The organism is Mannheimia glucosida (genome assembly GCF_046267875.1).
GTDB classification, from domain to species: Bacteria; Pseudomonadota; Gammaproteobacteria; order Enterobacterales; family Pasteurellaceae; genus Mannheimia; species Mannheimia glucosida.
In genome coordinates, this window is the sequence record NZ_CP176502.1 from 920,339 (window position 1) to 1,151,024 (window position 230,686).

The 230,686-nt window shown below is 42.6% G+C and carries 201 protein-coding genes, 9 tRNA genes, 6 rRNA genes, 1 pseudogene and 2 riboswitches (2 of these 219 cut by a window edge); of the genes and pseudogenes, 130 read left to right on the forward strand and 87 right to left on the reverse strand.

What is annotated here, in order from left to right; all coding sequences use genetic code 11:
* From nagB to ACJ7Z2_RS04580, 3 genes are all read left to right on the forward strand, one after another.
* On the forward strand, positions 1 to 284 hold the 3' end of the coding sequence (gene nagB, locus ACJ7Z2_RS04570; RefSeq protein WP_409500931.1) for a glucosamine-6-phosphate deaminase. Its footprint begins 511 nt before the window's first position; only the last 284 of its 795 coding nucleotides appear in the window; its start codon lies off the left edge, out of view; it ends in the stop codon at positions 282 to 284.
* Between the two features lie 77 nt (positions 285 to 361).
* Entirely contained in the window at positions 362 to 1,504 is a 1,143-nt protein-coding gene (gene nagA, locus ACJ7Z2_RS04575) for an N-acetylglucosamine-6-phosphate deacetylase (RefSeq protein ID WP_409500932.1), read from the forward strand.
* Positions 1,505 to 1,585: 81 nt separating this feature from the next.
* Complete coding sequence (locus tag ACJ7Z2_RS04580; protein WP_409500933.1) at positions 1,586 to 1,900, forward strand: DUF2322 family protein; 315 nt, start codon at positions 1,586 to 1,588, stop codon at positions 1,898 to 1,900.
* 78 nt (positions 1,901 to 1,978) lie between these two features.
* Here ACJ7Z2_RS04580 and tyrS read toward each other — a convergent pair whose 3' ends face one another.
* The 10 genes from tyrS to ACJ7Z2_RS04630 form a co-directional block, all read right to left on the reverse strand.
* A complete protein-coding gene (gene tyrS, locus ACJ7Z2_RS04585) occupies positions 1,979 to 3,169 on the reverse strand; it encodes a tyrosine--tRNA ligase (RefSeq protein ID WP_154703887.1) in 1,191 nt (396 codons plus the stop codon).
* Positions 3,170 to 3,531: 362 nt separating this feature from the next.
* The gene (locus tag ACJ7Z2_RS04590; protein WP_409500934.1) at positions 3,532 to 4,836 is read right to left on the reverse strand and encodes a sodium ion-translocating decarboxylase subunit beta; all 1,305 of its coding nucleotides are present in this window, start codon (positions 4,834 to 4,836) and stop codon (positions 3,532 to 3,534) included.
* A gap of 9 nt (positions 4,837 to 4,845) precedes the next feature.
* Positions 4,846 to 6,672 (reverse strand): sodium-extruding oxaloacetate decarboxylase subunit alpha, encoded by a 1,827-nt coding sequence (gene oadA / locus ACJ7Z2_RS04595; RefSeq protein ID WP_409500935.1) that lies wholly within the window; start codon positions 6,670 to 6,672, stop codon positions 4,846 to 4,848.
* Positions 6,673 to 6,711: 39 nt separating this feature from the next.
* A complete protein-coding gene (locus tag ACJ7Z2_RS04600) occupies positions 6,712 to 6,966 on the reverse strand; it encodes an oxaloacetate decarboxylase subunit gamma (RefSeq protein ID WP_006250475.1) in 255 nt (84 codons plus the stop codon).
* Positions 6,967 to 7,155: 189 nt separating this feature from the next.
* Complete coding sequence (locus tag ACJ7Z2_RS04605; RefSeq protein ID WP_409500936.1) at positions 7,156 to 8,343, reverse strand: NRAMP family divalent metal transporter; 1,188 nt, start codon at positions 8,341 to 8,343, stop codon at positions 7,156 to 7,158.
* 276 nt (positions 8,344 to 8,619) lie between these two features.
* Positions 8,620 to 9,357, reverse strand: a complete 738-nt coding sequence (pxpA, locus tag ACJ7Z2_RS04610) for a 5-oxoprolinase subunit PxpA (protein WP_409500937.1) — start codon at positions 9,355 to 9,357, stop codon at positions 8,620 to 8,622.
* Complete coding sequence (locus ACJ7Z2_RS04615; RefSeq protein ID WP_409500938.1) at positions 9,344 to 10,273, reverse strand: biotin-dependent carboxyltransferase family protein; 930 nt, start codon at positions 10,271 to 10,273, stop codon at positions 9,344 to 9,346. The genes pxpA and ACJ7Z2_RS04615 overlap by 14 nt, the downstream gene beginning before the upstream one ends.
* Positions 10,270 to 10,917 carry a 5-oxoprolinase subunit PxpB gene (pxpB, locus tag ACJ7Z2_RS04620; protein WP_409500939.1) on the reverse strand — a complete coding sequence of 216 codons (648 nt, stop codon included), beginning with the start codon at positions 10,915 to 10,917 and terminating at the stop codon, positions 10,270 to 10,272. Before pxpB ends, ACJ7Z2_RS04615 begins: the two co-directional genes overlap by 4 nt.
* A gap of 93 nt (positions 10,918 to 11,010) precedes the next feature.
* A complete protein-coding gene (locus ACJ7Z2_RS04625; RefSeq protein WP_409500940.1) occupies positions 11,011 to 11,835 on the reverse strand; it encodes a DNA ligase in 825 nt (274 codons plus the stop codon).
* A 212-nt stretch (positions 11,836 to 12,047) separates the two neighbouring features.
* A complete protein-coding gene (locus ACJ7Z2_RS04630) occupies positions 12,048 to 12,872 on the reverse strand; it encodes a DUF5718 family protein (protein WP_409500941.1) in 825 nt (274 codons plus the stop codon).
* Between the two features lie 471 nt (positions 12,873 to 13,343).
* Between ACJ7Z2_RS04630 and ACJ7Z2_RS04635 the strand changes: the two genes are divergently transcribed.
* The 4 genes from ACJ7Z2_RS04635 to rrf (ACJ7Z2_RS04650) all read left to right on the forward strand — a co-directional run bounded on the left by ACJ7Z2_RS04635 (position 13,344) and on the right by rrf (ACJ7Z2_RS04650) (position 18,513).
* Positions 13,344 to 14,883: ribosomal RNA gene (locus tag ACJ7Z2_RS04635) — 16S ribosomal RNA — on the forward strand.
* Positions 14,884 to 15,051: 168 nt separating this feature from the next.
* Positions 15,052 to 15,127: transfer RNA gene (locus ACJ7Z2_RS04640), tRNA-Glu, on the forward strand.
* 249 nt (positions 15,128 to 15,376) lie between these two features.
* Positions 15,377 to 18,274 (forward strand): 23S ribosomal RNA (locus ACJ7Z2_RS04645).
* A 123-nt stretch (positions 18,275 to 18,397) separates the two neighbouring features.
* A 5S ribosomal RNA gene (rrf, locus tag ACJ7Z2_RS04650) occupies positions 18,398 to 18,513 on the forward strand.
* Together the 16S, 23S and 5S rRNA genes with 1 tRNA gene alongside form the textbook arrangement of a ribosomal RNA operon.
* A gap of 576 nt (positions 18,514 to 19,089) precedes the next feature.
* Here rrf (ACJ7Z2_RS04650) and ACJ7Z2_RS04655 read toward each other — a convergent pair.
* Together ACJ7Z2_RS04655 and ACJ7Z2_RS04660 are read right to left on the reverse strand one after the other, a co-directional pair.
* Positions 19,090 to 20,012, reverse strand: a pseudogene (locus ACJ7Z2_RS04655) (transposase).
* Positions 20,013 to 20,168: 156 nt separating this feature from the next.
* Positions 20,169 to 21,263 (reverse strand): porin, encoded by a 1,095-nt coding sequence (locus ACJ7Z2_RS04660; protein WP_409500942.1) that lies wholly within the window; start codon positions 21,261 to 21,263, stop codon positions 20,169 to 20,171.
* Between the two features lie 130 nt (positions 21,264 to 21,393).
* Here ACJ7Z2_RS04660 and lpxB point away from each other — a divergent pair, with 130 nt between their 5' ends.
* Together lpxB and sohB are read left to right on the forward strand one after the other, a co-directional pair.
* Positions 21,394 to 22,572 (forward strand): lipid-A-disaccharide synthase, encoded by a 1,179-nt coding sequence (gene lpxB, locus ACJ7Z2_RS04665; protein WP_409500943.1) that lies wholly within the window; start codon positions 21,394 to 21,396, stop codon positions 22,570 to 22,572.
* 26 nt (positions 22,573 to 22,598) lie between these two features.
* Positions 22,599 to 23,651: a protease SohB gene (gene sohB, locus ACJ7Z2_RS04670; protein ID WP_126301725.1), complete on the forward strand. Its 1,053-nt coding sequence runs from the start codon at positions 22,599 to 22,601 to the stop codon at positions 23,649 to 23,651.
* A 46-nt stretch (positions 23,652 to 23,697) separates the two neighbouring features.
* On the opposite strand, the gene ACJ7Z2_RS04675 is transcribed toward sohB, so the two are convergent.
* Positions 23,698 to 24,180 carry a redoxin family protein gene (locus ACJ7Z2_RS04675; RefSeq protein ID WP_031200889.1) on the reverse strand — a complete coding sequence of 161 codons (483 nt, stop codon included), beginning with the start codon at positions 24,178 to 24,180 and terminating at the stop codon, positions 23,698 to 23,700.
* Positions 24,181 to 24,182: 2 nt separating this feature from the next.
* Positions 24,183 to 25,226: a peptide-methionine (R)-S-oxide reductase MsrB gene (gene msrB / locus ACJ7Z2_RS04680; RefSeq protein WP_126301726.1), complete on the reverse strand. Its 1,044-nt coding sequence runs from the start codon at positions 25,224 to 25,226 to the stop codon at positions 24,183 to 24,185.
* A 169-nt stretch (positions 25,227 to 25,395) separates the two neighbouring features.
* On the opposite strand from msrB, the gene ACJ7Z2_RS04685 reads away from it, so the two are divergent.
* Positions 25,396 to 25,968 (forward strand): sigma-70 family RNA polymerase sigma factor, encoded by a 573-nt coding sequence (locus ACJ7Z2_RS04685; RefSeq protein WP_006248476.1) that lies wholly within the window; start codon positions 25,396 to 25,398, stop codon positions 25,966 to 25,968.
* Positions 25,965 to 26,147: a zf-HC2 domain-containing protein gene (locus ACJ7Z2_RS04690; RefSeq protein WP_409500944.1), complete on the forward strand. Its 183-nt coding sequence runs from the start codon at positions 25,965 to 25,967 to the stop codon at positions 26,145 to 26,147. The genes ACJ7Z2_RS04685 and ACJ7Z2_RS04690 overlap by 4 nt, the downstream gene beginning before the upstream one ends.
* Positions 26,148 to 26,205: 58 nt before the next feature.
* Here ACJ7Z2_RS04690 and ACJ7Z2_RS04695 read toward each other — a convergent pair whose 3' ends face one another.
* The 5 genes from ACJ7Z2_RS04695 to ACJ7Z2_RS04715 form a co-directional block, all read right to left on the reverse strand.
* Positions 26,206 to 27,204 carry a peptide ABC transporter ATP-binding protein gene (locus ACJ7Z2_RS04695; RefSeq protein WP_409500945.1) on the reverse strand — a complete coding sequence of 333 codons (999 nt, stop codon included), beginning with the start codon at positions 27,202 to 27,204 and terminating at the stop codon, positions 26,206 to 26,208.
* Between the two features lies 1 nt (position 27,205).
* Complete coding sequence (dppD, locus tag ACJ7Z2_RS04700; protein ID WP_154703899.1) at positions 27,206 to 28,207, reverse strand: dipeptide ABC transporter ATP-binding protein; 1,002 nt, start codon at positions 28,205 to 28,207, stop codon at positions 27,206 to 27,208.
* A gap of 10 nt (positions 28,208 to 28,217) precedes the next feature.
* A complete protein-coding gene (locus tag ACJ7Z2_RS04705) occupies positions 28,218 to 29,111 on the reverse strand; it encodes an ABC transporter permease subunit (protein ID WP_409501108.1) in 894 nt (297 codons plus the stop codon).
* Between the two features lie 103 nt (positions 29,112 to 29,214).
* Positions 29,215 to 30,219 (reverse strand): ABC transporter permease subunit, encoded by a 1,005-nt coding sequence (locus ACJ7Z2_RS04710; protein WP_409500946.1) that lies wholly within the window; start codon positions 30,217 to 30,219, stop codon positions 29,215 to 29,217.
* A 132-nt stretch (positions 30,220 to 30,351) separates the two neighbouring features.
* Complete coding sequence (locus ACJ7Z2_RS04715; protein WP_126301731.1) at positions 30,352 to 31,953, reverse strand: ABC transporter substrate-binding protein; 1,602 nt, start codon at positions 31,951 to 31,953, stop codon at positions 30,352 to 30,354.
* Positions 31,954 to 32,221: 268 nt separating this feature from the next.
* On the opposite strand from ACJ7Z2_RS04715, the gene hda reads away from it, so the two are divergent.
* The 7 genes from hda (at position 32,222) to ACJ7Z2_RS04750 (ending at position 38,221) form a co-directional block, all read left to right on the forward strand.
* Positions 32,222 to 32,932, forward strand: coding sequence for a DnaA regulatory inactivator Hda (hda, locus tag ACJ7Z2_RS04720; RefSeq protein ID WP_409500947.1), 711 nt, complete (start codon positions 32,222 to 32,224; stop codon positions 32,930 to 32,932).
* 143 nt (positions 32,933 to 33,075) lie between these two features.
* Positions 33,076 to 33,717, forward strand: a complete 642-nt coding sequence (ccmA, locus tag ACJ7Z2_RS04725) for a cytochrome c biogenesis heme-transporting ATPase CcmA (RefSeq protein WP_409500948.1) — start codon at positions 33,076 to 33,078, stop codon at positions 33,715 to 33,717.
* A complete protein-coding gene (ccmB, locus tag ACJ7Z2_RS04730; protein ID WP_409500949.1) occupies positions 33,714 to 34,376 on the forward strand; it encodes a heme exporter protein CcmB in 663 nt (220 codons plus the stop codon). The genes ccmA and ccmB overlap by 4 nt, the downstream gene beginning before the upstream one ends.
* Positions 34,377 to 34,576: 200 nt before the next feature.
* Complete coding sequence (locus ACJ7Z2_RS04735) at positions 34,577 to 35,314, forward strand: heme ABC transporter permease (RefSeq protein ID WP_409500950.1); 738 nt, start codon at positions 34,577 to 34,579, stop codon at positions 35,312 to 35,314.
* Between the two features lie 14 nt (positions 35,315 to 35,328).
* Positions 35,329 to 35,526, forward strand: coding sequence for a heme exporter protein CcmD (gene ccmD / locus ACJ7Z2_RS04740; protein ID WP_006248488.1), 198 nt, complete (start codon positions 35,329 to 35,331; stop codon positions 35,524 to 35,526).
* A gap of 185 nt (positions 35,527 to 35,711) precedes the next feature.
* Positions 35,712 to 36,266 (forward strand): cytochrome c maturation protein CcmE, encoded by a 555-nt coding sequence (gene ccmE / locus ACJ7Z2_RS04745; RefSeq protein ID WP_409500951.1) that lies wholly within the window; start codon positions 35,712 to 35,714, stop codon positions 36,264 to 36,266.
* The gene (locus ACJ7Z2_RS04750) at positions 36,263 to 38,221 is read left to right on the forward strand and encodes a heme lyase CcmF/NrfE family subunit (RefSeq protein WP_409500952.1); all 1,959 of its coding nucleotides are present in this window, start codon (positions 36,263 to 36,265) and stop codon (positions 38,219 to 38,221) included. Before ccmE ends, ACJ7Z2_RS04750 begins: the two co-directional genes overlap by 4 nt.
* 41 nt (positions 38,222 to 38,262) lie before the next feature.
* Here the strand turns inward: ACJ7Z2_RS04750 and ACJ7Z2_RS04755 are convergent, their stop codons facing one another.
* From ACJ7Z2_RS04755 to argS, 3 genes are all read right to left on the reverse strand, one after another.
* On the reverse strand, positions 38,263 to 38,880 hold the full coding sequence (locus tag ACJ7Z2_RS04755; protein WP_409500953.1) for an HI_0552 family protein: 618 nt from the start codon (positions 38,878 to 38,880) through the stop codon (positions 38,263 to 38,265).
* Positions 38,881 to 38,964: 84 nt separating this feature from the next.
* Positions 38,965 to 40,143 carry an Obg family GTPase CgtA gene (cgtA, locus tag ACJ7Z2_RS04760; protein ID WP_409500954.1) on the reverse strand — a complete coding sequence of 393 codons (1,179 nt, stop codon included), beginning with the start codon at positions 40,141 to 40,143 and terminating at the stop codon, positions 38,965 to 38,967.
* A gap of 147 nt (positions 40,144 to 40,290) precedes the next feature.
* Positions 40,291 to 42,018, reverse strand: coding sequence for an arginine--tRNA ligase (gene argS, locus ACJ7Z2_RS04765; protein WP_409500955.1), 1,728 nt, complete (start codon positions 42,016 to 42,018; stop codon positions 40,291 to 40,293).
* A 33-nt stretch (positions 42,019 to 42,051) separates the two neighbouring features.
* Between argS and ACJ7Z2_RS04770 the strand changes: the two genes are divergently transcribed.
* From ACJ7Z2_RS04770 to ACJ7Z2_RS04780, 3 genes are read left to right on the forward strand one after another with little or no spacing between them, the layout of a single operon-like run.
* Positions 42,052 to 42,651: a VOC family protein gene (locus ACJ7Z2_RS04770; protein WP_409500956.1), complete on the forward strand. Its 600-nt coding sequence runs from the start codon at positions 42,052 to 42,054 to the stop codon at positions 42,649 to 42,651.
* 20 nt (positions 42,652 to 42,671) lie between these two features.
* Positions 42,672 to 43,136, forward strand: coding sequence for a glycine zipper 2TM domain-containing protein (locus ACJ7Z2_RS04775; protein WP_409500957.1), 465 nt, complete (start codon positions 42,672 to 42,674; stop codon positions 43,134 to 43,136).
* Between the two features lie 27 nt (positions 43,137 to 43,163).
* Positions 43,164 to 43,439, forward strand: coding sequence for a deoxyribose-phosphate aldolase (locus ACJ7Z2_RS04780; protein ID WP_126301742.1), 276 nt, complete (start codon positions 43,164 to 43,166; stop codon positions 43,437 to 43,439).
* Positions 43,440 to 43,510: 71 nt separating this feature from the next.
* Here the strand turns inward: ACJ7Z2_RS04780 and tal are convergent, their stop codons facing one another.
* Positions 43,511 to 44,461: a transaldolase gene (tal, locus tag ACJ7Z2_RS04785; protein WP_409500958.1), complete on the reverse strand. Its 951-nt coding sequence runs from the start codon at positions 44,459 to 44,461 to the stop codon at positions 43,511 to 43,513.
* 503 nt (positions 44,462 to 44,964) lie between these two features.
* Between tal and ACJ7Z2_RS04790 the strand changes: the two genes are divergently transcribed.
* The 8 genes from ACJ7Z2_RS04790 to rraB all read left to right on the forward strand — a co-directional run bounded on the left by ACJ7Z2_RS04790 (position 44,965) and on the right by rraB (position 52,788).
* A 16S ribosomal RNA gene (locus ACJ7Z2_RS04790) occupies positions 44,965 to 46,504 on the forward strand.
* Between the two features lie 168 nt (positions 46,505 to 46,672).
* A tRNA-Glu gene (locus ACJ7Z2_RS04795) sits at positions 46,673 to 46,748 on the forward strand.
* Positions 46,749 to 46,997: 249 nt separating this feature from the next.
* Positions 46,998 to 49,895 (forward strand): 23S ribosomal RNA (locus ACJ7Z2_RS04800).
* A 123-nt stretch (positions 49,896 to 50,018) separates the two neighbouring features.
* A 5S ribosomal RNA gene (rrf, locus tag ACJ7Z2_RS04805) occupies positions 50,019 to 50,134 on the forward strand.
* 344 nt (positions 50,135 to 50,478) lie between these two features.
* Positions 50,479 to 51,309 (forward strand): ZIP family metal transporter, encoded by an 831-nt coding sequence (locus ACJ7Z2_RS04810; RefSeq protein WP_409500959.1) that lies wholly within the window; start codon positions 50,479 to 50,481, stop codon positions 51,307 to 51,309.
* 3 nt (positions 51,310 to 51,312) lie between these two features.
* The gene (locus tag ACJ7Z2_RS04815) at positions 51,313 to 51,729 is read left to right on the forward strand and encodes a DUF805 domain-containing protein (RefSeq protein WP_126302528.1); all 417 of its coding nucleotides are present in this window, start codon (positions 51,313 to 51,315) and stop codon (positions 51,727 to 51,729) included.
* A gap of 1 nt (position 51,730) precedes the next feature.
* Positions 51,731 to 52,342, forward strand: a complete 612-nt coding sequence (gene yihA / locus ACJ7Z2_RS04820; RefSeq protein ID WP_126302527.1) for a ribosome biogenesis GTP-binding protein YihA/YsxC — start codon at positions 51,731 to 51,733, stop codon at positions 52,340 to 52,342.
* Positions 52,343 to 52,356: 14 nt separating this feature from the next.
* Positions 52,357 to 52,788 (forward strand): ribonuclease E inhibitor RraB, encoded by a 432-nt coding sequence (gene rraB / locus ACJ7Z2_RS04825; RefSeq protein ID WP_409500960.1) that lies wholly within the window; start codon positions 52,357 to 52,359, stop codon positions 52,786 to 52,788.
* A gap of 69 nt (positions 52,789 to 52,857) precedes the next feature.
* Here the strand turns inward: rraB and tusA are convergent, their stop codons facing one another.
* Entirely contained in the window at positions 52,858 to 53,100 is a 243-nt protein-coding gene (gene tusA / locus ACJ7Z2_RS04830) for a sulfurtransferase TusA (RefSeq protein ID WP_409500961.1), read from the reverse strand.
* A 10-nt stretch (positions 53,101 to 53,110) separates the two neighbouring features.
* On the opposite strand from tusA, the gene pepQ reads away from it, so the two are divergent.
* Genes pepQ through nudC form a run of 5 tightly spaced genes read left to right on the forward strand, consistent with a single transcriptional unit; the run spans position 53,111 to position 57,202 of the window.
* A complete protein-coding gene (gene pepQ, locus ACJ7Z2_RS04835; protein WP_409500962.1) occupies positions 53,111 to 54,433 on the forward strand; it encodes a Xaa-Pro dipeptidase in 1,323 nt (440 codons plus the stop codon).
* Position 54,434: 1 nt separating this feature from the next.
* Positions 54,435 to 54,920, forward strand: coding sequence for an FxsA family protein (locus tag ACJ7Z2_RS04840; RefSeq protein WP_409500963.1), 486 nt, complete (start codon positions 54,435 to 54,437; stop codon positions 54,918 to 54,920).
* Positions 54,920 to 55,768, forward strand: a complete 849-nt coding sequence (locus tag ACJ7Z2_RS04845) for a DMT family transporter (RefSeq protein WP_409500964.1) — start codon at positions 54,920 to 54,922, stop codon at positions 55,766 to 55,768. Before ACJ7Z2_RS04840 ends, ACJ7Z2_RS04845 begins: the two co-directional genes overlap by 1 nt.
* Before the next feature lie 20 nt (positions 55,769 to 55,788).
* A complete protein-coding gene (locus ACJ7Z2_RS04850; RefSeq protein WP_409501109.1) occupies positions 55,789 to 56,448 on the forward strand; it encodes a pseudouridine synthase in 660 nt (219 codons plus the stop codon).
* Positions 56,441 to 57,202, forward strand: a complete 762-nt coding sequence (gene nudC, locus ACJ7Z2_RS04855) for an NAD(+) diphosphatase (protein WP_409500965.1) — start codon at positions 56,441 to 56,443, stop codon at positions 57,200 to 57,202. The genes ACJ7Z2_RS04850 and nudC overlap by 8 nt, the downstream gene beginning before the upstream one ends.
* A 73-nt stretch (positions 57,203 to 57,275) precedes the next feature.
* Here the strand turns inward: nudC and ACJ7Z2_RS04860 are convergent, their stop codons facing one another.
* Both ACJ7Z2_RS04860 and ACJ7Z2_RS04865 read right to left on the reverse strand, forming a co-directional pair.
* Positions 57,276 to 58,943 (reverse strand): ribonucleoside-diphosphate reductase subunit alpha, encoded by a 1,668-nt coding sequence (locus ACJ7Z2_RS04860; RefSeq protein ID WP_409500966.1) that lies wholly within the window; start codon positions 58,941 to 58,943, stop codon positions 57,276 to 57,278.
* On the reverse strand, positions 58,930 to 59,907 hold the full coding sequence (locus tag ACJ7Z2_RS04865; protein ID WP_006253235.1) for a ribonucleotide-diphosphate reductase subunit beta: 978 nt from the start codon (positions 59,905 to 59,907) through the stop codon (positions 58,930 to 58,932). Before ACJ7Z2_RS04865 ends, ACJ7Z2_RS04860 begins: the two co-directional genes overlap by 14 nt.
* A gap of 350 nt (positions 59,908 to 60,257) precedes the next feature.
* Between ACJ7Z2_RS04865 and dusA the strand changes: the two genes are divergently transcribed.
* Genes dusA through ACJ7Z2_RS04880 form a run of 3 tightly spaced genes read left to right on the forward strand, consistent with a single transcriptional unit; the run spans position 60,258 to position 62,251 of the window.
* Positions 60,258 to 61,235 carry a tRNA dihydrouridine(20/20a) synthase DusA gene (dusA, locus tag ACJ7Z2_RS04870; protein ID WP_409500967.1) on the forward strand — a complete coding sequence of 326 codons (978 nt, stop codon included), beginning with the start codon at positions 60,258 to 60,260 and terminating at the stop codon, positions 61,233 to 61,235.
* A gap of 21 nt (positions 61,236 to 61,256) precedes the next feature.
* Entirely contained in the window at positions 61,257 to 61,763 is a 507-nt protein-coding gene (locus tag ACJ7Z2_RS04875; RefSeq protein WP_409500968.1) for a DUF2301 domain-containing membrane protein, read from the forward strand.
* 23 nt (positions 61,764 to 61,786) lie between these two features.
* Positions 61,787 to 62,251 carry a hypothetical protein gene (locus tag ACJ7Z2_RS04880; protein ID WP_126302517.1) on the forward strand — a complete coding sequence of 155 codons (465 nt, stop codon included), beginning with the start codon at positions 61,787 to 61,789 and terminating at the stop codon, positions 62,249 to 62,251.
* Between the two features lie 74 nt (positions 62,252 to 62,325).
* Here ACJ7Z2_RS04880 and leuD read toward each other — a convergent pair whose 3' ends face one another.
* Together leuD and leuC are read right to left on the reverse strand one after the other, a co-directional pair.
* Positions 62,326 to 62,928 (reverse strand): 3-isopropylmalate dehydratase small subunit, encoded by a 603-nt coding sequence (gene leuD / locus ACJ7Z2_RS04885; RefSeq protein WP_126302516.1) that lies wholly within the window; start codon positions 62,926 to 62,928, stop codon positions 62,326 to 62,328.
* Between the two features lie 12 nt (positions 62,929 to 62,940).
* The gene (gene leuC, locus ACJ7Z2_RS04890) at positions 62,941 to 64,359 is read right to left on the reverse strand and encodes a 3-isopropylmalate dehydratase large subunit (protein WP_154703926.1); all 1,419 of its coding nucleotides are present in this window, start codon (positions 64,357 to 64,359) and stop codon (positions 62,941 to 62,943) included.
* Positions 64,360 to 64,789: 430 nt separating this feature from the next.
* Between leuC and ACJ7Z2_RS04895 the strand changes: the two genes are divergently transcribed.
* Positions 64,790 to 66,424 carry an ABC transporter substrate-binding protein gene (locus ACJ7Z2_RS04895; protein ID WP_154703927.1) on the forward strand — a complete coding sequence of 545 codons (1,635 nt, stop codon included), beginning with the start codon at positions 64,790 to 64,792 and terminating at the stop codon, positions 66,422 to 66,424.
* Between the two features lie 53 nt (positions 66,425 to 66,477).
* On the forward strand, positions 66,478 to 66,750 hold the full coding sequence (locus tag ACJ7Z2_RS04900) for an acylphosphatase (RefSeq protein WP_006249326.1): 273 nt from the start codon (positions 66,478 to 66,480) through the stop codon (positions 66,748 to 66,750).
* A 59-nt stretch (positions 66,751 to 66,809) separates the two neighbouring features.
* Here the strand turns inward: ACJ7Z2_RS04900 and pepN are convergent, their stop codons facing one another.
* Positions 66,810 to 69,422 (reverse strand): aminopeptidase N, encoded by a 2,613-nt coding sequence (gene pepN, locus ACJ7Z2_RS04905; RefSeq protein ID WP_409500969.1) that lies wholly within the window; start codon positions 69,420 to 69,422, stop codon positions 66,810 to 66,812.
* 148 nt (positions 69,423 to 69,570) lie between these two features.
* Positions 69,571 to 70,089, reverse strand: coding sequence for a heme utilization protein HutZ (gene hutZ, locus ACJ7Z2_RS04910; RefSeq protein ID WP_006249323.1), 519 nt, complete (start codon positions 70,087 to 70,089; stop codon positions 69,571 to 69,573).
* 154 nt (positions 70,090 to 70,243) lie between these two features.
* On the opposite strand from hutZ, the gene ACJ7Z2_RS04915 reads away from it, so the two are divergent.
* Positions 70,244 to 72,670, forward strand: coding sequence for a TonB-dependent hemoglobin/transferrin/lactoferrin family receptor (locus ACJ7Z2_RS04915; protein ID WP_409500970.1), 2,427 nt, complete (start codon positions 70,244 to 70,246; stop codon positions 72,668 to 72,670).
* Between the two features lie 54 nt (positions 72,671 to 72,724).
* Positions 72,725 to 73,231: a heme utilization cystosolic carrier protein HutX gene (gene hutX / locus ACJ7Z2_RS04920; protein ID WP_409500971.1), complete on the forward strand. Its 507-nt coding sequence runs from the start codon at positions 72,725 to 72,727 to the stop codon at positions 73,229 to 73,231.
* A 79-nt stretch (positions 73,232 to 73,310) separates the two neighbouring features.
* Here the strand turns inward: hutX and ACJ7Z2_RS04925 are convergent, their stop codons facing one another.
* Positions 73,311 to 74,528 (reverse strand): aromatic amino acid transport family protein, encoded by a 1,218-nt coding sequence (locus tag ACJ7Z2_RS04925; RefSeq protein ID WP_006253628.1) that lies wholly within the window; start codon positions 74,526 to 74,528, stop codon positions 73,311 to 73,313.
* A 160-nt stretch (positions 74,529 to 74,688) separates the two neighbouring features.
* On the opposite strand from ACJ7Z2_RS04925, the gene mfd reads away from it, so the two are divergent.
* The 15 genes from mfd (at position 74,689) to ACJ7Z2_RS05000 (ending at position 84,294) form a co-directional block, all read left to right on the forward strand.
* The gene (gene mfd, locus ACJ7Z2_RS04930) at positions 74,689 to 78,210 is read left to right on the forward strand and encodes a transcription-repair coupling factor (RefSeq protein WP_409500972.1); all 3,522 of its coding nucleotides are present in this window, start codon (positions 74,689 to 74,691) and stop codon (positions 78,208 to 78,210) included.
* A 162-nt stretch (positions 78,211 to 78,372) separates the two neighbouring features.
* Positions 78,373 to 78,660 carry a BrnT family toxin gene (locus ACJ7Z2_RS04935; protein WP_409500973.1) on the forward strand — a complete coding sequence of 96 codons (288 nt, stop codon included), beginning with the start codon at positions 78,373 to 78,375 and terminating at the stop codon, positions 78,658 to 78,660.
* On the forward strand, positions 78,661 to 78,873 hold the full coding sequence (locus ACJ7Z2_RS04940) for a BrnA antitoxin family protein (RefSeq protein WP_006251765.1): 213 nt from the start codon (positions 78,661 to 78,663) through the stop codon (positions 78,871 to 78,873).
* A gap of 115 nt (positions 78,874 to 78,988) precedes the next feature.
* Complete coding sequence (locus ACJ7Z2_RS04945) at positions 78,989 to 79,249, forward strand: antitoxin (protein WP_006251766.1); 261 nt, start codon at positions 78,989 to 78,991, stop codon at positions 79,247 to 79,249.
* On the forward strand, positions 79,250 to 79,639 hold the full coding sequence (locus tag ACJ7Z2_RS04950) for a type II toxin-antitoxin system VapC family toxin (protein WP_006249411.1): 390 nt from the start codon (positions 79,250 to 79,252) through the stop codon (positions 79,637 to 79,639). It abuts the gene before it with no gap.
* 29 nt (positions 79,640 to 79,668) lie between these two features.
* On the forward strand, positions 79,669 to 80,907 hold the full coding sequence (pepT, locus tag ACJ7Z2_RS04955; protein WP_409500974.1) for a peptidase T: 1,239 nt from the start codon (positions 79,669 to 79,671) through the stop codon (positions 80,905 to 80,907).
* 165 nt (positions 80,908 to 81,072) lie between these two features.
* Positions 81,073 to 81,148, forward strand: a tRNA-Gly gene (locus tag ACJ7Z2_RS04960).
* Between the two features lie 18 nt (positions 81,149 to 81,166).
* Positions 81,167 to 81,253: transfer RNA gene (locus ACJ7Z2_RS04965), tRNA-Leu, on the forward strand.
* 26 nt (positions 81,254 to 81,279) lie between these two features.
* A tRNA-Gly gene (locus ACJ7Z2_RS04970) sits at positions 81,280 to 81,355 on the forward strand.
* A gap of 18 nt (positions 81,356 to 81,373) precedes the next feature.
* Positions 81,374 to 81,460, forward strand: a tRNA-Leu gene (locus ACJ7Z2_RS04975).
* Between the two features lie 41 nt (positions 81,461 to 81,501).
* Positions 81,502 to 81,588: transfer RNA gene (locus ACJ7Z2_RS04980), tRNA-Leu, on the forward strand.
* Between the two features lie 21 nt (positions 81,589 to 81,609).
* Positions 81,610 to 81,685: transfer RNA gene (locus ACJ7Z2_RS04985), tRNA-Gly, on the forward strand.
* Between the two features lie 87 nt (positions 81,686 to 81,772).
* Complete coding sequence (locus tag ACJ7Z2_RS04990) at positions 81,773 to 82,558, forward strand: GDP-L-fucose synthase (protein ID WP_409500975.1); 786 nt, start codon at positions 81,773 to 81,775, stop codon at positions 82,556 to 82,558.
* Between the two features lie 73 nt (positions 82,559 to 82,631).
* Positions 82,632 to 83,492, forward strand: coding sequence for a metal ABC transporter permease (locus ACJ7Z2_RS04995; RefSeq protein ID WP_409500976.1), 861 nt, complete (start codon positions 82,632 to 82,634; stop codon positions 83,490 to 83,492).
* Entirely contained in the window at positions 83,485 to 84,294 is an 810-nt protein-coding gene (locus tag ACJ7Z2_RS05000) for a metal ABC transporter permease (RefSeq protein ID WP_409500977.1), read from the forward strand. The genes ACJ7Z2_RS04995 and ACJ7Z2_RS05000 overlap by 8 nt, the downstream gene beginning before the upstream one ends.
* A gap of 56 nt (positions 84,295 to 84,350) precedes the next feature.
* Here the strand turns inward: ACJ7Z2_RS05000 and ACJ7Z2_RS05005 are convergent, their stop codons facing one another.
* Both ACJ7Z2_RS05005 and ACJ7Z2_RS05010 read right to left on the reverse strand, forming a co-directional pair.
* Positions 84,351 to 85,094, reverse strand: coding sequence for a metal ABC transporter ATP-binding protein (locus ACJ7Z2_RS05005; RefSeq protein WP_409500978.1), 744 nt, complete (start codon positions 85,092 to 85,094; stop codon positions 84,351 to 84,353).
* A 12-nt stretch (positions 85,095 to 85,106) separates the two neighbouring features.
* The gene (locus ACJ7Z2_RS05010; protein ID WP_006251769.1) at positions 85,107 to 86,003 is read right to left on the reverse strand and encodes a metal ABC transporter substrate-binding protein; all 897 of its coding nucleotides are present in this window, start codon (positions 86,001 to 86,003) and stop codon (positions 85,107 to 85,109) included.
* A 261-nt stretch (positions 86,004 to 86,264) separates the two neighbouring features.
* On the opposite strand from ACJ7Z2_RS05010, the gene ACJ7Z2_RS05015 reads away from it, so the two are divergent.
* Complete coding sequence (locus ACJ7Z2_RS05015) at positions 86,265 to 87,425, forward strand: bifunctional tRNA (adenosine(37)-C2)-methyltransferase TrmG/ribosomal RNA large subunit methyltransferase RlmN (protein ID WP_020831129.1); 1,161 nt, start codon at positions 86,265 to 86,267, stop codon at positions 87,423 to 87,425.
* 40 nt (positions 87,426 to 87,465) lie between these two features.
* Here ACJ7Z2_RS05015 and ACJ7Z2_RS05020 read toward each other — a convergent pair whose 3' ends face one another.
* Together ACJ7Z2_RS05020 and ACJ7Z2_RS05025 are read right to left on the reverse strand one after the other, a co-directional pair.
* Positions 87,466 to 87,657 carry a helix-turn-helix domain-containing protein gene (locus ACJ7Z2_RS05020; RefSeq protein WP_409500979.1) on the reverse strand — a complete coding sequence of 64 codons (192 nt, stop codon included), beginning with the start codon at positions 87,655 to 87,657 and terminating at the stop codon, positions 87,466 to 87,468.
* Positions 87,658 to 87,800: 143 nt separating this feature from the next.
* Positions 87,801 to 88,124 (reverse strand): type II toxin-antitoxin system RelE/ParE family toxin, encoded by a 324-nt coding sequence (locus ACJ7Z2_RS05025; RefSeq protein ID WP_409500980.1) that lies wholly within the window; start codon positions 88,122 to 88,124, stop codon positions 87,801 to 87,803.
* Positions 88,125 to 88,338: 214 nt separating this feature from the next.
* Between ACJ7Z2_RS05025 and pilW the strand changes: the two genes are divergently transcribed.
* Positions 88,339 to 88,896, forward strand: coding sequence for a type IV pilus biogenesis/stability protein PilW (gene pilW, locus ACJ7Z2_RS05030; RefSeq protein WP_409500981.1), 558 nt, complete (start codon positions 88,339 to 88,341; stop codon positions 88,894 to 88,896).
* On the forward strand, positions 88,893 to 91,217 hold the full coding sequence (locus ACJ7Z2_RS05035; protein ID WP_409500982.1) for a Tex family protein: 2,325 nt from the start codon (positions 88,893 to 88,895) through the stop codon (positions 91,215 to 91,217). The genes pilW and ACJ7Z2_RS05035 overlap by 4 nt, the downstream gene beginning before the upstream one ends.
* 68 nt (positions 91,218 to 91,285) lie before the next feature.
* Here ACJ7Z2_RS05035 and ACJ7Z2_RS05040 read toward each other — a convergent pair whose 3' ends face one another.
* A complete protein-coding gene (locus ACJ7Z2_RS05040) occupies positions 91,286 to 91,849 on the reverse strand; it encodes a nitroreductase family protein (RefSeq protein ID WP_409500983.1) in 564 nt (187 codons plus the stop codon).
* A gap of 101 nt (positions 91,850 to 91,950) precedes the next feature.
* Here ACJ7Z2_RS05040 and sppA point away from each other — a divergent pair, with 101 nt between their 5' ends.
* The gene (gene sppA / locus ACJ7Z2_RS05045) at positions 91,951 to 93,807 is read left to right on the forward strand and encodes a signal peptide peptidase SppA (protein ID WP_409500984.1); all 1,857 of its coding nucleotides are present in this window, start codon (positions 91,951 to 91,953) and stop codon (positions 93,805 to 93,807) included.
* Positions 93,808 to 93,847: 40 nt separating this feature from the next.
* Here the strand turns inward: sppA and ACJ7Z2_RS05050 are convergent, their stop codons facing one another.
* The 9 genes from ACJ7Z2_RS05050 to ilvG all read right to left on the reverse strand — a co-directional run bounded on the left by ACJ7Z2_RS05050 (position 93,848) and on the right by ilvG (position 106,346).
* Complete coding sequence (locus ACJ7Z2_RS05050) at positions 93,848 to 96,604, reverse strand: autotransporter outer membrane beta-barrel domain-containing protein (protein WP_409500985.1); 2,757 nt, start codon at positions 96,602 to 96,604, stop codon at positions 93,848 to 93,850.
* Between the two features lie 73 nt (positions 96,605 to 96,677).
* Complete coding sequence (gene cytX, locus ACJ7Z2_RS05055) at positions 96,678 to 97,850, reverse strand: putative hydroxymethylpyrimidine transporter CytX (protein ID WP_409500986.1); 1,173 nt, start codon at positions 97,848 to 97,850, stop codon at positions 96,678 to 96,680.
* Positions 97,843 to 99,372, reverse strand: coding sequence for a thiamine phosphate synthase (gene thiE / locus ACJ7Z2_RS05060; protein ID WP_409500987.1), 1,530 nt, complete (start codon positions 99,370 to 99,372; stop codon positions 97,843 to 97,845). Before thiE ends, cytX begins: the two co-directional genes overlap by 8 nt.
* Before the next feature lie 67 nt (positions 99,373 to 99,439).
* Positions 99,440 to 99,536, reverse strand: a riboswitch (TPP riboswitch).
* 135 nt (positions 99,537 to 99,671) lie between these two features.
* Positions 99,672 to 100,985, reverse strand: a complete 1,314-nt coding sequence (locus ACJ7Z2_RS05065; RefSeq protein ID WP_409500988.1) for an MFS transporter — start codon at positions 100,983 to 100,985, stop codon at positions 99,672 to 99,674.
* Positions 100,978 to 101,796 carry a hydroxyethylthiazole kinase gene (gene thiM, locus ACJ7Z2_RS05070; RefSeq protein ID WP_409500989.1) on the reverse strand — a complete coding sequence of 273 codons (819 nt, stop codon included), beginning with the start codon at positions 101,794 to 101,796 and terminating at the stop codon, positions 100,978 to 100,980. The genes ACJ7Z2_RS05065 and thiM overlap by 8 nt, the downstream gene beginning before the upstream one ends.
* A 54-nt stretch (positions 101,797 to 101,850) precedes the next feature.
* Positions 101,851 to 101,945: riboswitch (TPP riboswitch) on the reverse strand.
* A 56-nt stretch (positions 101,946 to 102,001) separates the two neighbouring features.
* Positions 102,002 to 103,783: an anaerobic ribonucleoside-triphosphate reductase gene (gene nrdD / locus ACJ7Z2_RS05075; RefSeq protein WP_409500990.1), complete on the reverse strand. Its 1,782-nt coding sequence runs from the start codon at positions 103,781 to 103,783 to the stop codon at positions 102,002 to 102,004.
* Positions 103,780 to 104,253 (reverse strand): anaerobic ribonucleoside-triphosphate reductase activating protein, encoded by a 474-nt coding sequence (nrdG, locus tag ACJ7Z2_RS05080; RefSeq protein WP_126302479.1) that lies wholly within the window; start codon positions 104,251 to 104,253, stop codon positions 103,780 to 103,782. Before nrdG ends, nrdD begins: the two co-directional genes overlap by 4 nt.
* 212 nt (positions 104,254 to 104,465) lie before the next feature.
* A complete protein-coding gene (gene ilvM / locus ACJ7Z2_RS05085) occupies positions 104,466 to 104,684 on the reverse strand; it encodes an acetolactate synthase 2 small subunit (protein ID WP_126302478.1) in 219 nt (72 codons plus the stop codon).
* A 9-nt stretch (positions 104,685 to 104,693) separates the two neighbouring features.
* Positions 104,694 to 106,346, reverse strand: coding sequence for an acetolactate synthase 2 catalytic subunit (gene ilvG / locus ACJ7Z2_RS05090; protein ID WP_409500991.1), 1,653 nt, complete (start codon positions 106,344 to 106,346; stop codon positions 104,694 to 104,696).
* A 341-nt stretch (positions 106,347 to 106,687) separates the two neighbouring features.
* On the opposite strand from ilvG, the gene nrfA reads away from it, so the two are divergent.
* From nrfA to ACJ7Z2_RS05130, 8 genes are all read left to right on the forward strand, one after another.
* Positions 106,688 to 108,190 (forward strand): ammonia-forming nitrite reductase cytochrome c552 subunit, encoded by a 1,503-nt coding sequence (gene nrfA / locus ACJ7Z2_RS05095; protein ID WP_154703954.1) that lies wholly within the window; start codon positions 106,688 to 106,690, stop codon positions 108,188 to 108,190.
* 18 nt (positions 108,191 to 108,208) lie between these two features.
* Complete coding sequence (gene nrfB, locus ACJ7Z2_RS05100; protein WP_006251781.1) at positions 108,209 to 108,865, forward strand: cytochrome c nitrite reductase pentaheme subunit; 657 nt, start codon at positions 108,209 to 108,211, stop codon at positions 108,863 to 108,865.
* A complete protein-coding gene (nrfC, locus tag ACJ7Z2_RS05105; protein WP_409500992.1) occupies positions 108,865 to 109,542 on the forward strand; it encodes a cytochrome c nitrite reductase Fe-S protein in 678 nt (225 codons plus the stop codon). The genes nrfB and nrfC overlap by 1 nt, the downstream gene beginning before the upstream one ends.
* Positions 109,542 to 110,510 (forward strand): cytochrome c nitrite reductase subunit NrfD, encoded by a 969-nt coding sequence (gene nrfD / locus ACJ7Z2_RS05110; RefSeq protein ID WP_409500993.1) that lies wholly within the window; start codon positions 109,542 to 109,544, stop codon positions 110,508 to 110,510. The genes nrfC and nrfD overlap by 1 nt, the downstream gene beginning before the upstream one ends.
* 278 nt (positions 110,511 to 110,788) lie before the next feature.
* A complete protein-coding gene (gene nrfE / locus ACJ7Z2_RS05115; RefSeq protein ID WP_409500994.1) occupies positions 110,789 to 112,693 on the forward strand; it encodes a heme lyase NrfEFG subunit NrfE in 1,905 nt (634 codons plus the stop codon).
* Positions 112,690 to 113,223, forward strand: coding sequence for a redoxin family protein (locus tag ACJ7Z2_RS05120; protein ID WP_409500995.1), 534 nt, complete (start codon positions 112,690 to 112,692; stop codon positions 113,221 to 113,223). The genes nrfE and ACJ7Z2_RS05120 overlap by 4 nt, the downstream gene beginning before the upstream one ends.
* On the forward strand, positions 113,213 to 113,647 hold the full coding sequence (gene nrfF / locus ACJ7Z2_RS05125; RefSeq protein ID WP_409500996.1) for a heme lyase NrfEFG subunit NrfF: 435 nt from the start codon (positions 113,213 to 113,215) through the stop codon (positions 113,645 to 113,647). Before ACJ7Z2_RS05120 ends, nrfF begins: the two co-directional genes overlap by 11 nt.
* A gap of 5 nt (positions 113,648 to 113,652) precedes the next feature.
* On the forward strand, positions 113,653 to 114,414 hold the full coding sequence (locus ACJ7Z2_RS05130) for a cytochrome C biogenesis protein (RefSeq protein WP_409500997.1): 762 nt from the start codon (positions 113,653 to 113,655) through the stop codon (positions 114,412 to 114,414).
* Positions 114,415 to 114,465: 51 nt separating this feature from the next.
* On the opposite strand, the gene ACJ7Z2_RS05135 is transcribed toward ACJ7Z2_RS05130, so the two are convergent.
* Positions 114,466 to 115,860 (reverse strand): Do family serine endopeptidase, encoded by a 1,395-nt coding sequence (locus ACJ7Z2_RS05135; protein WP_154703962.1) that lies wholly within the window; start codon positions 115,858 to 115,860, stop codon positions 114,466 to 114,468.
* 224 nt (positions 115,861 to 116,084) lie between these two features.
* Here ACJ7Z2_RS05135 and mlaF point away from each other — a divergent pair, with 224 nt between their 5' ends.
* The 7 genes from mlaF to murA all read left to right on the forward strand — a co-directional run bounded on the left by mlaF (position 116,085) and on the right by murA (position 120,900).
* Complete coding sequence (gene mlaF, locus ACJ7Z2_RS05140) at positions 116,085 to 116,888, forward strand: phospholipid ABC transporter ATP-binding protein MlaF (RefSeq protein WP_409500998.1); 804 nt, start codon at positions 116,085 to 116,087, stop codon at positions 116,886 to 116,888.
* Positions 116,881 to 117,657 (forward strand): lipid asymmetry maintenance ABC transporter permease subunit MlaE, encoded by a 777-nt coding sequence (gene mlaE / locus ACJ7Z2_RS05145; RefSeq protein WP_409500999.1) that lies wholly within the window; start codon positions 116,881 to 116,883, stop codon positions 117,655 to 117,657. Before mlaF ends, mlaE begins: the two co-directional genes overlap by 8 nt.
* Positions 117,658 to 117,677: 20 nt before the next feature.
* Complete coding sequence (gene mlaD, locus ACJ7Z2_RS05150) at positions 117,678 to 118,202, forward strand: outer membrane lipid asymmetry maintenance protein MlaD (RefSeq protein ID WP_006249694.1); 525 nt, start codon at positions 117,678 to 117,680, stop codon at positions 118,200 to 118,202.
* A 45-nt stretch (positions 118,203 to 118,247) separates the two neighbouring features.
* The gene (gene mlaC, locus ACJ7Z2_RS05155) at positions 118,248 to 118,883 is read left to right on the forward strand and encodes a phospholipid-binding protein MlaC (RefSeq protein ID WP_126302466.1); all 636 of its coding nucleotides are present in this window, start codon (positions 118,248 to 118,250) and stop codon (positions 118,881 to 118,883) included.
* Between the two features lie 11 nt (positions 118,884 to 118,894).
* A complete protein-coding gene (locus ACJ7Z2_RS05160; protein ID WP_006249692.1) occupies positions 118,895 to 119,218 on the forward strand; it encodes a lipid asymmetry maintenance protein MlaB in 324 nt (107 codons plus the stop codon).
* A 32-nt stretch (positions 119,219 to 119,250) separates the two neighbouring features.
* Positions 119,251 to 119,511: a BolA family protein gene (locus tag ACJ7Z2_RS05165; RefSeq protein ID WP_126302465.1), complete on the forward strand. Its 261-nt coding sequence runs from the start codon at positions 119,251 to 119,253 to the stop codon at positions 119,509 to 119,511.
* A 108-nt stretch (positions 119,512 to 119,619) separates the two neighbouring features.
* On the forward strand, positions 119,620 to 120,900 hold the full coding sequence (gene murA / locus ACJ7Z2_RS05170) for a UDP-N-acetylglucosamine 1-carboxyvinyltransferase (RefSeq protein WP_126302464.1): 1,281 nt from the start codon (positions 119,620 to 119,622) through the stop codon (positions 120,898 to 120,900).
* A 75-nt stretch (positions 120,901 to 120,975) separates the two neighbouring features.
* On the opposite strand, the gene ruvC is transcribed toward murA, so the two are convergent.
* The 6 genes from ruvC to ACJ7Z2_RS05200 all read right to left on the reverse strand — a co-directional run bounded on the left by ruvC (position 120,976) and on the right by ACJ7Z2_RS05200 (position 124,880).
* Positions 120,976 to 121,554 carry a crossover junction endodeoxyribonuclease RuvC gene (ruvC, locus tag ACJ7Z2_RS05175; RefSeq protein WP_006249689.1) on the reverse strand — a complete coding sequence of 193 codons (579 nt, stop codon included), beginning with the start codon at positions 121,552 to 121,554 and terminating at the stop codon, positions 120,976 to 120,978.
* A gap of 66 nt (positions 121,555 to 121,620) precedes the next feature.
* Positions 121,621 to 122,148 carry a hypothetical protein gene (locus ACJ7Z2_RS05180; RefSeq protein WP_006251789.1) on the reverse strand — a complete coding sequence of 176 codons (528 nt, stop codon included), beginning with the start codon at positions 122,146 to 122,148 and terminating at the stop codon, positions 121,621 to 121,623.
* 129 nt (positions 122,149 to 122,277) lie between these two features.
* Positions 122,278 to 123,018 (reverse strand): YebC/PmpR family DNA-binding transcriptional regulator, encoded by a 741-nt coding sequence (locus tag ACJ7Z2_RS05185; RefSeq protein WP_154703966.1) that lies wholly within the window; start codon positions 123,016 to 123,018, stop codon positions 122,278 to 122,280.
* Positions 123,019 to 123,030: 12 nt separating this feature from the next.
* Complete coding sequence (nudB, locus tag ACJ7Z2_RS05190; protein WP_409501000.1) at positions 123,031 to 123,471, reverse strand: dihydroneopterin triphosphate diphosphatase; 441 nt, start codon at positions 123,469 to 123,471, stop codon at positions 123,031 to 123,033.
* Between the two features lie 51 nt (positions 123,472 to 123,522).
* Positions 123,523 to 123,975, reverse strand: coding sequence for a hypothetical protein (locus tag ACJ7Z2_RS05195; RefSeq protein ID WP_409501001.1), 453 nt, complete (start codon positions 123,973 to 123,975; stop codon positions 123,523 to 123,525).
* The gene (locus ACJ7Z2_RS05200; RefSeq protein ID WP_409501002.1) at positions 123,975 to 124,880 is read right to left on the reverse strand and encodes a DMT family transporter; all 906 of its coding nucleotides are present in this window, start codon (positions 124,878 to 124,880) and stop codon (positions 123,975 to 123,977) included. The genes ACJ7Z2_RS05195 and ACJ7Z2_RS05200 overlap by 1 nt, the downstream gene beginning before the upstream one ends.
* Positions 124,881 to 124,957: 77 nt before the next feature.
* Here ACJ7Z2_RS05200 and ACJ7Z2_RS05205 point away from each other — a divergent pair, with 77 nt between their 5' ends.
* Positions 124,958 to 125,794 (forward strand): DUF72 domain-containing protein, encoded by an 837-nt coding sequence (locus ACJ7Z2_RS05205; RefSeq protein WP_409501003.1) that lies wholly within the window; start codon positions 124,958 to 124,960, stop codon positions 125,792 to 125,794.
* Between the two features lie 74 nt (positions 125,795 to 125,868).
* Here the strand turns inward: ACJ7Z2_RS05205 and ACJ7Z2_RS05210 are convergent, their stop codons facing one another.
* The 3 genes from ACJ7Z2_RS05210 to ACJ7Z2_RS05220 all read right to left on the reverse strand — a co-directional run bounded on the left by ACJ7Z2_RS05210 (position 125,869) and on the right by ACJ7Z2_RS05220 (position 134,017).
* The gene (locus tag ACJ7Z2_RS05210) at positions 125,869 to 130,863 is read right to left on the reverse strand and encodes a S6 family peptidase (RefSeq protein WP_409501004.1); all 4,995 of its coding nucleotides are present in this window, start codon (positions 130,861 to 130,863) and stop codon (positions 125,869 to 125,871) included.
* Positions 130,864 to 131,184: 321 nt separating this feature from the next.
* On the reverse strand, positions 131,185 to 132,951 hold the full coding sequence (gene aspS / locus ACJ7Z2_RS05215) for an aspartate--tRNA ligase (RefSeq protein ID WP_409501005.1): 1,767 nt from the start codon (positions 132,949 to 132,951) through the stop codon (positions 131,185 to 131,187).
* A gap of 154 nt (positions 132,952 to 133,105) precedes the next feature.
* The gene (locus ACJ7Z2_RS05220) at positions 133,106 to 134,017 is read right to left on the reverse strand and encodes a lysine exporter LysO family protein (RefSeq protein ID WP_409501006.1); all 912 of its coding nucleotides are present in this window, start codon (positions 134,015 to 134,017) and stop codon (positions 133,106 to 133,108) included.
* 120 nt (positions 134,018 to 134,137) lie between these two features.
* Between ACJ7Z2_RS05220 and dinB the strand changes: the two genes are divergently transcribed.
* Positions 134,138 to 135,220, forward strand: coding sequence for a DNA polymerase IV (gene dinB, locus ACJ7Z2_RS05225; RefSeq protein WP_409501007.1), 1,083 nt, complete (start codon positions 134,138 to 134,140; stop codon positions 135,218 to 135,220).
* 87 nt (positions 135,221 to 135,307) lie between these two features.
* A complete protein-coding gene (htpX, locus tag ACJ7Z2_RS05230) occupies positions 135,308 to 136,177 on the forward strand; it encodes a protease HtpX (RefSeq protein ID WP_154703974.1) in 870 nt (289 codons plus the stop codon).
* A 53-nt stretch (positions 136,178 to 136,230) separates the two neighbouring features.
* Here the strand turns inward: htpX and ACJ7Z2_RS05235 are convergent, their stop codons facing one another.
* Entirely contained in the window at positions 136,231 to 136,725 is a 495-nt protein-coding gene (locus ACJ7Z2_RS05235; protein WP_409501008.1) for a YqaA family protein, read from the reverse strand.
* Between the two features lie 200 nt (positions 136,726 to 136,925).
* Here ACJ7Z2_RS05235 and focA point away from each other — a divergent pair, with 200 nt between their 5' ends.
* The 6 genes from focA (at position 136,926) to ACJ7Z2_RS05265 (ending at position 145,889) form a co-directional block, all read left to right on the forward strand.
* On the forward strand, positions 136,926 to 137,750 hold the full coding sequence (gene focA, locus ACJ7Z2_RS05240; RefSeq protein WP_006249873.1) for a formate transporter FocA: 825 nt from the start codon (positions 136,926 to 136,928) through the stop codon (positions 137,748 to 137,750).
* 89 nt (positions 137,751 to 137,839) lie between these two features.
* A complete protein-coding gene (gene pflB / locus ACJ7Z2_RS05245) occupies positions 137,840 to 140,164 on the forward strand; it encodes a formate C-acetyltransferase (protein ID WP_154703976.1) in 2,325 nt (774 codons plus the stop codon).
* A 234-nt stretch (positions 140,165 to 140,398) separates the two neighbouring features.
* Positions 140,399 to 141,424, forward strand: a complete 1,026-nt coding sequence (locus tag ACJ7Z2_RS05250; RefSeq protein ID WP_409501009.1) for a virulence RhuM family protein — start codon at positions 140,399 to 140,401, stop codon at positions 141,422 to 141,424.
* Positions 141,425 to 141,672: 248 nt separating this feature from the next.
* Positions 141,673 to 142,413, forward strand: a complete 741-nt coding sequence (gene pflA, locus ACJ7Z2_RS05255; protein WP_409501010.1) for a pyruvate formate lyase 1-activating protein — start codon at positions 141,673 to 141,675, stop codon at positions 142,411 to 142,413.
* 130 nt (positions 142,414 to 142,543) lie between these two features.
* Entirely contained in the window at positions 142,544 to 144,610 is a 2,067-nt protein-coding gene (prlC, locus tag ACJ7Z2_RS05260; protein WP_409501011.1) for an oligopeptidase A, read from the forward strand.
* A 121-nt stretch (positions 144,611 to 144,731) separates the two neighbouring features.
* Positions 144,732 to 145,889 (forward strand): chorismate mutase, encoded by a 1,158-nt coding sequence (locus tag ACJ7Z2_RS05265; protein ID WP_409501012.1) that lies wholly within the window; start codon positions 144,732 to 144,734, stop codon positions 145,887 to 145,889.
* Between the two features lie 58 nt (positions 145,890 to 145,947).
* Here the strand turns inward: ACJ7Z2_RS05265 and ACJ7Z2_RS05270 are convergent, their stop codons facing one another.
* Positions 145,948 to 146,163 (reverse strand): YdcH family protein, encoded by a 216-nt coding sequence (locus ACJ7Z2_RS05270; protein ID WP_006250034.1) that lies wholly within the window; start codon positions 146,161 to 146,163, stop codon positions 145,948 to 145,950.
* A 189-nt stretch (positions 146,164 to 146,352) separates the two neighbouring features.
* Between ACJ7Z2_RS05270 and ACJ7Z2_RS05275 the strand changes: the two genes are divergently transcribed.
* On the forward strand, positions 146,353 to 147,168 hold the full coding sequence (locus tag ACJ7Z2_RS05275) for a dihydroorotate dehydrogenase (RefSeq protein WP_409501013.1): 816 nt from the start codon (positions 146,353 to 146,355) through the stop codon (positions 147,166 to 147,168).
* Positions 147,169 to 147,229: 61 nt separating this feature from the next.
* Here ACJ7Z2_RS05275 and adk read toward each other — a convergent pair whose 3' ends face one another.
* The 6 genes from adk to ACJ7Z2_RS05305 form a co-directional block, all read right to left on the reverse strand.
* Positions 147,230 to 147,874 carry an adenylate kinase gene (gene adk / locus ACJ7Z2_RS05280; RefSeq protein ID WP_409501014.1) on the reverse strand — a complete coding sequence of 215 codons (645 nt, stop codon included), beginning with the start codon at positions 147,872 to 147,874 and terminating at the stop codon, positions 147,230 to 147,232.
* Positions 147,875 to 147,985: 111 nt separating this feature from the next.
* Complete coding sequence (locus ACJ7Z2_RS05285; RefSeq protein WP_409501015.1) at positions 147,986 to 150,121, reverse strand: TonB-dependent siderophore receptor; 2,136 nt, start codon at positions 150,119 to 150,121, stop codon at positions 147,986 to 147,988.
* Positions 150,122 to 150,148: 27 nt separating this feature from the next.
* On the reverse strand, positions 150,149 to 152,098 hold the full coding sequence (fhuB, locus tag ACJ7Z2_RS05290; protein ID WP_409501016.1) for a Fe(3+)-hydroxamate ABC transporter permease FhuB: 1,950 nt from the start codon (positions 152,096 to 152,098) through the stop codon (positions 150,149 to 150,151).
* Positions 152,098 to 152,979: an ABC transporter substrate-binding protein gene (locus ACJ7Z2_RS05295; protein WP_409501017.1), complete on the reverse strand. Its 882-nt coding sequence runs from the start codon at positions 152,977 to 152,979 to the stop codon at positions 152,098 to 152,100. Before ACJ7Z2_RS05295 ends, fhuB begins: the two co-directional genes overlap by 1 nt.
* Positions 152,976 to 153,764, reverse strand: a complete 789-nt coding sequence (locus ACJ7Z2_RS05300; RefSeq protein WP_006251866.1) for an ABC transporter ATP-binding protein — start codon at positions 153,762 to 153,764, stop codon at positions 152,976 to 152,978. Before ACJ7Z2_RS05300 ends, ACJ7Z2_RS05295 begins: the two co-directional genes overlap by 4 nt.
* A 231-nt stretch (positions 153,765 to 153,995) precedes the next feature.
* Positions 153,996 to 155,276, reverse strand: coding sequence for an AmpG family muropeptide MFS transporter (locus ACJ7Z2_RS05305; RefSeq protein ID WP_409501018.1), 1,281 nt, complete (start codon positions 155,274 to 155,276; stop codon positions 153,996 to 153,998).
* A 164-nt stretch (positions 155,277 to 155,440) separates the two neighbouring features.
* Here ACJ7Z2_RS05305 and metH point away from each other — a divergent pair, with 164 nt between their 5' ends.
* From metH to ACJ7Z2_RS05325, 4 genes are all read left to right on the forward strand, one after another.
* Positions 155,441 to 159,154: a methionine synthase gene (metH, locus tag ACJ7Z2_RS05310; RefSeq protein WP_409501019.1), complete on the forward strand. Its 3,714-nt coding sequence runs from the start codon at positions 155,441 to 155,443 to the stop codon at positions 159,152 to 159,154.
* A gap of 79 nt (positions 159,155 to 159,233) precedes the next feature.
* The gene (locus tag ACJ7Z2_RS05315) at positions 159,234 to 160,139 is read left to right on the forward strand and encodes a DUF4747 family protein (protein ID WP_409501020.1); all 906 of its coding nucleotides are present in this window, start codon (positions 159,234 to 159,236) and stop codon (positions 160,137 to 160,139) included.
* 8 nt (positions 160,140 to 160,147) lie between these two features.
* Entirely contained in the window at positions 160,148 to 160,717 is a 570-nt protein-coding gene (locus ACJ7Z2_RS05320) for a hypothetical protein (RefSeq protein ID WP_409501021.1), read from the forward strand.
* A 242-nt stretch (positions 160,718 to 160,959) separates the two neighbouring features.
* Positions 160,960 to 161,418: a hypothetical protein gene (locus ACJ7Z2_RS05325; protein WP_409501022.1), complete on the forward strand. Its 459-nt coding sequence runs from the start codon at positions 160,960 to 160,962 to the stop codon at positions 161,416 to 161,418.
* Between the two features lie 22 nt (positions 161,419 to 161,440).
* On the opposite strand, the gene ACJ7Z2_RS05330 is transcribed toward ACJ7Z2_RS05325, so the two are convergent.
* Together ACJ7Z2_RS05330 and ACJ7Z2_RS05335 are read right to left on the reverse strand one after the other, a co-directional pair.
* Entirely contained in the window at positions 161,441 to 162,175 is a 735-nt protein-coding gene (locus ACJ7Z2_RS05330) for an ABC transporter ATP-binding protein (RefSeq protein ID WP_409501023.1), read from the reverse strand.
* A complete protein-coding gene (locus ACJ7Z2_RS05335; protein WP_409501024.1) occupies positions 162,172 to 163,140 on the reverse strand; it encodes a FecCD family ABC transporter permease in 969 nt (322 codons plus the stop codon). Before ACJ7Z2_RS05335 ends, ACJ7Z2_RS05330 begins: the two co-directional genes overlap by 4 nt.
* Positions 163,141 to 163,400: 260 nt before the next feature.
* Here ACJ7Z2_RS05335 and ACJ7Z2_RS05340 point away from each other — a divergent pair, with 260 nt between their 5' ends.
* Positions 163,401 to 163,709 carry an addiction module antidote protein gene (locus ACJ7Z2_RS05340; RefSeq protein ID WP_154703998.1) on the forward strand — a complete coding sequence of 103 codons (309 nt, stop codon included), beginning with the start codon at positions 163,401 to 163,403 and terminating at the stop codon, positions 163,707 to 163,709.
* Here the strand turns inward: ACJ7Z2_RS05340 and ACJ7Z2_RS05345 are convergent.
* Both ACJ7Z2_RS05345 and ACJ7Z2_RS05350 read right to left on the reverse strand, forming a co-directional pair.
* Positions 163,699 to 164,502, reverse strand: a complete 804-nt coding sequence (locus ACJ7Z2_RS05345) for a helical backbone metal receptor (protein WP_409501025.1) — start codon at positions 164,500 to 164,502, stop codon at positions 163,699 to 163,701. The genes ACJ7Z2_RS05340 and ACJ7Z2_RS05345 overlap by 11 nt on opposite strands.
* 77 nt (positions 164,503 to 164,579) lie before the next feature.
* Entirely contained in the window at positions 164,580 to 166,451 is a 1,872-nt protein-coding gene (locus tag ACJ7Z2_RS05350) for a TonB-dependent receptor domain-containing protein (RefSeq protein WP_409501110.1), read from the reverse strand.
* 264 nt (positions 166,452 to 166,715) lie between these two features.
* Here ACJ7Z2_RS05350 and metF point away from each other — a divergent pair, with 264 nt between their 5' ends.
* Positions 166,716 to 167,609 (forward strand): methylenetetrahydrofolate reductase, encoded by an 894-nt coding sequence (metF, locus tag ACJ7Z2_RS05355; RefSeq protein ID WP_409501026.1) that lies wholly within the window; start codon positions 166,716 to 166,718, stop codon positions 167,607 to 167,609.
* Between the two features lie 49 nt (positions 167,610 to 167,658).
* On the opposite strand, the gene ACJ7Z2_RS05360 is transcribed toward metF, so the two are convergent.
* The 6 genes from ACJ7Z2_RS05360 to clpP form a co-directional block, all read right to left on the reverse strand.
* The gene (locus tag ACJ7Z2_RS05360) at positions 167,659 to 168,819 is read right to left on the reverse strand and encodes a hypothetical protein (protein ID WP_409501027.1); all 1,161 of its coding nucleotides are present in this window, start codon (positions 168,817 to 168,819) and stop codon (positions 167,659 to 167,661) included.
* A gap of 59 nt (positions 168,820 to 168,878) precedes the next feature.
* Complete coding sequence (gene galE, locus ACJ7Z2_RS05365; RefSeq protein ID WP_409501028.1) at positions 168,879 to 169,895, reverse strand: UDP-glucose 4-epimerase GalE; 1,017 nt, start codon at positions 169,893 to 169,895, stop codon at positions 168,879 to 168,881.
* Between the two features lie 87 nt (positions 169,896 to 169,982).
* On the reverse strand, positions 169,983 to 170,144 hold the full coding sequence (locus ACJ7Z2_RS05370; protein WP_006249047.1) for a Trm112 family protein: 162 nt from the start codon (positions 170,142 to 170,144) through the stop codon (positions 169,983 to 169,985).
* Positions 170,122 to 171,123 carry a tetraacyldisaccharide 4'-kinase gene (gene lpxK / locus ACJ7Z2_RS05375; protein WP_409501111.1) on the reverse strand — a complete coding sequence of 334 codons (1,002 nt, stop codon included), beginning with the start codon at positions 171,121 to 171,123 and terminating at the stop codon, positions 170,122 to 170,124. Before lpxK ends, ACJ7Z2_RS05370 begins: the two co-directional genes overlap by 23 nt.
* Before the next feature lie 113 nt (positions 171,124 to 171,236).
* Positions 171,237 to 172,484: an ATP-dependent protease ATP-binding subunit ClpX gene (gene clpX, locus ACJ7Z2_RS05380; protein ID WP_409501029.1), complete on the reverse strand. Its 1,248-nt coding sequence runs from the start codon at positions 172,482 to 172,484 to the stop codon at positions 171,237 to 171,239.
* Positions 172,484 to 173,077, reverse strand: coding sequence for an ATP-dependent Clp endopeptidase proteolytic subunit ClpP (gene clpP, locus ACJ7Z2_RS05385; RefSeq protein WP_373610605.1), 594 nt, complete (start codon positions 173,075 to 173,077; stop codon positions 172,484 to 172,486). The genes clpX and clpP overlap by 1 nt, the downstream gene beginning before the upstream one ends.
* Before the next feature lie 111 nt (positions 173,078 to 173,188).
* Here clpP and ACJ7Z2_RS05390 point away from each other — a divergent pair, with 111 nt between their 5' ends.
* A complete protein-coding gene (locus ACJ7Z2_RS05390; protein WP_409501030.1) occupies positions 173,189 to 173,566 on the forward strand; it encodes a SufE family protein in 378 nt (125 codons plus the stop codon).
* Between the two features lie 193 nt (positions 173,567 to 173,759).
* Here the strand turns inward: ACJ7Z2_RS05390 and ACJ7Z2_RS05395 are convergent.
* From ACJ7Z2_RS05395 to ACJ7Z2_RS05420, 6 genes are all read right to left on the reverse strand, one after another.
* Positions 173,760 to 173,836: transfer RNA gene (locus tag ACJ7Z2_RS05395), tRNA-Asp, on the reverse strand.
* A gap of 88 nt (positions 173,837 to 173,924) precedes the next feature.
* A complete protein-coding gene (locus tag ACJ7Z2_RS05400; RefSeq protein ID WP_409501031.1) occupies positions 173,925 to 174,680 on the reverse strand; it encodes a class I SAM-dependent methyltransferase in 756 nt (251 codons plus the stop codon).
* A gap of 59 nt (positions 174,681 to 174,739) precedes the next feature.
* Complete coding sequence (gene trpD / locus ACJ7Z2_RS05405; protein WP_409501032.1) at positions 174,740 to 175,735, reverse strand: anthranilate phosphoribosyltransferase; 996 nt, start codon at positions 175,733 to 175,735, stop codon at positions 174,740 to 174,742.
* A gap of 17 nt (positions 175,736 to 175,752) precedes the next feature.
* Positions 175,753 to 176,139 (reverse strand): tautomerase family protein, encoded by a 387-nt coding sequence (locus ACJ7Z2_RS05410; RefSeq protein ID WP_409501033.1) that lies wholly within the window; start codon positions 176,137 to 176,139, stop codon positions 175,753 to 175,755.
* Complete coding sequence (locus ACJ7Z2_RS05415) at positions 176,132 to 176,722, reverse strand: aminodeoxychorismate/anthranilate synthase component II (protein ID WP_409501034.1); 591 nt, start codon at positions 176,720 to 176,722, stop codon at positions 176,132 to 176,134. The genes ACJ7Z2_RS05410 and ACJ7Z2_RS05415 overlap by 8 nt, the downstream gene beginning before the upstream one ends.
* Positions 176,723 to 176,862: 140 nt before the next feature.
* Positions 176,863 to 178,428, reverse strand: a complete 1,566-nt coding sequence (locus ACJ7Z2_RS05420) for an anthranilate synthase component 1 (protein ID WP_409501035.1) — start codon at positions 178,426 to 178,428, stop codon at positions 176,863 to 176,865.
* Positions 178,429 to 178,586: 158 nt separating this feature from the next.
* On the opposite strand from ACJ7Z2_RS05420, the gene ACJ7Z2_RS05425 reads away from it, so the two are divergent.
* The 3 genes from ACJ7Z2_RS05425 to ACJ7Z2_RS05435 all read left to right on the forward strand — a co-directional run bounded on the left by ACJ7Z2_RS05425 (position 178,587) and on the right by ACJ7Z2_RS05435 (position 182,259).
* Positions 178,587 to 179,204, forward strand: coding sequence for an L-threonylcarbamoyladenylate synthase (locus ACJ7Z2_RS05425; protein ID WP_409501036.1), 618 nt, complete (start codon positions 178,587 to 178,589; stop codon positions 179,202 to 179,204).
* A gap of 149 nt (positions 179,205 to 179,353) precedes the next feature.
* The gene (gene rluB / locus ACJ7Z2_RS05430) at positions 179,354 to 180,421 is read left to right on the forward strand and encodes a 23S rRNA pseudouridine(2605) synthase RluB (RefSeq protein WP_154704010.1); all 1,068 of its coding nucleotides are present in this window, start codon (positions 179,354 to 179,356) and stop codon (positions 180,419 to 180,421) included.
* A gap of 65 nt (positions 180,422 to 180,486) precedes the next feature.
* On the forward strand, positions 180,487 to 182,259 hold the full coding sequence (locus tag ACJ7Z2_RS05435) for an SLC13 family permease (protein WP_040080641.1): 1,773 nt from the start codon (positions 180,487 to 180,489) through the stop codon (positions 182,257 to 182,259).
* A gap of 89 nt (positions 182,260 to 182,348) precedes the next feature.
* Here ACJ7Z2_RS05435 and ACJ7Z2_RS05440 read toward each other — a convergent pair whose 3' ends face one another.
* Positions 182,349 to 186,500, reverse strand: a complete 4,152-nt coding sequence (locus ACJ7Z2_RS05440; RefSeq protein WP_409501037.1) for a YadA-like family protein — start codon at positions 186,498 to 186,500, stop codon at positions 182,349 to 182,351.
* 392 nt (positions 186,501 to 186,892) lie between these two features.
* Between ACJ7Z2_RS05440 and pnuC the strand changes: the two genes are divergently transcribed.
* Positions 186,893 to 187,630, forward strand: coding sequence for a nicotinamide riboside transporter PnuC (pnuC, locus tag ACJ7Z2_RS05445; RefSeq protein ID WP_126302425.1), 738 nt, complete (start codon positions 186,893 to 186,895; stop codon positions 187,628 to 187,630).
* Between the two features lie 53 nt (positions 187,631 to 187,683).
* Here pnuC and malQ read toward each other — a convergent pair whose 3' ends face one another.
* A complete protein-coding gene (gene malQ, locus ACJ7Z2_RS05450; RefSeq protein ID WP_409501038.1) occupies positions 187,684 to 189,714 on the reverse strand; it encodes a 4-alpha-glucanotransferase in 2,031 nt (676 codons plus the stop codon).
* 100 nt (positions 189,715 to 189,814) lie between these two features.
* The gene (gene purD, locus ACJ7Z2_RS05455; RefSeq protein WP_409501039.1) at positions 189,815 to 191,101 is read right to left on the reverse strand and encodes a phosphoribosylamine--glycine ligase; all 1,287 of its coding nucleotides are present in this window, start codon (positions 191,099 to 191,101) and stop codon (positions 189,815 to 189,817) included.
* Positions 191,102 to 191,334: 233 nt separating this feature from the next.
* Between purD and rpsF the strand changes: the two genes are divergently transcribed.
* From rpsF to rplI, 4 genes are read left to right on the forward strand one after another with little or no spacing between them, the layout of a single operon-like run.
* Complete coding sequence (gene rpsF, locus ACJ7Z2_RS05460; protein ID WP_005598107.1) at positions 191,335 to 191,709, forward strand: 30S ribosomal protein S6; 375 nt, start codon at positions 191,335 to 191,337, stop codon at positions 191,707 to 191,709.
* Entirely contained in the window at positions 191,684 to 192,058 is a 375-nt protein-coding gene (gene priB, locus ACJ7Z2_RS05465; RefSeq protein ID WP_409501040.1) for a primosomal replication protein N, read from the forward strand. Before rpsF ends, priB begins: the two co-directional genes overlap by 26 nt.
* A complete protein-coding gene (rpsR, locus tag ACJ7Z2_RS05470) occupies positions 192,033 to 192,260 on the forward strand; it encodes a 30S ribosomal protein S18 (protein ID WP_005598105.1) in 228 nt (75 codons plus the stop codon). Before priB ends, rpsR begins: the two co-directional genes overlap by 26 nt.
* Positions 192,261 to 192,275: 15 nt before the next feature.
* Positions 192,276 to 192,725 (forward strand): 50S ribosomal protein L9, encoded by a 450-nt coding sequence (rplI, locus tag ACJ7Z2_RS05475; RefSeq protein ID WP_126302422.1) that lies wholly within the window; start codon positions 192,276 to 192,278, stop codon positions 192,723 to 192,725.
* A 59-nt stretch (positions 192,726 to 192,784) separates the two neighbouring features.
* Here rplI and dnaQ read toward each other — a convergent pair whose 3' ends face one another.
* Complete coding sequence (dnaQ, locus tag ACJ7Z2_RS05480; RefSeq protein ID WP_409501041.1) at positions 192,785 to 193,561, reverse strand: DNA polymerase III subunit epsilon; 777 nt, start codon at positions 193,559 to 193,561, stop codon at positions 192,785 to 192,787.
* A gap of 87 nt (positions 193,562 to 193,648) precedes the next feature.
* The gene (gene ettA, locus ACJ7Z2_RS05485) at positions 193,649 to 195,319 is read right to left on the reverse strand and encodes an energy-dependent translational throttle protein EttA (RefSeq protein ID WP_126302420.1); all 1,671 of its coding nucleotides are present in this window, start codon (positions 195,317 to 195,319) and stop codon (positions 193,649 to 193,651) included.
* Between the two features lie 236 nt (positions 195,320 to 195,555).
* Here ettA and rsxA point away from each other — a divergent pair, with 236 nt between their 5' ends.
* The 18 genes from rsxA (at position 195,556) to ACJ7Z2_RS05575 (ending at position 212,928) form a co-directional block, all read left to right on the forward strand.
* Complete coding sequence (rsxA, locus tag ACJ7Z2_RS05490; protein ID WP_126302419.1) at positions 195,556 to 196,137, forward strand: electron transport complex subunit RsxA; 582 nt, start codon at positions 195,556 to 195,558, stop codon at positions 196,135 to 196,137.
* On the forward strand, positions 196,137 to 196,754 hold the full coding sequence (gene rsxB / locus ACJ7Z2_RS05495) for an electron transport complex subunit RsxB (protein WP_409501042.1): 618 nt from the start codon (positions 196,137 to 196,139) through the stop codon (positions 196,752 to 196,754). Before rsxA ends, rsxB begins: the two co-directional genes overlap by 1 nt.
* On the forward strand, positions 196,741 to 199,146 hold the full coding sequence (gene rsxC / locus ACJ7Z2_RS05500; RefSeq protein WP_409501043.1) for an electron transport complex subunit RsxC: 2,406 nt from the start codon (positions 196,741 to 196,743) through the stop codon (positions 199,144 to 199,146). Before rsxB ends, rsxC begins: the two co-directional genes overlap by 14 nt.
* A complete protein-coding gene (locus ACJ7Z2_RS05505) occupies positions 199,139 to 199,774 on the forward strand; it encodes a trimeric intracellular cation channel family protein (RefSeq protein ID WP_409501044.1) in 636 nt (211 codons plus the stop codon). Before rsxC ends, ACJ7Z2_RS05505 begins: the two co-directional genes overlap by 8 nt.
* Positions 199,775 to 199,819: 45 nt before the next feature.
* Entirely contained in the window at positions 199,820 to 200,875 is a 1,056-nt protein-coding gene (gene rsxD / locus ACJ7Z2_RS05510) for an electron transport complex subunit RsxD (protein WP_409501045.1), read from the forward strand.
* Positions 200,875 to 201,507 carry an electron transport complex subunit RsxG gene (gene rsxG, locus ACJ7Z2_RS05515; protein WP_006249084.1) on the forward strand — a complete coding sequence of 211 codons (633 nt, stop codon included), beginning with the start codon at positions 200,875 to 200,877 and terminating at the stop codon, positions 201,505 to 201,507. The genes rsxD and rsxG overlap by 1 nt, the downstream gene beginning before the upstream one ends.
* Before the next feature lie 8 nt (positions 201,508 to 201,515).
* On the forward strand, positions 201,516 to 202,199 hold the full coding sequence (locus tag ACJ7Z2_RS05520) for an electron transport complex subunit E (RefSeq protein WP_409501046.1): 684 nt from the start codon (positions 201,516 to 201,518) through the stop codon (positions 202,197 to 202,199).
* Between the two features lie 441 nt (positions 202,200 to 202,640).
* The gene (lpxM, locus tag ACJ7Z2_RS05525) at positions 202,641 to 203,591 is read left to right on the forward strand and encodes a lauroyl-Kdo(2)-lipid IV(A) myristoyltransferase (RefSeq protein WP_409501047.1); all 951 of its coding nucleotides are present in this window, start codon (positions 202,641 to 202,643) and stop codon (positions 203,589 to 203,591) included.
* A gap of 127 nt (positions 203,592 to 203,718) precedes the next feature.
* Positions 203,719 to 204,258, forward strand: a complete 540-nt coding sequence (gene apt / locus ACJ7Z2_RS05530) for an adenine phosphoribosyltransferase (protein ID WP_409501048.1) — start codon at positions 203,719 to 203,721, stop codon at positions 204,256 to 204,258.
* Positions 204,259 to 204,345: 87 nt separating this feature from the next.
* Positions 204,346 to 206,403 (forward strand): DNA polymerase III subunit gamma/tau, encoded by a 2,058-nt coding sequence (gene dnaX, locus ACJ7Z2_RS05535; RefSeq protein ID WP_409501049.1) that lies wholly within the window; start codon positions 204,346 to 204,348, stop codon positions 206,401 to 206,403.
* 5 nt (positions 206,404 to 206,408) lie between these two features.
* Positions 206,409 to 207,317 (forward strand): ABC transporter ATP-binding protein, encoded by a 909-nt coding sequence (locus tag ACJ7Z2_RS05540; protein WP_409501050.1) that lies wholly within the window; start codon positions 206,409 to 206,411, stop codon positions 207,315 to 207,317.
* Between the two features lies 1 nt (position 207,318).
* Entirely contained in the window at positions 207,319 to 208,080 is a 762-nt protein-coding gene (locus ACJ7Z2_RS05545) for an ABC transporter permease (protein WP_409501051.1), read from the forward strand.
* A gap of 20 nt (positions 208,081 to 208,100) precedes the next feature.
* Positions 208,101 to 208,856: a molybdate ABC transporter substrate-binding protein gene (gene modA, locus ACJ7Z2_RS05550; RefSeq protein WP_409501052.1), complete on the forward strand. Its 756-nt coding sequence runs from the start codon at positions 208,101 to 208,103 to the stop codon at positions 208,854 to 208,856.
* A 35-nt stretch (positions 208,857 to 208,891) separates the two neighbouring features.
* Positions 208,892 to 209,584 carry a molybdate ABC transporter permease subunit gene (modB, locus tag ACJ7Z2_RS05555; RefSeq protein ID WP_409501053.1) on the forward strand — a complete coding sequence of 231 codons (693 nt, stop codon included), beginning with the start codon at positions 208,892 to 208,894 and terminating at the stop codon, positions 209,582 to 209,584.
* Positions 209,571 to 210,626, forward strand: a complete 1,056-nt coding sequence (gene modC, locus ACJ7Z2_RS05560; RefSeq protein ID WP_409501054.1) for a molybdenum ABC transporter ATP-binding protein ModC — start codon at positions 209,571 to 209,573, stop codon at positions 210,624 to 210,626. Before modB ends, modC begins: the two co-directional genes overlap by 14 nt.
* 54 nt (positions 210,627 to 210,680) lie before the next feature.
* On the forward strand, positions 210,681 to 211,115 hold the full coding sequence (locus ACJ7Z2_RS05565; RefSeq protein ID WP_006249095.1) for a type II toxin-antitoxin system RatA family toxin: 435 nt from the start codon (positions 210,681 to 210,683) through the stop codon (positions 211,113 to 211,115).
* A complete protein-coding gene (locus tag ACJ7Z2_RS05570) occupies positions 211,105 to 211,440 on the forward strand; it encodes an RnfH family protein (RefSeq protein ID WP_409501055.1) in 336 nt (111 codons plus the stop codon). The genes ACJ7Z2_RS05565 and ACJ7Z2_RS05570 overlap by 11 nt, the downstream gene beginning before the upstream one ends.
* A gap of 198 nt (positions 211,441 to 211,638) precedes the next feature.
* Positions 211,639 to 212,928: an MFS transporter gene (locus ACJ7Z2_RS05575; protein WP_409501056.1), complete on the forward strand. Its 1,290-nt coding sequence runs from the start codon at positions 211,639 to 211,641 to the stop codon at positions 212,926 to 212,928.
* A 69-nt stretch (positions 212,929 to 212,997) separates the two neighbouring features.
* Here the strand turns inward: ACJ7Z2_RS05575 and ACJ7Z2_RS05580 are convergent, their stop codons facing one another.
* Positions 212,998 to 214,458 (reverse strand): aminoacyl-histidine dipeptidase, encoded by a 1,461-nt coding sequence (locus ACJ7Z2_RS05580; protein WP_409501057.1) that lies wholly within the window; start codon positions 214,456 to 214,458, stop codon positions 212,998 to 213,000.
* Between the two features lie 202 nt (positions 214,459 to 214,660).
* On the opposite strand from ACJ7Z2_RS05580, the gene ACJ7Z2_RS05585 reads away from it, so the two are divergent.
* The 6 genes from ACJ7Z2_RS05585 to tdeA all read left to right on the forward strand — a co-directional run bounded on the left by ACJ7Z2_RS05585 (position 214,661) and on the right by tdeA (position 219,995).
* Entirely contained in the window at positions 214,661 to 215,587 is a 927-nt protein-coding gene (locus tag ACJ7Z2_RS05585; RefSeq protein WP_409501058.1) for a factor H binding protein domain-containing protein, read from the forward strand.
* A 159-nt stretch (positions 215,588 to 215,746) separates the two neighbouring features.
* Complete coding sequence (locus tag ACJ7Z2_RS05590) at positions 215,747 to 216,214, forward strand: tetratricopeptide repeat protein (RefSeq protein WP_409501059.1); 468 nt, start codon at positions 215,747 to 215,749, stop codon at positions 216,212 to 216,214.
* Positions 216,215 to 216,265: 51 nt separating this feature from the next.
* On the forward strand, positions 216,266 to 217,156 hold the full coding sequence (locus ACJ7Z2_RS05595) for a surface lipoprotein assembly modifier (RefSeq protein ID WP_409501112.1): 891 nt from the start codon (positions 216,266 to 216,268) through the stop codon (positions 217,154 to 217,156).
* Between the two features lie 145 nt (positions 217,157 to 217,301).
* Positions 217,302 to 217,775, forward strand: a complete 474-nt coding sequence (gene gpt / locus ACJ7Z2_RS05600) for a xanthine phosphoribosyltransferase (protein WP_373624232.1) — start codon at positions 217,302 to 217,304, stop codon at positions 217,773 to 217,775.
* A 108-nt stretch (positions 217,776 to 217,883) separates the two neighbouring features.
* Positions 217,884 to 218,507 carry a guanylate kinase gene (gene gmk, locus ACJ7Z2_RS05605; RefSeq protein ID WP_409501060.1) on the forward strand — a complete coding sequence of 208 codons (624 nt, stop codon included), beginning with the start codon at positions 217,884 to 217,886 and terminating at the stop codon, positions 218,505 to 218,507.
* A 90-nt stretch (positions 218,508 to 218,597) separates the two neighbouring features.
* Complete coding sequence (gene tdeA, locus ACJ7Z2_RS05610) at positions 218,598 to 219,995, forward strand: toxin/drug exporter TdeA (RefSeq protein WP_409501061.1); 1,398 nt, start codon at positions 218,598 to 218,600, stop codon at positions 219,993 to 219,995.
* A 112-nt stretch (positions 219,996 to 220,107) separates the two neighbouring features.
* Here the strand turns inward: tdeA and ACJ7Z2_RS05615 are convergent, their stop codons facing one another.
* Both ACJ7Z2_RS05615 and ACJ7Z2_RS05620 read right to left on the reverse strand, forming a co-directional pair.
* The gene (locus ACJ7Z2_RS05615; protein ID WP_409501062.1) at positions 220,108 to 220,953 is read right to left on the reverse strand and encodes an MBL fold metallo-hydrolase; all 846 of its coding nucleotides are present in this window, start codon (positions 220,951 to 220,953) and stop codon (positions 220,108 to 220,110) included.
* Positions 220,954 to 221,093: 140 nt separating this feature from the next.
* Positions 221,094 to 224,189 carry a tetrathionate reductase subunit A gene (locus ACJ7Z2_RS05620; RefSeq protein ID WP_409501063.1) on the reverse strand — a complete coding sequence of 1,032 codons (3,096 nt, stop codon included), beginning with the start codon at positions 224,187 to 224,189 and terminating at the stop codon, positions 221,094 to 221,096.
* Positions 224,190 to 224,457: 268 nt separating this feature from the next.
* On the opposite strand from ACJ7Z2_RS05620, the gene ACJ7Z2_RS05625 reads away from it, so the two are divergent.
* From ACJ7Z2_RS05625 to ACJ7Z2_RS05650, 6 genes are all read left to right on the forward strand, one after another.
* Positions 224,458 to 225,024, forward strand: coding sequence for a restriction endonuclease subunit S (locus ACJ7Z2_RS05625; protein ID WP_409501064.1), 567 nt, complete (start codon positions 224,458 to 224,460; stop codon positions 225,022 to 225,024).
* A gap of 115 nt (positions 225,025 to 225,139) precedes the next feature.
* Positions 225,140 to 226,657: a type I restriction-modification system subunit M gene (locus ACJ7Z2_RS05630; RefSeq protein ID WP_409501065.1), complete on the forward strand. Its 1,518-nt coding sequence runs from the start codon at positions 225,140 to 225,142 to the stop codon at positions 226,655 to 226,657.
* Positions 226,658 to 226,720: 63 nt separating this feature from the next.
* Positions 226,721 to 227,578 carry a DNA damage-inducible protein D gene (gene dinD, locus ACJ7Z2_RS05635; protein WP_409501066.1) on the forward strand — a complete coding sequence of 286 codons (858 nt, stop codon included), beginning with the start codon at positions 226,721 to 226,723 and terminating at the stop codon, positions 227,576 to 227,578.
* Between the two features lie 62 nt (positions 227,579 to 227,640).
* Positions 227,641 to 228,819: a restriction endonuclease subunit S gene (locus ACJ7Z2_RS05640; protein WP_409501067.1), complete on the forward strand. Its 1,179-nt coding sequence runs from the start codon at positions 227,641 to 227,643 to the stop codon at positions 228,817 to 228,819.
* A 56-nt stretch (positions 228,820 to 228,875) separates the two neighbouring features.
* Positions 228,876 to 230,243, forward strand: coding sequence for a DUF4062 domain-containing protein (locus tag ACJ7Z2_RS05645; protein ID WP_409501068.1), 1,368 nt, complete (start codon positions 228,876 to 228,878; stop codon positions 230,241 to 230,243).
* A gap of 2 nt (positions 230,244 to 230,245) precedes the next feature.
* Positions 230,246 to 230,686, forward strand: the beginning of a protein-coding gene (locus ACJ7Z2_RS05650) for a type I restriction endonuclease subunit R (RefSeq protein ID WP_409501069.1). The gene runs 2,823 nt beyond the window's last position; only the first 441 of its 3,264 coding nucleotides appear in the window; its start codon is at positions 230,246 to 230,248; its stop codon lies beyond the right edge, outside the window.

A 230,686-nucleotide genomic window follows, 5' to 3' on the forward strand; every position in this document is an offset into this window, starting at 1 on the left:
CACGTTTCTTTGACAATGACGTAAGCCAAGTGCCGAAATTTGCTTTAACCGTTGGGGTTGGTACATTGCTTGATGCCGAAGAAGTGATGATCTTAGTCACCGGTCATAACAAAGCTCTAGCATTACAGGCGTGTGTGGAAGGGGCGGTAAATCATCTGTGGACAATCAGTTGCTTGCAATTACACCGCCGTGGCATTGTGGTGTGTGATGAACCGGCAACCCAAGAGCTGAAAGTTAAAACAGTTAAGTATTTCAAAGAGTTAGAGAAAAACGTTGCTCGTTAATTCTGATTTTACAAGCGGTTAATTTTGTAATATTTTTTACAAAAACGACCGCTTGTTAGCATTTAAAGGAAGAGAAAATGAACCATTATGCCTTAACAAACTGTGTGATTTACACCGGTGAACAAGTGCTTTACCAACACGCATTAGTGGTGAAAGAAGATAAAATCGACACCATTCTTTTGGAAGAAAATTTACCGCTGGATCTGCAAAAAATCGACCTAAAAGGAGCGAATCTTTCAGCCGGTTTTATTGACTTGCAACTGAACGGCTGCGGTGGGGTGATGTTTAATGAAGAAATCACTACCCGCACTTTGGAAATTATGCAGGAAACCAACCTGCGTTCAGGCACAACCAGCTATTTACCGACTTTTATTACCTCGCCTGATGAGGGAATGAAACAAGCGGTGGCGGTAATGCGTGAGTATTTGTCGAAACACAAAAACCAAGCACTCGGCTTGCATTTGGAAGGACCTTATCTAAGTGTGGCAAAGAAAGGAGTACACCGTCCGGAATTTATCCGTGAAATCAGCCCTGAAATGTTAGATTTCTTGTGTGATAACGGCGATGTGATTACAAAAATCACGATTGCGGCTGAAAACCCGACCGCAGATCACATCAAACGCTTTAATGATGCAGGCATTATTGTGTCTATCGGGCATTCCAATGCGACTTTTGCCCAAACCAAACAGCGAATTGCTGAAGGGGCAGCGTTTGCTACACATTTACACAACGCGATGTCACCGGTTAGCAACGGGCGTGAAGGTGGTGTAGTAGGAGCAGTGTTGGATAGCGATATTTACACCGGTATTATTTGCGATGGCTTGCACGTGGAATGGGGCAACATTCGCATTGCCAAAAAAGCGAAAGGCGATAAATTAGTGATTGTCAGCGATGCTGTTGCTGCCGCAGGAAGTGATATTGAGTCGTTTATTTTTGTCGGTAAAAAAGTCACGGTGAAAGATGGCAAATGCTACGATGAGTTCGGAGCATTGGGCGGTGCGGCAATCACGATGATCGAATCCATTCGCAACGTAGTGCAACATTGCGATATTAGCCTGAATGAAGCAATCCGAATGAGTACCCTTTACCCGGCAAAAGCGATTGGGGTAGAGGAAACACTCGGCTCACTTGAAGCCGGCAAAATTGCTAACCTTGCGATTTTCGATAATCAATTTGAAGTAAAAGCGACTGCTGTAAACGGGCAATTACAGTGGCATTAATTTTGCTAAAAATTCTAAGCATAACAGCATATAATCCAAAGGCAGGCATTGTGTCTGCCTTTTATTTATAGGGAGAATAACATGCAATTTAAAGATTACCTAGCGACGTTTCCGGCTATCGAGCATCTTGCTGGTTTAAATGTAGTGAATAGCGGTGAAGTGATTCAACATATTCCGGCGATTGAAGGTAAATTAGGTTCACTAAAACTTTACAATGCACTATTTGCGAAATTTGATGGGAAATTAACCGCTAGTGCAGCAAAACAAGGGTTGGAATGGTTTGCTGAACACGTTGAAGATGCGAAAAATAATGTGGGTAAGCACCCGAATATTGATCTATTATTTAGAGTAATTGAGCAAGATTTATCTTTAAGTTTAGAGCCGATTGTTAAATAAGATTGCACTAGTGAAAAATAACAAGCGGTCATTATCTGCAAAATTTTTGCAAATAATGACCGCTTGTGTTTAAGAAGCTTATTTCACGGTAATTCGTGCAAATTTACGTTTACCGACTTGGTAAACAAAAGTACCTTTTTGAGCCGTTTGTTTCACGTCTTCCACTTTCTCGCCGTCAATTTTAACCCCGCCTTGTTGGGCTGATCGAATTGCCTCTGAGGTTGATGGCACTAAGCCTGCCTCTTTGAGCAGAGCTGCTAAACCGATTTCACCTTCAAAGGTAAATTCGGGCATTTCATCAGGGATTGCCCCTTTCTGGAAACGGTTGATAAATTCTTGCTCTGCCGCATCTGCTGCCGCTTCATCGTGGAAACGGGCAATAATTTCTTTGGCAAGCAGAATTTTGACATCACGCGGGTTTTTACCGTTTGCGACATCAGTTTTTAACTGTGCGATTTCATCTAACGGACGGAATGAGAGCAGGTTGTACCAATCCCACATTAAATCGTCTGAAATCGACATAATTTTGCCGAACATTTCGCTCGGAGCTTCAGTAACACCAATATAGTTACCGAGAGATTTCGACATTTTTTTCTCGCCGTCTAAGCCGACAAGCAGTGGCAGCGTCATTGCTACTTGCGGTTTTTGACCGGCTGATTTTTGTAACTCACGTCCAACCAATAAGTTAAAGGTTTGGTCTGTACCACCTAATTCCACGTCAGCTTTCAGTTCTACCGAGTCGTGACCTTGTAGTAGCGGATAAATAAATTCGTGGATTGCAATCGGTTGTTGGTTCGTGAAGCGGTTTTTGAAATCTTCACGCTCTAACATTCGAGCGACGGTGTAGTTGGAGGCTAAGCGGATCATACCTTCCGTACCTAACTTGCCTAACCATTCGGAGTTGAATACGATCTTGGTTTTTTGTGGATCTAAAATTTTGAAGATCTGCTCTTTATAGGTTTCGGCATTGCGTAACACGTCTTCACGGCTAAGTGGCGGACGGGTAGAGTTTTTTCCTGATGGATCGCCTACCATACCGGTGAAATCACCGATTAAGAAATAGACTTCGTGTCCGAATTGTTGGAATTGACGAAGTTTGTTCAGCACAACAGTATGACCTAAGTGAATATCCGGTGCAGTTGGGTCTGCCCCTAATTTAATACGCAATGGGCGGTTTTCTTTTAATTTGGTGATTAAATCTTCTTCTGAATAAATATTTTCCACGCCACGTTTAAGTTCGGCAAGGACTGATTCGATAGCTTGAGTCATTTATCTTCCTTTTAGTCTTGAATATAAAAAATGGATCTATTATAGCGGTATGAATTGAAATTGATAGGCTATAGGCGAAAAAAAACGCCGTATTTTGTGGGGGAATACGGCGTAAAGAGTTGGAGTGATTACCTATTATTTTTGAAGTGATTTAATGATAATGATTATCATCTGTTAAGTCAATACTTTTTTGAAAAATTTTCAATAAGAATTATTATCATTAACCAAGCAAGATGGATAGTACGGCAATTAGTGAAGAATGTACAGCGGAATTTTCGTATTGTAAGAGTGTTAGTAAGCGGTATTTTTAGAAAAAACCTCCGAGAGCGGTTATTTTTCGGAGGTTTTTTGCAAATGAGGATTTACATCGTTGAAATGTATTTCAACATCACCCCCGCTGCAATCGCAGAGCCAATCACGCCGGCAACGTTTGGGCCCATTGCGTGCATTAACAAGAAGTTTTGTTTATCGTACTCTTGTCCGACTTTGTTTGATACCCGTGCAGCCATCGGCACGGCAGAAACACCCGCTGAGCCGATAAGTGGGTTGATTTTGTGCTGACTAAAGCGGTTCATTATTTTCGCCATAATCACACCGCTTGCAGTGCCGATCCCAAAGGCAATCACGCCCAATACTAAAATGCCTAGTGTTTGTGGTTGTAAGAATTTGTCTGCGACCAATTTTGCTCCCACTGATAACCCTAAGAAAATCGTCACGATATTGATTAACGCATTTTGGGCGGTGTCGTTTAAGCGTTCTACTACGCCACTGGTACGCAGTAAGTTGCCAAAACAGAACATTCCCAATAACGGTGCCGCATCCGGTAGCAAGAGTGCCACTAATAATAGTAATACGATTGGGAAAATAATTTTCTCACGGTTGCTTACATTACGGAGCTGAACCATTCGGATTTTACGTTCCTGCTCGGTGGTTAATGCTTTCATAATCGGCGGCTGAATCAGTGGCACTAACGCCATATAAGAATAAGCCGCTACCGCAATCGCACCTAATAATTCAGGGGCAAGTTTGCTGGCAAGATAAATTGCGGTCGGACCATCTGCCCCGCCGATAATCCCAATCGCAGCGGCTTGTGGCAATGTGAAGTCGATAATGCCTAAGCAGTTTAGCCCTAATGCCCCTAGTACGGTGGCAAAAATGCCAAATTGAGCTGCCGCACCAAGCATTAACATTCGAGGATTGGCAAGTAAAGGGCCGAAATCAGTCATCGCCCCAACGCCCATAAAGATGATAAGAGGAGCAACACCATAGCCAATCGCCACTTTATAGAATAATGCCAACACACCGGCGGTATAGCCCATATCGCCAGCCATCACCTCAAGCTCATTTTGAACAGAGGGAGAAGCCAGAGCAATGGCATCTTTAATCGAATGCAGATCAAGGCTTGTACTGTTTACCTTAGCTGCAATAATTACCAGTTGCTCGGCAGAACCGCTGTGGAGTAAATTGTCTAATGCCGTCATTGCCATACCGGCTTCCGGAATGTTTGACATCAAACCACCAAAGCCAATAGGCAGTAGTAAAAGCGGTTCGAATTTTCGGGCGATGGCAAGCCAAAGCAACACTAAACTGATGACAATCATAATCGCTTGCCCCAGTTCTAAATGCATTAGCCCCATCCCTTTAAAAAGTGCAATAATACTTTCCATACCCGACTCCTAGGCAATACTCATTAAAGTATCATTTACCGCCACAACATCGCCTTGTTTGACATTAATGCCTTGAATCGTGCCGGATTTTGCCGCACAAATTTGGGTTTCCATTTTCATTGCTTCAAGAATCAATAGCACATCACCTTCCGCAACTTGTTGCCCCTCTTTCACTTCTACTTTCAAAATATTCCCCGCCATTGGAGCATTCACCGGTTCGGCATTGGCTAGCGGTGTATTTGCAGATTTTGGGGCAGAATCGACCGCTTGTGGAGCAGGAGTGGCTGGGGTTGGGGCGATATTGGTAATGTCTCCACCTTCACTTACTTTCACTACAAAGGCTTTGCCTTCAAGCTCAACGGTATAAACGGCTGAACCGGATTGTGCTTGAGCTTTTGGTGCAGAAGCAGCGGAGGTTTGTGCCGGTTTTACGTCATCAGCACTTGGCACAGGCTCAAAGGCAGACGGATTATTGCGGTTTTCCAAATATTTCCAGCCCACTTGTTGGAAGAGTGCCACAATCAATACATCATCAATGGTGTTTTCAGATAGCGTAATGCCTTTTTCTTTTGCACTTGCAGTCACTTCTGCCACTAATTTTTCCAGTTCCGGCGGAAGATGATCGGCTGGGCGGTCGGTAATTGGCTCTGCCCCCTCAAGCACTCTGTCTTGCAAGGCTTTGTTTACCGGTGCCGGTGTGCGACCATATTCACCTTTCAAAATACCTGCGGTTTCTTTGGCGATGGTTTTATAACGTTCGCCCATTAATACGTTCATTACTGCTTGTGTGCCGACAATTTGTGAGGTTGGTGTGACCAACGGAATATTACCTAAATCTTCCCGTACACGAGGAATTTCTTGTAAAACCAAGTCTAATTTATCTGACGCATTTTGTTGCTTGAGTTGGCTTTCGAGGTTGGTTAGCATACCGCCCGGCACTTGGGCAACCAAAATACGGCTATCCACACCACGGAGCTGTCCTTCAAATTTTGCATATTTCTTACGCACGTTACGGAAGTAGACAGAGATTTTCTCCAGAGCTGGAATGCTCAAGCCGGTTTCATACGGCGTGCCTTGAAGCGTGGCAACAATAGACTCGGTTGCCGGGTGACCATAAGTTCCGGACATCGATGAAATGGAGGTATCAACACCATCGACACCGGCTTCAATCGCTTTGAGCAACGCCATTTCAGCCATACCGGTGGTTGAATGGCAATGCAGATGTAGCTCAATATCGTAGCGTTTTTTAATTTCGCTCACTAATTCATAGGCTGCCATCGGCGTTAAAATGCCCGACATATCTTTGATCACCAACGAATCCACGCCAATTTCCAATAATTGCTCGGTTACATCCAACCACGTTTGCAGGGTATGAACCGGGCTTGTGGTGTAACTCAACGTGCCTTGTGCGTGTCCGCCGTGTTTTTTGACCGCTTGTAATGCCGCTTGCATATTGCGAGGGTCGTTTAGGGCATCAAACACACGGAACACACTCATCCCGTTTGCAACCGAACGCTCGACAAATTTATCTACCACATCATCGGCATAATGGCGATAACCCAATAAGTTTTGCCCACGCAGCAGCATTTGCATTGGGGTTTTCGGCATTGCTTTTTTCAGCTCACGCAAACGCACCCACGGATCTTCGCCTAAAAAACGAATACAACTGTCAAAAGTTGCTCCGCCCCAAGTTTCTAACGACCAATAGCCGATATTATCCAGCTCGGCAGCAATCGGTAACATATCGTCTAAGCGTAAACGAGTCGCAAAAAGGGATTGGTGTGCATCACGCAAAACCACATCGGTAATCGCAATTTTTTTCGGTTGAGTTGTCATAATCAAATTCCTTCTAATTATTTTATTTTTGAAATCTTGTTAATGTTGCCCGTTAATTCGACGATGATGAGCAATCGCAGCGGCAATCACAGGGCGTAAACGCTCTAAATCATCTGGGGGAGATTGAGGCACAGTTTTAGAGGCTGGAATAGAAACAGGTTCGGGGAAATATTGATTGATAATCTTGGAAATAAAGCTGATGGCATAAATTAAAACCAGCAGGAACAGCATAACAAATCCCATTCCGGCTACCATTAAATTTATACCTTCCGCAAAGAGTTCTGCAGGTGCCATAATTTATCCTTAAAATGTAGAAATGATGAAGAAAATGTAGAAAAAATTCAGATTTATTTCAAATTATTTAGCCTCAAAATGAGTGGTAGATCACAAACTTTAAACGCAAGCGGTCAGATTTTACAAATTTTTTACAAGAGTAGTTAAAATTTGCAAAACCTGACCTTAGGTTAGCTTGAAGCTAAGTCGTTATGCCATTAGCCCCGAAATATATTTTGAAAGGGTCATTGCACTTAGCACCGCCATTAGAATCACCACAATCGCCCCTGAAACGGTCATCCACACAGGGTGTTTGTAGTCGCCCACAATCTTGGTTTTGTGAGCTGCCAGCAGAATTAACCCGAGGGAAATCGGTAGAATTAAGCCGTTAAGCGTCCCTACAAACACCAAGACTTGTGCCGGTCTGCCGATGGTTGCCAGCACGGCGGTTGAAACCACAATAAAGGCGACAATGAAACAGTTTTTGTGTTTTTCGATAAATGGCGAGAATGAAGTAATGAAGGAAACCGAGGTATAAGCCGCCCCAATCACAGAGGTAATGGAGGCTGCCCAAATCACCACGCCGAAGATCATCAAACCGACATCGCCGGCAACGTGGGCAAATGGGGTAGCCGCAGGGTTTTTCGGATCAAGTTGCACGCCCATTGACACCACGCCCAGCACCGCTAAAAACAGTACCACACGCATAATTGAGGCGATTAAAATGGCTGACACCGAGCTTTTGCTCACCTCTTTTAAATTCTCTTTGCCTTTAATGCCTGCATCAAGCAAACGGTGCGCACCAGCAAAGGTGATGTATCCACCAACAGTTCCGCCCACAAGCGTGACAATCGCAATCACGTCTAATTTTTCCGGCACAAAGGTATGCACCACCGCATCGCCGATTGGCGGATTGGCTTTTACGGCAACGAAGATGGTTAAAGCGATCATCACAAAGCCCATAATTTGAGCAAATCTGTCCATCACTTTACCGGCTTCACGGAACAGGAACACGCCCACGGCAATCGCACCGCTGACCACCGCACCCATTTCAGGGGAAAATCCGGTGAGAATATTTAGCCCTAAACCTGCACCGCCCACGTTGCCGATATTAAAGGCTAAACCGCCCATCACGATAAGCAGAGCCAGAAAGTAACCTGCCCCCGGCAATACGGCATTGGCGATGTCTTGAGCTTTCTTTTCCGATACTGCTACAATTCGCCAAATATTCAGTTGAGCACCGATATCAAGCAAGATCGAGAGTAAGATCACAAAGCCGAAGCTGGCAAGTAGGGTTTGGGTGAAGGTGGCGGTTTGGGTTAAGAACCCCGGCCCGATGGCGGAGGTCGCCATTAAAAATGCTGCGCCGAGTAGGGCGCTACGGTTGTTGTTTGACATTGTGTTTTTCCTTTTTTTGTTGTTTTGTTAAAAAATCTATATTTTGAACACTACAAGCGGTCATGAAAATTTGCAAAAGGTGTGAATAATGCATCACTTCCCCGTCTGAGCGACTTGCGATTTCTAGGAAAATTTGTACTGTTTGAGCGTAGCGAGTTTACAAATTTTCCGTGAAGGAAATCGCAATCAAGCGAAGTTCGGGTCGTCTTTCTTTTGGTTACTTTTCTTTGACGAAGCAAAGAAAAGTAACGGAGAGATTAGGTCGGAGTGAGATAATTATGCTTTAACTAAAACTCCTTTTATCTCCAATTTCTCCCGAATCCGTTTCGCAAACACCACAGCGTGTTCGCCGTCACCGTGTAAGCAAATGCTGTCGGCTTTAATCGCCACATTGCCACCATCGACTGTCGGCACCGTACCATCTAGCACCATTTGTAGCACCTGATTGATTGCCTCTTCATCGCTTTCGACCATTGCATCAGCACGGGTACGGGGAACGAGCGAGCCATCGGCTAAATAGTGGCGGTCGGCAAAGACTTCGGAAATGGTTTCCAAACCGTGCTGTTCGGCAACACTTAGCATTAGGCTACCGGATAAGCCCATCAGTTTGAGCTTAGGGTCGAACTGTTTGACGGTGTCGGCGATAAGTGTAGCAAGGTGAGGGTCTTTGGCGGCCATATTGTATAAAGCGCCGTGCGGTTTAACGTAGCTCATCGGCATATTTTCCGCATCACATAAGGCTTTGGCGGCTCCCAGTTGGTAGAGCAGACAGGCTTTAAGTTCATCATCGGGCAGTTGCATATTGGTACGCCCAAAGTTTTCCCTATCTGGAAAACTCGGGTGAGCGCCAACTCGCACGCTGTTTTCCTTCGCCCAGTTAATCGCTTTACGCATTTCATTGTAATCACCGGCGTGCAAGCCACAGCAGACATTGGCCGAGGTGACGAGCTGTAATAATGAATGATCGTTGCCACAACCTTCGGCAAGATCGACATTTAAATCAACGTGCTTCATTGACTTTTCTCCGAATTGTTTCCAAATAATTTTGATCTTTTTGATAAATTTCGACCGCTTGTTCATGGCTTACTTGCTCAAATTGCACCGTTGAGCCGAACGGATTTTGTGCCAACCGCCCGAGATCGGCCTGAATAATGCAGGCAATTTTCGGATAACCACCGGTGGTTTGGGCATCTGCCATCAGCACAATCGGCTGGCCGTCCGGCGGCACTTGCACCGTACCACTCGGGGCTGCGTAGGAGAGCATTTCAAGGGAAGCGGTCAATTCCAACGCTTTTTCTGCAAAACGGTAGCCCATACGGTTGCTGTTGTTTTGCAGTTGCCACCCTTGTTGCCAAAAGCGTTCACGGCTATCTGCAGTAAAGGCTTCATATTCGCTCGAAGTGGTGGCTCGAATGCGTGAGGTGAAATCAATCGGCTCAATCGACATCAAAGAAAGTCGGCTGTCTCTGCGACCTGTGGCGATGTTGTCGCCGGCTTTTAACATTCTGCCTTGAAAACCGCCAAATTGGGCTTTGAGATCGGTACTTGCCGAACCTAATACCTGCGGCACCAGAAAACCGCCTGCCAAGCATAAATAGGCGTAATTGCCGAGAACAATCCGTTTTATCGTCAGCGTTTGGCGAGCGTTGGCAGTGTAGCGGTAATAGGAAAAAACCGGCGTGTCGTCCAGCTCCGCCTCCACCAATGCACCGGTGAGGCAAAATGGCGTGTCGCAATCAAAGGTAATCCGCATTCCGCCAAGGGTAAGTTCAATCGCAGGTGCATTATTTGCATTTTTTAACAATAAATTACCCGCTTGTAAGGCAAGGCTGTCCATCGCACCGCCGTGGCTCACGCCTAAATGGCGATAACCATAACGCCCTAAATCTTGAATGTGGGCAAAACCCTGTATTTTTTCGATATAAATCATAGCGTTATACTCTCCGCCACAAATCTAACATTATCGCCGGCTGTAAGTAGCGTTGGCGGATTGTGTTGAATATCAAACAACGGTAACTCGGTTCGTCCTAACAGTTGCCAGCCACCTGGTGAGGTAAAGGGATAAATGCCTGTTTGACTGCCGCCGATGCCGACCGAACCGGCAGGGACTTTGGTGCGAGGCACGTTTCGGCGTGGGGTGTGTAAATTTTGCGGTAAGCTGTTGAGGTAAGGAAAGCCGGGTTGAAAGCCGATCATAAACACGGTGTAAGTCGGTTCAGTATGACGGCGGATAATCTCTTCGGGAGTGGTATTGTGGAATTGGGCGACTTCAAACAGATCTTCGCCAAATTCACCGCCGTAATGGACAGGGATTTCAATCAGGCGTGGGGATTGTGTGGCTTGGGCTTGGTCGTTTTCCCAGAGTTGTTGAACTGCTTGGATAAGGCGTGCGCTATCGGTGCCGATGGCGTGAAACAGGGTAAAATTGTTCATTCCTACCACCACTTCTAACACGCCGTCTAAGGCTCTTGCCTGTTCTGCAATGCGCCAAATCTGTTGCTGTTTGGCAAGCTCGGCAGGCGGTTCGACTAAGCAGAGCAGGGAATGTTCGCTGGTATGATAAATTGTCAGCATAATTGCCCTCAAATTGTTACAAAAAGGTAACAACTTTTTACGCTGATATATTCAGAGTGTCAATTTTATTTTGTTGAAAATGTGAAATAGCTCTTATTTTTCAGAAATCTGATCATTTCTTATTCGCCAAAACGTTGCAAATCTGGGCTTACCTGATTCTGTTATCCCTCGATATTTATAGGTAATGATTGAGCCTATTGGTGGTGGATTTTCTCGATCTTTATCCTTAAACCCCGAGCCGATGCGAAACCGCCCTCGTTGATTTTCGCAAGTTATTGCCCCCATTTTGTCGGCATATTTCCCCTTGCCTTTATGATGAGCAACGACAGTGCATTCTTCATCTAAAACCGGTTTGATTTTCAAAATTTGGGCAGAACGACCTTGAATATAGTTGGCATCAGGGTTACGAACAATAACTCCTTCGCCACCTTGTTCCAGCACAGATTGGTAAAATTGTTGAAGGTGGGCTTTATCTTGAATATGAATTTGCTCAATAATAGTGATATAGGGCGTTGGGTGTTGCTTTAGGTAATTTTTTAAGGTTGCCAGCCGTTCAATTAAATTCCCTTGTGCATTTGGCACATCGAACACCTGTAATTTTAGTTTGTGCCAACCTTTGGGCTGAGCGGAACGCACAATGCTTGAAATTTCCTCGAATTTGCCCCGTTCGCTAAACAGTTCGCCATCAATCGCAAAGGGCGGGAAATCTTTGATAAAATAGTCGGGCGGATTTAGCGGATAGCCTTGGCGGCTGATGAGCTGTTTGCCGTCCCAAAAGCCTCGCACGCCATCAAGTTTTTCTGACATTACCCAACCGTTGATTTCTTGATCTTGATATTGCCCAACCAGCATTAACTCGGGCGATTTGGCAAAAATAGGGTTACAAGTGAAGAGTAGGAATAAGAGCAGTTTTTTCATAGCCTCTCCGAAATAGTGCCTCCGAATATGCAAAGCACTATAACGGAAAGTGTACAAGCGGTCAGAAATGAATCTTAATTTTTCGACACAGATCGCAAAATTTTCCGAAAAAATTATTCACAATCCTTGTCAGGATTATTCACAGCTTCGCTGCCGTTGGCAAAGCCAACGTTCAAAAAGCGATGCTTTTTGTGACCTTTTGTGTGAGAAATTTAACGCACTGTTTGAATTAAAGCAGAAATATCTTCGCTAAAGGTTTCCAACTTCGCCATTTCTTCAATTTGACTATGCGAATATTTCTTCGCATTATACACAACTACCATACTCACATCGCCCACTTGCAAGAAATTACTTTCGCCAAAAGGCGTGTAGCGTGTTGCCCCAACACTGATAATCGCTTTAGTTGGGTAGTTCGCCTGTTTTAGCATTTCGGCAATGTTATTCATTGGGCCTTCATCGGGCTGATTGTTCATTCTCTCTACAATCCAATCGAGCAGTTTTTGGTGGAAATAGCTGTACTCCACCGCTGGGCTGTCAATGCCGTAGGCATTCAGTTCACCGTTTCGTTTATGGAAACAGGCAATATTGTAATTATCTAGTGTACTGCCTTTGTTGAAATTATCTAACGGAAGGTGAGTTGCAGAAAGTCCTTTAGATGAAGCTCCCCAGTTTTTCTTTTCGCAGATTTTATTCGCATTCGGTCGGCGGATAGAGCAGTCATTATAAGCCGCAAAATGGGTTGGAGTGAGTGAAACCACCTGCTGATCTTGGTAGCTAATTTCACAAATTAACGCCACTTCCGGCTCAATTTGCAGATTATCAGCATCACGCGGGAAATTAATCGCCTCGCTTGAAAGTGGGTAGGTGGATAAAAACTGGTAGTTCCCTAAATTATCCGCCGGCACATAAAACGGGAAAATCGCTTTTGGCTGTACCGTTTCCGCTGTTTTCACTTTCGCAAAATCTGCTGCCTCGCCCGCTTGTTCCAAATGCCCGGCAAAATTGCCAGCGACGCCTAAACCGATAAAGTGTTCCATAATCTACTCCTTAATTGGTAAAAGTTGGATAAAATTTTACCGCTTGTAACCAAAAATTGCGAATGTTTATTTTGAACTGATTTATTGAATTGAGATTAAATTTAGCCATATTTTGAACATAAAATTAGCGCTTTGTTATAAAAATAGGCAATCGGTCATTTTTTTCAAATTTTTTACAAAAACCACTTGCGTTGTTTTTGATTTTCCCTATAATACGCAGCACACAACGACGCACTGTTGTGAACGATTTAAAATTGATTTCCAGTGCGTCGTTTCTTTTTGTTCTTTAACAATTTATCAGACAATCTGTGTGGGCACTTGTTGATTGACTTGATTGAAAATATTTTTTTAATTTTGAAGTCTTAATAGGTGCTAACTAGAAATTCATTACTTTCTTTTAACCTGATTTTAATTAGGTTTAAATTTGAAAGTGCGATTTTATGTCAGCAGTATTGAGCGATTAAACTTTTTGAATTGAAGAGTTTGATCATGGCTCAGATTGAACGCTGGCGGCAGGCTTAACACATGCAAGTCGAACGGTAGCAGGAAGAAGCTTGCTTCTTTGCTGACGAGTGGCGGACGGGTGAGTAATGCTTGGGAATCTGGCTTATGGAGGGGGATAACTACTGGAAACGGTAGCTAATACCGCGTAATGTCTTAGGACTAAAGGGTGGGACCATTTGGCCACCTGCCATAAGATGAGCCCAAGTGGGATTAGGTAGTTGGTGAGGTAAAGGCTCACCAAGCCCGCGATCTCTAGCTGGTCTGAGAGGATGACCAGCCACACTGGAACTGAGACACGGTCCAGACTCCTACGGGAGGCAGCAGTGGGGAATATTGCACAATGGGGGGAACCCTGATGCAGCCATGCCGCGTGAATGAAGAAGGCCTTCGGGTTGTAAAGTTCTTTCGGTGACGAGGAAGGCGATTGTTTTAATAGAACAGTCGATTGACGTTAATCACAGAAGAAGCACCGGCTAACTCCGTGCCAGCAGCCGCGGTAATACGGGGGGTGCGAGCGTTAATCGGAATAACTGGGCGTAAAGGGCACGCAGGCGGTTGTTTAAGTGAGGTGTGAAAGCCCCGGGCTTAACCTGGGAATTGCATTTCAGACTGGACAACTAGAGTACTTTAGGGAGGGGTAGAATTCCACGTGTAGCGGTGAAATGCGTAGAGATGTGGAGGAATACCGAAGGCGAAGGCAGCCCCTTGGGAATGTACTGACGCTCATGTGCGAAAGCGTGGGGAGCAAACAGGATTAGATACCCTGGTAGTCCACGCCGTAAACGCTGTCGATTTGGGGATTGGGCTTTAAGCTTGGTGCCCGTAGCTAACGTGATAAATCGACCGCCTGGGGAGTACGGCCGCAAGGTTAAAACTCAAATGAATTGACGGGGGCCCGCACAAGCGGTGGAGCATGTGGTTTAATTCGATGCAACGCGAAGAACCTTACCTACTCTTGACATCCATGGAATCTTGTAGAGATATGAGAGTGCCTTCGGGAACCATGAGACAGGTGCTGCATGGCTGTCGTCAGCTCGTGTTGTGAAATGTTGGGTTAAGTCCCGCAACGAGCGCAACCCTTATCCTTTGTTGCCAGCGATACGGTCGGGAACTCAAAGGAGACTGCCGGTGATAAACCGGAGGAAGGTGGGGATGACGTCAAGTCATCATGGCCCTTACGAGTAGGGCTACACACGTGCTACAATGGCGTATACAGAGGGCGGCGAGCCAGCGATGGGGAGCGAATCTCAGAAAGTACGTCTAAGTCCGGATTGGAGTCTGCAACTCGACTCCATGAAGTCGGAATCGCTAGTAATCGCAAATCAGAATGTTGCGGTGAATACGTTCCCGGGCCTTGTACACACCGCCCGTCACACCATGGGAGTGGGTTGTACCAGAAGTAGATAGCTTAACCGAAAGGGGGGCGTTTACCACGGTATGATTCATGACTGGGGTGAAGTCGTAACAAGGTAACCGTAGGGGAACCTGCGGTTGGATCACCTCCTTACCGATAATCAAGAACGACAGCAAGTGTTCACACAGATTGTTTGATAGATGAATGAGAGAAGATGAGTGAAAGATAGTCATTCAAGCGGTAAAAATCTTGAAGATTTTTGCAAAATTGGCTAAAATATTCCACTCACAAATGGCAAAGTGGAAAGCATCTTTAAATGTTGTCCCCATCGTCTAGAGGCCTAGGACATCGCCCTTTCACGGCGGTAACCGGGGTTCGAATCCCCGTGGGGACGCCATTTAAAGATGATTTTTATTGTCTTCTGTTCTTTAACAATATAGAAACAAGCTGAAAAACTGAGAGATATTTCAAGTTCGTTACGCATAAGTAATTATACATAAGTGATAACGAATAAATTGAAAGTCTGAGTAGTAAAAAATCTTGACTGAACAAAAGCAGTCAAGTGTTTAGTTGTAAACTGACTTCATAGTTTTTTACTTTTTACTTTTAATTTTTTAGAAGTGTTAGAAAACATTTGAGGTTGTATAGTTAAGTGACTAAGCGCACAAGGTGGATGCCTTGGCAATCAGAGGCGATGAAGGACGTGCTAATCTGCGAAAAGCTTGGATGAGTCGATAAGAGGCGTTTAATCCAAGATGTCCGAATGGGGAAACCCAGTAGGTGAAGAACCTACTATCACCCAGTGAATACATAGCTGTGTGAGGCAAACCGGGAGAACTGAAACATCTAAGTACCCCGAGGAAAAGAAATCAACCGAGATTTCGTTAGTAGCGGCGAGCGAACGCGAAAGAGCCAGTTAGTGATAGCAGTGAAGTTAGGGGAATGTTCTGGGAAGGACAATCGTAGAGGGTGATAATCCCGTACCTTAAAACCTTATTGTGATACTAGGCTAACAACAAGTAGGGCGGGACACGTGATATCCTGTTTGAAGATGGGGGGACCATCCTCCAAGGCTAAATACTCCTGATTGACCGATAGTGAACCAGTACTGTGAAGGAAAGGCGAAAAGAACCCCGGTGAGGGGAGTGAAATAGAACCTGAAACCTTGTGCGTACAAGCAGTGGGAGCAGATTTATTCTGTGACTGCGTACCTTTTGTATAATGGGTCAGCGACTTATATTTTGTAGCAAGGTTAACTGAATAAGGGAGCCGAAGGGAAACCGAGTCTTAACTGGGCGTCTAGTTGCAAGGTATAGACCCGAAACCCGGTGATCTAGCCATGGGCAGGTTGAAGGTTGGGTAACACTAACTGGAGGACCGAACCGACTAATGTTGAAAAATTAGCGGATGACTTGTGGCTGGGGGTGAAAGGCCAATCAAACCGGGAGATAGCTGGTTCTCCCCGAAATCTATTTAGGTAGAGCCTTGAGCGGACACCTTCGGGGGTAGAGCACTGTTTCGGCTAGGGGTCCATCCCGGATTACCAACCCGATGCAAACTGCGAATACCGAAGAGTGATACTCAGGAGACACACGGTGGGTGCTAACGTCCATCGTGGAGAGGGAAACAACCCAGACCGCCAGCTAAGGTCCCAAAGTCTATATTAAGTGGGAAACGAAGTGGGAAGGCTTAGACAGCTAGGATGTTGGCTTAGAAGCAGCCACCATTTAAAGAAAGCGTAATAGCTCACTAGTCGAGTCGGCCTGCGCGGAAGATGTAACGGGGCTCAAATATAGCACCGAAGCTGCGGCATCAGACGAAAGTCTGTTGGGTAGGGGAGCGTCGTGTAAGCGGAAGAAGGTGGATTGAGAAGTCTGCTGGACGTATCACGAGTGCGAATGCTGACATAAGTAACGATAAAACGAGTGAAAAACTCGTTCGCCGGAAGACCAAGGGTTCCTGTCCAACGTTAATCGGGGCAGGGTGAGTCGGCCCCTAAGGCGAGGCTGAAAAGCGTAGTCGATGGGAAACGGGTTAATATTCCCGTACTTGTAATAACTGCGATGTGGGGACGGAGAAGGTTAGGTTAGCAGACTGTTGGATGTCTGTTTAAGCCGGTAGGTGGGAAGATTAGGCAAATCCGGTCTTCCTTAACACCGAGAAGTGATGACGAGTCTCTACGGAGATGAAGTAACTGATACCACGCTTCCAGGAAAAGCCACTAAGCTTCAGGTTATTATAAACCGTACTATAAACCGACACAGGTGGTCAGGTAGAGAATACTCAGGCGCTTGAGAGAACTCGGGTGAAGGAACTAGGCAAAATAGCACCGTAACTTCGGGAGAAGGTGCGCCGGCGTAGATTGTAACCCCTCGCGGGTGAAGGTTGAACCGGTCGAAGATACCAGCTGGCTGCAACTGTTTATTAAAAACACAGCACTCTGCAAACACGAAAGTGGACGTATAGGGTGTGATGCCTGCCCGGTGCTGGAAGGTTAATTGATGGTGTTATCGAAAGAGAAGCTCCTGATCGAAGCCCCAGTAAACGGCGGCCGTAACTATAACGGTCCTAAGGTAGCGAAATTCCTTGTCGGGTAAGTTCCGACCTGCACGAATGGCATAATGATGGCCAGGCTGTCTCCACCCGAGACTCAGTGAAATTGAAATCGCCGTGAAGATGCGGTGTACCCGCGGCTAGACGGAAAGACCCCGTGAACCTTTACTATAGCTTGACACTGAACATTGAATTTTGATGTGTAGGATAGGTGGGAGCCTTAGAAGCAGTCACGCCAGTGATTGTGGAGGCGTCCTTGAAATACCACCCTTTAACGTTTGATGTTCTAACGAAGATTACGAAACGTGGTCTCGGACAGTGTCTGGTGGGTAGTTTGACTGGGGCGGTCTCCTCCCAAAGAGTAACGGAGGAGCACGAAGGTTTGCTAATCACGGTCGGACATCGTGAGGTTAGTGCAATGGTATAAGCAAGCTTAACTGCGAGACAGACAAGTCGAGCAGGTGCGAAAGCAGGTCATAGTGATCCGGTGGTTCTGAATGGAAGGGCCATCGCTCAACGGATAAAAGGTACTCCGGGGATAACAGGCTGATACCGCCCAAGAGTTCATATCGACGGCGGTGTTTGGCACCTCGATGTCGGCTCATCACATCCTGGGGCTGAAGTAGGTCCCAAGGGTATGGCTGTTCGCCATTTAAAGTGGTACGCGAGCTGGGTTTAGAACGTCGTGAGACAGTTCGGTCCCTATCTGCCGTGGGCGTTGGAGAATTGAGAGGGGCTGCTCCTAGTACGAGAGGACCGGAGTGGACGCATCACTGGTGTTCCAGTTGTCTCGCCAGAGGCATTGCTGGGTAGCTACATGCGGAAGAGATAAGTGCTGAAAGCATCTAAGCACGAAACTTGCCTCGAGATGAGTTCTCCCACACAATAAGTGTGTAAGGGTTGTTGGAGACTACGACGTAGATAGGCTGGGTGTGTAAGTGTTGTGAGACATTGAGCTAACCAGTACTAATTGCCCGAGAGGCTTAACTATACAACGCTCAAATGTTTTTAGGCTTGTTTTTGTATTGAGAAGAAAGAACGAAAATAGAGAAGAAATGAATCAAAGTGAAGTTAATGGCATAATTAACTGAAACTGAAGATAGAAAAGAATTTTCCCGACGACAAGAGTGCTGTGGTCCTACCTGACCCCATACCGAACTCAGAAGTAAAACGCAGTGACGTCGATGGTAGTGTGGTGATTCGCCATGTGAGAGTAGAGCATCGTCGGGGTTTTAATTTTAAGCGAGATTGAGTGAAAGCGAAAACTTAATCAAAAGCGAAGCGCAAAGAAGAAGTAAATAAAAAGAAGAGCCGCCTGTAGAGATACAGGCGGTTTTTTGTTGTGGTGGTAAAGGTAAAAAACTCACGGAAAATGATAGCTTGTAATGGGTGCTATGCAAGCGGTCGTTTTTTTATGAAATTTTACAATTAAATATTATAAATAGAATCTTCAGAAAGCTTATGTTCAGACTATAATAAACACGGATCACTTTTTGCAGAAAATAGCCTGTTTTTAACCGCTTGTGCGACAGATAATTTAAATTTAGGCGTTTTGGCTGTTCAGTTATTGCCATTATGATTATATTAGTTCACCTAAAGTTTTAGTGTTGTTTCTTAAAGCTGAAGATACCAATGGGTGAGTAAGCGGTTTTTACCACTTTGAAGATAAATGCAATGGCTTCTTGTTTGAAGGATTAGTTGTATTTGGTCATAAAAAATCGGCATAGTAGACAAAAAGGTTGGTGTTTTGCAAAACTATGCCTCTATTAGACAAAAGGGTTGGTAATGATTATTTTTAGAGCATCATTACCGACTCTTTTTATTTAAAAAGTCCTGTATAAACAATATCTTATGCTTTCTCGTTAAACCACTATGTGGACGTAATTTATCCTTAAGTTCTTTAAATAACCCTTCTATCCTATTTGTCGTCTTTTCAATATTTAATTCAGGATACTTTTCATAAGTAAATAGATATTCAAAATATCGCTTAATACTGGCATAAGCACTTCTTACATGTCGATGTTTATAAGGATACTTTCCCTTTTCATTTGGTTTATCTGACCGCTCATTTAAAAAATCCTGATGTTTTATTTTCCAATAATAAATCCGTAAATAAAATTCATTTTTTGAGCTACTTTTTAATGTTTTTATTATCGCTTTTAATTCTCTTCCCGCGTGAGATTGATGTTTTTTCTTAATGTTCTCATCACGATTGCTACTAAATGAAATTGACACATTTGGGTAGGCGTATTGAGTAAATCTTTTAACAAGCCTTGCCGGCCATCACAGGTAATTGATTGAATGATATAACCTTTTTCCCTTAAATAATTGATGGCTTTCTTGTAATAGATATCTTTTTCCGTTTTCACAATTTGATGATAAATCACTTTGGTTGAAAGACTATCAATAAATACCATCACGCCAAAATCACGATGAAAAAAGGTCGTATCAATAATTAGGTTTAAATATTTATTTTGAGGGGGACTTAATAAGGCTTTAGGCGATTTTTCTATATGTCGTTGAATCGTTCTCACGGAACAATGATATTTATTCGCTAATTGTTGGTAGGTTTGTTTTCCAACGGAATAATCAAGCCAAATGTGAAGAGAATTTAATTTGGGCTTTAGGGTAAATACTTTATTACAAGCTAAACATTTATAACGCTGCAGCTTATTTTTAAAGCCATACTTTTGTGTGTTTAAAGATTGGTAAAAAGGACAAGTTTTTATTCATATTTTAAAAAAGTGGGTTAAAGCCTTGTAATATAAGGCTTTAACCCACTTTTTACCAACCTTTTTGTCTACTATGGCAAAAAATCTGCACCTTAATCTGTTGGTTAGTCCAACTTTTAGGTGCAGATCATTCTAGTACGCTTTTCAGTTTTATTACCAATAAGCTCGTAAGCCTACTACAGTTGTGTAATTACGAGATTTTGCGGTTTTTACATCGTTGGTATAGTGCTTAGCACGAGTTGCTTGCCATTCAACAAAGCCTTTTAAGTGTTTTGGAACAATATAATATTCCGTTCCCAACATAAATTGGTTTCTTTTCACTTTAGTATCATTTGCCAAGCCTACGGCATTAAGTTTGTTTTCTTTGTAAGCATACATTGTGTAAGCATTCCATTGATCTGTTAAGCGATGGAGTAACACTGTGCGAAATTCTTTTTCAATACGTTTGTTGCCGATGGCGTTTTGATCTTCGGTTTCACGACGTTCTAAATCTAAGCCAAGAGTAGTTTTTCCGTAAGTATAAGCCGTGCCAAATGCAAGAGCAGTGCGTTCATAATTGCCGATAGATTGCTCAAAACGCTCACGGGTTGCACCTGTTGCTAATTTTAAGCCTTGGTTATCATCAATTTTATAGTTATAAATTGCTGCTGCACCCCAAATATCTTTACGTTTATTGGCTAAATCTAAGCCATTGTTTCCACGTTGGCTATTTCCGCCATAGAATGCTCCGAGTTTTAATCCTTCGATGCCTTTGTAAACATATTGAAGCGTACGGCGTGATGAACCGGTAAGTAAGCCATCACTTAAGCTGAGTGTATTTGGTAAGTCAGTTTGTTTTACTTCATCGGCAATATTAGTCATATTGCCGTATGTTAATTCACCGTATTGTTTATGCCCGATTCCTGCATAGAGTTGATGATCATAAATATGATCGAAGTTATGTTGTGAGCTTGAATCGCCACGCATACGCCATTCCACACGCCCTAGAGCATAGAATCCGTGTCCAACTTGTTGGGTTAAACGGAAGCCAAAACGAGAGCCGTTGTTATCCACTGCGTGGTTGACGTGGTTACGGCTAGATTGCCCGTTTACCGGCGAAGTTTTATCGGATGAGCTTTCCCATTTAATACGAGCAGAACCAATAAATTCAATTTGCGTACCAGTTTCTTTATGATCGTAAATTGTAATTGCCAGTGCCGAGTTTGCGACTAAAGTAGAAGCCAAAATAGCTAATGTTGTTTTTTTCATAAAATCACTCCATCTGAATAAATAGGGTGGCTAGTTTAGGGGAATCACCGTTGCTAAACAATATTATTTTGTTAGTTTATATGATGATTGGTTATAATAGTGACACGTAATATTTTTGATAATAGTGAATATGAAACAACAATCTCCCGTTATTGGCTTAGTTGCCGGTGAAGTATCCGGCGATATTCTTGGAGCAGGGTTAATTAATGCGTTAAAAGCACATTATCCGAATGCACGCTTTATCGGTGTGGCTGGCTCTCGAATGATCGAAGCTGGTTGCGAGTCCTTGTTTGATATGGAAGAACTTTCTGTAATGGGGCTAGCAGAGGTTGTTAAGCATTTACCCCGTTTACTGAAACGCCGTAAACAAGTTATTGATGAAATGATTAAATTGAAACCGGATATTTTTATCGGCATTGATGCACCGGATTTTAATTTAACTGTTGAAGAAAAACTCAAAGCGAGTGGCATTAAGACCATTCATTATGTTAGCCCTTCGGTGTGGGCTTGGCGTCAAAAGCGGGTATTTAAAATTGCCAGAGCGACCAATTTAGTATTGGCATTTTTGCCATTTGAGAAAGCGTTCTATGATAAATTCAATGTGCCTTGTCGCTTTATCGGACATATGATGGCAGATGCAATCCCACTCGAGCCGAATCGTGCAGAGGCGTGTTTAGCGTTAAATATTGATGAATCTAAGCGGTATATGGCAATTTTGGTGGGAAGCCGTGGTAGCGAAATTCAGTTTTTGGCTGAGCCTTTTTTGAAAGCCGCTCAGTTACTCAAGGCTCGTTTTCCAGATTTACAATTTTTAGTGCCAATGGTGAGCCAAAAACGAATCGAGCAATTTAATGCGATTAAGCAACAAGTTGCTCCCGAGCTGGAACTTAACATTATTCAAGGTAAGGCTCGACAAGCAATGATTGCTGCAGAATGTACGCTGTTAGCCTCAGGAACGGCAGCATTAGAGGCAATGTTGTGCAAGTCACCGATGGTAGTCGGCTACCGAATGAAACCGCTGACGTATTGGCTGGCGAAAAAATTGGTTAAAACCGATTATATCTCCCTGCCGAATTTATTGGCTCAAGCCCCATTAGTGCCAGAATTGATCCAAGAAGAGTGTAACCCGGAAAATTTAGCTCAAGAGTTAGCTCTATTTTTAGCTGATGATGAGAAAACCCAGCAACATAAAACATTGCTAAAACAGCAGTTTATGCAGCTACATCAATCAATTCAGTGTAATGCCGATGAGCAAGCTGCCCAAGCAGTTATTGATCTCTTAAACGGCTCGACAAGCGGTCAAATTTAGTTAGTTTTTTGCAAAAAGGAAAATTTATGTGGAAAGAAGTATTACTTAATTATGGTATTTTTTTATTAGAGTTATTAACTGTGTTTGGCATTATTGCGGTGGTGGTAATGCTGATTTTGGAATCGAAAAAGCAGAATGAAAACGGCTCAATTTCAATTACCAATTTATCTGAGAAATATAAAGAGCAGCAAAAATCCCTTTCCGGCTTTTTTCTAAGTGAAGAAGAATTAAAACATCAGGAAAAGCAGGAGAAAAAAGCAGCAAAAGAGAAAGCCAAAGCAGAGAAAAAACGCTTAAAAGCAGGCGAAGAAAGTGTAGAAAGCCCTTCCCGTTTATTTGTGTTGAATTTTAATGGCGATATGATGGCTCACGAAGTAAATTCCCTACGCCGTGAAATTGATGCGGTAATTAGCCTCGCGAATCCGGAAAAAGATGAAGTTTTACTTAAACTTGAAAGTCCGGGCGGTGTGGTTCACGGTTATGGGTTAGCGGCTTCGCAGTTGCAACGTCTCCGTGATCGCAATATTTATTTAACCGCAGCGGTAGATAAAGTAGCTGCCAGCGGTGGCTATATGATGGCGTGTGTGGCGAATAAAATTGTGTCTGCTCCGTTTGCGGTAATTGGCTCGGTAGGGGTGGTGGCTCAAGTGCCGAATATCCACCGCTTACTGAAAAAACACGATATTGATGTGGACGTGATGACTGCCGGCGAATATAAACGCACGGTTACTCTGGTGGGTGAAAATACCGAGAAAGGGAAACAGAAATTCCAGCAAGAATTGGAAGAAACGCATTCTCTGTTTAAGCAATTTGTGGCTCAACATCGTCCACAGCTGGATATTGAGCAGGTTGCAACAGGTGAGCATTGGTTTGGTCAGCAAGCGATTGAGCTAAATTTGGTTGATGAGATTGCAACCAGTGATGATCTGCTCCTCAATGCTATGAAAGAAAAAGAAGTGATTGAGCTAAAATATAAAGAGAAGAAAAAACTTGCTCAGAAATTGGGTTCTCAATTCGAGCAATCAGCAGAGAACCTGCTCACTAAGATTTTACATAAAAGTCGTTCAACGCTGATGTAGCGTATATATTATTAAAGGGCTATCGTTTATATAGCCCCTTATTTTATCAGTTAGTAATAGAATGAAGTATTTGTTCACTATTTAAATGACCTGGAATACTTTTCTTTAAATTGAGTGAAGAATCTAACAATAAATTATGTGGATATCCTCTTATTTCGGTTTGTTTAATAAAGTCTCCTTGTTCATCCAATAAAACAGTAATATTAGGATAATCAGATTCTATCCCTTTATACCATTCAATAAATTGATTGGTTGTTTTCTCGCCTTTATGCCCTGGTGAAACAATAGTAATAATTTCAATATCGTTATTTGCTTTTTGGCTTATTTCCTCAATTTCCGCCAATCCGGCTAGACAAATAGAACACCAAGATGCCCATGCTTTTATATAGATTTTTTTACCTTGATATTTATCAAGAGTAATTTGATTTTGATTGAGATCTTTAAGAGGAATATGCCCAAGATGAGAGTTTTCTTGTGCATAGCTGTTAAGACTCAACATCATTATGAGTAAACTAATTATTTTCTTCATCATTATTTATTTCCTTTAATCATATTTATTAAATAGCCGTAACCTTCTTTTTCCATTTGCTCTAATGGAATAAATTTGATTGAGGCACTGTTGATACAATAACGTAATCCGCCTTTATCTTTCGGACCATCGGTGAAAACGTGCCCTAAATGAGCGTTACCACTTCGACTTAGTACTTCCGTTCTTGTCATATTAAAACTATTATCTTCGGTATAGTTAACAACCTCATTGATAATTGGTTTGGTAAAACTTGGCCAGCCGCAACCTGAATCATATTTATCTCGAGATGAAAAAAGTGGCTCTCCGGTAGTAATATCAACATAAATACCCAGTGCGGTATTATCCCAATATTCGTTACTGAATGAACGCTCTGTATTTTTTCGTTGGGTAACGCTATATTGCAAAGGCGTTAATTTCATTTTTAATGTAGCATCGCTAGGTTTAGGGTAATCTTTTGGATCGATAATAATGCTATTTGCTTGGTTTAAATCAATGTGGCAATAACCATTTGGGTTTTTCTTTAAGTAATCCTGATGATACTCTTCTGCTAAAATATAATGTTTCAATGGCTCTACTTGCACTTGTATTTTCTGTTTATATTTTGCTTGTTGGGCTTGAATCTCTTTTAAAATGATTTGCTTATCTTGCTCATTTTGATAATAAATACCGGTGCGATATTGTCGACCAATATCATTACCTTGTTTATTTTTACTGGTTGGATCAATTACTTTAAAGTAATATTGCAACAGCTTTTCTAAAGAAATTTTATTAGCATCATAGGTCACGTGAACTGTTTCTGCATGATCGGTTTGCCCGATAATTCGGTAAGCAGTTTGCTCAGTTTTGCCATTGGCATAGCCCGATGTAGCCTCTTTTACGCCATATATTTTTTCCATATAGGCTTCAATGCCCCAGAAACATCCTCCTGCCAAGTAAATATCCTGTAAGTTTTCAGATCGCATCTCGTTAGGGTTTGTGATGTTTGCTATTGAGGAGGTGGTAAAGATAGCAGACACCAAACATAGTAACAGTTGATTGTATTTCATTCAGTTCTCCTTTATAACTTATGTAATTTTATTTTTTAAGGATGAGGGTTTAACCTTAAACATTCATAATTTCTTACTTTTTTGCTAAGATCAAAATTGGTTTTACTCTCTATAGGATTAGTCGAATATTGTTTAATATTCTCACAAAAAATTTTCTCAATATAACACTATGATTCATAACAAGATTTCTTTAGATATTTCATCGGAACAGCTTGCCGATATTCGTCAGCAAATGTTGAAATTTGCTCAGTTACAATTACAAGATATTGCTCTTGCTGAAGATATGGTTCAAGAAGCATTCGTTAATGCAATAAAAAATATTGATAATTTCCAGCGTAAAGCAGCATTGAAAACCTGGATATTTGCTATTCTAAAAAATAAAATTATTGATTATTTACGTAAAAAAGATCGTATAGTACTAGAAAGTGATCTGGCTGATGATGACGAAGAGAATCACTTTTTTGATAATTATGGGCATTGGAAAGAAGAATATTATCCTTCTAGCTGGCAGGAAGAAGCTGTTTATTCCAAAGAATTTTGGATATTATTTGAAGTTTGCTTAAGCAATTTACCTGCAAAACAAGCTAGGGTATTTATGATGAGGGAATATTTAGAGGCAACCTCAGATGAAATTTGTCGAGTAGTAAATATTACATCAGATAATTTATATACATTAATCTATCGAGCAAGGCTGCAGTTACAACAATGTCTTTCAAGGAAATTAACGGAGAGAAATAGATGAATTGCCGACAAGTAACAAGGTTAATTTCTGACTCAAAGGAACGAAAACTCACTTTAAAAGAGAAGATTGGCGTTAAAACACATTTGATTATTTGCCCGTATTGTCGTCAATTTAAACACCATTGTGAGCATATCAGCAAATTAATGAAAGATTTTGCTACAAAAGATGGGGAGCATTAAGTATAAAAAATAAAGGTTAAAGTTGAAAAACTTTAACCTTTTAAATAGCGAGCGTTGCCTAATTATTTTCCTCCACCACAAAACAAGCAATGCGAGTGCCGTCTTGATAGGTTTTTAGCTCCGGTCGCTCCACATAGCAACGATCGGTTGCAAATCGGCAACGGGCGTTAAAGGCACAGCCTTTTGGTGGATTAAGCGGACTTGGTAGTTCGCCAGTCAGTTTAATCCGCTCACGACGTTGATTTGGATCTAAACGAGGCGTTGCAGAGAGTAACGCTTGAGTATAAGGGTGGCGTGGATTGCTGAAGATAGTTTTGGTATCCCCTTGTTCCACGCAACGCCCTAAATACATTACCATCACTTCATCGGCAATATGTTCCACTACCGATAAATCGTGCGAAATGAAGACGTAAGACAAGCCCATATCTTCTTGTAAATCCATCATTAGGTTCAGCACTTGAGCCCTAACCGAAACGTCTAATGCAGAAACCGGTTCATCAGCAACCACAATGTCCGGCTGTAACATTAAACCGCGTGCAATTGCAATTCGCTGGCGTTGTCCGCCCGAGAACATATGCGGATAGCGGTCGTAAAATTCCGGTTTTAAGCCGACTTTCGCCATCATTTCCAGCACTTTTTCTTTACGTTCTTTTGCGGATAAGTTAGTGTTGATCAGCAACGGCTCTTCTAAAATAGTACCTACTTTTTTCCGAGGATTGAGCGAGCTATATGGGTTTTGAAACACAATTTGGATTTTTTTACGGCGTAGTTGAGCCGTTTCTTTGTCATTGACTAAGAAATTCTGCCCGTTGTAGAACAATTCGCCTTCGGTCGGGCTTTCAATCATGGTGAGCATTCTCCCCAATGTTGATTTCCCGCAACCGGATTCGCCAACAATCGCAAGGGTTTTGCCACGTTCAAGGGTAAAAGAGACGCCATCCACCGCTTTTACCGTTTTCGGTTTAGCGAACATTCCCTTTTTAACCGGATAGTATTTTTTTAAATTAATCGCATCGAGAAGCGGTGCGTTTTTATCATTTTTTTGCAAATCGCTCATTTTAACCTCTCAGATGTTGTTCAAGTGCAAGTGGTGTTCCTGCGAGTGTTAAAGGAGTATGACATTTCACTTGGCGACCATTTAGTGTATGTAACTCCGGTTCAATTTCACGGCATTTGTCTGTAGCATAAGGACAGCGTGGGTTGAGCAGGCAACCTTGTGGGCGGTCATATTTACCCGGCACCACACCCGGTAGCGATTGCAAGCGAGATTTCCCTTCGGCAAATTCCGGTAATGCTTTGAGCAACGCTTGGGTGTAAGGGTGAAGCGGTGAGCTAAAAATTTCTGCCGCTTTACCCTCTTCTACCACCTGCCCTGCATACATTACAAGAATGCGGTGTGCCGATTCAGCCACTAACGCTAAGTCGTGAGTAATCAAAATCAACGCCATATTTTCTTTGCGTTGCAATTCAAGCAATAAATCGATAATTTGAGCTTGAATCGTTACATCTAATGCAGTAGTTGGCTCATCGGCAATCAACAATTTTGGACGACAAGCAATCGCCATTGCAATCATCACCCTCTGGCTCATACCACCTGAAAGCTGGTGTGGGTAAACCTCTAAACGGGATTCAGGATCGGGAATGCCGACCATCGTCAGCAACTCAATCGCACGCTCACGGCGGCTGGCTTTTGAGCCACCTTGATGCACTTTCAATGCTTCCATAATCTGATAGCCCACCGTATAGCTCGGATTTAAGCTGGTCATTGCATCTTGGAAGATCATCGAAACATCAGCCCCTACGATCTGTTGCTTTTCTTTTGGCTTTAATGCCAATAAATCATTACCGTTAAAATGCAATTTTTCAGCCATCACTCTGCCGGGGAAATCAATCAAGCCCATAATGGCGAGCGAGCTGACCGATTTACCTGAGCCTGACTCGCCTACAATGCCTAGCACTTCACCTTCATTGACTTGGTAACTTATACGATCCACCGCTTTAAATGGCGTTTTTTTATCGCCAAAATGCACGGAAAGTTGATCAACAGTTAATAATGCCATTTCGACTCTCCTATTGTTTGAGTTTTGGATCGAGGGCGTCACGCAAGCCGTCACCCATCAAGTTGAATGCTAAAACCAGCGATAAAATTGCCAGTCCCGGAATAGTCACCAGCCAGTTTGCTGACTGCATAAAACCACGTGATTCGGCAAGCATTGTGCCAAGCTCCGGTGTTGGCGGTTGAGCACCAATACCTAAGAAGCCGAGAGCGGCAAGCTCTAAAATCGCATTTGAGATCCCCATCGTCATTTGCACGATAAGCGGAGCTAAACAGTTAGGTAAAATAACGACAAACATTAAGCGAAGCACGCTCGCACCGGCAACACGGGAAGCAGTCACATAATCACGGTTTTTCTCGCTTAACACTTGGGCTCGGGTTAAACGCACATAGCTTGGAATGGAGACGATCGCAATTGCAATTGCTGCATTAATCAGAGAAGGTCCGAGAATCGTTACCACACCAATAGTTAAAAGCAGGCTTGGGATTGCCAACATAATATCGACTAATCGCATAATGATAATATCAAGCATACCGCCGTAATAACCTGCAATTAAGCCTAAAATCACGCCAAAAACACAGGAAAGTATCACGATTACTAAGCCGATAAAGACCGATAATCTGGCACCATAAATAATGCGAGACAGAATATCTCGCCCAATATCATCTGTTCCTAATAGATGAGCGGAACTGCCACCTTCTGCCCACACCGGTGGAAGTAGTAAAGCACTACGGTTTTGCTCGATTGGGTCGAATGGAGCAACCCATTGAGCGAATACACAGGCAAAAAAGACAATGGCAATGAATATAAGCCCGATTAATGCACCTCTGTTTTGACAGAAGTAATACCAAAATTCTTGTAATGGTGTTTTGGGTGCGGGTGGATTTACCGCCGTTATTCCTGACATCATTAACTCCAACTAAAAAATATTTTTGTAAAAAATGGCGGAAATTAAACCGCTTGTATAAGCCTACCTTTACTAAAAAGGGGCATCAAATTAAAGGAAATGCTTAACTATGTCTAATTCTTGGATTGACAATACCATACAGCAAATCTACCGCTAAATTCACTAGGATAATAATAGTCGCAATAATCAGCACTGAGCCTTGTAGTACAGGGTAGTCACGGCTGTTGATCGCATCAATAATCCATTTGCCGATACCCGGCCACGAGAAGATGTTTTCGGTTAAAACCGCACCGGAAAGCAGTTGCCCGACAATTAAGCCAACGACCGTTACCACCGGAATCAAGGCATTTCTTAATGCGTGAACAATCACAATTCGGGTAGTGTTTAAGCCTTTGGCTTTGGCGGTGCGGATATAGTCCTCACCCAACACTTCCAGCATTGAAGAGCGGGTCATACGGGTAATCACCGCAAGCGGGATTGTCCCTAGTACGATAGACGGTAAAATCAGCGATTTAATTGCCGCTAAAAATGCCCCCGGTTCGTCTGAATTCCAAGTATCAATCAGCATAAAGCCGGTATTGGCTTCAATCCAATATTCAGACGGTAAACGCCCAGAAGCCGGTAAGCCGAGTGGGGTGGAGAAGTAGAGAATTAAAATTAACCCCCACCAGAAAATCGGCATTGAGTAGCCGGTCAGTGAAAGTGTGGTTACAGTGTGTGAAATCCAACTCTCTTTTTTCACCGCCGCAATCACACCGAGTGCAATCCCGAATACCAGCGACCAGAGTAGTGCAAAAAACGCCAGCTCAACGGTTGCCGGGAATAGGGTAAAAAATTCTTTCAACACAGGTTCGTTGTTACGAAATGAGTTACCGAGATCGCCGTGCAGCACACCTTTGATGTAGCTGATGTATTGTTCAAACAACGGTCGGTTAAGCCCAAGTTGTTCCATCATCTGTTGGTGAACCTCAGGCGACAATCCACGCTCTCCCATTCGGATCTCAATCGGATCACCGGGGATAAAATGCACAAGGGCAAAAGTAATTAACGTAATGGCAATAAAGGTAGGTATCACCATTAGCACACGTTTTAAAATAAATGAAAACATTTAAAATCTCTTTTTTTGGAGTTTTATGTTTGAAGATAAATGTAAGGGCGAATGTAATTCGCCCTTACATTCATTTAGGACAAGCGGTCATATTTGCCAATTTTTTTACAAATCCGACCGCTTGCCGGCGGATTATTTGCCCGCTAAATCTACTTTGTAGAAGTTATGTAAGCTGAACGGACTCATCACATAACCTTTTACTTCTTTACGCACCGGGAAGTAAACGGTGGAGTGAGCAATCGTAATCCAAGGAGCTTGCTCTTTGAAGATCACTTGAGCTTGTTTATAAAGCTCGGTACGTTTTGCTTTGTCGCTTTCTTGAGCAGCAGCAAGCACTACTTCTTCAAACGGTTTGTGGCAGAATTTCGCATAGTTTGAACCCGCATCTACTGAAGAGCAGCTTAATAGTGTGTTCAAGAAGTTGTCCGGGTCGCCGTTATCGCCAGTCCAGCCGATCATTGAAGTGGCTGCTTCGCCTTGACGTAAACGTTTGAGGTATTCACCCCACTCGTAGCTGACGATTTTCGCATTCACGCCGACTTTCTTCCAGTCTTCTTGAATTAACTCCGCCATACGACGAGCATTCGGGTTATACGGACGAGAAACCGGCATTGCCCATAATTCGGTGTCGAACCCTTTCTCAAAACCGGCTTCTTTTAATAGCTCTTTAGCTTTTTCAGGGTTGTAGTCGTAATCTTTAATCTCGTCATTGTAGCTCCACATTGTTGGTGGAATCGGGTTTTTCGCTACCTGACCGGCACCTTGATACACCGCATCGACAATTGCTTGTTTGTTCACCGCAAAGTTCAACGCTTGGCGGACTTTTTGGTTGTCTAACGGTTTAATATCTTTATTCAGTGCTAAATAACCGATATTCATACCCGATTGGCTCATTACCTCGATGTTCGGATCTTTTTTCAGATTTTCAATATCCGCTGGGTTCGGGTAAGGCATTGCGTGGCATTCACCTTTTTGTAATTTTGCCAAACGCACGGAAGCATCTGGGGTAATGGAAAATACTAAGCGATCAAGTTTCGCTTTGCCTTGCCAGTATTGTTCAAAGGCTTTGTAGCGAACGCTAGAGTCTTTTTGATAGTCCACTAATTGGAATGGGCCACTACCGATAGGGTTGGTGTCGATTTTTTCCGGCGTGCCGGCTTTTAACATTTTATCGGCATATTCCGCAGAGAAAATGCTGGCAAATTCCATCGCTAAGTTCGCCAAAAATGGAGCATTTGGCACTTTTAAGGTGAATTTCACCGTGTAATCGTCCACTTTTTCCACTTTATCGATAATATTTTGCATATCCATACCGATAAAGTATTCGTAGTTACCGCCGGAAACTTTGTGGAATGGATGGTTTGGATCAAACTGACGGTTAATGGAGAACACAACATCGTCTGCATTTAACTCACGGCTTGGTTTAAATTCTTTATTTTCGTGGAATTTCACGCCTTTACGCAGGTGGAAGGTGTAAGTTTTACCGTCTTCCGAAATGTCCCATTTTTCGGCAAGAGAGGGAATAACATTAGTTGTACCGTCTTCAAAGTCGGTTAATTTGTTATAAATCGGGCGGGCGTTCACATCAAAGCTTGCACCGTCTGTTGATAGCACTGGGCTTAATGCTGAAGGCGAAGCCTCTAAGCAGTAAACAAAGGTTTTCGGCGCAGCAAAGACGCTACTTGAAGCGGCTAGCGCTAATGTTATTAGCGATAATTTAGTCATGTTTTTCATATTCACTCCGTTGTGTTTGTAATAGTTGTCTTACTCTACTTTTTAAGTAGAAGGCTTTGAATATACAATTTTTTGAGTTAACTGCAATCTTTTTTTAATACAAAACGGTGAGTTTTCAGTCAGATTTACAAAATTATGTGGAAATTCAACCGCTTGTCATCTCTTCATTAAAAAATGAGTGGATATTTTCTCACTATTTTTACTTCTCAAACCCTTGCTTTTCCGCTATTCTTAGAAAAATATCAAACTTAGAGATTTAAGGAAAGCCTTGCAGTTACCTCTACCCATTCATCAAATTGATGAAGACACTTTCGAGAATTTTTATAGTCAAAATAGTGAAGTGTTGCTTGAATCCCTCAAACGGAATTTTACGGATGTCCAACAGCCGTTTTTCTACATTTGGGGCGGAAAAAGCTGCGGTAAAAGCCATCTGTTAAAAGCGGTGAGTAATCACTTTCTGTTAAATCACCAAACCTCCAGCTATATTCCGCTTACGAAAGCTAACTATTTCTCACCATTGGTGTTGGATAATGCCGAATTACTGAATGTGATTTGCCTAGACGATATTCAGGCGATTGCAGGCGATGCCGAATGGGAAGTTGCCATTTTTAATCTTTTTAATCAAATTCGAGAGCAGCAAGGCTTGTTTAATGATGGGCAAAAAACCTTACTGTTAATCAGTGCCGATTGCCCGCCTCATCAGCTTAATATCCAGTTGCCGGATTTACGTTCCCGCTTAACTTGGGGCGAAGTGTACCAGTTAAACGATTTAACCGATGAACAAAAATGCCAAATTTTACAGTTAAATGCTCACCAAAAAGGGGTGGAATTGCCCGATGAAGTGGCTCATTTTCTGCTCAAAAAAGCAGGGACGGATTTAGATCAACTCTCTAAAATATTGGATAAGTTGGATAAAGCGTCTCTCCAAGCCCAGCGTAAATTAACCATTCCTTTTGTGAAGGAAATCCTTTCTCTGTAACAAGCGGTTTGATTCTTGTCAAAATTTGCAAAAATTTTTGAAAATTTGACCGCTTGCTACCTCTAAATAAGTAATTTATTTGCTACGTTAAATCAAAGGCTTATGTTACACTTCGGCTAAAATGTTCAACCAAATGAAAAACGATGAACCAAACTGCCCAATATCAGCTTAAACTTAATCAAATTGCCTGTGAGCGGGGCGAGACCCGCTTGTTTGAAGGGTGCAGTTTTACCGTGCAAAGCGGTGAATGGGTGCAGATTGAAGGGCATAACGGGATTGGAAAAACCAGCCTGTTACGTATTTTAGCCGGGCTTTCTTTACCTGCGGAAGGTGAAGTGTTGTGGAACGATCTAGCAATTCAAAAACAGCGTGACCATTATTATGCCGAGCTGTTTTATTTAGGGCATTATTCGGGAGTAAAACCGGAATTAACCCCTTGGGAAAATTTGCGTTTCTACCAGAAAATCCAACAGTTACCGCAAGATGATGATGCCCTTTGGCAAGCGTTGGCGAAAGTGTCGCTTATTGGGCGTGAAGATTTACCTTGTTCGCATTTGTCAGCCGGTCAGCAACGCCGTGTGGCGTTGGCGAAATTATGGCTTACCAATGCCAAACTTTGGATATTAGACGAACCCTTTACCGCTATTGATAAAAAAGGCGTAGCGGATCTGATTGCTCATATTGAACAGCATTGCGAGAAAGGTGGATTAGTGATTTTTACCAGCCACCAAGCTGCTGAGAGCGACAAAGTGCGTATTATTTCGTTAGATCAATTTAAAGTATGATTTTATTGACTATTATTCAGCGGGAACTCACCATAGCCTTTCGTAAACCCTCGGAGATTTTAAATCCGTTGTGGTTTTTTTTAATGGTGATTACCGTATTCCCGATTTTAATGGGACCTAACCCCGAATTATTAGGCAAAATTGCCGGCGGCATTGCGTGGGTAGCTGCTTTGCTTTCTGCATTGCTTTCCTTTGAGCGGTTATTCCGTGATGATTATTTAGACGGCTCGCTTGAGCAATTAATGTTACTGCCGCTTGCCTTGCCGCAGGTTGCATTGGCGAAAGTGATTGCTCATTGGTTACTTACCGGCTTACCACTGATTTTTCTTTCACCGATTGCTGCCATTTTGCTTTCACTCGAAACTCACGTTTGGTGGGCGTTAGTGCTGACATTGTTACTTGGCACGCCGATTTTAAGTTGCTTAGGGGCGATTGGCGTGGCACTCACAGTCGGCTTACGCAAAGGTGGCACATTGCTCAGTTTATTGATTTTGCCGTTATTCTTACCGGTGCTGATTTTTGCCGCTGCGGTATTAGAAGCAGCCACATTGAATATGGGATATAGCGGACAACTAGCAATTATCGGGGCAATTTTAGCAGTTACTTTAACGTTTTCACCGTTTGCGATTGCCGGGGCGTTGAGGATTAGTTTGAACTAAAACTTCCTCTCTCCCTCAAGAGGGAGAGAGACCGAAAAACACCTTGTTCAGAGGTGTTTTTCAGAGAGATGGGAAGCGGTCGAATTATTACGAAAATTTGCAAATTTTTCCCCCTCTCCCTGATTTTCGCTTCTGAACGAAGCTCAAATCGTCCCTCTCCCGTAAACGAGCGAGGGTAATTATTTACTTTGGAGAAATATATGTGGAAATGGTTACACCCTTATGCAAAATCGGAAACGCAGTACCATTTGCTAGGGAAAATCCAACCGTTTTTAGGTTGGCTAAGCTTGATTATGTTAGCGGTTGCTTTTGTTTGGGGATTAGCTTTTGCCCCGAAAGATTACCAACAGGGCGATAGCTATCGCATTATCTTTATTCACGTGCCGGCAGCAATTTGGTCGATGGGCGTATATGGCTCAATGGCGGTTGCAGGCTTGGTGGCATTGGTTTGGCAAATTCGCCAAGCTAACTTGGCGATGATTTCAATGGCACCTATCGGCTTAGTATTCGCTTTTATTTCACTTGCAACCGGTGCAATTTGGGGCAAACCAATGTGGGGGACTTGGTGGGTGTGGGACGCTCGCTTAACTTCGGCTTTAGTGTTATTTTTCCTTTATATCGGCGTGATGGCTCTTTATTCGGCATTCCAAGACAGACAAACCGGAGCGAAAGCCGCAGCGGTGCTGTCAGTTGTTGGCGTGATTAACTTGCCGATTATTCACTTTTCGGTGGAATGGTGGAACACCTTGCATCAAGGGGCGACCATCACTAAATTCGATAAACCGTCTATGGCGGTGGAAATGTTAATTCCGTTGCTATTGGCGATTTTCGGTAGCTTAATTTTTACCGCTTGGTTTAGCATTTGGCGTTATCGCATTGCCTTATTAAAGGACGAACGTAATCGCCCTTGGGTAAAACAACTGGCAAAATCAGTTTAGAGTAGGAGAGAACAATGACATTTCAATTTGAATCAATCAGTGATTTTTTTGCAATGGGTGGCTACGGCTTTTATGTTTGGCTCTCTTATGGTGTCAGTTTCATTGCAATGATTGGGCTGATTTGGCTTAGTCGCCGTGAACAGAAAGCGATTTTGGCTCAAGCAAAAAAAGAGATTGTGCGTGAAGAAAAATTAAAGCAAACATCGCAATAAACAAGCGGTCGAAATGACTTTATTTTTTGCAACTAGAGCCTCATACTTCTTTATAGGTATTTAATTTGAGAAATCGCAAAACTTCCTTGAAATCTCGGGAATGTTTTGCGGTTTTTTGCTATTCTTACACTAATTTATTTTTGAGTTTTTATGCAATTTTGCATTTATTTTGAAGGGTGATTACGATGAATCCAAGACGCAAATCAAGATTGAAAGTGGTGGTTTCGATATTACTTGGGCTTTCTGTCGCAGCAGGCTTGACCCTTTATGCGTTAAGCCAAAATATCGATCTGTTTTACACACCGTCTGAAATTGTAAACGGTAAAAATGATGATCCGAAACAAAAGCCGGAAGTTGGTCAGCGAATCCGTGTGGGCGGAATGGTAGTGGAAGATACGGTAAAGCGTGATGATAAAAGTTTAAAAGTGGTATTTGATCTCAATGACATCGGGCCTTCGATTACCGTGGAATATGAAGGGATTTTGCCGGATTTATTCCGTGAAGGACAAGGCATTGTGGCACAAGGGGTGTTGATTGAGCCAACCCGTTTAAAAGCCACTGAAGTGTTGGCAAAACACGATGAAAACTATATGCCACCGGAATTGGGCGATAAATTAAAAGATCAGCATAAAAAATCGGGTGTGTCTGAACAAGATTTAAAAGGTGAATCGGAAACCGATCGCAAAATGAAAGCGGAGGCGGAAGCTGAAAAAGCCAACAAACAAGGGGAAAGTAAATGATTGCAGAATTAGGCAATTATGCGTTGGCACTAGCCTTGGCGATTTCTATCCTGCTAGCAGTTCTACCGCTTTGGGGAGCAGAAAAGCAAAATAGCACCTTAATTGCACTTGCCCGCCCAATGACTTGGGCGATGTTTTTAGCATTAACTATCTCGTTTGGTTCCTTGTTCTACCTGTTTGCGGTAAATGATTTTACTGTGCAATATGTGGTGAACAATTCAAACAGTAGTTTACCTTTACAATATCGGTTATCTGCAGTGTGGGGTGCTCACGAAGGATCTCTATTGCTTTGGGTTTGGTTATTGTCACTTTGGTCTATCGGGGTTGCAACCTTTACCCGTAAAATGCCGGAAGACGCCGTTGCCAGAGTGCTTGGGGTGATGGGGGTGATTGGCGTTGGTTTCTTGGTATTTGTGATCTTTACCTCTAACCCGTTTGATAGAACTTTCCCAAACTTCCCGGTTGATGGCAAAGAATTAAACCCAATGTTGCAAGATGTGGGTTTGATCTTTCACCCACCATTGCTTTATATGGGCTATGTGGGTTTCTCTGTTGCCTTTGCTTTTGCGATTGCCTCACTGATGACAGGTCGTTTAGACACTGCGTGGGCAAGATGGTCTCGCCCGTGGACGATGGCAGCGTGGGTGTTTTTAACACTTGGTATCGTACTCGGTTCTTGGTGGGCATACTACGAACTCGGCTGGGGTGGCTGGTGGTTCTGGGATCCGGTTGAAAACGCCTCACTAATGCCGTGGCTTGCCGGAACAGCACTGATTCATTCATTAGCCGTGACCGAAAAACGAGGCACATTTAAAGCGTGGACAGTGTTATTAGCGATTCTTGCTTTCTCGCTCTGCTTAGTGGGTACTTTCTTAGTGCGTTCAGGCATTTTGGTATCGGTGCACGCATTTGCCTCAGATCCAACTCGTGGTTTATATATCTTAGCTTACTTGGTGTTAGTAGTAGGTGGTTCTTTACTGCTGTATGCATTCAAAGGCTCGGAAATTAAAAGTCTAGATAACTATGAACGCTATTCAAGAGAAACGATGCTACTCATTAATAATATTTTATTGATGGCGTTTCTATCGGTGGTGTTTTTAGGGACGTTACTGCCATTAATTCACAAACAAATCGGCTTAGGGACAATTTCAATCGGGGCTCCGTTTTTTGACCAAATGTTCTTAATTTTAATGGTTCCTTTCTCATTCGTATTAGGGATTGGGCCGTTAGTTAAATGGCGTAGAGACCAAGTTTCCGCTATTCGTAAACCTGTGATTATTGCAGCCATTTTAATGGCATTGCTTGGATTCGGGTTACCGTACTTATTTCGTAATACCATTACCGTGAGTGTGGTGTTAGGCACGATGATGTCTGTCTTTATTGTGTTACTTAGCCTGTATGAGTTACACCAACGTGCAACCCATCGCCACTCGTTCTTAAGTGGCATTTTCAAACTGTCTCGTTCACATTGGGGAATGGTTCTGGCTCACTTAGGGGTAGCGATGACGGTGTTTGGCATTGCGTTTAGCCAAAATTTCAGCATTGAACGAGATGTCAGAATGAATGTCGGCGATAAAGCCGAGATTTTAGATTACCAATTTGAATTTAAAGGGATTAAAATCACCGATGGGGCAAACTATCAAGGCGGCACAGCCGAGCTTGAAATTACTCGAAACGGCAAATATGAAGCCACACTCAACGCTGAAAAACGCTTCTATACAGTGAGCCGAATGGGAATGACCGAAGCGGCGATTGATTGGGGCTTTAGCCGAGATTTATATGCCGCACTTGGCGAAAAGCTGGAAGATAACTCTTGGGCAGTTCGCTTATATTACAAACCGTTCATTCGCTGGATCTGGATTGGCGGGCTGTTTATGGCTCTCGGTGGTTTACTCTGTATGTTGGATAAACGCTACCGTTTACGCATTGAAAATAAAAAAGAGGCGATAGCTTAAATGGTAAAAAGGCGAACCAATGATGTTCGCCTTTTTGGTGTTTATTGATGGCATTTCTCATAAAGTGGCAATAATGCCCGAATGGTTTGGTAGATAAATTCCACTACATCAATGTTATCCAACTCGTCCTTTTCCACATTTTTGCCGATACACCAAAAATCTTCCTCGTTGGTTAGCGTGAACGCTTGCTCTGATATTTGACTAACGGTTCTAAAATCATCATATTCACTCTCACTTCCGTGCCAAATCTCAAAATCAGCAAACTTTTCCCGATCTAAATTTTCCCACCATTGATTATATTGATGCACGTTAATTTGAGAGCGGTCGGCACGATAACAATGCCAATCAAGGCTCACTTGCAAACGGCGGCGGTTTAGAATCACAGAAAGAATAGCGGCAGAATTTTGATTAAATTCATACTTATAATAAGCAAAAAAATGGGCTCGAACTTGCCAACCGTTGCACCACTTCTCAATATGTGGCGGAGAAAACGGCTGCCCAAGCTGACGAGAAACTTCCTGATGTAGCTTTTTCCAAATTTCCCATTGAGCTTTATATTCCGCCTTAATTCGAGGAATCTCCTCAGGGCAATATTTCTTCATTTGAGCAAATTGGAAGAACGGAATATTGAATAAATCGCACGAGGTTGAGCTAAGCATAAAATCTCCTTAAACCAACAAGCGGTTGTTTTTCTCTGGAAATTTGCAAATTTCCGTGTAAAAACAACCGCTTGTATTATTGGATTAACGGCGTTCGTAAATAAACTCTACGCCTTCGTCATCTTCTTCGCTCCAATCGTCGTCCCAGTCATCATCCCAATCTTCTTCTACCGCATTTTGCATTGCTTCGTTGTGGTAGTCTTCCCATTTGAATTTGACTTCTTCAGGTGCTTTATTTTCTTCCTCCACTTCGCGTGGGTTGGCTTCAATAAAGTCCATAATATCACGAGTGAGAGCTTGCACGTTTTGACCAGTAGCGGCAGAAATTAAGTAGTAATCGCCTTCCCAGCCGATTTGTTCAGAGATTTCTTTTGCTCGTTCTGCAGCTTCTTCTTCGCCGATGGTGTCAATTTTATTGAACACCAACCAGATCGGTTTTTCGGCGAGTTTTTCGCTATATTGGTAAAGCTCGGACTCAATCACTGAAATATTATGAGCCGGATCGCTTTCATCAATCGGCATAATATCGACTAAGTGAATCAAAATACGGCAACGTTCCAAGTGTTTTAGGAAACGAATCCCCAGCCCTGCACCATCTGCTGCACCTTCAATTAACCCCGGAATATCTGCAACCACAAAACTGCGGTCGGAACCCACACGGGCTACCCCTAAACTTGGCACCAGCGTCGTGAACGGGTAATCCGCCACTTTTGGTTTGGCAGCAGAGACACTGCGGATAAATGTGGATTTACCGGCGTTTGGTAAGCCAAGCATTCCTACATCGGCAAGCAGTAACAGCTCTAATTTCAAATCACGTTTTTCGCCCGGCGTACCGTTGGTTTTTTGGCGTGGAGCTCGGTTTACTGAGGATTTAAAGCGGGTATTGCCCAAACCGTGATAGCCACCTTTTGCCACCAGCATTTTCATTCCGTGGCGGGTTAAATCGCCAATAATTTCTTGGGTGTCGTTATCAATCGCACGGGTTCCGACCGGCACTCGTAGGGTAATATCTTGCCCACGATGTCCGGTACAGCCGGCACTGCGACCATTCTCGCCACGCCCGGCGGCATAACGTTTTTCAAAGCGGTAGTCGATAAGGGTGTTCAGGTTTTCATCGGCAATTAAATAAACATCACCACCATCACCACCATCACCACCATCAGGCCCGCCTTTCGGGATAAATTTTTCACGGCGGAAGCTCACACAGCCATTACCGCCATCGCCTGCTTCTACACGAATCAGGGCTTCGTCAATAAATTTCATTTTACATTGTTCCTTATAAATATCTCCCCTCTTTAGATAAAGAGGGGCTGGGGGAGATTTGATTACGATACTAAAATTTCGTATGAGGTTAGAATTAGCTCTGCCAAATCTCCCCTACCCCCTCTTTGCTAAAGAGGGGAACTATTCTTACATCTTCTCTACGGTTTTAATGCCTAATAGATCCAACCCTTGTTTTAAGGTTTTCGCCGTTAATGCCGCGAGTTTCAAACGGCTGTTTTTGGTTGTTTCTTCGGCATTGAGAATCGGGCAAGCCTCGTAGAAACTGGAGAAACTACCTGCAAGCTCGTATAAATATTGGCATAAAATATGTGGCATACCTTCTTTTGCCACGCCGTTTAATGCCTCTTCAAATTGCAATAGTTTCACTGCTAATGCAGGCTCTTTTGGCTCATTGAGTAGGATTGAGCCGCTCAATGCGTTTTCGTCAATGTTCGCACGGGCAAAGATAGATCGAATGCGGGTGTAGGCATACTGCATATATGGGGCAGTGTTGCCTTCAAAAGTCAGCATATTGTCCCAATCGAACACATAGTCGGTAGTGCGGTTTTTCGATAAGTCGGAATATTTCACCGAACCAATCGCCACAGCTTCAACCACAGCGGCTTTTTCTTCCGAAGTTAGCTCGGTGGAACGTTCGGAAATCAGTTTATCGGCACGTTCTACCGCTTCATCTAATAAATCTTTGAGTTTGACTGTGCCACCGCTACGGGTTTTGAACGGTTTGCCGTCTTTGCCTAGCATCATTCCGAAGAACGGGTGTTCAAGGCTGAAACTGTCCGGCACATAGCCCGCTTTGCGGGTAATGAGCCATGCCTGTTGCATATGTTGAGCTTGGCGGCTGTCAGAAAAGACTAAGGCTCGGTCAGCTTTTAAGGTCTCGTAGCGATATTTTGCTGCGGCAATATCGGTAGTGGTATATAAGAAACCGCCATCTTTTTTCTGCACGATTACGCCCATCGGGTCGCCATCTTTATTTTTAAATTCCTCGAGGAAAACCACTAAAGCACCATCATCTTCCACCGCTAAGCCTTTGGCTTTTAAATCCGCCACAATTTCAGGCAGCATTGGGTTGTAGAGGCTTTCGCCCATTACATCTTTTTCGGTGAGCGTAACATTTAAGCGATTGTAGTTCTCTTGATTGTGGTGCATCGTAATATCGACTAATTTTTTCCACATCGTTAAGCAATACTCATCGCCGCTTTGCAATTTCACCACGTAATTACGGGCTTTTTCAGCGAATGCTTCGTCTGAATCATAATGCTCTTTTGCCGCTCGGTAGAAGGCTTCTAAATCGCTTAGCTCCATTTCACTGGCGTGTTCGTTTTCCATTTTTTCAAGGTAAGCGATTAGCATACCGAATTGAGTACCCCAGTCGCCAACGTGGTTGGCACGAATTACATTATTGCCTAAAAACGCAAGGGTGCGAACTACCGCATCGCCAATAATGGTAGAACGCAAATGCCCGACGTGCATTTCTTTCGCCACGTTCGGCGAGGAGTAGTCGATTACGATCGTCTGCGGATTTGCAGTTTTTATGCCAAAATTGACCGCTTGCAAGGCACTGTTAGTGTTTTCCGCCAGCCATTCCGGGTTTAAGAAAATGTTGATAAAGCCCGGACCGGCAATTTCTAATTTATCGGCAATGCCGTTTAAATCTGCGTTATCTAAAATTTTCTGAGCAAATTCACGCGGATTCATTCCCAATTTCTTTGCTGCACCCATCGCCCCATTCGCTTGGTAATCGCCAAATTCCGGCTTACCCGATTGGCGGACTAAAGGCTCGACATTGCTGTCTGCACCGCTTGCTACCATTGCCTGTTTAATTTTATCTGATAAAATTTGTTGAATATTCACTGTTTAACCTATTTAAATTTTATTTACAAAAAAATGGACAAGATTATAGCAGAAAATGCAAAATTTTTCGAGAAAATGACCGCTTGTTTTGGTGATTTATCGCAATTTGAACAGAAAATCCGACAAATTGCTGAAGTTGCGGGGATTGATTTGAGTATTTATCAAATTGATCATCTAGCAGTGAGAATGAACCAAACCGAAACCGCGGAGCAATGGAAAGCTGTTTTGCTCGAGGGGGCAACCTTACTTAAAGAGAGTGAGGTAAACGGCAGACCGATAGGGTTGTTTACCTTAACACAAGCGGTCGAATTTTGCGGACAATTTGTAAAAATTGTCGAGTTGCCTTTTCCGAAAAATAAGGTGTATTCACAAGAAGGCTGGGAACATATTGAGCTGGTTTTTCCGATGTTAGACAACGAAAGTTCGGAACAATGGGTGTCAAGGGCATTGTCGCACTTTAGACTTGCTGATAATTCTGAGATTAAATTAAAAATCAGCCAACCTCAGGTAGAAGGGGAGAGATTGCCAAATCCAAGCATTGCGATCAGCTTGAGAAATGTAACTTTTTGTAATCCTTATTGTCTAAAGCTCCACCCTTATGCTATAAAAAGTGTAATTATGTCAGAAAATTAACGTTTCGGAGAACAAACAAAATGAAAAAATTAGCTTTAGCTGTTGCATTAATGTCAAGTTTTGCTTTAGTTGGCTGTGCAAATACAGACATTTATAGCGGTAGTGTTTATTCGGGATCGCAAGCAAAAGAAGCCCGTTCTATTGCTTATGGTACAATTTTATCTGTGCGTGATGTTAAAATTCAAGCAGATAGCCAAGGCGTAATTGGTACTGTTGGCGGTGGCGTATTAGGTGGTGTGGCTGGTAATGCGATTGGTGGTGGTACTGGGCAAGCTATTGCAACTGCAGTAGGAGCAGTTGCCGGTGCGGTAATTGGTAATCAAGTAGAACAAAAAGCGAGTCAAGTTTCTTCTTTAGAAATGGTGATTCGTAAAGATGATGGTAAAGAAATCGTGGTCGTTCAAAAGAAAGAAGACGGTTTTGTGCCTGGCAAACGCGTGAGAATCGTAGGGTCTAATTCAGACCTGAATGTTTCTCTGCTTTAATTTTAGTTTTCCTGAGGGACTTTTATAATGAAAAAATTTTCTTTAGCTGTACTAGCTTCATTAACTTTAGCAGCATGTACTGCAGATGTTTATTCTGATAAAGGTAATGCAACCGTGTTATCAAGCAAAGCAGTTTCAAATGATGTTGTTGAGTTAGTAGTTCAACGTGATAACGGTGAAACCGTGACTCTAACTCGTGAGTATGACGCTCATGCAGCGGTTGGTGCTCGCGTTCATCTTGCCGATGAAATCAAAAATGAAGATGGCGATTTAAAAACGATTAGACGTTATGAGTTTAAATAATCTCTTATAGATTATCGATAAATGTAAAACCGGTATTAATTTATGATTAATACCGGTTTTTTATGCGTTGTTTATTGAAGTTTTTCAGCAAGCATTGCTTCTAATTTTTCTTGGTCGATGGCAAATTTGCGAATACCTTCCGCTAATTTTTCGACCGCCATTGGGTCTTGATTATGTTCCCAATAGAATTCTGCTTCTGTCATTGGTTGTGGGCGAGCTTTCACCTCACCTTTGTATTCTAGCTTGCGTACTAAGGTTTCATTACTTTCTTGTAATGCTTTTAATAGCGGAGGTGCGATAGTCAAACGATCACAGCCGGCTAATTCGATAATTTCGCCTACATTGCGGAAACTCGCTCCCATTACCACCGTATTATAACCATATTGTTTATAGTAGTTATAAATGTTAGTTACGGAAATTACACCTGGATCTTCCGCAGGAGCGTATTCTTTACCTTCATTTGCTTTATACCAGTCTAAAATACGACCAACGAATGGTGAGATCAAATAAACACCTGCCTCAGCACAAGCACGAGCCTGAGCTTGAGAGAATAATAAGGTTAAATTACAGTTAATACCTTCTTTCTCTAAAACCTCAGCAGCACGAATTCCCTGCCACGTTGAAGCAATTTTAATTAAAATGCGATCATTACTCACACCAGCCGCATTATAGAGCGCAATGAGTTTGCGTGCTTTTGCGATGGTTTTTTCTGTGTCGTAGGAAAAACGGGCATCAACTTCAGTAGAAATACGTCCCGGAACCAGTTTTAAGATTTCTAAGCCAATATTGACGGCTAATTTGTCTTCCGCATCGACTAATTGTTGTGCTTTATCGCTGCTTTGTGATTTAGCATAAGTTATAGCATCTTCAATTAATGGAGCATATTGTGGTAGTGCTGAGGCACTTAAAATTAAAGATGGGTTAGTTGTTGCATCTTCTGGTTTATAAAGTTTCATAGCTTCAATATCACCAGTATCGGCAACAACAACAGTTACTTTACGTAATTCATCTAATTGGCTCATATTTATTCCTTATATATGAAGTTAATATTATTTGGAGAATGTGACGAATAATAACAGTAACTCCTCCAAAAGAGTAAATAATTTTGTGAGATAGATCACATTTTTATAAATTTGCTGTATTAAACTGGTTTTAATCGGTTTAAGTTAGTGAATAAATGTACAAAGCGCCGTAAAAATACGCAAGCGGTGATTTTTTTCAATTTTTTTACAAAAACCGCTTGCGTTGTTTTTGATTTTCCCTATAATACGCAGCACACAACGACGCACTGTTGTGAACGATTTAAAATTGATTTCCAGTGCGTCGTTTCTTTTTGTTCTTTAACAATTTATCAGACAATCTGTGTGGGCACTTGTTGATTGACTTGATTGAAAATATTTTTTTAATTTTGAAGTCTTAATAGGTGCTAACTAGAAATTCATTACTTTCTTTTAACCTGATTTTAATTAGGTTTAAATTTGAAAGTGCGATTTTATGTCAGCAGTATTGAGCGATTAAACTTTTTGAATTGAAGAGTTTGATCATGGCTCAGATTGAACGCTGGCGGCAGGCTTAACACATGCAAGTCGAACGGTAGCAGGAAGAAGCTTGCTTCTTTGCTGACGAGTGGCGGACGGGTGAGTAATGCTTGGGAATCTGGCTTATGGAGGGGGATAACTACTGGAAACGGTAGCTAATACCGCGTAATGTCTTAGGACTAAAGGGTGGGACCATTTGGCCACCTGCCATAAGATGAGCCCAAGTGGGATTAGGTAGTTGGTGAGGTAAAGGCTCACCAAGCCCGCGATCTCTAGCTGGTCTGAGAGGATGACCAGCCACACTGGAACTGAGACACGGTCCAGACTCCTACGGGAGGCAGCAGTGGGGAATATTGCACAATGGGGGGAACCCTGATGCAGCCATGCCGCGTGAATGAAGAAGGCCTTCGGGTTGTAAAGTTCTTTCGGTGACGAGGAAGGCGATTGTTTTAATAGAACAGTCGATTGACGTTAATCACAGAAGAAGCACCGGCTAACTCCGTGCCAGCAGCCGCGGTAATACGGGGGGTGCGAGCGTTAATCGGAATAACTGGGCGTAAAGGGCACGCAGGCGGTTGTTTAAGTGAGGTGTGAAAGCCCCGGGCTTAACCTGGGAATTGCATTTCAGACTGGACAACTAGAGTACTTTAGGGAGGGGTAGAATTCCACGTGTAGCGGTGAAATGCGTAGAGATGTGGAGGAATACCGAAGGCGAAGGCAGCCCCTTGGGAATGTACTGACGCTCATGTGCGAAAGCGTGGGGAGCAAACAGGATTAGATACCCTGGTAGTCCACGCCGTAAACGCTGTCGATTTGGGGATTGGGCTTTAAGCTTGGTGCCCGTAGCTAACGTGATAAATCGACCGCCTGGGGAGTACGGCCGCAAGGTTAAAACTCAAATGAATTGACGGGGGCCCGCACAAGCGGTGGAGCATGTGGTTTAATTCGATGCAACGCGAAGAACCTTACCTACTCTTGACATCCATGGAATCTTGTAGAGATATGAGAGTGCCTTCGGGAACCATGAGACAGGTGCTGCATGGCTGTCGTCAGCTCGTGTTGTGAAATGTTGGGTTAAGTCCCGCAACGAGCGCAACCCTTATCCTTTGTTGCCAGCGATACGGTCGGGAACTCAAAGGAGACTGCCGGTGATAAACCGGAGGAAGGTGGGGATGACGTCAAGTCATCATGGCCCTTACGAGTAGGGCTACACACGTGCTACAATGGCGTATACAGAGGGCGGCGAGCCAGCGATGGGGAGCGAATCTCAGAAAGTACGTCTAAGTCCGGATTGGAGTCTGCAACTCGACTCCATGAAGTCGGAATCGCTAGTAATCGCAAATCAGAATGTTGCGGTGAATACGTTCCCGGGCCTTGTACACACCGCCCGTCACACCATGGGAGTGGGTTGTACCAGAAGTAGATAGCTTAACCGAAAGGGGGGCGTTTACCACGGTATGATTCATGACTGGGGTGAAGTCGTAACAAGGTAACCGTAGGGGAACCTGCGGTTGGATCACCTCCTTACCGATAATCAAGAACGACAGCAAGTGTTCACACAGATTGTTTGATAGATGAATGAGAGAAGATGAGTGAAAGATAGTCATTCAAGCGGTAAAAATCTTGAAGATTTTTGCAAAATTGGCTAAAATATTCCACTCACAAATGGCAAAGTGGAAAGCATCTTTAAATGTTGTCCCCATCGTCTAGAGGCCTAGGACATCGCCCTTTCACGGCGGTAACCGGGGTTCGAATCCCCGTGGGGACGCCATTTAAAGATGATTTTTATTGTCTTCTGTTCTTTAACAATATAGAAACAAGCTGAAAAACTGAGAGATATTTCAAGTTCGTTACGCATAAGTAATTATACATAAGTGATAACGAATAAATTGAAAGTCTGAGTAGTAAAAAATCTTGACTGAACAAAAGCAGTCAAGTGTTTAGTTGTAAACTGACTTCATAGTTTTTTACTTTTTACTTTTAATTTTTTAGAAGTGTTAGAAAACATTTGAGGTTGTATAGTTAAGTGACTAAGCGCACAAGGTGGATGCCTTGGCAATCAGAGGCGATGAAGGACGTGCTAATCTGCGAAAAGCTTGGATGAGTCGATAAGAGGCGTTTAATCCAAGATGTCCGAATGGGGAAACCCAGTAGGTGAAGAACCTACTATCACCCAGTGAATACATAGCTGTGTGAGGCAAACCGGGAGAACTGAAACATCTAAGTACCCCGAGGAAAAGAAATCAACCGAGATTTCGTTAGTAGCGGCGAGCGAACGCGAAAGAGCCAGTTAGTGATAGCAGTGAAGTTAGGGGAATGTTCTGGGAAGGACAATCGTAGAGGGTGATAATCCCGTACCTTAAAACCTTATTGTGATACTAGGCTAACAACAAGTAGGGCGGGACACGTGATATCCTGTTTGAAGATGGGGGGACCATCCTCCAAGGCTAAATACTCCTGATTGACCGATAGTGAACCAGTACTGTGAAGGAAAGGCGAAAAGAACCCCGGTGAGGGGAGTGAAATAGAACCTGAAACCTTGTGCGTACAAGCAGTGGGAGCAGATTTATTCTGTGACTGCGTACCTTTTGTATAATGGGTCAGCGACTTATATTTTGTAGCAAGGTTAACTGAATAAGGGAGCCGAAGGGAAACCGAGTCTTAACTGGGCGTCTAGTTGCAAGGTATAGACCCGAAACCCGGTGATCTAGCCATGGGCAGGTTGAAGGTTGGGTAACACTAACTGGAGGACCGAACCGACTAATGTTGAAAAATTAGCGGATGACTTGTGGCTGGGGGTGAAAGGCCAATCAAACCGGGAGATAGCTGGTTCTCCCCGAAATCTATTTAGGTAGAGCCTTGAGCGGACACCTTCGGGGGTAGAGCACTGTTTCGGCTAGGGGTCCATCCCGGATTACCAACCCGATGCAAACTGCGAATACCGAAGAGTGATACTCAGGAGACACACGGTGGGTGCTAACGTCCATCGTGGAGAGGGAAACAACCCAGACCGCCAGCTAAGGTCCCAAAGTCTATATTAAGTGGGAAACGAAGTGGGAAGGCTTAGACAGCTAGGATGTTGGCTTAGAAGCAGCCACCATTTAAAGAAAGCGTAATAGCTCACTAGTCGAGTCGGCCTGCGCGGAAGATGTAACGGGGCTCAAATATAGCACCGAAGCTGCGGCATCAGACGAAAGTCTGTTGGGTAGGGGAGCGTCGTGTAAGCGGAAGAAGGTGGATTGAGAAGTCTGCTGGACGTATCACGAGTGCGAATGCTGACATAAGTAACGATAAAACGAGTGAAAAACTCGTTCGCCGGAAGACCAAGGGTTCCTGTCCAACGTTAATCGGGGCAGGGTGAGTCGGCCCCTAAGGCGAGGCTGAAAAGCGTAGTCGATGGGAAACGGGTTAATATTCCCGTACTTGTAATAACTGCGATGTGGGGACGGAGAAGGTTAGGTTAGCAGACTGTTGGATGTCTGTTTAAGCCGGTAGGTGGGAAGATTAGGCAAATCCGGTCTTCCTTAACACCGAGAAGTGATGACGAGTCTCTACGGAGATGAAGTAACTGATACCACGCTTCCAGGAAAAGCCACTAAGCTTCAGGTTATTATAAACCGTACTATAAACCGACACAGGTGGTCAGGTAGAGAATACTCAGGCGCTTGAGAGAACTCGGGTGAAGGAACTAGGCAAAATAGCACCGTAACTTCGGGAGAAGGTGCGCCGGCGTAGATTGTAACCCCTCGCGGGTGAAGGTTGAACCGGTCGAAGATACCAGCTGGCTGCAACTGTTTATTAAAAACACAGCACTCTGCAAACACGAAAGTGGACGTATAGGGTGTGATGCCTGCCCGGTGCTGGAAGGTTAATTGATGGTGTTATCGAAAGAGAAGCTCCTGATCGAAGCCCCAGTAAACGGCGGCCGTAACTATAACGGTCCTAAGGTAGCGAAATTCCTTGTCGGGTAAGTTCCGACCTGCACGAATGGCATAATGATGGCCAGGCTGTCTCCACCCGAGACTCAGTGAAATTGAAATCGCCGTGAAGATGCGGTGTACCCGCGGCTAGACGGAAAGACCCCGTGAACCTTTACTATAGCTTGACACTGAACATTGAATTTTGATGTGTAGGATAGGTGGGAGCCTTAGAAGCAGTCACGCCAGTGATTGTGGAGGCGTCCTTGAAATACCACCCTTTAACGTTTGATGTTCTAACGAAGATTACGAAACGTGGTCTCGGACAGTGTCTGGTGGGTAGTTTGACTGGGGCGGTCTCCTCCCAAAGAGTAACGGAGGAGCACGAAGGTTTGCTAATCACGGTCGGACATCGTGAGGTTAGTGCAATGGTATAAGCAAGCTTAACTGCGAGACAGACAAGTCGAGCAGGTGCGAAAGCAGGTCATAGTGATCCGGTGGTTCTGAATGGAAGGGCCATCGCTCAACGGATAAAAGGTACTCCGGGGATAACAGGCTGATACCGCCCAAGAGTTCATATCGACGGCGGTGTTTGGCACCTCGATGTCGGCTCATCACATCCTGGGGCTGAAGTAGGTCCCAAGGGTATGGCTGTTCGCCATTTAAAGTGGTACGCGAGCTGGGTTTAGAACGTCGTGAGACAGTTCGGTCCCTATCTGCCGTGGGCGTTGGAGAATTGAGAGGGGCTGCTCCTAGTACGAGAGGACCGGAGTGGACGCATCACTGGTGTTCCAGTTGTCTCGCCAGAGGCATTGCTGGGTAGCTACATGCGGAAGAGATAAGTGCTGAAAGCATCTAAGCACGAAACTTGCCTCGAGATGAGTTCTCCCACACAATAAGTGTGTAAGGGTTGTTGGAGACTACGACGTAGATAGGCTGGGTGTGTAAGTGTTGTGAGACATTGAGCTAACCAGTACTAATTGCCCGAGAGGCTTAACTATACAACGCTCAAATGTTTTTAGGCTTGTTTTTGTATTGAGAAGAAAGAACGAAAATAGAGAAGAAATGAATCAAAGTGAAGTTAATGGCATAATTAACTGAAACTGAAGATAGAAAAGAATTTTCCCGACGACAAGAGTGCTGTGGTCCTACCTGACCCCATACCGAACTCAGAAGTAAAACGCAGTGACGTCGATGGTAGTGTGGTGATTCGCCATGTGAGAGTAGAGCATCGTCGGGGTTTTAATTTTAAGCGAGATTGAGTGAAAGCGAAAAGTAACAAGTAACAAAAGCGAAAACTTAATTAAACGTGAAAAGCAAAGAAAAAAACGAATAAAAAGTAAAAAGCTAAGAAAAAGTAAATAAAAATAAGAGCCGCCTATAGAGATATAGGCGGTTTTTTGTTGTTGTGGTAAAGGTAAAAAACGCACGGAAAATGATAGCTTGTAATGGGTGCTATGCAAGCGGTTGTTTTCTTGCTAAGTTTTACAAGTGAAATCTTCGTTGAGCCTTTGGCTACACTATATTAATAACCCTGAATCTTTGATAGAATGAGCCAATATTTATTTTAGCTGGTACTATTTCTTGTTTGAATATTTCCTTTCACTTTCTCCTGTATGGCAAGCTTTTATAGCCGGTTTATTTACTTGGGGTTGTACGATTTTCGGTTCGTCATTTGTCTATTTTTTTAAATCGGTTAATCGAAAATTATTAGACAGTATGATGGGCTTTGCCGCAGGTGTAATGATTGCAGCCTCGTTTTGGTCTTTGCTTGCACCTTCTTTAGAATATGCCGAGGCGGATTATGGCTCTTTAGCTTGGCTGCCTGCAGCGATTGGCTTTCTTGCCGGTGGAGCTTTTATTCGATTAATTGACTATGTTGTGCCGCATTTGCACTTGAGTAAGCCGATTGAGCAAGCTGAAGGAAATGATCAACTTAAACAAGGCTTATCAAAATCTACTTTGCTTTTTCTTGCGATTACCATTCATAATATTCCAGAAGGATTAGCCATAGGGGTGGCTTTCGGTGCTTTGGCAACCCAAGTTTCAGGCGTAGATGCTTCCATTATGGGAGCTATCGGTTTGGCAATCGGAATAGGGTTACAAAACATTCCCGAAGGCTCGTCACTTGCATTGCCAATTCGAGGCGAAGGGCATAGTCGGAAGAAAGCATTTTGGTATGGCTCTATGTCAGCAGTGGTTGAACCTATTGCAGCGGTGATTGGGGCAGTTTTTGTGCTGTCGATGACGGCTATTTTACCTTATGCCCTTGCCTTTGCTGCCGGAGCGATGATTTTTGTGGTGGTAGAAGAATTGATCCCAGAATCGCAAAGTTCGGGCAATACCGATATTGCGACTTTAAGTTTGATGTTGGGCTTTGTGGTAATGATGGTACTTGATGTAGCTTTAGGATAGAAAATGATTTGGTATAAAGCACTTTTTAGTTTTAACGGTAGGCTAAACAGACAAGGTTTTTGGATTGGATTTGGAATCAACTTTCTTTTCCTGTTTGTGGTTGCGATGTTGATAAATTTAGCTGATTTGTCTTTATTAAGTGTGCTGCCGCTTGTAATTACAGGATTTAGCCTGTCTGCTATTATTATCAAACGATTACACGACCGCAATCGTTCAGGAAAAGCCTTGTTAATGGTGTTAGTACCGATTATTTGTTATCTCGCAGCCCCTTATTCGCAAGGAATTATGCAGATATTACTAGGACAGGTAATGCCGGCATTTATTGGAATGTTGCTCTTTTTAGAATGGGGCGTATTTGCCGGTAATCCTGAACCGAATCAATATGGTGAGCAAGGCTTATCTTTTAAATTTAGAGAATAAAATGAAATTAAATTATCATAAAACCCATTTTTTAACCTCCGCACCGGATATTCGCCATTTACCGGAAGATACCGGTGTTGAAATTGCGTTTGCCGGGCGTTCAAATGCCGGTAAATCGACCGCCTTGAATGCGTTAACTAACCAAAAAAGTTTAGCCCGTACGTCCAAAACACCGGGGCGAACGCAGTTGATTAACTTGTTTGAGGTTGAGCCGAATTGTAAGTTGGTGGATTTACCTGGCTATGGCTATGCAGCAGTACCTGAACAGATGAAAATCCAATGGCAAAAGGCATTAGGTGAATATTTACAAAAGCGTGAATGTTTAGGCGGTGTGGTGATTTTAATGGATATTCGCCACCCGTTAAAAGATTTAGATCAACAGATGATTGAATGGGCAGTGTCGGCCAACTTGCCGGTGTTACTGCTGTTGACCAAAGCGGATAAGTTAAGCCAATCGGCACGTTCTAAGCAGGTAAAAATGGTAAGAGAAGCGATTTTACCGTTCCAAGGCGATATTCAAGTAGAGGCTTATTCCGCACTGAATAAAATCGGTATTGATAAGCTGTCGAACAAATTAGATAGCTGGTTTGCACCAGAATTAATCACAGAATAAGTAAGGAATTCAATATGTACAATTTCGATGAATTACGCACAGAAACCGATGAAATCATTTCATCATTATTAGCCGATGGTTCAGATCCTGAAGCCCTTTATATTATTGAACACCACGTTGCTCACCACGATTTTGATAAATTGGAAAAATTAGTAGTTGATGCCTATAAGCTGGGTTATGAGATTTCCGAAGCGGAAGAAGTGGAAGACGAAAACGGCAAGGTGATTTTTGTTTGCGATATTGTGAGCGAAATTCATTTGAATGCGGATCTCATCACCGCTCAACAAAAAGAATTACTGCCATTAATTGAAAAAGCCGGTGCTGAGTATGAAGGCTGGGGAACCTACTTTGAAGATCCGAATGCTGATGAAGATGAGTACGGCGATGACGGTGAATTTTTCGATGATGAAGATGACGATTTTGAGGACGGACCTCGCCGTCATTAATAATTAAAACAAGCGGTTGATTTTGCACATAAATTTGCAATTTTATGGCTAAAATCGACCGCTTGTGGTTTATGCCAAGCCCTTTTTAATCCAATAATGGTATGGAGTGGAATCCACCTCTTTTTGAATTAATTGGTGATCCATAAATTCGCAGAAACTCGGAATATCACGGGTAGTGGCCGGGTCATCGGCGATGATATGCAAAATTTCTCCCTCTTCCATATTACGGATTGTTTTACGGGTGAGCATCACCGGCTCTGGGCAACGTAGCCCCAAGGTATCTAATTCTTTATTTACAGTTAATTGAGTCATTTTATCCCTTATGAAAAATCTATTCTCTACGCATCTCGCACGTTTGCAGCAGACAGTGCAAAGCTTGCTGGAAAATGCCTTTTTAGACGGTTTATGGATTTATGCCGGCAAGGCAAAAACCTTATTTTTAGACGATCAAACCGCCCCGTTTAAAATTAACCCTTATTTTAATTACTTTTTCCCGTATCCCCAAGCTGAAAATTGCTGGCTATTTTTAGATGGCAAAAATAAGCCGAAAATCTATTTTTATGCCCCTGAAGATTATTGGGTTTCTACCCCAAAAGTGCCAACGGAGGCCTTTTTCGCTACGGAATTTGAGTGGGTTTTGTTGAGAGCAGAGAATGAAATTGCAACCTTTATCCAAAATCCGACCGCTTGTGCCTTTATCGGTGAAGATATTGAGCTAGCCAAAAACTTAGGCTTTAACCATATTAACCCGCAGAAAGTGCTGAATAGCCTGAATTTTGCTCGCTCCATCAAAACGGAGTTTGAAATTGAAAGTATTTACCAAGCCCAATTTTCAGCCTTAAAAGGGCATCAAGTAGCAAAAGAGGCATTTTTTGCCGGCAAAAGCGAATTTGAAATCAACCTTGAATATTTGAAAGCAACGCAACAATCTGATCTCAATGTCCCTTATGGCAATATTGTAGCAATTAATCAAAATGGTGCAGTGCTACATTATACGGCGTTGGATTTTGACACTCACGCAAAACGCCATAGTTTCTTAATCGATGCCGGCACAACGGTAAATGGCTATGCCTCCGATATCACTTGCACCTATGCCTTTGACAGCACTTCTGAATTTGCCGAGCTGGTGGCGAAAATGGAACAATTTAAGTTGCAGATTATTGCCGAGCTGAGCATTGGGGTGAACTACCTGCATTATCACACCCGAATGCAGCAGCTGATTTCGCAATTATTAGCGGAACATCAATTTATTCATCTTTCAGCCGAGCAAATTTTTGAACAAGGGATTAGCCGTACGTTCTTCCCACACGGACTAGGGCATTTATTGGGTATTCAAGTGCACGATGTGGGCGGTTTTCAGCAAAATGCCCGAGGCAGCCATAAGGCTCCTCCAGAGGTTTACCCAAGTTTGCGTTGTACCCGTGAGCTACAGGAAAATATGGTGCTTACCATTGAGCCGGGTTTTTATTTTATTGAGATGTTACTTGAACCGTGGAAAAATAGTGCCTTATCGTCTGCCTTTAACTGGCAGAAAATTGAGGCTTTCAAAGCCTTTGGCGGGATTCGTACCGAAGATAATATCGTCATGCGAGCCAATGGGGCAGACAATCTGACGGCAAAAGCTGCCGAAAATATGGGAGGATAATATGCCGATTTTAGCGATTCTGTTTGGTATTTTCTTTTATATCTATTGCGAAATTTCTCTGCTGGTGAATATTGGCTCGACCATTGGTGTGTTACCCACGATTTTATTACTGGTCGTGATTTCATTTTTAGGCTTATGGATCGTGAAGTTAAGAGGCGTTTATACCCTCTTTTCCATCAAGCAAGATTTAAGCCAAGGCAAGATACCGACTGAAGCAGTCGGCAACTCGGTGATGTTTATTTTAGCCGGTATTTTGCTGATTATTCCCGGCTTTTTAAGCGATATTTTAGCGATTTTATGCGTGTTACCCTTTAGCCGAAAATGGATTCAAGCCTTAGTAATTAACAGCGTGAAGAATAAAGTGTTTATGCGTTTTACCGCACAAACGCCACCTTTTTCTGCCACATCTCGGCAAGATGGCAATACTTTTGATGCAGAATTTGAACGCAAGCCAGATGAGCAAGATCAACATAAAAGGATTAGGTAGTGGAGAAAAGAACACTTGCACTACTTAAAGTTCACGGCACAGCGGTTTTATTTGGTGCTTCGGGGATCTTCGGAGCATTAATTCAAAGCTCGGCTGAAACCATTGTACTTGGACGAGTGATGATTGCCTTTGCCATCATCTCTTTGTATTTTTTATGGAAAAAACAACCGCTTGTAAAGCTCAACTTACAGCAAATGGCTCAACTCGCATTCTCTGCTGCCTTATTAGCTGCCCACTGGGTTACTTTTTTTGTGGCGGTTAAAGTAGGTGGTGTGGCGGTAGCAACCTTAGGCTTTGCCAGCTTCCCGGCATTTGTGGCGTTATTTGAAAGCCTGTTCTTCCGTGAAAAATTACGCTTTCGTGAAGTGGTGCTATTAATTGCCATCACGGTGGGTTTAATTTTAGTTACCCCTGAATTTACCTTTGGTAATCAAGTCACTCAAGGTTTATTGTGGGGCGTGTTATCTGCTTTAGTGTATGGTATTTTGGCGGTAGCGAATCGCCGTACCATGAGCAAAATTTCCGGCGTGCAAGCAAGCTGGTGGCAGTATATTTTTGCTACACTTTTTCTGTTGCCTCTTTCCATCACTGAATTTCCAAGCGTTTCCACCCAAGATTGGTTTTGGATTTTCTGTATCGGTTTTTTATGCACTACTCTTGCCTATACGCTGTTTATTTCAAGCCTTGATACCATCAACGCCCGCACTGCCTCAATGATTATTTCCCTTGAGCCGGTGTATGCGATTATGATCGCGTGGCTTTGTTTTAATGAAGTGCCAACCCTTAAAATGATTATCGGTGGGGCAATTATTTTACTGTCTGTTGCGTGGGCGAACCTGAAAAAATGAAACAACCAACCTTTAAAAGAATGACCAACAAGCGGTCAAATTTTGCGAAAAATTTGCAAAAAAATCCGCAAAAACGACCGCTTACCTTTGCGGAAACTACTGTTGTGTTGCTCAATAAGCCTTATGATGTGCTGACCCAATTTACCGATGAACAGGGGCGAAAAACGCTAAAAGATTTTATTCTGATTCCGAATATTTATCCGGTCGGGCGGTTAGATAGAGATAGTGAAGGATTGTTGCTTTTGACTAATAATGGCGAAATCCAGCACCGTTTAGCCCACCCGAAATTTGACAAGCAGAAAACCTATTGGGTACAAGTGGAAGGTGTTCCACAGCCGGAAGATCTCGCCAAATTAGCCAAAGGGGTGGTATTAAAAGATGGTTTGACCAAGCCTGCGAAAGTCAGAGCAATAGCAACGCCCGATTTTGCTTGGCATATCGCCCCGCAAATTCGTGAGCGGAAAACCATTCCGACCAGCTGGATAGAATTGATTATTTCTGAAGGGAAAAATCGCCAAGTCAGAAGAATGACTGCACATATCGGTTTCCCGACTTTACGGTTAATTCGTGTTGGGCTAGGGCAGTTTAGATTAGGCAATTTAGGCTGTGGTGAGTTTCAAGTGCTATCTGAAAATGAAAAACGTAAGTTGTTTACACAATTAGGATTGAAAGATGAATAAAGGATATTGGATTATCGTTAACGATTTTAATATTGCCTTGGAGGCTGGGGAAATTCCATTCGGAAGTGCGGAAGAGCTGGGCTTAAGTGGACGTGAGAAATTAACCATCGGGCAATATCAAGGCTCGCCGGCTTATTTGGTGAAGGCGTTAGAATCGGATAATCAGCGAGAGTTTGCTTATTTAAGAAGCCAAATTAACCGACCACCCGAACTGTCTCATTTGTTGCATCGAGCTGTTTCGCTTAACCATTTCTTTCAGACTCACCAATTTTGCGGAAAATGTGGCGAGAAAACCATACTGGCAAGCGATGAAATTGCAATTCACTGCAATGCGTGTGGTAATCGAGCTTACCCAACGATTAGCCCGTCAATTATTGTGGCGGTGCGAAAAGGCAGACAAATCCTACTAGCCAATCATCTACGCCATAAAGGCACAATTTATACCACTTTAGCCGGTTTTGTCGAAGCCGGTGAGGCGGTAGAAACTGCGGTGCATCGTGAAGTGTTTGAAGAAACGGGCATTAAAGTGAAAAATGTGCGTTATTTTGGAAGCCAACCTTGGGCGTTTCCCAATTCATTAATGCTAGGTTTTTTAGCGGATTATGGAAGCGGTGAAATTCAGCTACAGGAAGAAGAAATCTGCGATGCAAAATGGTTCGACTGTGAGGAAAGCTTACCTGAAATCCCACAACAAGGCACAATAGCTTTTGAGCTGATTCAAGCTACCTTGAAGTTGTGTCGGGAGAGTAAATAATTTTGTGTTAAGAGTAGGGTACAAAAAATGCTGAATAAATGATTATTCAGCATTTTTAGTTTTACAGCTTTACTTACCCTTCGCAACTTGAGCAGCTTAATAAGTTCCGGTTAAACACCTGAGCTGCACTCATTGAGTTTTGGTAGTAGATGGATTTTAAGCCCAGCTCTTCTGCGGTTAAGTATAATTGGTTAAGATCACGAGCCGGTGTGGCTGGGTGGATCATCACATTAATACTTTGCCCTTGGTCAATATATTTTTGACGTTGGGCAGCTTGCTGAATCACGCTTAATTGGCTGATTTCGGCAAAGGTTTTAAATACTTCTTTTTCGTGCTCGGAAAGCTGTTCTAAATGCTGAACCGAACCATCATTTTGTAAAATAGACGTCCAAATTTCTTCGGTGTCTAGCCCTTTTTCTTGGAGTAATTTCTCTAAGAACGGGTTTTTATACACGGTTTTGATCTTCGCTAAATCTTTTACATAGTAGTTGGATTTAAACGGCTCTACCGATGGTGACACACTGCCTAAAATAAAGCTACTGGATTTAGTCGGAGCAATACTCATTAATGTGGTATTACGGCGACCATAGCCCTCGAGAATTTCCGGCTCGCCAAAACGTTGAGCTAATTCTTGCGAGGCTTTCAAGGTTTTCTCTTGAAGTATTTTGAAAATCTCGTTATTTTTTTGCATCGCTTGGAAGCTGTCAAAGGCAATATTATTTGCCTGTAGGTAGCTATGCCAGCCCAACACGCCTAAACCTAATGCACGATGGCGACGGGCAAAGCGGTTTGCACGGTCTAAGAATGGAATTGATTGACTTTTCTCAATAAATTCACTCATTACGACATCGAGGAAATAGGTTAATGTTTCTGGTGCATCGGTATCTTTCCACTCATCAAAGTAGAGTAGATTCATAGACGATAAGCAACAGACGAAACTTTCTTCGTTGCTGGAAGGCAACATAATTTCAGTACATAAGTTAGAGGCGTGAATCGTCATATTTTTATCTTTATAGACATCAGGACGACCTGCGTTGGCATTGTCTTTAAAGAATAAATAAGGGATACCGGTTTCGGTTTTACGTTGTAACAATTTTGCCCAAAGCTGACGTTTGTATGGATCGCCGGCTTTCATTGACTCTAACCAATCGTGACCGACACACACACCGTAATACATTAATTGAATTGGGTTACCTTCGGTGTGAATATCCAACCATTCGTCAATATCGCCGTGTTCAATATCAATATAACCGGCAAACTGACCTTTGCGTGATGTTCCTTGTGAAATCACATCAATCACGGTATCAAATAATTTACTGAAGTTAAATGAGCCGTCTGATTTACCGTTGTTTTTAATTAACGAGCCACGCGGACGAATATCGCCAAAGTAGGCCGAAGTACCACCGCCAATTTTACTCATCATGCCCACTTCAGCGGTAGTCACCATAATTTCATGGATAGAGTCGCCGATGTAGCTACCGAAACAAGAAATCGGTAAGCCACGATCTAAGCCAAAGTTTGACCAAATTGGCGAAGAAAGCGAGAAGTAGCCTCTTGCCATATAGTGATAGAATTTATCGGCATAGCCTTCAATGCCGAGTTTTCGCTCTGCGTGTTCGGCAATAAAACGAATGCGGTCTAATGCGGTTGTGCCTTCCAATAAATAGCCACGTTGTAAGAATAAACGGCTGTCTTCATTAAGCCAGTGGAAGTCTGGGCGGTCTGTATTAAAATAAGTCATCTGCGGTAATCTGTTTCATTTTTTTAGAATAATCGGTGCTACGTTTGTTAAAGAAATCGGTTTCTTTGGTTGAAAGAATTTCAATATCAAACCACTCAGTCTCTTTTAATAATTCAGGGTCGATGTCGTGTGGCGGCTCTAGCCCTAAAATACTTAAAGAATTGTTGTAACGGTTTTTAATGTAATTTTCCACCGTGGCTTTGGTGATAAAGCTTAAATCACCTTCTTCGAAAATCCAGTCTAAGATGCCACGTTCTGCTTCAAACGCTTGATTTGCCAAGGTTTGCAAATCTTCAAAAAATTCTGGTGTGAATAGTTCACTGTGTTCGTCACGTAAAATTTCGTATAACGCAATTCCGAATTTACCGTGAATTTCTTCCTCTTTTGAGGTGGCTTCAACCGCATTGGAAATCCCTTTAAACAGGTTTTTATGCTTGTTGAACGACATCATGATAATAAACTGTCCAAACAATGAAATATGCTCAACAAATAAAGAGAACAGCACTAACGATAAAACAAATTCGCCTTTGCCAGCATCTTTATCTTTCATAAAACTTTCCATATAACGAATGCGGTTCATTAATGGTTCAATTTCATGAATTTGACTGAACATTTCATTTAGGCCTAATTTTTCCAATAGGAACGAGTAAGCATCTTTATGGCGAACTTCACTTTCAGCAAAAGTACCGCCTACATCGTCCATCTCCGGTTTTGGGAAATAGCGGTATAGCTCGCCCCAGAAACGTTTTACGTTTACTTCTACTTGTGAAATTGCAAGCATTGCTCGGGTTAACACGTGACGTTCGTGATCGTTAATAGTGGTGCGATAGTCTTGAATATCGCCGGTGAAGTTAAATTCGGTGTGTAACCAGTAAGAATGGCGAATTGCATCTTTAAATTCAAGAAGCTCAGGATACTCATACGGCTTAATATTTAAGCGTTTTTGGAAGAGGTTTCTAGACATATTCGTAGGCTCTATCTTAAAGTTTATGTTTGGAACTGGTAGATGATTGTATGCAAAAAAAGTTTCAAGACAAGTCTTGACAAACACTCTTTTTTATTGGTCTTTGGTAGCTTATTGATTTATAAAGAAAAATAATTTTGTAAATTTTTGCTTCAATATGTTGTGTTTGATTTGATATTGAAACACTATATATTGTGTTTTAAGGTTGTTTTAAAAGTGCGCAGATAGATGGGGAAGCCTTGAGGAAACTATGTTTATCTGGCTTTTTCGAGTATGATGGCTGCTTGTTTTGAATCGCTTACAAGCGGTTATTTTTTACTGATTTTTTACCGCTTTATTTTGATATTTTTATGACTAACGAAATTCAACCTTTTTACCGTGGACGTTTTTCGGTTGCTCCAATGTTAGATTGGACAACCCGTCACTGCCGCTATTTTCATCGCCAATTTAGCCGCCAAGCATTGCTTTATACCGAAATGATTACCGCCCCGGCGATTATTCACTCCAAATATGATTTGTTGGAATATGATCCGAGCGAAAATCCGGTTGCATTACAACTAGGCGGAAGCGATCCGGCACAGTTGGCTCATTGTGCCAAATTGGTGGCAGAGCGAGGCTATGCCGAGATTAATCTAAATGTCGGTTGCCCGTCAGACCGAGTGCAAAACGGCATGTTCGGGGCTTGCCTGATGGCAAAAGCGGATTTAGTGGCGGATTGTATTAAAGCAATGCAAGAAGCGGTGGAAATTCCGGTCACGGTTAAACATCGTATTGGGATTGATGATTTAGACAGCTATGAATTTTTGTGTGATTTTATCGAAAAAGTGCAACCTTATAGCAATGATTTTATCGTACACGCTCGCAAGGCGTGGCTGACAGGGTTAAGCCCGAAGGAAAACCGTGAAATTCCGCCTTTAGATTATGATCGGGTTTATCAGCTCAAGCGAGATTTTCCGCATTTAAAGATTAGCATCAATGGCGGCATTAAAACCATTGAGGAAATTAAACAGCATTTGCAGTTTGTTGATGGGGTAATGGTAGGGCGTGAGGCCTATCAAAACCCGTCAATGCTAGGCGAGATCGATTCGCAAATTTTTAATGAAAATCGACCGCTTGTAACGGCAAAAGAAGCGGTGGAAAAGATGTTCCCTTACATTGAACGAGAGTTAGCAAAGGGTGTCTATTTAAATCATATTGTTCGCCATATGCTCGGAGCATTCCAACATTGTAAAGGGGCAAGACAGTGGCGTCGTCATTTAAGTGAAAATGCCACTAAGCAAGGGGCTGGTGTAGAAGTGGTGGAACAAGCCCTTGCATTTATTGGCTAAAATGGGCTAACAGGAGGAAAAATGGCAGATCCGCATATTCAATCACCAATGGATTTTTGGGATTATTTAACTGTCATCGTTTATCGTTGTGGTTTTGTGTTAGCTACATTAATGTTGCTTTTATTGCCTTATTATCCTCAAACGGCACAATATGGCTTATTGATATCTGGCACAATGTTAGCTTCATCTTTACATCTTTATGCCAAATCGTTTCGCCTGATTTTCCAATTTTCTGCTTGGATTGGTTTACTTGGTGCTGTGTTTAATTTCCCTTTGCTTGCGTTCGGGGCAATGCTACTGGTGATCGGCGGATTAAGCTATAAAGAATATTTCTGTTTTAGAGTATTCGGCTTAAATTTCCAACCGCTTTTAGTGGCGGCATTGTGGATTGCTTTTGCACTAGAATGGCCTTTATTGGTGCAAATTCTAAGCCTTGTCTGTGGCTTGTTGCTTCTTGTGCTGAGTATTCAAAAATGGCGAATGCCGCTGCATTTTGATATTGGCGATAAAAGCAAATATCAGATTTAATTTAATATTTTATCGGGATTTTTATGAATAAATTCAAAATTGCTTTAATGGCAACAGTGGCAATTGGCTTATTTGCTTGTACGCCCTCACCACAATCAAACTCAACTAAGCAACAAGCACAGGTTGGATATTTGAAACAGAATATCAGCCAAGCGGAGTTGAATAATCCGAAAGATTTTAAGCGTTATAGCTATTATTGTAAGAATTTCTTAACAGGGGGGGGTTCTTACCTTGCGACTTATTTCCCGCTTTGGTCTGAAAGCCGTAAGCAAGAGAATTTTGGTATCTATTTCCAGTTAGATAATGGAAAAGTATATCCTTTCGACCATATTGCGAATATTAGTTTGAACGGGAGAGGAACCAAATTTGAAGTGCGTTATCGTTCTTATCAACCGATTGAAGGTGGTTTCGTGGAGTTAGTGGCACGAGAGTTCATTTCAACCTATTATAAGAACAATGTACCGTGGTTAGAGTGTAGAGAAGGTTAATTGCCTAAAAGAAAATTGCTAAAAAGAAAACGGATAGCACTTTAAAGATGCTAGCCGTTTTTATTATGTCTGAATTAGCGTAAAAATGCCGGAATGTTTTTCTCATAAGCTGCAATCGCTGCTTCGTGTTGAAGTGTTAAGCCGATATTATCCAAACCATTTAATAAGCAGTGGCGGCGAAATTCGTCTAACTCAAAGCGATAAACTTTCTCGCCAACAGTTACAGTCATCGCTTCCAAATCAACGTGGATCTGTTTTCCTTCATTTGCCCACACCCATTGGAAGATCTCTTCGACTTCCCCTTCGGTTAATTTAATCGGCAACATATGGTTGTTTAAGCTGTTATTGTAGAAAATATCCGCAAAACTTGGGGCGATCATTACTTTAAAACCGTAATCTGCCAATGCCCAAGGGGCGTGCTCACGAGAAGAGCCACAGCCTAAATTTTTACGGGCGAGTAAAATGGTTGCACCTTGATATTGTGGGAAGTTCAGTACGAAATCGGGGTTGATTTGGGTCTCTTCCGCATCTAAATAACGCCATTCATGGAAAAGGTGCTTACCAAAGCCGACACGGGTAATAGCTTGCAAAAATTGTTTTGGAATGATTGCGTCGGTGTCTACGTTCGCTGCATCAAGAGGAACGACCAAGCCTGAATGTTGTTTAATACCTGCCATTTTTTCCTCCTATTATGCGTTTAATGACACTTTGCGAATATCCACAAATTTACCGAACACCGCTGCCGCAGCCGCCATTGCCGGGCTGACTAAGTGGGTACGACCGTTACGTCCTTGTCTGCCCTCAAAGTTACGGTTAGACGTAGAGGCACAACGTTCCCATTCGCCCAAGCGGTCATCGTTCATTCCCAAACACATTGAGCAACCCGGGTTACGCCATTCTGCACCGGCTTCGATGAAGATTTTATCCAACCCCTCTTTTTCCGCTTGTTCTTTTACCAAACCTGAACCCGGCACAACGAGAATACGTTTTACATTGTCGGCTTTTTTACGCCCTTTCATTACCGCAGCCGCAGCTCGTAAATCTTCAATGCGAGCATTGGTGCAAGAACCGATGAAGACTTGATCAACCGGCACATCTTTCATATCGGTATGGGCTTCTAAGCCGATGTAAGCTAAGGCTTTTTCCGCAGAGGCACGAGTAACAGGATCGGCCATATCTTCCGGATTTGGAATTACATCATCAATACCGATTACCTGCCCCGGGTTGGTTCCCCAAGTCACTTGTGGAGCAATGTCTTTTGCTTCTAAGATCACTTCCGCATCGTAAACTGCACCCTCATCGGTTTTGAGGGTTTTCCAATATTCAATGGCATCTTCCCAATCTTGACCTTTTGGTGCATTTGGGCGGTCTTTCAAGTAAGCGAACGTGGTTTCATCCGGGGCAACAATACCGGCTTTTGCACCAAACTCAATCGCCATATTACACACTGTCATTCGTCCTTCCATTGAAAGATCACGAATTGCTTCACCGCAAAATTCCACTACATAGCCTGTACCGCCAGCCATAGTTGTTTTACCGATGATCGCAAGCACAATATCTTTTGCGGTAATGCCCGGGTTCACTTTGCCACGAACTTCCACTTTCATACTTTTTGCACGGGCTTGTTTTAAGGTTTGGGTGGCTAAAACGTGTTCCACTTCAGAAGTACCGATACCGAAGGCTAACGCACCAAATGCCCCGTGAGTGGCGGTGTGCGAGTCGCCACATACAATGGTCATACCGGGTAAAGTCAAGCCTTGCTCCGGCCCCATTACGTGGACGATACCTTGTTGTTTTTTAGTGATGTCAAACAGGGGAATACCGGTTTCTTCGCAGTTTTTTTCTAATTCTAATACTTGAATTTTCGCTTGCCCTTCAAGTTGCTGAACATCACGTACTTGGGTTGAAATACTGTGATCCATTGTGCCGAAGGTTTTGCTGACTTGGCGAACTTGGCGACCGGCAACACGCAAACCGTCAAACGCTTGCGGGCTGGTGACTTCATGAATTAAGTGGCGGTTAATATAAATAATCGGTGTTTCGCCTTCGGCTTCATACACAACGTGCGAGTCGAATAGTTTTTGATATAGGGTTTTGGCTTGCTGCATAAAATGTTCCAACTCAAATAAATAATTTTGGCTATACAAGCGGTTAAATTTGCAAACAATTTTACAAAAATGACCGCTTGCTGATATGGAGTGAATATAACGATTAAAAAAATGAAAGTAAAACGGTATTTTTCAGTTAAATAAGGATTTTTATTCTGTGTAATAAGCCTAAAAATAGTCTTTTTTAAATATGTTTAGAATATTGTTCTGAATAATACAGCTGTTCTAGTAAGTTATCTAGTCATTATCAGAGTTTATAGAGCTATTTTCTTCGGTATTTTTTTATGCAATTTTTGTATTGAAAGGTGATATCTATCACATTTTTTAAAAAATCTTCTTGCAATCAAAATAATAATGCCTAGACTTAAAAAAATTAATTCGAAACATATTATTTTGCACCCAGTCATTATTTTATAAATGGAGATTAAATATGCAGTCAAAATTTTCGCTTTCTTTATTAGCAACCTCGTTAGTATTAGGTTTATCGACAAATGTATTTGCAGCGAAAGTACCTGAAGGAACAACGCTTGCAGAAAAACAAGAAATTACGATTAATAATGCTTCTGAGCCATCAAGTTTTGATCCACATAAAATTGAGGGCGTGCCGGAATCGCAAGTTGCTTATCAGTTATTTGAAGGGCTGGTTACGAAAGACTCAGACGGCAATATTCAGCCGGGTGTGGCGGAAAGTTGGGAAAATACACCGGATTACAAAACGTGGACGTTCAAATTACGCCAAGATGCTAAATGGTCAAACGGTGATGCCGTGACAGCCCACGATTTCGTATTTGCGTGGCAGCGTTTAGTTAATCCACTTACGGCTTCACCTTATTCAAGTTATTTAACTTATCTCAATGTAGAAAATGCCCAAGATATTATTGACGGCAAGAAAAAGCCAGAGGAATTAGCGGTTAAAGCGATTGATGATCATACTTTCCAAGTGCAGTTAAGCCAACCTGTGCCGTATGCGGTAGAGTTGGTCACACACTCTTCTTTATTACCTGTACACAAAGCGACCGTTGAAAAATACGGTGATGCTTGGGTGAAAAAAGGCAATCTGGTTGGAAACGGAGCTTATACCTTAGCTGATCACGTCATTAATGAAAAAATCGTGTTTGAGCGTAATAAAAATTATTGGAATGATAAAGAAACTGTGATTAATAAAGCAACTTTCTTAGCCATTGCCAATGCCACAACCGATGTTTCCCGTTACCGTGCCGGTGACTTGGATATGACCAGCTATACTCTTCCACCAGAGCAGTTTGCAACCTTGAAAAAAGAGATTCCAAACGAAGTGTTTACGGCAAGAACCCTTTCTACTTATTACTATGAAATTAACCATAAACGAGCGCCGTTTGATAATGTGAAAGTGCGTGAGGCGTTAAACTTAGCTTTAGATCGCACCATTATTACCGATAAAGTGTTAGGACAAGGTCAAACCCCAACCTATGTGTTTACACCTCCTTATATTCACGAGGGCGAAAAAATTCAGCAACCTGCTTATTCCAAAGAATTAATGGCAGATAGAAAAGCCAAAGCGTTGAAATTATTGGAAGAAGCCGGTTACAGTAAAGCGAACCCGTTAAAATTTACTATTCTTTATAATACCAACGACAACCACAAGAAAATTGCGATTGCAGTTTCATCATTATGGAAACAAGGCACAGACGGCATTGTTGATGTAAAATTGGAAAACCAAGAGTGGAAAACGTTCTTAGATACCCGCCGCAATGCAAATTATGATGTTTCTCGTGCAGGTTGGTCGGCAGACTATAACCAAGCAACCACTTTTGTGAACTATTTCTTATCGAACTCCAGCAACAATACGGCGTTCTATAAGAACCAAGCGTATGATGATGCGGTAGCAGAATCTTACAAAGCGACAGACGCAGCCGGTCGTGCAGCTGCTTATGCAAAAGCAGAGGAGCAGTTAGCCAAAGATTATGCGATTATTCCGATTTATAACTATGTAAACCCACGTTTGGTGAAACCTTACGTGAAAGGCTATGAGGGTAAAGATCCGCAAGATGATATTTTACTGCGTAACCTCTACATCGTGAAATAAGACATTATGGGCTGTTTATTGAAAAATAAGCAGCCTATTTTTATGGGGGAAGAATGGTCGCAAAATTATTCTCGGTTTACGGACGGGTTCAAGGTGTCGCTTTTCGGTTTTTTACCTTGCAGGAAGCGAATCGATTAGGCATAAAAGGCTATGTCAGAAATCGTGATGACGGCTCGGTAGAAGTGGTAGCTGAAGCGGATGAACAGACGATCGCTCAACTGGAAAATTGGTTACAACAAGGCTCACCTGCTGCAAAGGTGGAACGGGTAATTGTGAGCGATTATCTTGGTTCAGAAAGGTTTAAAAGGTTTGAGGTAAGGTATTAACTAACAAGCGGTGTCATTTGTAAAAAAATTTGCAAATGACACCGCTTGTATTGCTTGGTTTAATCTAACGCTTTTTCAATTTTCTCAAACAGATCTCGTGCTAAATTATCCAGCTCACGCAGGCGTTCTAGACCACGACGCATCAAGGTTTGGCGTTGGTTATCGTAGCGTGAGAGTTTAATTAACGGCTCAATAAGTCGAGCAGCAACTTGTGGGTTACTTTCGTTAAGTTTAATCAGCGTATCTACCAAGAAACGATAGCCTGAACCGTCAATGGCGTGGAAGGCTTTCGGGTTTTGACCGCAGAATGCACCTACTAATGAACGTAAACGGTTTGGGTTATTAAAGTTAAAACTTGGGTGTTCCATTAAATTTTGCACGATGGATAACACATCGTCATCCGGTCGGGTGGCTTGTAGCATAAACCATTTATCCATCACTAAACCATCATGTTTCCATTTTTGCTCAAAATCAGCTAATAATGCATCACGGCAACTTAGCTGGGCTTTGGTTGCGGCTTGTAATGCAGCAAGCGTATCAGTCATATTATCGGCATTATTGTAATGCTTATGCACCAACGCGTTGCCTAAATCAGTAAAGGCTAAATAGCTTAAGCAAGCATTACGCAAGGCTCGTTTAGCAATATCTTCAGCCACGACTTGATATTCCCCACATTGATTTTGGTGATAAACCGCTAATAGCTTATCTTGCAAGGCGTGAGCAATGGAATGCTGCATAAATTCACGCACAACCGCAATGCCTTGTGGGTCAATGGTTTTGAATGATTCTGCAAACTCGGTTTCTTTCGGCAATGTGAGGGTTAATGCAGTTAGTTCCGGCAAGCTTGCTGAGTTATCCAACACGAACGTTAAGGCATTCACCAACCCTTCTGAGAAGTTAAGTGGCTGCTGTTGCTGATAACGGCTTAAATTCTCACGCAGTTCATTGGTATAAAGCATTTGTGCTGCGTCCCAACGCACAAAATCATTTTCAGCGTGTTTGAGTAAGGTTAAAAGCTGCTCGGTGGTATAGTTGTAATCTAACCGTACCGGTGCAGAGAAATCACACAGCAATGCCGGCACCGGGCGTTGTGTTACATTATGAAACTCAAAGGTTTGGTGTTCTGCGGTTACATCTAACACATCGCTTACGGTTAATAATTCATATTGTAATGGAATGCGTTTACCGTCCTGTTCACCATATAACGCTACTTTAAGCGGAATATGTAGATTGAGTTTATCCATCTGATCGTGGGTTGCCGGTGTCATTTGTGAAATATGCAAGCGGTATGCCTTGCGTGTTTCATCATATTCATCGGAAATGGTGAGCTCAGGCGTGCCGGATTGGCTATACCAACGGCGGAATTGTTCAAGATTAATGCCTGAAGCATCTTCCATTGCTTTAACGAAATCTTCACAAGTTGCAGCAGAACCGTCGTGTCTTGCCACATAAAGTTGCATACCTTGTTGGAATTTTTCTTCGCCTAACAGGGTGTGAATCATACGAATAATTTCCGCCCCTTTTTCATACACAGTCACGGTGTAGAAATTATTCATTTCAATCACTTTTTCTGGGCGAATCGGGTGAGCCATCGGGCTGGCATCTTCGGCAAATTGTACGGTACGCAGTAAACGCACATCTTCAATCCGTTTTGCCGAACGAGACCATAAATCGGAGGTAAATTCCTGATCACGGAAGACAGTTAAGCCCTCTTTTAAGCTTAGTTGGAACCAATCACGGCAGGTAATGCGGTTGCCTGTCCAATTATGGAAGTATTCGTGGGCAATCACCGCTTCAATATCTAAATAATCGGTATCGGTTGCAGTTTCCGGTTTTGCCAACACAAATTTGGAGTTAAAGATATTCAGCCCTTTGTTTTCCATCGCCCCCATATTGAAGAAATCAACGGCAACAATCATATAAATATCTAAATCGTATTCCAAACCGAAACGCTCTTCGTCCCATTTCATTGAACGTTTTAAGCTCTCCATCGCCCAAGGTGCACGGTCTAAATTCCCACGATCGACATAAATTTCGAGCGTGACTTCACGTCTGCTTTTGGTGATGAATTTATCTTGGAGTAAGTCAAAATCACCCGCAACCAAGGCAAATAAATAGCTTGGTTTAAAGAACGGATCTTGCCATTCCACCCAGTGTCTGCCATCGTGCAACTCGCCTTGTGCAATACGGTTACCGTTAGAAAGCAGATACGGGTATTTGCTCTTACTAGCGGTGATTTTTGTCGTATATTTTGCAAGTACATCAGGGCGGTCGAGCATATAGGTAATCTGGCGGAAACCTTCAGCCTCACACTGGGTGCAAAGTCCGTCACCCGATTTATACAAACCTTGTAACGAGGTATTCTGTGCCGGATTTAATGCAGTTTCAATTTCAAGCTCGAACCGCTCGGCAGGCACATCCGCTAAATTTAAGGTTAAAGATTCATCATCTTTTTGAAAGGCAGAAAACGGCACACCGTTATATTTAAGCGAAAGGAAATCGAAACTATGACCATCTAAGCGAAGTGTTGTCGCCTCAGGATTTTTACGCACGACAGTTAGTTTTGAGGTGACAAAAGTGCGATCCGGGTCAAGTTGGAAGTCAAGATAAATATCAGTAATAGTGAAATCGGGAGCTCGATAATCTTTTCTGAGTTTCGCTTTAGGTTGCATAGGATTTCCTTTTTTAGTTGCGTTTAGCTCATAGAATAGTGTCGTTATTGTACTAAAATAGCGGTAAATTTTCCAAAAAATTTGACCGCTTGTCGCAATAAAAACGGCTATAAATAGGATTATTTATAGCCGTGAGTTTATTTCGCAATTAGGCAGTTTGGTGGCCTTGGTCTAAATGAACGACATTAATTAAGTCATCAACACCAACATCAAAGGCTTTACCAAATCCTTTTACAAATAAGCCTGCCGTTGGCTTAAAGCTAAAGAGCTTGAAATCTTGCATATTTGACAGTTCATCAACTAAATCGCCGTGACGAGCTTTAAGTGCTGCAATGCTATTATTCCATTCCTCATCAGTACGTTCAATCATTCGCACTGTTGCGTCAAAGGTTAAGCGACGACGGGCAAAAATTTGACGGCTCTTACTTTCATCCTCAATTAGCATTAAAGAGACTTTTGGCACCTCTTGTAAATTACGAGCGTGACGGGCAATAGTAGTGATTAAGACTTGATATTCGCCGTTATTAATTACAAAAGGGGCATAGCTCACATTCGGTACACCATCTTTATCTATGGTTGCAAGCATTATAGTTTTGATTTGTTGTTTTAATTCTTCAATTTCTGGACCTAAACGGTTTTGTAAGACCTCTTGACGGTTGGTTGTCATAAAATACCTCAATTTTAATAGTGTTTTTTTAGATTACTATAAAGAGTGAAAACTTTCAATCCATATGAGAATCATTATTGACTATAAATGTGATGTAACTGATAATACATCTTATTAATAATAAAGTATATTAAAAATCTATCTAGGGAGAATCATGGTGTTTACCTCTTATTCAATAAAGTCTAAAAAATTGTGCCCGACTATATTGGCTTTAAGCGTTAGTAGCATTTTGTCTTCACAAGCTACCTATGCGGAAGAAACAACAGCGGAATTATCTGAAGTAAATGTTGTTGCTAAAGAAGATGTGAAGGCTTCTATAGAAAAGAAAAATAAAGAGATAATTCAGCAAGAGTTGATTCAAAATAATCGAGATTTAGTTCGTTATAGCCCTGATGTTGGCATTGTTAACCAAGGTAGACATCAAAAAGGATTTGCTATTCGTGGAGTGGAAGACAACCGTGTAGGAATAAGTATTGATGGTGTCTCGCTTCCTGATTCAGAAGAAAATTCCCTTTATAAACGCTATGGTAATTTAAATACATCTCGCCAATCTATAGATCCGGAATTAGCTCGTACTATTGAAGTATCTAAAGGTGCAGATTCTTTCAATCAAGGTAGTGGTAATTTAGGCGGCGGAGTTAATTATCGGACGCTTGAGCCTTATGATATTGTTCGTAACGGTAATAAATTTGGTGCTTTTTATCGCACAGGATATGGTACTCGTAATAATGAATGGTTGAATACATTCGGTGTTGGATATTTAGGTGAGAAAGCTGAGGCGATATTGGTTTATTCAAATCGCCATGGGCATGAAATGGAAAGTGCAGGAGGTTATACTCTTCCTGAAGATTCTCTACAAACTCGCTCTTTACGCAGTAGTAAACAAACTCCTGATGATTCTACTCATAATCATCATAATTATTTAGCCAAATTTGCTTATCGATTTAATGATAATCACCGCGTTGGTGTTTCTTACAGTGGGCAAAATAATAAAAATTATATTATCGAAGATTCAGCCGTTACTATTACTTCTTTTTGGCGTGAAGCGGAAGACCGTAGTAAACGTGATACAGTAAATGTTTTTTATGAGTATTTCCCAGAGTCAAAATGGATATCTCTAGCTAAGATAGATGCAGATTATCAAGATACTGAAACATCTGCTTATAACTATGAAGGTACACGCGCTGAAGAGGCAACAGACTGGAGCCCTGCTAAACAAAGAAAACCAAGTGACAATAATATTCGTATTTTTAATACTGAATTGAAACGCTTAAATTTCCGTTTAGACAGCCAAGCATTAGAATTTGGTAAATGGACTCATCAGCTATCTTTCAAAGCCTCTACTGCAGAGAGAGATTTCGATGTATTACATAAGGACTCGGTTTATTTATCCGGTGTTTGGGTAAATTCTCCCGATTCTACGATGATGTACCCAATTAAAACGAAACAGCACACTTTTTCATTGCACGATAAGATTGATTTAACGCATGATTGGATTGCAACTCTAGGCATTCGTTATGATTGGGCGAAGTATGAACAACAAGAACTCAATGGTCTTGTTTGTCGTAACTGCGTAAAAACTGACAATGCGAAATTTAATCAACTAACTTGGGTTACCGGTTTAGAAAAACATCTGACTGAGGCATGGAAAGTAGGATATAACATTGGGACAGGCTTCCGTATTCCAAATGCATCAGAAATGTATTTTGATTACCGTGATAATGCTGCAGGAGCTTGGATGTCCAATCCAAACCTAAAAGCGGAACGTAGTTTAAGCCAAAATTTAAGTTTGCAAGGTAGTGGCAATGTTGGGCTGCTCTCAGTTAATTTCCACCATACTAAATATAAAGATTTTTTATGGGAGCAAGAAACCTGGGATGTTTACCAAGCATATGGTAGAGAGTTTTGGCGCCCGGTACAGCAAATGCAAAATATTGATTCTGCGAAAATCTATGGGCTAGAAGTGAGTGGTAAATGGAATTTAAATTCAGCCATGCCAATACCTGAAGGCTGGAAGCTATTTGGAGCCTTCGGTTACAGCAAAGGTAGTATGTCTAACGGGGCAGATTTACTTTCTATTCAGCCGATTAAAGCCGTAGTTGGCTTAGATTATGAACAACCTGAAGGTAAATGGGGAGTATTTTCTCGCTTCACATTCTTGGGGGCTAAAAAGGCGAAAGATGCAAAATATTTAAAAACATTACCGGAAAAATGCCTTAAAGAGGATAGAACGCCAAATCCGTATTACCCTTATTGGGGGGATGAATATGACATTCGTTGTACTGAATATTCTCACGAGACAGGTTTAGATACCTGGAAGCACTTAAATGCTAAAGCCTTTGTTGTGGATTTATACGGTTTCTATAAACCAACTGAGAATATTACATTACGTGCCGGTATTTATAATTTGTTTAACCGTAAATATCATACTTGGGATACTTTACGTGGTTTAAATACAACAGGTGGAATCGTTAATTCTGTTGGAGTACGTGAAAATGCAGCTTACGGTGGCTATCCTGGATTACAACGCTATTATGAACCTGGACGTAACTTCTCGGCTAATTTTGAATACCGTTTCTAATTTACAAATTTACTTAGAGAGCTAAGAAACTCTCTTTACTTAAAGGAACATTTAATGATATCAATCGAACAACAAACCGCCTTACGCAATGAATTAGCCGAAAATCCGGGGCAAATTTTAGAAATGTTAGCGGCAAAATATCAATGCACGATGGAAGAGGTAATGCTGAATTTACCGCCTGAAATGCTAAAAGTAACCGAAGGGGAGCGTTTTGCCGAAGTGTTACAGGAAATCCACGAATGGGACGATGCAATTACGCTGATTTCGCATACGGAAGATACCATTATTGAGTTTGTAGGCAAGCTCCCAAGCGGTTCAATTTCTCGTGGGTTTTACAATTTCGAACATAAAGAGGGCGGTGGCTTACAAGGGCATCTACGCTACGAAAATTGTGCCAAAATTTATTTATTAGATCGCCCTTTTATGGGAAAACGCACGGTTTCCCTGATTTTCATTAATAAAAAAGGCAACGCGATGTTTAAGATTTTTGTCGGCAGAGAGAAAATTGGCGGGGCATTGAAAGAGCATCAAATTAAGGCTTTGTATCAGTTGATTGGCTAATCTGTAAAAAGTCATCGAAAAATGACCGCTTGTAACTTATAGAAAGGGCTACGATATTGAATCGTAGCCCTTTTCAATATTAGCCTACCGCTTGCGGTAAATAACCAGCCTGAATTAAAAACGGAATTACCATAATGATAATACCGGCAATTAACGCAACCACTAATGCCAAATTACCACCAATCACACGGTAAGGTAAATTCGGATATTGGCGACGTGCTTTCCACGCTAAGCCGATAGGTAAAATCATACCATAGAACGCAAAGAGTAAACCGGCGTAACCTAATGCCTTAATAAAGCCGTTCGGATAGAATAAAGCGAACAGAATTGGCGGTGTAAAGGTGGCGATGGTCAGCCATAAACGGTTAGTCGGTAGATTTAAGCGTTTTAACAAATCGCCCACGCCTTCAAAAATTCCCATCGAAACCCCTAAAAATGAGGTAATCAATGCAAGCACTGAGAATAAACGAACCATTTCGCCTAAAATCGTGCTACCGGTAATTTGGCTGGTGGCTTTTACCAAGCCGTTTAAGGTCGGGTCTTGTGTCAAAATCGTGGTGAATTCATTTTGGCTTAATACCCCGTGTGTAGCGAGCTGCCACAATAAATAAGCCACTAGCGGAATTGCCGTCCCGATATAAATAGATTTACGAATTTTGCCGATATCTGCGTCTAAATAGCTATTAATTGTTCCCATAATAACGTGGAAACCGAACGCAGTGAAGAAAATGGGTATAGCAGAAATAATGAGTAAGTTATCTAATGGAATTGCTGTCAAGTTTTCCAGCTTCGCTTTAGGCAGCATCATCAGCAACACGGCAATAAAAGCAACAATTTTTCCTAAAAACAGTACTCGGGTTAAACCATCAACCGATTTCACGCCGACTACCACAAATGTACCTAATACCGCAGTGAAGATTAAAATGCTGATTTTCAGTTTCATATCAGCATCTGCCATTTCAGGCATTACACCGGCTAACAGTGAACCACCGCCGGTAATATAAGCCGCAAGTAGGGCATAAAGTAGTACGAGCAAGCTGAAAGTGGCTAATACACGCCCGATTAAGCCAAAGTATTGCTCGGCAAGGCTTGCCACTCCAACATCTTTTTGCGGAGCGGTTTGATACACTTCCATAAATAATAAACCGGTGTAGGCTAATAAAGCCCATAATCCGACTAAGAGTAATGCGGTTGCCCCAAAACCCATTCCGGCAGAGGTGAGTGGCATTGCCAGCATTCCTGCACCAATGGTGGTGCCTGCAATCATTAATGCACTTCCTAAAATTTTATTTTTCATAATATGTGTGAGTAAGAGTTAAAAAAGAGGAACATTTTATCAGAATTTTTTCGCAATGCGATCTAGATAACATAATTTCTCCGCTTATTTTGCACAATCAGCCGTGCTCTAGTAAACTAAGCAACAATTTGCAATTTTTTATCAAAAACAGACCGCTTGTATGTCTCTAATTTCACTTAATCTGCCGCAAATTGACGGTAATTTTCAAGATCATCAAACTCTCGGCAACCTTGTCGGGCATTCCGATACTCTTGCTATCAGCCAAGCTGCCCGAGCCTTTTACGGCTTGACGGTGGTAGTCACGCCCGATACCCGCACCGCGTTACGCTTGGAAAAAGCCTTGCCACAGTTTGCAGGGCTGCCGGTGCAACTGTTCCCCGATTGGGAAACTTTGCCTTACGACAATTTTTCGCCGCACCAAGACATTATCTCCGCCCGACTTTCTGCCCTGTTTGAACTGCAACAAGGGCGGCAGCAGATTTTGCTGTTGCCGATCAACACCTTAATGCAGAAGGTCTGCCCGCCGAATTATCTCGCTAACAATGTGCTGTTGATTAAAAAAGGCGACCGTTTTTCGATTCAAAAACTGCGGTTACAGCTGGAAAATGCAGGCTATCGGGCGGTGGAGCAGGTGCTAGAATATGGTGAATACGCCGTGCGTGGCTCGATTTTGGACTTATTCCCGATGGGGGCAGAAGAGCCGTTCCGCCTCGATTTTTTCGATGATGAGATCGACAGTATCCGCACCTTTGATGTGGATAACCAACGCACCAAAGCGGAAATTGCCGAAATCAATTTACTGCCGGCACATGAGTTCCCGACCGATAGCAACGGGATCGAGCATTTTAGAGCCAAATTCCGTGAAAAATTCGGTGAAATCCGCCGTGAGCCGGAGCATATTTATCAGCAAGCCAGCAAAGGCATTTTGAATGCAGGAATTGAGTATTGGCAGCCGCTGTTTTTCGAGGAAATGGCAAGCCTGTTTGACTATTTCCCTGCCCAAACGCTGTTTATCACTTTCGCCGATATTCAGCAAAAAGCCGAACAATTTCAACAAGATACCCAAAACCGCTATGAAAGCCGCCGAGTGGATCCGATGCGACCGCTACTGCCACCAAGTGATCTCTGGTTTGCGATTGATGAGGTGAATCGCTGGCTGAAAGGCTACCCTCGTTTAACGATAACCTCGGAGAAAATCCGCAAATCAGCAGCGAAAATGAATGCAAATGTAGCGAACTTGCCGGATATTGCCATTCAATCTTCCGCGAAAGAACCGTTTTCTGCCTTCCAGCAATTCCGCCAAAAATTTGACGGCAACATTCTGTTTTCGGTGGAGAGCGAAGGGCGAAGAGAAACCTTGCTGGATCTGCTTGCTCCGCTTGGGGTGAAACCGAAGCAGGTAGGCTCTATTGATGAAATGATGGTGCAAGCGTCCACGCTTGTACCAAACGACAATTTGCAAACTTTTCTAATTATTTCACCGCTTGATCAAGGTTTTGTTATTGAAAATGCAAATGGCACAAGCGAGACGCTTGCGCCATCAATAAATACAAGCGGTCAAAATTTAGCAATAATTTGCGAAACCGATCTCTTAGGCGAAAAGGTGCAAACACGGCGTGAGAAAAACCGCAAAACCGTCAATCCAGATACCCTAATCCGCAACCTTGCTGAGCTGAAAATCGGGCAGGCGGTGGTGCATTTGGAAAACGGCGTGGGGCGTTACGGCGGTTTAAACGTGCTGGACGCTGGTGGAATCAAAGCCGAATATCTCGTGCTACATTATGCTAACGATGCCAAGCTCTATGTGCCGGTTGCCTCGCTCCATTTAATCAGCCGTTATATCGGTGGGGCGGACGAAACTGCACCGCTGCACAAATTAGGCAGTGAGGCGTGGGCGAAAACCCGCCAACGTGCTGCGGAAAAAATCCGTGATGTGGCGGCAGAATTGCTCGATGTTTACGCCAAACGAGAAAGCCAAACCGGTTTTGCGTTTGCCTACGACAAAGCGGAATTTGATCAGTTTAGTGCTACCTTTCCTTTTGAGGAAACGGACGATCAGAAAATCGCCATCAATGCCGTAATTAGCGATATGTGCCAAGCCAAAGCGATGGATAGATTGGTGTGCGGCGATGTCGGTTTCGGCAAAACCGAAGTGGCAATTCGAGCGACTTTCTTGTCGGTGATGAACCATAAACAGGTTGCCATTCTTGCCCCAACCACCTTGCTTGCCCAACAGCATTATGAGAATTTCAAAGACCGTTTCGCCAACTACCCTGTGAATGTGGAAGTACTCTCTCGCTTTAAAACCGCCAAAGAGCAGAAAACGATTTTGCAAAATGTGGCGGAGGGCAAAGTGGATATTTTGGTCGGCACGCACAAACTGTTGCAAGACGATGTAGCTTTCCGTGATCTCGGCTTGCTGGTGATTGATGAAGAACACCGTTTCGGCGTACGCCAAAAAGAGAAGATCAAACAACTGCGTGCCAATGTCGATATTCTGACCCTCACTGCCACGCCTATTCCAAGAACGCTGAATATGGCACTCAACGGAATGCGGGATCTCTCGATTATCGCTAGCCCGCCGGCTCGCCGACTTTCAATCAAAACCTTTGTGCGACAAAGTGATGAAATGGTAATCCGTGAGGCAATTTTGCGTGAAATTCTGCGTGGCGGACAGGTTTACTACCTGCATAACGATGTCGCAACTATTGAAAACTGTGCGGAAAAATTGGCAGAACTTGTGCCAGAGGCAAGAATTGTGATCGGACACGGGCAGATGCGTGAGCGTGAATTGGAGCGGGTGATGAGCGATTTCTATCATCAACGCTTTAACCTACTGGTCTGTTCTACCATTATCGAAACGGGGATTGACGTGCCGACTGCCAATACCATTATTATCGAACGGGCGGACAAATTCGGGCTGGCACAACTGCACCAACTGCGTGGACGGGTCGGACGTTCACACCACCAAGCCTACGCCTATATGCTCACGCCACACCCGAAAACGCTCACCAAAGACGCCGAGCAACGGTTGGAGGCGATGAGCACCATTGATAATCTCGGGGCCGGTTTTGCATTGGCGACCCACGATTTAGAAATCCGGGGTGCAGGCGAATTACTCGGTTCGGAGCAGAGCGGACAGATTGAAAGTATCGGTTTTTCGCTCTATATGGACTTGCTCGAAAATGCGGTCAAAGCCTTGCAAGAAGGACGAGAGCCGAGCCTCGATGAAATCACCCAACACCAAGCGGAGATTGAATTGCGTGTGCCAGCCTTGTTGCCAGACGATTATCTGCCGGATGTGAATATGCGTCTGTCGTTCTACAAGCGGATCGCAAGCTCGGAAAATCTGCAAAGTCTGAACGACTTGAAAGTAGAGCTGATCGACCGCTTTGGCTTGCTCCCAGAGGCAACCAAAAACCTGTTTGCGATTACCCAACTTCGCTTGGCGGCACAAACGCTCGGGATTAAGAAAATCGATGCCGGTATTCACGGCGGTTATCTTGAATTTAAACCGACCGCCCAACCCGACCCGATGAAGTTTATCGCCTTAATCCAAAAACAACCGGCGGTGTACAGTTTTGAAGGGGCGGTGAAGTTCAAATTCCGCTTAGCACTCGAAGACAACCGCAGGCGGTTAGAATTTGTGGAAAATTTGCTAAGGGAGGTTGTGGGCGGATAAAGCCTCCTAAGGTTGTCAATCTTGAAAAACGATTTTTGCGATCTGTATCGTAAAAATCGTTTTTGTTTATTGCGAATCCAGTAATTTCATCTAGGCTGTTTATAACTTAAAAAAATAGATGTAAATATATTTTATTTACAATCAAAAAGGAGTAAACTGGCAATGGAAGAAATTAATGGTTTTGAATGGGATAGTGAGAAAGCTCTTCGTAATCAACAAAAACACGGAGTTAGTTTTATCGAGGCGGTAAGCGTATTTTATGATAATAATGCGATGTTAATCCCGGATCCAGATCACTCATCTAGGGAAGAGCGTTTTTTGCTACTCGGGCGTAGCAATAAAGATAATCTACTTGTGGTTGTGCATTGCGAGAGAAATACCAACATTCGGATTATTTCAGCACGTTTGGCAATAAAACGCGAAAGTGGGCAATATAAAGGAGTACATTAAATGAGAGATGAATACGATTTTTCTAATGCAGTGAAAAACCCTTACGCAAAAGGGCTAAAAAGCAAAAGTGTGGTTACTATTCGGATTGAAGACGATGTTATCAGCTATTTTAAACAACTTGCCGAAGAGGTGAATTTGCCTTACCAAACGTTGATCAATCTTTATTTGAAAGATTGCGTTGAGCAGAAACGTAAACCGACTATTAGTTGGTAATATTATGATTTGAAATCAGTATGTTATTGAGTATTTGAGAATGGGTTATCTTGCCAGTTGTATAAAATAGGCATATACTTTGGCATATACACTATCTATCGGAGGGTAAAGTAAGATGGAAAAAATTGCGAGATTATTCCGTAACGGGCGGAACCAAGCAGTGCGTTTACCGGTTGAATTTGAGTTTGATGCAGAGCAAGTCTATGTTTCTAAACAAGAAAATGGCGATATTTTATTATCATTGAGATCGAGAAATACCGAGCATTGGCAACGATTGTTTGAGCTATTGCCTGCTGTTGTATGTGATGAAACATTTTTAGATACAAAAGAGAGAAACCAATCCTTTGAGCAACGGGATCCTTTTGAGGTAGCTTAAATGTATATGTTAGATACGAATACTGTAAGCTATTTTTTTCGTGGAAATGCAAATGTGGTGGCGAAATTGAAGTCCATTAATCCTGAGAGGCTTTGTATTTCATCTGTAACTGCTGCTGAATTGGTTTATGGTGTGGCGAAAAGAAATAATGGGCAGCTTTCTCAATTTTTAGATTATTTTTTATCGAGTGTAAAGGTTTTAGATTGGAATTATCGTTGTGCTGAACTTTATGGCAAGTTACGGGCAGAGATGGAGAAAAATGGCAAAGTAATGGGCGTGCAGGATCAAATGATCGCTAGCCACGCTCTTGCTGAAGAGTGTATTTTAGTTTCTAGCGATCAGGCATTTAAAATGGTTCCTGATTTAAAATTGGAAAACTGGTTACACTAAACCAGTGAAATTAATAGTAAGGAAAAACAATGAAACAATCTCTTCTTAACCGTTTACTACGTTACACTCAAATCCACACCACCTCCGACCCGAAAAGCCAAACCTTGCCAAGCTCGCCACAGCAGTGGGATTTGCTTCATCTGCTGAAAACGGAAGTAGAGGCGATGGGGCTTAGCGAAATTTATCTTGACCCCAACGGCTATCTGTTCGCCAGCCTGCCAGCCAATATTGACAAAACCCTGCCGGTGCTTGGGCTGATTGCCCACGTTGATACTTCGCCCGATTTTAATGGTGAAAACGTGAAACCACAGGTGATTGAGGCTTATCAAGGCGGCAATATTTTGCTAAACGGCAGTGGCGATTATCTTTCGCCAACGGATTTCCCGAATTTAAACAAGCTGATTGGCGACACCTTAGTCACCACTGACGGCACCTCTTTGCTTGGTGCAGATGACAAATCCGGCATTGCGATTATTCTCTCGGCTATCGAGTATTTACAAGCTAACCCGCACATTCCGCACGGCAAGATCCGCATCAGCTTCACCACCGATGAAGAGATCGGTCGAGGCGCCGATCATTTTGATGTAAACGCATTCGGTGCCGATGTTGCTTTTACGCTAGATGGCGGGCCTCTGGGCGAATTGCAGTATGAAAATTTCAATGCTGATGCAGCGACCGTTACGTTCTTCGGGCGGAGCGTTCACCCCGGCACGGCAAAGGGCAAAATGATCAACGCCTTAGAGCGAGCTTGCGAGTTTCAACACCGTCTGCCGCCCCATTTAACCCCTGCAACCAGCGAAGGGCGTGAAGGCTTTATTATGTTGCACGGCATTGAGGGTGGAATTGATAAAGCGGAAATTCACTATATTTTGCGTAGCTTTGAGCGTGATGAATTAGCTGCATTCGGCAAAATGTTGAACGATACATTGACAGAGATGCAACAACTTTACGGCGAACATTGCGGAAAAGTCGAGATTGTCGAGCAGTATCGCAATATGCGTGAAGTGCTGGACGATTACGGCTACTTGGTTGAAATTGCCGAAAACGCAATGCGTGAACAAGGCATTGAGCCGAATTTAGAACCGATCCGTGGCGGTACTGATGGCTCACGCCTTTCATTTATGGGCTTGCCTTGCCCGAATTTATTTACCGGCGGCGAAAATTTCCACGGACGATTTGAGTTTATTTCGGTTGATACGATGGAAAAAGCCACAAAGGTTGTAATTGATATTTGTCGGAAATTTGCTGATTATGATTTCAACAAATAAGGCGGCTGCAAGCGGTCAAATTTGATGAAAAATTTGCAAAAAGCGTTATTTTTCACCAATTAAACGATTTTTTACAGATTTCCTACAAATTTATTTGACATTAAATCTGAAATCCATAGAATATGCACCTGTTGAGACGCTACGAGGTTCGTAGCGTTTTTAAATGCGGGAATAGCTCAGTTGGTAGAGCACGACCTTGCCAAGGTCGGGGTCGCGAGTTCGAGCCTCGTTTCCCGCTCCAATTTTTCTATATCGTGCTGCCCGAGTGGCGGAATCGGTAGACGCAAGGGATTTAAAATCCCTCGCCTTTCGGGGCGTGCCAGTTCAAGTCTGGCCTCGGGCACCATTTAGAAAATCAACAATTTAAAATTTGCGGGAATAGCTCAGTTGGTAGAGCACGACCTTGCCAAGGTCGGGGTCGCGAGTTCGAGCCTCGTTTCCCGCTCCAATTTTTCTATATCGTGCTGCCCGAGTGGCGGAATCGGTAGACGCAAGGGATTTAAAATCCCTCGCCTTTCGGGGCGTGCCAGTTCAAGTCTGGCCTCGGGCACCATTTAGAAGAATTAAATTTTAACAAAATAGATAGTTATCAAAGCCCGAGTGGCGGAATCGGTAGACGCAAGGGATTTAAAATCCCTCGCCTTTCGGGGCGTGCCAGTTCAAGTCTGGCCTCGGGCACCATTTTGATAATTAAGCAAATATGCGGGAATAGCTCAGTTGGTAGAGCACGACCTTGCCAAGGTCGGGGTCGCGAGTTCGAGCCTCGTTTCCCGCTCCAATCTAGAAATAAAATAGATAGCACCACGAGGTGCTTTTTTTGTACCTGAATTTCCCCTCATTCCAATTTTAATCTTGAGAAACGTAAATGATGAAAAAGATTACCATTTTAGGGCTTGGCTGGCTTGGTCTACCTTTAGCTGAAGCCTTACAAAATAAGGGCTGGCGTGTTGCAGGTACTAAGCGAACAATCACAGCGTTATCGATAGAATGCTATCCTCTAGATTTAAATGCGTTAGCGCTGACAAGCGAAATCGAACAATTACTTGTCGCTGATGCGTTAGTGATTGCCTTACCACCTAGCCAAATTAGCCCTGAAAATTACCTTTGCGGTATTCAAACATTAGTTTCGCTTGCAATAGACAAGGGCTTGAAACATCTGATTTTCACTAGCTCAACTTCAGTTTTGCCAATGGAATCGGGTGTTTTTGATGAAAAAGCAACGGTTGATTCTGCTAACCTATTGGTAAAAATGGAAAACTGGCTACTGAATCAGTCAATTCATTGCGATATTTTGCGTTTAGCCGGTTTGGTGGGGAAAAAGCGACACCCGGTTTTTTATTTGGCAGGGAAACAAAACCTAAGCGGAGCAGGGCAAACCGTCAATCTAGTGCATTTAGAGGACTGTATTGCAGCCATTTCGTTGCTATTGGAACAACCGAACGGACAGCGTATTTTTCATTTATGTGCCGAGCAGCACCCAAGCCGTAAAGATTATTATGGTGAAATGTCGAAACGTTTTGGGCTAGCGGATTTGCATTTTTCTAAAGAAAATCAACCGCTTGTAAGAGTGGTAAAGGCAGATAAAATTTGCCAAGAGCTTGGTTTTCGTTATCGCTATCCTGATCCTTATCAATTTAAATTGGATATTTAAGTTTAATCCATACAAGAAAAGGGGTTTATATGATAGTATATGCGAACTATTATCAACAACTTGTTAGGATTTTATGCTTGATGTTTTATTAGAACCTTTTGCCTACAACTATATGCAAAAAGCGATTTTTGTCAGTATGGGAGTAGGTTTGGTTTGTGCCTTTCTTTCCGCCTTTTTGATGTTAAAAGGCTGGTCTTTGATTGGTGATGCCCTATCGCACGCTGTGGTGCCGGGGGTTGCCATCGCTTATGCACTAAAATTACCCTACGCCGTTGGTGCGTTTTTTTCCGGCATTTTGGCGGCATTATCGATTCTTTGGGTAAAAAGCCTGACGAAAATTAAGGAAGATGCAGTTATCGGCTTTATTTTCACGACTTTTTTTGCTCTCGGCATGTTTATTGTTTCCCTCAATCCAACTTCGGTTGATGTGAATTCGATTGTAATGGGGAATATTTTAGGCATTGCTGATGATGATTTGTGGCAGGTGGTGCTGATTATTGCGATTTCGTTACTCGGTTTAATCCTATTTTGGAAGGATTTGCTACTCGTCTTTTTTGATGAACACCACGCATCGTCAGTCGGGCTTTCGCCATTACGCTATAAAGTGATTTTCTTTACCTTATTAAGTGCCTGTGTAGTAGTGGCTCTGCAAACGGTTGGGGCAATTTTGGTTATTGCGATGGTCGTCACGCCGGGAGCAACCGCTTATTTACTTACCGACCGCTTCCCTAGATTAGTGCTGATCGCAATGCTTATCGGCACGCTGACATCAGGGATTGGGGCATATTTAAGCTACTTTTTAGACGGAGCAACCGGGGCAGTAATTGTCTGCTTACAAACCCTGATTTTCTTATTCGCATTCTGCTTTGCCCCTAAATATGGCTTGATTACCCAAAAGCGGAAATTACACCGTGCGGAGGTTCAAAATGCTTAATTGGGTTTTAGAGCCGTTGCAATTTGAATTTATGCAAGTTGCGTTGATTACCGCAATTTTAGTTGCTGGTGTGAGTGCAGTTTTATCTTGCTATTTGGTGTTGAAAGGCTGGTCTTTAATGGGCGATGCGATTTCACATGCCGTTCTGCCCGGTGTAGTCATTTCCTCACTTGCAGGGTTGCCACTCTCAATAGGGGCGTTTTTTTCAGGTTTAGGTTGTGCCTTATCGGTGGGTTATTTAAAAGAAAATAGCCGATTGAAAGAAGACACGGTAATGGGGATTGTATTTTCAGGTATGTTTGCCTTTGGGATCTTACTGTTTACCGCCTTTAATACCGGGGAGCATTTAACCCATATTTTATTTGGCAATTTGTTAGGTGTAACCAAAAGCGATTTGATTCAGACTTTGGCGATCAGCCTCTTTACCTTTGTGGTAGTAGTGGCAAAACGTAAAGATTTCTTGCTCTATTGTTTTGATGTTAATCAAGCCAAAGTAGCAGGCTTACCGGTTAAATTATTGCATTATGGGTTACTCTCCTTGCTCGCCTTAACCATTATCAGTGCAATGCAAGTAGTAGGCGTGATTTTAGTAGTGGCAATGCTGATTACCCCGGGGATCACTGCTTACCTGCTGACTAAGCGGTTTGATAGTATGTTACTGATTGCCTTAGGCGTTGCGATATTTTCATCGGTATTCGGCACGTTGCTTAGCTACCATATTGATGCCGCAACAGGACCAACGATTATTCTCGTGCAAGCGGTCATTTTTTTCCTCAGTTTTGCATATTCTAAGGTTCAGTGATACAAAAATAGGGAGGCATTTGCCTCCCTATTTGTTCGTGATTTGTTGCTGAAACACTACTTTTGATAATGCAATAAACCGCCGAACACCCGTTCTAAATTTTGATTATTAAAGGTTTCTTCCGTTTTACCTTTTGCCAGTAGCATGCGATTGACCATCAAAACCTGATCGCAAAAGCTCGGTACGCTGGCAAGGTTGTGGGTTGAAACTAAAATCAAATGCCCTTCGTTTTTAAGCTGTTTAAGTAGCTCAACAATCGCATTTTCGGTTTTAACATCAACACCGGTGAAAGGCTCATCAAGTAAGATGATTTTACTTTCTTGAGCTAAGGCACGAGCTAAAAATACCCGTTTTTTTTGCCCGCCGGAAAGTTCGCCGATTTGCCTGTCTTTGAGATGTAAAACATCAAGTCGTTGCATTGCTTGCTCTACTTTGAGCTTATCGGTTTGGCTTGGGCGGCGTAGAAAATTCATATAGCCGTATCGCCCCATCATCACCACATCGTAAACCGAAACCGGAAATTGCCAGTCCACTTCTTCACTTTGTGGCACATAAGAAACCAAATTTTGTTTCAGAGCTTTAGCAATCGGGAGCTGACTCAGCTTAATAGAGCCGGTTAATGGCTTAACCAGCCCCATTAAACTTTTAAACAGAGTGGATTTTCCCCCTCCATTTACGCCGATTAATGCACAAATTGTGCCGTTTTCCAGATGAAACGAGACATCTTGCAAAGCGATATGCCCGTTATTATAACGAACCGATAAATTTTCGACGGAAATGGAGGCTGAAACAGTTGTCATTGCTAAATCTTATTATTTTTTGCTGCGTTCAAACCCTTCGACAATAGTGCCGATGGTCACTTTAAGCAAATCTAAATAGGTTGGAACCGGACCATCTTTCTCTGAAAGAGAATCCACATAAATTACGCCACCGTATAATGCACCGGTTTCTTTCGCCACTTGTTTTGCCGGTTTGTCGGAAACGGTACTTTCACTAAAGACAACAGGGATTTTATTGGCTTTTACACCATCAATCACTTTTTTCACTTGTTTTGGCGAACCTTGCTCTTCCGCATTGATTGCCCATAAATAAAGTTCTTTTAAGTTGTAGTCTTTCGCTAAATAGCTAAATGCCCCTTCGCTGGTCACTAACCAACGTTGTTGTTCAGGAATAAAGGCTAAACGTTGGCGTAACGGCTCGGCAATGCCTTTTACTTTTTCAGCATAGGCTTTTGCATTGGCATTATAGGTGTCTGCGTTTTGTGGGTCATATTTTACTAAAGCCGCACGAATATTTTCAATGTAAATTAATGCGTTGTCGGTGGACATCCAAGCGTGCGGATTTGGTAGATTTTTATACTCACCTTCGGTAATCGGCATTGGGGTGATGCCTTCGGTGACGACAACCGCTGGTTTGCCTTTTACATTTTCAAAGAAACGTTCAAACCAACGCTCAAGGTTCATACCGTTCCATAACACTAAGTCTGCCTTTTGAGCTTTTACAATGTCTTTTGGGGTGGGCTGGTAATCGTGAATTTCAGCTCCCGGTTTGGTAATGGATTCCACAGTGGCTTTATCACCGGCGACATTTTGTGCAATATCTTGAATTACGGTAAAAGTGGTAACCACTTTAAACGGTTCTGCCATTGCCATTGCTGCACTTAAACCAAAGGTTAATACCAATGCTTTTTTGATTGTTGATAGTTTCATTTTCAGCCTCCTTAATATTATTGAGAATGAGAATTATCGACAGCTATTCTATAGAACATTGGGAATGATGTAAATAGTCTTGTTTTTTATAAGGTTATTCTTGATAGGTTTACTCAGGCAATTCAGTTCTTTTGATTAAAAATTACTAGCCTAATCCCTCAAGAGCCAGTAAAATTGCACGCTTTAAAATCCAATCGCAAAATAAGGGCATTTGCTCCAACCTTTTGCCGTAATCCGTGTAATAACGAGGCTTTCAACTTTATGTCAGAACTGATTACCAATGCAGGCTGTGGGTCTGCTGAACAACCAAAAGAAAAAATCAATTTATTAAATCTTAATCGTCAAGAAATGCGGGAACTGTTTGCTGAAATGGGGGAGAAACCTTTCCGTGCCGATCAGCTAATGAAATGGATCTACCATTTTGGCGAAGAAAATTTCGATAATATGAGCAATATCAATAAAGTATTGCGTGAAAAATTAAAGCGTATTGCCGAAATTAAAGCCCCTGAAGTGGCGGTAGAACAACGTTCTGCAGACGGCACGATTAAATGGGCAATGCAAGTGGGCGATCAGCAAATCGAGACGGTATATATTCCTGAAGATGACCGTGCAACCCTGTGTGTTTCTTCACAAGTAGGCTGTGCCTTGGCTTGTACCTTCTGCTCAACGGCTCAACAAGGCTTTAACCGTAACTTAAGCGTGGCGGAAATTATCGGGCAAGTGTGGCGTGCTTCTAAAATTATCGGCAATTTTGGCGTGACCGGTGTTCGCCCGATTACCAATGTAGTAATGATGGGAATGGGTGAACCGTTGCTGAATATGAATAACGTGATTCCGGCAATGGAAATTATGTTAGATGATTTTGCTTACGGCTTATCTAAACGTCGTGTCACGCTTTCCACTTCGGGTGTGGTGCCGGCATTAGACAAAATGCGTGAGCAAATTGATGTGGCGTTGGCAATTTCACTTCACGCTCCGAACGATGAACTGCGTGATGAATTGGTGCCGATCAATAAAAAATACAACATCAAAATGTTGATGGATTCGGTGAATAAATACCTTGAAGTTTCTAACGCCAACCACGGCAAGGTCACGATTGAATATGTGATGTTGGATCACGTCAATGACAGTACCGACCACGCTCACCAACTTGCAGAAGTGTTGAAAAATACACCGTGTAAAATTAACTTGATTCCGTGGAACCCATTCCCGGAAGCTCCTTATGGTAAAAGTTCCAACTCTCGGGTGGATCGTTTCCAAAAAACCTTGATGGAGTATGGTTTCACAGTAACAGTGCGTAAAACGCGAGGCGATGATATTGATGCCGCTTGCGGACAGCTTGCCGGCGATGTGATAGACCGCACCAAACGTACCCTTGAAAAACGTAAATTTGGGCAGGGTATTGCGGTTAAAACCCATTAATCTGAGTAGTATAAAGGCAGAGGTTTCTGCCTTTTCTTTTTTACCGCAAATGTGGAACATATTGAAATGAGCCACCTAATGCGTTCAAATAACGAACTACTGTTGCGTATTTAGGTGAAATAACGCCTCTCTCTAATCGGCTGATATTTTTCACGTTAATGCCCGAAAGTTCGGCAACTTGTGCCTGTGTGAGATTCTTCTCTAAACGAGCTTGTTTGAGTATCTGTGCCAATTCTCTTTACACCCTAAATTCATCAAATTCCTGTTTAAATTGAGGGTTTCTCATTGCTTGTCGTAAGACATCATCAAAAGGGACGACTTCTAAATCAAGATCTTTTGCCATTTTCTAATTCCTGCTTTAATTTCTTCATACGTTCAAGAGCAAGCCTCAAGGTTCTGTTTCGGTATTTTCTGACTCTTCTTTTGAAAGATATGCTCAATGTAAGCTTGCTTTCCTGCCATAAAGAAAAAGAAACTACGGGAAATCCCTTCTCTTGATTTCGCTCTTAATTCTTTAAGACCGTTTTGAAGCGATTTTACTTCAGGTTCGGTAAGCTGATTACCATAGGTTTTCAGCTCGGCTATTACATCGGCTGTTGCAGCTTGTAGTGAAACAGGTAATGCTGAAAATTCTTTTTGAGCGTGTTTAGTCAGAAATACGTTAAATGCTGCTACAGGCTGATTGTCAGGAGTTGTCATTGTGCGACCTTGTAATCATAAGTGGTTAGTTTATGCAAGTTTTTTTTGATGTCAAGTATATTGGGACAAAGTGAAATACCACGCAACACCCCATTATTATTTTTGCGATCTGCGTCGAAAAATGAAAACGAAAAATTTTTCTTCTTCGCAAAAAATCGCTAGTCTTAGCGAGGATGGAACAGTAAAATTAAGCCCTTTGTTGTAGGAGAACGCTATGTTTGCAAAATTTTTTCCAAAAATGACCGCTTGTATGCTGATTTTTTTATTAGCGGCTTGTTCTTCTCTTCCCCTCTCTTCCTCTGAAGTTGAATTTAACCGCTCGGAAGCAGTAAAAGCCCGTATTAATTTGGCTTTAGCTTATTTGGAGCAAAATGATTTTCCGAAAGCTAAGCAGAATATTGATAAAGCCTTGGCTCACGATGAAAAAGATTATCTCTCTTATTCTGTACTTGCCTATTATTACCAACAAACAGGCGATGCTGAAAATGCCGAAAAAGCCTACCAAACGGCACTGAAATTGAGTCAAAACCGCCCTGATGTGCTGAATAATTATGGCACTTTTTTATGTAAACAGGGTCAATTTCAACAGGCTTATCAGCAATTTGAGCAGGCTGTCAAAAGCAAAGCACCTTATTATCATCAAGCGGATAGCTTAGAAAATATGGTGTTATGTGCGAAAAAAGAGCCTAATTTGCAGAAAATTGCCGAAACATTGACCGAGCTTGAGAAATTGGATAAACCTCGAGCAAATTTATTGAAGGAAACCCAATGACTGACTTAAATCTAAAAATCAGCCAAATTATTGCCAGCGAACTCAACGTTGGCTCACACCAAATTCTTGCAGCCATCACGCTATTAGATGAGGGCAATACCATTCCATTTATCGCCCGTTACCGTAAAGAAGTGACCGGCGGGCTAGACGACACCCAACTTCGCCATTTTGAAACCCGCTTAATTTATTTGCGTGAAATGGACGAACGCCGCCAAACCATTTTGAAGTCCATTGAAGAACAAGGCAAATTAACCGATGAATTAAAAGCCAAAATCCTCAGCAGCGAAAGCAAGACCGAGCTGGAAGATCTCTATTTGCCGTATAAGCCTAAACGTCGTACCAGAGGGCAAATTGCGATTGAAGCAGGGTTAGAGCCATTGGCGGACAGTTTATGGAATGATCCGAAACAAGATCCTGAAACCTTAGCCTCAAACTTTATCGATGCCGAAAAAGGCGTTGCGGATACCAAAGCGGCATTAGACGGGGCAAGATATATTTTAATGGAGCGTTTTAGCGAAGATGCCGAACTACTTGCAAAACTTCGCCAATATTTGACCGCTTACGCCACGTTGGAATCGAAAGTGATTGACGGCAAAGAGGAAGAGGGTGAGAAATTCCGTGATTATTTTGCTCATAGCGAGCCGTTTAACAGCGTGCCTTCCCACCGTGCTTTGGCGATGTTCCGTGGGCGAAATGAAGGAGTGCTATCGCTTGCATTAAATGCCGATCCGACTGCGGAAGAAGGGACAAAATCCAGCCATTGTGAAGAAATTATTCGTGAGCATTTGGGCGTGATTTTCAATCATCAGCCGGCGGATAAATGGCGTGAGCAAGTGATTGCTTGGACTTGGAAAATCAAAGCCGCTCTGCATTTAGAAACTGAATTAATGGCAACTTTGCGTGAAAAAGCCGAAGAAGAGGCGATTGATGTGTTTGCCCGCAATCTCTCGGCATTATTAATGGCAGCCCCTGCCGGTGCGAGAAATACAATGGGGCTAGACCCGGGCTTGCGTACCGGCGTGAAAGTGGCGGTGGTGGATAACACCGGTAAATTGCTGGATACCGCCACAATTTACCCTCACACCGGGCGAGAGGCGGAGGCGCAGCTTGCGATTTTCAGCTTAATTAAAAAGCACAATGTGGAGCTGATTGCGATTGGTAACGGTACGGCTTCTCGTGAAACCGAACGTTTTGCCAAAACGGTCATTAAAGAAATCAAAGAGAATAAACCACAAACGGTGGTGGTGAGTGAGGCTGGGGCATCGGTCTATTCTGCCTCTGAATTCGCTGCTAACGAGTTCCCAAATTTAGACGTTTCATTGCGTGGAGCGGTTTCGATTGCCAGACGTTTGCAAGATCCACTTGCCGAGTTAGTGAAAATCGAACCAAAAGCGATTGGTGTTGGGCAGTATCAACACGATGTAAACCAATCTCAACTGGCTCGCAAATTAGATGCGGTGGTAGAAGATTGTGTAAACGCAGTGGGTGTGGATCTGAATACTGCCTCTGCTCCGTTGCTGGCTCGGGTGGCGGGAATGACCAAAACATTGGCACAAAATATCGTGGCATTCCGTGACGAAAACGGACGTTTTGCCAGCCGTTCAGAGCTGAAAAAAGTGCCTCGTTTAGGGCCGAAAGCCTTTGAACAGTGTGCCGGTTTTATGCGAATTATCGGCGGAAAAAATGCCCTTGATGCCTCAAGCGTTCACCCGGAAGCTTACCCGGTGGTAGAAAAAATCTTACAGGCAACCACCTCAACACTTGCAGAATTAATGGGTAACAGCAGCAAAATTCACTCGCTCAACGCCAAAGATTTTGTGGACGAGCAGTTTGGTTTACCAACGGTGAACGATATTTTCAAAGAGCTGGAAAAACCGGGGCGTGACCCTCGTGGAGAGTTCAAAACCGCCGTGTTTATGGACGGCGTGGAAGAAATTACCGACCTCAAAGCCGGTATGATTTTGGAAGGCACAGTGACCAATGTGGCAAACTTTGGGGCTTTTGTCGATATTGGCGTACACCAAGACGGCTTGGTGCATATTTCAATGCTCTCAAACTCTTTTGTTGAAGATCCGCACACGGTAGTGAAAGCCGGAGATGTGGTGAAAGTGAAAGTGCTAGAAGTCGATGCTGCTCGTAAGCGTATCGCACTAACAATGCGTTTAGACGATAAACCAACCGACAAAAAAGAGCCAACAAGCGGTCGAAATTCAGCAGAAATTCGCAAAAATACGCAGAAAAATGACCGCTTGCAACGTGATAACCGCAACACATTTGGCAACAACGCTTTTGCCGATGCGTTAAAAGGGTGGAAGAAGTAAGGAAAAACAGAGAAAAGAAAGGGCGAAATATTTTCGCCCTTATTACTAACTTTTATCTATTAATCCGCTTACTTAAGATAACGTACAAAGCCCTCTAAACTTTCACTTTCAGGGGCTAATGCAATTTGCTCGCCTTCTGCCGGTGAGCCAAGCATAATCAAAGCAATGATTTTATCCGATTCTTGGCAACCAAAAGCAGAGCGAAGGGCAGTGCCGTTAATCCATTTATTAGTGATCCAAACTGTATCAAAGCCTTGTGCATTTGCCGCTAACTGAATGGCGTAGGTGGCACAGCCTGCGGTAATCATCTGCTCCCAACTTGGTACTTTGGCGATACTGTCGTCTAATTTTGCCACTACGCCGATAATCATTGGAGCTTGATTAGCTAATTTTTCCGCTTTTTTTAAGCGTTCCTCGCCCATCTCAAATTCTTCTACCGCAGCTTTTAAACATTCACCAAACTGCGACATACCGCTTTTTTCAATCACCACAAAGCGATAAGGCTTTAACCGCCCATGATCCGGCACTCGGAGGCCTGCTTTTAGAATTTGTTCAAGCTGTTCTGCATTCGGGGCTTTATCGCCAAATTTTTTATTTGAACGACGACGGTGTAATAAATCCAAGATTTGCATAAGCGTTCCTTTGTTAATTTTTTGCGTTCAAGAATAGCATATTTTCTTCATTTGGTGATTGCTTTATACTGTGCCGACTGATTTTATTTTAGGAATTTCTGATGTTAACGATTTTAAAAGCATTTTACCGAATCTTCCGCTGTATTAGAGAGTGTGTAATTAATCTCTTTTTTATTCTGTTTATTTTGCTGTTAGTACCGGTAGTGGCGTTTATCAGCTCTTCTAGCAGTACGCAAAAGCCGGTGTTTACTCAAGGGGCATTACGTTTAAATGTAGATGGTTATTTAGCGGATAATCGTGAAGAATTTACCGATTTCTACCGCTTGGTGCAATCGGAATTAGGTAGTTCCGAGCCGTTTAAAATTTCGACTTTTGATGTGGTACAAGCCATTAGCCACGCCAAAGATGACCCTAAAATTACCGGCTTGGTGTTAGATCTGCAAAAGCTACAAAGTGCCGATTTTAGCTCGTTGGATTTCATTGGTAATGAAATCAACAACTTCAAGCAATCGGGCAAACCGGTGATTGCGGTGGCTGAAGAATACTCGCAAAAACAATATTATCTTGCCTCCTTTGCCGATGAAATTTACCTCAACAAAGTTGGTGCGGTAGATTTAAAAGGCTTGGATTATTCCAACACCTATTTCAAAACCTTGCTCGATAAAATTGAGGCTGAACCGCATATTTTCCGTGTCGGTACTTATAAATCTGCGGTTGAGCCGTTTATGCGTGATGATATGTCTGAAGAGGCGAAACAAAATGCCCGAGGCTGGTTAAACGGCACTTGGCAACAAACGGTGGCAACACTGGCTAAAAACCGCAACATTGAACCGCAAGCGCTGGATTTATCGCCTGCCAATTACATTGAAAAATATAAGCAAGCCAAAGGCGATGATGCTCAATTTGCATTAAACCAAAAATGGGTTAGCCAATTAGTTTCTAGTCAGGAAAGCCGAGATAAACTGATTGCTCAGTTTGGTAAAAACAGCGAAGGTAACTATAACCAGATTGAATTTTTGGATTATATGACTGAACTGAACGACCGCTTTGCAGAAGTAAATGCCCCGAAAATTGCGGTGGTGAATGTGGAAGGGGCGATCGCAGGTGGTGAAAGTGATGAAATGAATGTGGGCAGTGAAACGTTGGTGAAATTACTGCAACAAGCCCGAGATGATAAAAATGTAGAGGGCTTAATTCTACGTATTAACAGCCCCGGTGGTAGTGCAGTGGCGTCTGAACTGATTCGCCAAGAAGTAGAAGCCTTTCAACAAGCCGGCAAACCGGTGGTTGCATCAATGGGTGGAATGGCGGCATCGGGCGGTTATTGGATTGCGGCTACCAGCGATAAAATTATTGCCAGCCCGAATACGCTTACCGGCTCTATCGGTATTTTCGGTTTAGCAGTCACTTTTGAAAAAACCGCTAAAAATCTCGGTGTGAGCGAAGACGGCATTGCGACTTCTGCCCTAGCACAGCAAGCCGGCTTAAAAAGCCTACCGCAAGAGCAGGCAGAAGTGTTGCAAATTGGGATTGAAAACGGCTACGACCGCTTTTTAGATCTGGTTTCTCGTGGTAGAAAAATGCCCAAAGAGGCGGTGGATAAAGTGGCTCAAGGGCAAGTATGGCTGGGAGCTGATGCCTTAAAACACGGATTGGTTGATGAGTTGGGTAATTTTAATGTGGCATATAATGCGTTATCTGAATTGATCAACCAAAAACGTGAAGCCAAAAACCAAGCTAAAGTCGAACAGTTCGGCTTACAATGGTTTGCAGAGCAAGATGACAGCTTATTTAGCACGCTTGCCCGTGATTTCAAAGCCCAATTACAATTTAGCGTGGCAAATTGGCTTGATTTACCGCTGTTGAAGCAACCGCACCAACAGCTAGAGACTCTTTCACGTTTTAACGATCCGAAACAGATGTATCTTTACTGTTTAAATTGTGGGAAGATCGATTAATTATTGAATTTAAGGGCAGGTTTTCACCTGCCCTCTTAAATTACCATTGATAACGATAATTTACTAATACATTAAATGGTTGTTTCAGTTTATTACCTGAAGCAACTGATGCCTCTAAACCTAAACGGTGATTACCGTTCCCCGCACTCAAGCCAAGTGAACCTTGCACTCTGCCCTTATTTTCGGCAACTTCAAATTGATATTGGTTTACCTGCACTTTTGCACTATTGGCTTTTTCCGCAATGCCGCTCACTTCCATATAAGGTTGAAGATTCCAACCATTATTCAAGGCAAAGCCTTTTGCTACTCTTACGCCAGCACGGGCAACCAAAAGATTTAACCGTTCCTCATCGGCTTTACCGTTAATGGTGTGGTAGGCAAGTTGAGCTTGTGGTGTCACTACCCAGTCATTGCTTAATGCAAAGCGTTTACCGATTTCACTGGATATGCCAAATGCATTATATTTACGTTTTTCGCTATTTGATTCAGCAGTTAGGTGTTCATATTTAGCGATATTATCTAAATACCAACCTTGCTCATTGGCAAAAGTCGCATAAAAACCGACCGCTTGTGAACGCAATTTGCCTTTACCATATTCGCCGTTAAAGTCCACATCAGCACGGCTCGTGCCTACGAAACCGCCTAAACGTAAGGTATCACTGACCGCCTTATCCGCCCCGATTTGTAAGCTGTGGCTATCCATTTCAAAACCGGAAGAACGGCTGTCTGTCGCCACATTTTGAGACTTAGCTTCAGTGCGGCCATTTTGGTTTTTCACCCAAACATTGCTTGCGTTCTCGGTTTTCAATTCTCCCAAACGTTGGTGAATGCCTTGCAAATTTTGCGTGAGTAACAAGCCCTGAGCTTGGCGGAGCGACACCAAGGCATTCGAGGTTTCACTCAATTCCGCCAATGCCGGAGTGGTGGTTGGTACGCTCGGTGGGGTTGGAACAGGCCGCGGAGCTGGGGTTGTAGGTGGCACCGTTGGTGGTGTCACTGGCTTAGCCGTTTCTGTCGGTGGAGGAGTTGGCTTAGTAGGCTCTACCGATGGTACTACAGGAGTTACTGGTTTAACTGGCTCTGTTGGAGGTGCTACCGGTTGGGTTGGCTCAGTTATGTCAGGTTTATCTTTTGGAGTTACCTTATTAGAAAGTACCCAGTCTGTTCCTTCTTTATTTAAGTGATAACGGTAAGCTCCAGCATCCACAAAATCTTTATCTTTTAATGAAAATGCTGCAACGCCATCAGTGGTTTTTACTAACGTTACTTTTCCACCTTCAGCTTCAGGTTCATTACCACTATCTTTAACCGTAATAGTATGTTTGCCATCAGATTTACCTTTGACAATAACACTATTTCCTTTTTCAGAAGCAAGATCGGTATTTAATCCAAAATGGAGATTTCCGCTTAAATTACCATTGATCACTAAATTAGAAAAATTCTGAGATTTCTTAATATTAATTTCTGAATTATTCCCTGATAAATCTTTAATATCTCGTGTAAAATCTGAAGAATATGTCCAATTAGAATCATTTAATTCAACAGACATTTTTGCATCATCAATATAACCACTTAATTTCGAATTTTTAGAGGTTAATCGATGGTTACCTGGATTATATTGACTTTCAGATCTTAATACTGTTGTTTCTATAGTACTATTTTCTAATTGAATATCTAGATTGGTTGTAGCTCTAGAATCTATCGGAATAAATCCACGTTCTGCTTTCAAAGTACTACCTTTAATAAGAATTTTATTATTACTATCTGATTCTGATCTATCATCTCCAAAAAGAAAAGCTTTTGGCTTATTAGCCTCTATTTTTGTATTAGTAATAGAAAGTGTAGAGTTACCAACAATAAATATTCCATCGCCATTTTTATTTGTTATAGTACTATCCTTAATATCCATTGTCGTATTTGTCAAAAGAATATTACCATTAACAAATAAACGAGATTCCCCAGCTAATTCTTTAGTAGTAGCAAGTGTAGAATTAGTAATTTTGAATGTTGAATCTGTGGCATTAATAATTGTATCTGACTCAGCAAGATTAATTGAAGAATCTTTGATAATAGTATTAGATTTTATTGCTGATATCATGCCACCTCTATTTTTCTTACCTGTATTAGACAGTTTTGAAGAAGATACATTTAAGGTTGAATTATTTAAATAAATAAGGCGGCTATCATTATGAGAAGATAAGGTAGAATTGATAATATTAATAGTAGAATTGTTTAAGCTATTTAGTTGTGCTGTATTAGAGTAAAAAGTACTTATATTCTCAGGAGTAGAAGATTTTAACTCACTATTATTTATATTAACCGTTGCATCATTCTCTGCGTAGACTATTTTTGCATTGCCTCCTGAATTATGCGTAAGTTTAGTATGATTTAATGTTAATGTTGATTTATCAACATCTAACAGATTATTAGTTTTCCCTTCAGAATCAGGAGAAAGAGATAATGTACTATTATTAAATACTACAGAAGAATTGTCTAAAACGGAAAATAAATCCATATTAGAACTGAATCTCCAATAGCGTTTGGATTTTTTACTCCCATCACCTGACACTGTAGCATTATTAAATACCGCATTAGTAGCCTTGAGCTCTATTTCAGGATCTTGTGTGCTTGCACCAGATAAATCATAAGTACAAGTATTACTTTGGATCGTTTGATCTTTAGTCGTAAAGCCTTCAGTAATAATCATATTGTCACAGTTTGCAGCCTGTGCTGTACTTGCAGCCATACCAACAGATATTAACACGAGAGTGATGGGGGATAATTTAAAACTCTTCATAAACTTTCCTTATTGTTTAAAACAAGCGGTTCAATTTTAGCAAATTTTCACTCCAATTGAACCGCTTATCTTTCTATTTTGTGAGCTTTCTCACAAAAATGGTGCCGAGAAAAATCACTAACATCACCGGAATGGTTAAACCGAGTGGTAAATGCACTTGGTGGTAAGAGAGAAGGTGGTATAGCACGAAGCCGACAAGCCATAATCCGGCGGCAATCCAATCGAGGTTAGGCTGTGCTTGGTGGCGTTTTAACACAAAGAAATCCGCAATTTGCACAGCGATCATCGGGGCGAATACCGAGCCTATCAGTAGTAGGAAATTTTCATATTGAGTAACGGGTAAACTGATTGCCAAGAGTGTGCCGATGATTGCCACTAAAATAGCGGTAGGGGTTTCTTTAAATTTTACCGTGATATTGCTGGCACTGACACCGGCGGAATGGGCATCAAGAAACGTGGTAGTAACCGTCGAAAGAATCATCACAATAATGCCGATAAGGCTCATTCCTGTCATTAGTAACATAGGGGCAATTTCGGTTTGCCCGGTAAATAGCACCATACCTAGCCCTAACGCATACATCCACGCACTGGTGATCAAATAGCCTACAGTTGCCGAAAGGGTTGCGGCAAAAGGCTTTTTCGCTTTAGAGGTGTAGTCTGATACCAGAGGTAGCCACGAAAGAGGCATAATAGTGGCTAATTCTACCGCAGTGCTAAACGGTATATCACCCGAAACAGGGAAGTTTTCCTGCCCATTCAACACTTTAATGCTTAGCCATAAGGTGAGTAAAAACATAGCCACTAAGGTGAATAACTTGAATTTTCCAACCTGATTAGAGCCGGTAAAAAGCCATAGCACAATCATCAATCCAAGCACGATTGCCCAAAGTGAGAACGCCGAATATTCCCATAAGGCAAGGCTTAGGGCATTGCTGATTTCCGCTCCGGTGTAAATCATAATAGCCGTCCACCCCACAAGCTGTAGCACATTGGCAACGGAGAAAAACACCGAGCCTTTGCCAAAGGAAATCTGCACCGTTTGCATCGCATTTTTGCCGGTTTTCGCCCCAATTAAGCCGGCAGCAAAAAACAATACGCCGCCTAATAAATGCCCTAACAATATCGCCAGTAAGCCTTGTTGCCAGCCGAGTGGGGCAATCCAAGTACCGACCACGATTGCACTGGCACTAATGCCGGCACCCGCCCAAATCAAACCACTGTTTAACGTGCTAAGTGTTCTATTCATCACAGCCTCCATTTGCAAAATTTACCAAGTTTTTGACCGCTTGTTGCCAATCTTTTGCTTGGGTAATGGCACTTACCACGGCAGCACTGCCAACACCGGCTTGCATCACCTGTTTGATATTATCTTGTTGGATACCGCCAATCGCTACGGTTGGAATCTTAAGCGGTGCAACCAGTTCGACATATTTAGCTAAATTGGTTAAGCCTTGTGGTTGAGACGGCATTGCTTTGGTTTGGGTAGGGAATACGTGACCAAAAGCAATATAAGAGGGTTTAACTGCCAACGCCCGCATTATTTCAAAGTAGCCGTGGGTTGAAACACCGAGCCTTAGCCCGGCTTGTTGAATTGCGTTTAAATCGGCAGTGGCTAAATCTTCTTGCCCTAAATGCACGCCGTAAGCCTGATACTTCACGGCTAACTGCCAGTAATCATTTACAAACAAACGCACATTGTGCTGTTTCGCCAGTTCCACCGAATGGGCAATTTCTTGCTCAATCTCTGCAAGCGGTCGATTTTTAATTCTAATTTGCAAGGTTTTCACCCCTACAAGAATTAAGCGTTCAAGCCATTTAACTCTATCGACAACAGGGTAAAGCCCAAGTTGATATTCCGTTGGAGCAAAAGGCTCTTTCGGCAATTTAAGAGAGGCAGAAATCAGCTCGGTTTGTGGGAAGAAAGCGATATCATCGGGGTAGCCGGTGTGGCAAAGTGAACTTAAAGCAGTTTGCCCTCTGCCTTGTTTTTCCGATAAGCCTTTTTGCAAATAAGCGGTGGCAACAGTGACGGCATCAGCTAAATCAAAGCCGGTTGCCAACATCGCTCCAACCGCTGAAGCATAGGTGCAACCTGTGCCGTGGGTATTCACACTTTGCAGTCGGGCGTGACTAAAGGCATAAATTTCATTTGCAGTCAGAAGATAATCTCTTACCGTTTCCCCTTGCCATTCAAAATGTCCACCTTTGGCTAACACGGCTTTGATTCCCTGTGCAAACAGTTTGTGGCTAGCGGTTTTCACATCATCAAAGGTCTGGATTGCTGTTTCGCTTAATAAAGCGAGTTCAGTGCCGTTTGGAGTGATTAAATCCACCAGCGGATACAATTTTTGTTGCACTATCGGCAATAAAATACTGTCGGATAACGCCTGCCCACTGCTTGCCACTGCCACAGGGTCGTAAACCACATAACAATAATGCGAGCTTTCTGCACGGATTTTTTGGATATATTCACACAAGATCTCTACTTGTGCTTGCGAGCAGAGTAAGCCGATTTTGATTGCGTTCGGGTAGCCTTGAACCAGCAAAGCTTCAAACTGTTGGCGGAAGGTGTGATCATCAACAGGCGTTACACACAGCACACCGTGCGGATGTTGAGCCGTTACAGAAGTAACTACCGAACAACCCACTAGGTTAAAATCGTGAAAGGTATGTAAATCGGTTTGCAGACCGGCACCGGCACAGGAATCTGAGCCGGCAACCGTCCAAATGACGTTAGGTTGGTATGGAGAGCTTGAATAATTAGACATCGCAAAATCCTCATAATATGCTTAGGGTTTTGCTTGCCAGAGATGTGGTAATGATCCCAAAATCTGAATTTGGGTAAAACTTGTTCCCTACGCAGGTACTAACCTACAGGTTCCACGGATCTCGCTGTTGCGATCTCAGCCTTACGGCACTCCGACAAGCGTTTTTAGTATAGCTTACAAGCGGTTATTTTTTATAAAAAAATGCAAAATATCCGTTGTGAAGTCTATTAGAGGGAAATTTGCATTCCCTCATCTTGGGGCAAGGTGGTAACTTGCCCCGTCGTTAAGTGAGTGGTTTTTTATATCTCCTCTAATTCCAAATCTTTGGTTTCGTGGACTTGCCACAATGCCCAGAAGCTCAATAATGAGGCAACCGATAAATAGCCGCCTACACCGAATAAGCCGAAATTTTCATTGATTTTGACCGCAATAATAGTGAACACGCTAGCTCCTAAAATACCGGCAGCGGTGTAGGCGAGTGATGCTCCTGTGTAACGTACTTCTGTTGGGAAGAGTTCGGGCAGAATTACCGCCATCGGGCCGAAGCTTAAGCCGATTAAGATCATTCCAATGGTGAGGAAAATAAAGATCGAAGTCGGTGTGCCGTTTTCGAGGAAAAACGGCATTGTTAAGCCGTAAACTACGGTTGCTCCTGTGGCAATTAACAGCAGTAAACGCCGCCCGATTTTGTCGGAATACAAGCCGGAGAAGAAAATCGCAATGCCGAAAATCACGGAGGTAATCAGCAAATATTGGGTGTAGAGATTTGCCGGTAAACCTAAGCCTGTAGCGTGTCCTGCTTGAGAAACTGCCACCGGGCTTTTGACGAAAATTGGGGTAAAGGCAACTAAAATGTAGAACAGCACATAACCTGCGGTGGCAATAAATACGCCGATCATAAATGGTTTGAAATGCTTGCTAAAGAGCGTTTTAAGCGGTGTGTGGCGGTTTTTGCCTTGCTGTTCTGCTTTGAGGAAAATCGGGCTCTCGCTGATTTTAATGCGGATATATAAGCCGATAAAAATCATCACAATAGAAGCTACAAATGGAATTCGCCACGCCCAATCCAAGAAGGCTTGTTCTCCGTAAATTAAATTTACCAAGTAGAACGCTCCGTTTGCCAACAGCAAGCCGATTGGGGCGCCCATTTGCGGAAAAATACCAAAAAATGCCCGCTTGTGTTTCGGGGCGTGTTCGGTGGCAACGAGAGCAGCTCCGCCCCATTCGCCGCCTAAGCCTAAACCTTGTCCGATTCTACAGAGGCAGAGTAACACGGTTGCCCAAATGCCAATGGCGGCATAATTAGGCAAAAGCCCGATTGCTACGGTAGATAAGCCCATTAATAAGAGCGAGGCAATCAGGGTTTGTTTGCGTCCGTATTTATCGCCGAAATGCCCGAATAAAATCGACCCCATCGGGCGGGTGAAAAAGGCAAGGGCAAGCACGGAAAGCGACATTAATTGGTTGGAAACCGGATCATCGCTATTAAAAAACTGCACGTTAAACACCAGCACTGCTGCCATCGTGTAGATGTAGTTATCAAAATATTCAATCGCCGTGCCGACCATTGAGGCAACCGCCACTTTAGTTGGGTTTGAGTGAGCTTTAGACATATTCAACCCTCGCATATTGCTCAACGGTTTCAGGCGTTAATGCTCCAAGTGTATCCAGCAGATTGACGGCAAATTGCCCGTATTGAGTTGGTTTGAGTGCTTGAGCAGCTACTTCGCCTGCAATGGCATAAGCGGTGCAAGCCTCAATAAGTGCGTTGAAATAGTGTTCTTTGTCGGCAACGGCTAAGAATGCACCGCATACCGCACTTAATAAACAGCCTGAAGCCGTAATTTGTGGGAACATCGGGCTGCCGTTGTGCAATAAAACCGTGCGTGAGCCGGAGCTTACTACATCGGTTTCGCCACTGATTGCGACTAAAGTTTGGTAACGCTTGGCAACCTGTTGGGCGATTTCAACCACATTATGCGAGCCTTCGCCGGCATCAACGCCTTTGGCCTGCCATTCTACATCGGCGAGGGTAGCTAGTTCCCCCGCATTTCCACGAATGGCGGTGAAGTGAATTTGTTTGAGTAAGGTTTCAACGGTTTGACGGCGGAAAGGTGTTGCTCCAACGCCGACAGGGTCAAGAATGACCGGAATGCCTAAACGGTTGGCGGTTTTGCCGGCAAGTACCATTGCTTCCACTTCTTTGCCGATAAGCGTGCCGATATTAATCACCACGGCGTTACTGAGTGCCGGCACGGACTCCATCTCCTCAATAGCGGCTGCCATAATAGGCGAAGCCCCAAGTGCCAATAAACCGTTGGCGGAAAAATTAGCGGCAACAATGTTGGTAATGTTGTGAACAAGCGGTCGATTTTGTCGAATTTTTTGCAAATAATGCGAGCGATAGGGGAGTGATGTGGTCATCGTTTATTCCTTAATGATTGAAAAACAACGCACCAACACCAACGGGGAATAGATGGGTTTACGCCTTTAGTTTCCTACGTCAGTGCTAACTGCATCAGGTTCAACGGGTATTTCTCAGCTTGTAAAAACAAGCACCCCGACTAAATGAGGCTTTAATATAATCACTAAAAAAGCGGTTGTAAAGGGCTACAACCGCGGTTTTCAGCTAAGCCGCTTCTCGGTGATAGAAACGCAAGCTATGCTCTTTTTGGCGGGCGGAACTAAAGGCGGAGACTCGTTTTAGATAGCCGATTACCCGAGTGCCGTAATCAATATTATCGGAGCCGCATTTGCTACAACTGTGCAAAGTGCGTTTGTCGATGTGGCTACATTCGTTGCAAATCGTGATTTTGACGTTAATACAAAAATAATTGCAGCCGGTTTTAGCGGCGGTATCCAGCAAGGAGCGATAGCCAGCTTGGGTTAAGGCTTCGTCTAAATTCAAGTGTAGAGCGGAGCCTCCGTCCAGCCATTCAATCAGCTCTCTGCCGTGCAGTAAGAATTTATCCAAAGCATTAATTTCTTCATCTTCTACCACATAGAAATAGGAATTGTAGCAATCTCGTGGTACGAAATAGCCGTCCTCTTTGTCCCATTTGGCGTTTTTGACCCCTAAATTTTCAGCAGGCACAAATTCGGTGTTGAATTTCACGCCATATTGTTGGCTGGCGGCTTGATTTGCCTCGAAGATGGTTTTTAGGCGAGACTGCACAAAATCAATATATTCAGGGTTATAGCCTACTTTCAAACCTTGCGATTCTGCCGCTTCCGCCATTCCGTTAATGCCAATAGTCAGGAATTGTTTATTCAGTGAAATAAAACCGGCATCATAAACCGGCAACATACCGCTAGCTAAATATTCCTCCATTAATTTGCGGTAAGCGTATTGATATTTATGGATCTTGCTGACCTCTTCGCTTAAATCACGGTTATCTTGCACTAAACGGTTCATATTAATAGTAATTACATTGATTGAACCTGTCGCAACACCTCCTGCCCCTAATGAATAGGAGAAGCTGTGATCGCTGATTTCATTTCTTAAGCGGCAGCAAGAAGCAAGGGAGTCCGGATTATCTGATTGGTAAATGAAGAATGAATTGCCTTGAGATAGCTCTTTTGCCATTTGATTGGCAAACTCGTCATCTTTACATTTGCCCTTTTCGGTAAGCATTGCCGCGGTCACAACAGGGAAAGTGAGAATTGCTTTGCTTCGCTCTTTATTGAACCATTGCATAAAGAAAAGTTGTAATTTTGAAGTGGTTTCCCAATTTGGTTTCTCAAAATCAGGGAAAACAAAACGGTTAAACATCGCTTCAAAATAGAATTTGTCATATACCGAAATATTCCAAAATACGCTTTGATAACCACGAGCGGCTGCAGGTTGGTTGATGCTATACACAACCTGTTGCAGGTGGTTTTCAATGTCTGAACGATGGGTTTGTAAGTAATTATCGCCGTAATCTTTGCGGGCAAAATAGTCAAAATAGGTCAGAAATTCAACCGTAGCGACTGCACCGGCAAACTGAGAACTGACCGCAAAGACAAAATTGATAAAAGAACCGCAGAATGAGGCTAAATGTTTCGGAGCTTTGGATTCGCCGCCGAGTTTAGTCAAACCATCACGCAAGAAAGGGTACATAGTGACTGAAACGCAGTAGGGTTTTAGGCTGGTTTCATCGTGTACGTAAATTTCGTGTGCTTCAATTTGACGTAAATATTCACAAGCGGTCTCTTTTCCAAAAAGTTTTGCAATTTTTTCACTCACTTTTGCTCGATTGATTTGCACAAAAAAGTCTTTCATTAATTCATTTTCCATTGTCGCTATATTTTTTTGCGTGACGTTAGCGTTAGCATCCATTTTTGAACCGTCTGCGGCATTTTTAGCTTGGATATATTGATTAATGAAGTGTAGTTTTCCGTCTAATTGTGTCGGTTGTAAGCGAATCATATTGAAGCTCCTCGAATAAAAAGATGGTTAAGATTTTGGTTATTGCGTAAATCAGTAAAGCGTTGATTAGTGGTTAAACTTTCCAGCCCGCCTCGTTCGGCAATCCAACGCCCGGTTTTTAAGTAGGTTAGCTCGTGTAATAAAGTATCGGCGATTTCGTGCTGCTCCAAACCACTATAAAGACAGGTGTTTAGCCCCTGTTTTTTTGCCAGTTGCAACAGCGGCAGTAATTTTTCTGCTTCCCATTCTCCGCCCATAAACAATACGCAGCTAATTAAGCCTTGGTAGCGTTTTAGGCGTTCAGAGAGATATTCACTGCTAAGCTCTTTCCCAAGACAGGCTTTCCAACTATCCGCACTATGGCAACCTTTACAGCCAAGTGGGCAGCCTGTAATCAGAAAAGCAAGTGAGGTTTCATTCGGCACTTCTTGCCAAACAATTTGTTCCGAGCTGAATCTGAGATTTTCCATTACTAATTCATTAACACAATATGTTGTGTTTTTTAACATTATTTAACACTATATGTAGTATGTTAGATCTATTGAATGGGAAAATAAAGAGCAATAAGTGAAAAAAAAGAGTTGAAATTTGAAGAAATGAATAAAATCAAAAGGATAGCGAATGATAAATTTTAAGCATAAAAAAGCCGTGTATTTTTTTACACGGCGAATGAAAAGCTTGATTAATTGATTTCAATGATATCAAACAGTTTTTCTAATTGATGGCTTAAAAGTGAGAGTGGGCGTTTGCTTGCTAATGTAAAATTTAGGTTAAAGGTGCTGCCTGTTGATTCTACATTTAAGCATTTCACCTCAAAACCACGGTGACGTATAACCCGTAAAATACGCTCTAAGGTTTCAGGGCGTTTGTTAGCTTTTAGCGTTAATTGATATTCTTCCATCTTATTCTCCTATACCTCATCGTCTAACATATCGGCATTACACGCCCCCGGCGGCACCAGTGGCCAAACGTTATCTTCCTGTGGAATACAAACGTGAAGTAAGTAAGCCCCTTTGGCATTGAGCATTCTGTCTATTGCATCTGACACTTCGCTCGCTTTCTCAATTCGCTCACCGTCAATATCAAAGGCTTTCGCCAACAACACAAAATCAGGGTTATCATCTAAAATGGTTTGGCTGTGTCGCCCGTGGAAGAACAGCGATTGCCATTGGCGAACCATACCTAAACGTTGGTTATCCAGTAATAGAATTTTGACCGCTAAATCAGCTCTTTTAAGCGTGCCGAGTTCTTGAATATTCATCATAATCGAGCCATCACCGGTTATTAAAATAACCTGATCTTCCGCTCGAGCTTTGATTGCCCCAATCGCCGCAGGCAAGCCAAAACCCATAGAGCCAAAACCGGCAGAGGTGATATAGTTTTTCGGATCGTGATAAGTTAAATGTTGTGCCGACCACATTTGATGCTGCCCTACATCAGTAGTGACGATGCTGTTTTTGGCTTTACGCTGTGAAAGCGTATGTAATAATGTCACGGCATCAATATCGCCATCACCACTATTTTCTTGATATTGAAAGTCAAATTGCTGCTTTAAATTACGCACATCTTCACGCCATGCTTCAATATCTAATGGTTGAGCCAAGTAATCCACGGCTTCAATTAAATTCCCTTTTAAGGCAACTTGTGCTTGACGGAGCTTGTTGATTTCCGCATTGTCGATATCAATGTGAATCACTTTAGCGTGAGGGGCAAAAGTGTCTAATTTGCCGGTAACACGGTCATCAAAGCGGGCACCACAGGCAATGAGTAAATCACACTCTTGTACCGCGTAATTTGCTGCTTTTGTGCCGTGCATACCGATCATTCCCATATAGAGCGGATCGGTTGGATCGATAGTGCCTAACCCTTTTAAGGTAGAAACAGACGGAATATTTGCAATTTTTACAAAATTTCTGACCGCTTGTACACCATCAGCCATACCAACGCCACCGCCGACATAAAGTACCGGGCGTTTGGCGGTGGCTAATAATTGTTTGGCAACCACTAATTTGTTGGGATCTTGTGCATCGGCAGGTTCTTTAGGATAAACGATAGGTAGAGCCGAGGTTGGGGCTAGTTGCACATCACGTGGAATATCAACCAGCACCGGACCCGGTCTGCCACTTTGTGCAATTTGGAATGCAAGGGCTAAAATTTCAGGTAGCTCCTCAATATTCTGAACAATAAAACTGTGTTTAGTACAAGCGAGCGACAGACCTAATACATCAGCTTCTTGGAAGGCATCAGTGCCGATTAAATGGCTGGCAACTTGTCCGGTAATCGCAACTACAGGAATAGAATCCAGTGCGGCATCGCCTAAACCGGTGATTAAATTAGTTGCCCCAGGGCCGGAGGTCGCAATACAAACCCCTACTTTGCCTGTTGCACGGGCATAACCGATAGCCGCCATTGCAGCACCTTGTTCATTGCGACAAAGTAAATGATCTAAACCGGAATCATAAATTGCATCGTAGGTAGGCATAATCGCCCCGCCCGGATAGCCAAAAAGTGTCGTTACCCCGTGAGCTTTTAAACTCTCGGTGATAAATCTTGCTCCATTCATGGATGTTGTGTCCTTAATATTTTTATTATTTTAAAACCAGACAATATAGATAACATAAATTCCCTGTTTTTTAAACTTTATTTTCGGTAAAAATAAATAGGATTCCATCATTTATTTGGACAAATAAAAGTCGTTTTTATTTAGGTAGAGAAAGGAGTTACTACTTAAGAGGTATTTTGGCAAATTTTATTGATTTAATTCAATAAATCTTCATTTTGATATAGTCGGCTTGGTTTAAATTTCATATTCTCGCAACTGAATATCAGGGATTATCTTATTAATTTTAATAGGAAAAATTCTTATTTTTATCTAATTATTTTTACCTGAGTGGGAGAGCCAAAATGAAATTTTTAATAAAAAGCCTAGCTGTGGCAACAATTTCAATATTGGGGTGTTTACAAACTGCTTTAGCTGAAGAGGCGAAAACTGAATCATTAACAGATAAAGCAGTTAAGCATGAAAAATTAGGCGTGAAAATTGAGTCTGCAAACCACCTATTTGCAGAAAAATATCCGCTACAATACGATTCTTGGAAGTCAACTGCCCAATCCACAGATCGAGGAAGTGCGTTAGAGGCTGACCCTCGTTATGTTATTTTGTGGGCAGGCTATGCTTTTGCGAAAGATTATAATAAACCACGAGGTCACTTTTATGCAGTTACCGATGTGCGTGATATTTTGCGTACCGGCGCGCCTAAAGATGAAAATGATGGTCCACAACCTATGGCTTGTTGGACATGTAAAGGCCCTGATGTTCCACGCTTAATTGAGGAGAAAGGTGAGCGAGGATATTTTGATCCTAAATGGGCGAAATATGGTGCTGAAATTGTAAACTCAATAGGTTGTGCAGACTGCCATGACACGACATCAGAAGAGTTTAAACAAGGTAAACCTGCATTACGTGTTGCACGTCCTCACGTACTACGTGCATTAAATACGGTTGGTTGGAAGTTTGAGGATTTAGATAAACATGGCAAACGTCCGGCTGTGTGTGCTAACTGCCATGTGGAGTACTATTTCAAAAATAAAACAGATGTAACTTTCCCTTGGGATAAAGGTGTAGATGTTGATAGCATTGAAAAATACTACGATGAAATCAATTTTACAGACTGGACTCATGCTTTATCGAAAGCTCCGATGCTAAAAACGCAGCACCCAGATTTTGAAGTTTGGTCACAAGGTACACATGGGAAAAATGGTGTAACCTGTATTGATTGCCATATGCCAAAAGTGAAAGACAAAGACGGCAAAGTTTATACTGACCACAAAATCGGTAATCCGTTTGACCAATTTGAAGCGACTTGTAAAACTTGTCATGAACAAAGCAAAGAAACATTGGAAAAACGTGTAAAAGAGTATAAACACGAAGTAAAAGAGGCAATGATTCGCTTAGAAGATCAATTAGTGAAAGCTCACTTTGAAGCGAAAGCTGCTTGGGAAGCTGGAGCAACTCAAGAAGAGATGAAAGAGATCTTAATGGCAATTCGTCACGCTCAATGGCGTTGGGATTACTCTGCGGCAGGTCACGGTAACCACTTCCACGCACCTGATGTAATGTTACGTACCATCGCAACAGGTATCGACCGTGCAGCAGATGCCCGTGCTAAATTAGGTGTAGTGTTAGCAAAACACGGTGTAACAACGCCGGTCGCAATTCCGGACATCTCAACTAAAGAAAAAGCTCAACTTGCAATTGGTTTAGATATTCCTAAAGAGCAAGCTGCGAAAGATGAGTTCTTAAAAACGGTTGTTCCTCAATGGGAAAAAGAAGCTCGTGCTAAAGGTTTATTACCCGCAGAAGAAGCAGACAAACCGGTAGTAGCACCAAAAGCAGAAGCAAAATAATGTAGCTTGAGGTGAACTATGAAAAAATTAATCTCAAAAGCAGGGCGAGCAGTCGCCCTCATACAAGCGGTCGTATTTGCAGGTTTTTTTGCAATTTCCAGTGCGAATGCGTTAATGCCGGAGCAGCCAAAACCTCTTTGGCAATCAGAAACGGCTGATGATGCAAAAGTAGCTCAAGATGCACGCCGTGATCCAAACAAATACTGTACTCAATGTCATGAGTCAGCAAATGCAACAGGTAAGCCTTTCCATCACGCAGGTAAACATTTCCAAAAAGATGTGAAAAGCCCGAATAATGGCGAGCCACTCACTTGTGTAAGTTGCCACGGTAATATTTCTGAAAGCCACCGCAAAGGGGCAAAAGACGTAATGCGTTTTAACCCACACGGTAAAGCAAGTAACCCATCACTTGAACGTTCGGTAAATGAGCAAAATCAAGTCTGTTTTGCTTGCCATACGGCAGAGAAATTGCGTGAAAAATTCTGGGCTCACGACACGCACGCAACTAAAATTGCTTGTACCAACTGTCATGAAATTCACCCGGAAAAAGATCCGATGAAAGACATTCCTGAAAAAGATCGCATTAAACTTTGTACGGATTGTCATACCAAAATTCATTCAGGCGAATTTAAAAATCCTGAAATGAAAGCCACAGAAGCAAAAGGAACAAAATAATGACTTGCACCCGTAGAGATTTCGTCTCAGGGGCAGGTGCTATCGCAGTTGTGGCAAGTACAGGGCTTGCCACCTCCATAACTCTTGCTACTGAGAAAGAACAAAAGAAAATCCGCTATGCGATGGTTCACGATGAAACCGTTTGTATCGGCTGTACGGCTTGTATGGACGCTTGTCGCACCACCAACAAAGTGCCGGAAGGGGTTTCTCGTTTAGAAATTATCCGTAGTGAGCCTTTCGGTGAGTTTCCGAACGTACAATATGAGTTTTTCCGCCAATCTTGCCAACACTGTACCAATGCACCTTGTGTGAGTGTTTGCCCGACCGGTGCTTCATTTATCGATCCTGAAACCGGGATTGTTGATGTACACTCAGATTTGTGTGTCGGTTGCCAATACTGTATTGCGGTTTGCCCGTATCGTGTACGTTTTATTCACCCAGAGAAAAAATCAGCAGATAAATGTAATTTCTGTCGTGATACCAACCTTGCAGAAGGCAAACAGCCGGCTTGTGTAGAGGCTTGTCCGACTAAAGCCCTAATCTTTGGTGATATGAACGATCCAACTAGCGATATTTTCCATAAAGTGAAAAATAATCCGGTTTATCGCACCAAAACAGCATTAGGTACAGAGCCGAACTTATATCACATTCCATTTGGTAAAGGAGAGCATAGATAATGAATGAATATGTACCTTTCCAAACCCCAAACCTTGTTTGGGACGGCACTATCGCTATTTACTTATTCCTACTTGGTATTTCATCAGGTGCGGTTCAGTTAGCGATTGCTTACCGTAATAGCGGTGTTAAAATGGAAAAACCAAGCCAAAACTGGATTATTCGTAGTGCAGCTATTCTTGGCACATTACCAACCATTATTGGCTTACTGTTACTGATTTTCCACTTAACCAAACCTTGGACATTCTGGAAGTTAATGTTCAACTATAACTTTACCTCGGTAATGTCGATGGGGGTAATGTTATTCCAGCTTTATATGGCAGTATTGGTGGTTTGGATTGCCATAATGTTTAAAGATTGGTTAGCGGTATTTATTAACCGTTATTTGCCGATGTTTAAGTTTGTGCTTGGTTTAATTGATTTCGCAGAAGCTAGATTATTAAAACCAATTGAGTTTATCTTATTCATATTGGCGGCAGTATTAGGGGCTTATACTGGCTTCTTACTTTCGGCGTTAGTGAGTTATCCAATGCTCAACAACCCGGTGTTACCGGCACTATTCTTGGCATCAGGGGCATCTTCAGGGATTGCAGCGACTTTCCTTGTGATTTTACTGGCAGGTAAGTTATCTGGTGAAAGCCACGAAGTCCATTTTATGCACAAATTTGAAGTGCCGATTATGGTAACCGAATTAGGCTTAATTGTAGCGTTCTTTGTGGGCTTACACTTCGGTGGAGCAGATAAATCGCTCGCTTTAACCAATGCACTTAACGGCTTCTGGGGGAATGTGTTCTGGATAGGCGTAATGTTAATCGGTATTGCGATTCCGCTTGTTGCCAATATTTTTGGTAGCCACCGCTTGAAACATAACGTGAAATTTATTATCTTGATTTCCGTTTTCGACTTAATCGGTGTACTCTGCTTACGTTACTTTATCCTTTATGCAGGGCAACTAACGGTTGCGAGCTAAAAAAGAAGTAAGTTTGAGTAATTTTATTTAAGTAATAGGGTGGGGGCTAGTATATAGCCCCCCTCTTTAGCAAAGAGGGGCAGGGGGAGATTTGGCAGTCGTAATTGGCGAAGTGAGAGAATGAATAGGCTTATTTTTAAAGTCAGTTTTATTTATTTTCTTCGTTAATGACTTCTGCCAAATCTCCCCTATCCCCTCTTTGCTAAAGAGGGGAATTTAATCAACTGTATATTGTCGTCCTATTTTACCTTCACAAGCGGTCATTTTTTGGATTTTTTATGCTACCGGAACTCGGCTATTTTTCACTTTTATTGGCTGCAATTACCGCCATTTTTCAAGTTGGTTTTGCACTGCTAGGCGAAGTTCGCAAGCAATATCATTGGCTGGCATTGGCTCCGCTTTTCACTTATTTGCAAGCTGCTTTTACCACATTTTCCTTTTCTGCTTTAGCTTATGCGTTTCTAACCGATGATTTTTCGGTTATCTACGTTGCTGCTCATTCCAATAGCCAACTTCCCGATTTCTTTAAATTTGCCGCCACTTGGGGCGGACATGAAGGCTCAATGCTGTTTTGGCTCACCGCTCTTGTGCTTTGGTCTGCGGTATTTTGCAAATTTTCGCAAAAAATTGACCGCTTGTTTGCTAACCGAACCCTAGTGATGTTAGGGTTGATTGCACTGGGTTTCCTGCTTTTCATTCTACTGGTTTCCAGCCCCTTTGAGCGTAGCTTCCCGCCTCCACCGGAAGGGCGAGATCTCAACCCAATGTTGCAAGATATTGGGCTTATCTTCCACCCACCTTTGCTCTATTTGGGATATGTCGGCTTTGCGGTAAGTTTTGCGATGATTGTTGCAGCTCTCGTTTCAGGCGGAATGGACGCAGCCATTATGCGTTGGCTTCGCCCTTGGACGATGATTTCGTGGGGATTTCTCACCGCCGGTATTATTTTAGGAGCCTGGTGGGCGTATTACGAACTTGGTTGGGGCGGCTGGTGGTTTTGGGATCCGGTGGAAAACGCATCCTTAATGCCTTGGCTACTTGGCACCGCATTGGTACATAGTTTAATTGTGAGCCAACAGCGGGGCATTTTCTATTATTGGACGATTTTACTTGCCATTTTCGCCTTTGCTTTAAGCCTATTAGGCACTTTTATTGTTCGCTCGGGCGTACTCACCTCAGTTCACGCCTTTGCGGTCGATCCCGACAGAGGAATGGCACTGCTAATCTTATTCTTCGGCTTAAGTTTCATTGCCCTTGCTCTGTTTGCATTCCGAGCGAATCTCTGGCAAGGCAAAGTGCGTTTCAACTTACTTTCTAAAGAAACGGCATTTTTATTGATTAACGGCTTATTTAGTGTGGCAGCATCTGTGGTATTGCTTGGTACGTTTTACCCGATGATCTTCACAGTGATGAATTGGGGATCGATTTCAGTGGGTGCCCCCTATTTCAATAGCGTATTCACGCCACTAGCGTTACTGTTAATGATAGTAATGGGCTTTGCGGTGGTGCTGGGCTGGAAACAGATTTCAAATAAGCAGATATTGGTAAAACTTTGGTTACTGCCGGTTGCAGTTGGTTTGGCATCAGGGCTGATTTATGCCTCCATCTCGCAAAGAGATCATTTTGCTTTACAACCGTTACCTACCATATTTATCAGCCTTGCGATCTGGATTATTCTCACTCACTTGCCCTATTCGCAAAAAATGTGGCAAACTCGACCGCTTGCGATGCGGTTAGCCCATATCGGCTTTGCGGTTTGCGTGATTGGGGCAATGATGAACAGTTATTACGGTGATGAAATCGGCGTGCGATTAAAGCCGAATCAAGCGGCGGAACTTGCCGGTTATACCTTTAAATATGAAGATTATCACGATCTCATCGGTCCGAACTACACCGCCGAGCAAGCCGTTTTTTCTATCAGCCGAGATGAACAGTTGCTGGCAACCGTCACACCGGAAAGACGTTATTATGATGTGAGAACGATGACAATGGCGGAAGTCGGGCTTTTCCACCACAATTTAGACGATATTTATATTGTGATGGGGGATAAGTTCGGCAATTTAGAATATGCCTTCCGCTTACATTATAAGCCTTATGTGCAAGCCTTGTGGTTGGGTGGTATGATAATGGTGCTTGCCGCCCTGTTGGCGTTAATCGGTTATCGTAGAGAACATAAAAAATGAAAAAAATCTTGTTATTTATTCCGCTCCTGTTACTCGTAGTGATTGTCGGCTTTTTAACTGTGCCATTAATGAATAAAGATGCCCTAGCCCCTACCGAAGATTGGCAGGGCAAGCCGTTTCCGGAGTTTGTAGGCAAGAACTTACTTGATAGTAACGCCCATTTAAACAACAACAGCTTGCCGAAAGAACCCTATATTCTCAATGTGTGGGCGAGCTGGTGTACTTGGTGCATTAAAGAGTTTCCGATTTTGTTAGACCTAAAACAAAAAGGCGTGCCGATTGTTGGCTTAACCTATAGCGATCGCCCAAATGATGCACTTAACGCATTAAAAAACTGGGGAAATCCGTTTAGCTTAATTATCGATGATTATGAGAAAGGCTTTTTGATTCAAACCCTTAAAGTTTCTTCTGCACCGTCCAGTTATTTGATTGATAAACACGGTGTAGTGCGTTACCAACAAAAGGGTTACAACCCTGATTTTGCACAGGATTTCCTACCCAAATTAGAGGCTCTCAGAAATGAGAAATAGCATAATTTCCATCGGCTTTTTGCAAAAAATCCGCAAAATATTACCGCTTGTATTAGGCTTGTGGCTATTTGTCGGCACGGTTCAAGCTGAAATGGTGGACACCTTTCAATTTCAAAATGAGACGGATCGGGTACGGGCGATTTCACTGGCTCGTTCGTTGCGATGTTTGCAATGTCAGAACCAAAATTTGGTCGAATCCAATGCGACGGCGGCTTACAATATGCGAATTGAAGTGTATGAAATGGTGAATCAAGGGAAAAGTAATGAGGAGATTATCCGCATTATGACTGAACGTTTCGGCAGTTTTGTGAATTATGATCCAGCATTCACACCACAAACGTGGGTATTATGGGGCTTGCCGGTTGGTCTGTTTAGCTTGTTATTTTTAGCCATTTTGTGGCGAACTCGCAAAAGTAAAAGGTAACAAAAATGAAAACGCGTGAGCAATTAAGCCAAGAAAACTACCAACAAGCGGTTAAATTTGCCCAACATTTTGCAGATGACGTCAGACAAGAATTTGAGCGTGAGGCAGAGCAGCGTTACCAATTTGAGCGAACGCAATTTGAACAGACTACTTTGCAAAATAACGCTCAAAATCGACCGCTTGCTAAAATCGCAATCCTGAGTTGCGTTGCAATTTTATTGTTAGGAATGGCTTACTACGGGCTTTCCGGACGCTATCAAGTGGTGCAAGCTGGCTTGCAACAGCATCAAAATTTCCAACAACAGGTGAGTGATCCGCACGGCACATCGAAAAACGAACGCTATGTATTGAGTCTGCAAAAACAGCTCAGAGAAAACCCGAATAACGGTGATTTATGGTACGAACTCGGGCAGGTTTATGCGTTAAGCAATGATTTTGATTCGGCACTGGTTTGCTACGATAATGCCGAGAAGCTACTCGGAAAACGAGCGGCTATTTTGGGGGCGATTGCTACTGCTCGTTATTACGATAACGGGCAGAAAATGACCGATGAAATTCAAGCTATTATTGAACAAGCTCTACAGTTGGATAAAAACGAAAATGCCAGTTTGCTCCTGTTAGCCTCTGACAGCTTTTTAAATAATAACTACCAACAAGCTCTGGAACATTGGCGTAAGGTGCTAGATGGTAATAATGAATCCATCAACCGCAGAGCAATTATCCAAAGTATGGAAATGGCACGACAGATGTTAAATTCCCAGCAATAACAAAAGCCGATGATTTTTGCCATCGGCTTTTGTTTGAGTGGATCAAAAGGTTTATTGCAAAATTACATAGAAATTCGCCCCGTCACGCACAATGTTAAGTGCTACAACGGAAGGTTTGGTATCTAAGATCTTGCGTAAATCAGCAATGTTTTCTACCGAGTGGCGGTTCACACCGATGATAATATCGCCTTTTTTGAGACTTCGCATTTCAGCAATCGAGCCTTTTTCTACGTTAGAAATTTCAACCCCTTTAATGCCTTTGGCATTGTAGTTGTTAAAATCTGCCCCTTTTAATGCCGGAATGAGGTTTGAAGCAGTAACTTTGGCTTCAGAATCCGATTGTAAGGTCACTTTTGCTTTAGCTTCTTTGCCGTCACGCAGGTAAGTAAGTTCAATCTCTTTACCTACACCGGAAGTAGCTACTTTTGCTCGTAATTCGCTGAAACTACGGATTTTTTGACCGTTGATTTCAGTAATCACATCACCTGCTTTAAAGCCGGCTTTAGCAGCAGCAGAATCCGGTAAGACTTCGCTTACAAATGCCCCTTGTTGGGTGGAAATATTGAACTCTTTAGCAAGGTCAGCATTCAATTCACCGCCTTTAATGCCTAACATTCCACGTTTTACTTCACCAAACTCAATAATTTGAGTCACCAAGCTGTTTGCCATATTACTTGGAATCGCAAAGGCGATACCGGCATTTCCACCACTTGGGGAAATAATGGCGGTGTTAATGCCGATTAATTCGCCGTTTAAGTTAATTAACGGACCGCCAGAGTTACCTTGGTTAACTGCCGCATCGGTTTGAATATAGTTTTCATAGCCTTCATCAGATTGACCGGTTGAACGACCAAGTGCCGAGATGATGCCTGAAGTAACGGTTTGTCCTAAGCCAAACGGGTTACCGATTGCAACTGTAAAATCGCCCACTTGTAATTTATCGGAATCGGCGAATTTAATTTCAGTTAAGTTTTTTGGATCTTCCACTTGAATTAACGCCACATCTGAAAGGGGATCAGCACCAACTAATTTGGCTTTAAATTCACGTCCGTCTTCAAGTTTTACGGTAATTTTGTCGGCATTGTCGATCACGTGGTTATTGGTAATCACATAACCTTTTTCGGCATTGATGACTGCACCTGATCCAACGCCACGGAAATTGCGTGGAGCTGATGAGCGGTTGCCGAATAAATCGGCATTAGGGCCGAAGAAAAATTCAAATTCTTCCGGGATTTCACGGTTGCGACGGCTATCGCCTTTGGTTTTACCTTCTACTGCAATACTCACCACCGCCGGGCGAACTTTTTCCAGCATTGGTGCAAGGCTTGGCACAGCTTGCCCGTTTACGGCTGTGGGTAATGTTGCTTCTGCATACGCCGGCATTGCGGCAATGGTTGAGCCTAAAATGAATGCAGTTAAAAATGATTTTTTCATTGTTTTGTTCATATTGTGAATGTTCCTCATATCCTATGTTTTTATAATCTACGAGTGAAAACGCTCGTATTGGCTAAGACAAGACCTTTCTTTTTCAGTTCAGCCGATTTGCAAAAAATTTAGCAAATCTGACCGCTTGTAAAGGCAGATTTTTGTCAGATTATTAAAAGTTTTTTGACATTCTGGCAAATTTGATAGACCATAAATATCACTTTTATTAATTTGAGTCCTATTTGATGACAAAAACGGAAAATTTGGTTGAAGTAAAAAACTTGACCTTCAAGCGAGGGGAGCGAGTGATTTACGATAACCTGAATCTGCAAGTGCAGAAAGGTAAAGTGACTGCCATTATGGGGCCTTCTGGGATTGGTAAAACCACCCTGTTGAGGCTAATCGGTGGGCAGATTTTACCTGAATCGGGCGAAATTTTATTTGATGGCAGAGATATTTGCAAAGCCAATAACAAAGAGTTGTATGAAATTCGCCAACGAATGGGGATGTTGTTTCAATCGGGGGCGTTATTTACCGATATTTCTACCTTCGATAATGTGGCTTTCCCGATTCGGGAGCATACCCGTTTACCCGAAGAGCTGATTCGCAAATTGGTGTTATTGAAGCTCGAGGCGGTTGGGTTGCGAGGTGCGGCAAATTTAATGCCGTCCGAACTTTCCGGCGGTATGGCAAGACGTGCCGCCCTTGCTCGAGCGATTGCGTTAGATCCGGAGCTGATTATGTATGATGAGCCGTTTACCGGGCAAGATCCGATTAGTATGGGTGTGATTGTCGAGCTGATTAAAGAGTTAAATCAGGCATTGAATTTGACCTCCATTGTGGTGTCTCACGATGTGAAAGAGGTATTAAGTATTGCCGATTATGCTTATATTGTGGCAGATAAACGAGTGATTGCTGAAGGTACACCAGAAATTTTACAGGCAAGCGAAGATCCGCAAGTGGTACAATTCTTAGCCGGTAAAGCTGATGGTCCGGTGCGGTTCCATTATCCAGCAAAAGATTATACGGAGGAGCTATTTAATGGTTAATTTTATTAGCTCTATCGGAGCAGTGGTGATTAATTTTATCCGAACATTAGGGCGTTCAGCTTTTATGTTATGGGGAGCATTAATCGGCAAACCTGAATTTAGAAAACACACACCGTTACTGATTAAACAGCTTTATGTGCTGGGCGTCCAATCGCTCTTAATTATTATGCTGTCGGGCTTATTCATCGGAATGGTATTAGGCTTACAAGGCTATGTAGTATTGGTCGATTTTGCTGCTGAAAGCAGCTTGGGAACGCTGGTTTCACTCTCACTTTTACGCGAACTTGGGCCTGTGGTCACTGCTTTATTATTTGCAGGACGAGCCGGTTCTGCATTAACCGCAGAAATCGGGTTGATGAAAGCCACAGAGCAACTTTCCAGCCTTGAAATGATGGCGGTTGATCCACTTAGACGAATTATCGCACCTCGCTTTTGGGCGGGGGTAATTTCAATGCCGGTGTTAGCAGCAATTTTTACCGCTATCGGCATTTGGGGCGGTTCGTTAGTCGGAGTAGATTGGAAAGGCGTTGATGGTGGTAGTTTTTGGTCGGTAATGCAAAACTCGGTAAATAGCAGTGATTTAATTAACGGCTTTATCAAAAGCCTGATTTTTGCCTTTGCCGTGGTCTGGATTGCGTTATTTAACGGCTATGATTGTGTACCGACTTCAGAAGGGATCAGCCAAGCCACCACAAGAACGGTGGTAAATGCGTCACTGGTGATTTTGGGATTAGATTTTATTTTAACTGCGATAATGTTCGGCGGTTGATTTTTTAAAAGGAACAGACAATGCGTCAATCAATTAAATATGAATTTTGGGTAGGTTTATTTGTACTGCTCGGGCTTGCAGCTCTTGTCTTTTTAGGGTTAAGAGTAGCAAATGTGCAGGGCTTCTCAAATGAGAAAACTTACACCCTGTATGCAACTTTTGATAATATTGGTGGACTAAAGGTTCGTGCGCCTATTAAAGTTGGCGGTGTGGTAGTTGGCCGAGTAGCTGATATTTCACTTGATAACAAAACCTACACTCCGAAAGTGGCATTAGCGGTAAATGAAAGTTTTAATCAAATTCCCGATACCAGCTCGCTCTCAATTAAAACCTCAGGCTTATTAGGCGAGCAATACGTTGCGTTAAATGTCGGCTTCGTAATCGAAGGTGAAACTGCAATGATGAAAGAAGGTGATACTTTTGTAGATACCAATTCTGCAATGGTGTTAGAAGATTTAATCGGTCAGTTCTTATATGGTGATAAAAAGTCAGATAAAACTGAAGATGAAAAAGCGAGTGATTCTGCTGAACCAAAAGCAGAGTAATTAAGTACAACAACCTCTAATTTAGAGTTTTGGAGAGCATCAATAATGTTAAAAAACATTAAAAAAATTATCGTAACAGGCTTAGTAGCAGTTTCTGCATTATTTTCAACCACCGCATTTGCTGAAACTAGCCCTTATGTATTAATGCAACAAACCGCAGATAAATTATTTGGCGATATTAAAGCAAATCAAGCGAAAATTAAATCAAACCCTGAATATTTGCGTACCATTGTGCGTAACGATTTAATGCCACACGTTCACGTGAAATATGCAGGTCAATTAGTGTTAGGTAAAAACTTATCGGCTGCGACTGACGCACAAAAAGAGGCATTCTTTAATGCTTTTGGTCAATTTGTTGAGCAGTCTTATGCTCAGGTGTTAACCCAGTATCAAGATCAAAGTGTGCAAATTGAAAGCCCGAAATCAGTGGATGGTAAATCTATCGTAAGCATTCGTGTAAACGTGTCAGGCAAAGGTGCTGCACAGCCGATCAAATTAGACTTTAAATGGCGTAAAAACAGCAAAACTGGCGAATGGCAAGCATACGATATGGCAGCGGAAGGTGTGAGTATGGTTGCAACCAAACAAAATGAATGGGCAGGCGTGATTCGTCAAAAAGGGATTGATGCCTTAACTGCACAAGTGGCACAAGCTGCAAAACAGCCTATCACCTTAAAATAAGTAGTTTAGTTATGCCTCAAAAAACATTACAATGGGACATTCAGCAAAATAACGAAAGTCTTTTTGTGAAACTATCAGGCGAATTAACTCGTAACACGTTGCTCCCTTTATGGAAGCAACGTGCTTCTTTTTTATCTCCAACAGGGAAACAAAGCCTATATTGGGATTTAAAAGAAATCACTCGGATTGATTCTGCTGGTTTTACCTTACTTGCTGAATTACTGAATCATTACCATAAAATCATACCAAACAGTTTGATTAATACGCCAGATTCTGTCAGAACTTTGGCTGCATTATACGATTTAGACGGTTGGTTTGAGCAATTTATTATTTGAGTGAGTTACCAATCATATTTTAGGAAGTCAGAATGAATCCATCACAAATTGAAGAAATTTTAAAACAAGCATTACCTGATGCAACAGAAGTCCACGCTCAAGGCGAAAATGCCCACTTTGGCGTTATTGTAGTAAGTGACAGCATTGCCTCTCTTTCAAAAGTAAAACAACAGCAAGCGGTTTATGCCCCTTTAGCTGAGTATTTCACTACTAATGCGATTCACGCTTTAACCATTAAAGTATTCAGCGTGGAAAAATGGAAAACTGAGCGTTTGCTAAATATGGTTGGATAGATGAAATGTAGGGGCGAATCACTATTCGCCCAAACTCTTTTGTAAACGTTGGAAAATTGGGCGAAAAATTTTTCGCCCCTACAAATTATTATTTTTAGGATCTCCCAAATGGAAAAATTTCGTGTGTATGGTCCATTTTCTTTAAATGGTACTGTCGATATTTCAGGTGCGAAAAACGCCGCACTCCCTATTTTATTTGCCGCTATTTTGGCTGAAAAACCAGTTACGTTAAAAAATGTGCCTGATTTAAAAGATGTAGACACCACTTTTAAAATCTTACGCCAATTAGGGGTAACGGTTGAAAAAGGTAGCGATAAAGGCGTGGTACATATTGATGCGAGTAAGATCAATAATTACGTTGCACCTTACGAATTAGTGAAAACAATGCGTGCGTCAATTTGGGCGTTAGCTCCATTAGTTGCCCGGTTCCAACTTGGGCAAGTTTCTTTACCGGGCGGTTGTACTATCGGGGCAAGACCGGTGGATATGCATATTTCCGGTCTTGAAAAAATGGGGGCAAAGATCGAGCTTGATGAAGGCTATGTCAAAGCCACTTCAAGCGGTCGTTTAAACGGTGCAAGAATCTATATGGATAAAGTGAGCGTAGGAGCAACTTTATCTGTTATGATGGCAGGTACTCTAGCAAAAGGCACTACTGTTATTGAAAATGCTGCTCGTGAGCCTGAAATTGTGGATACTGCCGATTTCTTAAATGCAATGGGAGCAAAAATTTCAGGTGCTGGCACCGATATGATTACTATTGAAGGGGTAGAACATTTAGGCGGTTGTGAACACAGCGTAGTGCCGGATCGTATTGAAACCGGTACATTTTTAGTTGCAGCGGCTATTTCCGGTGGTCGAATTACTTGCCGTAATACCAAAGCAGACACTCTTGATGCAGTGATCGAAAAATTACGTGAAGCTGGAATGCAGGTTGATGTGACGGAAAATACTATCACGCTTGATTCTCTAGGTCGTCGCCCGAAAGCAGTGAACATTCGCACTATGCCACACCCGGGTTTCCCAACTGATATGCAGGCTCAATTTACCTTATTAAATACCGTTGCAGAAGGCACAAGCCGTATTACAGAAACAATTTTTGAAAACCGTTTTATGCATATTCCTGAGCTGATTCGTATGGGTGCCAAAGCGGAAATTGAAGGTAATACTGCAATTTGCTATGGTGTAGAGCAGTTAAAATCAGCAGAAGTAATGGCAACTGACTTGCGTGCTTCCATCAGCTTAGTGTTGGCAGGCTGTATTGCAACAGGTGAAACGATTGTGGATAGAATTTACCATATCGACCGTGGCTATGAACACATTGAAGAAAAATTGCGTCAGATTGGAGCAAGAATTGAACGTTTCTCTGCTCCTTTTGAAGGCGAGTAAATTGCAAATTTTTAACTGAAAATGACCGCTTGATAGGCAACTATCAAGCGGTTTTTATACATTATGCCGCTGTGGTTAGCCTTTTAACCTAAACCTTCCCCGGCTATAACGGGTTTTCATTAGTGCTAGGATTTGCTCTTTTTCACTACTTACGTTCTGCTGGCTTTGCTTAGCAACAATCAGTGAATGTTGAATCGAATGAGCGTGAGTAATGGCAATGGCTAATGCATCAGCCGCATCAGCTTGTGGTTTGGCGGAGAGTTTAAGCATACGGGTTACCATATCTTGCACCTGAACTTTATCGGCAGAACCAATACCCGTTACGGTTTGTTTGACTAATCGGGCGGCATACTCAAACACAGGTAGATCGTGATTAACTGCTGCAACAATCGCTGTTCCTCTAGCTTGCCCTAGTTTTAAGGCAGAATCAGGGTTTTTCGCCATAAAAACCTGTTCTATAGCAAACATATTTGGTTGAAATTGAGTGATGATTTCGCTCACTCCTGCATAAATCCGTTTTAGACGGGTAGGCAGATCTTCAGCCGTAGTGCGAATAGCCCCACTTCCTAAATATTCTAGCTGTCGCCCGTTTTGGCGAATCACACCGTAACCTGTTACCCTTGAGCCGGGGTCAATTCCTAAAATAATAGCCATCTTTGTGCAATAAAATAAGCGAGAAGATATTATCTTCTCGCTTATGAGTAGTAAAATCAAGAAAGATTATTTATTTAATTTTGAGGTTAATGCTTTATCTACATCACATAATTTAGCAACGATGGTATCTGTTTTAGCACCATATTTGGTTAGCATACCTGACTGGCCATTAGATGATAAGGTAAAGCCTGTGTCTAAATCCCAAGAATATTTATCCGTTTTGAATGAAGTAGAATCTTGGTTTGAGGCATCACGAGTTAATGTTGGGATCTTTTGTGTTTTACCGCCGCTTTGGACTAATAGATTTACTGCTTTTGCCTCTTCTCCTTGGAAGACATAATTCGCAGTTACACGTTTACCACTTTGGCAACGATATACAATTGATTTTGCACCATCAGTTGCTTTTTCTACTTTTACTGCACCACTTGCACGAGGTGCATTACCTGCAATTTCATTCACTTGCTGTGTTGCTTGTTCAGCCGCTTTAGTCACAGCGTCCTGAGCTTGCTGAGGAGCAGATTGTGTGTTTGCATTAGAGCAAGCAGCTAAGACTAAAGTAGCGGCCAATGCCGGAACGAATTTCACTAATTTCATAGACTCTCCTTAAAATGTTATAGTAAAGTAGTAGCATATAAACTACATTAGGTTAGTCAGTAATATAGGAAAAAAGTTCATAAAAAAATAAGCATAACCTAAATTATGCTTATTTTGCGTGATTTTTTATTACAGTAATGCAGCCACTTCGTCACTGATTTCACCATTGTGATAAACGTTTTGTACATCATCACAATCTTCAAGGCGGTTGATTAAATCAAGCAGTTTTGGTGCAGTTTCTGCATCAAGCTCAACGGTAGTTGATGGAATCATCGTTACTTCCGCATTCTCAATTTTAAAACCTGCAGCCTCAATGCCGTCTTTCACTGAGCCTAAATCTTCCCAAGCAGTATAAATTTCAAAGCTACCATCTTCTTGTGGTTGAATATCGTCCGCACCGGCCTCAATAGCTGCTTCAGTTAAGGCATCTTCATCGGCATTTGCCACTAAAATTAAACCTTTTTTGCTAAATAAATAACCTACCGACCCTTCAGTCCCTAAGTTACCGCCACATTTGGTGAAACTTGGACGAACTTGGGAAATCGTACGGTTAGCGTTATCACTTAAACATTCCACCATAACTGCTGTACCACCCGGGCCGTAACCTTCGTAGATTTTGGTTTCCATATTGGTATCATCGCCACCACCGACACCACGCTCGATAGCACGGTTGATGGTATCACGGGTCATATTGCTGGATAAGGCTTTATCCACTGCCGCACGCAAACGCGGGTTTGCACTCACATCACCACCGCCTAATTTTGCTGCGGTAACTAATTCACGAATTAATTTAGTAAAGATTTTACCGCGTTGTGCATCTTGTGCCGCTTTACGGTGTTTAATATTTGCCCACTTACTATGGCCTGCCATGCTATTGTTTCCTTATTTTGATGTTAAATATTCTTGTATTGCTTGAGCATTGTTGGGAGATTTAGTGAGCCGAATTGCTTCTTCCACTGAAACCCAACGATATGCCAAATGTTCGGTTAAAACAGGCTCCTGCTCACTTTCAAGTGGTAGCAAAAACCAATGTTCGACACAATGTGTGATATTAGGTGCGTATTTATACCGAAAATGCGGAAAAATTTCAAATTCTATCTGCTTTTGGCAATCAACAAGCGGTTGTTTTTGCTCAAAAGTTTGCAAACCGGTTTCTTCCAACACTTCCCGTTTAGCTGCTTCTAGCGGTGTTTCACCAATGTTGATAGAACCGGTTACCGATTGCCAAAAATCAGGATCGTCTTTGCGTTGTAGCATCAATACTCGTTGGGTGTTTTTAGCATAAATCACCACAAGGATACTATGAGGATTTTTATAGTTCATTTTATTATTGTGAAGATGATTCGTAAAATTTTAACAAAATCTGACCGCTTGTTAGGCGTAAGGAGAGATAAATCTTTCAATATGTAGTTCAGATTGTTCGTTTAAAAAATGAAAAAGATCCGCTTGAGCAATACAGTATAGATAGTAATCATAGCCGAAATGAAATTCACACTTAAAATGGGTTAATTTACACCAATAATTTTCTCGGAGTAGGCCCTTTAGAAAGATAGGCAAATCTGATAATTTAATTTTTTGGCGATTACGATAACCGGATTTCTTATTGCTATCAGAAAGTTGTTTAATGCGTAAATATTCAATATTCAGTTGTTTGCAAACAGCTAAAATAGTGTAGATATATTGTTGCTCTATTTTTAAATATTCTTCTAACGAGATTTTCTCAGGCACATCTGAAAAACTTGACCAGCCGTCATCGGCCAAGAACCCGTCAATGTTGTAATTGAAATATTTAGTGATCCGATAAGAGTGACGATATTGATATTTCATTAGCCTAGCACCACCAAGATTGCGGCAATCACCACTAAAATCAGCCCGATAAAATCTTGAATTTTAAGCCGTTCTTTAAACACAAAATAGGAAATACCGAGAATAAAGAAAATTTCCACTTGCCCAAGCGTTTTTACAAAGGCAACGTGGTTCAGGCTCATTGCATTAAACCAGCCGAATGAGCCGAGAAATGAAAACAGGCTGGTTAGCATACCTAATTTTGGAAAACGAAAGAATTTAATCAGTGTCTCTTTTTGGAGAAGAGCTAGGTATATAACCAATATCACTGCCTCAAAGCTAATCACGCTAAAAAGTACCCACGCCGCTGAAAGCAAATAGTGGCTGTTGAGTTGCAGACTGGCTTCTCTAACCCAAAGCGAAGTGAGGGCGAAACATAAACCGCTGGCTATGCCGAGAAAGAGTGTTTTCCACGAAAGTTGGCGCAAATTGCCGCTGCCGGTCATTAAGAAAATCGCCACCCCGCCTAGTACCACGCCAAGCCAGCCAATGCTACTGATGGTTACACCAAAAAATAACACGCCCAGTAACGCCGCCCATACTGCCTCGCTTTTCGCCAGCCCGACACCTATTGCATAATTTTTTAAGTGAAAAAGTTGCACCATTAGCGAAGTTGCCAAAATTTGAGCCAACCCAGCCCCGATAGCATACACAAAAAACAATAGTGGAAAATGGGGAATGTTGAAGTTCTCATCATACTGATATAAAAAATAGAGATAACCGCTTGCCAATGGTACAGCGTAGAAAAAGCGGGCGAGCGTTACCCCCAATACAGGCACATTGACGCTTAATTGCTTTTGAAAGGCATTGCGACCGGCTTGAGCCACGGCTGCCAGCAGAGTAAACCAAATCCACATAACGATGATGAAATAAGAAAAGATAGCCAAATCTTACTCTTTTATTCTCAGTTTGCAAGCGGTTAAAAAACCATTAAAATTTGCAAAAAATTGGAAGAATAAACACCATGCTCCCTCATATTTACATTGGCACCGGCGGCTATGCCGATACAGATTTAATCGGCACGCTTTACCCATTCGGCACCGCAAAAGAGGATTTTCTGTTTGTCTATAGCCAACATTACGACACGCTGGAAATTAATAGTACATTCCACGCCCCCATCGGGCAGAAAGCCTTTGAAGGAATGGTACAGAAAGCGGAAGGTCGGCTGAATTTTTCGGTGAAACTGCATCAAGATTTCAGCCATCAACGCACGGCGACTTTAGAGCAAGCTCAAGCTTTTCTCAATGCGTTAGCTCCGTTCACCGCTGAAAGGTTATTGGCAAATTTATTTGTTCAGTTCCCAACTCAATTTGAACGTACGCTACTTAACCGCCGTTACCTTGCCGAGTTGTGCCAATGGTTTGCGGATTATCCATTAGCGATTGAATTTCGCCACCCAAGCTGGCATATTCCGGCGGTGTTTGACACCTTTGCAAAAAGCCCCAATCTGATTTGGTGTAATGTGGATTATCCACAAAATATCGGTTTGCCGGCATTTCACTTTTTTGCCAACCAACGAACTGCTTATTTACGCTTACACGGTCGCAACCCGAATTGGTGGAAAGGGCAGAGTGCGGCAGAACGCCACGATTACCGCTATTCAGACGAGGAATTAAAAGGCTTGGTAGAATTGCTTTTTAACCGCAGAGCGGAATTTGACAGGCTCTATCTCTACTTTGAAAACACCACCAAAAGCCACGCCTTTTATAATATCCAAACCCTAAAAGGCTTTTTGGCGGAGAAAGGCTTTCAAATTAAACCTGTGCCGGAGAGTCTGCTTGGGCAGCAGAGTTTGTTTTGATGGGTAATTTACATTGTTGAAGAGTAATTAAAGGGCTATGCTATTCAGCAATGGATAGCCCTTAAGCTCAATATTTACCATTCGTATGTAACTTTGAACGATATATAGCGCTGTTTATTTAGCGTATTCCCTGTTAAGAAACCTGCCTGAATTCCTGCGTTTATATTGCGATAATTAGCGGATATACCTGCTTCTTGTTTAAAATAACGCCCCATTTGCTGCTCTATTTGTAAATTATTGAAACGTGTTCTTAATTTCCCATGGCTTGCATCAACAAAATAGCTACCTATTTCCGGTGTTATTTGCAGGCCATTTAATTCAAGCGTTTTATTAATTGACAGACCAGCTTGAAGAGCGAGAAGATCAACAGCGTTTGTTTCGATTTTTGCATCTACAAGTTGATTACCTGCTGAAGATAAATGATGATAACGGGCGCTAAATGATGGGATTATATTCACGTTTGCAGATTCCCATGCTTTACCGATACTAAGCCCTGTTACAAATACTGAACGATCTAATTTTACTGTATTTGCTTGATAAGTTAAGCGATTGCTTGCTTTCCCAAAACCGGTATCTATCGCAACAAAAACACCATTTTGCCATGTTTTCTTCGCATACATTGATAGCATTGTTAAGCGGCCTTTACCGCTATAATAATGGTCAAAATTATTTCTCGCTTTTGATTGAGATAATATCATACCAAGTGTGACCTGATTATCTAAGGCTTTCTCTAATCCTAGATGGATAACGTTCGCATCTTGTTTAAATCCATATCCGGCAGAGCGATGCTCTGTCGTTTGATAATCTGTTTTAGACCATACTTTCCAATTTTGGGTCCCTTCCGAATGAATTACATGATCTAATACTGTAGTTACACCTAATACAGCATTAGTTTGCGCAGTTAACTCGGATGCGATCAAATGTGCATTTCCATTGTATTTAGGTAATGGCTCAGCGGTTTCAGCCGATCCTTTTTCTGAATGCTCAATGTCTCCTGTGTATTCAGGTAACGGATCAGCAGTTTCACCCGGCCCTTTTTCCGAATGCTCAATATCTCCTGTGTATTCAGGTAACGGATCAGCAGTTTCACCCGGCCCTTTTTCAGAATGCTCAATATCCCCGGTGTATTCAGGTAACGGTTCAGCGGTTTCACCCGACCCTTTTTCAGAATGCTCAATGTCTCCTGTGTATTCAGGTAACGGGTCAGCGGTTTCACTTGGGCCTTTTTCCGAATGTTCAATATCCCCAGTGTATTCAGGTAACGGGTCAGCGGTTTCACTTGGGCCTTTTTCCGAATGTTCAATATCCCCAGTGTATTCAGGTAACGGGTCAGTGGTTTCGCCCGGCCCTTTTTCAGAATGCTCAATGTCTCCTGTGTATTCAGGTAACGGGTCAGCGGTTTCGCCTGGCCCTTTTTCTGAATGCTCAATATCTCCGGTGTATTCAGGTAATGGGTCAGCGGTTTCACTTGGGCCTTTTTCCGAATGTTCAATATCCCCAGTGTATTCAGGTAACGGGTCAGCGGTTTCACTTGGGCCTTTTTCCGAATGTTCAATATCCCCAGTGTATTCAGGTAACGGGTCAGTGGTTTCGCCCGGCCCTTTTTCAGAATGCTCAATGTCTCCTGTGTATTCAGGTAACGGGTCAGCGGTTTCGCCTGGCCCTTTTTCTGAATGCTCAATATCTCCGGTGTATTCAGGTAATGGGTCAGCGGTTTCACTTGGCCCTTTTTGAGTAATTTTAGGTTCTTCCTCTTTCTCTGGATTGAGGTAATACACATTCCCTTCTTTGAGTAAATGGTAGCGATATTCGCCTGAGCGCACTTCATTTGCTAAATTAAGAGAAAAGTCTTCTTCATTTGTTGTTTCAAATAATTTAATCTTTTGGGCTGAATGGGCGCTACCATTTGTGCTAATTTCTATCGAAAATTGACCGCTTGCGGTGTCTTTAATTGTGACTATATCGCTCGCTGTTTTCGTCAGATCAGCGACAAATTTAAATATGCCGTTCCCTGTGAGGGTATTAGCGGTAAGCGTATTCTGTTTTGTTGCAGTTGGAGTGTTTAAATGGATTTGGCTACCATTTGCGGCATTCAAGACATCTACAACAGTGTTGGTTAAGGTTGTCCATACCCCAGAAAGATTAACGGTTGAACCATTGGCGCCATTAAATATTCCTGTTGTACTCAAGCCGGTTAAATTAGCAATACTTCCATCATTAAGTTGAACCTTAGTGGACTCCTGAGCTGTAATTGAGCCAGTTAAGTCTGCTTTACTGCCTAACGAAAATGTTGAATTGTCAGCTAAAGAGACATTGCCAGCCACTTTGGTTCTCTCCCAGCTGTTTAAATCAGTCTCTGATAAGGTAGCGTTAATATTACAGGTTGCTACGCCTGTGCGATCAGAATGAATACATGCTTGTGAGGTACCTTGGGTAAAACCAATTTGAGCGGTAGCATTATCTGTTAAATTAAAATTACCGTTAACAGCGGAAACATTGCGGCTGATTTCAAGCTTGCCGTTGTCTTTTGCTGCAAAGATTGTTGCATTGAATGAGCGGTTGAGCCAGTCACCTTCAATCAGGACTTCTTTATTCGCTACTTTGTCATAGGCATGAGGCGTTGGGCGACCCGATAAAATGATTTCGCTTGTACCTTCTGCAGAAAGTGTACCGTTGAGGTTAGTTCCCCCAGTGATAAGCAATTTGCCGTTTGCCACTTCATTACTGTTCATTGTAATGTTCAATTGACCATTGGTTTTGCTAGGATCAGTTTCACCAAAATAACCGTTAAAACCTTGGACGGTACCTTCTGCTGCTTTGATTTTTTCAGCAAGTATTTGTTGTTTGGCTGCACTTTCATTTGCTACTTTGAGTACTTCAAAGTATTCATTTTCACGAATGAGGCCAGTAGTAAAGTCTAAATCGATGAAAACTTTACGCGCATTAAAAATAGCTGTGATCTCTGCAACGCTTAAAGGTTTTTTCAAACGGATAAAATTAGTTGGCAAGTGTGGAAAACGTTGATATGTGAAAATATCTTTGTCCAAATGACGAGAAACCTGATCTGGACTAGTAATTGCTTGAACTTTCACTTGGTCAATTGTTGGACTAACTATGCCGGTTAGTGTAATGTTTGCTGTTTGGGCTGTATTATGATTGACAACCATCGCTCCTTCATCGCTATTCTGAATACGGCGAAAAGTGAGATCATTGCCATTGACATCTAAGCGCCCCCCACGATAACCAAAATAGATATTATTAGGATCCATTTGATCAGATGAATTTAGGATTACGGTAGGTCTGCCACTCACAATACCTAGCTCTGAAAATGCAGATTTTTTGTTATTTTCATCCGCTTGTTGATTTAATATAACAGTGCCGTCACCAACGCTAACGGAGCCTTTGTTTTCTCCTTTGCCGTTGATAGTTAGTATCCCTTGTCCGATTTTTGATAATCTGTCACCAGCAGGGTTACTGATTTTCCAGATCACATTTTTATCTTTATCAATATCAACACCGGCTCCTAACCAAGTAATGCCTGCTTTCATACCTTCCACAGTGGTATTACCATGAAAATGGATTGCTCCTGCACCTTGGTTGATATTCTCTGTGAGACTTAGCGTATTGTTTTCACCCAAAATATGGAATGTTTTACCGTGTTGGAGTTGAGGATTCCAAGGGTTATCGCCTGTATTACCATTATGACCTTGAAGTGTTGGTAATGAAGTATCTGCTAAATTAACTGTAAGAGGAGCATTCCCTCCTACGATTGAGCTGGTATTGCCAGAAGGTGTCCAAGTGAGTCTAGCACCATTTGCATTAATAGCGCCTGCATTATTTTCTTTTTCTAAAGCACGTACATAATGTGGGTGGTGATAGTTCCAGTAAGATTTATAAACATCTCCTCCAGGCGTATTATTCTCTGAGAAATAGTCACTATATACACCTAACACAACCCATTTTTTGGTACGAACATCATAACCAAAAAGAGCGGAGCCACTATCGCCAGGTAAACCAAGCGTTGTTAAAGGGCCATAGCCGTGGTCTTTAAATACATCGTTTACGGTGTTCTTTTCAGTTTTTGCCACTAAAATACGGCTGTTAAAATCGCTGCCTGAAACGTTTGGATCGCCATTAGTAACAGGCAGAACGCTACCTCCTGTCAAAAAAGGGCCGTTACCGACTTCAATACGCCCGTTGTTTAAGCGATCTCTTTCGTTGTTAACCACTGCTTGTCTACCAGAACCGGCACGAATAAACATAGGGAAAATAAAAGGGTCGCTAAATACACTATAAAAATCTTGTACATTTTCGGTAGTGCGTTCAATCTCATTAGCTGGAGCGACTTCAGTTACTAATTTCGACAACCTAGGTGCGTGGTAGTCCCAGCGGGGCGTTGGGTTACCTGAACCATCTAAAATCAGTTTTTCTCCTTCGTCATTACGTTCACGTTTTTCTGTGCCTTTCCCAAGATCTGTTCTTTCTTTATTTGGATCAGGCATATAGTTATTACGGCGCACCACACTATAATTGTAATGATGGTCGTCGGCTTTTTCGCTAGATGAATCACCAAATTGAATGTCCCGATAGCCTTGGTTGTGGTTTACACTAATAACGTATTGTGGATTAACTAATGTTGCAATCCCTGTTTGACGAGTAATGGAAGAGAAGTCAATCATTGGAATAGACATAGTCTCACCTGTTACTGTTTCAAAAACAGGTAGATCATTAGAGTCTTCATCACCTCCACCATAGAGAAATTCATAACAACCGGGTAAACTTTCATTATCAAAGCATTCAGATAGGCTTACATTCGGCTTAGGTGAAATATTTGATTCCACTTCAACCTGCTTAGTTGGTGTAACCTGTAAAAAAGTACCTATATTTTTGCCTGTTTTATCAATAACTGGAATATTGGTTGCCCCAACAAAAAATTTGCCTTTATTTTCTGCTAAATCACGAAAATATTGATAATCAACATCACCACGTACAATAGATGCCAGTAATGTTGGTGAAAGAGAAATAGCAATTGATGTTGCAAGAAGAGAACGCTTGAATGTATGCTTCATTATTATTTGAAACCTGTATAAATATATAAGTAGATCAAATTTGAGTGCTATTAAAAAGATTATTTAAATTGATTAAATATTCATTTAAATAACATACAATTATTCAGCGCGATTATCTTGTTCGGCATAAATCTGCTCAATACCTAAATAAGGTAATAATTAAAATAATAGGGGGATATTGAGTAGTAATATAGAGAGGAGAAAAGAGTCTTTACTATATTATTTAGAGAATAATTTTGCGATTACTATTTTGCAAAGCAATTCTCTTTTTCGACCGCTTGTTAAAATAAAAAGGGCGAATAATGATTCGCCCCTACAAGATTATTCCTGTGGAATTGTACGGATTGCTAACTCTTCCAACGCTTTCGGGTTGGCATAGCTTGGTGCTTCTGTCATTAAACACGCTGCAGCGGTGGTTTTCGGGAAAGCGATGACATCACGAATGTTATCAGTTCCTGTAATCAACATCGTTAAGCGGTCTAAACCGAAGGCTAAGCCTGCGTGTGGCGGAGTACCGAATTTTAACGCATCTAATAAGAAACCGAATTTCTCTTTTTGCTCTTCTTCGTTAATGCCTAAAATGCTGAACACGGTTTGTTGCATCTGCTGGCTGAAAATACGTACCGAGCCACCGCCTACTTCGTAGCCGTTAATCACCATATCGTAAGCGTTCGCAACTGCATTTTCCGGATCTTGCACTAATTCTTCCGGCGATAATTCTTTCGGTGAAGTGAACGGGTGGTGCATTGCCGATAAGTTGCCTTCGTCATCACGTTCAAACATTGGGAAATCAATCACCCATAACGGTTTCCACGCTGTGGTATCGGTTAAACCTAGATCATTCCCCACTTTTAAGCGTAACGCACCGATGGCGTTGGTTGCAACGTGCCAGTTATCCGCACCGAAGAAGATAATATCGTCTTTTTGAACGTTTAAGCGTGCAAATAAGGCTTTTAGCACCTCTTCATTTAAGAATTTGGCAATCGGGCTTTGAATGCCTTCTAAACCGGCGTTCACATCATTCACTTTTAACCAAGCTAAGCCTTTTGCCCCGTAAATCCCGACAAATTGGGTGTAGTCATCAATATTTTTACGGGTTAGAGCCGCACCGTTTGGCACACGAAGTGCCACCACACGCCCTTTCGGGTCGTTTGCCGGGCCGCTGAATACTTTAAAATCAACCGATTTTAAAATATCTGCCACATCAACCATTTCCAGTGGGTTACGCAAATCCGGTTTGTCTGAACCAAAACGGGTCATTGCTTCATTCCACGTCATCATCGGGAATTTGCCGAGATCAACGCCTAAGGTCTCTTTCCATAAGCCGTGGATCATCGCCTCCATTAATGCACGCACTTCTTCGGCGGTCATAAAGCTGGTTTCCACATCAATTTGGGTAAATTCCGGCTGGCGGTCGGCACGCAAATCTTCATCACGGAAACATTTCACGATTTGGTAATAACGGTCGAAGCCCGACATCATCAGTAACTGTTTAAATAACTGCGGTGATTGCGGTAGGGCATAGAATTTGCCTTTATGCACACGGCTTGGTACGAGGTAGTCTCTAGCACCTTCAGGGGTGGCTTTGGTCAGCATTGGGGTTTCAATGTCTAAGAAACCGTTATCGTCCATAAAACGGCGGACAAAACTGGTGATTTTGGCACGGGTTTTGAGCTTTTCTGCCATTTCCGGACGGCGTAAATCCAAATAGCGGTATTTCAAACGCTGTTCTTCGGTATTGTTTTGGTTGAAGTCTAACGGCAATACTTCGGCATTGTTATAAACCACCAAGTTTTTAACCAACACTTCAATTTCACCGGTTGCCATTTCACGGTTGATTTGCGACTCATCACGGGCAATCACTTCACCTTGAATTTGCACGCAAGCTTCTGAACGCAGAGCAGAGGCTTGTTTGAACAGTGCGTCATCTTTTTCATCAAAGAAAACCTGTACAATTCCTTCACGATCACGAATTTGCATAAAAATAAAACGACCAAGGTTACGAACACGATGAACCCAGCCGCTAAGGGTAACAGCTTGTCCAACGTGTGAGCGGTTTAATGCACCGCAGTAGTGAGAACGCATCATAAAATTATCCTTTTGAAAATAAATATCCCAAGTTTCGGGGAAAACTGGAGAATTATAGCGGAAAATTCAGTGAAGATGGATAAATAAAAGCAAACAAGCGGTGATTTTTATTCCATTTTTTGCAAAAAGTGGGATAAAAATCACCGCTTGTGATTTATCCTTTCAGCCCGATAAAAACAGCTAATAACAATGGAGCGGCTAAATTAACAATAAAGCCGAAGCTGATTGCCAGCGGCACAATTTGAATACCGCCCGATTTTTGAATAATAGGGAGCATACAATCCAGCGAGGTTGCACCGCCAATACCGACTGCGGTGGACGGAAATTGACGCATAAATAGTGGCACTAAAAACAGGCATAAAATTTCACGCGAGATGTCGTTAAAAAAGGCAATACTGCCGTAAATCGGGCCCCAAGCGTCATTTACCAATACGCTTGAAAGGGAATACCAACCGAATGCGGAGGCAAAGGTTAAGCCTTTAGCAAGGGATAAATCTAAGGCGAATGCCGAAATCACGCCACCAATCAGGGAACTTGCCACCATTACAATCGAGGTATAAATTCCCCGTTTGTTAAAGAACACTTCACGCAGGGGAATACCGCTGTTTCGCAGTTGAATCCCCACCCCGAAAATCATGACTTCTAACACATAGGTGCTGGCGTGCAGAGGGAAATCCACCACGCCTTTGGTGAAATAGCCGATGATCCCGCCTAATAAGGTAATACCGATTAATTTTAAGGAATCAATCAACAAATGCAAGCGGGAGGGAAGTTGATCTTGATTGACTTTGTCTCTTTTCATCGGTTGTAATTTGTCGTAAATCACCAAGCCGATAATGTTTGAAAGGAGTAAAATCACCACTAAACTAAACGCCGTACCGCCAATCTGTGGCAGTTCGGTGAGAATGTTATCAATTTGCCCGAGAGAAATCCCCATCACTAATAAAATCAAGTAAAGGCAGAGGCTGACCACTCTGTTTACTATTGCCATATAGCGGTGGTTTTTGAGGGTTATTAAGTAACCGAGAAAAAGTGGAATCAGCACAATGGCTAAACCGTAGAGCATTTTTTATCCTTTTTATCGCTATTTTTAAACTTGAAATTCTAACAATAAGGGCATAAAATAAAACTGTTTTTATATACAGTTATTTATTGCAAGCGGTCGTTTTTGGGGAAAATATTGCAAATGCCGAGCCAAGCTAAACATCAGCGAAAAATTATCCATATTGATATGGATTGCTTTTATGCGGCGGTTGAAATGCGGGAAAACCCGTCGTTGGTCGGCAAACCGGTGGCGGTGGGAGGCAATGCCAATCAACGGGGTGTGCTGACAACTTGTAATTACGAGGCTCGAAAATTCGGCTTACACAGTGCAATGCCAACGGCAACTGCGTTGAAGAAATGCCCGAATTTAATTTTATTGCCGGTGAATATGGCGTTGTATAAATCGGTTTCCGCTCAAATTCACGAAATTTTTCATCGCTATACGGATGTGATTGAAGCCTTGTCGCTTGATGAAGCCTATTTAGATGTAACCGAATGCGAACGCTATTTTGGCTCCGCCACTTGGATTGCTCAAGCAATCCGTAACGATATTTTCAATGAATTGCATTTAACCGCATCGGCTGGGGTTGCTCCGCTTAAGTTTTTGGCAAAAATTGCCTCCGATCAAAACAAACCTAACGGACAATGTGTGATTACCCCTGATGAAGTGCAAAATTTTGTGAAAAATCTACCGCTTGCGAAGATTCCGGGTGTGGGGAAAGTAACCAATGAAAAATTAAAACAGCTTGGCTTTGAAACCTGTGGTGATATTCAGCAAGCAGAAAAAGCGGTTATTTACCGAGCGTTTGGCAAATTCGGGCAACGGCTTTGGGATTTTAGCCACGGTATTGATGAACGAGCGGTAGAACCTTATCGTGAAAGAAAATCGCTGGCGGTGGAAAATACGCTGTTGCACGATATTTCAACTCTTGAACAAGCGGAAAAGATTGTGGCAGATTTATTCGACAAACTGGTTTTTCGGTTGCAACGAAACTGGGGCGATACGCCATTAACTGAGTTTAAAAAGTTAGGCATTAAACTCAAGTTTGATGATTTTAGCCAAACCACGCTTGAACGAACCACCGATGGCTTTGCGTATGAGCGATTTGGCGAGTTGCTACAGCAAATTTTTACCCGAAGAAAGGAACGAAAGGTACGATTAATCGGTCTAAGTGTTCACTTTCCCGAGAAAAAAGTGAATAAACAGTTAAATTTGTGGGAATAATTGTAAATAATGACTTGAAATTAAGGCTAAAGTCATTATCTTATTCGGGCAATCATTGCATCTATATTTTTGGAGATTGAAAACATTATGGCAAAACGTGTCATTCTATTTTTATTAACTAACTTAGCGATTACCTTTGTTTTAGGGATCGTATTAAACCTTATTTTTAAAGTGACCGGCATTCAAGGGCAAAGCACTGCCGGTATTTTGGTGCTTTCGTTAGTCTTCGGTTTCAGTGGATCTTTAATTTCGCTATTTATGTCGAAATCAATGGCATTGCGTTCGGTTGGGGCAGAGGTGATTACACAGCCTCGTAACGAAGCGGAGCAATGGTTATTCAACACTGTACAACGTCAGGCTCAGCAAGCGAATATCCCAATGCCGGACATTGCGATTTACCATTCGGCTGACGTAAACGCATTTGCAACAGGGGCAACCAAAAGCAATTCGTTAGTGGCAGTCAGCACAGGCTTACTCAATTCAATGACTCAAGATGAAGCTGAAGCGGTAGTAGCACACGAAGTGGCGCACATTGCGAATGGCGATATGGTTACAATGACTTTATTACAAGGCGTGTTAAATACTTTCGTCATTTTCTTAGCTCGTATTATTTCAACCGCAGCAGCAAGTTCGCGTGATGAAAATGGCAATTCAAGCACTAACACGCTAGTGTTCTGGGTGGTAGATATTGTGCTACAAATGGTATTTGGTGTGTTAGCAACAATGATTGCAATGTGGTTCTCTCGCCAACGTGAATTTCGTGCAGATGCCGGCTCGGCTCAATTAGTCGGTAAAGAGAAAATGATTGCGGCATTACAACGCTTGCAACGTGTTCACGAACCGCAAGAAATGGAAGGCTCTTTGGCTGCCTTTATGATTAACGGTAGCCGTGGTAAAGAGTTGTTTATGAGCCACCCTCCGTTAGAAAAACGTATTGAAGCGTTAAGAAACTTATAAAGCACAAGCGGTTGTTTTTGTAAAATTTTTTGCAAAACAGCCGCTTTTGTTTTCTATAAAATATGCGGTAACACCGAATAGAGAGTTACCAGCAAAAACAGATAACGTAACAATTTCCCAATCACAATAAAGAGAATGCTTTGCCAAAGGCTAAACCGTAGCCAGCCGGCAATGCCACAGAAAATATCGCCTACAATCGGTAGCCAACTAAAAAGCAAGACTAACACGCCATATTTTTCACTTTTGGCTAATGCCCACTGTGAATAACGATTGGCCGTATTTTGTGGGCGAGGAAGCAATAGCCCCATCGCATAAGTGGTTATGCTACCTAAACTATTACCTAAGGTTGCAACCAAGAGTAAATTGAACAGTGAAAATGAGGATAAAGAGCCATAAGTGATGAGATGTTGGCTTGCTAAGGTAGTGAAGATAATTTCAGAATTTCCGGGTAAGAGAGTAGCGCTTAGAAATCCACTCAGAAACATAGTAAAGAGTTGATTTTGTTCGGAAAAGAATAAACTGAAAAAGGAAGTGAGATATTCTGTCATAAAATTGTAGTTGGTTTGTTATTAAAATGTAGCTATAAATTTTCTTGAATGTTGTGTTTTTTATGGATTTTGTTCTATATCAAAAAAAGACATCGAAATACCTCTGATTGTGTAATATTTTTATTTGAAGATTATCTCAAGAGGTCTATAATTTCTACATAATATATCGGTTTTTCAATTCTCATTGTTAAGGTTGTCTGATGTTTTCTCCTGCTGAAATGGCAAAAATCGCAGAAGATGGTGCGGTTTATAAAGCAACAAAAAATCAATTATATTCCTTTCTCTCTGCCATTACTGCGGGCGGTTTTATTGCAATAGCATTTGTATTTTATACCACAACCCAAGTGGGTGCGAGCCAAATGCCTTGGGGTATGGCTAAACTGATTGGTGGTTTGGTATTTTCACTCGGCGTGATTATGTGTGTGGTGTTTGGGGCAGAACTTTTTACCTCATCAACACTTACGATTGTAGCCAGAGCCAGCCAAAGAATTAACTGGTTACAGATGTTTAAAAACTGGGTAGTGGTGTATTTCGGTAATTTTGTTGGGGCGATCTCCATTGTGTTGTTGATTTGGTTTAGCGGTCAAATTATGGCAGCCAAAGGGCAATGGGGGTTGGTGATTTTAAATACCGCACAGCACAAAATTCACCACCAATGGTTTGAGGCTTTCTGTTTAGGTATTTTTTGTAACATTATGGTCTGCATTGCGGTGTGGATGTCGTATGCCGGCAAAAGTTTAACCGATAAAGCCTTTATTATGATGTTACCGATTGCCATGTTTGTGGCTTCCGGCTTTGAACACTGTGTGGCAAATATGTTTATGATCCCGATGGGAATTGCGATTTCGCACTTTGCCAGCCCTGAATTTTGGACGGCAATTAATGTTGACCCAACGCAATTTGCCGATTTAGATGTATCTCATTTTGTGTTTAAGAACTTAATTCCGGCAACGCTGGGTAATATTGTCGGTGGTGTGTTTTTCATCGGTTTAATGCAATGGTTCTTATACATTAGAAAGCACTAAGATTTCAGATTCAAGCGGTCAAATTTTGCAAATTTTTTGCAAAAAATTACCGCTTTCCCATTTTAACTTACTAACACAGAGGACTTAAAATGACTCAACTAACAGACGCTCAACAAAAAGCGTGGGAAGGTTTTGCCGCAGGTGAGTGGCAAACAGAAGTAAATGTACGTGATTTTATCCAAAAAAACTACACACCTTATGAGGGTGATGAGTCTTTCCTAGCTGAAGTAACACCTGCAACCAGCAAATTGTGGGCAGATGTGATGGAAATGATCAAAGTAGAAAACAAAACACACGAGCCGTATGATATTGACTGCGACACGCCATCAACCATTACCTCACACGCACCGGGTTATATTGATAAATCGTTAGAAAAAATCGTTGGTCTGCAAACAGATGCTCCATTAAAACGTGCGATTATGCCGTTTGGTGGTATCAATATGGTGAAAGGTTCGTGCAAAGTTTATCGCCGTGAGCTTAAACCTGAAGTAGAACAAATCTTTACCGAATACCGCAAAACTCATAACCAAGGGGTATTCGATGTTTACACTCCGGATATTTTACGCTGCCGTAAATCGGGCGTAATTACCGGTTTGCCGGATGCTTATGGTCGTGGTCGTATCATCGGTGACTACCGCCGTATGGCACTTTACGGTGCAGACTTCTTAATGAAAGACAAACAACGCCAGTTTGCCTCATTACAAGCTCGTTTAGAATCCGGCGAAGATATTCAAGCCACGATTCAACTGCGTGAAGAAATTGCCGAGCAACACCGTGCTTTAGGTAAAATGAAAGAGATGGCTGCAAGCTACGGTTTTGATATTTCAGGTCCGGCAACCAATGCACAAGAAGCGGTGCAATGGACTTATTTCGCTTACCTTGCAGCGGTGAAATCGCAAAACGGTGCGGCGATGTCTTTCGGTCGTGTATCTTCATTCTTAGATATTTATATCGAACGTGACTTAAAAGCCGGCAAAATTACTGAGCAAGAAGCCCAAGAGTTAATCGACCATTTAGTAATGAAATTGCGTATGGTGCGTTTCTTGCGTACACCTGAATACGATCAATTATTCTCAGGCGACCCAATGTGGGCAACCGAAACCTTAGCCGGTATGGGTTTAGACGGTCGTACCTTAGTAACCAAAAACAGCTTCCGTATTTTACACACCCTTTACACAATGGGGCCGTCACCGGAGCCAAACTTAACGATTCTTTGGTCTGAACAATTACCAGAAGCGTTTAAACGCTACTGTGCGAAAGTATCTATTGATACTTCATCAGTCCAATATGAAAACGATGACTTAATGCGTCCGGATTTCCAAAACGATGATTATGCGATTGCCTGCTGCGTATCACCAATGATCGTGGGTAAAATGATGCAGTTCTTCGGTGCTCGTGCAAACTTAGCGAAAACCTTGTTATACGCAATCAATGGCGGTGTTGATGAGAAATCAGGCGACCAAGTAGGGCCGAAAACCGAAGCGATTACAAGCGAATATTTGGATTACGATGATGTAATGACCCGCTTAGACAGCTTTATGGATTGGCTTGCAACCCAATATGTGACTGCACTTAACATTATCCACTTTATGCACGATAAATATGCGTACGAAGCGGCATTAATGGCACTTCACGACCGTGATGTATTCCGAACAATGGCGTGTGGTATCGCAGGGCTTTCAGTAGCGGCAGACTCACTTTCAGCGATTAAATATGCGAAAGTAAAACCAATCCGCAGTGATATTGAAATCAAAAATAAAGCCGGTGAAGTGGTTGGTGTTGCGAAAAACGTAGCAACCGACTTTGAAATTGAGGGTGAATATCCACAATTCGGTAACAATGATAACCGTGTGGACGACATTGCAGTTGATTTAGTTGAACGTTTTATGAAGAAAATTCAAAAACTCAAAACATACCGCAACGCAACGCCTACTCAGTCTGTTCTTACTATCACATCTAACGTGGTATATGGTAAGAAAACCGGTAATACACCGGACGGTCGTCGCTCAGGTGCACCATTCGGACCAGGTGCGAACCCAATGCACGGACGTGACCAAAAAGGCGCGGTAGCTTCATTAACTTCTGTAGCGAAATTACCGTTTGCCTATGCAAAAGATGGTATTTCTTACACCTTCTCTATCGTACCAAATGCGTTAGGTAAAGATTACGAAGCTCAAAAACGTAACCTTGCCGGTTTAATGGACGGCTACTTCCACCACGAAGCAACCGTAGAAGGCGGTCAGCACCTAAATGTGAACGTGTTAAACCGTGACACATTATTAGATGCAGTAGAACACCCTGAAAAATATCCGCAATTGACGATTCGTGTTTCAGGTTATGCGGTACGTTTCAACTCTTTAACCAAAGAGCAACAAATGGACGTAATTACCCGTACCTTCACTGAAAGTATGTAATCGTAATTTGCAAAACTTTTAGCCACAAAACGCATTGCGTTTTGAACGTTGGCTTTGCCGACGGCTCCGTAGGAGCGAACAAAATTGGAAACAATTTTGTGAGTAATAATCAACCGCTTGTAGCATTTATGCCGCAAGCGGTTTTTTTGTGATCTTGCTCGAAAAATTGGCTATTCATTTACACAGCTTTTGCAATATTGTTTATAATTACAGTATTCTATGTGGGAGAAATATATGTTTAAACAAGATTTAATTCGTTCCTCTGTGGCGGAATACCTTACTTTTATTACTGCCACCGGCGAAAGCCAAGTTGATGCCCTTTATGCTGATGAAAATGTCTGGCTCAGCCAAAAAATGATGGCGGTATTGTATGATGTGGAACCTCACACCATTACCTACCATTTGCAAAAAATCTTTGGTGATCGGGAATTAGAGGAAATTTCAGTTACTCGAAAATTTCGAGTAACTGCCCAAGACGGAAAAAACTACCACACCAAGCATTATAATCTGTCGGCGATTATTGCGGTGGGTTATAAAGTCAATTCCGAGCGAGCAGTGCAGTTTCGCAAATGGGCGACCGAAATTGTGCAGAGTTTTGCGATTAAAGGCTTTGCGATGGACGATGAACGGCTGAAAAATGATGGCACGATTTTGGGCAAAAAATACTTTGAAGAGCAGCTTGCCCGTATTCGGGAAATTCGGTTATCCGAACGCAAGTTCTACCAGAAAATCACCGATATTTATGCTACCGCTGTGGACTACGACCGCACCGCTACTGCCACCAAACGCTTTTTTGCTACCGTACAGAATAAACTCCATTGGGCAATTCACGGGCATACTGCCGCCGAGCTGATTATGGCAAGAGCTAATGCCGAAAAACCGAATATGGGGCTAACGAATTGGAAAGACGCTCCGCAAGGCAAAATTTACCCCTTCGATGTGGTGGTTGCCAAAAATTATTTATCGGATAACGAATTGGCACAATTACAACGGCTGGTCTCAGCCTATTTGGATATGGCAGAAGATATGGCAGAACGCCAAATTCCGATGACAATGGCAGACTGGGAAACCCGCCTTAACCGCTTTCTTGCCGCCACCGACCGAGAAATCTTACAAGATGCCGGCAAAGTTACCGCTGAAATCGCTAAATCTTTCGCCCTCAGCGAATTTGAAAAATACCGAGTTAAACAGGATTTGAGTTATGAAAGTGATTTTGACTTACTGGTAAAAGAGATAGCAGCCAAATACCACGCTGGCTAGGTTTGCAAAGTTTTCAGAAAAATCAACCGCTTGCAAGCGGTCGAAATAGTTTTAAAAAATGCAAAAATTTAAACATATTTGGTTGATATGTTAATGGAGTCAATAGATTAATAAAAGTTTATTCCTGAAATAGGCAAAAAATAGTATGACTTTCTCCTTTCTTAAAATATACCGGTGTGATTTATTTCTGCGAACAACATAAAAATTTGCTACAATTTCTCAAAATTTTTTGAGGGTTGAGGTGACAAATGTCTGTTGTTGGACGTATCCATTCTTTTGAATCCTGCGGTACGGTAGATGGACCGGGGATTCGTTTTATTCTGTTCTTGCAAGGCTGTTTGATGCGGTGCAAATATTGCCATAATCGTGATACTTGGGATCTTGATGGCGGCAAAGAAATTACGGTTGAAGAGCTGATGAAAGAAGTCACGACTTATAAGCATTTTATGAAAGCAACCGGCGGTGGTGTAACAGCTTCGGGGGGGGAAGCTGTGTTGCAAATGGAGTTTGTGCGGGATTGGTTTCGTGCCTGTAAGGCTGAGGGCATTAATACCTGCTTAGATACCAATGGTTTTGTTCGCCATTATAGCCCGGTGGTTGATGAAATGCTTGAAGTGACCGATTTGGTCTTGCTGGATTTAAAACAGCTCAATGATGAAGTTCACCAAGATTTAGTCGGGGTGTCTAATAAGCGTACTCTTGATTTCGCCCGTTATCTACACAAATTAAATAAACCGACTTGGATTCGCTATGTAGTCGTGCCGGGTTATACGGACGACGATGATTCCGCCCACCGTTTGGGGCAGTTTATTCAAGGAATGGATAACATTGAGAAAGTGGAGCTTCTGCCTTACCATCGCTTAGGGGCACATAAATGGGAAACCTTAGGCTATAAATATGAGCTGGAAGGCGTAATGCCACCGCCTAAAGAGGATTTAGAGCGTATCCAAAAAATCATTGAAAGTTACGGGCATACAGTCAAATTCTAAAAATAAGCGGTCATATTTTGTGATTTTTTTGCAAAAAATTATTGAAATATGACCGCTTGTTTTCTTTTCTCTCTAACTTTGTGTATTATCTTGATACGAATTTTCATTTTGACCATAAAAGGAAAAAATAATGTCTAACCCTCTTTTAAATTACACAGGCTTACCTGCATTCTCACAAATTAAACCTGAACATATTAAACCTGCGGTGGAAGCGGTGATCAAAGAATGCCGTGAAACCGTTGAAAAAGTCGCACAAATTGAAACCCCGACGTGGGAAAATTTCTATATGCCACAAGCAATGGCTGGGGATAAATTTTCCCGTGCGTGGTCACCGGTTGGGCATTTAAATGCGGTGAAAAATTCCCCAGAGTTGCGTGAGGCTTACCAAGCGTGCTTGCCGTTATTATCGGAATACAGCACTTGGGCGGGGCAACATCAAGGGTTATATCAAGGCTATGTGAAGTTAAAAAACAGCCCTGAATTTGAAACTTATTCGGTTGCACAGAAAAAGGCAATTGAAAACAGCTTGCAAGATTTTGAATTATCCGGCATTTCATTGCCGGCAGAGAAACAAAAACGCTATGGAGAAATTTCTGCCCGTTTGTCGGAACTCAACTCGCAATTTAGCAACAACGTACTTGATGCGACAATGGGCTGGGATATTGTGATTACCGATGAAGCACAGCTCAAAGGCTTACCGGAATCAGCGTTAGAAGCGGCAAAATTATCCGCAGAAAGCAAAGGCAAAAAAGGTTATCGCTTCACCCTTGAAATCCCGAGTTATTTACCGGTGATGACCTATTGTGAAAACAAAGCATTGCGTGAGGAAATGTACCGTGCTTATGTTACTCGAGCCTCTGATCAAGGCCCGAATGCAGGCAAATGGGATAATAGTACGGTGATTGATGAGATCTTAAAACTGCGTCACGAAAAAGCTCAACTGCTTGGCTTCAAAACGTATTCCGATTATTCATTAGCCACCAAAATGGCGGAAAATCCACAACAGGTATTAGATTTCTTGAACGATTTAGCCGCTCGCTCGAAAGCTCAAGGCAAAAATGAATTATGCGATTTGAAAAAATTTGCCAAAGCCCATTTCGGCATTGAACATTTGGATTTATGGGATATTCCGTTCTACAGCGAAAAACAAAAACAGGCATTGTATTCAGTCAATGATGAAGAACTTCGCCCGTATTTCCCGGAAAATCGTGTATTATCGGGCTTATTTGAGGTGATTAAACGCATTTTCGGTATGCGTGTGGAAGAGCAAAAAGAGGTTGATGTATGGCATAAAGACGTACGTTTTTTCAATATTTTTGATAAAAATGACCGCTTGCGTGGTTCGTTCTACTTAGATTTATACGCCCGTGAAAATAAACGTGGCGGGGCGTGGATGGACGATTGCATCAACCAAAAACGCTTGGCTGATGGTACATTACAAAAACCGGTGGCATATTTAACCTGTAACTTCAATAAACCGATTGGCGATAAACCGGCATTGTTTACTCACGATGAAGTGACTACCTTGTTCCACGAATTCGGACACGGTATTCACCATATGCTGACTGAAATTGATGTGGGCGATGTTGCCGGTATTAACGGTGTGCCGTGGGACGCAGTAGAGTTGCCAAGCCAATTCTTAGAAAACTGGTGCTGGGAAGAAGAGGCATTAGCCTTTATTTCAGGGCATTATGAAACCGGCGAGCCGTTACCAAAAGCGAAATTGGAGCAATTATTAGCAGCGAAAAACTTCCAAGCGGCAATGTTTGTGCTTCGTCAATTAGAATTTGGCTTGTTTGATTTCCGCCTACACACCGAATATGACCCAAGCAAACAAGGGCAAGTGTTAGCCTTACTTAAAGAGGTGAAAGAGCAAGTCGCTGTTGCTAAAGGTGTAGAGTGGGCGAGAACGCCACACAGTTTCTCGCATATTTTTGCGGGCGGCTATGCGGCAGGCTACTACAGTTATTTATGGGCGGAAGTGCTTTCAGCCGATGCCTATTCACGCTTTGAGGAAGAGGGGATTTTCAACCCTGAAACGGGGCAATCTTTCTTAGATAACATCTTAACCCGAGGTGGTTCGGAAGAGCCAATGGTGCTGTTCGAACGCTTCCGTGGTCGTAAGCCAACCCTTGATGCCTTGCTCAGACACAAAGGCATTTTAGGTAATGCCGAGCCGGTTGATTGCACTCAATAAAGTGAACACGTTTTACAAGCGGTTGGATTTGCAAATTTTTTTGTAAATTTGAGCGCTTGTCTTTTCTTTCTTTTGCAACTCGTTATAATTTTCAGCATTTAGCCTGACAGAGAGTGAAATAATGTCTTTAGATTTAGCCGATATTCGAACCCAAATAACCAACTTAGACCGCAATTTATTAAAGCTACTGGCAGAACGCCACCGCTTAGCCTTTGATGTGGTGCGGAGCAAAGAAATCACACAAAAACCGTTGAGAGATTTAGAACGGGAAAAGATTTTGCTTCAAGAGCTGGTAAATTTTGCCGAAGCGGAGAATTACCAGCTTGATCCGCAATATGTGACCCAAATTTTCCAACGTATTATTGAAGATTCGGTGCTGACTCAGCAAAATTATCTGCAAAATAAATTGAATGAACAAAAAGAAGAGCAGGTTTCGATTGCGTTTTTGGGAATGCGAGGCTCTTATTCCAATATGGCGTCTCGCCAGTTTGCCAAAAAATATCAAGGTACATTGGCGGAATTAAGCTGCCATTCTTTTAATGAAGTATTTGAGAAAGTCAGCCTTGGCGAAGCAGATTTTGGCGTACTGCCGCTTGAAAATACGACTTCAGGTTCGATCAATGAAGTGTATGATTTATTGCAGCATACCGACTTAACCTTAGTGGGCGAATTGGCGTACCCAATCAAACATTGTGTATTGGCAAACGGCAATGTGGATTTAACAGAGGTGGATACCATTTACACCCACCCACAGCCTGCTCAGCAATGCAGCCAATTTTTAGCCGGGTTAGATAAAGTGCATATTAAATATTGCGAAAGCAGCTCGCACGCAATGCAAATGGTAGCTCGTTTGAATAAGCCGAATATTGTTGCCTTAGGCAATGAAGATGGCGGAAAATTGTATGGCTTGACGAATATCAAAACCGATATTGCCAATCAAGCTCACAATATTACCCGTTTTATTGTGGTGGCTAAAGAAGCAGTACGGGTTTCGCCACAGGTACAAACCAAAACCTTGCTGTTAATGACCACCACACAACAAGCCGGTGCATTGGTCGATGCGTTAATGGTGTTTAAAAATCATCATATTCGGATGATGAAACTGGAATCCCGCCCGATTTACGGCAAGCCTTGGGAAGAGATGTTTTATGTGGAGCTGGAGGCAAATATTCATTCTGAGAACACCCAGAAAGCATTGGCGGAATTGGAGCAAGTTACCAGCTACCTCAAAGTGTTGGGTTGCTACCCAAGCGAAATTATTGAGCCGGTAAAACTGTAATATTGTCTAATATGACCGAAATTAAAGCTCAGAATATTTTCTGAGCTTTTACTTTAGGCTAAGCTGATTCTTGTTTTAGAATTGCATAAAGTTGGTCTTTTAAATGCAATTTTTCTTTTTTTAGTGCCTCAACTTCTTCATGCGTTGCCAGTTCAATATTTGCCTCCATATTCTTAATACGCTGGTCTAGCTCATTATGTTTATCAAATAAGCGAGCAAAATGTGAATTGTTTTGCTTTAATTGGGTTATGAGATCTCGAAATTCTGGAAACATATTTAACTCCTAATAGTGGTTGCAAATTTTACTTGATTAAATACTAGCATTTTTTTGTTGATTTACTGTTAAATCTTTCTATTTTTTTGAACTTGATCACAAAATTTATATCGAAAATTATAATGTGTGCGAGTCATATTTAAGGCTATAATAATGCGTAGGAATTTTAGATTTAAGGACACAAAAATAATGAGCTATAAAGTGGTCTTTTCGCTGTTGTTTTCTCTATTTTTATCAACAGCAAATGCAAATTGGACAAAAATTAATGATGTGAATTATACGTGGGGGCCATTTAATATTTACCATATTACGCTTTTTACTGAGAGTGGTACCTATGTAGAAGGTACACGTCCTTTAATGCTTACTCTACAATATAAAAAACCGTGGGAGGGGCGTGATTTTGCGGTTTCTTTAGCAAGAACTTGGAATAATTTAGGCATTAAGCTACCTGAAAAAGAGCTAGATGAGGTTATTACCCACCTGAGAAAAACTTTCCCAGATATTAAGCCTGAAGATACATTGCACTATATTGCATTAGAAGATAGAGGTTATTTTATTTTAAATGATAAAGTAGTCTCTGATGTGTTTAATAAAGCTTTCAATGATGCCATTGTAGCAATTTGGCTTGATCCGAAAATGGATATTAGCCATCAATTACTTGATCCCTCTTATAAGCCAAGAATTGAGTCAAAAAATATAGAATCACAAGCTGAGGAAAAATCAGCGGAAGTGAAAGCACAAGAACCTATTGCCAATACTGAGGTTTCTAAGGAGATGAAAGAGTCTCAAGCTGTAGAGCAAGAATCAAACAAAACAGAAACCCTAGAGGTAGATAAGACCCAATCCAGCGTGGCAAATGAAGCGACTCAACCGGTAGAGAATAAAGATAAGAAAGAGCCAGAAAAGCTAGAAGAAAAACCAAAGGAGATGAAGATTGAAAATCCGGAAGTGTTCATTTCACCGATTTATGATGATATCTTAATGCTCACCAAATATTGTGTTTAAGCAAAGAACAAGCGGTAATATTCTCGAAAAATATTACCGCTTGTTCATTTTTATAATCCGTTTAAGATAAAATTTTCGCTAACTCAGCGCTTACTTCTTCTACCGGTTTTGTGCCGTCTAAACGTTCATAACGTGTGTTGCCGGCTTCCGCTTCTGCGGTGTAGTAGGCGATTAACGGCTTGGTTTGTTTGTGGTAAATCGCTAAACGCTCTAATACCGTTTCCGGTTTGTCATCTTGGCGGATAATCAACTCTTCACCGGTAACATCATCTTTGCCTTCCACTTTAGGTGGATTGTAAACCACGTGGTAGGTACGTCCTGATGGTTGGTGAACGCGACGACCGCTCATACGCTCAACAATCACTTCATCAGCTACATCAAATTCAAGCACTAAATCAATTTTTACACCTGATTCTTTTAACGCATCAGCTTGCGGAATGGTGCGTGGGAAACCGTCTAATAAGAAGCCGTTCGCACAATCCGGTTGAGCAATACGATCTTTTACTAAGGCTACCGTTAATTCATCCGGCACTAATTTGCCTTCGTCCATTAATGCTTTTGCTTGTTTGCCAAGTTCAGTGCCTTCTTTAATTGCCGCACGGAACATATCACCGGTTGAAATTTGCGGAATACCGAATTTGTTCATAATAAACTGAGCTTGCGTACCTTTGCCCGCACCCGGTGCACCTAATAAAATCACTTTCATTTGAAAACCTCAATTAAACTAAAAATAATAAAATCACTTAGGCAGTAACCTTACCGATTACTGCCTAAAATTGCAAATTTTTTTAATTTTTTGACCGCTTGTTATACGGAATTAGAATTCATAGCGTAAATTTAAGCGTGTATAGAATGGCTCACCGTAGCTATATTGGCTAAAGCTGAGGGCGTTACGATATTTTTTATCGAATAAGTTATCAATGTTAAGCTGTGCTGAGAAGTTGTCATTAAATTGATAACGAGCTATCAAATTCACTAAAGTGTAAGCTTTTTGACCATATTCGCCATAAGTGGCGTGTTTGGTATAAATTCTGCTTTGCCAGTTTACACCTGCTCCTACCGTTAAACCTTGCACTAAACGGTTCATATCGTAAGTTGCAAAGAATTTAAATTGTTTGCGTGGTTGAGTTGTGTTAATTGGGTTACCTGAAGCATCATCGCCTTTCCACTGAGTATATCCTGCACTGAGTTTTAATTTTTCAGTTACATTTCCAGATGCTTCTACTTCAAAGCCTCGAACTTTCGCACCTTTAGAGGCTGTGTAGTAGGCTAATAATGTATTAGGGTTAATACCGGCAGATTGAGCTAGATTATCTTGTCTTGTTTCAAATACGCTAATTTGAGTTTGCAAGTTGTCATTGAAATAACTCCCTTTCCAACCTGATTCGTAGGTTTCGCCCGTAACAGGAGAGAGTAGTTTGTTATTGATGTCCACTTGACTTTGTGGTTTGAAAATATCGGTATAACTTACATAAACGGTATTTTGTGGATTAATATCAAAGGTTAATCCTGCATAAGGTGTCCAAACATCGTTAGCGTGGAAGTTTTGTGTTGAACCATAGAAAGTGCCTTCTGTGCGGTACGATGAAATACGAGAACCTAGAAGCATAGAAAGTCTATCTGTAAGACGTAAACGGGTAGAAACATACACCCCGAACTCTTTTAAGTTTTGGTAGTATTTTTCAGACATACTTCCCCAGTTTGGTCTAGCATAAATGCCATTCCAATTATTAAAGTCGAAAGCTCCGTCAAAGGTGCTGTTATCGGCAGCGTAGGAATTACGATGTGCTCGATTGTATTGAATACCGATTGCCGCATCGTGTTCTAATCCCCAAGCAGAGAATGAACCGGTAAGATCAAGCTGCACATTAGATTGTGTATTATCATTTTTAAATTTACCCGGCCAAGGCGACCAACCTAATCCATCTTGGCGATTAAGTGATGAGCCGCTGAAATAGAAAAGTTCTGAATTATGTTTGCCTACACGGTAATTGCCTTTTAATGCAAGTTCCCATTTTTTTTCGCCTAGTTTTTGTGTAATATCGGCAAAATAGTTTACGGATTCATTATCCCAGTAAGCCCATTCCGGACTGGCATTTTTGCTTCTGCTCCAGTTAGTTTCACCACCATCGCTATAGAATGCGGGTAAACCACCCCAAAGTGCTGCATCACGTTTTTCTTTTTGATAGCTTACACCTAACCCAAGTTTGGTAGTGTCAGTTAAGTCTGCTTCAATATTGCCATAAAGCGTGGTGTAACGTTCTTTTTCATTTTTAATGAACGTATTACCGTTTTTATGTTCTGCAATAAAGCGGCCTCTTACTGATCCTGAATTATTCAATGTTTGGCTATGGTCAATCATTGTATTGAAATCAGCATAACGCCCGATTCCAGCTTCTAAAATAGTATAACGGGAAATGCTATTGGCTCGTTTACGAACAAGATTAACACTTGCAGAAGGATCGCCTGCCCCAGTAGTTAAGCCTGTAGCACCACGCACAACTTCTACTCGGTCGTATAACACGCTGTTGCCTGTATTTTCGCCCGTTGTCCATTGGTTATTTACTTTGAGATCCATACCATCTACCTTGACTTTATCAATCCCAAAACCACGAGCACTGAAAGAATAGCGTCCTCTGTCAAGTAAAGAAACAGAAACACCGTGAGTTGCTTCAAGTGCTTTGGCAATCGTATTAAGATTTTGATCTCTGATTTGTTGATGCGTTACAGCCGTTACGCTTTGTGGCGTGTCTTTCGCACTCAATGCCATTCCATTAGAGCCTTTGGCTTTTTTCTGTGCATAACGTCCAGTTTCTTCCGATGAGGCATTTGGCGTTTCGGCACTTACTTCTACGGTATCAAGATGAGTAACTGTTTCAGCGTAAGCTGTTGAGATAAACCCTATACCAGAACTGTATAAGGCAAGTTTTATCGCTTTAGATAGCGTGTTCATAATTTCTCCTAAGTAATGAATAAAAAATTATTTATGTTGTTTGAGTAACAGTAAGAAATAGATACCCCCGAGAATAGAGGCAATAATGCCTGCCCCAATCTCATAAGGGAAAATTAGATAACGCCCGAGCCAATCGGCAATGAGCATTAGCATTGCCCCTAATAATGCCGATATAGGGATCTGTTTCTCCGGTGTAATTGCACCTAAATTTTTAGCTAAATGAGGGGTCATTAGCCCAATGAAGCTCATTGGCCCTACCGCAAGTGTAGAGGCGGCACTCATTAGGGCAATTAAAAGTAATACAATCATTTGTACTTTTTTAACCTCTAACCCTAAATGGTAAGAAACGGTCTCGCCAAGTGAGATCAAACGTAAAGGTTTGATAAACAGTAAAGTGGCACTGATAAGTAGGATTGCAACAGATAATAAAATCCAAACTGTATTCGGATTAGCGTAATAGGTTGAGCCAGACAGCCAACTAATAACTGCCGTTAAACGAGGGCTGCCGCTTAGTTGAATAATAGCCATTAAGCCACTGACTAAAGCTCCAATAGCAACACCTGTAATCATTAACGCTGATGGTTGTAATTTACGAGAGAGCCACATAATAAGAGCGAGAACAGTCAAACTCCCTAATACACCAAATAACAAGAAGCCAATGCTAGATAATGTTGGGAAAAGTAAGAATGACAGTACTGCAGCAATAGTTGCCCCTGAACTCACACCTAATACTTCAGGGCTTGCCATTGGGTTTCTCGTTAAGATTTGTAATAGGCTACCACTTACCGCAAGCATTGCCCCTGTTGCTATCGCACTTAGACTACGAGGCAAGCGGTAGGAACTCATCAGGTTTTCATCAATGCTAATAGCCCAGCCATTCATTGTTGGAGCAATGATTTGTAATAGACAAAATAGGATAACTCCAGCGCATAACAACAATATTAGCAGTTTCCACGAATTGAGGCGTTTAACGGGGAAGTATGCTGTATTGCTTGCTTCAAATTGTGCTTTACGTTGGCGTAATACCAAGAAAATTAATAATGGTGCGCCTAGTGTTGCGGTAAATGCACCAACAGGTAGTAGAGTGTCGTAAATTCTGCTAACAATGCCGATGAGATTATTGGTAAAAAAGAGTAAAAATCCGCCCGCTAGAAAAGCAATCAAGAGGCGAAGTAATAAATGTCGTATTTTGGCAAAATGGGCCAAACTTGCACCTGCAAATCCAATAAAGCCAATCACACCTACTTTGCTTACAACCAATGCTGTAATGGCGGCACAAACAAAAATAACTAAGTAACGTAGTAAATTAACAGGCGCGCCTAAGCGGCGAGCTTGTTCATCATCTAAACTTAAAATTGTGAGTGGACGAGAGAGTAAGACAAAGATAAAAAATGCAACTACTACCGTTATCGCTAAGGTAATAGAAGTTGCCCAACCATCTTGTAAAAGTGAGCCACTTCCCCAAACCATAACGCCAAATAAAAAATCAAAGTAGAAAAGGGTCAGTAAAGAGGCAATAGCTCCAAACAAAATATTAACAATCAATCCCCCTAAAATAAGGGTAAGGGGATTGAGCTTAGAGGCTTTAGCAATAAATAAAACCAGTACGATAGCAGCTAAAGAGCCAAGTAACGCAATCCAGAAACTAGAAAAAAGCTCGGCGGCTGGGAAAAAGATAACCGCAATCATCAATGCAAGTTGAGCCCCGCTACTGACGGCAAGTGTGCTATCTGACGCTAAATTATTTCTGACAATATGTTGTAAGCCACTGCTGGCTATAGCCAATAAACCGCCTGCTAAAAATGACGTTGTCATTTCAGGTAAAAGAGCTGCTTTTACCGCAGCTTGATTAATCGGCAATAAATCAACATTTATGAGTAGTAACTGCCATTCCCACTCCCAGACCATATTTAAACGGATAACAGCTGTTACTAAGGATAAAAGAATACAGCCAATCAATAAGAATGATGATTTCATTACTCTTTTTCTCCTTGTGTCATTGCATTGTGTAAAAACTCAGCAAAGTGCGAGATGGAATCAGCCCCACCAAAGAGCCAAACAGGCGGTAATACTTTCATACAACGGTTTTTACCAAATCCTAAACGTTGCCAAATGTAGCTATTTTCTAAATCTGCTTGCGTCATTTTAGAAAAAGGTGAGATGACAATTAAACAGGTGCGTTCGGGTAATTTAGCTAAATCACTCATAGGAATAAGTTTATTTCCCCAGCGATCTCCCACACCTAAATCAGCTTGTTTTAAGCCCATCAAATCAAAGGCTACACGGAACATTGAATTAGACGCATATATGCGTAACTCTCTCGGAGAGCCAAATTGAACAACAGAGTAGTAATCAATATCTGGATTACTGTTAAGGATTTCTTTCCCCCATTGAGCCAACGTTTGTTCAGTTTTCGTTAAATATGCTTCTGCCGCACTAGGGTTTTTAATCGCTGTTCCAATCATACGAGTGGCTTTTTGGTAAGTATGCCAATGTTGCTGAGGTTCAGTATTGCCACCATCAAATAGCACGTCTATTTGTGGAATTTCTTTCGGGTAAACAGAAGCCAAGTGAGCGTAGAAAAAGTTTGATAGCACCAATTCAACAGGAAGCTGTGCTAATAATTCGCGATTAGGCTGATAACGCGCTCCAATATCTAACACGCTATTAGGCTGAATAGGGCGGTGCGACCATAGCGGATAAATTCGCTTATCCCCCATCGCAATGGGCGGATTTCCCATTTCAGTAAGGGCAGAGGCAATAGACCAATCTGGTGTAAAAATATTAGGTTGAGCAAATGCGGTAGAAATTTGCAAAATAAAGAGAAAAATGAACCGCTTGTATTGCCTAAACATCATAATACCGCCACTTTATGTAAGCCTGCAGGGTGGTTAAACAAGTGCAGTTTTAGCCCGAAGATCTCAAGTAATTTCTGTTCTTGCATAATTTCATCAACAGAACCTTGAATACAGAGTTCGCCTTGCTTTAACGCAATAATTTCATCACAAAATTGGGAGGCAAGATTAATATCGTGAATAATGATAATGACAGTTAAACCTTGTTCATTCACTAGCTTGCGAATAAGCTGCATTACTTCAACTTGATAAACAATATCAAGGGCAGCCAATGGCTCATCTAGCAGTAAATAGGGTGTTTGTTGGGCTAAGCACATAGCAAGCCAAACTCGTTGTTTTTCTCCGCCTGATAGACTATTTACAGGCTGTTTAGCAAACTGAGTAACGGAGGTGCTTTCCATTGCTTGCTCAACAATTTGAACATCAAATTCTGTTGGTTTTTGTAGCCATTTTTGATATGGAAATCGCCCTAAAGCAACCAGTTCCTGCACTAAGAAATCCGCCGCTTCAGGTAAACGTTGTGGTAAATAGGCAATATGTTTTGCCGCTTCTTTGGTAGAAAGCTGATGAAGTGGTAATCCATCGACTAAAATTGAACCGCTGGTAGGCGTTATATCTCCGCTTAGTAAACGCATTAACGTTGATTTACCCGAGCCGTTATGGCCTATTACGCCATATAAACGCCCCTTGCTTAAATTGAGGGAAATATTGCTTAGCAGTTTACGGTTTTGTTCAACAGAGTAGCTAATGGAATTTATTTGAATCATAGTGTTGTGTTTTAAGAGCATAAAAAAGGTGGGATTACCCCACCAAATCAATCAAAATGAAAATGAGTAGATGAAAATCTATTATGAAAACGGTGCTAAATATATTTTTATTGTAAATGAAAGTCAATATCATTTGGTTTTAGGTGAGGGTAAATTTTAGGATAAATAAAAAATAACCGACTAAATTACTAGGTAATTCAATCGGTTATAAGTGGTCGGATATTTAATAAAAAATCTTATTTTTATGAATAGCTATTCAGCTTGTCCCCAAGGAGCAACCTTAAACAACATTAGCATTCCCGGAATACCAATAAAGAAACAGAGCCAAAAGAATTGGTAATACCCCATCATTTCGACTAAATGCCCGGTGTAAGCCCCGAGCATTTTGCTTGGTAGAGCAGACAGACTGGTGAAAATCGCCAGTTGCATTGCGGTATAAGCCGGGTTGGTTTCACGAGCCATAAAAGCAACAAAAGCGGCAGTGCCCAGCCCAACGCCCAAATATTCGCCTGCCATCACTAAGCCAAGTTTCCACAGCTCTGTTGCACCGATACTCTCGGTAGGAAAATGCCCAAAACTGGCAAGGTAAGCGAAGCCTAAAATCGTAATTAATTGCACAAATCCGAACAGCCATAACGCACGGTTAACGCCCAATTTCAACATTGCCACGCCACCAATAATGCCTCCGCCAATACTGCACCAAAGTGAAGTCATTTTCACAATGCCGGCAATGTGTGATTTAGTAAAACCCATATCCAAAATAAATTTGGTTTGTAGCGTAGTGGCAAGGGAATCGCCTAATTTATACAGGAAGATAAACAGAATCAGCCCAATCGCCCCAGCCACGCCTTTGCGGGTGAAAAACTCTTTGAACGGATCGACAAACGCCATATAAAACGGCTTAGTGCGGTCGATTGGCTTATGGTTAGGTTCAGCAGCGATGAGCGTAACGAATAAACAAGGCACTAAAAAAGCAGCGGTAATCAGAAACACCGTATCCCACGCATAATGGTCGGCTAAAAACAGCGAAAGTCCACCCGGAATTAGACCTGCAATACGATAAGCATTAACGTGAATGGAATTACCTAAACCCAGCTCGTTATCCGATAAAATCTCACGCCGAAACGCATCCACTACAATATCTTGAGTTGCAGAGAGAAAAGCTAACAGTACGGAAAGGGTAACAATAATCGAAATATCTTTTACCGGGTCGAACAAGCCAAAGCTGGCTAAAATCACTAATAGCCCGATTTGCGAAATGAAAATCCAGCTTTTGCGTCTACCCAAAAAGGGGGGAAAGTAACGATCTAACAATGCAGCCCACAGGAATTTCCACGTGTAGGGCAACGAGGTTAGGGTAAAGGCGGCAATGGTTTTAATGTCTAAATTGGCACTGGTTAGCCAAGCCGGCATTAGTTGAATCAACACAAACAACGGCAAGCCGGAACAAAAGCCGGTGTAAACACAAAGCAGCATATTTTTAGTAAAAATCTGCTGCCAGATAGAGCGTTTGGGTTCGTGACAAGCGGTCATATTTTTCCTAAATTTTGCAAGAGAAAAGGGAAAACTGTATGTCAATATAGCATACTTTTAAGGGCGTCCCTAACCCTTTCAATTTCTTCACAGATAAGGTTTGACAGCCTTGCGACATATTTCTATTATTCCTTTTAATCAAACTAAAAAACTGGAAGCAGAGTATGAACACGCAGCATAGAACCGAATTCCTTCAAAATGCCCTTACCGAACGCATTCTTATCTTAGACGGTGCGATGGGAACGATGATCCAAAAATATAAACTGACCGAATCTGATTTCCGCGGTGAACGTTTTAAAAACAGCACCATCGACCTTAAAGGCAATAACGACCTACTCACACTCACCCAACCACTCCTGATTTCTGCTATTCACGAGAAATATTTAGCCGCCGGTGCGGATATTATCGAAACTAACACCTTTAGTGCGACTACCATTGCTCAAGCAGATTATGAACTTGAAAGTATTGCTTATGAGCTGAATCTTGTGGGGGCAAAACTTGCCCGCCTTGCTGCCGATAAATTCTCCACCCCTGAAAAACCTCGTTTTGTTGCTGGTATTCTTGGGCCAACCAACCGTACTTGTTCGATTTCGCCTGACGTAAACGACCCCGGTTTCCGTAACATTACCTTTATGCAACTGGTGGAAGCCTACGCAGAGGCAACCCGAGGGTTGATTGAGGGCGGGGCGGATCTGATTATGATCGAGACCATTTTCGATACCCTGAATGCCAAAGCCGCCGTGTTTGCGATTGAAACGGTGTTTGATGAGATGGGCGTGAAGTTGCCGATAATGATCTCCGGCACCATTACCGATGCCTCAGGGCGAACGCTGTCGGGGCAGACCACAGAGGCGTTTTATAACTCGCTCCGCCACGCCAAACCTCTGACATTCGGCTTGAACTGTGCGCTCGGACCGAAGGAACTTCGCCCTTATGTGGAGATGATGTCAAAAATCAGCGAGACTTTCGTCTCGGTTCACCCGAATGCCGGCTTGCCAAACGCCTTTGGTGGGTACGATTTGGGGGCGGAAGAGATGGCGACTTACATCAAAGAGTGGGCAGAACTCGGCTGGCTGAACATTGTCGGCGGCTGTTGTGGCACCACGCCGGAGCATATCCAAGCCTTTGCCGAAGCAACCAAAGGCGTTGCTCCTCGCAAATTACCTGAAATCCCAACCGCTATGCGTTTGTCGGGCTTAGAGCCACTCACGATTGACGATAATTCGCTGTTTGTAAATGTGGGCGAACGCAATAACGTCACCGGTTCGGCAAAATTTAAGAAACTGATTAAAGAAGAGAAATTTGCGGAAGCGATTGAAATTGCCATCAGCCAAGTGGAAAACGGGGCGCAGGTGATTGACGTGAATATGGACGAGGCGTTGCTCAATTCCAAAAAATGTATGACCCGTTTCCTCAACATTCTTGCTACCGAACCCGAAGCCGCCAAAGTGCCGATTATGATCGACTCCTCGAAATGGGAGGTGATCGAGGCGGGCTTGCAAACCGTGCAGGGCAAGCCGATTGTGAACTCAATTTCCCTAAAAGAGGGCGAAGAGAAATTTATTCACCAAGCCAAACTCTGCCGCCGATATGGGGCTGCGGTGGTAGTGATGGCGTTTGACGAAGTCGGGCAAGCGGATACGGAAGAACGCAAGGTAGAAATCTGTACCCGAGCTTATCGGATTTTGGTTGATCAGCTCGATTTCCCACCGGAAGACATTATTTTCGACCCGAACATTTTTGCGATTGCCACCGGCATTGAAGAACACAATAACTACGGGGTGGACTTTATCCAAGCCTGTGAGCGGATTAAGCGAGACTTGCCATACGCCAAAATTTCCGGCGGGGTGTCGAATGTCTCCTTCTCTTTCCGTGGCAACAATGTGGTGCGTGAGGCTATTCACGCCGTCTTCCTCTACTATGCGATCAAAGCCGGAATGGATATGGGGATCGTGAACGCAGGGCAGTTGGCGATTTATGACGACCTCGACCCTGAACTGCGAGAAGCGATTGAAGATGCGGTGCTGAACCGCCGTCATGACGCCACCGACCGCCTGTTGGAAATTTCCGAAAAATATCGGGGCGTAAAAGTAGAAAGTGCCGATGAAAGTGCCGCCGAATGGCGAAACTTGCCTGTGGCAGAGCGTTTAAAACACGCCCTCGTGAAAGGCATTACCACCTACATTATTGAAGATACCGAAGAGGCTCGCCAGCAATTTGCCTCTCCGCTGGAAGTGATTGAAGGGCCGCTAATGGCGGGGATGGACGTGGTGGGCGACCTGTTCGGAGACGGTAAAATGTTCCTGCCGCAAGTGGTGAAATCGGCTCGGGTAATGAAACAGTCCGTTGCCTATTTAGAGCCGTACATCAATGCCACCAAGCAGAAAGGATCGAGCAACGGCAAAATGGTGATCGCCACCGTGAAAGGCGATGTACACGACATCGGCAAAAACATCGTGAGCGTGGTGTTGCAGTGCAATAACTTTGAAGTGATCGACTTAGGCGTGATGGTGCCTGCTGATGTGATTATCGAAACCGCTATTCGAGAAAAAGCCGATCTCATTGGGTTAAGTGGGCTAATTACCCCATCGCTTGACGAAATGGAGTATTTTTTAGATGAAATGAACCGCTTGAAGCTCGATATTCCGGTGCTGATTGGCGGTGCAACCACCTCAAAAGAGCATACGGCGATCAAACTCTATCCGAAATATAACTACCCCGTAGTCTATACCGCTAACGCTTCACGTTGCGTCACCGTCTGTGCGACCTTGATGAACCCTGAGGCAAAAGCGGAATTTTGGGAAAAAACCAAAGCCGAGTACGAAGAAATTCAGCGTAAATTTGCCGTTCGTAAACCACTTCGCAACGGTTTATCCATTGAGGAGGCTCGAGCCAATCGTTTTGACGGATTTAGTGGCGAATGGGCGGATTATGTGCCGCCAACGCCAAAACAGACCGGCATTATCGAATACAAAAATGTACCGATTGCCACCCTACGCAAATTTATCGACTGGTCGCCATTCTTTATGCTCTGGGGCTTAATGGGCGGTTATCCTGATGCCTTCGATTATCCGGAAGGCGGCGAAGAGGCACGCCGTGTCTATAACGATGCCCAACGGGTGCTGGACGAATTTGAGCAAAACGGCAAGCTCAATCCAAGCGGGATTATGGGGATTTTCCCTGCTCAGCGTGAGGGCGATGATATTGCAATTTTAAACGAAGATCGCACCGCTTGTATCGGCAAATCCTACCATCTCCGCCAGCAATCTGAACGAGGCAAAAACAGCAAAAGCCCGTACAACCTCTGTTTAAGCGACTTTATCGCCGACCGAGAAAGCGGACAACAAGACTGGTTCGGAATGTTCGCCGTTTGTGCCGGCATTGAAGAACACGACTTGGTGGAAGGCTACAAAGCGGCGGGCGACGACTATAATGCCATTCTGCTCCAAGCCGTCGGCGACCGTTTGGCAGAGGCAATGGCGGAATATCTGCATTTTGAACTGCGTACCAAAGTATGGGGATATAGCGAAGAAACCTTCGATAACGGCCGCTTGATCCGTGAAAACTACCGAGGAATTCGTCCTGCACCGGGCTACCCAAGCTGCCCTGAGCATACCGAAAAACAGATCATCTGGGATTTACTCGAAGTCGAACAACGGATCGGGATGAAACTCACCGAAAGCTATGCAATGTGGCCGGCAGCAAGCGTCTGCGGCTGGTACTTCACCCACCCTGCCAGCAACTATTTTACGTTAGGGAAAATTGACGAAGATCAGGTGCTGGATTATGCGAAGCGTAAAGGTTGGGACGAGGTTACGGCTAGGAAGTGGTTAAGTGTGGCGATGAAACAGGATGTGAAGTCTCAAATAACAGGTTAGGTATCAATATTCATAATAAGATATTCTGATTAAATATGATACAATTCTAAAAACTCTAAACTATTCTAAGGAAACTAATATGGCAAAAATTAAACTTGAAATAGGTGTCTTAAATGTTGCAATGCATAATCATGATGAGGGAGAGCTATCTTATGAGAATTTATTTAAGGCAATACATAATAATGATAGCTTAGAAATACAGCTAGATGAAACTCATGCGGCTTGCCTCGGAGAATTAAATACAAATAAGAAATTTGGAGCTGAGCGTTATTTTATAGGGCAAATATATAAGTATGCCAAGATAGATCCTGAGCGAGAGTGTTTAAATACAAAAACAAAAAAGGTAGCCACAGATGAGGAAAAGAAAGCTTTGATTGTACCAAAGCATTTGAGACCACATTTTGTCAAAATCCCTTTTGTATTTATTCCTAAAGGTCATAGGCTATATATTCAAATCAAACATAAAGGAGATTCATTTGGAATTACTAGAGCTAAAAAATTATTAGAACTATTAGTTCAAAATGCAGAGATATTCCGAAAATTTGGGGATGTTGAAATTACTATTGAGCCAGATTCAGTCGCGGTAGAAAATCTGATTAATAGAAAAGATATTGATAAGCTAGTCCTAGATATTGTCCGTCCTAACCCAGATGATCTCAAAAGTGTTGAAAAATCTTTCTTTGAGCAGATGAAAAAGCGCAATCTAAAAAAACAAAGAGTTGAATACATATCAACAAAAGATGAAAACTTAGTTCTTGATAAAGAAATGAAAGATGAAGTTAAAATCGCAGCATCTAATGGTAAAGTTATTGCTGAGGGTATAACAGCAGAGAATGAAAAATGGAAAACTTCGACAGAAGAAACAAATTTAATTATTAAAACTCCCTATATTGTTGATAGAACAGAAGAAAATAGAGGTGAAGACCCTGCTGAAAAGCATTTGGTCGAAACAGCATTCGATAATCACAGTGAAATAATAGGATAAAATTGAATATGAAAATACTAAAAGATAGCTATCAAGGTGTTTCTGAAATATTCCAGTATTATTGGGATATTTATGGTGGGTGGAGAGCATTATTGGTCTCTCCTTATTTACATATAGCAATTCTTTTATTAATTTTCACTCATCATCAATGGATGTCAAGAGACTGGTGGGAGCAGAGCTTATCTATCCTTCCTAATCTACTTGGGTTCTCATTAGGTGGATTCGCTATTTTCTTAGGCTTAGGAGATGAGCAATTTAGAGCGATTTTAGCAGCGAAAGATGAGAATGAAAAAAGCTCTGTTTATACTGTAGTATCTGCTACTTTTGTGCATTTTATTTTAGTCCAAGGATTAGGAATTATTTTTGCTTTATTAGCGAAAGCATTAGCATATCAACCTATTTGGTTGCCTGATAACTATATGTTCTATTTTGCTTATATCACCCCTATATTTTGGGGAATTGGCTATTTATTTTTACTATATGCTCTAACATCAATGATAGCTGTCGTAATGGCAATTTTTAGATGTACGAGATTGTATGAAAAATATCAAGAAATTAATAATAACGAGGATAACTAACTGAATTGTATATCATATCTAACTAATATATTTACAAGCGGTCATTTTCCCCGATGGCGCTCGTCTCTGACGAATGCCTTACAATCTGCAGCACCCGTCTGAGACGGGCGCTATCATCAACAACAAGCAGTCACTTCCCCCAAAACTTTGCAAATTCCCCCACAAAACTGACCGCTTGTACCTAGCCTAAATTCAGCTATCATAACCCTTGTTCTTTTAACCCTATTTTCGGAAACATTTTTATGCCTAAATTTAAACTGATTTTACTCGCCGCCACTTTGGCAGGCTTATTTGCTTGTACGCCGTCTGAACAAAAGAAATCGGCACAGGTGGGATATTTGAAAACCAATATCAGCCAAGCGGAATTGAATAATACGGCGAATTACAAACGCTATAATTATTACTGTAACAACCTGACCACGGGCGAAACGTCATTTTTGGCAACCTATTTTCCGCTGTCTCGTGAGAGCCGTAAGCAAGAGAATTTTGGTATCTATTTTCAGTTAGACGGTGGCAAAGCTGAGCTGTTTGATCATCTGCAAAACCGTACCTTAGGCGGTAATAAATTTGAGGTGAGCTATCGTTCTTATCAGCCGATTGACGGTAGCTATGTGGATTTAATCGCCCGTGAGCATAGCTCGACTTACTACAAAAATTTCAACGGCACACAATTGCCGTGGTTGGAGTGCCGTCAGGGCTAACAGTAAGGGAGGTTTACCCTCCCTATGCCAACTTCTCAATCCCCCACATTTCCCTTTTCCCCCAATCCATTTCAGCTTTTACCCCAAAAGCCGTTGCAATATTTTCGGCAGTTAAGACCGCTTGTGTACTGCCACTGGCGAGTAAATTGCCGTTTTTAAGCAGAATGATTTCATCACAAAAACGGTAGGCAAGGGGCAAATGATGAATGACTACCACACAGGTCTGTGTTGGGGTTAGGGCTTTGAGTTGCTGCATAATGTCGATTTGATAGTAGGGGTCGAGGGCGGCAATCGGTTCATCAGCAAGCAAGAACGGGGCTTGTTTCATCAAGCAACGGGAGAGTTGCACTCGGGTCTGTTCACCGCCGGAAAGCTGTTGGTAAGTGTTATCCAGCAGGTGAGAAATCGCCAACTGTTCGGCAACCGAACGCACCTTTTGACGCTCTTGTTCAGGCGAAAGCGGTGCGGGTAAGCCGAGTGCTATCACATCATACACTGAAAGTTGCCACGCCACGTTGAGCTGTTGGGCAAGGTAGGCAAATTGTCGGCTCCGTTCAACGGCGGAAAGAGCGTGCAGTTTGCGATTTTCCAGCCAAATTTCACCGCTTGTCGGGCGCAAAATGCCGGCAATCGCTTTGAGCAACGAGGATTTCCCAGCCCCGTTTGCGCCCATAATGCCGATCAATTTGCCTTTTGGCAGATGGCAAGAGAGGTGTTGAATACCGTGAGCAAGGGTAAGGTTTTCAATCTTGATCATTGTGCCAATCTCCGTTGCTGGGTGAATAAAATCCAAATCAAAAACGGTACACCCAAAATTGCCGTAAGCGTGCCGATGTAAATTCGGGCAAAAAACGGCACATATTGCACCGCCAGATCTGCAATCAGCAGTAACAACGCCCCGATTAACGCGGAGGTAAGATAAAGCTGAGACGGTGGTTTTTTCAGCCAAATACGGGCAAGATGAGGGGCTATCAAGCCGATAAAACCGATAGTGCCGGTCTGCGGAATCGTTGCCCCGACCAACAAGGCCACGCCAACACTAACGGTAAAAAAACTGCGTTGCAGGTTGATGCCCATTGTTGCTGCCGTCTCTTCGCCAAAGGTGAGCAGGTCGAGATAACGCCGTTCCCGATAGAGGCAGACAATGCCAAGCAAGATCAAGGGTAACGCCCAACATACTGCCTCTGTGGTTGCCCAGACTAATGAGCCTTGCAACCAGCGGTAGAGTTCCGCCAACGCCCACGGGCTTTCTGCATTGGAAAGCAGTAAAGTCACCGCCGCCCCGAGCAACACGTTTACCGCCACGCCACTTAAAATCATCATTGTTGTGCCGTGGCGAAAGCTAATCAGCCACACCAGCAAAAACGCCCCCAGCGCCCCTGCCACACCGCCAAACAGTAGCCAGCCCATCGGAGCTGAAAAATAGTAGAGCAGAAACACGCTCACCGCCGTTGCTCCCGAACTGCTCCCAAGCAAACCGGGACTGGCAAGCGGGTTTTGAAACACGCCCTGCATCGCATTACCGGCAAGCGCAAGGCTGGCGCCCGTCAGCACCGCCAAGCCGATACGGGGCAGCCGAATTTCACCCAGCACCAGCCAGCGCAGATCGCTTAGCACGCCTTCGGCATTTTTTAGCAAGGCAAAATCGCTCAGTTGGTAAAAGGCTGCGCTGCTAACAATCAGCAACAACAAACTTCCAAGCACAATGTTTAATTTCTTCATTCTTTTTTCTCTCATCAAACGTGCAGATTATACCATAGCGCCAAAGTCAAGCTGAAAACGCTATTTTTGCGATCTCCATCGAAAAAATAGCGTTTGCCGAATGTAACCCACGACAGGCTTTGCTATATTCCTTCAATCAGCCTAAGTTTTGTATTTAAAACATTACAGATTGGGGGGTAGAATGTACACCATAAAACAAACCGATATTGTGAAAGCAAGGGGGCTTTTAAACGAAATGAAGAAATATAGAGGAGAACACGATGAGTCATTTTCCACCTGAAATGGTTGAAAAATATGGTATCACCGAATTTGATGCCGCCGAATATCTCACCAATGACGAGCTAATCGCCCTTTATTTGGCGGAAACATTGAAAGACGGTACGGACGAGGAGTTTATTCAAGCATTGAATACCGTGGCACGAGCGAAAGGAATGAATGAGTTAGCGAAAAAAGCAGGGATCGGGCGTGAAAGTTTGTATCAAAGCCTTTCCAGCAGTAAGCCCCGTTTTGAGACGATTCGCAAAATTATTAGCGCACTAAATTTGGAATTGTCGGTCGTTAAGGCGTAGCCGTGTGCCTTAATTGTTTCTCAACCCACTCCGCTCCCTGCCAAACCCCGTGATCGAAACAGTAGGTGTATTTCATCGGCAAGACAAGCGGTGGATTTTGGCTCATTTTTTGCCATATTTTTTGTAATGCAGGGTGTTTGAGCAGTTCGGCTTGGTTATTGTAGCTTTGGTTATCGGTGAGGAACAATAACTGTTTGGGTTGCGCTAACAGTAGTTTTTCCAGCGAGAAATTCTGTGGCGTGAGGTCGCTTTTTAATGGCGATAGACCGAGAAGATCCAACAACGTTTGATATTGGGGAAAATGCGGTTCGATCATACCCGTTTCGCTTAGAATTAAGGTTTCAGCAAGCGGTTGTTTTGGCGGGATTTTTTGCAAACGCAGACGTTCCACCAGCTTTTCCGCTTTGGCTTGATTTTGGGTTAGCTCGCCTAGTTGTAAAATCAGTGTGAAAAGCTGTTCGGGCGTTTGCGGGTTGTCGTTTAATGCGACTAACTTAAAGCCAAGCTGTTTCAGCCGTGCAGTGAGTTGTGGGTAGAAGGTTTCATTCAGCAAAATGGTGCTATCTGCATAGGGCAACAGTGCAGTGAGTTCCGCTTCAACGGTGGGTTTGTCTGTGTTCAGTTTATCCAACATCATCAACGGCTTTTGGGAATAGGGTGACATCGCCCGAATTTGATGCAGTTCGGCAAGTTCCAGCAACAGACGGTCGCTACACAAATTGAGCGAAACGAATTGCTCGGCTTGTGCGGTTTGAGAAATAACGAGTGAGAATAAAAATAGGATCTTATACATAAATGTAGGGTGCGTTTGCCAACGCACCATACGATCAAATAAAGTGGTAAAGGTGCGTTTGCAAACGCACCCTACGATTAGAATGAACCTTTTAAGCCAACGTAAATGTTGCGTCCATCTTGCCCGTAGCCCAATACATTTTCATATTTTTTATTAAACAGATTATTTAAATTAACATAAACGTTTAACTGTTTATTGAGCTGATAATTAACCCCTAAATTCACCAAGGTATATGAAGGCATTTTTACTCGAGATGGGAATGAGCTATCAATGCGTTTACCCACATAAGAGAGAGAGGCAGATGAACCGAATGACTCAGTGATCTGGTAGCTCAGCCCTGCATTTGCGACGTGTTTTGGTCGGCGTAGCAGCTCTTTTTGTGCGCTGTCTTTGGTTCGAGTAAAGGTGTAGTTTGCAAAGCTGGTGAGCTTTTCACTCCATTTACCTTGATATGCCAATTCTACCCCTTTGATACGAGATTTATCTTCCAAGTTGATAGATTGGTAATTTGCACATTGCAGATAATCTCCCCAAGGAGAGCTGACCATTTGGCAATTATTGCCTTTAGAGCTAAACAAATCGTTTACTACTCGAGCAAAATAGGTTACATCCAAGCTGTGTTTTTTATCCGTGCTTTCAATTAGCAAGCCAAGGTCGCCACCACGGCTTTTTTCTGCTTTGAGATTTGGATTACCAACATAGCTTGCGTCCCAACCATATAAATCGGTGATGCTTGGATTTTTAATGGCTTTACCAATGCTTGCGTGTAAGCGGAAATTTGGCGATAAACGGTAAGCTCCAGAAATACGCCCAGTGATAGCATTTTTAAACTGTGAATTATCGGTATAACGACCACTAATAGAAAAACTGTGATCTTGTTCGGTAAATAAGCGATATTCTAGTGCCGCACTTTTTTCGGATAAGGTTTTTTCACGCAAATATTTATCAGAGGTATAGCGTGTTTTTGCATAATCTGTCAGTAAACTGACCGCTTGTGTCACTTCGCCATCACGGTCAAAGTTTACATCTAATTGATAATTCGCATTAAGTTGTTTTTCGTTGCTATGGCGAGCATTTGAACCGAAATGCGTTGCTTTACTATTGAATTGGCTGATATTCGCTTGGTGTTTCAGCAGTTCTTGTTCATTTCCCCAATAACCGCCTAATTTAAAAGTTTGATTGCGAGTACGAGAATATTCACCGCTAATGTCTGAATTATAACCATCAATATGAACGGTTTGGGAAGATTGAGCGGTAAGAAATTCAACACCTTTGTTACCTAGGTCATAACCTAAACGTAAAGAGCCGTTATCACGATGAAAGCCATCTCGTTCGCTTGCACCACCGGTTTTTACTTCCGAACCTGTTTCTGTAGTATAACTGAAACGGTTTTTGCTCAGTGCGGAAATGCCTTTGGTACGATGGCTATCACCGTGTAGAGCATAGTAGAAACCGTTGTGAAATCCGGAAAGTGTTGCGCTGGCATCACGGGTATTATTTGATCCTAAACCAAGATCGACCTCCGCATTGAATGGTTTCTCTTTGTATAAACCGCTTTTGGTGGTGATATAAACTACACCACCCATAGCACTGCTTCCCCAAAGAGCGGATTGCTCGCCACGTAGAACTTCGATACGTTCGATATTGCTAATCGGTAAGCCACCAAAATCGAAATTTCCAATATTAATCGGATTGACTTTTACACCGTCAATCACAACCGCAGTATGGCGAGATTCTGCCCCTCGTAAAAATAAGCTGGTAAGAGTACCACGTCCACCTTGTTGCCCAATCGCCACGCCCGGCACAGTCTTTAACACATCACTCACATAAGTGGCATTGCGTTCGGAAAAATCTTTTTCAGTGAGAACCGTCACGCTGGAAGCGGTTTTGTCCTGGTTGATTGGGGTTGCATAGGCGGAATAGACTGTTACGGAGTCAAGCTGAGTCATCTCATTTTGTGCAAAAGCTGTACTTGCTAGTGCAACAGAAATGGCGGTAGTAATTAGATTTTTTTTCATTATTATCTCCTTAGGAATTATTTTTTTAGAGGAATTATACAATAATAAAATAAATATATAATAGGCGAAAATATGAAAATTTTTAATATTTATTTGAAAGATTAACATAATAGAATGCCTTAATTTTGTTGTTTTTTTAGCTTTGTTTGTTAGAATTTAAGCAATCTTCTAAATTATAAAAACAGGAATTTATCTATGAATTATGCAACCCAAATTGATGCCCTTAATCAGCATATTGCTGATATTGATCGAAAAATTAATGTCTCTTTTGAGTTTTTCCCGCCTAAGAATGAAAAAATGGAAACAATGCTGTGGGATTCTATTGATCGCCTAAGTCCTTTAAAACCGAAATTTGTTTCGGTAACTTATGGAGCAAATTCTGGTGAGCGAGATCGTACACACAGTATTGTGAAATCGATCCAAGAAAAAACAGGAATCATTTCAGCTCCGCACTTAACAGGTATTGATGCAACACCGGAAGAATTAAAGGTAATTGCCAAAGATTATTGGGATAGTGGCATTCGCCGAATTGTTGCTTTGCGTGGCGATGTGCCGAAAGGTTATGATAAAGCACTATTTTACGCCTCAGATTTAGTCGCTTTATTAAAATCGGTAGCAGATTTTGATATTTCCGTGGCGGCTTACCCTGAAGTTCACCCTGAAGCAAAATCAGCACAGGCAGATTTACTTAACTTGAAACGTAAAATCGATGCGGGTGCAAACCACGTTATTACGCAATTCTTTTTTGATGTAGAGAGCTATTTACGTTTTCGTGACCGTTGTGTTTCGATTGGCATTGATTGTGAAATTGTGCCAGGTATTTTGCCGGTAACAAATTTCAAGCAGTTGCAAAAAATGGCAGCTGTGACTAATGTTAAAATCCCGACTTGGATGGGCAAAATGTATGAGGGATTAGATGATGATCAAACCACCAGAAACTTAGTTGCGGCAAGCATTGCAATGGATATGGTGAAAGTGCTTTCTCGTGAGGGGGTGAATGATTTCCACTTCTATACCTTAAATCGTAGTGAATTAACGTATGCGATGTGCCATACTTTAGGCGTAAGACCTGATTTTACAACCGTCTAATTGAACATTAAGGCGGCATAGCTAAATAAGTTATGTCGCCTTATGTTTTTTACTTCTCTTCGGCCACCCAAATTTCCCCATTTTTTAAGAATAAATAGGCTTTGTTAGCATAGGCTTTAGTTTGCTTGATTTCAGCCGGCAGGGCGGTAGGTAATTCGGCGATGTTCCCTGCTTTATCCAGTACAACCACCTGTTGATAGCCGGTTTTTGGTATCAGTGCGAAAGTCTCTGTTGTCGCCACTAAATTCGTTTCATAATCTCCATAGCGGTGGTTGCTTAAGCCGGATGCAATAAAACGTTCGGTTAAAAGGTTTCCTTTGAGGCTGTATTCCACCAAATTGCCTTTTAAATGGGGCATTTGGATTGCATAGAGCTTGTGGTTAAAGCTAAATGGCGATTGCCAACGGTTAGTCGGCAGCGGCTCACTTTCGGCTTCTATTGATAATTTTCCGGCTTTAATGCCAATCACAACTGTGCCGGCTCCATTGCCATCGCCAGCTATTACGGAAATCAATTTGGTTTTCCCATTTTCCATTAAAGTGGCAAAACGATTTGCCTCAAAAACTCGCCCTTTCTGAGTTAGCTTGTCTGCCAACGGTTTAAGGGTATGGCGTTCTAGGAATTGAATTTCACCTGCCTCTATATCATCGCCCAATACACCGTGTTGATAGCTCATACCATCAGGCTTTGCAAGCACGGCAATATGCCCTTGGTTAGAGGTTTCTGAGTCAAAATCAATTTGCAGAGGGCGGGCATCAGGCAGTACTTCTGTTTCGGATATGGCAGTAATTTTTGCTTGGTTTCCTTGCGTTTCAATTCTGGCTAACTTAAATTGTCCGTTTTGTTTGGTTACGGCAATGGTGGCAAAATTAAGGGCGGTCATTGTAGCTTTCGGGGCAAGGGGAATGTTGGAGGTATAGATTTTATCAGCCGTCCACAGCATAAAATGCCCGTTTTGATCCGCTAACGCAATTCGTTGGTATTGAGCTTTAGGTTCAATCTCGGTGGAAACTCCATCTGCCAGTTTTTGAGCTTGTTGTGTGACTTTCCATAATTGTTTTTGTTGGTTAATTACCACTAATTCGCCTTGTTCTGAAAGGTCAAATTGGCTTACTTTGCCAATTTGGGGAAGTGGGAGTGGAGAAAGCTGAACATCAGCAAACAAAGAAGCGGAGAACAAGCTTAAGATTAACGGAATAGATTTTTTCATTAGCGTTACCTAAAAAGAAGATTTAAATGATAAAGGGAGATGTTATCTCCCTTTACGCTTTAGCCTTTATAACCATTCGGGTTATTTTTTTGCCAATTCCAAGTGTCTTTCATCATTTGTTCTAGCCCACGCTCGGTTTTCCAACCTAGTTGCTCTAACGCTTTTTGTGGAGCGGAGTAGCAAACGGCAATATCGCCCGGGCGGCGATCTACCACTTTGTATGGAATAGTAATGCCATTTGCGGCTTCAAAGGCTTTTACCATATCTAACACCGAATAACCTGTTCCTGTGCCTAAATTGTAAACGTGGAAACCGGCATCATTTTGGTGCTTGTCTAAGGCTTTTAAGTGTCCGAGTGCTAAATCTACAACATGGATATAATCACGCACGCCTGTGCCGTCGTGAGTATTATAATCGCCACCAAAGACGGATAATTGAGGCAATTTGCCCACAGCCACTTGGCTGATAAACGGCATTAAGTTATTTGGGATACCGTTTGGATCTTCACCAATTAAACCGCTTTCGTGAGCCCCCACCGGGTTGAAGTAACGCAATACTACCGCACTTAATTGTGGGAAGGCTTTAACGGTATCTTCAAGAATGCGTTCAACCATATATTTGGACGTACCGTAAGGGTTGGTTGTGCCGCCGACAGGGCAAGATTCCACAATCGGGATAATCTGTGGATCGCCATAAACGGTCGCCGATGAACTAAACACAACGGTATTCACATTGGCTTTTAGCATCTCTTCTACCAACACAATCGAGCCGGTTACATTGTTTTGATAGTAACGTAGCGGCTCTCTCACACTTTCGCCTACAGCTTTTAAGCCGGCAAAGTGAATTACTGATTCAATCTGATTTTCCGCAAAAATCTTGCGTAAGATATCACGATCTAAAATATCGCCTTGATAGAATTTTACGCTCTTGCCGGTGATCTGCTTCACACGCTCAAGTGATACTTCAGAGGAATTAGAAAGATTATCTAACACCACGATTTCACGATTTTCGTTTAATAACTCTACAACGGTATGTGAACCGATGTAACCTGCACCACCTGTAACTAAAATTGCCATTTTATGTTCCTCTATAAAATTAATACGAAGCAAGGTTATTGTTGCTATTCTACCCGATTTAATCAGGCTTGCTAATATTTATTCAGTTTATAATGCCACTCCGGCTTCTGGCAGTAATTCCGGAATGCCGTTTTTAATCGGGTAAGCAATATTGAGCTTAGGGTTAATTAATCGGTTGTTCTCTTTGTCCCATTCTAATTTTTCATTAGAGACAGGGCAGACGAGGTTATTGAGTAGTGTTTCGTTCATCTTCTTTTCCTAGTTTTTGTAGAATCGGGGCTAATAAACAAGCGGTCGATTTTTCTGAAAATGTTGCAGAAACCGGTACATACCACCAATTTTGCTGTGCAAAATCGTGGCATTTTACCGCATCTTTCTCGGTCATTAATAACGGCGTTTGGCTATCAGCAAATTGAGCCAGCTGAGCCTTATCAAAGGCTTGATGATCGGCAAAGCCTTGAGTTTTGGCAAGCGGAATGCCTAATTTTTCTAGCATTGTAAAAAAGCGTGGTGGGTGACCGATACCGGCAATCGCCACACAGGGTTGGGTAAATTCGCTTAATGGCTTGCGTTGATTGGTGACTAAATTAATTGCATCAGACGGTTCAAGCGTCATTAAATGCTCGTTAGCTTGCGGTGTGCCGCCGTTGCAAATAACCGCTTGTACAGAATCTAAACGGCTTGGTAATTCACGTAATCCGCCTGCCGGCAGCACAAAGCCGTTACCGAAACGTCTTACGCCATCAACCACCACCCATTCCATATCTCGCTGTAGGGCATAGTGTTGCAAGCCATCATCGGTGATGATGATGTCTAGCTCAAACTGACTTAACAGTAATTCAATGCTCTGTTGGCGGTTTGGAGAAATCGCTAAAGGCACATTTGTTCGCTGAACAATCAACACCGGCTCATCACCCACCATTTCAGCAGAACTTTCTCGGGTAACTAATTGCGGAAACGTTTTTGCTTTACCGCCATAGCCTCGAGAAATCACGCCTACTTTCATGCCACGCTGTTGCAGTTGCTCTACCAGCCAAACGACTACTGGCGTTTTGCCGTTGCCTCCAACCGAAATATTGCCTACCACCAGCACCGGCACAGGCGAACGGTACGATTGCAAAATATTCAGAGAATACAACCGCTTGCGAACTTGGCTAATCAGCCAAAACAGCAGCGAAAGCGGCGAAAGCAGCCAAGTGATAAGGGATTTTGTTTGCCAGATTTTCATTTTATCGCCCATTTTATCGCTCATTTTATCGCTCATTAATTTGAGCGATAAATTCACTAAGTTATCAAAAAGGTGCGTTTTTTTACGCACCTTTTAATAAATAATGAGGTGGGTCATTCCACCTTCGGCTTATCGCCGTTTTCAACACAACCTTTGCCGATGGTCACTTTTTTCGCATTGAGGGTTGGGAGATCGTACATTGTATCAAGCAGCAAGTTTTCGACAATAGAACGTAATCCTCTTGCACCGGTTTTGCGGCTAATCGCTTTTTGGGCAATCGAAATTAATGCATCTTTGGTGAAGTGCAATTCAACGCCTTCCATTTCGAATAAGGCTTGATATTGCTTGATGATTGCATTTTTCGGCTCGGTTAAGATTTGAATCAGAGCTTCTTCGTCCAACTCTTGCAGCGGAGTCACTACCGGTAAACGCCCGATTAATTCAGGAATTAAGCCGAATTTGACTAAATCTTCCGGTTCAACTTGTTTGAATAGCTCGGTTAAATCTTGGCGATCTTTATCTTTCTTCAATGCTGCAGCAAAGCCAATGCCACCTTGGGTGTTGGTACGGGCTTCCACGATTTTATCTAAGCCGGCAAAAGCACCGCCGCAAATAAAGAGAATTTTGGAGGTGTCCACCGGAATGGTTTCGCCTTTCGGGTGTTTGCGACCGCCTTGTGGGTTAATGTTCGCCACCGTGCCTTCAAGTAGTTTTAATAAGGCTTGTTGAACACCTTCGCCCGATACATCACGGGTAATGGATGCACTTTCCGATTTACGGGTGATTTTGTCGATTTCATCAATAAAAACAATGCCTCGTTCCGCTTGTTCGGCTTCAAAATCGCATTTCATTAATAATTTTTGAATCACGTTTTCGACATCTTCTCCCACATAGCCTGCTTGGGTAAGGGTAGTAGCATCAGCCACCGCAAAAGGCACGTTTAAACGGCGTGCAAGGGTTTCCGCCAACAAGGTTTTACCGCTACCGGTCGGCCCGATTAATAAAATGTTACTTTTGCCTAGCTCTACACCGTTAGTGGCTTGATGGTTTGACAATGCACTTCTTAAGCGTTTGTAGTGGTTATAAACGGCTACCGAAAGCACTTTTTTCGCGTGTTCCTGACCGATGACATAATCATCTAAATGAGCGTGTAATTCGTGTGGTGTCGGCACATTGGTGAAAAAGCTGCCTTCATCGTCTTGATTTTCATCAATTAACGGCTCTTCCTCACCGTGTAGTAAGGCGTAGGATTCCTCGATACATTCATTACAAATATAGCCTTCAGCACCTTCGACTAATTGATCCACTTCGGTGCGTTTTTTACCGCAGAAACTACAGTGGGGTTCTTTTTCAAACGCCATTATGCCACCTCGCTACGAGAGGTTAACACTTTGTCGATTAAGCCATATTCAGCTGCTTCTTCCGCAGACATAAAATTATCACGCTCGGTATCAGCTAATACTTTCTCATAATCTTGTCCGCTATGTTCTGCCATACGGCGGGTAAGGGTGGCTTTTAAGCGTAAAATTTCTTCCGCTTGAATTTGAATATCGGTTGCTTGACCTCTCGCCCCACCTAAAGGTTGGTGAATCATAATACGAGCGTGCGGCAGAGCAAAACGCTTGCCTTTTGCCCCGGCTGAAAGCAAAAATGCACCCATTGAAGCTGCTTGCCCGGTGCAAAGGGTTGCTACATCCGGCTTGATGAAATTCATTGTATCGTAAATTGCCAAGCCTGCCGTTACTACACCGCCCGGTGAGTTAATGTATAAATAGATGTCTTTTTCCGGATCTTCGGCTTCTAAAAACAGAAGTTGTGCCACAATCAGGTTTGCCATATTGTCTTCCACCTGACCGTTTAAAAAAATAATACGTTCTTTTAATAAACGTGAATAAATGTCGTAAGAACGTTCGCCTTTTGAGGTCTGTTCCACCACCATTGGGACTAATGCCATTTTGTTTTCCTCTGTCGTAATACAAAATCTCGCTATTCTAGCAAATTTTCAGAAAATCATTAACAACAAGCGGTCAGATTGTTAAAATCTTTTGCAAATGATGAGGAAATTATGACATTAACAGAAATTTACCAAAAATTTGAACATTGCAAATCGTGGGAAGAAAGATACCGCTTGTTAATTCAGCTAAGTCGCTTGTTACCAAAACCAAGTGAGCAAGAGTTGGCACAAATAGCGGAAATTGAGGGCTGTGAAAGCCGTTTATGGTTTGAATTTCAAGCTGAGCCACGAAAAGTAGTGGCATATAGCGATGCCCGTTTAATGCAGGGGATTTTATTTGTAGTGAGCGTAGCTTTAACCGAAAAAGCGGCAGAAGAGCTGAAAGCCTTTGACTTAAAAACGATGTTTGATGAGCTAAAAATTTCACAAAATTTAACCAGCACAAGGTTAAATGGGTTGGGGCAAATTCAGCAGTTAATTTGGAAGTAATGTTAATAAATACTCTTAATTTCCCCTCTTTAGCAAAGAGGGGTTAGGGGAGATTTGGCAGAAATTATTTTACGCTCATACGAAATTTGGACATCGTATCAAATCTCCCCCAGCCCCTCTTTTCTAAAGAGGGGGCTAGAATAGTATTTTTAAAAGCAAAAAAGCCTCTGATTTCTCAGAGGCTTAAATTTGTTGGCGGAACGGACGGGACTCGAACCCGCGACCCCCTGCGTGACAGGCAGGTATTCTAACCAGCTGAACTACCGCTCCGTACTGGTGTTAAAATAATAGTGGTTTCCTTAACATTGAGCAAATAGTTTTTGCAAAATAGCGTTTGATTGGTTGTAAAATAACCACTTTATTTCTGCTTGATCGCCTTGATAAACAGCAACGGCGGGCGGTGCTGTAAATCTTTAAATTCATTGTGCCACTGGGGTTGGTCTGCCAGCATTGGTTCTTCCATTTGCACAACCTCAAATCCGCCTTGAATGAGGTTATTCACAATGGTTGCTATTGTGCGGTGGTAGGTTTTAAAGGGTTGTTGAAACCAACTTCTGTCCCGTTCGCCCTCTTCCCGATAATAGTTCAAGCGGTAAGCAACTTGTTGTTTTTCTTGGTTTTTCTCCCAACGATAGCCTTCTCGGTAACATGTGACAATCGGGTGTTCTTGCGAGAAAATCAGCGTGCCACAAGCAGTCATTTTTTGCGAAATTTTTGCAAGTAGTTCGGAAAAATCAGCAATATAATGAAACGCAAAAGAGCTGGTTACTACATCGAAATCGCCCTCGCTGATCTCATTTAATCGCTCCATCGGCAGGCAGTAAAGGGAAAAATCGTTGCCTTTTTGCCAATGAGCAGAAAGATCGCTTTCTGCCTGTTGTAGCATTAATTCAGATAAATCCAACCCCACCACTTTTTCTGCACCGAGCGTTAAATAATGGGCTAAATGAACTCCTGTGCCACAACCTAAATCCAGCACTTTTTTGCCGGTTAAGTCTGGCAGTAGAGAGAACATTGTTGGCTTTTCCACCACTTCATTCATACTTATTGGATTTTGTCGAAGTTGTTGGTAACGCTCAAAGAAAATCGGAGTGTCGTAAATGCTTTTTTTCACTTAATAGCCTTTAAACAAATATAAAATAAGGCGGGTTAAAACCCGCCACTACGATATGATTAGTAAGTCGATAATTTTCGCAAAGTTTCTAACGCTTTTCCACTCTCAAGCGTTTCTTTTACTTTTTGCACATTGGCTTTTAAATCATCTTCTCCAAAGGTTTTCATTAATAATGCGACATTTGCTGCCACCGCATCAATATGAGCCAGTTTACCTTTTCCTTGTAAAATAGCGGTTGCTTTTTCGGCATTTTCTGCAGGTTCACCGCCTTTGAGATCTTCTAACGAATGGCGTTCAATGCCGAAATCTTCCGGCGTTAAGGTGTAATAGTCGATCTGTCCGTTTTGAATTTCCGCAACCTGCGTTTCGCCGTGAACGGCAACTTCATCTAAACCTGCACCGTGTACCACAATAGTGTGTTCGTAACCTAAGGCTTTTACGGTTTCAGCATAGACTTTCACTAACTCAGGGGAATACACACCCAGTAATTGGCGTTTAGCATGAGCCGGGTTTACTAAAGGCCCTAAAATATTGAAAATCGTGCGGGTTTTTAACGCTTGGCGAACCGGAGCGGCATATTTGAATCCGCTGTGATAAGTAGGAGCAAACAAAAAGCAAATGCCGGTGGCATCAAGGGCTTGGCGTGCGGTTTCGGGCGAAATACCGACATTAATACTTAAATGGGTTAATACATCGCTCGAGCCGGTTTTGCTTGATACGCTGCGGTTGCCGTGTTTGGCAATTTTATAGCCCATTGTGGCGGCAACTATCGCACTGGTGGTGGAAATATTAATGGTGTTATGCCCATCTCCGCCGGTGCCGACAATATCGGCAAACGGATAATCAGGCGTTGGGAACGGATTGGCATTTTCTAGTGCAGCATTGGCGGCTCCTGCAATTTCTGCCACCGTTTCACCACGCAGTTTTAGGGCAATCAGGGCGGCAGCCAGTTGTTCATTCGACACATTGCCTTTTATCACTTCACTAAAAAAACGGTGAGATTCCGTTTGGGTTAGGGCTTGGTTTGCAAATAATTTATCGAATAGTGCTTGCATAGTCTCTTCCTTTTTAATTAGCGATGTACCTGATATTCCAAATCGGTTGCCTCGTTGCCGGTCATTCCACGAAAGCCCCAGCAATGCTCTGGCTGTTCTTTAATGGTGATTTCAACGTCCATCGGCACAATGCCGACTTTGGTGTGTAAGGCACTAAACAGCCCTTTAATTAAGCGTTTTTTGAGCTGTTCGCTCCGCCCTTGCATCAGGTTTATTTCAATCACAATAAAATCTTGGCTACGGTTAATTGGGGGATAGAAATTTTCTGCATCCAATAAGTCAAAACGCAAAGCGTGGCGTTGTTTTGGTACGCCAAGGCTCATTTGCATACAGTCAAAAATCACCTCTGCAATGAGGGCTCTACGGTCTGCCAAGGTTTGTTTTAATCCGTATACACTAATCATTTTTTGCTCCTAATAACCATTCCACCGACTGTTTAAGTAATTTTGTGCCTTGCACGGTTAAAATGGATTCCGGGTGGAACTGGAAACCGCAAATCGGTAAGGTTTTGTGGCGAATTGCCATCACAATATGCTCAAATTTCGCATTAACGATAAATTCTGCCGGCAATTCATCGCCCATTAATGAGTGGTAACGGGCAACAGGCATTGGATTGTTAATGCCTGCAAACATCGCTTGATTATCGTGTTCAATACGAGAAACTTTGCCGTGCAACACCGTGCCGGTATGCACGACTTTGCCGCCAAAGGCTTCAATTAGAGCTTGATGTCCTAAACAAATGCCAATCATTGGTACTTTATCTTTCAGACGGCGAATAATTTCCAATAAATTGCCTGCCTCAGCCGGGTTACCCGGGCCCGGGGAAAGAGCAACCAAACAATTTTCAGTGGTTTCGGCTTTGGCTAAAAAATCCTCAAGCGGATAATCATTGCGGAAAATCGTTACCTGATGCCCTAATTCACGAAATTGATCGACCAAGTTATAGGTAAAAGAGTCGAAATTATCAATAAAAAGAATATTTGCCATAGTTTTGTATCCTATTATTTATCTTCCCCTCTTTAGCAAAGAGGGGTAGGGGAGATTTGGCAGAAACAATTAGCGAAGAAAATAAGTGAATAACATAATGAAAAATCAAGATTATTTCCGTTTCTGTCCTCCCTCGTATCTTAAAGATCCGAGCCTGATGTATTCACCTGCCCAATCGCTTTTAACACCGCCCGTGCTTTATGGCGGGTTTCATCAGCCTCTAATTGTGGGTCGGAATCCAGCACCTCACCACAACCGGCTTGCACATAGGCAATGCCGTTTTGCACAAAGGCGGAGCGGATCACGATACAGGTATCTAAATTGCCGTCTGAGGTTAAATAGCCCACTGCACCGCCGTAGCTATGGCGTTTTTGTTGCTCGACTTGGTAGATCAGTTGCATTGCCTTAATTTTCGGGGCACCGGTTAGCGTCCCCATATTCATACAGGCTTGGTAAGCGTGTAGGGCATCAAGATCCGCTCGAAGTGTGCCGATCACACGTGAAACCAAGTGCATAATTTGCGAATAGCGGTCAATTTGCATTAAATCGACCACACGACGAGTGCCGGATTCGCTCACACGAGCCACATCATTACGGGCAAGATCGACCAACATTAAATGCTCGGCAAGCTCTTTTTGGTCTAAACGCAGTTCTAATTCCAAACGGGAATCCAATTCAGGATCGATATTGCCTTGTTCATCAAAGCCACGAGGGCGAGAGCCGGCAATCGGGTAGATTTCCAACTGGCGGTTGGCTTGCGAATATTTCAACGCACTTTCAGGCGACGCCCCAAACAGAGTGAAATTTTCCCCCTGCATATAGAACATATACGGGCTTGGATTGTTGATTTTGAGCTGTTTATAGCTGGCAAGGGTATTCGGGCAAGGCAAGCTGAAACGGCGAGACGGCACAATTTGGAACACATCACCGATATTTATATGATGTTTGAGCTTGCGGATAATCGCTTTGAAATCTTCATCTTCAATATTGGCGATTGCCTCACTCGTTGCGGTTTGGTTCGCTAGAGGCAGTTCAATATGTGCCAGATTTGCAAGTTTTTGCGTAAATTCGACCGCTTGTTGGTTCAAACTTGCTTGCTCATTCTGCTCAAAACAGAAAGTGTTTAGCACAGCAGTTTCGGTTTGGTGATCGATAGTGACCAGTTGTTCTGCTAAATAGAAACTGTAATCCGGGCAGCTTAAGCCGTCATCTTGCAGGCTGATATTTTCCATCGGAATAAAATTTGCCACCAAATCATAGCTAAATAATCCGCCCAAATAGATAGGCGATGCGGAATCGGCAAACAGTTGGCTCACCGTTCTTAGCCCGTCAAGCACAGTGGTGGTTTTGAGCTTGCTGTCTTCATCTAACTGGTTGCTGATGGTCGGGAAAATCGCTTGCAAGCGGTCGTTTTTGTCTAAAAATTCGCAAGTCGGAGCAGGGTTTAGCAGGCTCAATGCGTTTGCAATTAAAGGTAACACCGCTTTCCCGTTCTGCGTTAAAGCGTGGAAAGTGACGGTTTGGTCTTCACAGAAAATATGCACTGCCGATTTCGCAAACAGCAAACTTTTTACACTGTTTTTACTTTGAATTTCCGCTGAGTCTAATAATAGCGTATGTGGGCGTTCGCCGCATAATGCGTAATAAACACGAGTCGTATCGGCACAATAAGGGAGTTCTGTTTGAGTAATCGTTAATTGAGGCATAGCAAATTCCTATTCAATTTTTCGTACTATTAAACTAGTACATTGAAAAGAAGTCAAGCAATTATTCTAGATAATGATATATTCCAGATATTTATGCGAGCTTGGGTGAACTTGGTGTATAATTAGCTCAATTTTTAGAAAGTCGAAGGCTTGAGACTATGGCGCAATTTTTTTATATCCACCCCGACAACCCACAGCAACGCTTAATTAACCAAGCGGTAGAGATTATCCGAAACGGTGGCGTGATTGTTTACCCTACTGATTCAGGCTATGCTCTTGGGTGTGCAATGGGCGATAAGCACGCAATGGATAGAATTGTGGCAATCCGTAAATTGCCGGAAAATCACAATTTTACCTTAGTTTGTAGTGATTTATCCGAGCTTTCTATCTATGCGTTGGTCAATAATCAAGCTTATCGCTTAATTAAGAATAATACTCCGAATCCTTATACTTTTATTCTGCCAGCAACCAAGGAGCTTCCTCGCAGGCTGATGACAAAACGTAAAACAGTGGGAATTCGTGTGCCGGATAATGCGATTGCATTGGCGTTAATTTCTGCCTTAGGTGAGCCGATTCTTTCTTGCTCTTTAATGTTGCCGGAGAAGGAAATGACTGAATCAGACCCTGATGAAATTCGGGATCACTTACAAAATCGGGTGGATTTAATTATCCACGGTGGTTATTTAGGGCAACAGCCTACTACTGTAATTGATCTCACAGAAGATTCACCGGTGGTTATTCGAGAAGGCTCGGGCGATACAACGCCGTTTAATTAAATTGATGTTGTATGATTAATATATAGAATTATGCGTAGGGGCGGGTCCTGTGCCCGCCCGTATTAATATCGTTATTTGGACAGGCACAGGACCTGTCCCTACAATGAGACTTAAATTCAGACGCTTGTGAAAGCGACAAAAGGAACTTTATGACAACTTTTCAAAAAAAATCAACTACGACTTTCCGTTCAGACAAACGTGGTGAAAGCCGTCCCTCATTTAAAAAAGAAGAGCAAAAATCTGAACGCAAATTTGGTAAAACGTCAGAAAAGCCATCACGTCCAACTTCTAAGCCATTAACGCAAAGAATTGCAAAAAAAGTGGAAAAAACGACCGCTAGTGAAGTGGCATCTCAAGAGAAAAAAGCCAAAGTAGTAGGTGAAAAGCTACAAAAAATCTTAGCACGGGCAGGGCAAGGTTCTCGCCGTGAATTAGAGGAGATTATCGCAGCCGGACGTGTGAGCGTGGACGGCAAAATGGCTACCCTTGGTGATCGTGTGCAAGTTAGCTCATCGACTAAAATCCGCATTGACGGGCATTTGGTTAATTTAATGCCGGCACAAAAAGAGATCTGCCGTGTATTGATGTATTACAAACCGGAAGGGGAGCTTTGCACCCGTTCCGATCCGGAAGGACGAGCTACCGTATTTGACCGCTTACCTCGTTTAAGTGGTGCACGTTGGATTGCAGTCGGGCGGTTAGATATTAACACCTCAGGCTTATTATTGTTCACTACCGATGGCGAATTAGCCAACCGTTTAATGCACCCAAGTCGTGAGGTCGAGCGTGAATATTCGGTGCGTGTGTTCGGCAACATTGACGATGCGATGTTACAACGCTTACGCAAGGGCGTTCAGTTGGAAGATGGACCGGCAAACTTTAAACAAATTAAGGTTGTGGGTGGCACAGGCTTGAACCAATGGTTTGATGTGACTTTAACCGAAGGGCGTAACCGTGAGGTTCGTCGCCTGTGGGAATCGCAAGGGGTAGAAGTCAGCCGTTTGATTCGTATCCGTTACGGCAATATCAAATTAGATAAAGGCTTACCTCGTGGCGGCTGGGAAGAAATGGGCTTAGAACAAGTCAATTACTTGCGTGAGCTGGTAGGATTACCGCCTGAAACCGAAACGAAAGTAGAAGTAGGGGCAAACCGCCGCCGAACCAATATCCGCCAAATTCGTAAAGCGGTAAAACAACATCAAAAATATCGTGGCTAAACACCATCTTTGGGGCTGCATTAGTTCTGCTAATGCAGCTATTTTCTTTCAAAAAAGGAGCATTTATGTCTTGGGATATTGTTGCAACATTGGCGGTTACTGGGATTGCCGTATTTTTATTTGCAACTGAAAAAATGCGAATGGACGCAGTTGCGATTTTAGTGCTGTGTTCATTAGTATTATTAGGGCAGGTTGATACCAAATCTGCTCTGAGTGGATTTTCAAACTCAGCTACTGTAACCGTAACTGCAATGTTTGTATTAGCTGCTGGTTTACAAAATAGTGGTGCTTTAGATAGTGTAGGCAGTTTACTTGCTAAGGTAAAATCCCCTTGGTTATTCTTGCTTGTACTCTGTGGCGTAAATGCTGCTGTTTCTCCTTTTGTGAATAATACGGCAGTGGTCGCAGTATTAATTCCGATTGTGATTGCCGCAGCACAGAATATAAAAATGGCTCCTTCCAAAGCCCTTATTCCGTTATCATTTTCTTCTCAAATGGCAGGTGTTTGTACACTGATCGGCACTTCCACTAATCTATTAGTTAATGCGATCGCTCAAAAGCAAGGGCATTCCGGTTTCGGTATGTTTGAATTTGCCCCTTTGGGGATTATTTTTTTAGTGGTTGGGGTTGCCTATTTATTAGTGACCAGCCGTTTCTTATTACCCGAATCACATTTGCAACTTGAAGATGGTGAGGGGTTTGGAAAATATGTTTCTGAACTTAAAGTAAATAAAGACTCTGTATTAATTGGCAAAAGTACCTTTGAATCAGGATTAAATGAAGAATTTAATCTATTTACTATTGGTGTTTTGCGTGATGGGGAAAGATTATCGACACCGAGTCATCAAGTATTGCAAAAACATGATATTTTATTGTTGCGGGGTGAATCGGAAAATTTAGCAAAAGTACGAGAAAAATATGGATTGCACCACGTTGTGTATGGACGCCGTGAGAATGATGAAGATAATCTGGATGAAGACTTGATGGTGGCTGAAGTGATGATTTCTCCGATCTCTCGTTGGATAGGAGGGACTATTCCTATTTTACAACAGCGTTGGAATAAAAATGCAACGGTGTTAGGCATTCAACGCCAAAGTAAAGTAATTCGTGAGCGTTTACGCACCACTGCTTTTAAAATGGGGGATATTTTATTACTCACATTACCAAAAGAGGATATGGAGACGTTACGCCAAGATAAAGACTTTATTGTGTTATCCTCTGATTTAGTCAAAACGGAGGAATCGTGGAAAAGTAAATTTGCTTTAGGGGTAATGGTTTTGGTGGTGGCAACAGCAGCCTTAGGCTGGGTTCCTATTTCAGTGAGTGCCTTAATTGGTGCAGTTGCGATGTGTGTTGCCGGTTGTTTAACGGCTGAAGAAGCCTATCAATCTATTGACTGGAAAATCATCTTAGTCTTAGCTGGGTTACTGCCATTAGGTGAAGCGATGGCAAATAGTGGAGCGGCACAATTTATTGTTGATAACACGCTTGGTAAAGTAGGGGAGTTCGGGCCTTTAGTGGTGTTAGCCGTGTTATATTTACTGACAATGGTGCTAACCGAATTTATGAGTAATGCAGGGACTGCAGTGTTGCTTACGCCTATTGCGGTTTCCACCGCTAAAATGTTAGGGGTAGACGCTTCTCCATTCATTATTGCCGTAATGTTTGCGGCTGCGACCAGCTTTATGACCCCTGTTGGCTATCAAACCAACACGATGGTATACGGTGCAGGTGGCTATAAATTCACAGATTTTATTAAAATTGGTTTACCGCTAAATGTAATCTATTGGATTTTAGGGATAGTATTAATTCCGATTTTCTTCCCTTTTAATCCATAATTGATAGATAATTATAGAAAAAAGGTTTACAGATCAGAAACTCTGTAAACCTTTTTTATTCAGCAATAAATCAATTTTCTATTGGAAAGTTACCATTGATAACCCATGCCAATACTACCACCAAAGTCGCCTCTGGTATTGCTGTTCCCAGTTAATTTATAGATAACCTTCCCGTTATCTGAAATCCGAGAATAACCTACTGCGATTGCAGCTTCATTACGGTATGTACCTCCAGCCGTTGCTAACATACTTTTACCTGGTAGATATGCTTGCGGTAAACCTGCGGTTGCCGTTGCACCAGCAATACCAGCGCGTAAACGTTTATCAACTTTGTTTACTTTTGAATCAATATTATTGATCTTATTATTGATATTTTTTTCTGTTGCTTTTAATTGGCTAAAGTTAACTGCATCAGTATCTTCAGTTCCTGCTTTTACGTTAGTTACTTTTGTTCCTGCTGCATTAATACCTGTTTTAGTTATACTCGGTCCCCCTACAATAGTTAATCCATTAGTATCAATGGTTGTATCACCAACCTTAACAGTATCGGCTACAGCAATGTTAGCTGTTACTGTTTGAGCTGTGACAGAATTAACTTTAATATCTTTAGCTAATTTAACCGTTAATGAACCATTACTATTTGAAATAACCCCGATATTATTATCAGTTAGTTGTGATTCGTTAGATACCCCACCTTTTACTGTAACAGTAGAACCTAATTTACGTTGAGATGGCGTGCCGGTATCACCTGCAAATGTTAGTGGGCTGTTTACTGCATCATTTAACGCGGTAATTGCAGAGCCTACATTATTGACCGTTTTACTAACCTCATTTGTAGGAGCACCATCAACCACAGTATAGCTTGGGGCTGAAACAGCACCATTTGCATTTACACTTGAATTACCACCTAAAGCGGTAGCAATAGTATTTGCCGTATCGTAAAGTTGGCTGCCATTAACTGCATCTGCTGAGATAGGTGAAATATCACCATCAGCTACATTAGTTATTTTTAATTTTCCAGCATCGACACCTGTCATTGTGACACTTGGGCCATTATTAATGGTTAAGCCGTTGTTATTTAGTTTTGAATTACCAACAGCTACGGAGCCGGCAGGAGTTAAATCAATGTCTTTGGCTAATTTAACTGTTAATGTATTAGCATCTGTCGCCACTACACCGATATTATTATCAGTTAATTTATCAGCATCGGCACCGCCTTTAACGTTCAGAGAAGCACCTAATTTACGAACAATTTCAGTACCAGCATCATCTACAAAAGTAAGTGCACCATTGCTTAACTCATCCACTTTAGTATTTAAACTATCAATTTCGGTATAAGCTGCATAAAGTTGTGAACCGTTGATAGCATCCGTTGATGAGTCCGAAATACGGCCTGCTGCAACATTAGTTAAAGTACGTTCATTTCCTACAGAACCAATACTTACAGTTGAGCTTGGCGTAGTACCTGAAAATGTGTATGTATTACCGTTTAGAGTTGCACTTTTTGTTGCAACTGCAGCTGCTGTTTCAGAGTTAGTACCTAATGCAACAGAACCTTGGTGTGTTGCTTTTGCATTTTGGCCAAGAGCCACTGCAGCAGTTGTTGTTGCTTGTGATGAAACACCTAATGCAATAGAAGCTACACCGGCTGCATTTGCACTATTACCTAAAGCAATCGCAGAGCTACCTGTAGCATTGGCATTTCTACCCACAGAAGTTGACCATATTCCACCTGCATTAGCAGAGTTACCTAAAGCGGTTGACTGTGTACCCGAAGCATTTGCGTTATAGCCTGCAGCAAGAGAACCTGCACCGATTGAACTTGCTTCATAACCTACAGCGGTTGAATTTTCACCGCTAGCTTCAGATTTAGAGCCTAATGCAGTTGCACGGGTAGCTGTCGCTGTTGAAGCTGTACCAATAGCTGTTGAGGTATCAGCATTTGCATTGGCTGCAGAACCAACCGCTAGGGCATTTGTTGCATTTGCATTCGCATTGTAGCCTATAGAAGTTGCATTCATACCATCAGCTGTTGCGCGAGGACCAACTGCAGTTGTACGTTCACCGTTTGCTTCTGCTTCAGAGCCTAATGCGGTTGCCAGCTCACCATTAGCACTTGTTGCAACGCCGATAGCCATTGAATTAACACCGCTAGAGCCTGAATTATCATAGTTAGCACGTTGAATGCCATCATCTGAAATACTAACATAATGAGTTGCAAATTTGCTGATAGCTTGTTTGAGTTGACTGACATTGACCGCATCAGTATCTACATCGCCTGCGGCAACATTGGCGATTTTATTACCGCCATTATCTAAGCCAGATTTAGTAAGACTTACCGGTTTGTCTGCAACGCCGTTAGCGATGGTGATACCTGTATTGTTAACAACGGTATCACCTGTTGTTAATGAACCATTAGCGCCTAAGTTAACTTTTTCTGCTAATTTTATGGTTAAAGTACTATTGCCATCAGCTACAACACCAATATTATTCTCGGTTAATATGCCTGTAGATCCGCCTTCGAACTTGACTGTTGAACCTAGATGGCGCTCAAAATTAGTTCCTGTATCACCGGCAAAGGTTAACGGACTGATCACCGCTGTGTTTAATGCGCTTAGTGCTGCAGAAACAGTAGTGTATCTCCCTTGTTTGCCTTCTTTATCTGCATCTGGTGTGCCATTCACTAAAGCGTAGGTTGGGAAAGTGATATTTCCATTTTCAGTAACAGCTGCCCCACCACCTAAGATATTTGCGGTTGTTGCAGCAACATTACCTATAGCTTGTTGTGTTAAATATAATTGTGAACCGTTTATGGCATCTGTAGAGCTTAAAGATATACGTCCTGCAGCAACATTGGTGATAGTTCTCTCTTTGCCTTCCGCCCCAATACTTACTGTAGCAATTGGATTTGTTCCGGCAAAGTCACTATATGTAATACCATTTACAGTTGCATTTGTAGTTGGTATGGCTATAGCTGTAACTGAGTTGCTACCTAGCGCTATCGAATCGGTATGTTCAGCAGTGGCATTTCGACCTATAGCGGTTGCATTAAAGGCGGAAGCATTTGATGATTCTCCGATTGCAATTGTGCGTTGATTTGTTGCTTTAGCGCTTACCCCTAGTGCAACAGAAGCCGCGCCTGATGCAGTAGCACGATTGCCTAAAGCGGTTGCAGAACCTCCACTTGCATTGGCTTCACGACCAAATGCAGAAGCATAATCGCTGGTTGCACCCGCATTAGTACCAACAGCAGTAGTTAAATTTGCTGTTGCATTTGCATAATAACCTAATGAGGTTGCACCGTGGCCTGAAGTTTTCGCTTCATAACCAATTGCTGTTGAGTTATCGCCATTTGCTTGAGATTTTGCACCAATTGCTGTGGAGTGAATAGCTGTTGCGTTAGCTTCAGCACCATAGGCGGAGCTAACAATACCAGTTGCATTGGCATGACTACCTACAGCAGTTGCTTTTCCTATTACCGTTTCTCCTGTTGCTGCTGTAGTTTTGTAATTATTAACACCATTTGCAAGAGCGGAATTACCGATGGCGATATTATTATCACTGGTTACATTTGTAGTAGGTCCTGCTAGTTTTGCATTAGCATAAGTACCAATTGCAATATTGTGGCTACCACTAGTACCGTCTCCAGCAGTATTACCAATAGAAATCGTATTGTTTCCTGTTACATTAGAGCTAGCCGAATAACCAATACCAATATTGTATTCTGTGCTGTTAGAGTGATTTAATCCGGCATGATCGCCAATAAAAACTTCACGTAAGCCCATTGCGGTTGCATTGTACCCTACTGCTACGGAACGTTTATCGGCAGTGGCTTGCCCACCAACAGCTGTTGAAGCAAAACTAGCGTTAGCAAAGCCTCCTAATGCAGTTGAAAAATCGGCTGTCGCGGTTGTGTTATACCCTAATGCGGTAGAAACTTTACCGCTATTTCCTTCTAAGCCTGTTATTGTACTTACTAGTGTTGAGTTAACTTTAGATCCATCACCAATTGCGATAGATGTTTGTGGGTTATTATCTGGTATGGTCCCATAGGTTGGTGAATAGGTTGCAGCACTTGCAAAACCTGCAGAAAGCGCAAGACTTAGTGTGCTAAGTTTAATAATATTAGTGGTTAGTGATGTATTTGTTGCATTAGATTTATTAGCACTTCTTGATAATTCAGAAGCAACAATCCAAGTTCGTTTTGCATGGTTCCAAACAATGCGATAAATTTTATTCATAGAACTACTCCTGTTCTTATTTTTAATAATTTTAATGATTTGAGTATTGCCTAGCATAATATATGCAGATAGGCTGAAAAAATTATATAGGTGAGGTTTTATGGTGTAAATAGTGGCTTTTTAGGAATAAATATAGCAATTTTTTGATATAAATGTATTATTTTATAATTTTATGTTTTGTACTAATATTGAGGTGGAATGTAGAGTTTTATTTGGTTTTTTGTATGTTTTTTAGTGTTAAAAAACACTGATTTAGTTAAATGCCAATTAAATATAGGTTTATTAATATAATAAATGTTTCGTATATTTATCAAAAGGTACTCTGTATTTTGATTTCTTAATTTAAATAACTTAGAATTTGAAAAGAATACTTCACTTTATATGGAGGAAATATGGGCTGTTCATCTTTTTCAACTAAGTTAAAACAAGAGTTTTTTAGTGGTTGGACCACTTTTGAGGCAAGTTGGTTGATTGCTTTTTTAGCGATTCAAATCGGTATTTTTATTTATCAACCTGATACTTGGATTGCAACCATTGCGGCAATAACAGGTATTTTATGCGTGGTATTTGTCGGTAAAGGAAAAATCAGTAACTATCTATTCGGCTTAATTTCCGTTTCGCTTTATGCTTATATCTCTTATACGTTTCAGTTATATGGTGAAATGATGCTGAATTTACTTGTATATGTGCCGGTGCAATTTATCGGTTTCTATTTTTGGCGTAAAAATATGACCAGCGAAAACACGGTAAATAATGCCGGTGTGGAAGAGGTAATTGCTAAAGCTTTAACCGCAAAACAGTGGGTGATTGTTGCCATTACCACCATTATCGGCACATTTCTTTATATTGAATTGCTTAAATATTTAGGCAGTGCGTTAGCTATATTAGATGGTGCAACAGTGGTTATTTCGATTGTGGCACAAATTTTGATGGTACTTCGCTACCGTGAGCAATGGGCATTGTGGATTATCGTGAATATTATGACCATTTCTTTATGGACGGCAATGTACTTCCAAAACGGCGAAACCAGCTTGCCACTGTTGGTGATGTATGTGATGTATTTATGTAACTCCATTTATGGTTATTACAACTGGATCAAACTACACAGAAATCATCAGCAAGAGATTTAATTCACAAGCGGTCATTTTTTTGTAAAAATTTACTTAAAAATGACCGCTTGTTATTATCCCTTACGAATTTGATTTATATCTTTTAACAGTTGTTGAATATCTTTATTGGCAAAAATCTGCTCGGTGGGTGCGGATAATTTTCTTCTCCAGTTAGGGTATTCGGTGCTGGTTCCCGGAATGTTCACCGGCTCTAACATATTGAGCCAATCTTCGGGTTGTGTGCCGAATAGTGCACTGTGAGTGTGAGCCACATAGCGTTGTAGCTGGTGGGTAAATTTCATTGTGACCCCCACTTCATTTGGCTCGAGTTCCATCACTTTTTCCACCGCATTACGGATATTCAAGCGGTCGTACGAACGCTCTTCTTTCAGCTTTCTCACTACCGCTTTGCTTGGGTAAGTGTCAAATTTTTCGCCTAGCTCAAAATCATAGCCTTTCCAATAGCCTTGAATGGTTGGTAAGTCGTGGGTGCTTAGGGTTGTCATTGCTTGGTAAGGATAATCTTTCAGCGGTTTAAACGCGTTTTCTGCCTTTTCAAAATAAAAAACATTGTAGGCAAAAATGCCCTTTTGCTCGAGAGAATCCAAAATACCTTCAGGCACAATGCCAAGAGCCTCTGCAATCACTAAACATTGGTGACGTTGGCTTTCTAATGCCAAAATAGAGAGCAAATCTTCGAGCGGATAACGGACATAAATCCCTTCTTTTGCCGATTCACCGTTCGCCACCCACCACATACGAGCAAAGCCGAGAATATGGTCGATTCGCAATGCCCCACAATGTTTCATATTAGCACGCACTAAATCAATAAACGGCTGATAACCTCGGCTTTGTAGAATATGCGGGTGCATTGGCGAAAGCCCCCAACTTTGCCCGTTCGGGGCGAGCATATCAGGAGGTGCACCGATTGACGCCTCTTGCACAAATAAGGCTTTATCCGCCCAAGTTTCCGCTCCGCTTTGGGTAACACCAACGGCCAAATCTCGGTAAAAGCCAATCGGCATTGAAAGCGATTGAGCAAACCGGTTACATTCTGCTAATTGCTGGTTTGCCACAAATTGCAACCACATATAAAAACGTATCTGCGTTGCCTGAGAGGTTTGAAATTCAGCTACTTTAGGCGAATGGTAACTTTGATATTCTTCCGCCCAGTTTGTCCAGCCACCTTTTTCGCCAAATTCAGATGAAATCCAATGGTGCAAAGCATCAAACGTTGCTTGGATTTTCAATGGCTCGCCCGCTTGCTCAATAAAGGCATCGAACGCTGTTTGCGATTGTTGTTGAGATTGCTGTGAAAAATGCTCAAAAGCAAACCGTAGTGCGTCTAATTTTAGCTGCATCACTTGGCTATAATCGACATAGTCTTTCGCTCGCAATTCGGCAAGTTGCTGTTGGGTTTCTTTGGTGTTAAACCATTGTTGAGCCTGTTCAGATTGTTGAAAGGCTTCTACTGCACAAACATCAATATAAATAATATTTTGCCAAAGTCGAGATGACGGGCTGTAAGGGCTTGCCGCTTCAGGATCTGCCGGAAAGAGGGCGTGGATAGGGTTTAAACCCACAAAATCAGCACCATAATCAGAAATGTTGGCAAGGAATTGTTTGAGATCGCCAAAATCGCCAATTCCCCAGTTGTTATCGGAACGCAAAGTATAAAGCTGTAAAAATGCACCCCAGAGCTTTTTCCTTTCTTCCAATGGCTTAGGCTGGAAAGCTTTCGGCGGTGTTACAATCAGCGAGCAAGATTCTTCATCATTTTCAGTTGAAATAGAAAGCCGGTGGTAGCCTAAAGGTAAATCGGCAGGCAGGGTTAGAACTGATTGCTCTGCCTTAATTTCACCGTTCCGAACCTCACCATTTTCAAGCACAATTTGCCACTTTGCTACATTTGTAAAATTCAGCGAAATTTCGACCGCTTGTTGCTCGGTATTTGGCTGAGTAATCACTTTAACAAGCGGTAGAATTTGATTATTTTTTTGCAAATCGCTCTCGGTATTTAAAATCTGCTCGATTTTCTCAAAAGCGGACGGGGAGGCATACTCTTTAATATTTGGGTCGTAAAAGTAAGGATTGAGGGTTGGCATAGTGTTCCTTAGGCAATGATTGGCACAATTTAGACAAAATAATAACTGCAAAAATAAAGGCATACAATACTGCTTGTATGCCTTTGTTTTTCTGGGGGCATTATTTGGCTTGCTCTCGTTGAACCGCTCGGTAGCCAATGTCTCGGCGGTAGAATCTGCCTTGCCATTGAATTTGTTTGGCAAGCGTTAAAGCTTGTTGTTGGGCTTCAAATACGTTGTTGCCGAGTGCGGTGGCACAGAGTACGCGTCCGCCGTTGGTAAGTAGTTTTCCCTCTTTTTGCTCAACCCCTGCCAAGAAAACTTTTTGATTTGGGGCAGAAGCAGGAATACCCGTAATTTCATCGCCTTTGCGGTAATCGCCCGGGTAGCCTTCAGCTGCCAAAACAATGCCTAAAGCGGCTTGTTCACACCATTTCGATTGCACGCTATCTAATTTGCCTTCGCAGGCTTTTAAGCATAGCTCAACGAGGTCGGATTCCAAACGCATCATAATCGGCTGGGTTTCAGGGTCGCCAAAACGGCAGTTAAATTCAATCACTTTCGGCTGACCGTTTGGCATAATCATTAAGCCGGCGTAAAGAAAGCCGGTGTAAGGAGTATTTTCGCTTGCCATTCCTTGCACGGTCGGGTAAATAATTTCGTTCATTACACGTTGGTGGATTGCCTTCGTTACCACCGGAGCAGGGGAATAAGCCCCCATTCCGCCTGTGTTTAAACCACTATCGCCCTCGCCAACACGTTTGTGGTCTTGCGAGGTTGCCATTGGTTCGACATTTTTGCCGTCCACCATCACAATAAAACTGGCTTCTTCTCCGTCTAAAAATTCCTCGATCACCACACGGCTGCCGGCTTCACCAAAGGCGTTGCCTGACAGCATATCACGCACTGCATCTTCCGCCTCTTGTAAAGTCATTGCAACAATTACGCCTTTGCCTGCGGCTAAACCGTCTGCTTTGATTACAATCGGTGCACCTTTTTGTTTTAAGTAGGCAAGTGCCGGTTCAATTTCGGTGAAGTTTTGGTATTCTGCGGTTGGAATCTGATGACGAGCCAAGAAATCTTTGGTAAATGCTTTAGAACCTTCTAATTGAGCAGCGGCTTGGGTTGGACCGAAAATGGTTAAACCGTTGGCTCGGAAGGCATCGACCACGCCAACTACTAATGGAGCTTCAGGACCGACAATCGTTAAACCTACGCTATTTTTTTTAGCGAATGCAACTAAGGCTGGCACGTCAGTGGCGGAAATGGCCACATTTTCAATGCCGTTTTCCATCGCCGTGCCTGCATTACCGGGGGCGACAAAAACTTTATCTGCGAGTGGCGATTGACGAATTTTCCAAGCAAGGGCGTGTTCACGCCCACCGTTGCCGATAATTAAAATATTCATTGGGATTCCTTGCAAAAATGGTAAAGCAAACGTTTGCGTATTGTACTTGATTTGTTTATCTGCTGACAAGCGGTCGTTTTTCTCGGATTTTTTGCAAAATACGAAATTGCTGCTTGCAAAATAGGCTTTTTTCAGTATAATCCTGCCGTTCAGTCACATTCGTTTTTTAATCCTTGCTTCCACAAGTTGGTGACTGGCTAAAGTTGGAGGCTGCTAACCCGTAAGGATAGTCAATGCGTCACTACGAAATCGTTTTTATGGTTCACCCGGACCAAAGCGAACAAGTACCAGCAATGATTGAGCGTTACACAGCATCTGTAAAAGAAGCTGGCGGTCAAGTTCATCGCTTAGAAGATTGGGGTCGTCGTCAATTAGCATACCCAATCAACAAACTTCACAAAGCACACTATGTGTTAATGAATGTAGAAGCACCTCAAAGTGTAATCGACGAGTTAGAAACTAACTTCCGTTATAACGATGCAGTTCTTCGTAACTTAATCGTTCACACTAAAGCGGCAGTAACTGAAGCGTCACCAATGGTGAAAGCGAAAGAAAGCAAAGTTGCTGAAGCGGTAGCTGAAGTTGAATCAGAGGAAGCAGGCGAGTAATTCGCCGATTGATAATTGTTTAATCTTAAGCGGAAAGGTTTCCAGCTTGGTTAAACAAAGCCTAAGCCCTCTTGGTGTGCCTCATTACAGTTTTTGGTTAGAACATCGTTCAATCCAAACCGAAGTGAATTTAGAACGCCAAGCGTGGTGCAAAATCCAAGTGGTTTTGGCAGGCAATCAATTTAGTTATTTAACCCAACAAATTAAGCTCGGTGAGAATGTGAGAATTAAAGGTTTTATCCATACTCACAAAGATTTTAACGGTTTAAATCAGTTAGTCTTACACACCGAACAAATTGAATTTATAGATCAGGAGAAGCCAAATGGCACGTTATTTCCGTCGTCGTAAGTTCTGCCGTTTCACAGCGGAAAATGTTGTTGAAATCGATTACAAAGATATCGCTACATTAAAGAACTACATTTCTGAAAGCGGCAAGATTGTTCCTAGCCGTATTACTGGTACTCGTGCGAAGTATCAACGTCAATTAGCTCGTGCAATCAAACGCGCTCGCTACCTTGCGTTACTTCCATATACTGATAACCACCAATAATCAGGAGAGAGTACAATGCAAGTTATTTTATTAGACAAAGTTGCTCACTTAGGTTCTGTGGGCGACCAAGTAACCGTTAAATCTGGTTTTGCTCGTAACTTCTTAATCCCACAAGGTAAAGCAGTTATGGCAACTGCGGCAAACATTGCTCACTTTGAAGCACGTCGTGCAGAATTAGAAGCAAAAGCAGCAGCAGCATTAGCAACTGCACAAGAACGTGCAGCGAAAATTGCAGCATTAGCAGCAGTATCAGTATCTGCAACTGCAGGTGATGATGGTCGTTTATTCGGTTCCGTTTCAGCTAAAGATATCGCTGAAGCATTAACCGCTGCTGGTGTTGAAGTTGCTAAATCTGAAGTTCGTTTAGGTGAAGGTCCACTTCGTACAACCGGCGAACACCAAGTTAAAATTCACTTACACCCTGAAGTGAATGCAACTGTAGCAGTAAACGTTGTTGCTGAATAATCAGTAAAAATAGAAAACCCAGCGAAAGCTGGGTTTTTTGTTTGTAGAAATTGTTGAAATCAGTGAGCCATTTCTGCTGTGTCGGTTAATGCTTTAGTCCATAGGCAATTTCCTTTGGATTTTTTCTCAATCAGCTTCAGTAGTGCTAAATGTGATTCTTCCTCTTCATCATTTGCTTTAAGAATAATCGCTTCATCTGCATTCAAGACAATCTCAGAAAATTCTTCTTCAGTATCAAGCACTTCGCTTACCACTTCAGTTTCTTCTTCGCCTAATAATGAAATCTGACCGCCGGTCATCATTAGGAATACATCGGCTAAGATCTCCGCATCCAGTAACGCCCCGTGTAGCACACGCTTGCTATTATCAATGCCGAGCCTGTCGCAAAGCGCATCTAAATTATTCCGTTTACCGGGGTACATTCGTCTTGCCATTTGCAGGCTATCGGTTACTGTACACATTTCTGCGGTTTTTGCCGGTGGATTAGGCAGATAAGAAAATTCTTGATCCATAAACGCCACATCGAAGGGGGCATTGTGGATGATTAATTCCGCACCTTTGATAAACTCCAAAAATTCTTCGGCAATCTCAGCAAAAACAGGTTTATCTTGCAAAAATTCGTTGGTAATGCCGTGAACTGCAATTGCCTCTTCATCCACCTCACGTGGTGGCTTGATATAAACGTGATAAGTCCTACCGGTTAAACGGCGGTTAATCACCTCAACCGCACCGATCTCAATAATATTATGCCCAATCTGCGGTGGACCTCCCGCCATATTCATTCCAGTGGTTTCGGTATCCAGCACTACTTGGCGGATAATTTTTTCTTCTGTCATATTCAATTTAAAATTGTAGGAGCGAAATATTTTTATCCCTTAATTCTGCATTTGATTAGGGGCGAAAAATATTTCGCCCCTACATTGTTACTTCGCAATCCGTTTATATTTCACACGGTGCGGTTGGGTAGCGGCTTCACCGAAAGTTTTCTTCTTCCACTCTTCATAATCGGAGAAGTTGCCCTCGTAGAATGTTACTTTACCTTCATCACCGTAGTCTAAAATATGGGTAGCGATACGGTCTAAGAACCAGCGGTCGTGCGAAATCACCATTGCACAGCCCGGGAATTCTAAGATTGCATTTTCCAAGGCACGCAGGGTTTCAACGTCTAGATCGTTGGTTGGTTCGTCCAATAACAGCACGTTACCGCCACGTTGTAGAAGTTTGGCTAAGTGTAAACGACCACGTTCACCGCCTGAAAGCTCGCCCACACGTTTTTGCTGATCGACACCTTTGAAGTTGAAACGCCCTACATAAGCACGGCTTGGGATCTCAAAATTACCGATGTTGAGAATATCCTGCCCGTTTGAGACTTCTTCCCACACGGTTTTTTTATCGTCCATCGCATCACGGAACTGATCCACGCTTGCAAGCACTACGGTTTCACCCATTGTGACCGAACCGCTGTCCGGCTGTTCTTGCCCTGAAAGCATACGGAACAGGGTCGATTTACCCGCACCGTTCGGGCCGATAATCCCGACAATCGCTCCTTTCGGAATAGAGAACGACAAATCATCAATCAAGGTACGATCGCCGTAAGATTTAGTCAGGTTTTGCACCTCGATCACTTTATCACCTAAGCGTGGACCCGGTGGAATAAAGAGTTCGTTGGTCTCGTTACGTTTTTGATATTCGCCTGAGTTAAGCTCTTCAAAGCGTGCCATACGAGCCTTGCTTTTCGCTTGGCGACCTTTTGGATTTTGACGCACCCACTCCAACTCTTTCTCAATCGATTTTTGACGAGCAGATTCCGCCGCTTGCTCTTGTGCCAAGCGTTTTTCTTTCTGCTCCAACCAAGAAGAGTAGTTGCCTTCCCAAGGAATGCCTTCACCACGGTCAAGTTCTAAGATCCAGCCCGCAACGTTGTCTAAGAAGTAACGGTCATGGGTAATGGCAACTACGGTGCCTTCGTAGTCGTGGAGGAAACGTTCCAACCACGCCACGGATTCCGCATCTAAGTGGTTGGTTGGTTCGTCTAACAATAACATATCCGGTTTTTCCAGCAACAGACGGCAAAGTGCCACACGGCGGCGTTCACCCCCTGATAAATGCTCGATTTTTGCGTCCCAATCCGGCAGACGTAACGCATCGGCAGCACGCTCTAACTGGTTTTGCAGGTTATGACCATCGTGGGCTTGAATAATCGCCTCTAATTCTGCCTGTTTTGCCGCTAATTTGTCGAAATCGGCATTCTCATCGGCATACATCGCATAGACTTCATCAAGCTGGGTTAAGGCATTTTTCACTTCCGCTACTGCCTCTTCCACCGCTTCACGCACGGTTTGCTGTGGGTCAAGTTTCGGTTCTTGTGGTAGATAGCCGATTTTAATGCCCGGTTGTGGACGAGCCTCACCCTCGAACTCTTTATCTACGCCTGCCATAATGCGTAAAAGCGTTGATTTACCCGCCCCGTTTAAGCCGAGAACCCCGATTTTTGCCCCCGGGAAAAAGCTCAGGGAAATATCTTTCAGAATGTGACGCTTCGGCGGCACGACTTTGCCGACACGGTGCATCGTATATACAAATTGAGTTGACATTGGTTGTATTCCTCACAAAAAAATTCGCCTTATTTTACTTGAATTTACAGCCAAAATATAGGGTGGTTTTGGCTCTGGTTGAGACGCCTTGATTTTTTATTGTGAATCACGCCAAAACAGAGGATAATATACCGCTATTTTGGATTTTTATATTCTGACAAGCGGTCGTTTTTGCTGAACAATTTGCAAATTTTTCGTGATATTTAACCGCTTGTTGCTTAAATTTTGTGGAATTTATGGTCGATTATATTCTGTTAATCATCAGCACCGCCCTTATTAATAACTTTGTCCTAGTTAAATTTCTAGGGCTTTGTCCGTTTATGGGGGTGTCGAAAAAGGTGGAAACTGCGATTGGTATGGGGTTGGCGACAACCTTTGTGCTGACGGTTGCCTCGCTCTCTGCTTATTTGATGGAAACCTATCTGCTTGAGCCGCTAAACGCCCAATTTTTGCGGACCTTGGTGTTTATTTTAGTGATTGCGGTGATCGTGCAATTAACGGAAATGATCGTGCATAAAACCAGCCCGACACTTTATCGCTTGCTTGGGATCTATTTACCGCTGATTACCACCAACTGTGCTGTATTGGGGGTGGCATTATTAAATGTGAATTTAGCCAATAATTTGGTGGAATCTGTTCTTTATGGTTTTGGAGCTGCTGCCGGTTTCTCGCTGGTGTTAGTTTTATTTGCGGCTCTGCGTGAGCGTTTGGCTGCCGCTGATGTGCCTCGTCCGTTCCAAGGAGCATCGATTGCTCTGATTACCGCAGGCTTGATGTCGCTTGCCTTTATGGGCTTTACAGGATTGGTGAAACTCTAATGCTTGATTTGCCAATTATCGCTTATATTCTTATCGCTATTGCTGTGATCGCACTGATTTTCGGGGCGGTTTTAGGCTATTCCTCGATTAAACTGAAAGTTGAATCCGACCCGATTGTCGATCAAATTGATGCCCTTTTACCCCAAAGCCAATGCGGTCAATGTGGCTACCCGGGCTGTAAGCCTTATGCTGAGGCGATTGCCAATGGTGATTCGATCACTAAATGTGTGCCGGGTGGGCAACCTTTGGTGGTTAATCTTGCTGAACTTCTAGGAGTAGAAGTGCCGCCGATGGAAGGAATGGCAGAGCCTGAGGTGAAAGTGGCTTTTGTTATTGAAGATCTCTGCATTGGTTGTACTAAGTGCATTCAGGCTTGCCCGGTTGATGCGATTATCGGCACGAATAAAGCAATGCACACCATTATTCCGGATCTTTGCACCGGCTGTGAACTCTGTGTCGCCCCTTGCCCGACCAACTGCATTGAAATGCGACCGATTAAACCGACAACCCAATCTTGGAACTGGAAATTTGACCAAGATTTAATTATTCCGATTGTGAATACCACTGAATTGCAGAAAAAATTAGTCACCGGCGGAGGCAAAAATGAGCAATCCTAATTTAGTGATTGAGCGAATCCGCCAAAATAAAGAAACCGGCAAATTATGGGATTTCCCGGGTGGTATTCACCCGATGGAAAACAAATCCCAATCGAACAGCAAGCCGATTCGCAGCTTAAATTTACCGAAATTTTTCTATGTGCCACTGGTTCAACATTCCGGCTGGGCAGGGGAATTATTAGTCAAAGTGGGCGATGTGGTGCTGAAAGGGCAACCGCTCACTAAAGGCGATCACTTCCGCCAATTACCGGTGCATAGCCCAACTTCAGGGCGAGTAATTGGGATCGAGCCTTATGTTTCCGCTCATGCCTCCGGTTTACCGGAAATAACGGTGATTATTGAAACCGATGGTAAAGATGAATGGGTAGAACGCCAGCCGATTGAGGATTTCTTAAGCCTGACAAGCGATCAAATTATCCAAAAAGTTTACCAATATGGCATAGCCGGTTTGGGCGGAGCGGTGTTCCCAACTGCGACAAAATTAAGTTTGGCGGATAAACGCTGTAAATTATTGGTGATTAACGGGGCAGAATGTGAGCCTTACATCACCTGTGACGATCGCTTAATGCAAGATTTCACTGCAGATCTGATCGAAGGCATTCGCATTCTGCGTTATGTGCTTCGCCCGGAAGAAGTGGTGATTGCGATTGAAGATAACAAACCACACGCTATTCAAGCTTTAGAAACCGCTTTAAAAGGCTCGAACGATATGTTTGTGCGAGCGATTCCGACTAAATACCCGTCCGGAGCCTCTGATCAGCTTATCCAAGTATTGACCGGGCTTGAGATTCCGGCTGGCAAACGCACCATTGAAATGGGCATTGTGATGCACAATGTCGGCACGGCGTTTGCGGTAAAACGGGCAATTATTGATGATGAACCTTTGATTGAACGGGTGGTTACGCTCACCGGCGATAAAATTCGCAACAAGGGTAACGTGTGGGCAAGATTAGGCACGCCAATTCAGCACCTGCTGGAGCAGGTAGATTATCAAGCCGATAAACGTTTTCCGGTGTTTTTAGGCGGGCCGATGATGGGCTTTATTTTGCCCGCATTGCAAGCTCCAATTACCAAAACCGCGAACTGCTTGATTGCCCCTGATCATTTTGAATATGCACCACCTGAACCGGAGCGTAGTTGTATCCGCTGTTCGAGTTGTTCCGATGCTTGCCCGGTGGGGTTATTGCCACAGCAACTGTATTGGTTTGCCCGTGCAGAAGATCACGATAAATCCAAAGAATACCATTTAGATGCCTGCATTGAGTGTGGTGTTTGTGCTTACGTCTGCCCAAGCTATATTCCGTTAATCCAATATTTCCGCCAAGAAAAAGCAAAAATCGAGGAAATTGAGGAAAAAGCCCGCAAAGCTGAAGAGGCAAAAATCCGTTTCGAGGCGAGAGAAGCCCGTTTACAAAAAGAACGAGATGCCCGAACCGCCCGTATTAGCCAAGCGGCGGAGAAACGCCGTGCAGAAGTGGCAAGTGCCGGGGGCGTTGATCCTGTTAAAGCGGCCCTTGAACGCTTGAAAGCGAAAAAAGCAGAAGACCAAAACACAGAGCAAGCCTCTCAAACCGTGCCGACTCAAGCAAAAGCTAACGGAGAGCCGGATAATAGTGAATTAATGGCACAACGCCGAGCCAGACGGCTTGCCAAACAGGCAGAACAAGCGGTCGAAAATGCAGAAAATTCTGCAAATTCAGACAATGTAGCGGCGAATGGCAATTCTACAGCAGAAGACCCACGAAAAGCCGCAGTTGCCGCAGCCCTTGCTCGAGCCAGAGCGAAAAAACAGGTACAACAATCAGAGGAAGAGACGGTAGAGGTGAATCAGTCTTCGCCAGAAAACGAAGACCCACGCAAAGCTGCCGTTGCCGCCGCCCTTGCTCGAGCTAAAGCGAAAAAACAAGCACAACAAGCGGCTGAAAAACCGGAAAATATTGCAAATCCAGACAATGTAGGGGGCAATATTGAACAGGAAGACCCACGCAAAGCCGCCGTTGCTGCCGCTCTCGCCCGTGCCAAAGCGAAAAAACAGGCGCAACAAGCGGTCGAAAATGCAGAAAATTCTGTAAAATCAGGTAATACCGATGAAACTGTAGGGGCGAATTGCAATTCGCCCCTACCAAACGAACCAGCGGAGACCGATTCACGCAAAGCCGCCGTTGCTGCCGCTCTTGCCCGTGCCAAAGCGAAAAAACAGGAACAAGCGGTCGAAAAAACAGAAAATTTTGCAAAATTAGAAAATACCGATGAAACCGTAGGGGCGAATTGCAATTCGCCCCTACCAAGCGAACCAACGGAGGCCGACTCTCGCAAAGCCGCCGTTGCAGCTACAATCGCTAGAGCTAAAGCGAAAAAAGCCGCTCAGCAGGAGAAAAGAAACAATGTTTAGCGAGCTAATTCCGGCATTGCCGTGGTCGTTCCTGTTTATTCAGGACTTAATCGGTACTATCGTGTTTGCGATTTCGGGGGCTATCGCCGCCCGTCAGCATAAAATGGACATTTTCGGAATGTTTATTTTGGCGTTTGTGACCGGTGTCGGGGGCGGTACGCTACGGGATATGATGATTGGCTCCACCCCTGTATTTTGGATGAAACAGCCGATCTATGTGCTGATGATTACCCTTGCTGTGGTGATTACCGCCATTTTCCGCAATCAAATTTCCCGCAAACGTTGGCAGACCGGCTTGCTGGTGTTTGATGCCATCGGGCTGGGCGTATTTACCGTGATTGGCGTGCAAAAAGGCTTGGATTTCGGCTTGCACCCGCTGATCTGCGTGGCACTGGGTGGTGTGACTGGCTGTTTTGGTGGTTTGATTCGTGATATTTTACGCAACGAAGTACCGATCATTTTGCAAAAAGAGGTGTATGTCACCGCCAGCCTGATTGGTGGCGTGATTTTTGTGGCTGCAAACTCGTTTGGGGTGGAAAGCGATTGGGTTTACCTTGCCACGGTGTTTACCGTGATTATTATCCGCCTGCTGGCAATCCGCTTTAATTTGAATTTGCCGAAGCTTTAACAAGCGGTCATTTTTTTGCAATTTTTTACTAAAAAGGTTCTATAGATGTTTAAAATGGTAAGTTCCCCCCACACTCATTCGAGCAATCTCACTGCGAATTTTATGCTGTGGGTGATTGCGATGATGTTACCTGCTTTTGGGGTTCAACTTTATTATTTCGGCTATGGTGTGCTGATTCAATCGTTGCTTGCTGTTAGCCTTGCGATTGTGATTGAAATCGGTATTGCAAAATTACGCAAAAAAACGACCGCTTTCTATTTGGCAGACTTGTCGGGCATTTTAACTGCCTTGATTTTGGCGATGTCGATTCCACCTTATGCTCCTTATTGGCTGACGCTGATTGGCGTAATCGTGGCGTTATTATTGGCAAAACACAGTTATGGTGGTTTGGGGCAGAATTTATTTAACCCAGCAATGGTTGGCTATGCGTTATTGTTGGTCTCTTTCCCAGTGCAAATGACAGCGTGGATAGTGCCGATTGAGTTATTAAGTGAACCGCCGACATTTCGTGATGCGGTTTCGTTGATTTTTAATGGGGTAACTAGCGATGGCTTTAGTATTTATCAGCTGGTTAATAGTGTTGATGGCATTGCTCAAGCTACCCCGCTTGATAGTATGAAAAGTAGCCTTGCAAAATCAGGCTTTGAGGCGGTAATGAACACCCCTATTTTCAACGGGCTGTTTGCTACCGGTTGGTTACAACTGAACCTTGCGTTTTTATTTGGCGGTTTGGTGTTGATTTATAAGCGGATTATCCATTGGCAAATTCCAGTAGCAATGTTGGCAACTTTTGCTTTTTTTAGCGGATTCACCGAGCTGTTTAGCCAACAATCGCATTTGCATTTTGTGAGTCATTTCTTTAGCGGTGCAATGATGTTCGGGGCATTTTTTATTGCGACCGATCCGGTAACAGCCTCCATTACCCCAAGAGGAAAGCTGATCTTCGGTGGTTTAGTGGGATTATTGGTTTATCTAATCCGCTACTACGGCAATTACCCTGATGCTATTGCATTTTCTGTGTTATTGGCAAACATTTGCGTGCCGTTAATCGACCATTATACGCAGCCGAGACTATACGGCACAAAATTGGATAAGAGATAATGAATACCTCAAAAATTACCTTAAATTACGCCTTAATTTTAGGCTTTATTGCCTTGCTTTGTACCGCCGTTTCAACTGGCGTGTACTTGCTTACCAAAGGCAAGATTGATGATGTGACCGCGATGCAACAACGCAAATTATTGGAAGAGGTTGTGCCGAAAAGTCATTTTGATAATGATGTGTTGGCAACTTGCAAACTGGTTCAGCTCGAAAATGCCCCTTATTTGAACCGTATTTATGTTGCAAAAAAATCGGAAAATCTGACCGCTTATCTGGTTCAAGGCACGGCTCCGGACGGATATTCCGGCGATATTGTGCTACTGATGGGGATTGAGCCTAACGGCAATATTTTAGGCGTTCGCACCCTTGAGCATAAAGAAACTCCGGGGCTGGGAGATAAAATTGAGACCCGAGTGTCGGATTGGATCTTATCTTTTACCAATCAACTTTTTAGTTTAGAAAACGAAGCAGATTGGAATGTAAAAAAAGATGGCGGCAAGTTTGACCAGTTTACCGGTGCAACCATTACGCCTCGTGCGGTGGTCAATCATATCCGCCAAAGTGCGAAATGGGTGGTGACAGAGCTGGCTCAAAACCCGACAATGTTTAACCAATTTAAGGCGTGCAAATAGGGGGAAAAATGGAAAGAGAACAGCAAATCCCTGTGACGAATATTGAGGTTGCCCCGAAACAATCCGGCGTTTGGAAAACGATTTTCGCTGACGGTGTGTGGAAAAATAACGGTGCTTTGGTGCAATTATTAGGGCTTTGCCCACTATTGGCGGTGTCAAACAGCGTAACCAATGCACTTGGGTTAGGTTTGGCAACAATGTTTGTATTAATTTGCACCAATATCACAGTTTCCCTATTTCGGAAAATTACCCCACACGATATTCGGATCCCGATTTATGTGATGGTAATTGCAACGGTAGTGACGGCAGTACAACTTTTAATGAACGCCTTTGCGTTCCCTGTTTACCAATCGCTCGGGATTTTTATTCCGCTGATTGTAACCAACTGTATCGTGATTGGACGAGCCGAAGCCTATGCCTCAAAAAATGAGGTAAAATTCTCGGCTTTTGACGGCTTTTCAATGGGGCTGGGAATGACTTTTAGCCTTGTGGTGCTAGGAGCATTGCGTGAAATTATTGGCAACGGCACGCTGTTTTCAGGCTTAGATCTACTTTTCGGCGATTGGGCAAAAGCCCTGCGCATTGATGTATTGCATATTGATTCAGGTTTACTACTGGCAATTTTACCCCCGGGGGCTTTTATCGGGCTTGGGGTGATATTGGCGGTGAAGAATATTATTGATAAGAGATGATGTGTTATGTCACTTTTCTTTGCTTGTGCAAAGAAAAGTAACCAAAAGAAAGCACACCCTGCTTCGTTGCTATCCTCACTTGGTTGAAATTTTCTTAACGAAAAATAACCCTGATGTTCGCTTCGCTCTCGCTCGGGTTATTTTCCTAAAAATTTCAAGTCGTTCGGGCAACTCAGAAGGGAACCCGATCCGACCATACAAGCGGTGATTTTTTTGAAAAATTTTGCAAAAATGATGCTGTGCCGGGTTCCCTTCTGAACCGCCTGAGCGACTTTGAATTTGTAGGAAAAATTCCTTGTTTGAGCAGCAAAGCTGCGAGTTTGGAATTTTTTCGTTAAGCAAATTCAAATCAAGCGAAGATAGCGGTGAAGTAGGGTCGCCTTTCTTTGGTTACTTTCTTTGGCGAAGCAAAGAAAGTGACAAATAATGAGGAATTATAGAATGACACGAATTACCGCCCAAGACGGCTATACGCACAAATTCCTATGGTCTTTTCTACACCCGAAATATTGGGGCGTGTGGTTAGGCGTTTTAGGATTAGTGATTTTAGCCTATGTGCCGGTGCGAATTAGGGATAAATTATCCGCGTTTGTGGGCAAGGTGGCGTATCGCTATCTCAAGCAGAAAAATAAAAAAGGTTACCATCGTGCTAAAGTGAATTTGCGTTACTGCTTTCCTGATTGGAGTGAGGAAAAGCGTGAAGCGGTGGTAGAGAAAATGTTTATCACGGTGGCACAAACGATGTTGGCGATTGGTGAAACGGCAATCCGTCCGGTTTCCTATTTACAAAAACGGTGTGAATTTACTGGCTTTGAAAATGTGGTGAAAGCCAAAGAGAGCGGTAAAAATGTAATTATGTTAGTGCCGCATACTTGGTCGATTGATATGGCGGGGGTAGCGATGTTCTCGCTCGGTTATCCGATGACGTCAATGTACAATCCACACCGCAATGCGTTGGTGGATTGGTTGTGGAATATCACTCGTGAACGCTTAGGTGGGCGAATGCACACTCGGCAAAATGGGATCAAGGCGTTTTTAGCCGATGTGCGTAAAGGAGATGTCGGTTATTTTCTGCCCGATGAAGATTTTGGCGAAGAGCTAAGTGTGTATGCCGACTTTTTTGCCACCGAAAAAGCGACTCTACCGGGCTTAAATAAAATGGCAAGAGTGGCAAATGCGGAAGTGATCCCGATGTTCTCGATTTATAATGCCGAAAAAGCAAAATATGAAATGGAAATTTTGCCACCGCTTGAATTTTCAGGAGACCCAATTCAATCCGCCCGAGAAATGAACCGAGTAATTGAATATTTTGTGGAGAAAAATCCCGAGCAGTATGTTTGGATTTTACGTTTGCTTAAAACCAGACGAAACGGGGAAGATATTTATCGATAATATAGGGAAAAGGAAACTGAAAAGTAAGCTGTACTATCAAACGTAAGGTTATCAATTTCTCCTTGAAATTTCTGCTGTTTTTCTATAGAGTTTTCCAGTTATTTTTTTATTATACATAGGTCAAACAATGAACCAATTAGATTTAATTAAATCTTCTATCAAATCCATTCCTGATTACCCGAAAGCAGGGATTATTTTCCGTGATATTACCTCACTTTTAGAAGTGCCAACTGCATTCCAAGCCACCATTGATGCTATCGTTGCAGAATTTAAAGACAAGGGTATTACTAAAATTGTCGGCACAGAATCTCGCGGGTTTATTTTTGGTGCCCCTGTTGCATTAGCGTTAGGCGTGCCTTTTGTGTTGGTTCGTAAACCGAAAAAATTACCACGTGAAGTGATTTCGCAATCTTACACCCTTGAATATGGTGAAGATACGCTGGAAATTCATAAAGACGCTGTGAACCCTGATGATAATGTATTGGTCATCGACGATTTACTCGCAACCGGCGGCACTATTGATGCCACTGCAAAATTAATTCGTCGCTTAGGTGGTAAAGTAGAACACGCTGCCTTTGTAATTTGGCTACCTGCGTTAGGCGGTAAAGAACGTTTAGAAAAAGAAGGAATTCGCTCTTTTACTCTGGTGAGTTTTGAGGGGCATTAATCCTACAAGCGGTGATTTTTTGCTAGAATTTTGCAAAATTTTTCGGAAAAATGACCGCTTGTCATTTCCTAATTAAAAAGAAAATCAATGAGTTATCAAGTTTTAGCCCGTAAATGGCGACCGCAACGCTTCTCGGAAGTGGTTGGTCAGCAACACGTTTTATCTGCTCTTGAAAACAGTTTAAGAGAAGATAGACTGCACCACGCTTACCTGTTTTCAGGCACTCGTGGTGTGGGGAAAACCTCTATTGCCCGTTTATTTGCCAAAGGCTTAAACTGTGTAAACGGGATCACCGCCGAACCTTGCGGTGAATGTGCGAATTGTAAAGCGATTGAAGAAGGGCATTTTATCGATCTCATTGAAATTGATGCTGCTTCTCGCACTAAAGTGGAAGATACCCGTGAGCTACTTGATAACGTTCAATATAAACCCACCGTTGGGCGTTTTAAGGTTTATTTAATTGACGAAGTGCATATGCTCTCTCGTCATAGTTTCAACGCTTTGCTGAAAACGCTTGAAGAGCCGCCTGAATATGTCAAATTCTTGTTGGCTACCACTGATCCGCAAAAACTGCCGATTACCATTCTCTCTCGCTGTATGCAATTTCATCTGCGGGCATTAGAGCAATCGCAAATTGCCCGTCATCTTGAATTTATCCTAAATGCAGAGAAGATTCCGTTTGAGCCGCCGGCACTAGAAAAGTTGGCAAAAGCGGCACAAGGCAGTATTCGGGATTCTCTCAGCCTCACCGACCAAGCCATTGCAATGAGCAATGCCAATATTACGCTTGCGGTAGTCAGCCAAATGCTGGGGTTGATTGACGATAATCAACCGCTAGAATTAGTGCAGGCAATCGCCCAAGCCGATGGTGAAAAGGCAATGGCGATCATCGAACAAATTGCAGCGAAAGGCGTTGATTGGCAACAATTATTAAGCGATGTGGCAGAAGTGTTACACAAAATTGCAATGTTGCAATTAGTGAAAACACCTACAACCGAAGAAACATTAGTGCATTTTCTGGCAAAACAAATTCCGCCCGAAGATGTGCAATTTTTCTATCAATTAATCCTCAACAGTAAAAAAGAGCTGCCTTTTGCACCAGAGCAACGTGCCGGTGTTGAAATGGCGATTTTGCGTGCATTAGCTTTCCACCCTAAACAAGCGGAAAAAATGGCAACGGTTGCGATGGAAAAGGTTACACAACCAAACCATTCGGTTTCAGCGGTTACGACAGCAAAACCACAAAATCAAATTAGCCAGCTAAGAGAAAATTTTGAGCAAAATCAGCAAAAAACGGTTACTGTTGCCAATACTACCACAGCGGTTGAAAGCATTGCTCAACCGCCACAGGCAGTAGATAACACTATTTCGCCGTCTGCCCCAGCTACACTTTCACCGGCAATGGCAGCCCTCGAAGCCCGCAAAAAGCTACAAGCACAGCAGGCAAATTTAGCTCAAACCGAAAAAAAAAAGCCTGAGCTAAAATCCCCTCAAGTTATTGCAAAAAAATCGGCAAATCAGACCGCTTCACTGCAAGAACGGTTTATCAGTTTGGCTGAAAATCAACACAAAACCGCACAGCAAGTTTCACAACCAACTGAATCTGCCCCTAAAAGTGTGGAAGATGAAGATTATCGCTGGACGTGGCTCAATCCTGAATTAGAAAATCAAGCAGACAGTGCCAAGCCTTCTGATATTAAACAAGCGATTTTGCAAGAGCGTACACCTGAATTAGTGGCAAAAACCATTCATTTATCTTGTCAGCAGGATAAATGGTGTGACATCGCCAACTCACTCAATTTAGGCGGGTTTTCTCGCCAAATCGCCTTAAATAGCTATTTAGCGGCACAGACTGAACAGCACCTTTCGTTGATGTTAAAGCCGAATATGGCTCATCTAGATAATCCGGAATCTCGCAAAAATTTAGAAGCTGCCCTTGCCGAAAAAGGCTATTCATACGAATTAACCATTGGTGACAATAGCGAACAGCAAACTCCGCTTGAAATTCGGCGAGCCATTTTCAAGCAATTAACTGAAGCCGCAAAATCAGCATTGCTTAACGATGAAAAATTAATGTTACTTCGCAACGCTTTTGATGCACAAATTGATGAATCAACCATTCGAGCGGTAGCGGAAACTGAGTAAAACAAATGAAAGCATTAGAATTAATTGATTTGGTAAAAACCTACCCAACAGGTGTAAAAGCCGTCAAAGGTATTAACCTTGTGGTGGAACAAGGGGATTTCTATGCTCTGCTTGGGCATAACGGGGCTGGTAAATCTACCACCATTGGCATTATCAGCTCGCTGGTCAATAAAACCAGCGGCAGCGTGAAAGTGTTTGGCTACGATTTAGACACCCAAAAAGTTGAATTAAAGCATCAAATCGGCTTAGTGCCACAAGAGTTTAATTTCAATCAATTTGAAAAAGTAATTGATGTGCTGGTGCAACAAGCCGGTTTTTATGGTATTCCTCGTGCTGAAGCCTTAGTGCGTGCTGAAAAATGGCTCAAATTGCTCGACTTATGGGAAAAACGTATCCATCTCACCCGTGAGCTTTCCGGTGGAATGAAACGTCGGGTGATGATTGCCCGAGCCTTAATGCACAACCCAAAATTGTTGATCTTAGACGAACCGACTGCCGGTGTTGATATTGAACTTCGCCGCTCGCTTTGGGATTTTTTAAGAGATCTGAATAATCAAGGCACGACTATTATTCTCACCACTCACTATTTAGAAGAAGCAGAAACCCTATGCCGCCACATCGGCATTATTCAACACGGCGAGCTGATTGAAAACACCTCAATGAAAGCCTTACTGGCGAAATTAGAAAGTGAAGTATTTGTGTTAGATTTGCAAAATTCTGAACAAAATCAACCGCTTATGATTCAGAATTACCCGCATAAATGGCTTGATGAAAACACCCTTGAAGTGAATGTAAAACGCCAGCAAGGGCTAACCAATCTGTTTTCGCAAATTTCCGCCCAAGGGGCTGAGGTGCTAAGTATGCGAAACAAATCAAACCGTTTGGAAGAACTATTTATCAATATGGCTCAGTAAAATGAATTTAATCGGATTTTATACCTTAGCTTACAAAGAGTGCCGCCGCATTTTGCGGATTTGGCGACAAACGTTAGTGCCACCGGTGATTACTACCACGCTCTATTTTTTAATCTTCGGCACGCTGATTGGTGGGCGAATCGGGGAAATGAATGGCGTGGGCTACATCCAATTTATTGCTCCCGGCTTAATTATGATGACCGCCATCACCGCCTCTTATGTGAACACTGCCTCTTCGTTTTTCTTGAGTAAATTTACCCGAGATTTTGAAGAGATGCTGATTTCACCGCTCTCTACCCATAATATTATTTGGGGTTATGTCACCGGCAGTATTTTGCGTGCAGGTTTAGCCGCAACCTTAGTGATGTGCGTGGCGATGGTGTTTGTCTCGTTTGAAATCCACTCGGTTGCGATTATCGTCTTAACTCTATTGCTTACAATTATCGCCTTTGCCTTAGGTGGCGTAATTAATGCGGTGTTCGCCCGCTCCTTTGATGATGTCGGGCTGATTCCAACCTTTGTGCTTACTCCATTGACTTACCTAGGCGGTGTGTTTTATTCTATATCACTACTGCCTGAATTTTGGCAAACGGTGTCTAAATTCAACCCGATTGTGTATATGATTAACGGCTTAAGATATGGCTTCCTCGGTATCAGCGATGTGCCGTTAGGCTATACCTTTGCGGTGCTCACTTCACTTTGTATCGGCTTGTATATTGTTGCCTACTCCTTAATTCAACGAGGGGTTGGGCTTCGTTCTTAACTAACTGTGAGGTTATGAAAATGAAAGCATTAAAAAAACTAGCAATTACAATGGCATTAACGTTATCAGGCACAGCCTTTTCACAAGAAATTACCGTGTTTGCTGCCGCCTCAATGACGAATGTGTTACAAGATATTCAGCAGGATTTTGAAAAAGCCTATCCACAGGATAAAATCACGTTTTCCTTCGCCTCGTCATCTGTATTAGCAAAGCAAATTGAGCAAGATGCTCCGGCAGATATTTTTATTTCAGCCGACCAAAAGTGGCTGGATTATGTTGCCGAGAAACAACCTGAGAAGGTAAAACATCGCCGTAATTTAGTCCGAAACGAGTTAGTGCTAATCGCACCAACCGAGAGTAATATTGAGCCGAAAGCCATACAAGCGGTCGATTTTGCCAAAGAATTAGCAAACAGCTATTTATCAGTGGGAGACCCAGACCACGTTCCTGCGGGTAAATACGCTAAAAAAGCCCTTAGCCATTACCAATTATGGGAAAGCGTTGAACCTCGTTTAGCGAGAGCAAAAAATGTGCGAGATGCCCTTTCTTTTGTCGAGCGAGGAGAATCTCCGCTTGGGATTGTCTATTCCACCGATGCCAAAGTGTCGAATAAAGTCAAAGTGGTTGCTGTTTTCCCGCCGGAAAGCTATGGCGAAATTGTTTACCCTGCTGCGGTAGTCAGTGAAAAAGCCTCTGCCGTCACATTTTTAGATTTCCTCAAAACCCCGAAAGCAAAAGCGAAATTTGAGGCAGCAGGGTTTTATCCTGTAAATTAAATTTACTCTCCCCCTTGTAGTATTATTAATAGGTTATGTTTGACTTCACCCCACAAGAACTCAATGCGATTGTTCTAAGCCTAAAAGTTGCCTCCATTGCCGTAGTGCTTGCATTACCGCTTGCCGTGTGGGTGGCATGGCTGCTTGCCCGCAAACAGTTTTGGGGCAAAAATCTGCTCAATGGTATTGTGCATCTCCCTCTGGTTTTACCGCCGGTTGTCATTGGCTATTTATTACTCATTTCGATGGCAAAACGAGGGGTAATCGGTCAATATTTGTGGGAATGGTTTCATTTCAGCTTGAGTTTTTCGTGGAAAGGGGCGGTGCTTGCCTCAATGGTAATGGCGTTTCCGCTAATGGTACGTTCTATCCGTTTAGCCTTTGAGGCAGTTGATCCTAAATTGGAGCAAGCCGCCAGAACGCTTGGGGCAACACCGTTAAAAGTGTTTTTCACGCTTACCTTACCGCTCTCTTTTTCAGGCATTATTGCCGGTGGCGTGCTGGGTTTTGCCCGCTCTTTGGGGGAGTTTGGGGCAACCATCACCTTTGTCTCCAACATTCCTAACCAAACCCAAACCATTCCTGCCGCCCTTTTCACCTTTATTGAAACCCCCGATGGAGAAATGGCTGCTGCCCGTTTGTGCTTGGTGGCGATTCTGATTTCACTCATTGCCCTATTCTGTTCGGAATGGCTGGCAGAAAGGCAAAAACGCTATGCTCAAACTTAGACTTCTTCAGCAGCTCGGCAATCTAACGCTCAATGTCAATCTTGATTTGCCGAATAAAGGCATAACAGCCATTTTCGGGCGTTCCGGAGCCGGTAAATCCAGCCTGATTAATTTAATTGCGGGGCTTTCAACTGCTCAAACCGGCTTTATCGAATTAAACGATCGGGTGCTGTTTGACAGCCAAAACGGCATCAATTTACCACCTGAAAAACGCAACATTGGCTATGTGTTTCAAGAACATCGCCTTTTCCCTCATTATTCGGTGGAAAAAAACTTAAAATACGGTTACAAGCGGTCAGATTCTGCGGATTTTTTGCAAATCGTGGAACTGTTAGGGATTGCTCCTTTGCTTAATCGCTACCCGGCAAGCCTTTCCGGTGGTGAAAAACAACGTGTGGCGATTGGGCGGGCGTTATTAAGCTCACCGGATATTTTGCTGATGGACGAACCATTATCTGCCCTCGATCTCCCTCGTAAGCAAGAACTGCTGGACTATTTAGATAAATTAGCCACTCAGCTTGAAATACCGATTCTGTATGTCAGCCACAGTTTAGAGGAAGTAGTTCGGTTGGCAGATCATCTTGTGCTGTTGGAAAACGGCAAAGTAACGGCATTTGACACCCTTTCAGCGGTTTGGCACAGCTCGGCATTTTCCGCTTGGCAGCCGAATAATCAGCGAATTAGCCTGCTTGAATTACCGGTGGAAGAAACACTTCCCCATTATAATATGCTTGGCTTAGGCTTGAACGCACAGCGATTATGGGTGAACCAACTCCCCCGCCATCAAATAGGCGAGAAGCTAAGGGTAACTATTGCCAGCAAAGAGGTTTCAATCAGCTTACAAAAACCGACTCAAAGCTCAATTCGTAATGTGTTAAAAGGCAATGTTCGGAAAATCGAAACGCATTTAGATCGGGTTGATCTGGCAATTCAAGTCGAAAATCAGCAAATTTGGAGTACGATCAGCCTTTGGTCTTTTAATGAATTAGCAATTCAACAGGGGCAAGAGGTCTATCTTCAAATCAAAAGCGTTTCTTTATAGGCTTGCAAATTTCCTGTAAAATATGACCGCTTGTTAATTCCCAAAAGAGACATTATGCCAATCGTTAATCAATCTGCCCTTGTGCCTTATAGTGCCGAGCAAATGTATCAACTTGTTAATCAGTATGAAAAATACCCCGAATTTTTATCCGGCTGTGTGAGTACCAAAACCCTTAGCACCGGCGAAAATGAATTAAAGGCAGAGTTACATATTCAGAAATTAGGCATTAGCCAAACCTTCAGTACCCACAATAAAATGACGCCACCCTATAAAATCGAGATGGCATTAATTGAAGGACCTTTCCGCCATTTACACGGAGCTTGGACATTCACTCCCTTTGATGAGCAAAGTTGTAAAATTGCCCTGCAATTAAATTTTGAGTTTTCCAGCCCGATTGTGGCAATGGTGTTCGGCAAGGTGTTCAACGAATTAACTTTAAAAATGGTAAATGCTTTCAAACAACGTGCAAAAGAGGTGTATGGTGTCTGAACAACTTCAAAACCCAGAAGAACGAAAAATTGAAGAACAGAAAATTAATGTTGAAGTGCTTTATGCTTACCCTGATAAATATTTTCTGAAAAAACTGCAAGTGCCTCAAAACACTACCATTCAAACTATTATTTTGCTCTCCGGCGTATTGGAAAAATATACCGAAATTGACTTGCGTGAAAACAAAGTCGGTATTTTTAGCCGCCCGGCAAAACTGAATGAAACGGTGGAAGAAGGCGACAGAATTGAGATCTACCGCCCGTTAATTGCTGACCCGAAAGAAATCAGACGCAAAAGAGCGGCTGAACAAGCGGAGAAGAAATAGCTTCTCCCCTTCAATCGAGGGGCAAAATATCTTTCGCCCCTACAATACGACAATTTCCGACCTCATATTCCTCCATTAAAATCCTATTATGAAAATCTTTCATAAATTTTATGTAAATTTTGAGTTTGATTATATTTAATCAACTTTCTATAGTTCACTCTAAATAAAATTTTATCAATTTTGATGCAGAGGGAGCTTATGGATATTCGTCAAAAAATTGCTCATAACAAAATGACTTCATTCCAATGGTTAGTGGTTGGGCTTACGGTGTTACTTAATATGCTGGACGGCTTTGATTTAATGGCACTCGCCTTTACCGCAAAAAGCATTCGAGAAGAATTACAGCTAGACGGTGCAGCAATCGGCAGCTTAATGAGTGCAGGTTTATTCGGTATGGCGATAGGCTCACTCTTTCTTTCACCGCTTGCGGATAAATTTGGTCGCCGTCCGCTGCTTTTAATCGGTACAGGCTTAGCCACGTTAGGAATGCTCCTAACCTATTTCGCTACTTCTGCGTTTGAAATTGGCGTATATCGTGTAATCACCGGCTTAGGTGTGGCGGCAATTTTAACCGGTACAAACGTACTGGTGAGTGAATACTCCAGCCAAAAATGGCGTGGTTTAGCGATTGCCATTTATGCCTCGGGCTTTGGTATTGGGGCAATGCTGGGCGGTATGTCTGCGGTGTTATTACAAGGAGAGTATGGCTGGCGTGCGGTTTTCCTAGTTGGGTCGATTTTAACCGGTGCGGTATTCGTTTTATTATTCTTTGTATTGCCTGAATCGGTGGAATTTTTAATTTCAAAACGCCCGGTGAATGCTAAAGCTCGTTTAAATCAAATTGCCGTGAAATTAGGCTTAGGAAACGACTGGGAACTCCCTGAAATTGAGGCAAAAGCTAAAAGCAAAGTGGCAGTTACCCGTTTATTTGAGCCTGAATATCGCCGAAATACATTGTTGATTTGGCTTGCTTTTATTGCAATTTCAGCCTCATTTTACTTTATCAGCTCTTGGACTCCGGCATTGTTAGAAGAAGCCGGAATGCCGAAAACCCAAAGCCAAACGGTAGGAATGGCAATTTCAGTCGGTGGCACAATCGGTTCGTTAATTTTCGGTTTCTTAGTCAGCCGCTGGGCAGCAAAACATATTTTGCAGGCATTCAGTATTCTCGCTGCATCTGCTGTGGTTGCCTTTGTGTTTGCCGGCAGTTTAGGACTCGCCATTGCATTAGCCATTTTAGTTGGCGGATTAATTAACGGCTGCATTACTGGGCTTTATACCATTAACCCAACCCTATACGCACCGGATTTCCGCAGCACGGGCGTAGGCACCGCTATCGGTGTAGGGCGTTTAGGCTCAATTGTTTCCCCAACTCTTGCAGGTATTTTATTAGATGCCGGCTGGAAAAAGAACGAGCTTTATTTAGGTGCAGCAGTCGTCTTATTAATTGCTGCTTTCACGGTACATTTTCTTAAACAGAGAAAATAAGAACTGCCCCGTAATTAGTTGAGGTCTTACTCAATTAATTATGGGGCAAGATTATGTCTTTATTTTTGATTAAATGTATTTCTCAGGTGCTTGCTCAAGCAGTTTGGTTAGCAGTTTCCAATAAATTTCCACCGCTAGAATATGCACTTTTTCGTCCGGAGAATGGGCGTTGAGAATAGTTGGTCCAATCGAGACAAAATCCATATTCGGGTAGATTTTGTTGATTAAGCCACATTCCAGCCCTGCGTGAATCACTTTAATTTGAGATTCATAACCTAAAATTTCATCATAAATCGCTTTGGTTAATGGCGTGATTTTGGAATTGGGGTTTGGCTCCCAGCCCGGGTAGTTGCCCGAAAATTCCACTTCTGCTCCCACTAATGCGGTTAATGAGCGGATTTTACTGCGAATTTCCTCTTTTCCGCCCTCAATTAATGAGCGGGCAAGAATGGTCGCTTTCACCTCACTCGCTTCGGTGTTAAGCACACCAATACTGAGTGAGGTTTCCACCACATTTTCCACCACATCGCTATTACGCACCACACCATTTGGCAGCACATTTAAGAAATGGATTACTCGAGCAGTGCTGGCAAGGTCAAAGGCTTGTTCAGGCAGTTGAGCTTCTTCAATTAAAAATTGGAAGTTTGGCTCGGCAATTTTGAGTTCTGCTTTTACTTGTTCGGCGGTTTGGCTTAAACAAGCGGTTAATTTTTGCTGATTTTTTGCAGAGAAAACCAAGGTTGCGTGGGTTTCTCGTGGAATGGCATTCCGCACCGAACCGCCTTGAATTTCCGCAATTTGGAATTCCACTTCGCTGTGGGTTTGTTCCAAAATGCGGGCGAACACTTTAATCGCATTCGCTCGGGTGGTGTGAATATCACAGCCCGAATGCCCGCCGTTTAAGCCTTTAAGCGTAACGGTTACTGCACTATCTTGCTGATGAGGCACTAAGAAAACGGGAAGCGTTACATTCACATTTTCGCCACCTGCACAGCCGATGTAAATTTCCCCGTTTTCTTCGGTGTCGGTGTTAATCATAATATCGGCGGTTAGCCAGTTCGGGCGTAAACCAATCGCCCCTTCCATACCGGCTTCTTCGGTCATTGTGAGCAACACTTCAATGGTTGGGTGGGCTAAATCATCGCTATCCAACGCTGCCAAGCACGAAGCCAACCCAATGCCATTATCTGCCCCCAATGTTGTGCCTTTGGCTTTTACCCATTCGCCGTCAATATAAGGCTGAATAGGGTCTTTGGTGAAATCGTGAACCGTGCCGGCATTGGCTTGCGGTACCATATCAAGATGGGCTTGCAGAGCGACAGTTTGGCGGTTTTCCATACCTTTAGTTGCCGGTTTACGGATTAACACATTACCCACTTCATCACGTTCAACAAAGAAATTTTTCGATTTTGCCCAATTCACAATAAATTCAGCCAGTTCATTTTCGTGATAAGACGGGTGCGGAATAGCACAGACTTTATCAAACCACTGCCAAAGTAGCTGTGGTGCGAGCGTTGAGATTTCAGACATAATAAGCCCCTTTTGTAAAATTTTAAGAAAAAATAACCGCTTGTATTCAAGCTGATATAGACCTCTGACATTGTAGAATATTTAATGGAAATTTAACAAAAAAATCTTAAAAAAGTACTTGATGACGAGCTGTTTTTTTTTGTGCAATCTGCGTGTGTTTTATACACATCTATTTTTGTTTATCTTACAAAAGGAACATTTTATGTCTATCAAAAAAGTAACTTTAGCAAGTTTGATTTTATTGGGTTTAACGGCGTGTAGTAGTGGTGGTTCGGGCGGTAGCTCAAACAATGTGGCAAAACCGAATACTAAACCGCAAACTACTCAGCAACAAACCGATAAAGCGGCAGCAGAAAAAGCAGCTAAAGAGAAAGCGGAAGCGGAGCGTTTGGCGGCAGAGAAAGCGGCTAGAGAGAAAGCGGCTATTGATAGTCATAAATCTTTTTTTTACCCAATCCAAAATAATTTCCAATCTTGGGCAAATCCCACTATAACTCAGTTTCAACTTTCGGAAGATGCTAAATTAGGATTAACAAGGAATATAAAAGAAACTGTCCACCAAGAAGTAAGAAATGATGTGGAAACTGATGCAACTTACACAAGGCAATATGATTTATATAATCAGAAATACTCTATTGTTGTAGGTGAACGTACGAAATATCACAATCCTAAAAATGATTATGGATTTGAAATAAATCATGAAAAATATTCAATTATAGATGAGGCAGGATTAAAAACAGCTCCTTCTGATATTCCTAAAGAAGGTGTTGCTACTTATTCAGGAAAGGCTTTTAATGCAAACGAAGATGGAACTTTAACTTATACTGTTGATTTTACTAATAAAGAGGGTTATGGAAAAATTGAGGGAATGTCTGAGTTAGGTACAATAGAATTGGAAAAAGGAACGATTGTTAAAAAAGTATCTTCTAATCGATTGGAAATTAATTCTGATGTGAAATTAGCCAGTTGGAAAGAATATCAGGTAACAGGACAATATAATCTTGCATTCTTTGGGGAGAAAGCTGAAGAAGTCGCAGGTAATATATCTTTGCGTCAAGAACATTCCATATATAATCCAGAAACTGGTAACATTGATGTAAATATCTACCTAGCAATAGTGAATCAATAGGTTTCGGTGGCACTCGTGGCGATATCCAACAATAACCTTTTCTAACATTCAATGCCGTTTAACAAAAAATTAAGCGGCATTTTTATTAATACCTAGCACGCTAAGCGTACTAGGTTAAGCATAATTGAGTGGCTCTGCCACTCTGTTTAATCTGATACTATGAAAAAATATCCCCTTTTATTTTCGCTTTTCAGCCCCGTTGTATGGGCGGAAACAGTGATTGAACACAACACCGACCCGATTTCGTTTGAACGTCAGCCGCAAGCGGTCAAATTTGAGCAACATTTTGCAAAAAAGTCGGAAAAAACGACCGCTTACCAACATGAATATGCATTCAATCAGAATGTTGAACAGCAAATTAACCAAGCGATTCTCAGCCAAGATTGGGAAAATTTAGCACCGCTTTTAAGCCGTTATCAGCAAATGCCCAATATTGATCCGTTACTTTGGCATTACGCCCAAGCGGCACTTGCCTATGCGAAAAAAGATCATCATTCAGCCATTTTTCACTATCGCCAGTTACTCGCAAGAAATCCTAATTTAGTTTATCCACGTTTTGATTTAGCGTTGATTTTGGCAGAAGATCAGCAATTTCGTGCGGCAGAATGGGAATTTCAGCAACTTTAAGCCCATTTACCGCCGGAGCTTGCTAAAATTGCCCGTAATACCCAAGCTCAAATTGCTGAAAATGAGGCGTGGCAGCCCGATTTTTATCTGCAATATACCCAAACAGATAACGTGAATAATGCCGCATCTTCGCCGATTGTGAATGTAAATGGGAGTATTTTCCGCAAAAATGCAGACAGTTTGCCACAATCGGCAAAAGGCGTGCGTTATGGCTTAGGGTTGAGTAAATTGCATAACGTGAAAGGCAATCATTTTGCCGGTTTAACGCTCAATTATAGTGGGATTTACTATTGGGATAACCGAGATTACCGTGAGCAATCGGTGTCTGTTTCGCCGAATTATAGCTACCGCACCGCCGCTTATCGGCTGACTTTTTCGCCTTTTATTGAGCAAAATTGGCTGGGGAGTAGCCGTTATAATTACCAATTTGGAGCAACGCTCAACGGCTTGCGTTACCTGAATTCGCAATGGTTGGTGTCGGGTCACTTTACCCATTTACAAAAACGTTATTTTGAGGAGCTAACCGCAAGCCGTTATAACAGCTATCAGCACCAACTCAGTGGTGGCGTGCAGTGGCAAGCGGTCAAAAATGGGCGGTTTTTTGCAAATTTAGACGGCGTGCGTGAAATTGCACGGGAAAAAGCACAAAGTTCGAATAAGTGGCTGGCTCGAGTGGGGGCGGTTTTTCAAGGCGAACGCTGGGCAACGCAGGCAAGTATCGGCTTTGGCAAGCGATATTTTGCCGACAAGCACTATTTGTTTGGCTATAAGCGGTTAGACACGGAATATCAAGCCAATTTAGCGGTTTGGAACCGCACTTGGCATTGGCAGGGCATTGTGCCGAAGCTGAATTTCCGTTATCAGAAAATTGATAGTAATATTGCCGATTTTTACACTCGCCAAAACAAGGAAGTCTTTTTTACCTTAGAAAAGCTATTTTAGTGTTGGTTTTTTGTGCTAAGCATACGTTTGCGTAACCAGCCGCACAAAAAAATAAATGAAATGATAGCGAAAAAAGCATTTTCGGGTTATCCTAGTGCAATTTTTTATATCGGGGTAGCCCCCAATTTTATATTAGGTTGTTTCTATGAGTGAAAAATACACAAATGAAAAATATGTCGTGACGTGGGATATGTTCCATATGCACGCTCGCAAGTTGGCAGAAAATTTATTACCTGCTACACAGTGGAAAGGGATTATTGCGGTAAGCCGTGGCGGTTTGTTTCCGGCAGCCGTTTTAGCACGTGAGTTGGGTATTCGCCACGTAGAAACAGTGTGCATTGCCAGCTACGATCACGATAGCCAAGGTGAGTTAAGCGTATTACACGCAGCCGATACCGATGGCGAAGGCTTTATTGTGGTTGATGATTTAGTGGATACCGGCAACACGGCAAAAGAAATTCGCAGAATGTACCCTAAAGCTCGCTTTGTAACCGTGTTTGCAAAACCGCAAGGCGCTCCGTTGGTTGATGATTATGTGATTGATATTCCGCAAGAAACTTGGATTGAACAACCTTGGGATTTAGGCATTACCTTCGTTCAGCCTTTGGCTCGTAGATAATTTTGTGTAATGGACAATGAAAGTTGTCCATTATTTTTATTTATTCCTATGTAAAATGGAGGGCGGATTATCATTCGCCTCCTTCAAAAAAACAAATAGCTATATACAATGAGTTTAGGCAATCTTTATATTATTTCTGCCCCAAGTGGAGCGGGAAAATCTTCCTTAATTAACGCCTTGTTGGCGGATTTACCCCGTTCGGAAGTCCAACTTTCGATTTCACACACTACCCGTCAGCCTCGTCCGGCAGAACAGGACGGCGTGCATTATTATTTCACTTCGCACGATGAGTTTAAGCAGCTGATTGAGCAGGGGCATTTTTTAGAATGGGCGGAGGTGTTTGGCAATTATTACGGCACATCATTGCCGATGATTGAACGTAGCCTAGAGCAGGGCATTGATGTCTTTTTGGATATTGACTGGCAAGGGGCTAGACAAATTCGGGAAAAAGTGCCGAATGTGAAAACCATTTTTATTCTGCCGCCGTCAAAAGCAGAATTGGAAAAACGCTTAATCGGGCGTGGGCAAGATTCCGCTGAAACCATTGCCAAACGTATGGCTGAGGCGGTGTCGGAAATGAGCCATTACAATGAGTTCGATTATGTGATTATTAATGATGATTTCCAACAGGCATTGAAAGAGTTAAAAGTGATTTTACTTGCCGAGCGTTTGAGCTTAGGCTCGCAACAAATTCGTCATCAGCATTTAATTACTGATTTGTTAAATAATTAAATGAACAGCTGTTCATTTAACTGGAAAGGCTATCTGTTTTTGGGTAGAATACGCCCGTTTTTCCCCTATTTATTTTCAAAAGGAAATGTAATGAAACTTTCAAAATTAGCATTTTCTGTGGTGCTGGCTCTAACCGTAACCGCCTGTACCACAGGGAATATGAGCAATGACGGGACTTTGCAACAAGCACAGCAAACCTATCAAAGCTATGATGAAATTACCAAACAATATCAAATTAACGAGCAATGGTGGCAAGGCTATACGGATGCGGAATTAAACCGTGTGGTCGATTTAGCCATCAAAAATAACCTTGATTTAGCCAAAAGCGGAATTGCAGTCAATAAAGCCTTGTATAACGCTAATTTAGTAGGGGCAAATTTAGTGCCAACTTTTAGCGGTTCAGGTTCGGTTTCTGCGGCAAAAGGCTTAGGTTCGGCTTCTTCAAATAATGTGTCAACCGGTGTTTCAACAACAGCGGCTCAAGCTGCATTTAATTTAAGTTATACTGTGGATTTATGGCGACGTTTAGCCGATACCGCCAGTGCGGCAGAATGGACGCATAAAGCCACCATTGAAGACTTAAAAGCTACCCGTTTATCTATTATTAATGCGGTTGTGACTACTTACTACCAGTTAGCTTACTATCGTGATGCGATTCGTATTACCGAAGAGAGCATTCGCAATTATGAGCAAATCAGCCGTATTTTAACTAACAAAATGAATGCCGGTGCGATTGATAGTTTAGCGGTTGATCAGGCTCAACAAGCGGTCTTAAACGCCAGAAATAGTGTAATTGATCTGAAAACCAACCAAAAAATTGCCGAGCAAACATTACGCAATTTGTTAAATGTTCAGCCAAATACTCCGCTTAACATTCGTTACCCGAATATTATGAGCGTGAAATTGCAAGGGGTAGATTTAAATGTGCCGGTGTCAGCCATTGCTAATCGCCCTGATGTAGTAGGCTCGCTACAACGCTTACAAAGTGCGTTTAAAACCTTAACCGCAACCGAGAAAAGCTGGTTCCCAACCTTAACCATCGGTGGTTCTATTACCGGTAGTGCAACCAATATCGGCAATGTGGCAGATAACCCTGTGGGTAACGGCTTAATTAAATTGGATTTACCGTTCTTAGATTGGAATCGGGTTAAAAATAACGTAAAAATTTCTGAAACGGATTATGTGACTGCCCGTTTAAACTACGAGCAAAAAATCACCTCAGCCTTAAACGAAATTGACCGTTATTATTACAGCTACACGCAATCTAAAGGGTCATTAAAAATCCTTCAAGATACCAATGCGAAAAATAAACGGATCAGTACATACTATAAAAACCGTTATGAACAAGGTGTGTCGGAGTTCCGTGAGTGGATTACCGCACTGAATACCGAGCTTAATTCTCAGTTGGCAATTTTAAATGCGAAATATACGATTTTAACCAACGAGAATGCGGTTTACCAAGCAATGGCAGGTAAATACAGAAGATAATTGTATCTAAAACTATATACTATGGTTGGTAAAAGTGGGTTAAGGCTTGATGGCTTAACCCACTTCGCTATTTATTGCTACTTAAACCATTTTGGTAATGTTAGTTTAGCTACTAGAACTTAATCACATCTCCGTTTTTCGGTACAGTCACTCGATCTAATCCCTCTTTTTGTACATAGTCACGCATCTGATCACTACTGATAGAGGTTTGTGGCAGGGCGTCCATATGCACAGTTAAGATTTTCGCTTGCGGTGCGATTTTGTGTGCTTTAGAAACATCTTCGGTACACATAATCGGGCTGCCTTCAAAGTTTGGTAGTTTGGCACAGCCGGCATTCAGCACCACAAAGTCTGGTTTATAAGTGTTGAACGAATGTTTGATTTCGTGGTTCCAAATGGTATCTCCCACCAAATAGACGGTCGGCTTGCCTTCCGCTTTCATCACCACACCCATTGCATCACCAACCATTTCGGCAATTTTCGGGTCCGCATACATCGCATCGGTGCCGTGCTGACCACGAGTGCGGGTTAAGGTTACACCTTCAAATGGGGTATCTTTGCCGACCACACGCACATCGGTAAAACCTTGTGAACGGATTAAACGGGCATCACCGGCATTCTGCACAAAAATCGGCAGATTTTTCGGCACACGTTGTTGTGCTACATCGTCCCAGTGATCGTGGTGAGTGTGAGTTACGATCACCGCATCCACGCCATTTAACACTTCATCAATGCTCACAGTCATATCCACGGTCGGATTACGTTTTTTCGCATTCGGCGGTAAGTAGCGATCTTTATCCGCTAAATACGGATCGACCAAAAACGTCTTGCCGGCATATTCAATTTTCGCCGTTGCATTACGAATATGTTGGTATTGGCTCTGCTCAGCGGCAAAACTTGATGTAGCGAAAAGTGCCGTTGCAATCAGGCTCAGTGCTGTTTTTTTGACAAAAGTCATAGGCTCTCCAAAATAAATTAAAATGCAGAGTATGATTTTTTACGCTCTGCAATGCTGGTTTGCATAAGGAACAGTGTCCCTTACATCAATAAAAGCGGTCGATTTTGCACATTTTTCTGCAAAAGCGACCGCTTGTTCGGCTAGGCTAATTTCTCCACCTTCGCCGGTATGCCGTTTCTCACCGCCGAGCCACAGACCCAATCTACCCACGGGGATTTGACTGCTTTGGTATGGTCGATAATGCCGAGGTCGTTGAGGTTAATCCCTTTGGCGATCATCGGGTTGGCTGGAATTTCCACGCCGTCAATGGTGTAGGAACTTGCCCCGAGTTGTTTATGACCGTAGCCGTGTTCGATGCCGATTGTGCCTCGGGCGATACCGTCCAGCACCACAATCTGCACCGTCAAGCCGGCGGTTGGGGTGCTGAGTTTCACCACATCGCCGTGTTTAATGCCTTTTTCTTCCGCATCTAAACGGTTCATTGCCACTAAACCTTCCGGCTTGATCGAGAGCAAACGCAACAGTGGGGCGGTGATACTGCTCATAATGTTCGATTTAAAGGAAATCAGTTTAAAGCCCCATTCCGACTGCGGATAGTGCTGTTCCAGCGTGGAGCCGTCCGCAAAACGTGGCGACATATAACGAGGGCAGCCCCAATAGTGTTCACCGTTGCTGTGGTGCTGGGCTTTATACACGTTTTCGTTCCAAATTTGCAGGCAGTTTTTCCACTGGAACTCCATATTCTCCTCTTTCCACGCACTTTCGTGTGGGGCAAAACGTCCGCCTTTGCAATACACATTCGCCACTTTTAATCGCTCTTCGGCTTTTAGCGTTTGTTCAATTTTCGGCATAATCCGTTGCACGCCGGTGAGCAGCAGATCTTGCTCGCTGGCGTCCGGTGCAGGTTTCTCACCGGCAAAGGCAATGTTCGCTGCCGCCCGTAGGAAGTAATCTTCGGTACGGTTGAGCGGATAGCTGTTGCCTTCTAAATCGGCAATCGCATTTTCGCCAAAGCCCGGCAAGCCCATTTTTTTCGCCACCGCAATCACGAAATTCTCCATACAGATGGTGTCACCTTCGGCAGTTTTGGCGTTTTTAGACGGCACAATCGGGTGGCGTGCGGTGCTGGTGCGTTGAGGTACGCCGCCCCACGCCGTTGAAAAGCCCCAGCTCTCAAAGTTGTGGGTGTCCGGCACGATGTAGTCCGCCAGTGCGGTAGTTTCGTTCATAAAAGCATCAATAGAGACAAAGAGCGGTAGAATTTTCGGATCTTTTAGCTTCTCCAACGCAATCGGGTTCATAGCGGTTAAGCCGTAAACGGGGTTCGCCATATGGTTGATCCACGCTTTCGCAAAGTACGGATAGCCCTGCACCATTGAGGTAAACATTTCGGTGGTTTGGCCGCCGGTGAACGGATACCACGCCCCTTGTGCCGGATACGGATTTTCGCCCTTCGCCACTTTCTGCTTAAATTCGCTTGAATTTTGGTACGCCTTTTTACTGCGGGCAAGGTTAGTGCCTTTCGGCTTCACTTCGTTCGGGAAGTTCGCCAAATTGTAGCGAGGGCCGTCCCCGAAGTCTTTGAATTTACCCGCCCCGACCGCCATTCCGCCTTTTTTGTTCATATTGCCGACCATGGCATTCAGCAACAAAATCGCCCAACTGGTGTAAAAACCGGTACTGTGCATCGTGCCGCCGTGAGTGATGGCATTGGCTTTATGACCGTGCGAAGTGAATTTTTTCGCCAAGTTCTCAATGCTTTGCACCGGCACGCCACAAATGTCGCTATATTCGGCAAGGGTTTTCTCTTGTGTCGCCTCTTTCAGCAACTGCATTGAGGATTTCACCAACACTTCCGAGCCATCAAGCAGTTTTGCAATTTGTTCGACAAAAATGACCGCTTGTAAGCAATCTTTTGCTGAAATGAGTTCGCCGGTTGCCTGATCTTTGACCACAATCAGGTTCTCTTCCACTTTCTCTTCGGGGGCAAGTTCGACTGCGTGCAGATCGCTAATCCGCAACGCCTGCCCGAATTTCGGGTGGTTCGGCTCGCAAATAATCAGATGTGACGCATTGGCATAGCTGACGTGACCGGCGTTTTCCATCGCCGCCAAACTTGGGCGGGAGAGGTAGTCGGCATTGAAGCGCTCGTTCTCGATAATCCAACGCAGCATTCCCATCACCAACGCCAAATCGCCCTCGGGCTTAATCGGCACCCAGTGGTTGTTTTGAGTGGCGAGAGAGGAGGTCATCTCCAAGCGAGGGGAAACCACCACATAGCTGAAGTTGTCATCAGGGCGGCGTTTGGCAAGCTGGCGAGCCTGACGCTTAAACGGATTGCCAGACTGTGCCGGAGACGTGCCGATAAACAGAATAAATTCAGCGTGATCCCAGTCCGGCTTGGCGTGTTGCTGGTTGTCAAAATCTTTCATAAACGCCCCCGAACCGGCACGGTACGAAGCGCCACAGTAAGCCCCGTGGTTGGAAAAGTTGATCGTGCCGAAGCTCTTTTGGGCAAAGCGTTGTAAAATCGGCTGACGACCTTCGGGGCCGGCAAAGGTGACCAAAAGCTGGTTCGCTTTCATTCCCAAATCGGGCTGTTTCGGGTTAATCGGATCGACCAAATTGCGGATCGCCTTCAAGCCCTCCACTTCGCCTTCGCCAAACAGATTGCCACCATTGACGATTTCCTCTACCAACTGCTCAAAGCTGATAGTCTGCCACTTGCCTTCGCCCCGTTTGCCGACCCGTTTCAACGGCTGGGTAATCCGATACGGGCTGTTCACGCCCTCTAAGAACGCCGCCCCTCTGGCACAGGCGGTGGAACGGTTTTCAATGCCGCTTTCGCCCGCCAGCAACAATTCAGCCTTTGCAATCGGCATACCGAACGGCAGGGTTTTGTCGGAGGAAAGCGGGTGATACGGATTGCCCGAAATACGAATGACTTGGTTGGTGTTCAAATCCACCCTCGCCCGAATGCCACACTGCGTCCAACAGCCCATACACTGCGTATTGCACACAATTTGATCAGGATTGCTGAGCAGTTTGCCCTCTTTCACCTGATACTCCGGCGTGAGCGAATTACCGTGAATCGGATCACGGGTTTTCTCGCCCGATGTGCCGTGCATCATCCCTTTTGCAATCTCCGACACCTTCGGTGCATACCCCGCCCCAAACGCCGTAGCCCCACCAAGCACCAGCCCGCCTTTCAACAGATTTCTGCGTTTATTGTTCATCTTTTCTTCCCCCACAAATGCGTAAAATTTAACGAGACTATTGTAGATTTTCGACAGGGCAACAAGGTATTGTGGTTTTCCACATATCGGGGGGAAAGTTGATTGAGATCAAGCGGTCAAAGTACGGTGGAAATTTGCAAAGTTTTGCAAAATATAAAAAACGCATCATTATTGTAATTACAATGGAACAAAAATTTCTATTGAAATAGATTGTTTTACGATCTACAATCTTAAAAAAATAGTGTTGTAAGGAGAATGGTGTAATTAAATGAACTTAATACAAGTTGCTGATATTCAAACAGGTTATCTTTTTAGAACCAAAGTGCCAGAAAATCCAACCGGCAATGTGGTTGTGATTCAGATGAAAGACTGTTCCGCAGTAAATGGCATTGATTGGAAAAATTGTGTGAAAACGCAATTAGACCAAGTAAGAGAATACGAATGGCTTCGGGAGGGCGATATTTTAATCCCTTCTAGGGGGAACAATTATCAAGCAATATATATTGATAATTGTATTGCAGACAGACAAGTGGTGGCATCTCCCCATTTTTTTGTTATTCGCACAACCTCTCCTCAGGTTTTGCCGAAATATCTGGATTGGTGGCTAAATTTGCAGACCAGCCAAAAGTATTTAAGCCAACATGTTGAAGGTACGATCACAAAAAGTATTCGCCGCCCAGTATTGCAAGCCTTACCGATAAAAATACCGTCTTTATCCAAACAAGAGATCATTATCTCCATAATAGAAACTTTAAAGCAGGAAAGGATTACGGCATTAAGGCTAATTGAAAATAACGAGCAGTTAATGAATGCGATTGCTCAAGAGCTAGACTAGGATCAGCGTAGGCATAAATACCAGATGATGGCATTTATTTTATTATTCTAATATTTCGTAGGTTGGGCATTCATGCCCAACATCATCACTTAAAATTAACTCACAAGGACAAAAAATGACAACTCAACTTAATCAAGATGCGATTAACAAAGCATTATGGGCGGCGTGCGATACGTTTCGTGGCACGATCAGTGCGGATACCTACAAAGACTTCATCTTAACCATGCTGTTTTTAAAATACATTTCCGATGTTTGGCAGGATCACTATCAGAATTACCAAGCAGAATATGGCGATGTACCGGAGCTGATTGAAGAGATGATGAAGCAAGAGCGTTTTGTGCTACCACCACAGGCGAATTTTTATCATCTATATGAACGCCGTTTTGAAGCCGGCAATGGCGAGCGAATTGACCAAGCCCTGCACGCTATTGAAGAAGCTAATGGCACAAAATTGAAAGATGCGGGAAAAAGCGTGTTCCAAGATATTTCCTTTAATACCGACAAGCTGGGCGAAGAAAAGCAGAAAAACACTATTTTGCGTGAACTGTTAGAAGATTTTGCCAAGCCGGAATTAGATTTAAAACCAAGTCGAGTGGGAACGCTGGATATTATCGGCAATGCTTACGAATATCTGATTAAAAACTTTGCTGCTAGTGGTGGGCAAAAAGCGGGGGAATTTTATACTCCGCCCGAAGTATCTGATTTAATCGCAGAATTATTAGATCCGCAAATCGGCGACAGTATTTGTGACCCTGCTTGCGGTTCGGGTTCGTTGCTGATGAAGTGCGGTCGAAAAGTACAACAAAATCATCAAAGCAAAAATTACGCCCTTTACGGGCAAGAAGCGATTGGCTCAACGTGGTCTTTGGCAAAAATGAATATGTTTTTGCACAGCGAAGATAATCATCGCATTGAATGGGGTGACACCATCCGCAATCCAAAGCTGACTGACAAACAAGGCAATCTGCTGAAATTTGACATCGTTACCGCCAATCCGCCGTTTTCGCTGGATAAATGGGGCTACGAAGAAGCAGGACAAGACCGCTTTCAGCGTTTCTCTCGTGGCTTACCGCCGAAAACCAAAGGGGATTACGCCTTTATTTTGCATATGATTGAAACCTTAAAGGACGACACAGGGCGAATGGGCGTTGTCGTGCCACACGGTGTGCTGTTCCGTGGGGCAGCAGAAGGCAAAATTCGTCAAAAACTGATTGAAGAAAACTTGCTTGATGCGGTAATCGGCTTACCGGAAAAACTGTTTTACGGCACAGGCATTCCGGCAGCGATTTTAATTTTCCGCAAAGATAAAACTGACGACAGCGTACTCTTTATTGACGCCAGCCAAGAATTTAAAGCAGGCAAAAACCAAAATACGCTCACGGCGGAAAACATCGCCAAAATCCACCGCACTTATCAAGCACGACAAGCGGTGGAAAAATACGCTTATCTTGCCAATTTTGCCGAACTACAAGAAAACGACTTTAATCTCAATATCCCACGCTATGTGGACACCTTTGAAGCCGAAGAAAAAATCGACCTCAAAGCCGTTCGTGCCGAACGCCTCGCCTTGCAGAAAGAACTGGCGGAATTGGAAGAGAAAATGGCGGAGTATTTGAAGGAGTTGGGGATTTAGTCCAAACTTTGAACAAGTTCCCGACGTCGGGAACTTGTTTAAAAAATATCATGGAGAATTGATATGAATAAAGCAGAAATTTCTTTATTAAAAACACAATTTGATCAATATATTCAAATTATTGATGGAACGAGTATTGAGTTTTTCTATGCAAGGGATGTAATGTCTTTGCTGGGATATGATAAGTGGGATAACTTTAAGAATGTTTTAGAGAAAGCAAAAGAAGCTTGCCATAATAGCGATGTGCCAATAGATGAGCATTTTCGTGATGTATATACCAAATCTATTACAGGAAATAATGCAGAACGGACAAGAGCCGATATGCAACTCACTCGCTACGCCTGCTATCTCGTCGCACAAAATGCGGACCCGAGAAAAAGTGCGGTTGCATTTGCACAGACCTATTTTGCGTTACAAACCCGCAAGCAAGAATTGCTGGAAGAGCGTTTAGCCTTACAGAACCGTTTAGATGCCCGACAAAAATTAACAGAATCTGAAACTAAATTATCACAAAATATCTATGAGCGTGGCGTTGATGAACAAGGCTTTGGACGTATTCGTTCCAAAGGAGACGCTGCATTATTTGGTGGGAATTCGACACAGACAATGAAAGAGAAACTTTCTGTGCCGAAAAGCAGACCGCTTGCTGATTTTCTACCAACAGTGACCATTGCCGCCAAAAATTTGGCAACAGAAATCACGAATTTCAATGTTGAATCCAACGATTTACAGGGAGAAACGTCAATTAGTGAGGAACACGTTCAAAATAATAAAAGCGTACGGGAAATGCTTAAACAGCGTGGAATTAAGCCAGAAGAGCTACCGCCGGCAGAAGATTTACAAAAACTTAAACGTAGAGTAACCAGTGCGAATAAAAAACTGATTAAACAATCTGCTTTGCCGAAAAAGGAAGATAAATAACTTTGCTACATGAAACAACAAGCGGTTAAATTTTAAAGAAATTTTGCAAAATAGGATAAGAAATGGATAAATTGCGGAAAGGGTGGGAAATGAAACTTTTGGGCGAAATTGCTACTATTTCATCAGGTGGTACGCCCAATCGAAAAAATGAAACATATTGGAAAGGCTCTATTCCTTGGGTAACTACGGCAGAAGTTAAATTTAATACTATTTTTGATACAGCGGAAAAAATTACGGAAGATGGTTTAAATAATTCATCTGCAAAATTATTTCCCGTAAATACTATTTTGATGGCAATGTATGGGCAAGGGAAAACTCGTGGACAAGTAGCAAAATTAGGCATAGAAGCAACAACAAACCAAGCTTGTGCGGCAATTATGCTGAAAGATGGATATTTTGTTGATTTTTACTATCAATACTTAATGAGTAAATATGATGATATTAGGGAAATGTCTAATAGCGGTGGACAAGAAAATTTAAGTGCTAGCATTATTAAAACAATTAAAGTCCCAGTTCCCCCACTCCCCGAACAAATCAAAATAGCCGAGATTTTATCAGCATGGGATAACGCCATTCAAACCACAGAAAAACAGATCGCCAACAGCCAACAACAGAAAAAAGCCCTAATGCAGATGTTGTTAAGCGGAGAGAAAAGAGTTGGCGGGTTTAGTGGGGAGTGGAAGAAGACTAAACTAGCTGATGTATTTTCTAAAATATCAAATGGGTTAACTTATGATACAAATTTGAAATCAGGATTGCCTGTTACTCGGATTGAAACTATTTCAACAGGAAAAATTAATTTATGTAAGGTTGGTTATGCTCCCGATGATGAAAATACTAAACGATTTAAATTAGAGAAAGGAGATATTCTTTATAGCCATATCAATAGCTTAGAACATATAGGAAAAGTTGCTTACTATAATAGCGATGAAGAGTTATATCACGGAATGAATTTACTTCTTTTAAGAGTCAAAAGTGAGTTTAATAGTTCATTTTTATACCATATGTTAAATTCAGAAATTGGCAAAAAATATGCAAAAAGTTTTGCAAAAAGTGCGGTAAATCAAGCAAGTATTTCAACAAGTGATATAAAATTATTCAGTTTGTATATGCCAAGTTTTGAAGAACAACAAAAAATCGCCGAAATTCTCACAACCGCTGATCAAGAAATCGAAACATTACAGAAAAAATTGGACTGTTTGAAGTTGGAGAAAAGGGCGTTGATGCAGAAATTATTGTAGGTTGGGTATTTAGATAAATTATCGGGCATAAATGCCCGAGCTACTAAGGAATTTGTATGAATAATAAAAAATATCAGATTTTTGTGAGTTCAACATATGTGGATTTAATTGAAACAAGAAGTAAGGTTATTAACAGCATTCTTGCATTAGAGCAATTTCCGGCGGGAATGGAAATGTTTAGTGCAGGAGATGAACAACAGTGGAGTATCATTCAACGGACTATTGATTCTAGTGATTATTATATTGTAATTATTGGGCATAGATATGGCAGTATAGATCCTGATTCAGGTATTAGTTATACAGAAAAAGAGTATGATTATGCTGTTTCTAAGGGAATACCCGTATTAGCTTTTATTAGAAAGAGAGAGGTACCAACATCACCGAATGAAAGAGAAACAGATCCCGAACTCATATCTAGGCTAGAGCAATTTATTAATAAGGCTAAAACTAAAATGTGTCAATTTTGGGATACGCCAGATGATTTAATTAATAAAATTCACCCAGCCTTATTTAAGGCTTTTCATAATTACGAAACAGTTGGTTGGGTCAGAGGAAATCAAGCAGCATCACCAGAAATGGCTAATGAATTGGCTAGGCTCAGTAAGGAAAATAGCGAGTTACGCCTAGAGTTAGAAAATTATAAGAAAAATGAAGGAATTCCTGAGTTAGAAGTATTATTGAATAATAATCATAAATTATCTTTGAATTATCCTAAATATGTTGAAGGGTTAGTGAAAAAATTTCAATATGAAAAAATCAATAAAGATAGTATTGGCAAAGAATTATTGCCATTTATAACAGATGATGATATTGAAAATTTTAACTCTAAGATTCCTAGTGTAGAAAAAGTAAAAGAGTTTAACAAAAAGAAATTAGAATATGAATTAATCAAAAATCATCATATTTTGTTAGAGGTTTCAGTATCTAATTTTGGTAGTTTAAAAGCAAGTGAAATTTATATCGATATAGAGTTTCCTAAAGAGGTTAGAGTCTTTACTAATGAGTATTTCAAAGAATTAGAAGATCCAACTTTAAATATACCTAAAAATCCAATTTTCGAAGCTGGAAGAAAATACCAGGAATCAATAAGACCTTTCTTCTCTCAGATGGCTAGATTTAGCAATCTGGCACCTAGAATAGATGGATTTAATTTTTCTCATAATATGGATGATCTTGAATTGTCGTCTGAAAATTTATTTCTCAATCGGGGAGAAAATAAATTATGGGTAGATCATAACAATATCAGCATCAAGATGGATTCTTTATTGCATACAAGAAGGTTTGATTTTTCTCATAAAGTATATATTTCCCCTTTGTTTGAAGGGGAATTTGTAATTAAATGCTTTATTATGTGTGAACAATTTAAGCAACTTAAACGACTTGAGATTCCATTAATTATAACTAAACAACAATTAGAGAATTAATTATGCACCCTACCCCCAAACTCCAAGAAAAATACACCTTCAAAATCCCTGCGATTATTTTGTTGAATAATCTGGGGTGGCAGTATCTTTCGCCGAAGCAGGCGTTGGCGTTGCGTGGGGGGAAGTTGGGGAATGTGGTGCTGGAAACGGTGTTGCGGGCGGAGCTTGAAAAACGCACCTTTGAGTTTGCGGGGCAGGAAAGAGCGTTGTCGGTTAAGGCGGTGGATACGTTGGTGGCGGAGTTGCTTGACCCGAAGCTGAACGAAAGCCTGCTGACTGCTAATGAACATCTCTACAATCATCTCTTATATGGGATCACCGTTACCGAATTTATCGACGGCAAGAAAATCAGCCGTACCATTCCAATTATTGATTGGGATAACCTTGAAAATAATGCCTTTCATTTCAGCGAAGAATTTAGCGTTGCAACTGTGCAGGGTTCG

Excerpts from the sequence above, each read along its gene's own strand:
- hutX (WP_409500971.1), top strand. The coding sequence starts at position 72,725 with ATGATATCAATCGAACAACAAACCGCCTTACGCAATGAATTAGCCGAA.
- rsxB (WP_409501042.1), top strand. The coding sequence starts at position 196,137 with ATGCTTGATTTGCCAATTATCGCTTATATTCTTATCGCTATTGCTGTG.
- ACJ7Z2_RS05345 (WP_409501025.1), bottom strand. The coding sequence starts at position 164,502 with ATGTATAAGATCCTATTTTTATTCTCACTCGTTATTTCTCAAACCGCA.
- ACJ7Z2_RS04865 (WP_006253235.1), bottom strand. The coding sequence starts at position 59,907 with ATGTCTAGAAACCTCTTCCAAAAACGCTTAAATATTAAGCCGTATGAG.
- nagA (WP_409500932.1), top strand. The coding sequence starts at position 362 with ATGAACCATTATGCCTTAACAAACTGTGTGATTTACACCGGTGAACAA.
- ACJ7Z2_RS05620 (WP_409501063.1), bottom strand. The coding sequence starts at position 224,189 with ATGAACAATAAACGCAGAAATCTGTTGAAAGGCGGGCTGGTGCTTGGT.
- gmk (WP_409501060.1), top strand. The coding sequence starts at position 217,884 with ATGAGTTTAGGCAATCTTTATATTATTTCTGCCCCAAGTGGAGCGGGA.
- galE (WP_409501028.1), bottom strand. The coding sequence starts at position 169,895 with ATGGCAATTTTAGTTACAGGTGGTGCAGGTTACATCGGTTCACATACC.
- ACJ7Z2_RS05415 (WP_409501034.1), bottom strand. The coding sequence starts at position 176,722 with ATGGCAAATATTCTTTTTATTGATAATTTCGACTCTTTTACCTATAAC.
- cytX (WP_409500986.1), bottom strand. The coding sequence starts at position 97,850 with ATGAATAGAACACTTAGCACGTTAAACAGTGGTTTGATTTGGGCGGGT.
- ACJ7Z2_RS05000 (WP_409500977.1), top strand. The coding sequence starts at position 83,485 with ATGCTTAATTGGGTTTTAGAGCCGTTGCAATTTGAATTTATGCAAGTT.
- rluB (WP_154704010.1), top strand. The coding sequence starts at position 179,354 with ATGACAACTTTTCAAAAAAAATCAACTACGACTTTCCGTTCAGACAAA.
- focA (WP_006249873.1), top strand. The coding sequence starts at position 136,926 with ATGTTTTCTCCTGCTGAAATGGCAAAAATCGCAGAAGATGGTGCGGTT.
- ettA (WP_126302420.1), bottom strand. The coding sequence starts at position 195,319 with ATGTCAACTCAATTTGTATATACGATGCACCGTGTCGGCAAAGTCGTG.
- modB (WP_409501053.1), top strand. The coding sequence starts at position 208,892 with ATGTTTGACTTCACCCCACAAGAACTCAATGCGATTGTTCTAAGCCTA.
- fhuB (WP_409501016.1), bottom strand. The coding sequence starts at position 152,098 with ATGAAATCATCATTCTTATTGATTGGCTGTATTCTTTTATCCTTAGTA.
- ACJ7Z2_RS05420 (WP_409501035.1), bottom strand. The coding sequence starts at position 178,428 with ATGCCTCAATTAACGATTACTCAAACAGAACTCCCTTATTGTGCCGAT.
- ACJ7Z2_RS04685 (WP_006248476.1), top strand. The coding sequence starts at position 25,396 with ATGATTCATAACAAGATTTCTTTAGATATTTCATCGGAACAGCTTGCC.
- leuD (WP_126302516.1), bottom strand. The coding sequence starts at position 62,928 with ATGGCAGGTATTAAACAACATTCAGGCTTGGTCGTTCCTCTTGATGCA.
- dppD (WP_154703899.1), bottom strand. The coding sequence starts at position 28,207 with ATGGCATTATTAACTGTTGATCAACTTTCCGTGCATTTTGGCGATAAA.
- ACJ7Z2_RS05130 (WP_409500997.1), top strand. The coding sequence starts at position 113,653 with ATGAAAACGCGTGAGCAATTAAGCCAAGAAAACTACCAACAAGCGGTT.
- tdeA (WP_409501061.1), top strand. The coding sequence starts at position 218,598 with ATGAAACTTTCAAAATTAGCATTTTCTGTGGTGCTGGCTCTAACCGTA.
- aspS (WP_409501005.1), bottom strand. The coding sequence starts at position 132,951 with ATGATGCGTTCTCACTACTGCGGTGCATTAAACCGCTCACACGTTGGA.
- ACJ7Z2_RS05015 (WP_020831129.1), top strand. The coding sequence starts at position 86,265 with ATGTCAGAACTGATTACCAATGCAGGCTGTGGGTCTGCTGAACAACCA.
- murA (WP_126302464.1), top strand. The coding sequence starts at position 119,620 with ATGGAAAAATTTCGTGTGTATGGTCCATTTTCTTTAAATGGTACTGTC.
- ACJ7Z2_RS05325 (WP_409501022.1), top strand. The coding sequence starts at position 160,960 with ATGCCTAAATTTAAACTGATTTTACTCGCCGCCACTTTGGCAGGCTTA.
- nrfD (WP_409500993.1), top strand. The coding sequence starts at position 109,542 with ATGAATGAATATGTACCTTTCCAAACCCCAAACCTTGTTTGGGACGGC.
- thiM (WP_409500989.1), bottom strand. The coding sequence starts at position 101,796 with ATGACCACATCACTCCCCTATCGCTCGCATTATTTGCAAAAAATTCGA.
- nrdG (WP_126302479.1), bottom strand. The coding sequence starts at position 104,253 with ATGGAAAATCTCAGATTCAGCTCGGAACAAATTGTTTGGCAAGAAGTG.
- apt (WP_409501048.1), top strand. The coding sequence starts at position 203,719 with ATGAACCAATTAGATTTAATTAAATCTTCTATCAAATCCATTCCTGAT.
- ruvC (WP_006249689.1), bottom strand. The coding sequence starts at position 121,554 with ATGGCTATTATTTTAGGAATTGACCCCGGCTCAAGGGTAACAGGTTAC.
- ACJ7Z2_RS04735 (WP_409500950.1), top strand. The coding sequence starts at position 34,577 with ATGTGGAAATGGTTACACCCTTATGCAAAATCGGAAACGCAGTACCAT.
- pxpB (WP_409500939.1), bottom strand. The coding sequence starts at position 10,917 with ATGCTGACAATTTATCATACCAGCGAACATTCCCTGCTCTGCTTAGTC.
- ACJ7Z2_RS05585 (WP_409501058.1), top strand. The coding sequence starts at position 214,661 with ATGTCTATCAAAAAAGTAACTTTAGCAAGTTTGATTTTATTGGGTTTA.
- ACJ7Z2_RS05185 (WP_154703966.1), bottom strand. The coding sequence starts at position 123,018 with ATGGCAGGCCATAGTAAGTGGGCAAATATTAAACACCGTAAAGCGGCA.
- ACJ7Z2_RS04580 (WP_409500933.1), top strand. The coding sequence starts at position 1,586 with ATGCAATTTAAAGATTACCTAGCGACGTTTCCGGCTATCGAGCATCTT.
- ACJ7Z2_RS05295 (WP_409501017.1), bottom strand. The coding sequence starts at position 152,979 with ATGATGTTTAGGCAATACAAGCGGTTCATTTTTCTCTTTATTTTGCAA.
- dnaX (WP_409501049.1), top strand. The coding sequence starts at position 204,346 with ATGAGTTATCAAGTTTTAGCCCGTAAATGGCGACCGCAACGCTTCTCG.
- ACJ7Z2_RS05575 (WP_409501056.1), top strand. The coding sequence starts at position 211,639 with ATGGATATTCGTCAAAAAATTGCTCATAACAAAATGACTTCATTCCAA.
- rsxA (WP_126302419.1), top strand. The coding sequence starts at position 195,556 with ATGGTCGATTATATTCTGTTAATCATCAGCACCGCCCTTATTAATAAC.
- pepN (WP_409500969.1), bottom strand. The coding sequence starts at position 69,422 with ATGCAACCTAAAGCGAAACTCAGAAAAGATTATCGAGCTCCCGATTTC.
- ACJ7Z2_RS05165 (WP_126302465.1), top strand. The coding sequence starts at position 119,251 with ATGAATCCATCACAAATTGAAGAAATTTTAAAACAAGCATTACCTGAT.
- ACJ7Z2_RS05065 (WP_409500988.1), bottom strand. The coding sequence starts at position 100,985 with ATGTCTAAAGCTCACTCAAACCCAACTAAAGTGGCGGTTGCCTCAATG.
- ACJ7Z2_RS05645 (WP_409501068.1), top strand. The coding sequence starts at position 228,876 with ATGAATAATAAAAAATATCAGATTTTTGTGAGTTCAACATATGTGGAT.
- malQ (WP_409501038.1), bottom strand. The coding sequence starts at position 189,714 with ATGCCAACCCTCAATCCTTACTTTTACGACCCAAATATTAAAGAGTAT.
- oadA (WP_409500935.1), bottom strand. The coding sequence starts at position 6,672 with ATGACAACTCAACCGAAAAAAATTGCGATTACCGATGTGGTTTTGCGT.
- ACJ7Z2_RS04815 (WP_126302528.1), top strand. The coding sequence starts at position 51,313 with ATGATTTGGTATAAAGCACTTTTTAGTTTTAACGGTAGGCTAAACAGA.
- ACJ7Z2_RS05545 (WP_409501051.1), top strand. The coding sequence starts at position 207,319 with ATGAATTTAATCGGATTTTATACCTTAGCTTACAAAGAGTGCCGCCGC.
- ACJ7Z2_RS05330 (WP_409501023.1), bottom strand. The coding sequence starts at position 162,175 with ATGATCAAGATTGAAAACCTTACCCTTGCTCACGGTATTCAACACCTC.
- ilvG (WP_409500991.1), bottom strand. The coding sequence starts at position 106,346 with ATGAATGGAGCAAGATTTATCACCGAGAGTTTAAAAGCTCACGGGGTA.
- rplI (WP_126302422.1), top strand. The coding sequence starts at position 192,276 with ATGCAAGTTATTTTATTAGACAAAGTTGCTCACTTAGGTTCTGTGGGC.
- ACJ7Z2_RS05135 (WP_154703962.1), bottom strand. The coding sequence starts at position 115,860 with ATGAACAAAACAATGAAAAAATCATTTTTAACTGCATTCATTTTAGGC.
- ACJ7Z2_RS05195 (WP_409501001.1), bottom strand. The coding sequence starts at position 123,975 with ATGAAATATCAATATCGTCACTCTTATCGGATCACTAAATATTTCAAT.
- ACJ7Z2_RS05040 (WP_409500983.1), bottom strand. The coding sequence starts at position 91,849 with ATGCAAATCTTGGATTTATTACACCGTCGTCGTTCAAATAAAAAATTT.
- yihA (WP_126302527.1), top strand. The coding sequence starts at position 51,731 with ATGAAATTAAATTATCATAAAACCCATTTTTTAACCTCCGCACCGGAT.
- ccmB (WP_409500949.1), top strand. The coding sequence starts at position 33,714 with ATGATTTTATTGACTATTATTCAGCGGGAACTCACCATAGCCTTTCGT.
- rsxG (WP_006249084.1), top strand. The coding sequence starts at position 200,875 with ATGAATACCTCAAAAATTACCTTAAATTACGCCTTAATTTTAGGCTTT.
- ACJ7Z2_RS04935 (WP_409500973.1), top strand. The coding sequence starts at position 78,373 with ATGGAAGAAATTAATGGTTTTGAATGGGATAGTGAGAAAGCTCTTCGT.
- ACJ7Z2_RS05590 (WP_409501059.1), top strand. The coding sequence starts at position 215,747 with ATGAAAAAATATCCCCTTTTATTTTCGCTTTTCAGCCCCGTTGTATGG.
- ACJ7Z2_RS04780 (WP_126301742.1), top strand. The coding sequence starts at position 43,164 with ATGAAAAAATTTTCTTTAGCTGTACTAGCTTCATTAACTTTAGCAGCA.
- ACJ7Z2_RS05340 (WP_154703998.1), top strand. The coding sequence starts at position 163,401 with ATGAGTCATTTTCCACCTGAAATGGTTGAAAAATATGGTATCACCGAA.
- dusA (WP_409500967.1), top strand. The coding sequence starts at position 60,258 with ATGACTAACGAAATTCAACCTTTTTACCGTGGACGTTTTTCGGTTGCT.
- ACJ7Z2_RS04705 (WP_409501108.1), bottom strand. The coding sequence starts at position 29,111 with ATGTCAGGAATAACGGCGGTAAATCCACCCGCACCCAAAACACCATTA.
- ACJ7Z2_RS04710 (WP_409500946.1), bottom strand. The coding sequence starts at position 30,219 with ATGTTTTCATTTATTTTAAAACGTGTGCTAATGGTGATACCTACCTTT.
- pnuC (WP_126302425.1), top strand. The coding sequence starts at position 186,893 with ATGGGCTGTTCATCTTTTTCAACTAAGTTAAAACAAGAGTTTTTTAGT.
- pflB (WP_154703976.1), top strand. The coding sequence starts at position 137,840 with ATGACTCAACTAACAGACGCTCAACAAAAAGCGTGGGAAGGTTTTGCC.
- ACJ7Z2_RS05570 (WP_409501055.1), top strand. The coding sequence starts at position 211,105 with ATGGTGTCTGAACAACTTCAAAACCCAGAAGAACGAAAAATTGAAGAA.
- ACJ7Z2_RS04715 (WP_126301731.1), bottom strand. The coding sequence starts at position 31,953 with ATGAAAAACATGACTAAATTATCGCTAATAACATTAGCGCTAGCCGCT.
- ACJ7Z2_RS04990 (WP_409500975.1), top strand. The coding sequence starts at position 81,773 with ATGATGAAAAAGATTACCATTTTAGGGCTTGGCTGGCTTGGTCTACCT.
- rsxD (WP_409501045.1), top strand. The coding sequence starts at position 199,820 with ATGTTTAAAATGGTAAGTTCCCCCCACACTCATTCGAGCAATCTCACT.
- ACJ7Z2_RS04875 (WP_409500968.1), top strand. The coding sequence starts at position 61,257 with ATGGCAGATCCGCATATTCAATCACCAATGGATTTTTGGGATTATTTA.
- lpxM (WP_409501047.1), top strand. The coding sequence starts at position 202,641 with ATGACACGAATTACCGCCCAAGACGGCTATACGCACAAATTCCTATGG.
- ACJ7Z2_RS05025 (WP_409500980.1), bottom strand. The coding sequence starts at position 88,124 with ATGACAACTCCTGACAATCAGCCTGTAGCAGCATTTAACGTATTTCTG.
- ACJ7Z2_RS05300 (WP_006251866.1), bottom strand. The coding sequence starts at position 153,764 with ATGCTCTTAAAACACAACACTATGATTCAAATAAATTCCATTAGCTAC.
- msrB (WP_126301726.1), bottom strand. The coding sequence starts at position 25,226 with ATGAAATACAATCAACTGTTACTATGTTTGGTGTCTGCTATCTTTACC.
- nrfF (WP_409500996.1), top strand. The coding sequence starts at position 113,213 with ATGAGAAATAGCATAATTTCCATCGGCTTTTTGCAAAAAATCCGCAAA.
- ACJ7Z2_RS05305 (WP_409501018.1), bottom strand. The coding sequence starts at position 155,276 with ATGACCGCTTGTCACGAACCCAAACGCTCTATCTGGCAGCAGATTTTT.
- ACJ7Z2_RS04995 (WP_409500976.1), top strand. The coding sequence starts at position 82,632 with ATGCTTGATGTTTTATTAGAACCTTTTGCCTACAACTATATGCAAAAA.
- pxpA (WP_409500937.1), bottom strand. The coding sequence starts at position 9,357 with ATGAAGCACGTTGATTTAAATGTCGATCTTGCCGAAGGTTGTGGCAAC.
- clpX (WP_409501029.1), bottom strand. The coding sequence starts at position 172,484 with ATGGCGTTTGAAAAAGAACCCCACTGTAGTTTCTGCGGTAAAAAACGC.
- ACJ7Z2_RS05205 (WP_409501003.1), top strand. The coding sequence starts at position 124,958 with ATGCTCCCTCATATTTACATTGGCACCGGCGGCTATGCCGATACAGAT.
- cgtA (WP_409500954.1), bottom strand. The coding sequence starts at position 40,143 with ATGAAATTTATTGACGAAGCCCTGATTCGTGTAGAAGCAGGCGATGGC.
- ACJ7Z2_RS05235 (WP_409501008.1), bottom strand. The coding sequence starts at position 136,725 with ATGACAGAATATCTCACTTCCTTTTTCAGTTTATTCTTTTCCGAACAA.
- ACJ7Z2_RS05285 (WP_409501015.1), bottom strand. The coding sequence starts at position 150,121 with ATGAACACGCTATCTAAAGCGATAAAACTTGCCTTATACAGTTCTGGT.
- dinD (WP_409501066.1), top strand. The coding sequence starts at position 226,721 with ATGAATAAAGCAGAAATTTCTTTATTAAAAACACAATTTGATCAATAT.
- sohB (WP_126301725.1), top strand. The coding sequence starts at position 22,599 with ATGTGGAAAGAAGTATTACTTAATTATGGTATTTTTTTATTAGAGTTA.
- ACJ7Z2_RS04625 (WP_409500940.1), bottom strand. The coding sequence starts at position 11,835 with ATGAAAAAACTGCTCTTATTCCTACTCTTCACTTGTAACCCTATTTTT.
- mlaC (WP_126302466.1), top strand. The coding sequence starts at position 118,248 with ATGTTAAAAAACATTAAAAAAATTATCGTAACAGGCTTAGTAGCAGTT.
- ACJ7Z2_RS05425 (WP_409501036.1), top strand. The coding sequence starts at position 178,587 with ATGGCGCAATTTTTTTATATCCACCCCGACAACCCACAGCAACGCTTA.
- ACJ7Z2_RS05220 (WP_409501006.1), bottom strand. The coding sequence starts at position 134,017 with ATGCTCTACGGTTTAGCCATTGTGCTGATTCCACTTTTTCTCGGTTAC.
- ACJ7Z2_RS05265 (WP_409501012.1), top strand. The coding sequence starts at position 144,732 with ATGTCTTTAGATTTAGCCGATATTCGAACCCAAATAACCAACTTAGAC.
- nrfA (WP_154703954.1), top strand. The coding sequence starts at position 106,688 with ATGAAATTTTTAATAAAAAGCCTAGCTGTGGCAACAATTTCAATATTG.
- ACJ7Z2_RS05565 (WP_006249095.1), top strand. The coding sequence starts at position 210,681 with ATGCCAATCGTTAATCAATCTGCCCTTGTGCCTTATAGTGCCGAGCAA.
- ACJ7Z2_RS04600 (WP_006250475.1), bottom strand. The coding sequence starts at position 6,966 with ATGGCACCTGCAGAACTCTTTGCGGAAGGTATAAATTTAATGGTAGCC.
- ACJ7Z2_RS05360 (WP_409501027.1), bottom strand. The coding sequence starts at position 168,819 with ATGAAAAAATCTATTCCGTTAATCTTAAGCTTGTTCTCCGCTTCTTTG.
- ACJ7Z2_RS04895 (WP_154703927.1), top strand. The coding sequence starts at position 64,790 with ATGCAGTCAAAATTTTCGCTTTCTTTATTAGCAACCTCGTTAGTATTA.
- ACJ7Z2_RS05275 (WP_409501013.1), top strand. The coding sequence starts at position 146,353 with ATGAGCTATAAAGTGGTCTTTTCGCTGTTGTTTTCTCTATTTTTATCA.
- ACJ7Z2_RS05370 (WP_006249047.1), bottom strand. The coding sequence starts at position 170,144 with ATGAACGAAACACTACTCAATAACCTCGTCTGCCCTGTCTCTAATGAA.
- ACJ7Z2_RS04755 (WP_409500953.1), bottom strand. The coding sequence starts at position 38,880 with ATGCTTAGCTCAACCTCGTGCGATTTATTCAATATTCCGTTCTTCCAA.
- nrfE (WP_409500994.1), top strand. The coding sequence starts at position 110,789 with ATGCTACCGGAACTCGGCTATTTTTCACTTTTATTGGCTGCAATTACC.
- rsxC (WP_409501043.1), top strand. The coding sequence starts at position 196,741 with ATGAGCAATCCTAATTTAGTGATTGAGCGAATCCGCCAAAATAAAGAA.
- ACJ7Z2_RS04950 (WP_006249411.1), top strand. The coding sequence starts at position 79,250 with ATGTATATGTTAGATACGAATACTGTAAGCTATTTTTTTCGTGGAAAT.
- ACJ7Z2_RS04925 (WP_006253628.1), bottom strand. The coding sequence starts at position 74,528 with ATGAAAAATAAAATTTTAGGAAGTGCATTAATGATTGCAGGCACCACC.
- ACJ7Z2_RS05160 (WP_006249692.1), top strand. The coding sequence starts at position 118,895 with ATGCCTCAAAAAACATTACAATGGGACATTCAGCAAAATAACGAAAGT.
- prlC (WP_409501011.1), top strand. The coding sequence starts at position 142,544 with ATGTCTAACCCTCTTTTAAATTACACAGGCTTACCTGCATTCTCACAA.
- ACJ7Z2_RS04605 (WP_409500936.1), bottom strand. The coding sequence starts at position 8,343 with ATGTCAAACAACAACCGTAGCGCCCTACTCGGCGCAGCATTTTTAATG.
- ACJ7Z2_RS05120 (WP_409500995.1), top strand. The coding sequence starts at position 112,690 with ATGAAAAAAATCTTGTTATTTATTCCGCTCCTGTTACTCGTAGTGATT.
- ACJ7Z2_RS04690 (WP_409500944.1), top strand. The coding sequence starts at position 25,965 with ATGAATTGCCGACAAGTAACAAGGTTAATTTCTGACTCAAAGGAACGA.
- ACJ7Z2_RS05580 (WP_409501057.1), bottom strand. The coding sequence starts at position 214,458 with ATGTCTGAAATCTCAACGCTCGCACCACAGCTACTTTGGCAGTGGTTT.
- ccmD (WP_006248488.1), top strand. The coding sequence starts at position 35,329 with ATGACATTTCAATTTGAATCAATCAGTGATTTTTTTGCAATGGGTGGC.
- ACJ7Z2_RS05520 (WP_409501046.1), top strand. The coding sequence starts at position 201,516 with ATGGAAAGAGAACAGCAAATCCCTGTGACGAATATTGAGGTTGCCCCG.
- modC (WP_409501054.1), top strand. The coding sequence starts at position 209,571 with ATGCTCAAACTTAGACTTCTTCAGCAGCTCGGCAATCTAACGCTCAAT.
- nudB (WP_409501000.1), bottom strand. The coding sequence starts at position 123,471 with ATGAACTATAAAAATCCTCATAGTATCCTTGTGGTGATTTATGCTAAA.
- rraB (WP_409500960.1), top strand. The coding sequence starts at position 52,357 with ATGTACAATTTCGATGAATTACGCACAGAAACCGATGAAATCATTTCA.
- rpsR (WP_005598105.1), top strand. The coding sequence starts at position 192,033 with ATGGCACGTTATTTCCGTCGTCGTAAGTTCTGCCGTTTCACAGCGGAA.
- ACJ7Z2_RS05410 (WP_409501033.1), bottom strand. The coding sequence starts at position 176,139 with ATGATTAGTGTATACGGATTAAAACAAACCTTGGCAGACCGTAGAGCC.
- mfd (WP_409500972.1), top strand. The coding sequence starts at position 74,689 with ATGTCTCTAATTTCACTTAATCTGCCGCAAATTGACGGTAATTTTCAA.
- ACJ7Z2_RS05440 (WP_409501037.1), bottom strand. The coding sequence starts at position 186,500 with ATGAATAAAATTTATCGCATTGTTTGGAACCATGCAAAACGAACTTGG.
- ACJ7Z2_RS05630 (WP_409501065.1), top strand. The coding sequence starts at position 225,140 with ATGACAACTCAACTTAATCAAGATGCGATTAACAAAGCATTATGGGCG.
- mlaE (WP_409500999.1), top strand. The coding sequence starts at position 116,881 with ATGGTTAATTTTATTAGCTCTATCGGAGCAGTGGTGATTAATTTTATC.
- dinB (WP_409501007.1), top strand. The coding sequence starts at position 134,138 with ATGCCGAGCCAAGCTAAACATCAGCGAAAAATTATCCATATTGATATG.
- ccmE (WP_409500951.1), top strand. The coding sequence starts at position 35,712 with ATGAATCCAAGACGCAAATCAAGATTGAAAGTGGTGGTTTCGATATTA.
- mlaD (WP_006249694.1), top strand. The coding sequence starts at position 117,678 with ATGCGTCAATCAATTAAATATGAATTTTGGGTAGGTTTATTTGTACTG.
- trpD (WP_409501032.1), bottom strand. The coding sequence starts at position 175,735 with ATGCAAGCACTATTCGATAAATTATTTGCAAACCAAGCCCTAACCCAA.
- ACJ7Z2_RS04675 (WP_031200889.1), bottom strand. The coding sequence starts at position 24,180 with ATGAAGAAAATAATTAGTTTACTCATAATGATGTTGAGTCTTAACAGC.
- ACJ7Z2_RS04775 (WP_409500957.1), top strand. The coding sequence starts at position 42,672 with ATGAAAAAATTAGCTTTAGCTGTTGCATTAATGTCAAGTTTTGCTTTA.
- ACJ7Z2_RS04590 (WP_409500934.1), bottom strand. The coding sequence starts at position 4,836 with ATGGAAAGTATTATTGCACTTTTTAAAGGGATGGGGCTAATGCATTTA.
- dnaQ (WP_409501041.1), bottom strand. The coding sequence starts at position 193,561 with ATGACAGAAGAAAAAATTATCCGCCAAGTAGTGCTGGATACCGAAACC.
- ACJ7Z2_RS05035 (WP_409500982.1), top strand. The coding sequence starts at position 88,893 with ATGACTGACTTAAATCTAAAAATCAGCCAAATTATTGCCAGCGAACTC.
- pflA (WP_409501010.1), top strand. The coding sequence starts at position 141,673 with ATGTCTGTTGTTGGACGTATCCATTCTTTTGAATCCTGCGGTACGGTA.
- lpxB (WP_409500943.1), top strand. The coding sequence starts at position 21,394 with ATGAAACAACAATCTCCCGTTATTGGCTTAGTTGCCGGTGAAGTATCC.
- adk (WP_409501014.1), bottom strand. The coding sequence starts at position 147,874 with ATGAAAGTGATTTTATTAGGTGCACCGGGTGCGGGCAAAGGTACGCAA.
- ACJ7Z2_RS04750 (WP_409500952.1), top strand. The coding sequence starts at position 36,263 with ATGATTGCAGAATTAGGCAATTATGCGTTGGCACTAGCCTTGGCGATT.
- leuC (WP_154703926.1), bottom strand. The coding sequence starts at position 64,359 with ATGCAGCAAGCCAAAACCCTATATCAAAAACTATTCGACTCGCACGTT.
- ACJ7Z2_RS04915 (WP_409500970.1), top strand. The coding sequence starts at position 70,244 with ATGGTGTTTACCTCTTATTCAATAAAGTCTAAAAAATTGTGCCCGACT.
- ACJ7Z2_RS04840 (WP_409500963.1), top strand. The coding sequence starts at position 54,435 with ATGCCGATTTTAGCGATTCTGTTTGGTATTTTCTTTTATATCTATTGC.
- ACJ7Z2_RS05210 (WP_409501004.1), bottom strand. The coding sequence starts at position 130,863 with ATGAAGCATACATTCAAGCGTTCTCTTCTTGCAACATCAATTGCTATT.
- ACJ7Z2_RS05180 (WP_006251789.1), bottom strand. The coding sequence starts at position 122,148 with ATGAAATTAGTGAAATTCGTTCCGGCATTGGCCGCTACTTTAGTCTTA.
- gpt (WP_373624232.1), top strand. The coding sequence starts at position 217,302 with ATGAGTGAAAAATACACAAATGAAAAATATGTCGTGACGTGGGATATG.
- nrdD (WP_409500990.1), bottom strand. The coding sequence starts at position 103,783 with ATGATTCGCTTACAACCGACACAATTAGACGGAAAACTACACTTCATT.
- ACJ7Z2_RS05250 (WP_409501009.1), top strand. The coding sequence starts at position 140,399 with ATGTTTAAACAAGATTTAATTCGTTCCTCTGTGGCGGAATACCTTACT.
- purD (WP_409501039.1), bottom strand. The coding sequence starts at position 191,101 with ATGAATATTTTAATTATCGGCAACGGTGGGCGTGAACACGCCCTTGCT.
- ACJ7Z2_RS04945 (WP_006251766.1), top strand. The coding sequence starts at position 78,989 with ATGGAAAAAATTGCGAGATTATTCCGTAACGGGCGGAACCAAGCAGTG.
- ACJ7Z2_RS04630 (WP_409500941.1), bottom strand. The coding sequence starts at position 12,872 with ATGGAACACTTTATCGGTTTAGGCGTCGCTGGCAATTTTGCCGGGCAT.
- ACJ7Z2_RS05625 (WP_409501064.1), top strand. The coding sequence starts at position 224,458 with ATGAACTTAATACAAGTTGCTGATATTCAAACAGGTTATCTTTTTAGA.
- ilvM (WP_126302478.1), bottom strand. The coding sequence starts at position 104,684 with ATGGAAGAATATCAATTAACGCTAAAAGCTAACAAACGCCCTGAAACC.
- nrfC (WP_409500992.1), top strand. The coding sequence starts at position 108,865 with ATGACTTGCACCCGTAGAGATTTCGTCTCAGGGGCAGGTGCTATCGCA.
- rpsF (WP_005598107.1), top strand. The coding sequence starts at position 191,335 with ATGCGTCACTACGAAATCGTTTTTATGGTTCACCCGGACCAAAGCGAA.
- metF (WP_409501026.1), top strand. The coding sequence starts at position 166,716 with ATGAATTATGCAACCCAAATTGATGCCCTTAATCAGCATATTGCTGAT.
- ACJ7Z2_RS05540 (WP_409501050.1), top strand. The coding sequence starts at position 206,409 with ATGAAAGCATTAGAATTAATTGATTTGGTAAAAACCTACCCAACAGGT.
- ACJ7Z2_RS05615 (WP_409501062.1), bottom strand. The coding sequence starts at position 220,953 with ATGACTTTTGTCAAAAAAACAGCACTGAGCCTGATTGCAACGGCACTT.
- htpX (WP_154703974.1), top strand. The coding sequence starts at position 135,308 with ATGGCAAAACGTGTCATTCTATTTTTATTAACTAACTTAGCGATTACC.
- mlaF (WP_409500998.1), top strand. The coding sequence starts at position 116,085 with ATGACAAAAACGGAAAATTTGGTTGAAGTAAAAAACTTGACCTTCAAG.
- ACJ7Z2_RS05270 (WP_006250034.1), bottom strand. The coding sequence starts at position 146,163 with ATGTTTCCAGAATTTCGAGATCTCATAACCCAATTAAAGCAAAACAAT.
- ACJ7Z2_RS05505 (WP_409501044.1), top strand. The coding sequence starts at position 199,139 with ATGTTTAGCGAGCTAATTCCGGCATTGCCGTGGTCGTTCCTGTTTATT.
- thiE (WP_409500987.1), bottom strand. The coding sequence starts at position 99,372 with ATGTCTAATTATTCAAGCTCTCCATACCAACCTAACGTCATTTGGACG.
- ACJ7Z2_RS05435 (WP_040080641.1), top strand. The coding sequence starts at position 180,487 with ATGTCTTGGGATATTGTTGCAACATTGGCGGTTACTGGGATTGCCGTA.
- ACJ7Z2_RS04860 (WP_409500966.1), bottom strand. The coding sequence starts at position 58,943 with ATGACTTATTTTAATACAGACCGCCCAGACTTCCACTGGCTTAATGAA.
- ACJ7Z2_RS04770 (WP_409500956.1), top strand. The coding sequence starts at position 42,052 with ATGGACAAGATTATAGCAGAAAATGCAAAATTTTTCGAGAAAATGACC.
- ACJ7Z2_RS05335 (WP_409501024.1), bottom strand. The coding sequence starts at position 163,140 with ATGAAGAAATTAAACATTGTGCTTGGAAGTTTGTTGTTGCTGATTGTT.
- ACJ7Z2_RS04695 (WP_409500945.1), bottom strand. The coding sequence starts at position 27,204 with ATGAGCGATTTGCAAAAAAATGATAAAAACGCACCGCTTCTCGATGCG.
- ACJ7Z2_RS05350 (WP_409501110.1), bottom strand. The coding sequence starts at position 166,451 with ATGACTCAGCTTGACTCCGTAACAGTCTATTCCGCCTATGCAACCCCA.
- ACJ7Z2_RS05005 (WP_409500978.1), bottom strand. The coding sequence starts at position 85,094 with ATGACAACTGTTTCAGCCTCCATTTCCGTCGAAAATTTATCGGTTCGT.
- ACJ7Z2_RS05010 (WP_006251769.1), bottom strand. The coding sequence starts at position 86,003 with ATGAAACTATCAACAATCAAAAAAGCATTGGTATTAACCTTTGGTTTA.
- clpP (WP_373610605.1), bottom strand. The coding sequence starts at position 173,077 with ATGGCATTAGTCCCAATGGTGGTGGAACAGACCTCAAAAGGCGAACGT.
- ACJ7Z2_RS04615 (WP_409500938.1), bottom strand. The coding sequence starts at position 10,273 with ATGATTTATATCGAAAAAATACAGGGTTTTGCCCACATTCAAGATTTA.
- nrfB (WP_006251781.1), top strand. The coding sequence starts at position 108,209 with ATGAAAAAATTAATCTCAAAAGCAGGGCGAGCAGTCGCCCTCATACAA.
- ccmA (WP_409500948.1), top strand. The coding sequence starts at position 33,076 with ATGAACCAAACTGCCCAATATCAGCTTAAACTTAATCAAATTGCCTGT.
- pilW (WP_409500981.1), top strand. The coding sequence starts at position 88,339 with ATGTTTGCAAAATTTTTTCCAAAAATGACCGCTTGTATGCTGATTTTT.
- modA (WP_409501052.1), top strand. The coding sequence starts at position 208,101 with ATGAAAGCATTAAAAAAACTAGCAATTACAATGGCATTAACGTTATCA.
- ACJ7Z2_RS05390 (WP_409501030.1), top strand. The coding sequence starts at position 173,189 with ATGACATTAACAGAAATTTACCAAAAATTTGAACATTGCAAATCGTGG.
- pepQ (WP_409500962.1), top strand. The coding sequence starts at position 53,111 with ATGAAAAATCTATTCTCTACGCATCTCGCACGTTTGCAGCAGACAGTG.
- nudC (WP_409500965.1), top strand. The coding sequence starts at position 56,441 with ATGAATAAAGGATATTGGATTATCGTTAACGATTTTAATATTGCCTTG.
- ACJ7Z2_RS04900 (WP_006249326.1), top strand. The coding sequence starts at position 66,478 with ATGGTCGCAAAATTATTCTCGGTTTACGGACGGGTTCAAGGTGTCGCT.
- tusA (WP_409500961.1), bottom strand. The coding sequence starts at position 53,100 with ATGACTCAATTAACTGTAAATAAAGAATTAGATACCTTGGGGCTACGT.
- ACJ7Z2_RS05320 (WP_409501021.1), top strand. The coding sequence starts at position 160,148 with ATGAAAATACTAAAAGATAGCTATCAAGGTGTTTCTGAAATATTCCAG.
- ACJ7Z2_RS04850 (WP_409501109.1), top strand. The coding sequence starts at position 55,789 with ATGACCAACAAGCGGTCAAATTTTGCGAAAAATTTGCAAAAAAATCCG.
- sppA (WP_409500984.1), top strand. The coding sequence starts at position 91,951 with ATGTTAACGATTTTAAAAGCATTTTACCGAATCTTCCGCTGTATTAGA.
- lpxK (WP_409501111.1), bottom strand. The coding sequence starts at position 171,123 with ATGAAAATCTGGCAAACAAAATCCCTTATCACTTGGCTGCTTTCGCCG.
- ACJ7Z2_RS04660 (WP_409500942.1), bottom strand. The coding sequence starts at position 21,263 with ATGAAAAAAACAACATTAGCTATTTTGGCTTCTACTTTAGTCGCAAAC.
- tyrS (WP_154703887.1), bottom strand. The coding sequence starts at position 3,169 with ATGACTCAAGCTATCGAATCAGTCCTTGCCGAACTTAAACGTGGCGTG.
- ACJ7Z2_RS05050 (WP_409500985.1), bottom strand. The coding sequence starts at position 96,604 with ATGAAGAGTTTTAAATTATCCCCCATCACTCTCGTGTTAATATCTGTT.
- ACJ7Z2_RS04940 (WP_006251765.1), top strand. The coding sequence starts at position 78,661 with ATGAGAGATGAATACGATTTTTCTAATGCAGTGAAAAACCCTTACGCA.
- ACJ7Z2_RS05640 (WP_409501067.1), top strand. The coding sequence starts at position 227,641 with ATGGATAAATTGCGGAAAGGGTGGGAAATGAAACTTTTGGGCGAAATT.
- ACJ7Z2_RS05315 (WP_409501020.1), top strand. The coding sequence starts at position 159,234 with ATGGCAAAAATTAAACTTGAAATAGGTGTCTTAAATGTTGCAATGCAT.
- hutZ (WP_006249323.1), bottom strand. The coding sequence starts at position 70,089 with ATGACAACCAACCGTCAAGAGGTCTTACAAAACCGTTTAGGTCCAGAA.
- pepT (WP_409500974.1), top strand. The coding sequence starts at position 79,669 with ATGAAACAATCTCTTCTTAACCGTTTACTACGTTACACTCAAATCCAC.
- ACJ7Z2_RS04880 (WP_126302517.1), top strand. The coding sequence starts at position 61,787 with ATGAATAAATTCAAAATTGCTTTAATGGCAACAGTGGCAATTGGCTTA.
- metH (WP_409501019.1), top strand. The coding sequence starts at position 155,441 with ATGAACACGCAGCATAGAACCGAATTCCTTCAAAATGCCCTTACCGAA.
- tal (WP_409500958.1), bottom strand. The coding sequence starts at position 44,461 with ATGAGCCAATTAGATGAATTACGTAAAGTAACTGTTGTTGTTGCCGAT.